The 225113-nt window shown below is 72.4% G+C and carries 206 protein-coding genes, 2 tRNA genes, 1 pseudogene and 1 riboswitch (1 of these 210 only partly in view); of the genes and pseudogenes, 79 read left to right on the top strand and 130 right to left on the bottom strand.

Features of this window, described 5'->3' with window-relative positions:
• Positions 1-311 carry the end of an ABC transporter permease gene (locus ACFYP3_RS08880; protein ID WP_388828958.1) on the top strand. 946 nt of this gene lie to the left of the window's left edge, so only the last 311 of its 1257 coding nucleotides appear in the window; the start codon falls outside the window, past its left edge; it ends in the stop codon at positions 309-311.
• A 215-nt stretch (positions 312-526) separates the two neighbouring features.
• On the top strand, positions 527-1726 hold the full coding sequence (locus ACFYP3_RS08875) for an NlpC/P60 family protein (protein WP_388828956.1): 1200 nt from the start codon (positions 527-529) through the stop codon (positions 1724-1726).
• Here ACFYP3_RS08875 and ACFYP3_RS08870 read toward each other — a convergent pair.
• The 5 genes from ACFYP3_RS08870 to ACFYP3_RS08850 form a co-directional block, all read right to left on the bottom strand.
• A complete protein-coding gene (locus tag ACFYP3_RS08870) occupies positions 1651-2937 on the bottom strand; it encodes a styrene monooxygenase/indole monooxygenase family protein (protein WP_388828953.1) in 1287 nt (428 codons plus the stop codon). The genes ACFYP3_RS08875 and ACFYP3_RS08870 overlap by 76 nt on opposite strands.
• Before the next feature lie 102 nt (positions 2938-3039).
• Positions 3040-3669, bottom strand: a complete 630-nt coding sequence (locus ACFYP3_RS08865; protein ID WP_030709770.1) for an ATP/GTP-binding protein — start codon at positions 3667-3669, stop codon at positions 3040-3042.
• Complete coding sequence (locus tag ACFYP3_RS08860; RefSeq protein ID WP_365475131.1) at positions 3650-4039, bottom strand: DUF742 domain-containing protein; 390 nt, start codon at positions 4037-4039, stop codon at positions 3650-3652. The genes ACFYP3_RS08865 and ACFYP3_RS08860 overlap by 20 nt, the downstream gene beginning before the upstream one ends.
• Entirely contained in the window at positions 4036-4524 is a 489-nt protein-coding gene (locus ACFYP3_RS08855) for a roadblock/LC7 domain-containing protein (protein WP_388828949.1), read from the bottom strand. Before ACFYP3_RS08855 ends, ACFYP3_RS08860 begins: the two co-directional genes overlap by 4 nt.
• Positions 4521-7442, bottom strand: coding sequence for a nitrate- and nitrite sensing domain-containing protein (locus ACFYP3_RS08850; protein ID WP_388828946.1), 2922 nt, complete (start codon positions 7440-7442; stop codon positions 4521-4523). The genes ACFYP3_RS08855 and ACFYP3_RS08850 overlap by 4 nt, the downstream gene beginning before the upstream one ends.
• A gap of 505 nt (positions 7443-7947) precedes the next feature.
• On the opposite strand from ACFYP3_RS08850, the gene ACFYP3_RS08845 reads away from it, so the two are divergent.
• Positions 7948-8721 carry a hypothetical protein gene (locus ACFYP3_RS08845; RefSeq protein WP_388828943.1) on the top strand — a complete coding sequence of 258 codons (774 nt, stop codon included), beginning with the start codon at positions 7948-7950 and terminating at the stop codon, positions 8719-8721.
• A 44-nt stretch (positions 8722-8765) separates the two neighbouring features.
• Here the strand turns inward: ACFYP3_RS08845 and ACFYP3_RS08840 are convergent, their stop codons facing one another.
• Both ACFYP3_RS08840 and lon read right to left on the bottom strand, forming a co-directional pair.
• Positions 8766-9206 carry a MarR family winged helix-turn-helix transcriptional regulator gene (locus tag ACFYP3_RS08840; protein WP_234323486.1) on the bottom strand — a complete coding sequence of 147 codons (441 nt, stop codon included), beginning with the start codon at positions 9204-9206 and terminating at the stop codon, positions 8766-8768.
• A gap of 166 nt (positions 9207-9372) precedes the next feature.
• Positions 9373-11769, bottom strand: coding sequence for an endopeptidase La (gene lon, locus ACFYP3_RS08835; RefSeq protein ID WP_388828940.1), 2397 nt, complete (start codon positions 11767-11769; stop codon positions 9373-9375).
• A gap of 253 nt (positions 11770-12022) precedes the next feature.
• On the opposite strand from lon, the gene ACFYP3_RS08830 reads away from it, so the two are divergent.
• Positions 12023-12388 (top strand): DUF6355 family natural product biosynthesis protein, encoded by a 366-nt coding sequence (locus ACFYP3_RS08830; protein ID WP_388828937.1) that lies wholly within the window; start codon positions 12023-12025, stop codon positions 12386-12388.
• Between the two features lie 106 nt (positions 12389-12494).
• Here the strand turns inward: ACFYP3_RS08830 and ACFYP3_RS08825 are convergent, their stop codons facing one another.
• Together ACFYP3_RS08825 and ACFYP3_RS08820 are read right to left on the bottom strand one after the other, a co-directional pair.
• Complete coding sequence (locus ACFYP3_RS08825) at positions 12495-13403, bottom strand: sulfurtransferase (RefSeq protein WP_388828934.1); 909 nt, start codon at positions 13401-13403, stop codon at positions 12495-12497.
• Positions 13404-13632: 229 nt separating this feature from the next.
• The gene (locus ACFYP3_RS08820; protein ID WP_388828931.1) at positions 13633-15015 is read right to left on the bottom strand and encodes a hypothetical protein; all 1383 of its coding nucleotides are present in this window, start codon (positions 15013-15015) and stop codon (positions 13633-13635) included.
• A gap of 36 nt (positions 15016-15051) precedes the next feature.
• On the opposite strand from ACFYP3_RS08820, the gene ACFYP3_RS08815 reads away from it, so the two are divergent.
• The 5 genes from ACFYP3_RS08815 to ACFYP3_RS08795 all read left to right on the top strand — a co-directional run bounded on the left by ACFYP3_RS08815 (position 15052) and on the right by ACFYP3_RS08795 (position 22524).
• Positions 15052-15594, top strand: coding sequence for a hypothetical protein (locus tag ACFYP3_RS08815; RefSeq protein WP_388828928.1), 543 nt, complete (start codon positions 15052-15054; stop codon positions 15592-15594).
• A gap of 271 nt (positions 15595-15865) precedes the next feature.
• On the top strand, positions 15866-16606 hold the full coding sequence (locus tag ACFYP3_RS08810) for a response regulator transcription factor (RefSeq protein WP_362797126.1): 741 nt from the start codon (positions 15866-15868) through the stop codon (positions 16604-16606).
• Positions 16603-17712 carry an ATP-binding protein gene (locus tag ACFYP3_RS08805; protein ID WP_388828924.1) on the top strand — a complete coding sequence of 370 codons (1110 nt, stop codon included), beginning with the start codon at positions 16603-16605 and terminating at the stop codon, positions 17710-17712. The genes ACFYP3_RS08810 and ACFYP3_RS08805 overlap by 4 nt, the downstream gene beginning before the upstream one ends.
• Positions 17713-17971: 259 nt before the next feature.
• Positions 17972-21850, top strand: coding sequence for a multifunctional oxoglutarate decarboxylase/oxoglutarate dehydrogenase thiamine pyrophosphate-binding subunit/dihydrolipoyllysine-residue succinyltransferase subunit (locus ACFYP3_RS08800; RefSeq protein WP_388828921.1), 3879 nt, complete (start codon positions 17972-17974; stop codon positions 21848-21850).
• A 194-nt stretch (positions 21851-22044) separates the two neighbouring features.
• A complete protein-coding gene (locus ACFYP3_RS08795; protein ID WP_388828918.1) occupies positions 22045-22524 on the top strand; it encodes a hypothetical protein in 480 nt (159 codons plus the stop codon).
• Positions 22525-22614: 90 nt separating this feature from the next.
• Here the strand turns inward: ACFYP3_RS08795 and fxsT are convergent, their stop codons facing one another.
• The 7 genes from fxsT to ACFYP3_RS08760 form a co-directional block, all read right to left on the bottom strand.
• On the bottom strand, positions 22615-25635 hold the full coding sequence (gene fxsT, locus ACFYP3_RS08790) for an FxSxx-COOH system tetratricopeptide repeat protein (protein ID WP_388828915.1): 3021 nt from the start codon (positions 25633-25635) through the stop codon (positions 22615-22617).
• Positions 25636-25709: 74 nt separating this feature from the next.
• A complete protein-coding gene (locus tag ACFYP3_RS08785) occupies positions 25710-26966 on the bottom strand; it encodes an HEXXH motif domain-containing protein (protein WP_388828912.1) in 1257 nt (418 codons plus the stop codon).
• On the bottom strand, positions 26963-28399 hold the full coding sequence (locus ACFYP3_RS08780) for an FxsB family cyclophane-forming radical SAM/SPASM peptide maturase (RefSeq protein WP_388828909.1): 1437 nt from the start codon (positions 28397-28399) through the stop codon (positions 26963-26965). The genes ACFYP3_RS08785 and ACFYP3_RS08780 overlap by 4 nt, the downstream gene beginning before the upstream one ends.
• Positions 28400-28541: 142 nt before the next feature.
• Positions 28542-28736, bottom strand: coding sequence for an FxSxx-COOH cyclophane-containing RiPP peptide (gene fxsA, locus ACFYP3_RS08775; RefSeq protein WP_388470767.1), 195 nt, complete (start codon positions 28734-28736; stop codon positions 28542-28544).
• A gap of 100 nt (positions 28737-28836) precedes the next feature.
• The gene (locus tag ACFYP3_RS08770) at positions 28837-32334 is read right to left on the bottom strand and encodes an SAV_2336 N-terminal domain-related protein (RefSeq protein WP_388828905.1); all 3498 of its coding nucleotides are present in this window, start codon (positions 32332-32334) and stop codon (positions 28837-28839) included.
• A gap of 6 nt (positions 32335-32340) precedes the next feature.
• Positions 32341-33444 carry an AAA family ATPase gene (locus ACFYP3_RS08765; RefSeq protein WP_388828902.1) on the bottom strand — a complete coding sequence of 368 codons (1104 nt, stop codon included), beginning with the start codon at positions 33442-33444 and terminating at the stop codon, positions 32341-32343.
• 38 nt (positions 33445-33482) lie between these two features.
• A complete protein-coding gene (locus ACFYP3_RS08760) occupies positions 33483-35675 on the bottom strand; it encodes a trypsin-like peptidase domain-containing protein (protein ID WP_388828899.1) in 2193 nt (730 codons plus the stop codon).
• Positions 35676-35781: 106 nt separating this feature from the next.
• Here ACFYP3_RS08760 and ACFYP3_RS08755 point away from each other — a divergent pair, with 106 nt between their 5' ends.
• Complete coding sequence (locus ACFYP3_RS08755) at positions 35782-35970, top strand: DUF6104 family protein (RefSeq protein WP_388828896.1); 189 nt, start codon at positions 35782-35784, stop codon at positions 35968-35970.
• A 231-nt stretch (positions 35971-36201) separates the two neighbouring features.
• Here ACFYP3_RS08755 and sodN read toward each other — a convergent pair whose 3' ends face one another.
• Positions 36202-36597 (bottom strand): superoxide dismutase, Ni, encoded by a 396-nt coding sequence (gene sodN / locus ACFYP3_RS08750; protein WP_030709803.1) that lies wholly within the window; start codon positions 36595-36597, stop codon positions 36202-36204.
• Positions 36598-36768: 171 nt separating this feature from the next.
• Between sodN and sodX the strand changes: the two genes are divergently transcribed.
• A complete protein-coding gene (gene sodX, locus ACFYP3_RS08745) occupies positions 36769-37188 on the top strand; it encodes a nickel-type superoxide dismutase maturation protease (RefSeq protein WP_388828893.1) in 420 nt (139 codons plus the stop codon).
• Here sodX and ACFYP3_RS08740 read toward each other — a convergent pair.
• On the bottom strand, positions 37092-37721 hold the full coding sequence (locus tag ACFYP3_RS08740; RefSeq protein ID WP_388828890.1) for a CGNR zinc finger domain-containing protein: 630 nt from the start codon (positions 37719-37721) through the stop codon (positions 37092-37094). The two genes, sodX and ACFYP3_RS08740, sit on opposite strands and share 97 nt — an antisense overlap.
• Before the next feature lie 82 nt (positions 37722-37803).
• Between ACFYP3_RS08740 and ACFYP3_RS08735 the strand changes: the two genes are divergently transcribed.
• Entirely contained in the window at positions 37804-38586 is a 783-nt protein-coding gene (locus ACFYP3_RS08735) for a class I SAM-dependent methyltransferase (protein WP_388828887.1), read from the top strand.
• Between the two features lie 99 nt (positions 38587-38685).
• On the opposite strand, the gene ACFYP3_RS08730 is transcribed toward ACFYP3_RS08735, so the two are convergent.
• From ACFYP3_RS08730 to ACFYP3_RS08720, 3 genes are read right to left on the bottom strand one after another with little or no spacing between them, the layout of a single operon-like run.
• Entirely contained in the window at positions 38686-39450 is a 765-nt protein-coding gene (locus ACFYP3_RS08730) for an amino acid ABC transporter ATP-binding protein (protein WP_388828884.1), read from the bottom strand.
• Entirely contained in the window at positions 39450-40391 is a 942-nt protein-coding gene (locus ACFYP3_RS08725; RefSeq protein WP_388828881.1) for an amino acid ABC transporter permease, read from the bottom strand. Before ACFYP3_RS08725 ends, ACFYP3_RS08730 begins: the two co-directional genes overlap by 1 nt.
• 39 nt (positions 40392-40430) lie before the next feature.
• Positions 40431-41390 (bottom strand): ABC transporter substrate-binding protein, encoded by a 960-nt coding sequence (locus tag ACFYP3_RS08720; RefSeq protein WP_388828878.1) that lies wholly within the window; start codon positions 41388-41390, stop codon positions 40431-40433.
• A gap of 526 nt (positions 41391-41916) precedes the next feature.
• On the opposite strand from ACFYP3_RS08720, the gene ACFYP3_RS08715 reads away from it, so the two are divergent.
• The 4 genes from ACFYP3_RS08715 (at position 41917) to ACFYP3_RS08700 (ending at position 45077) form a co-directional block, all read left to right on the top strand.
• Complete coding sequence (locus ACFYP3_RS08715; protein ID WP_388828875.1) at positions 41917-43119, top strand: NADP-dependent malic enzyme; 1203 nt, start codon at positions 41917-41919, stop codon at positions 43117-43119.
• A gap of 156 nt (positions 43120-43275) precedes the next feature.
• Positions 43276-44238: a zinc-binding dehydrogenase gene (locus tag ACFYP3_RS08710; protein WP_388828872.1), complete on the top strand. Its 963-nt coding sequence runs from the start codon at positions 43276-43278 to the stop codon at positions 44236-44238.
• Between the two features lie 57 nt (positions 44239-44295).
• Positions 44296-44505, top strand: coding sequence for a helix-turn-helix domain-containing protein (locus tag ACFYP3_RS08705; RefSeq protein ID WP_030013034.1), 210 nt, complete (start codon positions 44296-44298; stop codon positions 44503-44505).
• The gene (locus tag ACFYP3_RS08700; RefSeq protein ID WP_388828868.1) at positions 44505-45077 is read left to right on the top strand and encodes a Clp protease N-terminal domain-containing protein; all 573 of its coding nucleotides are present in this window, start codon (positions 44505-44507) and stop codon (positions 45075-45077) included. The genes ACFYP3_RS08705 and ACFYP3_RS08700 overlap by 1 nt, the downstream gene beginning before the upstream one ends.
• A gap of 195 nt (positions 45078-45272) precedes the next feature.
• Here ACFYP3_RS08700 and ACFYP3_RS08695 read toward each other — a convergent pair whose 3' ends face one another.
• The 3 genes from ACFYP3_RS08695 to ACFYP3_RS08685 all read right to left on the bottom strand — a co-directional run bounded on the left by ACFYP3_RS08695 (position 45273) and on the right by ACFYP3_RS08685 (position 48304).
• Complete coding sequence (locus ACFYP3_RS08695) at positions 45273-46208, bottom strand: helix-turn-helix transcriptional regulator (protein ID WP_388828865.1); 936 nt, start codon at positions 46206-46208, stop codon at positions 45273-45275.
• 1 nt (position 46209) lies between these two features.
• Positions 46210-47178 carry a DUF4097 domain-containing protein gene (locus ACFYP3_RS08690; RefSeq protein ID WP_388828862.1) on the bottom strand — a complete coding sequence of 323 codons (969 nt, stop codon included), beginning with the start codon at positions 47176-47178 and terminating at the stop codon, positions 46210-46212.
• A gap of 193 nt (positions 47179-47371) precedes the next feature.
• Entirely contained in the window at positions 47372-48304 is a 933-nt protein-coding gene (locus ACFYP3_RS08685; RefSeq protein ID WP_351291671.1) for a LysR family transcriptional regulator, read from the bottom strand.
• A gap of 211 nt (positions 48305-48515) precedes the next feature.
• Here ACFYP3_RS08685 and snpA point away from each other — a divergent pair, with 211 nt between their 5' ends.
• Positions 48516-49184, top strand: a complete 669-nt coding sequence (gene snpA, locus ACFYP3_RS08680; protein WP_388828859.1) for a snapalysin — start codon at positions 48516-48518, stop codon at positions 49182-49184.
• Position 49185: 1 nt separating this feature from the next.
• Here the strand turns inward: snpA and ACFYP3_RS08675 are convergent, their stop codons facing one another.
• From ACFYP3_RS08675 to ACFYP3_RS08655, 5 genes are all read right to left on the bottom strand, one after another.
• On the bottom strand, positions 49186-49389 hold the full coding sequence (locus ACFYP3_RS08675; RefSeq protein WP_388828856.1) for a hypothetical protein: 204 nt from the start codon (positions 49387-49389) through the stop codon (positions 49186-49188).
• Positions 49390-49491: 102 nt separating this feature from the next.
• Positions 49492-50076 carry a dihydrofolate reductase family protein gene (locus ACFYP3_RS08670; protein WP_388828854.1) on the bottom strand — a complete coding sequence of 195 codons (585 nt, stop codon included), beginning with the start codon at positions 50074-50076 and terminating at the stop codon, positions 49492-49494.
• Between the two features lie 137 nt (positions 50077-50213).
• The gene (locus ACFYP3_RS08665; RefSeq protein WP_388829024.1) at positions 50214-50801 is read right to left on the bottom strand and encodes a GNAT family N-acetyltransferase; all 588 of its coding nucleotides are present in this window, start codon (positions 50799-50801) and stop codon (positions 50214-50216) included.
• A gap of 122 nt (positions 50802-50923) precedes the next feature.
• Entirely contained in the window at positions 50924-51976 is a 1053-nt protein-coding gene (locus tag ACFYP3_RS08660; RefSeq protein ID WP_388829021.1) for a family 2 encapsulin nanocompartment cargo protein polyprenyl transferase, read from the bottom strand.
• Positions 51973-53379, bottom strand: a complete 1407-nt coding sequence (locus ACFYP3_RS08655) for a family 2B encapsulin nanocompartment shell protein (protein ID WP_388828851.1) — start codon at positions 53377-53379, stop codon at positions 51973-51975. The genes ACFYP3_RS08660 and ACFYP3_RS08655 overlap by 4 nt, the downstream gene beginning before the upstream one ends.
• 236 nt (positions 53380-53615) lie before the next feature.
• Between ACFYP3_RS08655 and ACFYP3_RS08650 the strand changes: the two genes are divergently transcribed.
• The 3 genes from ACFYP3_RS08650 to ACFYP3_RS08640 all read left to right on the top strand — a co-directional run bounded on the left by ACFYP3_RS08650 (position 53616) and on the right by ACFYP3_RS08640 (position 56158).
• Positions 53616-54071: an RrF2 family transcriptional regulator gene (locus tag ACFYP3_RS08650; protein ID WP_388828848.1), complete on the top strand. Its 456-nt coding sequence runs from the start codon at positions 53616-53618 to the stop codon at positions 54069-54071.
• Between the two features lie 171 nt (positions 54072-54242).
• Positions 54243-55439: a globin domain-containing protein gene (locus tag ACFYP3_RS08645; RefSeq protein ID WP_388828845.1), complete on the top strand. Its 1197-nt coding sequence runs from the start codon at positions 54243-54245 to the stop codon at positions 55437-55439.
• A gap of 128 nt (positions 55440-55567) precedes the next feature.
• On the top strand, positions 55568-56158 hold the full coding sequence (locus ACFYP3_RS08640) for an N-acetylmuramoyl-L-alanine amidase (protein ID WP_388828843.1): 591 nt from the start codon (positions 55568-55570) through the stop codon (positions 56156-56158).
• Between the two features lie 82 nt (positions 56159-56240).
• Here ACFYP3_RS08640 and ACFYP3_RS08635 read toward each other — a convergent pair whose 3' ends face one another.
• Complete coding sequence (locus tag ACFYP3_RS08635) at positions 56241-56711, bottom strand: NUDIX domain-containing protein (RefSeq protein WP_388828840.1); 471 nt, start codon at positions 56709-56711, stop codon at positions 56241-56243.
• A gap of 4 nt (positions 56712-56715) precedes the next feature.
• Positions 56716-57430, bottom strand: a pseudogene (locus tag ACFYP3_RS08630) (XRE family transcriptional regulator).
• Positions 57431-57766: 336 nt separating this feature from the next.
• Here ACFYP3_RS08630 and ACFYP3_RS08625 point away from each other — a divergent pair.
• Together ACFYP3_RS08625 and ACFYP3_RS08620 are read left to right on the top strand one after the other, a co-directional pair.
• The gene (locus ACFYP3_RS08625) at positions 57767-57994 is read left to right on the top strand and encodes a hypothetical protein (protein WP_388828837.1); all 228 of its coding nucleotides are present in this window, start codon (positions 57767-57769) and stop codon (positions 57992-57994) included.
• Between the two features lie 132 nt (positions 57995-58126).
• Complete coding sequence (locus ACFYP3_RS08620) at positions 58127-59203, top strand: 1-aminocyclopropane-1-carboxylate deaminase/D-cysteine desulfhydrase (protein ID WP_388828834.1); 1077 nt, start codon at positions 58127-58129, stop codon at positions 59201-59203.
• Here the strand turns inward: ACFYP3_RS08620 and ACFYP3_RS08615 are convergent.
• Positions 59103-60683 (bottom strand): Na+/H+ antiporter, encoded by a 1581-nt coding sequence (locus ACFYP3_RS08615; protein WP_388828831.1) that lies wholly within the window; start codon positions 60681-60683, stop codon positions 59103-59105. The genes ACFYP3_RS08620 and ACFYP3_RS08615 overlap by 101 nt on opposite strands.
• Positions 60684-60738: 55 nt before the next feature.
• Here ACFYP3_RS08615 and ACFYP3_RS08610 point away from each other — a divergent pair, with 55 nt between their 5' ends.
• The 3 genes from ACFYP3_RS08610 (at position 60739) to ACFYP3_RS08600 (ending at position 62642) form a co-directional block, all read left to right on the top strand.
• Entirely contained in the window at positions 60739-60999 is a 261-nt protein-coding gene (locus ACFYP3_RS08610) for a UBP-type zinc finger domain-containing protein (RefSeq protein ID WP_388828828.1), read from the top strand.
• Between the two features lie 201 nt (positions 61000-61200).
• Positions 61201-61614: an anti-sigma regulatory factor gene (locus ACFYP3_RS08605; protein ID WP_030012703.1), complete on the top strand. Its 414-nt coding sequence runs from the start codon at positions 61201-61203 to the stop codon at positions 61612-61614.
• A gap of 11 nt (positions 61615-61625) precedes the next feature.
• Positions 61626-62642, top strand: a complete 1017-nt coding sequence (locus ACFYP3_RS08600) for an RNA polymerase sigma factor SigF (RefSeq protein ID WP_388829019.1) — start codon at positions 61626-61628, stop codon at positions 62640-62642.
• 21 nt (positions 62643-62663) lie between these two features.
• Here the strand turns inward: ACFYP3_RS08600 and ACFYP3_RS08595 are convergent, their stop codons facing one another.
• Positions 62664-63113 (bottom strand): hypothetical protein, encoded by a 450-nt coding sequence (locus ACFYP3_RS08595; protein ID WP_388828825.1) that lies wholly within the window; start codon positions 63111-63113, stop codon positions 62664-62666.
• 84 nt (positions 63114-63197) lie between these two features.
• On the opposite strand from ACFYP3_RS08595, the gene ACFYP3_RS08590 reads away from it, so the two are divergent.
• Both ACFYP3_RS08590 and ACFYP3_RS08585 read left to right on the top strand, forming a co-directional pair.
• Positions 63198-64163: a diacylglycerol kinase family protein gene (locus tag ACFYP3_RS08590; RefSeq protein ID WP_362797191.1), complete on the top strand. Its 966-nt coding sequence runs from the start codon at positions 63198-63200 to the stop codon at positions 64161-64163.
• 324 nt (positions 64164-64487) lie between these two features.
• Complete coding sequence (locus tag ACFYP3_RS08585; RefSeq protein WP_003953983.1) at positions 64488-64745, top strand: WhiB family transcriptional regulator; 258 nt, start codon at positions 64488-64490, stop codon at positions 64743-64745.
• A 180-nt stretch (positions 64746-64925) separates the two neighbouring features.
• Here the strand turns inward: ACFYP3_RS08585 and ACFYP3_RS08580 are convergent, their stop codons facing one another.
• The gene (locus ACFYP3_RS08580; RefSeq protein WP_388829016.1) at positions 64926-66395 is read right to left on the bottom strand and encodes a sensor histidine kinase; all 1470 of its coding nucleotides are present in this window, start codon (positions 66393-66395) and stop codon (positions 64926-64928) included.
• Between the two features lie 393 nt (positions 66396-66788).
• Positions 66789-67385: a TetR/AcrR family transcriptional regulator gene (locus ACFYP3_RS08575; RefSeq protein WP_388828822.1), complete on the bottom strand. Its 597-nt coding sequence runs from the start codon at positions 67383-67385 to the stop codon at positions 66789-66791.
• An 84-nt stretch (positions 67386-67469) separates the two neighbouring features.
• On the opposite strand from ACFYP3_RS08575, the gene ACFYP3_RS08570 reads away from it, so the two are divergent.
• Together ACFYP3_RS08570 and nagB are read left to right on the top strand one after the other, a co-directional pair.
• Entirely contained in the window at positions 67470-68231 is a 762-nt protein-coding gene (locus ACFYP3_RS08570) for an SDR family oxidoreductase (protein WP_388828819.1), read from the top strand.
• A gap of 304 nt (positions 68232-68535) precedes the next feature.
• Complete coding sequence (nagB, locus tag ACFYP3_RS08565; RefSeq protein ID WP_388828816.1) at positions 68536-69321, top strand: glucosamine-6-phosphate deaminase; 786 nt, start codon at positions 68536-68538, stop codon at positions 69319-69321.
• A 127-nt stretch (positions 69322-69448) separates the two neighbouring features.
• Here the strand turns inward: nagB and ACFYP3_RS08560 are convergent, their stop codons facing one another.
• The 4 genes from ACFYP3_RS08560 to ACFYP3_RS08545 form a co-directional block, all read right to left on the bottom strand.
• A complete protein-coding gene (locus ACFYP3_RS08560) occupies positions 69449-70930 on the bottom strand; it encodes a glycoside hydrolase family 3 protein (RefSeq protein WP_388828813.1) in 1482 nt (493 codons plus the stop codon).
• An 8-nt stretch (positions 70931-70938) separates the two neighbouring features.
• Positions 70939-71817 (bottom strand): carbohydrate ABC transporter permease, encoded by an 879-nt coding sequence (locus ACFYP3_RS08555; protein ID WP_388828810.1) that lies wholly within the window; start codon positions 71815-71817, stop codon positions 70939-70941.
• Positions 71814-72833 carry a carbohydrate ABC transporter permease gene (locus tag ACFYP3_RS08550; RefSeq protein WP_388828807.1) on the bottom strand — a complete coding sequence of 340 codons (1020 nt, stop codon included), beginning with the start codon at positions 72831-72833 and terminating at the stop codon, positions 71814-71816. Before ACFYP3_RS08550 ends, ACFYP3_RS08555 begins: the two co-directional genes overlap by 4 nt.
• 125 nt (positions 72834-72958) lie before the next feature.
• Positions 72959-74242 carry an extracellular solute-binding protein gene (locus tag ACFYP3_RS08545; RefSeq protein WP_030709886.1) on the bottom strand — a complete coding sequence of 428 codons (1284 nt, stop codon included), beginning with the start codon at positions 74240-74242 and terminating at the stop codon, positions 72959-72961.
• 289 nt (positions 74243-74531) lie between these two features.
• On the opposite strand from ACFYP3_RS08545, the gene ACFYP3_RS08540 reads away from it, so the two are divergent.
• The 6 genes from ACFYP3_RS08540 to ACFYP3_RS08515 all read left to right on the top strand — a co-directional run bounded on the left by ACFYP3_RS08540 (position 74532) and on the right by ACFYP3_RS08515 (position 82158).
• On the top strand, positions 74532-75296 hold the full coding sequence (locus ACFYP3_RS08540) for a GntR family transcriptional regulator (RefSeq protein ID WP_030709888.1): 765 nt from the start codon (positions 74532-74534) through the stop codon (positions 75294-75296).
• Between the two features lie 127 nt (positions 75297-75423).
• A complete protein-coding gene (locus tag ACFYP3_RS08535; RefSeq protein WP_388828803.1) occupies positions 75424-77643 on the top strand; it encodes a carbon starvation CstA family protein in 2220 nt (739 codons plus the stop codon).
• Entirely contained in the window at positions 77640-77837 is a 198-nt protein-coding gene (locus tag ACFYP3_RS08530) for a YbdD/YjiX family protein (RefSeq protein ID WP_266604752.1), read from the top strand. The genes ACFYP3_RS08535 and ACFYP3_RS08530 overlap by 4 nt, the downstream gene beginning before the upstream one ends.
• 96 nt (positions 77838-77933) lie before the next feature.
• Positions 77934-78431 (top strand): GNAT family N-acetyltransferase, encoded by a 498-nt coding sequence (locus ACFYP3_RS08525; RefSeq protein ID WP_388828800.1) that lies wholly within the window; start codon positions 77934-77936, stop codon positions 78429-78431.
• Between the two features lie 41 nt (positions 78432-78472).
• Positions 78473-78604: riboswitch (cobalamin riboswitch) on the top strand.
• Positions 78605-78748: 144 nt separating this feature from the next.
• Positions 78749-81142: a ribonucleoside-diphosphate reductase subunit alpha gene (locus tag ACFYP3_RS08520; RefSeq protein ID WP_388828797.1), complete on the top strand. Its 2394-nt coding sequence runs from the start codon at positions 78749-78751 to the stop codon at positions 81140-81142.
• Entirely contained in the window at positions 81142-82158 is a 1017-nt protein-coding gene (locus tag ACFYP3_RS08515; protein WP_365475033.1) for a ribonucleotide-diphosphate reductase subunit beta, read from the top strand. Before ACFYP3_RS08520 ends, ACFYP3_RS08515 begins: the two co-directional genes overlap by 1 nt.
• Before the next feature lie 131 nt (positions 82159-82289).
• Here the strand turns inward: ACFYP3_RS08515 and ACFYP3_RS08510 are convergent, their stop codons facing one another.
• Positions 82290-82514, bottom strand: coding sequence for a hypothetical protein (locus ACFYP3_RS08510; protein ID WP_388828793.1), 225 nt, complete (start codon positions 82512-82514; stop codon positions 82290-82292).
• An 81-nt stretch (positions 82515-82595) separates the two neighbouring features.
• Here ACFYP3_RS08510 and ACFYP3_RS08505 point away from each other — a divergent pair, with 81 nt between their 5' ends.
• Positions 82596-83561 carry a helix-turn-helix domain-containing protein gene (locus tag ACFYP3_RS08505; RefSeq protein ID WP_388828790.1) on the top strand — a complete coding sequence of 322 codons (966 nt, stop codon included), beginning with the start codon at positions 82596-82598 and terminating at the stop codon, positions 83559-83561.
• Between the two features lie 12 nt (positions 83562-83573).
• Here ACFYP3_RS08505 and def read toward each other — a convergent pair whose 3' ends face one another.
• From def to ACFYP3_RS08465, 8 genes are all read right to left on the bottom strand, one after another.
• The gene (gene def / locus ACFYP3_RS08500; RefSeq protein ID WP_388828787.1) at positions 83574-84215 is read right to left on the bottom strand and encodes a peptide deformylase; all 642 of its coding nucleotides are present in this window, start codon (positions 84213-84215) and stop codon (positions 83574-83576) included.
• Between the two features lie 82 nt (positions 84216-84297).
• On the bottom strand, positions 84298-85299 hold the full coding sequence (locus tag ACFYP3_RS08495) for a tetratricopeptide repeat protein (protein ID WP_388828784.1): 1002 nt from the start codon (positions 85297-85299) through the stop codon (positions 84298-84300).
• Positions 85300-85419: 120 nt separating this feature from the next.
• Positions 85420-86691, bottom strand: a complete 1272-nt coding sequence (locus ACFYP3_RS08490; RefSeq protein WP_388828781.1) for an HD-GYP domain-containing protein — start codon at positions 86689-86691, stop codon at positions 85420-85422.
• Entirely contained in the window at positions 86688-88265 is a 1578-nt protein-coding gene (locus ACFYP3_RS08485) for an HD-GYP domain-containing protein (RefSeq protein ID WP_388828778.1), read from the bottom strand. Before ACFYP3_RS08485 ends, ACFYP3_RS08490 begins: the two co-directional genes overlap by 4 nt.
• Before the next feature lie 190 nt (positions 88266-88455).
• Positions 88456-88761: a mycothiol system anti-sigma-R factor gene (rsrA, locus tag ACFYP3_RS08480; RefSeq protein ID WP_388828775.1), complete on the bottom strand. Its 306-nt coding sequence runs from the start codon at positions 88759-88761 to the stop codon at positions 88456-88458.
• Positions 88758-89402 (bottom strand): sigma-70 family RNA polymerase sigma factor, encoded by a 645-nt coding sequence (locus ACFYP3_RS08475; protein ID WP_030709911.1) that lies wholly within the window; start codon positions 89400-89402, stop codon positions 88758-88760. The genes rsrA and ACFYP3_RS08475 overlap by 4 nt, the downstream gene beginning before the upstream one ends.
• Before the next feature lie 289 nt (positions 89403-89691).
• Positions 89692-90330: an alpha/beta family hydrolase gene (locus ACFYP3_RS08470; RefSeq protein ID WP_388828772.1), complete on the bottom strand. Its 639-nt coding sequence runs from the start codon at positions 90328-90330 to the stop codon at positions 89692-89694.
• An 88-nt stretch (positions 90331-90418) separates the two neighbouring features.
• The gene (locus ACFYP3_RS08465) at positions 90419-91237 is read right to left on the bottom strand and encodes an SOS response-associated peptidase (protein WP_388828770.1); all 819 of its coding nucleotides are present in this window, start codon (positions 91235-91237) and stop codon (positions 90419-90421) included.
• A gap of 53 nt (positions 91238-91290) precedes the next feature.
• On the opposite strand from ACFYP3_RS08465, the gene ACFYP3_RS08460 reads away from it, so the two are divergent.
• The 4 genes from ACFYP3_RS08460 to ACFYP3_RS08445 all read left to right on the top strand — a co-directional run bounded on the left by ACFYP3_RS08460 (position 91291) and on the right by ACFYP3_RS08445 (position 94901).
• Positions 91291-92004 (top strand): M50 family metallopeptidase, encoded by a 714-nt coding sequence (locus ACFYP3_RS08460; RefSeq protein ID WP_388828767.1) that lies wholly within the window; start codon positions 91291-91293, stop codon positions 92002-92004.
• Positions 92005-92068: 64 nt separating this feature from the next.
• A complete protein-coding gene (gene aroA, locus ACFYP3_RS08455; protein WP_388828764.1) occupies positions 92069-93451 on the top strand; it encodes a 3-phosphoshikimate 1-carboxyvinyltransferase in 1383 nt (460 codons plus the stop codon).
• 8 nt (positions 93452-93459) lie between these two features.
• Entirely contained in the window at positions 93460-94470 is a 1011-nt protein-coding gene (gene rsgA / locus ACFYP3_RS08450) for a ribosome small subunit-dependent GTPase A (protein WP_388828761.1), read from the top strand.
• A gap of 107 nt (positions 94471-94577) precedes the next feature.
• Complete coding sequence (locus ACFYP3_RS08445; RefSeq protein ID WP_329099136.1) at positions 94578-94901, top strand: multidrug efflux SMR transporter; 324 nt, start codon at positions 94578-94580, stop codon at positions 94899-94901.
• On the opposite strand, the gene ACFYP3_RS08440 is transcribed toward ACFYP3_RS08445, so the two are convergent.
• The gene (locus ACFYP3_RS08440) at positions 94867-95418 is read right to left on the bottom strand and encodes a TetR/AcrR family transcriptional regulator (RefSeq protein WP_388828758.1); all 552 of its coding nucleotides are present in this window, start codon (positions 95416-95418) and stop codon (positions 94867-94869) included. The genes ACFYP3_RS08445 and ACFYP3_RS08440 overlap by 35 nt on opposite strands.
• 123 nt (positions 95419-95541) lie before the next feature.
• Between ACFYP3_RS08440 and hisN the strand changes: the two genes are divergently transcribed.
• Together hisN and ACFYP3_RS08430 are read left to right on the top strand one after the other, a co-directional pair.
• Complete coding sequence (hisN, locus tag ACFYP3_RS08435) at positions 95542-96345, top strand: histidinol-phosphatase (RefSeq protein ID WP_388828755.1); 804 nt, start codon at positions 95542-95544, stop codon at positions 96343-96345.
• 169 nt (positions 96346-96514) lie between these two features.
• The gene (locus tag ACFYP3_RS08430; RefSeq protein WP_388828752.1) at positions 96515-96919 is read left to right on the top strand and encodes a cyclic nucleotide-binding/CBS domain-containing protein; all 405 of its coding nucleotides are present in this window, start codon (positions 96515-96517) and stop codon (positions 96917-96919) included.
• An 83-nt stretch (positions 96920-97002) separates the two neighbouring features.
• Here the strand turns inward: ACFYP3_RS08430 and ACFYP3_RS08425 are convergent, their stop codons facing one another.
• Entirely contained in the window at positions 97003-98472 is a 1470-nt protein-coding gene (locus ACFYP3_RS08425) for a catalase (RefSeq protein ID WP_388828749.1), read from the bottom strand.
• 130 nt (positions 98473-98602) lie between these two features.
• On the opposite strand from ACFYP3_RS08425, the gene ACFYP3_RS08420 reads away from it, so the two are divergent.
• Positions 98603-99019, top strand: a complete 417-nt coding sequence (locus tag ACFYP3_RS08420) for a Fur family transcriptional regulator (RefSeq protein ID WP_030709927.1) — start codon at positions 98603-98605, stop codon at positions 99017-99019.
• Positions 99020-99136: 117 nt separating this feature from the next.
• Here ACFYP3_RS08420 and ACFYP3_RS08415 read toward each other — a convergent pair.
• The 4 genes from ACFYP3_RS08415 to ACFYP3_RS08400 form a co-directional block, all read right to left on the bottom strand.
• A tRNA-Met gene (locus tag ACFYP3_RS08415) sits at positions 99137-99210 on the bottom strand.
• 101 nt (positions 99211-99311) lie between these two features.
• The gene (locus ACFYP3_RS08410; RefSeq protein WP_388828745.1) at positions 99312-101168 is read right to left on the bottom strand and encodes a tetratricopeptide repeat protein; all 1857 of its coding nucleotides are present in this window, start codon (positions 101166-101168) and stop codon (positions 99312-99314) included.
• 192 nt (positions 101169-101360) lie between these two features.
• A tRNA-Met gene (locus ACFYP3_RS08405) sits at positions 101361-101434 on the bottom strand.
• A 52-nt stretch (positions 101435-101486) separates the two neighbouring features.
• The gene (locus tag ACFYP3_RS08400) at positions 101487-104366 is read right to left on the bottom strand and encodes a UPF0182 family protein (RefSeq protein ID WP_388829012.1); all 2880 of its coding nucleotides are present in this window, start codon (positions 104364-104366) and stop codon (positions 101487-101489) included.
• A 130-nt stretch (positions 104367-104496) separates the two neighbouring features.
• Between ACFYP3_RS08400 and ACFYP3_RS08395 the strand changes: the two genes are divergently transcribed.
• The gene (locus ACFYP3_RS08395; RefSeq protein ID WP_388828742.1) at positions 104497-105066 is read left to right on the top strand and encodes a PPA1309 family protein; all 570 of its coding nucleotides are present in this window, start codon (positions 104497-104499) and stop codon (positions 105064-105066) included.
• Positions 105067-105086: 20 nt separating this feature from the next.
• Here the strand turns inward: ACFYP3_RS08395 and ACFYP3_RS08390 are convergent, their stop codons facing one another.
• From ACFYP3_RS08390 to ACFYP3_RS08375, 4 genes are all read right to left on the bottom strand, one after another.
• The gene (locus tag ACFYP3_RS08390; RefSeq protein ID WP_388828739.1) at positions 105087-106178 is read right to left on the bottom strand and encodes a PDZ domain-containing protein; all 1092 of its coding nucleotides are present in this window, start codon (positions 106176-106178) and stop codon (positions 105087-105089) included.
• A gap of 98 nt (positions 106179-106276) precedes the next feature.
• Entirely contained in the window at positions 106277-106474 is a 198-nt protein-coding gene (locus ACFYP3_RS08385) for a hypothetical protein (protein ID WP_388828736.1), read from the bottom strand.
• 144 nt (positions 106475-106618) lie between these two features.
• Positions 106619-107080 carry a molybdenum cofactor biosynthesis protein MoaE gene (locus ACFYP3_RS08380; RefSeq protein ID WP_388828733.1) on the bottom strand — a complete coding sequence of 154 codons (462 nt, stop codon included), beginning with the start codon at positions 107078-107080 and terminating at the stop codon, positions 106619-106621.
• A 179-nt stretch (positions 107081-107259) separates the two neighbouring features.
• Positions 107260-108417: an SDR family oxidoreductase gene (locus ACFYP3_RS08375; protein ID WP_388828730.1), complete on the bottom strand. Its 1158-nt coding sequence runs from the start codon at positions 108415-108417 to the stop codon at positions 107260-107262.
• Positions 108418-108609: 192 nt separating this feature from the next.
• On the opposite strand from ACFYP3_RS08375, the gene ACFYP3_RS08370 reads away from it, so the two are divergent.
• On the top strand, positions 108610-110034 hold the full coding sequence (locus ACFYP3_RS08370) for a zinc-dependent metalloprotease (RefSeq protein ID WP_388828727.1): 1425 nt from the start codon (positions 108610-108612) through the stop codon (positions 110032-110034).
• Positions 110031-110561, top strand: a complete 531-nt coding sequence (locus ACFYP3_RS08365) for an NUDIX hydrolase (protein ID WP_388828724.1) — start codon at positions 110031-110033, stop codon at positions 110559-110561. Before ACFYP3_RS08370 ends, ACFYP3_RS08365 begins: the two co-directional genes overlap by 4 nt.
• Positions 110562-110675: 114 nt before the next feature.
• Here the strand turns inward: ACFYP3_RS08365 and ACFYP3_RS08360 are convergent, their stop codons facing one another.
• From ACFYP3_RS08360 to ACFYP3_RS08345, 4 genes are all read right to left on the bottom strand, one after another.
• Entirely contained in the window at positions 110676-111431 is a 756-nt protein-coding gene (locus ACFYP3_RS08360; protein ID WP_388828721.1) for an AIM24 family protein, read from the bottom strand.
• Positions 111432-111447: 16 nt separating this feature from the next.
• Positions 111448-112128, bottom strand: a complete 681-nt coding sequence (locus ACFYP3_RS08355) for an AIM24 family protein (RefSeq protein WP_388829009.1) — start codon at positions 112126-112128, stop codon at positions 111448-111450.
• Positions 112129-112148: 20 nt separating this feature from the next.
• A complete protein-coding gene (locus tag ACFYP3_RS08350) occupies positions 112149-113774 on the bottom strand; it encodes a TerD family protein (protein WP_388828718.1) in 1626 nt (541 codons plus the stop codon).
• Positions 113775-113913: 139 nt separating this feature from the next.
• Positions 113914-114552, bottom strand: coding sequence for a M48 family metallopeptidase (locus ACFYP3_RS08345; protein WP_388828715.1), 639 nt, complete (start codon positions 114550-114552; stop codon positions 113914-113916).
• A gap of 126 nt (positions 114553-114678) precedes the next feature.
• Between ACFYP3_RS08345 and ACFYP3_RS08340 the strand changes: the two genes are divergently transcribed.
• Both ACFYP3_RS08340 and ACFYP3_RS08335 read left to right on the top strand, forming a co-directional pair.
• Positions 114679-115818 (top strand): ThiF family adenylyltransferase, encoded by a 1140-nt coding sequence (locus tag ACFYP3_RS08340; protein ID WP_388828712.1) that lies wholly within the window; start codon positions 114679-114681, stop codon positions 115816-115818.
• Positions 115819-115873: 55 nt separating this feature from the next.
• Positions 115874-117202: an ABC1 kinase family protein gene (locus ACFYP3_RS08335; protein ID WP_388828709.1), complete on the top strand. Its 1329-nt coding sequence runs from the start codon at positions 115874-115876 to the stop codon at positions 117200-117202.
• 25 nt (positions 117203-117227) lie between these two features.
• Here ACFYP3_RS08335 and ACFYP3_RS08330 read toward each other — a convergent pair whose 3' ends face one another.
• The 5 genes from ACFYP3_RS08330 to ACFYP3_RS08310 form a co-directional block, all read right to left on the bottom strand.
• Entirely contained in the window at positions 117228-117434 is a 207-nt protein-coding gene (locus ACFYP3_RS08330) for a hypothetical protein (protein ID WP_388828706.1), read from the bottom strand.
• 100 nt (positions 117435-117534) lie between these two features.
• Positions 117535-117864, bottom strand: coding sequence for a hypothetical protein (locus ACFYP3_RS08325; protein WP_388828703.1), 330 nt, complete (start codon positions 117862-117864; stop codon positions 117535-117537).
• The gene (locus ACFYP3_RS08320; protein ID WP_351295252.1) at positions 117861-118232 is read right to left on the bottom strand and encodes a WhiB family transcriptional regulator; all 372 of its coding nucleotides are present in this window, start codon (positions 118230-118232) and stop codon (positions 117861-117863) included. The genes ACFYP3_RS08325 and ACFYP3_RS08320 overlap by 4 nt, the downstream gene beginning before the upstream one ends.
• A gap of 184 nt (positions 118233-118416) precedes the next feature.
• Positions 118417-118743 (bottom strand): hypothetical protein, encoded by a 327-nt coding sequence (locus tag ACFYP3_RS08315; protein WP_384347168.1) that lies wholly within the window; start codon positions 118741-118743, stop codon positions 118417-118419.
• Between the two features lie 167 nt (positions 118744-118910).
• The gene (locus ACFYP3_RS08310) at positions 118911-121085 is read right to left on the bottom strand and encodes an ATP-dependent DNA helicase UvrD2 (protein WP_388828698.1); all 2175 of its coding nucleotides are present in this window, start codon (positions 121083-121085) and stop codon (positions 118911-118913) included.
• Positions 121086-121255: 170 nt separating this feature from the next.
• Between ACFYP3_RS08310 and ACFYP3_RS08305 the strand changes: the two genes are divergently transcribed.
• The gene (locus ACFYP3_RS08305) at positions 121256-121516 is read left to right on the top strand and encodes a mycoredoxin (RefSeq protein ID WP_030029876.1); all 261 of its coding nucleotides are present in this window, start codon (positions 121256-121258) and stop codon (positions 121514-121516) included.
• Between the two features lie 86 nt (positions 121517-121602).
• Here ACFYP3_RS08305 and nudC read toward each other — a convergent pair whose 3' ends face one another.
• The 5 genes from nudC to ACFYP3_RS08280 form a co-directional block, all read right to left on the bottom strand.
• A complete protein-coding gene (gene nudC / locus ACFYP3_RS08300) occupies positions 121603-122559 on the bottom strand; it encodes an NAD(+) diphosphatase (RefSeq protein WP_388828695.1) in 957 nt (318 codons plus the stop codon).
• A gap of 42 nt (positions 122560-122601) precedes the next feature.
• Complete coding sequence (locus ACFYP3_RS08295) at positions 122602-124008, bottom strand: dipeptidase (RefSeq protein ID WP_388828692.1); 1407 nt, start codon at positions 124006-124008, stop codon at positions 122602-122604.
• A gap of 10 nt (positions 124009-124018) precedes the next feature.
• Positions 124019-127843 carry a UvrD-helicase domain-containing protein gene (locus ACFYP3_RS08290; RefSeq protein WP_388828689.1) on the bottom strand — a complete coding sequence of 1275 codons (3825 nt, stop codon included), beginning with the start codon at positions 127841-127843 and terminating at the stop codon, positions 124019-124021.
• 44 nt (positions 127844-127887) lie between these two features.
• Positions 127888-131250: an ATP-dependent helicase gene (locus tag ACFYP3_RS08285; protein ID WP_388828686.1), complete on the bottom strand. Its 3363-nt coding sequence runs from the start codon at positions 131248-131250 to the stop codon at positions 127888-127890.
• Between the two features lie 171 nt (positions 131251-131421).
• Positions 131422-131883, bottom strand: coding sequence for an MGMT family protein (locus ACFYP3_RS08280; RefSeq protein WP_388828683.1), 462 nt, complete (start codon positions 131881-131883; stop codon positions 131422-131424).
• A gap of 17 nt (positions 131884-131900) precedes the next feature.
• On the opposite strand from ACFYP3_RS08280, the gene ACFYP3_RS08275 reads away from it, so the two are divergent.
• Both ACFYP3_RS08275 and ACFYP3_RS08270 read left to right on the top strand, forming a co-directional pair.
• Entirely contained in the window at positions 131901-134801 is a 2901-nt protein-coding gene (locus ACFYP3_RS08275; RefSeq protein WP_388828680.1) for a YbhN family protein, read from the top strand.
• Between the two features lie 93 nt (positions 134802-134894).
• Complete coding sequence (locus ACFYP3_RS08270) at positions 134895-136499, top strand: alpha/beta hydrolase (protein ID WP_388828677.1); 1605 nt, start codon at positions 134895-134897, stop codon at positions 136497-136499.
• 22 nt (positions 136500-136521) lie between these two features.
• Here ACFYP3_RS08270 and ACFYP3_RS08265 read toward each other — a convergent pair whose 3' ends face one another.
• The 13 genes from ACFYP3_RS08265 to ACFYP3_RS08205 form a co-directional block, all read right to left on the bottom strand.
• Entirely contained in the window at positions 136522-137580 is a 1059-nt protein-coding gene (locus ACFYP3_RS08265; protein WP_388828674.1) for a DUF4365 domain-containing protein, read from the bottom strand.
• Between the two features lie 124 nt (positions 137581-137704).
• Positions 137705-138883, bottom strand: coding sequence for an adenylyltransferase/sulfurtransferase MoeZ (moeZ, locus tag ACFYP3_RS08260; protein WP_030709977.1), 1179 nt, complete (start codon positions 138881-138883; stop codon positions 137705-137707).
• A gap of 63 nt (positions 138884-138946) precedes the next feature.
• On the bottom strand, positions 138947-139702 hold the full coding sequence (locus tag ACFYP3_RS08255; RefSeq protein ID WP_388828671.1) for a spherulation-specific family 4 protein: 756 nt from the start codon (positions 139700-139702) through the stop codon (positions 138947-138949).
• The gene (locus ACFYP3_RS08250; protein ID WP_388828668.1) at positions 139690-140700 is read right to left on the bottom strand and encodes an NAD-dependent epimerase/dehydratase; all 1011 of its coding nucleotides are present in this window, start codon (positions 140698-140700) and stop codon (positions 139690-139692) included. Before ACFYP3_RS08250 ends, ACFYP3_RS08255 begins: the two co-directional genes overlap by 13 nt.
• Before the next feature lie 131 nt (positions 140701-140831).
• Positions 140832-141917 (bottom strand): hypothetical protein, encoded by a 1086-nt coding sequence (locus ACFYP3_RS08245; RefSeq protein ID WP_388828665.1) that lies wholly within the window; start codon positions 141915-141917, stop codon positions 140832-140834.
• Positions 141914-143524: a DUF3492 domain-containing protein gene (locus ACFYP3_RS08240; protein WP_388828662.1), complete on the bottom strand. Its 1611-nt coding sequence runs from the start codon at positions 143522-143524 to the stop codon at positions 141914-141916. The genes ACFYP3_RS08245 and ACFYP3_RS08240 overlap by 4 nt, the downstream gene beginning before the upstream one ends.
• Before the next feature lie 181 nt (positions 143525-143705).
• Complete coding sequence (locus ACFYP3_RS08235) at positions 143706-145427, bottom strand: dipeptide ABC transporter ATP-binding protein (RefSeq protein WP_388828659.1); 1722 nt, start codon at positions 145425-145427, stop codon at positions 143706-143708.
• Positions 145424-146416, bottom strand: a complete 993-nt coding sequence (locus ACFYP3_RS08230; RefSeq protein ID WP_388828656.1) for an ABC transporter permease — start codon at positions 146414-146416, stop codon at positions 145424-145426. The genes ACFYP3_RS08235 and ACFYP3_RS08230 overlap by 4 nt, the downstream gene beginning before the upstream one ends.
• The gene (locus ACFYP3_RS08225; RefSeq protein WP_388828653.1) at positions 146413-147396 is read right to left on the bottom strand and encodes an ABC transporter permease; all 984 of its coding nucleotides are present in this window, start codon (positions 147394-147396) and stop codon (positions 146413-146415) included. Before ACFYP3_RS08225 ends, ACFYP3_RS08230 begins: the two co-directional genes overlap by 4 nt.
• Positions 147393-149132: an ABC transporter substrate-binding protein gene (locus tag ACFYP3_RS08220; protein WP_388828650.1), complete on the bottom strand. Its 1740-nt coding sequence runs from the start codon at positions 149130-149132 to the stop codon at positions 147393-147395. Before ACFYP3_RS08220 ends, ACFYP3_RS08225 begins: the two co-directional genes overlap by 4 nt.
• A gap of 170 nt (positions 149133-149302) precedes the next feature.
• Entirely contained in the window at positions 149303-149398 is a 96-nt protein-coding gene (locus ACFYP3_RS08215) for an Ms4533A family Cys-rich leader peptide (RefSeq protein ID WP_351301183.1), read from the bottom strand.
• 70 nt (positions 149399-149468) lie between these two features.
• Positions 149469-150830 (bottom strand): DUF3152 domain-containing protein, encoded by a 1362-nt coding sequence (locus tag ACFYP3_RS08210; RefSeq protein ID WP_388828647.1) that lies wholly within the window; start codon positions 150828-150830, stop codon positions 149469-149471.
• Between the two features lie 5 nt (positions 150831-150835).
• On the bottom strand, positions 150836-151837 hold the full coding sequence (locus ACFYP3_RS08205) for an alpha/beta fold hydrolase (RefSeq protein WP_388828644.1): 1002 nt from the start codon (positions 151835-151837) through the stop codon (positions 150836-150838).
• A 138-nt stretch (positions 151838-151975) separates the two neighbouring features.
• Here ACFYP3_RS08205 and ACFYP3_RS08200 point away from each other — a divergent pair, with 138 nt between their 5' ends.
• The 4 genes from ACFYP3_RS08200 (at position 151976) to ACFYP3_RS08185 (ending at position 153776) form a co-directional block, all read left to right on the top strand.
• Positions 151976-152191, top strand: a complete 216-nt coding sequence (locus ACFYP3_RS08200) for a hypothetical protein (RefSeq protein WP_388828641.1) — start codon at positions 151976-151978, stop codon at positions 152189-152191.
• Positions 152192-152340: 149 nt separating this feature from the next.
• Positions 152341-152994 (top strand): TetR/AcrR family transcriptional regulator, encoded by a 654-nt coding sequence (locus tag ACFYP3_RS08195; protein ID WP_388828638.1) that lies wholly within the window; start codon positions 152341-152343, stop codon positions 152992-152994.
• Between the two features lie 142 nt (positions 152995-153136).
• Entirely contained in the window at positions 153137-153364 is a 228-nt protein-coding gene (locus tag ACFYP3_RS08190; protein WP_030709995.1) for a DUF3107 domain-containing protein, read from the top strand.
• Between the two features lie 109 nt (positions 153365-153473).
• Positions 153474-153776 (top strand): hypothetical protein, encoded by a 303-nt coding sequence (locus tag ACFYP3_RS08185; protein ID WP_388828634.1) that lies wholly within the window; start codon positions 153474-153476, stop codon positions 153774-153776.
• 110 nt (positions 153777-153886) lie between these two features.
• Here the strand turns inward: ACFYP3_RS08185 and ACFYP3_RS08180 are convergent, their stop codons facing one another.
• Positions 153887-154645, bottom strand: coding sequence for a ferritin-like fold-containing protein (locus tag ACFYP3_RS08180; protein WP_388828631.1), 759 nt, complete (start codon positions 154643-154645; stop codon positions 153887-153889).
• Between the two features lie 447 nt (positions 154646-155092).
• Between ACFYP3_RS08180 and ACFYP3_RS08175 the strand changes: the two genes are divergently transcribed.
• The 3 genes from ACFYP3_RS08175 (at position 155093) to ACFYP3_RS08165 (ending at position 158351) form a co-directional block, all read left to right on the top strand.
• Complete coding sequence (locus ACFYP3_RS08175) at positions 155093-157123, top strand: DEAD/DEAH box helicase (RefSeq protein WP_388828628.1); 2031 nt, start codon at positions 155093-155095, stop codon at positions 157121-157123.
• A 120-nt stretch (positions 157124-157243) separates the two neighbouring features.
• Positions 157244-158098: an alpha/beta fold hydrolase gene (locus ACFYP3_RS08170; protein WP_388828625.1), complete on the top strand. Its 855-nt coding sequence runs from the start codon at positions 157244-157246 to the stop codon at positions 158096-158098.
• A 100-nt stretch (positions 158099-158198) separates the two neighbouring features.
• Positions 158199-158351, top strand: a complete 153-nt coding sequence (locus tag ACFYP3_RS08165) for a hypothetical protein (protein ID WP_388828622.1) — start codon at positions 158199-158201, stop codon at positions 158349-158351.
• A gap of 72 nt (positions 158352-158423) precedes the next feature.
• On the opposite strand, the gene ACFYP3_RS08160 is transcribed toward ACFYP3_RS08165, so the two are convergent.
• From ACFYP3_RS08160 to ACFYP3_RS08145, 4 genes are all read right to left on the bottom strand, one after another.
• Entirely contained in the window at positions 158424-159029 is a 606-nt protein-coding gene (locus ACFYP3_RS08160) for a MarC family protein (RefSeq protein ID WP_030710003.1), read from the bottom strand.
• 73 nt (positions 159030-159102) lie between these two features.
• The gene (locus ACFYP3_RS08155) at positions 159103-159966 is read right to left on the bottom strand and encodes a PHP domain-containing protein (RefSeq protein WP_388828619.1); all 864 of its coding nucleotides are present in this window, start codon (positions 159964-159966) and stop codon (positions 159103-159105) included.
• An 82-nt stretch (positions 159967-160048) separates the two neighbouring features.
• The gene (locus ACFYP3_RS08150; protein WP_388828616.1) at positions 160049-160693 is read right to left on the bottom strand and encodes a DUF6758 family protein; all 645 of its coding nucleotides are present in this window, start codon (positions 160691-160693) and stop codon (positions 160049-160051) included.
• 60 nt (positions 160694-160753) lie between these two features.
• Complete coding sequence (locus tag ACFYP3_RS08145) at positions 160754-161338, bottom strand: suppressor of fused domain protein (protein WP_388828613.1); 585 nt, start codon at positions 161336-161338, stop codon at positions 160754-160756.
• A 374-nt stretch (positions 161339-161712) separates the two neighbouring features.
• Here ACFYP3_RS08145 and ACFYP3_RS08140 point away from each other — a divergent pair, with 374 nt between their 5' ends.
• Both ACFYP3_RS08140 and ACFYP3_RS08135 read left to right on the top strand, forming a co-directional pair.
• Entirely contained in the window at positions 161713-162828 is a 1116-nt protein-coding gene (locus tag ACFYP3_RS08140; RefSeq protein ID WP_388828610.1) for a magnesium and cobalt transport protein CorA, read from the top strand.
• 31 nt (positions 162829-162859) lie between these two features.
• Positions 162860-163375 (top strand): hypothetical protein, encoded by a 516-nt coding sequence (locus ACFYP3_RS08135; protein ID WP_388828607.1) that lies wholly within the window; start codon positions 162860-162862, stop codon positions 163373-163375.
• A 69-nt stretch (positions 163376-163444) separates the two neighbouring features.
• On the opposite strand, the gene ACFYP3_RS08130 is transcribed toward ACFYP3_RS08135, so the two are convergent.
• Complete coding sequence (locus ACFYP3_RS08130; protein WP_388828604.1) at positions 163445-164245, bottom strand: hypothetical protein; 801 nt, start codon at positions 164243-164245, stop codon at positions 163445-163447.
• 200 nt (positions 164246-164445) lie between these two features.
• Here ACFYP3_RS08130 and ACFYP3_RS08125 point away from each other — a divergent pair, with 200 nt between their 5' ends.
• From ACFYP3_RS08125 to ACFYP3_RS08115, 3 genes are all read left to right on the top strand, one after another.
• Positions 164446-165717 carry a magnesium transporter MgtE N-terminal domain-containing protein gene (locus tag ACFYP3_RS08125; RefSeq protein ID WP_388828598.1) on the top strand — a complete coding sequence of 424 codons (1272 nt, stop codon included), beginning with the start codon at positions 164446-164448 and terminating at the stop codon, positions 165715-165717.
• A 178-nt stretch (positions 165718-165895) separates the two neighbouring features.
• On the top strand, positions 165896-166402 hold the full coding sequence (locus ACFYP3_RS08120; RefSeq protein WP_383563839.1) for a DUF1003 domain-containing protein: 507 nt from the start codon (positions 165896-165898) through the stop codon (positions 166400-166402).
• A 42-nt stretch (positions 166403-166444) separates the two neighbouring features.
• The gene (locus ACFYP3_RS08115) at positions 166445-167605 is read left to right on the top strand and encodes an Mrp/NBP35 family ATP-binding protein (protein WP_388828595.1); all 1161 of its coding nucleotides are present in this window, start codon (positions 166445-166447) and stop codon (positions 167603-167605) included.
• Positions 167606-167708: 103 nt separating this feature from the next.
• On the opposite strand, the gene ACFYP3_RS08110 is transcribed toward ACFYP3_RS08115, so the two are convergent.
• The 5 genes from ACFYP3_RS08110 to sigE all read right to left on the bottom strand — a co-directional run bounded on the left by ACFYP3_RS08110 (position 167709) and on the right by sigE (position 172016).
• Positions 167709-168452 (bottom strand): hypothetical protein, encoded by a 744-nt coding sequence (locus tag ACFYP3_RS08110; RefSeq protein WP_388828592.1) that lies wholly within the window; start codon positions 168450-168452, stop codon positions 167709-167711.
• A gap of 141 nt (positions 168453-168593) precedes the next feature.
• Entirely contained in the window at positions 168594-169040 is a 447-nt protein-coding gene (locus tag ACFYP3_RS08105; protein WP_388828589.1) for a sec-independent translocase, read from the bottom strand.
• Between the two features lie 118 nt (positions 169041-169158).
• Positions 169159-170520, bottom strand: a complete 1362-nt coding sequence (locus tag ACFYP3_RS08100; protein WP_388828586.1) for a S1C family serine protease — start codon at positions 170518-170520, stop codon at positions 169159-169161.
• Positions 170521-170574: 54 nt separating this feature from the next.
• Positions 170575-171240 (bottom strand): zf-HC2 domain-containing protein, encoded by a 666-nt coding sequence (locus tag ACFYP3_RS08095; protein ID WP_388828583.1) that lies wholly within the window; start codon positions 171238-171240, stop codon positions 170575-170577.
• Entirely contained in the window at positions 171237-172016 is a 780-nt protein-coding gene (sigE, locus tag ACFYP3_RS08090) for an RNA polymerase sigma factor SigE (protein WP_388828580.1), read from the bottom strand. The genes ACFYP3_RS08095 and sigE overlap by 4 nt, the downstream gene beginning before the upstream one ends.
• A gap of 178 nt (positions 172017-172194) precedes the next feature.
• On the opposite strand from sigE, the gene ACFYP3_RS08085 reads away from it, so the two are divergent.
• Positions 172195-172857, top strand: a complete 663-nt coding sequence (locus ACFYP3_RS08085; protein WP_030710037.1) for an O-methyltransferase — start codon at positions 172195-172197, stop codon at positions 172855-172857.
• Positions 172858-172891: 34 nt separating this feature from the next.
• On the opposite strand, the gene ACFYP3_RS08080 is transcribed toward ACFYP3_RS08085, so the two are convergent.
• Together ACFYP3_RS08080 and ACFYP3_RS08075 are read right to left on the bottom strand one after the other, a co-directional pair.
• Complete coding sequence (locus ACFYP3_RS08080; RefSeq protein ID WP_388828577.1) at positions 172892-173509, bottom strand: hypothetical protein; 618 nt, start codon at positions 173507-173509, stop codon at positions 172892-172894.
• Between the two features lie 121 nt (positions 173510-173630).
• Positions 173631-173798: a DUF3117 domain-containing protein gene (locus ACFYP3_RS08075; protein ID WP_003966491.1), complete on the bottom strand. Its 168-nt coding sequence runs from the start codon at positions 173796-173798 to the stop codon at positions 173631-173633.
• 333 nt (positions 173799-174131) lie between these two features.
• On the opposite strand from ACFYP3_RS08075, the gene ACFYP3_RS08070 reads away from it, so the two are divergent.
• Positions 174132-174935 carry an enoyl-CoA hydratase/isomerase family protein gene (locus tag ACFYP3_RS08070; RefSeq protein ID WP_388828574.1) on the top strand — a complete coding sequence of 268 codons (804 nt, stop codon included), beginning with the start codon at positions 174132-174134 and terminating at the stop codon, positions 174933-174935.
• Positions 174936-175339: 404 nt separating this feature from the next.
• On the opposite strand, the gene ACFYP3_RS08065 is transcribed toward ACFYP3_RS08070, so the two are convergent.
• Positions 175340-175918: a DNA-3-methyladenine glycosylase I gene (locus tag ACFYP3_RS08065; RefSeq protein WP_388828571.1), complete on the bottom strand. Its 579-nt coding sequence runs from the start codon at positions 175916-175918 to the stop codon at positions 175340-175342.
• Complete coding sequence (locus ACFYP3_RS08060) at positions 175915-176268, bottom strand: DivIVA domain-containing protein (RefSeq protein ID WP_388828568.1); 354 nt, start codon at positions 176266-176268, stop codon at positions 175915-175917. Before ACFYP3_RS08060 ends, ACFYP3_RS08065 begins: the two co-directional genes overlap by 4 nt.
• Positions 176269-176344: 76 nt before the next feature.
• On the opposite strand from ACFYP3_RS08060, the gene folP reads away from it, so the two are divergent.
• Positions 176345-177205 carry a dihydropteroate synthase gene (gene folP / locus ACFYP3_RS08055; protein ID WP_388828565.1) on the top strand — a complete coding sequence of 287 codons (861 nt, stop codon included), beginning with the start codon at positions 176345-176347 and terminating at the stop codon, positions 177203-177205.
• A gap of 54 nt (positions 177206-177259) precedes the next feature.
• Here the strand turns inward: folP and ACFYP3_RS08050 are convergent, their stop codons facing one another.
• Both ACFYP3_RS08050 and dapE read right to left on the bottom strand, forming a co-directional pair.
• The gene (locus tag ACFYP3_RS08050; RefSeq protein WP_388828562.1) at positions 177260-178027 is read right to left on the bottom strand and encodes a TIGR00730 family Rossman fold protein; all 768 of its coding nucleotides are present in this window, start codon (positions 178025-178027) and stop codon (positions 177260-177262) included.
• 64 nt (positions 178028-178091) lie between these two features.
• The gene (gene dapE, locus ACFYP3_RS08045) at positions 178092-179171 is read right to left on the bottom strand and encodes a succinyl-diaminopimelate desuccinylase (RefSeq protein WP_388828559.1); all 1080 of its coding nucleotides are present in this window, start codon (positions 179169-179171) and stop codon (positions 178092-178094) included.
• 86 nt (positions 179172-179257) lie between these two features.
• On the opposite strand from dapE, the gene ACFYP3_RS08040 reads away from it, so the two are divergent.
• On the top strand, positions 179258-180244 hold the full coding sequence (locus tag ACFYP3_RS08040; RefSeq protein ID WP_388828556.1) for a hypothetical protein: 987 nt from the start codon (positions 179258-179260) through the stop codon (positions 180242-180244).
• 293 nt (positions 180245-180537) lie between these two features.
• A complete protein-coding gene (locus tag ACFYP3_RS08035) occupies positions 180538-180942 on the top strand; it encodes an ATP-binding protein (protein ID WP_388828553.1) in 405 nt (134 codons plus the stop codon).
• Between the two features lie 75 nt (positions 180943-181017).
• Here ACFYP3_RS08035 and dapC read toward each other — a convergent pair whose 3' ends face one another.
• Positions 181018-182112: a succinyldiaminopimelate transaminase gene (gene dapC, locus ACFYP3_RS08030; RefSeq protein ID WP_388828550.1), complete on the bottom strand. Its 1095-nt coding sequence runs from the start codon at positions 182110-182112 to the stop codon at positions 181018-181020.
• Between the two features lie 108 nt (positions 182113-182220).
• A complete protein-coding gene (fdxA, locus tag ACFYP3_RS08025; protein WP_030011906.1) occupies positions 182221-182550 on the bottom strand; it encodes a ferredoxin in 330 nt (109 codons plus the stop codon).
• Positions 182551-182667: 117 nt separating this feature from the next.
• Here fdxA and ACFYP3_RS08020 point away from each other — a divergent pair, with 117 nt between their 5' ends.
• Together ACFYP3_RS08020 and ACFYP3_RS08015 are read left to right on the top strand one after the other, a co-directional pair.
• The gene (locus ACFYP3_RS08020; protein WP_388828547.1) at positions 182668-183654 is read left to right on the top strand and encodes a GNAT family N-acetyltransferase; all 987 of its coding nucleotides are present in this window, start codon (positions 182668-182670) and stop codon (positions 183652-183654) included.
• Positions 183655-183659: 5 nt separating this feature from the next.
• The gene (locus ACFYP3_RS08015) at positions 183660-184445 is read left to right on the top strand and encodes a transglutaminase-like domain-containing protein (protein WP_388828544.1); all 786 of its coding nucleotides are present in this window, start codon (positions 183660-183662) and stop codon (positions 184443-184445) included.
• A 218-nt stretch (positions 184446-184663) separates the two neighbouring features.
• Here ACFYP3_RS08015 and ACFYP3_RS08010 read toward each other — a convergent pair whose 3' ends face one another.
• The 21 genes from ACFYP3_RS08010 to ACFYP3_RS07910 form a co-directional block, all read right to left on the bottom strand.
• Positions 184664-185281, bottom strand: coding sequence for a response regulator transcription factor (locus ACFYP3_RS08010; protein WP_388828541.1), 618 nt, complete (start codon positions 185279-185281; stop codon positions 184664-184666).
• Complete coding sequence (locus ACFYP3_RS08005; RefSeq protein ID WP_388829005.1) at positions 185278-186384, bottom strand: sensor histidine kinase; 1107 nt, start codon at positions 186382-186384, stop codon at positions 185278-185280. The genes ACFYP3_RS08010 and ACFYP3_RS08005 overlap by 4 nt, the downstream gene beginning before the upstream one ends.
• Before the next feature lie 101 nt (positions 186385-186485).
• Positions 186486-187226 carry an ABC transporter permease gene (locus ACFYP3_RS08000; protein WP_388828538.1) on the bottom strand — a complete coding sequence of 247 codons (741 nt, stop codon included), beginning with the start codon at positions 187224-187226 and terminating at the stop codon, positions 186486-186488.
• Positions 187223-188167: an ABC transporter ATP-binding protein gene (locus ACFYP3_RS07995; protein WP_388828535.1), complete on the bottom strand. Its 945-nt coding sequence runs from the start codon at positions 188165-188167 to the stop codon at positions 187223-187225. The genes ACFYP3_RS08000 and ACFYP3_RS07995 overlap by 4 nt, the downstream gene beginning before the upstream one ends.
• Before the next feature lie 138 nt (positions 188168-188305).
• Complete coding sequence (locus tag ACFYP3_RS07990) at positions 188306-190153, bottom strand: hypothetical protein (RefSeq protein ID WP_388828532.1); 1848 nt, start codon at positions 190151-190153, stop codon at positions 188306-188308.
• Between the two features lie 358 nt (positions 190154-190511).
• Positions 190512-190895 (bottom strand): DUF6113 family protein, encoded by a 384-nt coding sequence (locus ACFYP3_RS07985; RefSeq protein WP_388828529.1) that lies wholly within the window; start codon positions 190893-190895, stop codon positions 190512-190514.
• Positions 190892-191788, bottom strand: coding sequence for an N-acetyl-1-D-myo-inositol-2-amino-2-deoxy-alpha-D-glucopyranoside deacetylase (gene mshB, locus ACFYP3_RS07980; protein WP_388828526.1), 897 nt, complete (start codon positions 191786-191788; stop codon positions 190892-190894). The genes ACFYP3_RS07985 and mshB overlap by 4 nt, the downstream gene beginning before the upstream one ends.
• Positions 191789-191811: 23 nt before the next feature.
• Positions 191812-192006 carry a hypothetical protein gene (locus tag ACFYP3_RS07975; RefSeq protein WP_030012369.1) on the bottom strand — a complete coding sequence of 65 codons (195 nt, stop codon included), beginning with the start codon at positions 192004-192006 and terminating at the stop codon, positions 191812-191814.
• A 402-nt stretch (positions 192007-192408) separates the two neighbouring features.
• On the bottom strand, positions 192409-193452 hold the full coding sequence (locus ACFYP3_RS07970) for an ABC transporter ATP-binding protein (RefSeq protein ID WP_388828522.1): 1044 nt from the start codon (positions 193450-193452) through the stop codon (positions 192409-192411).
• Positions 193445-194419, bottom strand: a complete 975-nt coding sequence (locus ACFYP3_RS07965; protein WP_388828519.1) for an ABC transporter ATP-binding protein — start codon at positions 194417-194419, stop codon at positions 193445-193447. Before ACFYP3_RS07965 ends, ACFYP3_RS07970 begins: the two co-directional genes overlap by 8 nt.
• A gap of 12 nt (positions 194420-194431) precedes the next feature.
• Positions 194432-195469, bottom strand: a complete 1038-nt coding sequence (locus tag ACFYP3_RS07960; RefSeq protein ID WP_388828516.1) for an ABC transporter permease — start codon at positions 195467-195469, stop codon at positions 194432-194434.
• On the bottom strand, positions 195462-196385 hold the full coding sequence (locus ACFYP3_RS07955; protein WP_388828513.1) for an ABC transporter permease: 924 nt from the start codon (positions 196383-196385) through the stop codon (positions 195462-195464). The genes ACFYP3_RS07960 and ACFYP3_RS07955 overlap by 8 nt, the downstream gene beginning before the upstream one ends.
• 31 nt (positions 196386-196416) lie before the next feature.
• Entirely contained in the window at positions 196417-198048 is a 1632-nt protein-coding gene (locus tag ACFYP3_RS07950) for an ABC transporter substrate-binding protein (protein ID WP_388828510.1), read from the bottom strand.
• Between the two features lie 106 nt (positions 198049-198154).
• Positions 198155-199081, bottom strand: coding sequence for a GNAT family N-acetyltransferase (locus ACFYP3_RS07945; protein WP_388828507.1), 927 nt, complete (start codon positions 199079-199081; stop codon positions 198155-198157).
• A gap of 123 nt (positions 199082-199204) precedes the next feature.
• Positions 199205-200257 carry an ABC transporter ATP-binding protein gene (locus ACFYP3_RS07940; protein WP_030713754.1) on the bottom strand — a complete coding sequence of 351 codons (1053 nt, stop codon included), beginning with the start codon at positions 200255-200257 and terminating at the stop codon, positions 199205-199207.
• A complete protein-coding gene (locus tag ACFYP3_RS07935) occupies positions 200250-201341 on the bottom strand; it encodes an ABC transporter ATP-binding protein (protein ID WP_388828504.1) in 1092 nt (363 codons plus the stop codon). Before ACFYP3_RS07935 ends, ACFYP3_RS07940 begins: the two co-directional genes overlap by 8 nt.
• Before the next feature lie 9 nt (positions 201342-201350).
• Positions 201351-202274: an ABC transporter permease gene (locus ACFYP3_RS07930; protein WP_388828501.1), complete on the bottom strand. Its 924-nt coding sequence runs from the start codon at positions 202272-202274 to the stop codon at positions 201351-201353.
• A gap of 23 nt (positions 202275-202297) precedes the next feature.
• Positions 202298-203164, bottom strand: a complete 867-nt coding sequence (locus tag ACFYP3_RS07925) for an ABC transporter permease (protein ID WP_234323603.1) — start codon at positions 203162-203164, stop codon at positions 202298-202300.
• 257 nt (positions 203165-203421) lie between these two features.
• A complete protein-coding gene (locus ACFYP3_RS07920) occupies positions 203422-205077 on the bottom strand; it encodes an ABC transporter substrate-binding protein (RefSeq protein ID WP_388828498.1) in 1656 nt (551 codons plus the stop codon).
• A 491-nt stretch (positions 205078-205568) separates the two neighbouring features.
• Entirely contained in the window at positions 205569-207473 is a 1905-nt protein-coding gene (typA, locus tag ACFYP3_RS07915) for a translational GTPase TypA (protein ID WP_388828495.1), read from the bottom strand.
• A gap of 345 nt (positions 207474-207818) precedes the next feature.
• On the bottom strand, positions 207819-210173 hold the full coding sequence (locus tag ACFYP3_RS07910) for an ABC transporter substrate-binding protein (protein WP_388828492.1): 2355 nt from the start codon (positions 210171-210173) through the stop codon (positions 207819-207821).
• Between the two features lie 346 nt (positions 210174-210519).
• Here ACFYP3_RS07910 and ACFYP3_RS07905 point away from each other — a divergent pair, with 346 nt between their 5' ends.
• The 4 genes from ACFYP3_RS07905 to ACFYP3_RS07890 all read left to right on the top strand — a co-directional run bounded on the left by ACFYP3_RS07905 (position 210520) and on the right by ACFYP3_RS07890 (position 214390).
• Positions 210520-210750 carry a hypothetical protein gene (locus tag ACFYP3_RS07905; protein ID WP_388828489.1) on the top strand — a complete coding sequence of 77 codons (231 nt, stop codon included), beginning with the start codon at positions 210520-210522 and terminating at the stop codon, positions 210748-210750.
• 103 nt (positions 210751-210853) lie between these two features.
• Positions 210854-211678, top strand: coding sequence for a hypothetical protein (locus ACFYP3_RS07900; RefSeq protein WP_385815121.1), 825 nt, complete (start codon positions 210854-210856; stop codon positions 211676-211678).
• Between the two features lies 1 nt (position 211679).
• Positions 211680-213623: a fumarate reductase/succinate dehydrogenase flavoprotein subunit gene (locus ACFYP3_RS07895; RefSeq protein ID WP_388828486.1), complete on the top strand. Its 1944-nt coding sequence runs from the start codon at positions 211680-211682 to the stop codon at positions 213621-213623.
• A complete protein-coding gene (locus ACFYP3_RS07890; protein ID WP_388828483.1) occupies positions 213620-214390 on the top strand; it encodes a succinate dehydrogenase/fumarate reductase iron-sulfur subunit in 771 nt (256 codons plus the stop codon). The genes ACFYP3_RS07895 and ACFYP3_RS07890 overlap by 4 nt, the downstream gene beginning before the upstream one ends.
• Before the next feature lie 66 nt (positions 214391-214456).
• Here the strand turns inward: ACFYP3_RS07890 and ACFYP3_RS07885 are convergent, their stop codons facing one another.
• Positions 214457-214696, bottom strand: a complete 240-nt coding sequence (locus tag ACFYP3_RS07885; RefSeq protein ID WP_388828480.1) for a hypothetical protein — start codon at positions 214694-214696, stop codon at positions 214457-214459.
• A gap of 84 nt (positions 214697-214780) precedes the next feature.
• On the opposite strand from ACFYP3_RS07885, the gene ACFYP3_RS07880 reads away from it, so the two are divergent.
• The 5 genes from ACFYP3_RS07880 to ACFYP3_RS07860 all read left to right on the top strand — a co-directional run bounded on the left by ACFYP3_RS07880 (position 214781) and on the right by ACFYP3_RS07860 (position 220708).
• Positions 214781-216877, top strand: coding sequence for a TPM domain-containing protein (locus tag ACFYP3_RS07880; RefSeq protein WP_388828477.1), 2097 nt, complete (start codon positions 214781-214783; stop codon positions 216875-216877).
• A gap of 68 nt (positions 216878-216945) precedes the next feature.
• A complete protein-coding gene (locus tag ACFYP3_RS07875) occupies positions 216946-217665 on the top strand; it encodes a PspA/IM30 family protein (RefSeq protein WP_388828474.1) in 720 nt (239 codons plus the stop codon).
• A 159-nt stretch (positions 217666-217824) separates the two neighbouring features.
• The gene (locus ACFYP3_RS07870) at positions 217825-218277 is read left to right on the top strand and encodes a hypothetical protein (protein ID WP_388828471.1); all 453 of its coding nucleotides are present in this window, start codon (positions 217825-217827) and stop codon (positions 218275-218277) included.
• Positions 218278-218285: 8 nt separating this feature from the next.
• A complete protein-coding gene (locus ACFYP3_RS07865) occupies positions 218286-220166 on the top strand; it encodes an alpha/beta hydrolase (protein ID WP_388828468.1) in 1881 nt (626 codons plus the stop codon).
• A gap of 77 nt (positions 220167-220243) precedes the next feature.
• The gene (locus ACFYP3_RS07860; protein WP_388828465.1) at positions 220244-220708 is read left to right on the top strand and encodes a hypothetical protein; all 465 of its coding nucleotides are present in this window, start codon (positions 220244-220246) and stop codon (positions 220706-220708) included.
• A 48-nt stretch (positions 220709-220756) separates the two neighbouring features.
• On the opposite strand, the gene ACFYP3_RS07855 is transcribed toward ACFYP3_RS07860, so the two are convergent.
• The 4 genes from ACFYP3_RS07855 to ACFYP3_RS07840 all read right to left on the bottom strand — a co-directional run bounded on the left by ACFYP3_RS07855 (position 220757) and on the right by ACFYP3_RS07840 (position 224842).
• Positions 220757-223339, bottom strand: coding sequence for a SpoIIE family protein phosphatase (locus ACFYP3_RS07855; RefSeq protein ID WP_388828462.1), 2583 nt, complete (start codon positions 223337-223339; stop codon positions 220757-220759).
• Between the two features lie 235 nt (positions 223340-223574).
• Entirely contained in the window at positions 223575-224003 is a 429-nt protein-coding gene (locus ACFYP3_RS07850) for an ATP-binding protein (RefSeq protein ID WP_388828459.1), read from the bottom strand.
• Between the two features lie 154 nt (positions 224004-224157).
• Positions 224158-224628, bottom strand: a complete 471-nt coding sequence (locus ACFYP3_RS07845) for a (deoxy)nucleoside triphosphate pyrophosphohydrolase (RefSeq protein WP_388828456.1) — start codon at positions 224626-224628, stop codon at positions 224158-224160.
• A 28-nt stretch (positions 224629-224656) separates the two neighbouring features.
• Positions 224657-224842: an SPOR domain-containing protein gene (locus tag ACFYP3_RS07840; protein ID WP_030029543.1), complete on the bottom strand. Its 186-nt coding sequence runs from the start codon at positions 224840-224842 to the stop codon at positions 224657-224659.
• Positions 224843-225113: the final 271 nt, after the last annotated feature.

Here is a 225113-nt window from a genome sequence, read left to right as displayed (position 1 = left end):
CGCTGGTCGCCGTCCTGGAGCGCACGGGCGAGATCGGTCTGCGCCGTGCGCTCGGCGCGCGGGGGCGGCACGTCACCTTCCAGTTCCTCGCCGAGTCCGGCGCCCTGGGCACCCTCGGCGGCCTGGTCGGCACCTCCCTGGGAACCATGACCGTCGTGGGTGTCGCCGTCGCCCGCGACTGGACGCCGGTCATCCACCTGGGCACGGTCGCCGCGGCGCCGGCGATCGGCCTGGTCACGGGCCTCCTCGCCGGGCTCTACCCGGCGTGGCGCGCCGCGAGCATCCAGCCGGCCGAGGCGCTCCGCCGCTGACCCCCGGGCTCCGCCGCTGACCCCCGGGCTCCGCCGCTGGCCCCGGGCCGAGGCGCTCCGGCGCTGACCGCGGGTGGGTGGTTCTGCGGCGGGGGGCTCGGCAGGCGTGCTGGTGGACGGCTCCCCCAACCGGGTGGCCGGTCCGCGACCGGCCGCTCCGTTGGGTGATTTGTCATACCGGGCGTGGCAGCATCGGCCGCCTCGGAGGTGATCCCATGTCACATCGGCCGCTTCGCGCCGCCTGCATCGCCGCAGTGCTCCTCGTCGCCGGTCCGGTCCCGCGGGCCGGCGCCGAGCCCGCCCGACCCGAGGCGGAGTCCGTCGGGGTCCTGCTCACCCGTCTCCAGGGGCTGTACCAGAAGGCGGAGGAGGCCACCGAGGCGTACAACGCCACGGAGGTCGCCCTCAAGGCCGGCCAGGAGGAGGAGCGGCAGCGCGCCGCCGACCTCGGCCGGGCCCGTACCGCCCTCGACGCCGAGCGGGCCCTGGTCGGAAAGCTGGCCCGGGAGCAGTACCAGGGCACCCGGGGCCTCTCCCCGTACGCCCGGATGCTGCTCGCCGGCACCCCCCAGGCCGCCTTGGACCAGCGTCTGCTCACCGCCCGCGAGGGCGCGCGGCGGGCCGGCGTACTGGGCCGGCTCGCGCGGGGCGAGAAGAAGGCCGACGAACTCGCCGTACGGGCCCGCAAGGCGCTGGACGCGCGGCAGACGCTGGCGGCGCGGCAGAAGCTCCACAAGGACGAGGTCGCGGCGCAGCTCAAGGAAGTCGAGCGGGTGCTCGCCTCGTTGACCCCCGAGCAGCTGACCCGGCTCGGGGAGCAGGAGGACAAGAACACCGCGACCGCGCAGCGCGCTCTGCTGGATTCGGGCCGGCTGCCCGCGCGTACGGGCACCCCCACGGCCGCCGGGGGGGCCGCCCTCACCTACGCGGCGGCCCAGATCGGCAAACCGTACGTCTGGGGCGCCGAGGGCCCGGGGTCCTTCGACTGTTCCGGGCTCACCTCGCAGGCCTGGGCGCACGCCGGGCGCACCATCCCGCGGACCAGCCAGGAGCAGTGGGCGCAGCTGCCGAAGGTGCCGCTGGACCAGCTCCGCCCGGGCGACCTGGTGGTCTACTTCCCGAAGGCCACGCACGTGGCCCTGTACGTGGGCGAGGGCAAGGTGATCCAGGCGCCGCGGCCGGGGGCGAAGGTGAAGGTGTCTCCCCTCGCCGCGAATCCGCTGCTCGGCGCCGTACGCCCGGACCCCGGCGGCACCCCGCTCGCGGAGTTCGCTCCCCCGCCGCTGCCCGGGGCGGACGCGACGGGCACGGCGGGCACGGCGGGGGACGGCGACAGCGGCTACTCGTCGGAGGAGGCCCCCGCGGCCGGGGCCGCCGAGGAGGCGGCCACCGACGAGGCGACCTCCGCCACGTAGTCCGCCGCGTCCTCGGGGTCGTAGAAGTACGCGTCGAAGTCGGCCGGGTTGTCGAAGCCGTTGGCGAATCGATCCGCCACCGCCTGCAGCTGCCCGGCCGCGCCGATCAGGTTGAGCACGTGCTCCGGCGGGACGCCCAGCATGGCGTTGGTCCACTGGGTCACCGGCTTGCCCGTGGTGAACCAGAACTTGTCGAAGGTCGCCTTCATCCACGCCTCGTCGAACGGGTTCTCCTCGTGCATGAGGATCGAGGAGAGGTACGAGGCCGCGCACTTGGCCGCGGAGTTCGATCCCTGGCCGGTGATCGGGTCGTTGGCGACGACCACGTCGGCGACGCCCAGCACCAGTCCGCCGCCGGGCAGCCGCCCGATCGGGTTGCGGACCACCGGCGCGTAACGTCCCGCCAGCGTCCCGCCCGCGTCCGTCAGCTCCACCTTCGTCGCCCGCGCGTACTCCCACGGCGTGAACTTCTCCATCAGCTCCAGCGTGAGCGCCAGGTGCTCCGCCGGGTCCTTGATCCCGTTGAACGCGTCCACCGGACCGCCCGGGAGGCCCTCCCAGAACAGGATGTCCGCCCGGCCCGAGGTCGTCAGGGTCGGCATCACGAACAGCTCGCCCACGCCCGGGACGAGGTTGCAGCGCACGGCCTCCGTCTCCGGGTGCTCGGCGCGCGGCCCGAGCCCGTGCACGTACGAGACGGCCAGCGCGCGCTGCGGCGCGTCGTACGGGGAGCGCGCGGCGTCCCGCCCGAACATCGACACCAGCTCGCCCTTGCCGGCGGCGACCAGCACCAGGTCGTACGTACGGGAGAAGTAGTCGAGGTCGGCGACGGACGCGCCGTGGATGACCAGCTGCCCGCCGCGCTGCGCGAAGGTGTCCAGCCAGCCGGCCATCTTCACGCGCTGGTCGACGGACTGCGCGTACCCCTTGAGGCGGCCCAGCCAGTCGACGGCTCGGCCGGCGTCGGGGCCGGCGACGGAGACGCCGAGGCCCTCGATCTTCGGGGCGTGCTGCTCCCAGAAGTTGATCCGGAGGTCGCGCTCGTGCTGGAGCGCCGTGTCGAACATGCACTGCGTCGACATCACCCGGCCGGTGCGGATCTCGTCCGCCGTCCGGTTGGACATGAGGGTGACCTCGTACCCCTTCGACTGGAGGCCGAGGGCGAGCTGGAGACCGGACTGACCGGCTCCGACGACGAGTATCTTGCGCATCTCACGTTCTCGATTCGGGGGGAGTACGGGGCTACGGGCTTACGGGACACGGGGATACGGGCGCGCGGGCCTGCGGGCCCGCGGGTCACGGGGCCCGCGGGCCTATTCGGGAGTCGTGTCGAGGGCGTGGCCCACCAGGGCCAGCAGGGACTCGACCACGGTGTGCCGACGCCGCGCGTCCATGATCACGACAGGTACGTGGGGCGGGACGCTGAGCGCCTCGCGCACGTCCTCGGGCTCGTACGACTGCGAGCCCTCGAAGTGGTTGACGGCGACGGCGTACGGAAGCCCGCAGCTCTCGAAGTAGTCGAGGGCCGGGAAGCAGTCGCGCAGCCGGCGGGTGTCGGCCAGCACGAGCCCGCCGATGGCCCCGCGCACCAGGTCGTCCCACATGAACCAGAACCGCTCCTGGCCCGGGGTCCCGTAGACGTAGAGGACGAGGTCGTCGTCGAGGGTGACGCGGCCGAAGTCCATCGCGACGGTGGTGGTGTTCTTGTCCGGGGTGCCGGACAGGTCGTCGGTGGGGACGCTGGCCTGGGTCATCACCGCCTCGGTGCGCAGCGGGGTGATCTCGGAGACGGAGGAGACGAAGGTGGTCTTGCCGACGCCGAAGCCGCCGGCGACCAGCACCTTGACGGCGACGGGGGCACGGGAACGGTCGTACTGCCAGGGCTGGACGGGCTCGTCGTCCACGGCCGGCGGTACCGGCTGATCAGAGACGGCGGAGACCACTGAGCACCCTTTCGAGCAGCGCGCGTTCGGGACGGCCCGTGCCGTGGCCGGTGCCGTAGACCCGCAGCCGGCCCTGGTCCGCGAGGTCGCTGACGAGCACGCGGACCACGCCGAGCGGCAGTTTCAGCAGCGCGGCTATCTCGGCGATCGTGCGCATGCGGCGGCAGACCTCGACGATGGCGGGCATCTCGGGCATGCGGTCGGGCTTCTGCGGCTCCGAGGCCTTCGTCTCCAGCGCGGCGACGAAGGTCTCGACGTTCAGGACCTGCGTGAAGCGGGTGCGGCCGCCCGTGAGCGAGTACGGGCGGACGCGGGCGGGGCGGCGGTCGGCGCCGCGTATCGGCAGCCGGTCGGAGGCCGTACTCCTCACGAGGTGTTCTCCATCGACTGGCGCAGCTCACTGCGGACTTCGGGGGTCAGGACGTGGCCGGCGCGTCCGACGAACAGGGCCATGTGGTAGGCGACGACGCTCATGTCGCAGTCGGGGGTGGCGTGCACGCCCAGCAGTGATCCGTCGCTGATGGCCATGACGAAGACGGAACCGTGCTCCATCGCCACCATGGTCTGCTTGACGGAGCCGCTCTCCATGAGGGCCGCGGCGCCGGTGGTGAGGCTGCCGAGACCCGACACGATGGTGGCGAGGTCGGCGGACGCGCCGCGCGGGCCCTTCGGCCTGGCTTCGGCCGGCGGATCGCCCGCGCCGACCGTCGCGGGGTCGGAGGACAGGAGCAGCAGCCCGTCCGAGGAGACGACGGCGACGGAGTTGACGCCGGGTACCTCCTCGACCAGGTCGGTCAGCAGCCACTGCAGGTTGCGGGCCTGGGTGCTCAGTCCGTACGTACTGGGCGCGGTCATGTGCGTGCCTCCTGTGCGGTGTCCCCCTGGTCGGTCTTGCTGTGCCCCTGCCCGTGCCCCTGCTCCTGCGCCTGCGCCTGGTCCTGGGCGAGCTCGGCGGCGACGACGCGTCGCCCGTCCTGGGCTCCCTGGTAGAAACCGCCGAGCCGGCGCCGGAGTTCGTCGGCGTCGATCCGGCGCGGTGGCTCGGGCGGCCGTACGTCGTCCGCGCGCCCGGCGGTGACGGTGCGCGGGGTCCGCTTCGGCAGACCCTTGTCGGTGACGGCGTCGGCGGGGTCTGCGGGGTGACTGCCCTGACGGGGCAGCCAGTTGCCTTCGGCGGGGGTGTGGGAGTGGGGCTCGGGGACCGGCTCCCCCGCGGTGTCCCCTGCGGGGGGCTCGGCGGTGAGGTCCGGCCCTGCGGGCGTGTCCGCCGCCGGGGGCTCGGCCGTGCGGTCCGGCTCTGCGCAGGCGTCCTCCGCGGTGGCCTCCGCGGCGCGGTCGCCCCCTGCCGGGGCGTCCTCCGAAGGCGGCGCGGCCGTGAAGATCTGCTCGGCCGGGGGCAGTGCCGTCCCGGCGGGGGCCTCCGCGTCGGCCGGCAGGGCGGGGCCCGCGAGGGCCTCGGCCAGGGTCACCGGGGCCACCGTGCCGGCGGGCACGGGGAAGGCCGTCTCCGGCTCCGTGTCGGGAGAGGTGACGGCGGTGTCGGAAGCCTCGGCGGCGGGCTCTTCGGCAGCCGGGGAAGCGGGGACGGCAGGCTCCGCGGCGGCGACGTCGGCGGCGGGCGCAGCCGGATCGGCAGGCTCCGCCACCGCGACCGCCACCGCGACCGCGTCGGCGGCAGCGGCGTCGGGCGTGGCCTCGGCGGTGGGGTCCGGGGCGGCGTGGGTGCCTCGGCGGCGCGGCTGGAGGGTGTTCTCGTTGGCTTCCGCGATCACGCCCGGGAGGTGCAACGCGGGTGCGCCCGGCGTGGCCAGGGTGTGGACCGGGGAGACCGGCGGGGTGGCGGGCAGCAGCGCGGCCGGGACGACCACGAGGGCCTCGGTGCCGCCGTGCCGGCCGGCGCGCAGCTCCGCGGTGACCCCGTGCCGGGCCGCGAGGCGTCCGGCCACGTACAGGCCGAGGCCCAGGCCGTGGTCGGCCTCGGGCTCCTCGTCGTACGCCTCGGGCGTGGACAGCCGGGAGTTCAGCGATTCCAGCCGGTCCCCGGTGACCCCGATGCCCTCGTCCACGACGGACAGCACCACGTCGCCGGAGTCCAGCGTCCAGCCGGACACCTTCACCTTGACGTCCGGCGGCGAGAACGTCGTCGCGTTCTCCAGCAGTTCGGCGAGCACGTGCGAGAGGTCGTCGGCCGCGTGCCCCGCGACCTGGGTGTACGAGGGCAGCGCCGCGAGGTCGACGCGCTCGTAGCGCTCGATCTCGCTGACGGCGGCCCGCATCACGTCGACCAGCGGTACCGGCAGCACCTGGCCGTGGCCGTGTTCCTGCCCGGCCAGGACCAGCAGGTTCTCGTTGTGGCGGCGCATCACGGTCGCCAGGTGGTCGAGCTTGAAGAGGGTCGCGAGCCGGTCCGGGTCCTGTTCCTTGGACTCCAGCTCCTCGATGACGGCGAGCTGGCGCTCGACCAGGCCCAGGGTCCGCAGCGACAGCGAGACGGAGGTCGTCGACATGACGCGGCGGTGTTCCTCCAGTCCCGCCCGCAGCTTGTTCAGCTCCTCCTCCAGCACGTCCCGGCCGGCGGTCAGCGCCTCGTTGCGGCCGATGATCCGGCGGCGGTCGGCGTCGAGTCCGGCGATCCGGGTGTGCAGGGAGACCGTCTGGTCGCGGACCGCGTTCAGGTGCCGCACGACCTCGGCGAACTCGTCGTTGCGGCCGGTGAACCGCACCGGTTCCACCGAGCCCTCCGGCGTCGCCAGCCGGGCCGCGCCGCGCCGCAGTACCGACAGCGGCCGGGTCAGCGAGCGCGCGACGGCGGTCGTGACGCCGACGGCGACCAGGAAGAGCAGGCCCAGGAGGGCGACGAGGGTTTCGAGCCGGGTCACGTCGTCGTCGCGCAGGGAGGCCAGGGCGGAGGCCCGCTGGCCCGCGAGGGTGGCTTCGACGGTCCGCATCCGGTCGATGCGGGCGGTGAGCGCGCTGCCGACGGCGGCGCCGTCGGTCTTGCGGTCGGCCGGCGTCAGGGTGGGCCGGTCGGTGAGCCGCTTGAGGAAGTCGTCGGCCGTCTTGACCTCGGGGCCGGTGACGGTGGCGGTGAGGGTCTGGCGCACGTCGGGCCGCGCGGCCCGCGCGAAGTCGTCGAGTGCGGCCATTTCCCGTACGCGCGAACGCTGCGCGGCGGTGGTGAGTTCGTCGACCGCGGCCGAGCCCGGGGGCTGGTCGCCGCGGGGGACGGCCAGCGCGGCGAGCAGCAGTCCGCGGGTGGCCGAGGCCTGCTCCACGGCCTGGCCCAGCGGGGCGAGCGGGCGGGTGGTGGTGAGGGCGGCCTCGGCGCGCGGCGGCGTCTGCTCGGCGAGCCGGCCCCCGGGGGCGAGGAGTTCGGTGAGGACGCCGCTGTAGGCCTGGTGGGCGGCGAGGGCGGTGCCCTTGCCGTCGACGGCCTCGGTGCGGACGGCCGCGACGCGGGCGAGGGCCGTGCCGAGGGGTTCGTCGACCTCGGTCGCGGCCTCGGCGATCTGCCTGTCGGTGCGCAGGATGCGTTCCTGGAGGGCGCCCTTGGCGGCGCCGCCGGGGCGGCCCTTGGCGGCGTACTCGACCACGGCGTCGCGCTCGTCGGCGAGGACGTGCGCGACGGTGAGGATCTGGCCGGTCTGCTCGGCGAGGGTGACCAGCCGCTGGGAGTCGTTCAGCTCCCTCGCGGCGGTGACGACGGCGGGTGTGCCTGCCGCGAGGACGGTGAGGCCGGCGACAGCGACGCCGACGACCAGCCGGCGGCGCACGCGGACGCGGCGTCCTGCGGGGGCCGGGCCGTCGGCGGCGGTGCCTCCCCCGGCTACCGCCGGGAGGTGCCCCCATTTCCGAGACCGCTTCTTCTGCACCGGTGCTCGCAATCCTGTACGTGTGCTTGTGCTCGTCTACTCGTGTGGCCGAGGTAACGGCCGGTCAACAAGTAAACGCCCCCTGCCCCCTCGTACCGCCTCAGACCTTTGCAGCGTGTTGGGGAGAGAGCCGCACATCGCCCACCCGGCCACTCGAACGAGTGAACATCACGGATGAGTTGGCGACCAACTCGGGCACCCTGCCCCAGAGCGCCTCCGTGGACAGGTGGTTGAAAGATCGATGCGGGCTTTGGCAGGATGCCCGCCCACATGTCCGCCCGCGTGCCGGCGCCCGTTCCGGACGCGTGCGGGCCGCCCCGGAGCTGCCCTTACGGGCCGGGCCGCGCCCTTCCGTTTTGGTACGGACCTGGGCGTGCGGGCGGCCGCCGCCCCGCAGAATGGTGGCATGCGCATCGACCTCGCCTCGGCCGCCGGCAGCGAAGAACGCCCCAATGAGGACTGGGTGTCGGCCGCGATCCCCGCCTCGGGCGGCGGCGTCCTGGTCGCGCTGGACGGGGTCACCCCGCCGGGCGGAGAGGACGGTTGCGTGCACGGGGTTCCGTGGTTCGCGGCCCGGCTCGGCGGCCGATTGACCGAACTGTCCGGATCGCGGCGGGACATGCCGCTGGACGGGATTCTGGCCGAGTCCGTCCGCGCCACGGCCGACGCCCACCGGGACACGTGTGACCTTTCTCACGTGCGCACGCCGCAGGCGACGGTCGTCGTGGTCCGGTGGGACGAGGCCTACGTGGAACACCTCGTGCTCTCGGACTCCGTCCTGCTCCTCCAGGCGCCCGGGGGCGAGGTGATGGCGGTGCTCGACGACCGGCTGGATCGGGTGCCCGGGGAGGTGCGGCGCTCGGTGGCGGCCACGGACGCGCTGCGCAACGCGGAGGGCGGCTTCTTCACGGCCGCCGCGGACCCGGCGGTGGCGGCCCGGGCGGTGACCGGGCGCACCCCGCGCGGGCAGGTGCGGGCGGTGGCTGCGCTCACGGACGGGGCGAGCCGGTGGACGGACACGTTCGGGGTGGGCGACTGGGCCGAGTGCCTGGCGGTGCTGCGCAAGGAGGGCGCGCAGGGCCTGATCGGCCGGGTCCGCGCCATCGAGTCCGACCCGTCGTGGCCGCCGGCCCGGTACAAGCGGCACGACGACGCCTCGGCGGTCTACGCGGAGCTGTAGCGCGGCGGAGCTCCAGGGCGCGGCGGCGGCCCGAGCGGGTGCCCCTACTCGGCGCCCGCGTTCAACTGGTTGAGCAGCCGGGCCAGTTCCGCCACCTCGCCGCGGTCCCAGTCGGCGAGCTTGCGCATGTACTGCTCGCGCCGTGCGCCCCGTACCCGCAGGAACCGCTCACGGCCCTCCTCGGTGAGCCCGACCAGGAAGGCCCGGCCGTCGGCGGGGTCCGGCTCGCGGGCCACCAGGCCGAGGACCTCCAGGGCCCGCAGCTGCCGGCTCATGGTGGCCTTGCCGACCCCGAAGTAGGCGGCGAGCTCGGTGGCCCGCTGCCGGCCGGCCGCCTCCAGGCGTACGAGGAGTCCGTACGCGGCGGGCTCCAGCTCGGGGTGGAGCTCGCGGGCCATCTCGCCGGAGGAGGCGCGGGCGCGCCGGAGGAAGACGGACAGCTCCCGCTCCAGGGCAAGGAACTCCTGGTCTTCGCTCCCGTGCACGTCCCGCTCCTTCGATGGTGTGTGGCACCCCGGTGGGTGAGGGGCCAGTATTTCGCAGCGGGTGTGCCGACGGCCCGGGACCCCGCCGGAGCGGGGAGCCGGGCCGTGGGGCAGGCCTGCGGTGGGGCGTGGAGCGGGGCATCCGGTGGGCCGTGCGGCCCTTCGGTCACGCCGCGGCGGTGACCTCCACCTCCGCCTGGGCCAGGGCGAGCTCCAGCACCTGGCGCACGTCCGTCACCGGGTGCACCTCCAGCCCCTCCAGCACCTCCGCCGGGACGTCGTCCAGGTCGGCCTCGTTCCGCTTCGGGATGATCACGGTGGTCAGCCCGGCCCGGTGCGCGGCGAGCAGCTTCTGCTTGACCCCGCCGATCGGCAGGACCCGCCCGGTCAGCGAGACCTCGCCGGTCATGGCCACGTCGGTGCGCACCTGCCGTCCGGAGAGCAGCGAGGCGAGCGCGGTCGTCATCGTGATGCCGGCGCTCGGGCCGTCCTTGGGCACGGCGCCCGCCGGGAAGTGGATGTGCACGCCCCGGTCCTTCAGGTCGGCGACGGGGAGCTCCAGTTCCGCGCCGTGCGAGCGCAGGAAGCTCAGCGCGATCTGCGCCGACTCCTTCATGACGTCGCCGAGCTGGCCGGTGAGGGTCAGGCCGGCCGCGCCCGTCTCCGGGTCGGCCAGCGAGGCCTCGACGAACAGCACGTCGCCGCCCGCGCCGGTCACCGCGAGGCCGGTGGCCACGCCGGGGACCGCGGTGCGCCGCTCCGCCGGGTCCTGCGCGGACTCCGGTACGTGGTGCGGGCGTCCGATCAGGGCGCGCAGGTCGTCCGCCCCGACGCGCAGCGGCAGCTCCCGCTCCCCCAGTTCGTGCTGGGAGGCCACCTTGCGCAGCAGGCGGGCGAGGGAGCGCTCCAGGGTGCGGACGCCCGCCTCGCGGGTGTACTCCCCGGCGAGCTTGCGCAGGGCGTCCTCCTCCAGGACCACCTCGTCGGCGCCGAGGCCGGCGCGTTCCAGCTGGCGCGGCAGCAGGTGGTCGCGGGCGATGACGACCTTCTCGTCCTCGGTGTAGCCGTCGAGGCGGACGAGCTCCATCCGGTCGGCCAGCGCTTCCGGGATGGATTCCAGGACATTGGCGGTGGCCAGGAAGACGACGTCGCTCAGGTCGAGCTCGACCTCCAGGTAGTGGTCCCGGAAGGTGTGGTTCTGCGCCGGGTCCAGGACCTCCAGGAGGGCGGCCGCCGGGTCGCCCCGGAAGTCGGAGCCCACCTTGTCGATCTCGTCGAGGAGGACCACCGGGTTCATCGAACCGGCCTCCTTGATGGCCCGGACGATGCGGCCCGGCAGGGCGCCGACGTAGGTCCGGCGGTGGCCGCGGACCTCGGCCTCGTCCCGTACGCCGCCGAGGGCGACGCGCACGAACTTGCGGCCCATGGCGTGGGCCACGGACTCCCCCAGGGAGGTCTTGCCGACGCCGGGCGGGCCGACGAGCGCGAGCACGGCCCCGCCGCGGCGGCCTCCGATGACGCCCATGCCGCGCTCGGAACGCCGCTTGCGCACGGCGAGGTACTCGGTGATGCGGTCCTTCACGTCGCTCAGGCCGGCGTGTTCGGCGTCCAGCACCGCCCGGGCTCCCCGGATGTCGTACCGGTCCTCGGTGCGCTCGTTCCAGGGCAGTTCCAGCACGGTGTCCAGCCAGGTGCGGATCCAGGAGCCCTCGGGGCTCTGGTCGCTGGCCCGCTCCAGCTTCTCGACCTCCTTGAGGGCGGCCTCCCGTACCTTCTCGGGCAGGTCGGCGGCCTCGACGCGGGCCCGGTAGTCGTCGGACTCCTCGCCTTCCTTCTCGCCGTTCAGTTCGCGCAGCTCCTTGCGCACGGCCTCCAGCTGCCGCCGGAGCAGGAACTCCCGCTGCTGCTTGTCGACGCCGTCCTGGACGTCCTTGGCGATGGACTCGGCCACGTCCTGCTCGGCGAGGTGGTCGCGGAGCGCCTTGATCGCGAGCTTGAGGCGGGCGACGGGGTCGGCCGTCTCCAGCAGTTCGACCTTCTGCTCGACCGTCAGGAACGGCGAGTACCCGGAATTGTCCGCGAGCGCGGACACGCCCTCGATCTGCTGGACGCGGTCCACGACCTGCCAGGCGCCGCGCTTCTTGAGCCAGCTGGTGGCGAGCGCCTTGTACTCCTTGACGAGCTCGGCGACGGATCCCGGCAGCGGGTCCGGCACGTGCTCGTCGACGGTCTCGCCCTCGACCCAGAGCGCGGCCCCGGGCCCGGTGGTCCCGGCGCCGATACGGACCCGCCCGCGGCCGCGGATGAGCGCGCCGGGGTCTCCGTCGGACAGCCGTCCCACCTGCTCGACGGTCCCGAGCACACCGGTGGCCGCGTACTTCCCGTCGATCCTCGGTACGAGCAGCACCCGCGGCTTCCCGCTGCCCGCCGCGGCCTGGGCGGCCTCCACGGCACCGCGCACCTCGGCGTCGGACAGGTCCAGCGGCACGACCATTCCGGGCAGCACGACCTCGTCGTCGAGCGGCAGCACGGGCAGAGTGAGTGTGACGGACGTCGAAGCCATGATCTTCCTTCCGGCAGTGAAGTTGAGCTATGCCGACTCAATGCATGTGCGCCCCCCGTTGTTCCCCCACCTGCGTTCGCCGGGGGCGAACAGGGAGGGGTCGCCGGTGCCCGGCGGTAGGACAGGGCCTTCGAGGGCGGGGCGGACGGTCGGCGTGGCGGCGGAGGGTCCGGCCGAAACACGATCCTCCGTTTGGAGGTTTTTGTCCGGGACGTCTTTTGCCGGAGGCGCCGTTCCCGATAGCTGTGGCGTCATGGACTTCCTCGGGACCACCCTCCGCACAGCAGTCGCCTTCGCCGCCGCACTGGCCCTCGGCGGTCTGGCATCCGCGCCGGCCTCCGCCGGCACGACATCCGCCGCGGCCTCCTCCGAGGCGGGCGGGACGGCCTTCCTCCAGGGATGCGGCTGGAACGAGGGGAGGGGCGGCGAACGGGCCTCCTACGAGCACTGCGCCACCAACACCAACGTGTGGATCCAGGTCAAGCGGTGGCCCCGGTCCAACTACCACCGCTGCGTCGGCCCCGGCCGGACGAACCTGGACGCCGATGCCACCGGCGCCTGGTACGACAGCGGCTACCAGGGCGGCCTGTGCTCCCACCCGGGCGACACCGGGCCGTGACGGTGATGTCGGGGCCCTCGGCCGGGCCGGTGTGGCGGTGCGGCCGCCCGGCCGATGGTGCCGGTGCCCGACCCCGGGTGGGGTCAGCCTCCCCGCCCGGCCACCCCTAGGGCACGGCCGGGCCGGTCGTGACCGGGCGCAGGGGTGAAGGCACGCCCCACTCGCTCCAGGAGCCGTCGTACACGGCCGGGTCCTCGTACCCGGCGAGCTCGGCGGCGAGGGCCAGGACGCACGCGGTCACCCCCGAGCCGCAGCTGAAGTAGAGGCGTTCGCGCCCGCCCGCCACCTCCTCGAAGGCGGCACGGAGCTCCCCGGCCGGGCGCATCAGGCCGTCGGGGTCCTGGAGTTCGCCGAAGGGGAGGTTGACGGCGCCCGGCATGTGGCCGCCGCGCAGGCCCGGGCGGGGCTCGGGTTCGGTACCGGCGAAGCGGCCGCGGGTCCGGGCGTCGACGACGGCCGCGGCCGGGTCGGCCAGGGCCGCGGCGACGGTCGCGCTGTCGACCAGCAGGCCGGGGCGGGGCCGGGCGGTGAAGGAGCCGCGCGGGCCGTCGTACGCCGGGCCGGTGGCGTCGACGGGCAGGCCGGCGGCGGTCCAGGCGGGCAGTCCGCCGTCGAGGACGGCCACCCGGTCGAAGCCCATGGCGCGCAGCATCCACCAGGCGCGGGCGCTGGAGTAGATCCCGGCGCCGTCGTAGACGACGACGGTGTCCGAGTCGTCCACGCCGAGCTCCCGCACGGCCTCGGTGAACGCCCGGGCGCCGGGCATGGTGTGCGGGGCGGGCGCGTCGTGGTCGGACAGGGCCCCGTCGAGGTCGAAGGGACGAGCCCCCGGAATCCGACGCTCCGCCCCCCGGTGGGCGCCGACGGAAGCATCGAGGACCACGAGGCCGACGCTCCCCAGCCGCTCGCCCAGCCAGTGCGCCCCGACGAGCGCCCCGGGCAGCCGACCGGCCTCCGGCCCGGGCGGCGCTCCGGGCCCGGGCTCCGGGGACGCGGTGTTCTGGGGCGTGGGCATGCGGCACCTCCGGCTGTGCGACGCGGGTCGCCCCATCTTCCCCGCCCACCCGAGCCCCCTACCGGGCGGGTCGGCGCTGGCACCGCGCCGAACTCGCGCCGCCCGAACGCGAACAGGCTCGTCCACCGGCCCCCACGGTCCCATCGGCCCCGCGCACCCGCCGAACGGTCGGCGGACGGCCTCCTCCGGCCGGCGCAGCCGCGGCGCCGGGCAGCGCGCGCCCCGCAGGTCAGGGGCAGGTGCCCGGGTGGGCGTATACCGCGATCCGGGCTCCGTGGACGCCGGTCAGCGAGCACAGTTCGAAGCGGGCGGCCAGCACGGCCCGCTTGGCCGCCTCCCGCGGGTACGGGTCCAGCGGCTGCCCGGCCGGGTCCAGCAGGGCGATCACCCGCGGCGAGGCGAGCAGCGCCGCGCGGAGCCGGTCCGGGGACAGTTCGGTGCCCTGGAGGCTGTGCGAGGCCGCCGGGCTCCGGTCCAGGGCCACGTCGCGCAGCGAGGCGTAGACCTCGGGTGACGAGAGCAGCCACTCGCGCCGCCGGGCGGGCATGAACACCACCGCGTCCCCCGGCCGGGCCCGCTCCCGGACGGCGGCGGCCACCGCGAGGACGTCGTCCTTGCGGCTCTCCGGCGTACGCAGCCACACCGACCAGATACCGAAGGGCACGAGCAGCAGCCCGGCGAGCAGCCACGGCCACCACCCGCGGGCCGCCGCGAGCCGGGCCCCGGCCAGCAGGGCCGGTCCGGCCAGCGCGTAGAGCACGTACCGGTCGACGTACCAGGGGTGCACGAGGGAGATCACCATCAGCAGCCCGGGCGGCAGCAGGGTCAGGGGGAGCGCCACCCGTACGAGGTCCTTCGCGGCCCCCCGCGCGAGCAGCAGGGCCGCGCCGCCCACCACCCCGTACGCCGCCCAGTCCTGCCAGCTCGGCCGGCCGAGCCAGCCGAGCTGCTGCTCGGCCTGGCGCGCGCTCACCAGGGCCAGCGGGAGCAGCAGGGCCAGCACGGTCCCGGCGCTCCACCGCCAGCCGCGGGAACGCCACGCGGTGAAGGCGTGGGCGAGCAGGGCCAGCACGGCGAACTCGTGCAGCCAGCAGCCGAGCAGGAGCACCACCGTGTACGCGACCCACCGCTCGCGCAGCATCAGGTACGTCGCCCAGACCACGGCCGCCGCGACCAGGGCGTACGAGCGTCCCTCCTGGGCGTACATCTGCACGGGCGGCAGGACGGCGTACACGCAGCCGGCGATCAGCGCGGCCCGCTCCCCCGCGAGCCGGTGCGCGACGGCGGCCACTGCGGCGGCCGCGAGCGCGGTGGCGGCGACGGAGGGCAGCCGCAGCGCCCACAAGCCGCCGTCCCAGACCTGGAACACGCCGTGCATGAGCAGGTAGTACAGGCCGTGCACGGCGTCGACACCGTGCAGCAGCTCCCAGATCCCGCCGAGCGGCCGGTGGGCGACCTGCCAGGTGACGGACTCGTCGCGCCACATACCGGCGCCCCGCTCCAGGCCCCAGAGGCCGAGGATCACGGCGAGCAGCGGCGGCAGCAGCCGCCAGGGGGCGATCCGGCTGATGTCGGCCTCCGGTAGCTGTCGGAACGGGTGTGCGGACTCCATACTCGGGGTTGGACCGGAGTGACTGCGGAGGTGGGTGTGCGCGGCTTACGAGCGGTGACGGGCCTGGTGCTGGCTGCGGCCTTGCTGGCGGGGTGCGGACCGGCGGCGTCCGCGGGCGGCGACGACGCGCCCCCGAAGGCCTCCACGGAGTCGGCCCCGAGCCCGAGCTCGAGCCCAAGCGCCTCCGACTCGGATCCGGGCCCCACCGCGACCCCCACCACGAGCCGCGTCCCCGCCCCCGGCGAGACCCTGGTCCGCGTCACCCGCACCGGCGGCTTCGCCGGGCAGACCCACACCCTCGTCGTCAAGGGCGACGGCTCCTGGACCCGGCTGGACGCCAAGGCGAAGACGGAGAGCACCGGCACGCTGTCGGAGGCCGGGCTCGCCGCGCTGCGCACCGCCCTCCAGGAGGCGGACTTCGCCCACCTGCCCAGGATCGCCACGGGCGGCCCCACGATCTACGACGGGTACTCCTACACCTTCGTGCACGGCGGCTACGAGGTGGCCGGCGACCAGGGCTCCCTGCCGCCGGCCCTGACCAAGGTGCTGGAGGTCCTGCCCTCCTTCACGGCGGGTTAGGGTCGCGGCCTCCCGTCCCGATGTGCCGAACGACACCCTCGACCCGGTCTTCCCGCACGGGCACGGACCGGCCCTCCGAGGGGCCGCGGACGGCGGGGCACCTGACCGGCCCCGCCCGCCGGGTGCCCGTCCCGTGGGGGGTCCGACACCCGGTACATATCATTCCGCTTACGCCGCTCCAGCACATATGCCATGTCCGAACCCCACGTAGCCGCAGGCCGGTGCCTCCTCTACGCTGCACCCCATTCACGCGGGATCTTCAGGGGCGGACATGGAACAGACACACACCACACACAACGGCGCCGCGGCGACACCCGGCGCCCAGCGGCGTGTGCTCGTCGTCGAGGACGACCACACCATCGCCGAGGCCATCGCGGCCCGCCTGCGCGCGGAGGGCTTCCAGGTGCAGACGGCGGCGGACGGCCCCGCCGCCGTCGCCGCGGCCGAGAGCTGGCTGCCGGAGCTGCTGGTCCTGGACGTCATGCTGCCCGGCTTCGACGGGCTGGAGGTCTGCCGCCGGGTCCAGGCGCAGCGGCCGGTCCCGGTGCTGATGCTCACCGCGCGGGACGACGAGACCGACCTGCTGGTGGGGCTCGGGGTCGGCGCGGACGACTACATGACGAAGCCGTTCTCGATGCGCGAGCTGGCCGCCCGGGTCCACGTGCTGCTGCGGCGCGTGGAGCGGGCCACCATCGCCGCCCACACCCCGCGCGGGGCCACCCTGCGCCTGGGCGATCTGGAGATCGACCACGCGCAGCGCCGGGTCCGGGTCCAGACCGAGGACGTGCACCTGACGCCGACCGAGTTCGACCTGCTGGTCTGCCTGGCCGGGACCCCGCGTGCGGTGCTCTCGCGGGAGCAGCTGCTGGCCGAGGTGTGGGACTGGGCCGACGCGTCCGGGACCCGTACGGTCGACAGCCACATCAAGGCCCTGCGGCGCAAGATCGGCGCGGAGCGGATCCGTACGGTCCACGGCGTCGGGTACGCCCTGGAGACCCCGGCCCAGGCATGAGCGGCGCGCCGGGCGGACAGCGACAGCGGCCGAGGCAGCGGCTCTCCGGGGGCCTGCGGCCCTTCTCGCCGTTCTCGATCAAGACCAAGCTGGGCACGCTCGTGGTGGTCTCGGTCTTCATCACGACCGGCCTGCTGCTGGTGGCCCTGCGCACCGACACCGAGCTGCGCTTCATCACGGTCTTCTCGGTCATCGCCTCGATGCTGATCACGCAGTTCGTGGCGCACAGCCTGACGGCCCCGCTCGACGACATGACGACGGTGGCCCGGGCGATATCCCACGGCGACTACACCCGGCGGGTGCGCGGCGCCGGGCGCCGCGACGAGCTGGGCGACCTGGCCTCCACGATCAACCTGATGGCCGACGACCTGGAGGCCGTGGACCGGCACCGCAAGGAGCTGGTCGCCAACGTCTCGCACGAGCTGCGCACGCCGATCGCCGCGCTGCGGGCGGTGCTGGAGAACGTGGTGGACGGGGTCTCGGCCGCCGATCCCGAGACCATGCGCACGATGCTGAAGCAGACCGAGCGCCTCGGCGGGCTCGTGGAGACCCTGCTGGACCTGTCCCGGGTGGACAACGGCGTGGTCCCGCTGCGCGCCCGCCGCTTCGAGGTGTGGCCGTACCTGTCGGGGGTGCTGAAGGAGTCGCGGCTGGCGGCCGCCGGCCGGCCGGGGCTGCTCTCCGGTTCGGGCGGGCACGCCCGCAACGACGTGCACCTGCACCTGGACGTCTTCCCGTCCGAGCTGTGGGCGTACGCGGACAACGAGCGCCTGCACCAGGTCGTCGCGAACCTGATCGACAACGCGGTCAAGCACAGCCCCCCGCACGGCCGGGTCACGGTCCGCGCCCGGGCCGGCGACGCGCCCGGCGCCCTGGTGCTGGAGGTACGGGACGAGGGTCCCGGCATCCCGGAGGCGGAGCGCCACCGGGTCTTCGAGCGGTTCAACCGCGGCAGCGCCCGCGGGGGCGACGGCGGCACCGGACTGGGGCTGGCGATCGCCCGCTGGGCCGTGGAGCTGCACGGCGGGCGGATCGGGGTGGCCGAATCGTCACGCGGCTGCCGCATCCTCGTCACGCTTCCGGGCAGCTCGCAGGCGCCGTGTTGACGTAGGGTTCGAGTGGGAAGGACATGATCTCGGCCACACGTACCCGGGGTCCGTCAGGGGTGCGAAGCCATGGGGGCCGCAACCTCGGTGCCCCCTACCCGAACCACACTTGTTTCCCGCCATTCCAGGCGGTGAAACCCGCCGTTCGATGTGACCTGCGCGACGGATGTCCGGCCCGGTCTGCATCTCACCGCCCAGGAGGCGTAGCCTTTATTCCCGCTGTCCATACCTTGTGAAGCGGAAGAGGGCGGTTGCCGCCGTGTCGCCACAGTCCCCCAGTAATTCGAGCACCACGACCGAAGCAGGAGAGGGCGGGAAGAACCCCGCCTCAGGCTTCGGCGCGAATGAGTGGCTCGTCGACGAGATCTATCAGCAGTACCTCCAGGACCCGAATTCGGTCGACCGGGCCTGGTGGGACTTCTTCGCCGACTACAAGCCGGGGGGCGTCGCCGCTCCGGTGAAGTCCGACGGTGCGGAGAAGCCCACGACGACGACGGACGGCGCCTCCGCACAGGCCGCCACCCCCGTCGCGCAGGCCCCGCGGGTCGCCGACGCCGCCACGGGGGCGGCGAGCGCCGCGCCCGCGAAGGCCGCCCCGGCTCCCGCGCCCACGCCTGTGTCAGCTCCTGCCCCTGCTCCTGCCACCCCCTCTGGTGCCCCTGCTGTGACTGTCACCTCCCAGGCCCCGGCCGCCGCACCGGCCGCGCCCGCCCCCTCCGCCGTAGCCCCTCAGAAGGCCGCGCCCGCCACCGAGGCCCCCGCGGGCCCCGAGCTGGTGACGCTCCGCGGCCCGGCGGCTGCCGTAGCCAAGAACATGAACGCCTCCCTCGACGTGCCGACGGCCACCTCCGTCCGCGCCGTCCCGGTGAAGCTGCTGTTCGACAACCGCATCGTCATCAACAACCACCTCAAGCGCGCCCGGGGCGGGAAGATCTCCTTCACGCACCTGATCGGCTACGCGATGGTGCAGGCGATCAAGGCCATGCCGGCCATGAACCACTCCTTCGCGGAGAAGGACGGCAAGCCGACCCTGGTCAAGCCGGAGCACATCAACTTCGGCCTCGCGATCGACCTGGTGAAGCCGAACGGCGACCGCCAGCTCGTCGTCGCCGGCATCAAGAAGGCCGAGACCCTCAGCTTCTTCGAGTTCTGGCAGGCCTACGAGGACATCGTCCGCCGCGCCCGCGTCGGCAAGCTGACGATGGACGACTTCACCGGTGTGACGGTCTCCCTGACCAACCCCGGCGGCCTGGGCACCGTGCACTCCGTGCCCCGCCTGATGCCCGGACAGTCGGTCATCATGGGCGTCGGCTCCATGGACTACCCCGCCGAGTTCCAGGGCACCTCGCAGGACACCCTGAACAAGCTGGGCATCTCCAAGGTCATGACCCTGACCTCGACCTACGACCACCGGGTCATCCAGGGCGCAGCCTCCGGCGAGTTCCTGCGCATCGTCGCGAACCTGCTGCTCGGCGAGGACGGCTTCTACGACGCCGTCTTCGAGTCGCTGCGCATCCCGTACGAGCCCGTCCGCTGGAACCGGGACATCGACGCCTCGCACGACGACGACGTCACGAAGGCCGCCCGCGTCTTCGAGCTGATCCACTCCTACCGGGTCCGCGGCCACGTCATGGCCGACACCGACCCGCTGGAGTACAAGCAGCGCAAGCACCCCGACCTCGACATCACCGAGCACGGCCTCACCCTGTGGGACCTGGAGCGCGAGTTCGCGGTCGGCGGCTTCTCCGGCAAGTCGATGATGAAGCTGCGCGACATCCTCGGCGTGCTGCGCGACTCGTACTGCCGCACCACCGGCGTCGAGTTCATGCACATCCAGGACCCGAAGCAGCGCCGCTGGATCCAGGACCGCATCGAGCGCCCCCACACCAAGCCGGAGCGCGAGGAGCAGCTGCGCATCCTGCGCCGCCTGAACGCCGCCGAGGCCTTCGAGACCTTCCTGCAGACGAAGTACGTCGGCCAGAAGCGCTTCTCCCTGGAGGGCGGCGAGTCCGTCATCCCGCTGCTCGACGCCGTCATCGACTCGGCCGCCGAGGCCCGCCTCGAAGAGGTCGTCATCGGCATGGCCCACCGCGGCCGCCTGAACGTCCTGGCGAACATCGTCGGCAAGTCGTACGCGCAGATCTTCCGCGAGTTCGAGGGCAACCTCGACCCGAAGTCCATGCACGGCTCCGGCGACGTCAAGTACCACCTGGGCGCCGAGGGCACCTTCACCGGCCTGGACGGCGAGCAGATCAAGGTCTCGCTCGTGGCGAACCCCTCCCACCTGGAGGCGGTCGACCCGGTCCTGGAGGGTGTCGCCCGCGCCAAGCAGGACGTCATCAACAAGGGCGGCACCGACTTCACGGTCCTCCCGCTCGCGCTCCACGGCGACGCGGCCTTCGCGGGCCAGGGCGTCGTCGCCGAGACGCTGAACATGTCGCAGCTGCGCGGCTACCGCACCGGCGGCACCGTGCACGTGGTCATCAACAACCAGGTCGGCTTCACCGCCGCCCCGGAGTCCTCGCGTTCGTCCATGTACGCGACCGACGTGGCCCGCATGATCGAGGCGCCGATCTTCCACGTGAACGGCGACGACCCGGAGGCCGTCGTCCGCGTCGCGCGGCTGGCGTTCGAGTTCCGCCAGGCGTTCAACAAGGACGTGGTCATCGACCTCATCTGCTACCGCCGTCGCGGCCACAACGAGTCCGACAACCCGGCCTTCACCCAGCCGCTGATGTACGACCTGATCGACAAGAAGCGCTCGGTGCGCAAGCTGTACACCGAGTCCCTCATCGGTCGCGGCGACATCACCCTGGAAGAGGCCGAGCAGGCGCTCCAGGACTTCCAGGGCCAGCTGGAGAAGGTCTTCGCGGAGGTCCGCGAGGCGTCCACGGCCCCGGCCGCCGGCGCCCCGGTGACGCCCGCGCAGACCGCGCAGGAGTTCCCGGTCGCGGTGAACACCGCGATCTCGCAGGACGTCGTCAAGCGGATCGCCGAGTCCCAGGTCAACATCCCCGATCACGTCACCGTGCACCCGCGTCTGCTGCCGCAGCTGCAGCGCCGTGCCGCGATGATCGACGAGGGCACCATCGACTGGGGCATGGGCGAGACCCTCGCCTTCGGTTCGCTGCTGATGGAGGGCACCCCGGTCCGGCTGTCCGGCCAGGACTCCCGCCGCGGCACGTTCGGCCAGCGCCACGCGGTCCTCATCGACCGGGAGACCGGCGAGGACTACACGCCGCTGCAGTACCTGTCGGACGACCAGGCCCGCTACAACGTCTACGACTCGCTGCTCTCCGAGTACGCGGCCATGGGCTTCGAGTACGGCTACTCGCTGGCCCGCCCGGACGCGCTGGTCCTCTGGGAGGCCCAGTTCGGTGACTTCGTCAACGGCGCGCAGACCGTCGTCGACGAGTTCATCTCCTCGGCCGAGCAGAAGTGGGGCCAGACCTCCGGCGTCACCCTGCTCCTCCCGCACGGCTACGAGGGCCAGGGCCCGGACCACTCGTCCGCCCGCCCGGAGCGCTTCCTCCAGATGTGCGCGCAGGACAACATGACGGTGGCCATGCCCACCCTGCCGTCGAACTACTTCCACCTGCTGCGCTGGCAGGTCCACAACCCGCACCACAAGCCGCTCATCGTCTTCACCCCGAAGTCGATGCTGCGTCTGAAGGCGGCGGCGTCGAAGGCGGAGGAGTTCACGAGCGGTTCGTTCCGTCCGGTCATCGGCGACAGCACGGTGGACCCGAACGCGGTCCGCAAGGTCGTCTTCTGCGCGGGCAAGGTCTACTACGACCTGGAGGCCGAGCGGGAGAAGCGCGGCGTCACGGACACCGCGATCATCCGCATCGAGCGGCTGTACCCGCTGGCGGGCGACGAGATCCAGGCGGAGATCGCCAAGTTCCCGAACGCGGCGAAGTACATCTGGGCCCAGGAGGAGCCGGCGAACCAGGGTGCGTGGCCGTTCATCGCGCTGAACCTGATCGACCACCTCGACCTGGCGGTCGGCGCGGACGTCCCGGCCGGCGAGCGCCTGCGGCGCATCTCCCGCCCGCACGGCTCGTCCCCCGCGGTCGGCTCCGCGAAGCGCCACCAGGCGGAGCAGCAGCTCCTGCTGAACGAGGTCTTCGAGGCGTAGTCGCCGCGCGGCCCAGCAGTGGAAGGCCCGGTCCCCTCACGGGGGCCGGGCCTTCCGGCGTACCGGGTGCGGCTCCCGGCCGTCCCGTCACGTCACGTCCTTCCGGGACGTGACGTGACGGGTGCCGTGGCGCGTACTGGAGGCAGATCCGGCGGCGGTCCGCGTCGTCGGCCCCACACCTTCGAGGAGCCACCATGTCGCACGTCGTCCCCGCCCCGACCGCTGCCCGGCCCGGGCGGCGGATCGCCCGCCTCGTGCTGCCCGTCGCCTCGGCCGCCGTCATCTGCGGAGCCGTCGCGCTGCCGTCGTCGGCGGCGACCACCCAGCCGCCGCAGTCGGCGGCCGGCGTGCGCTCCGACGTCTTCCCGAACCCCCACCAGGAGCCCGACGGCGGCGCCTACGGGCCGTACACCTGCCTGCCCGGCTACGTCTGGCGTGACAGCTTCGACGGGGACTCCCTCTGCGTCCTGCCGGAGATCCGCGACCGGACCCACGCGCAGAACCCCCACCGCCAGCCCGGCGGCGGCGCCTACGGGCCGTCCACCTGCATGCCCGGCTACGTATGGCGGGAGATGTGGGACGGCGACGTCAAGTGCGTCACGCCGGAGGAACGCGCCAGGTTCAAGGACCAGGTGTTCGACAACGGCCCCAACCTCATCCCGGTGCCGGACTAGGTCGTCTCTTTCGGATCTTGCCGGGCGGCGCGGGCGAGGGAAGATCCGGAAGAGACGGCCTGGTGGGCCCCGGAGGCGTTACCGGACCCGCTACGGCTGCGGCTCGAAGTCCCAGTACGGCCTCGTCTGTTGCTTGGCCGAGACCGTGTGGACGTGTTGCGCGCCGAGGGTGCGGGTCAGGCCCTTGATGCCCGCGTCCTCGTGCTTCGCGGCCTCCGCGTCCTGGCGGACCGCGCGGAGGTCGGCGGCCAGCGCGATCTGCGCGCTCAGCGTCATCGGGTGGTCCGGGCCCAGTACCTGTTCCGCGGTGCGCAGGGTGTCCCGGCTCAGGTCCAGGGCGTCCTCCAGCCGGCCGGTGATGTTGCGGTGGCCGGTGGCGTTCAGGGCGCAGCCCAGGGTCCACGGGTGGCGGTCGCCGAGCGCGCCCCGCATGCCGACCAGGGCCTGCTCGGCCAGGGAGAGGGCCTCCGCGCGCTCGCCCTGGGCGCGGAGCACCAGCCCGAGGTTGCCGACCGTGCCGATGCTGTACGGGTGGGCGAGGCCGAGCTGCGTCTGGTAGCCGCGGACCACGTCCTCGGAGATCCGGCGGGCCTCGCCGACGTCCCCGTACTCCCTGAGGTAGGTGGCGTAGTCGGAGGCGACCATCAGGGTCCAGGGGTAGTCGACCCCGAAGACCCGGGTCGCCCGCTCCCACACGGTCCGCAGCCGCAGCCCCGCGCCGGGGATGTCCCCGGACCGGCGCAGGCACATGCCCAGGTTGTGTTCGGCGCGCAGGGTCTGCGGGTGGCCCAGCCCCAGCACCTGCGTGTTCAGCTTGACCCCCTGTTCCTGCCGGGTCTGCGCCTCCCGGTAGCGGCCCATCAGCCGCAGGCCCATGGCGCAGGCGATGCCGGAGGCGAGGGTGGAGATGTGCAGGGGCTTCAGGACCCGCTCGCGGCGGCGCAGGGTGTCCAGGTCGAGGTCGTAGGCGTCCTGGTAGCGGCCGAGCAGCCGGTAGGTGGCGGCCAGGTTGTTCTGGGCGTCCAGGGTGACGGAGTCGTCCTCGCCGAGCAGCTCCCGGTAGGTGCTCAGGCAGTGCTCGAAGATCTCCCGGGCGGGTTCGAACTTCGCGATGCACAGCAGTACGCCGCCGTACGCGCTGGTGGCGCGCAGGCTTTCCAGGTCCCGGTCGCCGCGCTCCGCGGTGAGCCGGCCGGCCACGGCCTTGGTGAGGGTCTCGGCGCGCCGGAACAGGCCGAGGTTGCGCAGGGCGTTGCCGTACTGGTAGCTGAGCTCGCGCACCTTGGGGTGGTCCTCGCCGAGCACGGCCCGCCAGATCAGGTCGGTCTCCTCGCAGAGCCGCAGGCAGGTGCGGTACTCCCCGGCGAGGATCAGGTAGCGCAGGCAGCGCAGCAGGAAGTTCTGGATGCGCGGGTTGCCGCTGGTGAGGACCCCTGAGGTGGCCAGGTGCGGGACGAGTTCGGCGTAGCGGGGCCACAGCCGGGAGTCGGAGGGGCCGCCGGGGTCGGCGGCGGCGAGGACCTGCCGGACGGCGCGGGCGAGCGGTTCGGCCTCCTCCTCGGAGAGGTCCTCGCGAACGATGCCGTGGACCATGCGGTGCAGTTGTACGGTCTCCAGCCCGCCGCCGCCCTCTTCCAGGGGCAGGTCGGAGTACTCCAGCCGGACGACGGAGAACTGGACGAGCTTGTTGAGGGCGGCGTTCCAGCGGATCTGGTCGTTGATCAGGCCGGCGAGCTGTTCGGGGACGTCGTCGGCGGGGAATTCGCGCAGCAGCCGCAGCGGTACCGGTCCGGGGGCGAAGAAGACGAACAGGCGCAGCAGGGCGAGGGCGTCGGGGAAGTTCTCCCGGACGTTGTTGAGGAGTATGGCGAGGGCGGTGGGGAAGGGCAGCGGGTAGTCGTCGGAGACGGTCACGGCTTCGTGGGAGTCCATCCGGCGCTGGAGCAGGGCGAGGTAGTCGCCGACCGCGAGCGGGGAGTCGGCGAGCCAGCCGGCGGTCTGGTCGAGGGCGAGCGGGTAGTCCTCCAGGGCCTCGGCGAGCTGGTCGGCCTCGTCGGCGGTGAGGCGCAGGGCACGGCGGCGGATGAAGGTGATCGACTCGGGGCGGGCGTAGAGCGGGACCTCGACGAGGCTGGTGTGCCGGGTCGCCCATTCGCGGTTGCGGGAGGTGATGATCACGTCGCCGGCGCCGGAGGGCAGCAGGTCGATGAGGTCGTCGGGGTTGTCGCAGCCGTCGAAGACCATCAGCCAGCGCCCGTACGGGGATCCGCGCCGCAGCGCTTCGAGGACGGCCCGGATCTGCTCGCCGTAGCTGCCCGCGCCGCGGGGCAGGCCGAGGGCGGGGGCCAGGTCGGCGAGGCGCTCGCGCAGGGTGGGCCGGTCCTCGGCGGGGACCCACCACACCACGTCGTACTCGGAGGCGAAACGGTAGGCGTACTCGGTGGCGACCTGGGTCTTGCCGACGCCGGACAGGCCGAGCAGGGTGACGGTGGACGCGCCGGCCGGCGCCTCGGCCAGGGCTTCGCGCAGGGTGCCGATGACGTCGTTGCGGCCGGTGAAGCGCGGGTTGCGGCGCGGCACCCGGCCCCAGATCTCGGGCGGATCGTTGGGGAAGCGGGGTCCGCGCCGGCCGCTCTCGGTGCCGATCCGGTCGGTGGGCAGCTCCAGGCGGCGCAGCACGCGGTACTCCGCCTCGTACGCGTCCAGGCCCCACAGGTCCGTCTTCTCCAGTACGGCGACGGCGCTGGGCAGCGGGGCGTCGGTGAGGCAGACGGCCGCGAACCGGTCGGGGTGGCGGTCGGTGACGGCGCGCAGGGCGGTGTTCCACGCCTCGTCGGCGTGGGTGCCGGCGGAGAAGTAGCGCTCGCTGAGGACGAGGAGGACGCGGCTGCCGGAGCGGGCGAGGTCGTCGAGGGCCTGGGCGATGCCGGGGCTGTTCTGCGGGTCCCAGCGCTGGAGGGCGACGCGGTGACCGTGTTCCTCCAGGCGGTGGCCGATCCACACGGCCCAGGGGCGGTTGAACCCGGCGAAGCTGATGACGAAGCGCTGCGGCTGGGCGTGCGGGTACGGGTGCGCGGTGTTGCCCTGGTCCTGCCGACTACCGGTGGTCATGCGCCGTCTCCCTGGGCTCCGGGAAGTGGACGGGACTGAAAAGGTACCGCAGCGGCGGGGTGGGGCGCGGCTCCTCAACCGCGGGCGAACGGGGCGAGTTCGGGGTGCGCCTCGCACCAGGCGCGGCGCTCCCGTTCGACGGCCCGGCGGGCCGCGGTGTGCTGGTCGCCGGGCGGCGGCAGCTCGTCCATGGCCCGTTCGGCGGCGGCCATCGCCTCGGTGAACTCCCGTCCCGCGGCGGTCAGTCGGTCGTGGGCCAGCAGCGCGGGCAGGACGGCGGCCACCTGGGCGCGGATCCGGGCGTGCTGGGCCCAGGCGCCGCGGGCCCCGTAGAGGGCGGCCCGCTGCCAGTACCCGGCCAGGGCCAGGTGGGCGTAGGCGCCGTGCAGGAGTCCCTCCAGCGGGCGGGGGTCGGTACGCCAGGGGGCCCAGTGGCGGGGCGTGCGGTCGGCGGTGTGCAGGGTCAGGACGTCGGCGAGGGCGGCGAGTTTGCCGTGCTGGACCTCGTGGACGAGAGTGGCGGCCAGGGCGGGCGGGGCCTGGGCGCGGGCGAGGACCGAGCCGGCGGCGGCGGGCAGGGTGGCTCCGTTGGAACGGGAGCCGCCGGACAGCGGTACGACGGAGCGCAGCAGGTGCGCGGTCTCCTCGGCGCGGACGGTGTCGTAGCGCAGGAGCAGGGTGAGCGCGCCGGACCACTGGGTGTCCCAGCGCTTGTGTCCCTTCGGTGTGAGCCGGCGGGCGGGGCGGACGGGCGCGGGCTGCGCGGGTCCGGGCGCCCGGTAGGGGTCGAGGTCGTCGAGGGCGGTCCGGCCGTCGGGCAGGGCGTGCAGGGGCAGGGTGGCGGGGTCGTCGGGGTCCCAGGAGCGTTCGGTGAGGGCGAGGGGGCCGGGGCGGTCCGGGCGCAGCAGTCCGAGGGTGGGCAGGACGAGCCGGCCCTGCTGGGGCCGCAGGGTGTGGGTGAAGGCGATCCCGGCGCGCAGGGCGGCGGCGACGGCGAGCGCCCCGAGGTGGCCGAGGTCGGGCGGGGGGCCGTAGCACGCGTGCAGCCGGCGCAGGGTCTCCTCGGCCCAGACCCCGGTGGCCGGGTAGTGCAGTACGTCGCGCACGGCGCCCGCGTCGCGGCGCTCGGCCTCCTCCAGCAGGGCCCAGTGGTCGGCGGCCTCCCCGGACGGGCCGCCGGGGGCGGCGTCGAGGACCGCGCGGAGCAGGACCAGGCGTTTGGAGCGGCGCACGTCGCGGACCAGGCGGGTGCCTTCGGGGGAGGGTTCGGTGGAGGCGAGGGCGCGCAGCGTGCGGGAGGAGACGGTGAAGGCGGTGAGCGCGGTGGTCATGAGGCGACCGCCGGCGGGTGGGCGACGGTGGCACGGGCGGCTCGCGGGGGGAGGGTCCGGCCGGCCCGGACGGCCGGGGCGGTGCGCCGGGCGGCCGGCGCGGGGGCCTGCGCGGCCCGGTGGACGGCGGTGGCGATGTGCCGGATGAGCACCTGGAGGTCGGCGCAGTACACGGAGGGCTGCCGGAAGCCCTCGCCGGCGCGGTAGCGGTGCGGGTAGTGGCCGCCGCCGCACACCTCGACCAGCTCGCAGGCGCGGCAGCCCGCGGCGAGCGCGTCCCGTCCGAGCTGGCGGGCGGCGAGGCCGGGGTGGTCGAGGAGTTGGTCGAAGCTGTGGGTGTCGAGGCTCATGCCGGTGGTGGCGGCCCCCTCGTACGCGGATTTCAGTGAATCGGCCTGTTCGATGGAGCCGTCGGTCTCGATCACGGCGGTGGCGGCGGGCGCGAGCCCGAGGGTCTCGGTGGCGGCGGGCAGGCCGAGCAGCAGGGCGATGATCTCCTCGAAGAGCCGGATGCGGGTGCGCCGTACGCCGTCGTGCCACCAGCGCTCGAAGACGGCGAGCAGCCAGTCGGCGTACGGGGCCAGGCCCGGCTGGTGGCCGGGGGGCGGGGCGCTCCAGTTGGCGAGCGGCAGCAGCAGCCCGAGGCTGGGCGGGGCGAAGGCGAGCAGGGACTCGTACGTCTCCACGGGGTCCAGGTCGAGGTCGACGACGCACAGCACCCCGGCGTAGCTGTCCGGGTGCCGGGCCAGCAGGCGCAGGCCGCGGGTGGCCGCGCCGAAGCCGGGCCGCCCGGCGTGGTCCACGCGCCGGGCGTTGTGCGCGGGCAGGCCGCCGTCGAGGCTGACGCCGACGCCGATCCCGGCGGCGGCGAGCGCGGCGAGGCGGCCGCGGGTCAGCAGGGTGCCGTTGGTCTGGACGGTGGCGGTGACCTTGGTGTGCGGGGCGGCCCGGGCCACGGCCGCCCGGACGGCGTCGACCGGCCCGGCCAGTGCGGCGGGGGCGGTGAGCAGCGGTTCGCCGCCGTGCAGCACCAGGTCGACGCGGGGCAGGCGGTGGGTGGCGGCGTGCTCGGCGATCCGCTCGGCGGCGCGGGCGGCGGTGGCGGGGGTCATCGCGGGCGGCTGGCCGCGCCAGCCCTGGTCGGCCATCTCGTAGACGTAGCAGTAGGTGCAGGCGAGGTTGCAGCGGCTGCGCGTCTTGAGGACGAACTGCCGTATCGGGTGCGGCCGGTGACCGGCGGCCCGGGCGGCGGCGACGTCGAGCCGGGCGTAGGGCCAGGGTGCGGACCGGGCGTGGTGCAGCCGGTGCTCCTCGGCGGGGTCCTGCTCGGGTGGGGCCGGGTCCTGGTGCGGGGCGGAGCCCGCGCCACCGGGCGCGGTGGACGGCGCGGGCGGCGCGGGCAGCACGGACTCGCTCGTGACCGCTCGCCTCATCGCCCCACCTCCCTCCCCCGGCCTCCGGCCTCCGGGGGGCGACCCCCGGCGGACGGTCCATCCCTGCCCTCCGGACGGACCCGGCTAACGGCGGAAAGTGGTCAACTCGCTTTCAAGGTGGGGCGGATCAGGCACGCGCCGGTCAGGCCACCCCGGAGTCGAAGGCGTTGAGGATCTCGGCCGGATGGGTCACCCGCTCGACCATGCCCTCGATCACCTGGGCCAGCACGGGATGGTCGATCCCGCGCAATGCGGCCAGGTCCAGCCCGGAGAGATCCGGCAGGCGCCCGGTGCACGCCGGGGTCACCGCCTCCGCTTCCTGCCGCTTCGTCACCATGTCCCGCTGCTCCCCCTGTCGCGTCGCGGACCGGACGGTCCCCTGCACTTTCCCTCCGGCCGGTCCGCGGAAACAGCGCGCTCCGCTCGCCGCCCCGCCCTCAGAGCCCGGCTTCCAGGGCGCGGACCCGGGCGCGCAGTGCCTCCGTCCGGCCTTCGGCTTCCGCGTCGGCCTCCGCGCCGGCTTCCGCGTCGGGGCGCGCGCCGGGGCGCGTCCACAGCTCCAGCGCGGCACGGTACGCGTCCAGGGCGGCCCGGGGGCGGGCGAGGCGTTCCAGCACCTCCCCGCGCGCCTCCTGCACGCGGGCGGCCAGTCGGAGCGCGGTGCCCGCGGACCCCGCGCTGCCGGCAGGGGCGTCGGGCCCTGCGCGGCGGTCGCGGTCGGGGTCCGGTCCGGTTCCCGGTCCCGGGCCGCCGTCCGGCCCGGCGAGGCCGGCGCCGCCCCGGCGGCCCTCGTCGCCTTCGCGGGCGGCCTCCAGGGCGGCCCGCCAGGCCCGCCGGTAGGAGTCCGCCGCCCGGTCCAGGCGCTCCACCGCCCGGGTGTGAGCGTGGATCTCCTGCTGCACGTCGCCGTGGTCGCGCCAGGCCCGGGCCCGCTCCAGCGGGCTGCGGCTGTGCCGGACGGCCAGTTCCAGCAGGTACTCCGCCTCCCGCAGGTCCACCGCGTCGCCCTCGTACGCGTGCCGCAGCCGCAGCCCGGTGGCCAGCCGCACCAGCCGGCACGCGGCTCCCGGGTCCGACTGCGGGACCGCCGCCCGGCTGTCGCGCAGGACGCGTACGGCGACTCCGGTGAACCGCCGTCCGTCGGCGGCCCGGGCCCGCTCCAGGAGCACCTCGCCCCATTCGGGCAGCAGCTCCCCGAAGGCCTCCCCGTCGCGGGGGATCAGCCGCCGGGCCCGGCCGTACGCCTCGGCCGCGTCCTCCAGCGCCGCCGGGTCGGCGTCGCGCGCGTACCGCTCCCGGTGCACCCGGGCCAGGCACACGAGGGCCGCCACCCGCAGCTCCGGGTCCCCGCCGGCCTCCTCCAGGGCCGTGGTGAGCTGGCCGACCGCCTCCTCCAGCCGCGCCGGCAGGTAGCGCAGCGCGCCGGCGAGGTCCACCCGCACCCGGGCCTCGGCGGCCGTGGCCCGGGCCGCGCCCGGCGCCGGTACGGCCAGCCGGGCGGCGGCCTGTTCGGCCAGGGCCGTGCGCTCGGCCGGGTCCGGGGTGCGGGGCAGGAGGGCCAGGAGCACCCGGCCCAGGGCCCGTTGCAGCGCGGGGTCCGGATCGGTCTCCGCGTCGGCGTGCGCGTCGGCGTGCGCATCGGCGTGCGCGTCGGCGTGCGCGTCCGGGTGCGCGTCCGGGTCTGTGTCGAGGGGCCCGTCCAGGGGCCGGCCGGGGACGGCCGGGGGTCCCGCGAGGGGTTCCAGGGCGGCGCGGGCCTCGCGGAGCGCGCCCGCGTCCGGGCTCAGCGCGCTCAGCCGGATCAGGGTCTCGGCCCGCCGCACCGCGCAGTCCCGCCGCAGCTCCGGGTCGGCCGCGGCGCCCGCCGCCGCGAACTCCCGGTCCGCCTCGGCCAGCAGCTCCGCGTCGGGGCCGTGGGCCAGCGCCCGCTCGTACAGCACCCGGCCGAGGACCGCCCGCGCCGGCGCGGTCCGCAGTCCGGTCACGGCCCGTTCCGCCTCGGCGAGGAGTTCCGGGTCCCGCTGGACCGTCCACAGCCGCAGCAGGGCCCCCGCCAGTTCGGTCTCCGCCTCCTCCGGCGGGTCTCCGGGCGCCGGCGGGGCCGTCACCGCCCGCCGCAGTACCGCCACGGCCTCGGGCAGGGCCCGCGCGCCGCCGTCGGCGGTCGCGTCCGCGAGCCGGGCCCGGGCGGCGCGCACCGCCGCGGCCCGCCCGAGCGGGGGGACCGCGGGGGGCCGGGGGGCCGGGCCCTCCTCCGGCAGGCCGGGCACGTAGCGCCGTACGACCTTGGCCGAAACCTGCGCGAAGGCCTGCGGGAGCCGCCCCTCGGGCATCCGCTCGGCGTCCCGCGGGCCGGGGTCGTCCGCCGCCGGCGGCACTCCGGTGAGCTGCGAGACCGCGAGCGCGGGGAAGTTCCGTACGCCCCGCCCGAAGTGCGCGAGCACGTACTCCGAGCAGTGCTTGAGCACGAGGGCGGCCTCGTCCCGTCCCAGCGGTCCCAGCAGTACGTCCTGCACCCCGGGGGCGAACTCGTACCAGTGCCCCGGTGCGGTCCCGCTGCGCCGCAGCAGCCCGCTCAGCAGCACCTCCGCCAGGTCGGACGGCTCCGAGTCCGGGAGCATCGTGCGCTGCACCAGCCGCATCACGGGCAGCGTGAGCGGCGCCGCCGACAGGTACACCGCCAGTTGTACGGCCCGGGGCGCGGCCGAGGACCGGAACCGGGCCACCAGCTCGCGCGGCGGCCGTACGGCGCGCGGCGGCGGCACGGGCACGGCCGGATGGTCGGCCAGCACCCGGCCGACCTCGGCCGGTACCGGCCCGGTGCCGAGTCCGGCGACGAGCCGGGCCCAGGCCCCGAGGGCCGTCGGGCTCGGCGGCAGCACGGGCACCGTCAGCCCGCCCGCGGGCCGGCCGGGCGGCGGCGGCCGGTCCGGGCGGAACGCCAGCTGCTGCCCGCCGCCCTCCAGCCGGGTGAGCGTGCCCCGTTCGGTCGGCAGCCGGCTGCGGCCCCACAGCCGCTGCGGCAACGGCTGGACGACCATGCAGGGGGTGCACTCGGCCCACCGGTACAGCAGCCGCTGCGCGGCGCCCTCGCGCCACAGCGGCCCGGCGCAGTCGGAGACCACCATGGTCAGGGCCCGGCCGGTGGGGTCCCGCAACTGGTCCCCGGAGCGCAGGCCGGAGCCGGGTACGGGGCTGCGGCCGAGGACCGCCGTACCGTCCGCGAGGCGGTGCAGGTAGTGCGCCTGGACGTCCCGGAAGGCACCCAACCGCTCGCACACGGAACGCAGCTCGTCGAACATGTCCTGCCAGACGGCCATCGAGGCGGAGGCGTCCATCACCAGCCGTACGGTCGCCTCGCGCCGGCTCTCCGGCCGCAGCACCGGGATGACCAGCCCGAGGGCCCGGGCGCTGGCCTCGGCGGTGGCCGGTTCGTCGATGACCAGCCGGGTGGGCGGGACGGGCGGCCGGTGCCGCTGGAGGGCGCGCAGGGCCCGCTGGACGTCCAGGATGCGCGGCAGCGCGGCGGCCCGCGGCACCCGTACGGGCACTCCGTGCTCCTCGGGCGACTCCTGCGGCCGGTCCCCCTCCGCCCCGCCGGCGCGGCGTGCGCCGGGTGCGTAGAGCCTGACCGGATCGTCGGCATCCGTCCGTGCCCGCGCGGGCTCGACGGGCTTGCCGGCCGGATCCTCGGCGTCCTCCCCGGGGTCCGGGTCGGGCGTGCCCGGCGCGGCCGGCCCCGGCCCGCGGATGTGCCCGGCGAGCCAGAGGGCGTCGGCGAGTTCCTCGGCGCTCGGGTCGAGCCCGGCCGCGCGCAGCAGCGCGGCCAGCTCGCGGACGCCCTGCCGGGGCTCGGGAGCGGCGAGCGGCACGGCGGGCGGGGGCACGGGCGGCGGCGGAACGGCGGGCGGGGGCACGGCGGGGGTCGGCGGCACGGCCCGTCACCTCGGGCGGTCGAGGCGCTGGATGAGCAGGTCCGCGAGGTCCTCCCGGGTGGGCGGGGCGGCGTAGTGGGTCAGGTAGACGGCGTTGAGCAGCTGGTCGGCGGCGACCAGTTCGGTCTGGGAGCGGCTGAGGAACTCCCGGATCAGGTCCGCCCCGAGCCGGGCGGCCTCCTCGCCGAGGTGGGCGCGGACCATGGTCGCGAGCCGCTTCTCGCCGGGCTGCCCGAGCTTGAGCTGGATGCAGCGGCGCAGCAGGGCGGCCGGGAAGTCCCGCTCGCCGTTGCTGGTCAGGACGATGAAGGGGAACTCCCGGCAGCGGATCCGGCCGCCGCGGACGGTCGCCTTGGTCCCGTCGTCGGTGAGCACCTGCACCTCGGGCTCGGTGTCGGCGACGCGCTCCAGCTCGGGGAGCGCGAACTCGCCTTCCTCCAGCACGTTCAGCAGGTCGTTGGGCAGGTCGATGTCGCTCTTGTCGAGCTCGTCGATGAGGAGCACCCGGGGCCGGGCGGTGGGCAGCAGGGCGGTCCCCAGCGGCCCGAGCCGGATGTACTTCCCGATGCCGGGGGCCGCTCCGGTGCCGTGCGCCCCGCCCCGGCCTCTGTCTCCGTCCCGCCCTTCGCCGCCGACCCCGGTCCCGGCCCCGGTCCCGGCCCCGGTCCCGCCTCCACCTCCGCCTCCGCTCGCCGCGAGCTGTACGTCCTGCAGCCGGGCGAGCGCGTCGTACCGGTACAGCCCGTCCTGCAGCACCGTCCGCGAGACCACCGGCCAGCGCAGCACCCGTCCGAGCTTCAACTCGTGGGCGACCGCGTGCGCGAGGGTGGACTTGCCCGTGCCGGGGAAGCCGGTCACGAGCAGCGGGCGCCTCAGGTACAGCGCCGCGTTGACGGCCTCCAACTCCTCGGGTTCCGGCCGGTGCAGCTCGGCGGCCTGCCGGTGCGCACCGAGCCGCCGGGCCACGTTGCCGTCGGCGGCCGCGGCCGGCCCGCCCGGCTCCGCCACCGGACCGCCGTCGAAGTCCCGCCAGGGCGGCGGATCGGGCAGGGCGTCGATCCCGTCATGGGGCTCACCGACCCCCCGGTATATGAGCCACTCGTCGTTCATTGCCCCTCCCTCACTCGAATCCGCCGGGCCCGGCGCCGTCACAGGTCGCCCTGGAGCGGTTCGTCGTCCGGCAGCGGCCGCGCCGGGTCCTCCCACACGAGCCCGGTCCCGGCCGCCCAGTACGCGTCGGGGTCCGCCCCGTACGCCCTCCCCCGCAGCGCCTGCAGGCGCACCGGCAGCACCTCCGCCCGCCCCGCGTCGGCCAGTTCCTCCCGCAGCCCGCGGTGGAACGGCGCGCACGACTCCCTCGGGTCCGGCGGCGGCCGCCGGGTCACCACCACTCCGTACCCGGCGTCGCGCACCGCGTGCAACGACCCCAGCGTGGGCTCCGAATCCGCGGCCCGGCAGTGCACCGGCACGGTGTTGTCCGGCAGTCCCGACAGCCACTCGGCCGCCGGGCTGCGCGGACGGCCCCCTGCGCAGTCGGCCCGTTCGTCCTGCAGGGGTCCCGCCTGGACCCGCGCCCACCGCGCGGCCGCCTCGGGGTGCCCGCGGCCGGCGGGGTCCCCCGGATCGGCGGGGTGCGCGCGGCCCGACGGGTCCCCGCCGTCCGCGGGACGGCCGGCGTCCGCCGGATGCCCGGCCCCGGCCCGACCGGCGGGGTGGCGCAGCACCACCGGCCGCTGCACCCCGAGCGGTACGCCGCCCGTCACCACCCACTCGTCCACGGCCAGCCCGAACAGCTCCGGGGCCACGGCCACTTCGAGCAGGGCCGCCGCCTCGTGGGTGTCGCAGCGGCGGAAGGCCTCGGCCAGCGGGGCCCGCAGCACCTCGCGCAGACCCGCCGGGGTGGCCCGTACGCCCGAGTCGACGGGGGTCACCCGCCCGGGCTGGGCCGGGCCCGCGAGGACGGAGACCCGCCAGTCGTAGACGTCCTCCCAGCCGTGCGCCCACACCTCCAGCAGCGCCGAGGCCCCGGGCGGCAGCCCGCCGGCCCGCCGGGGCGGGCCGTTCACCGCCCGCCCGGTCGAGGCCCGCCGGCGGCGTTCCCGCTCGGCGAGGCCCCGCTCGTGGCGCTCGCCGAGCTCGCGCCGCAGCGGGCGCCACAACCGCTCGGCCGTGGCCCGGATCCAGTCCCAGAGCTCCTCGTCCGCGCCCGGCGTCGGCGGCTCCCGGTAGTCGGCCACGCTCACGTCCGTGGCGTACCGGAGCATGGCCGCGGCCTCCCCCGCGCCGCCGGGCGGGTCGTGCAGCAGGCCGAGCCCGTCGCGCCAGCTGAGCGGGGCGGGCGGCTGCGGGTCCGGCTCCTCCCCGCGGGCCGCCTCGACGAGGGCCCGTACGACCTCGGAGGAGCCCGGCGGGGGCAGTTCGGCCAGCAGCCCGCACAGGGTGGTGCGCTCGCCGGGGGTGAGCCGGCCGCGGCCGCCGTACGGGGCGCCCTCCTCCGCCGGGAGCTCGCCGTGCACGTCCGTCCAGGTCCGGCGGTTGTCGAGGTCGCTGAGGTGCTGGTCGTAGTGGTGCAGGTCGTGGGCCTGCATGACGCGGCGGTAGAGCCCGACCTGGCCGCGCGCGGGCATGGGCAGCGTGCGCAGCTGCACGACGGAGACGGCGAGCCCGCCGCCCGCCCCGTGCCGCCGGGCCTTGACCACGCCGACGACCTCCCCGCGGGTCAGGTCCACCACGGGGCCGCCGGACATTCCGGGGTCGATCTCGTCGTCGCCGCCGAGCCGGATGGCCGCGCCGTTCCCGGCGGTGCCGCGCAGCCGGGTGGTGCGGCCGGTGATCTCGGGCGTACCGAGGTCCTCGGTGCAGCCGAAGTAGGCGACCTCGTCGAAACGGGGTCTGGAGCGGTCCGTCAGCCAGACGCAGGCGTGCGACACGGGGGCGAGGACCCTGAGCAGCGCCAGGTCGGGCAGGTCCCACAGGGCGCCCCGGCGCGGACGCCTCTCCTCCAGCCGCTCGGGCAGTACGCACTCCACGCGCCCGGTGACCGTCCCGGTCGCCCCGTGGGTCCCGGAGGAGAAGGTGATGCCGACCTCGCGTCCCGTCAGACGCACCGCAGCACCCCCTTCGCCGACCACGTGCGCGCACGTCAGGACCCAGCCGGGGGCGATGAAGAAACCGCTCCCCCACGTGGGACCGGTCCGATGGCTGCCGGGGTTGTCATACCCGCCCGGCGGGGCGTGAACGCGTACGGTCGCGGCCTGGACGAGGGGCTCGAGGAGCTCGAAGGCGCGCGCCGAGCCGGTCGTGCGCCCGTCCGTCATCCGCACCCCCCGCTCGTTGGGCATCCAGGCTAGCCCCGGGGGCACCACGGGCGGGAGGCCTCTTCGCCCGCGCGGATTATCCTGGCGGGAAACACCCCCTGCAGACCCCCATCACGGCACGGAGCCCGACTTGTACTTCACCGATCGCGGCATCGAGGAGCTGGAGAAGCGGCGCGGCGAGGAGGAGGTCACCTTCGAGTGGCTCGCCGAGCAGCTGCGCACCTTCGTCGACCTGAACCCGGACTTCGAGGTCCCGGTGGAACGCCTGGCCACCTGGCTGGCCCGCCTGGACGACGAGGACGACGAAGCCGACGAGTGAGCCGGCCCGCCGGTCGGCGGTCACGACCGGAACGGGCAGCCCGTACCTGAGCACCGTACGTCCGCCCGCGTGCACGCTCCGGGCGGATGCTCCCCGGACCCCACGCCGTCGCGCGCTCCGGGAGGCCCGTCACGTGGCCGCGTACGACACCGGCCCGACCGCTCGCAGCGGTCGGGCCGGTGTCGTGTGCGCTCCGGCAGGGAGCGCGGGAAGAGCCTGGGGCGCCCAAGATCAGGCGGCCTTGGTCTCCCAGAAGATGCGGTCGATCTCGGCGATGAGCTCGAGGGCCTTCGCGCCGGTCGCCGGGTCGTTGGACGCCTTGGCGGCCGAGAGGGCCTTCAGGGTGTCGTTGACCAGGGTGTGCAGCTGGGGGTACTTCTCGAAGTGCGGCGGCTTGAAGTAGTCGCTCCACAGCACCGAGACGTGGTGCTTGGCGAGCTCGGCGCGCTGCTCCTTGATGGTGATGGCGCGCGCGCGGAAGTCGGCGTCGTCGTTGGCCTGGTACTTCTCCTGCACGGCCTTGACGGACTCGGCCTCGATGCGGGCCTGGGCAGGGTCGTACACGCCGCACGGAAGATCGCAGTGGGCGGAGACCTTCGCCTTGGGGGCGAAGAGGCGGGAAAGCATGGAGTTTGTCCTCCTCGTGATCGTCTTCTCAAGGGGGAGATTACTCGCTGAACAACCGGATTTCGCGGGCGCCCCCATGGGCTTAGGACAAAAGTCCAGGGGCGCGGCCGGACCGGTGAGCGAATGTACGGACCGGTGCGGCAGCATGCGGGGGTGACGAGGAGGACGCGCATGGTGGAGAACGGGCGCCCGCGGAAGCGGTTCGGGGTGGTGGAGGTGACGGGGGCGTCGATGGTGCCCACGTTGACCAACGGGGACCAGGTGCTGGTCCGGTACGGGGCGGCCGTCCGCCCGGGTGACGTGGTGGTGCTGCGCCATCCGTTCCAGCAGGACCTGCTGGTGATCAAGCGGGCGGTGGAGCGGCGGCCGGGCGGCTGGTGGGTGCTGGGCGACAACCCGTACAACGAGACCGGCGACAGCACCGTCTACGGGCCGGTGCCCGCAGAGCTGGTGCTGGCGACGGCGGTGCTGCGCTTCCGGCCGCGCGAGGAGGGTCAGCGCTCGCTGAGGGCCCGGCTGTCCTGGGCGGTCTCGGCGCTGCGCCCGCTGCCGGCGGACGCCTCCGCCTCCAGCCGCTTGCGGGCGCGGTAGGCGGCCACGTTGGCCCGGGTCGCGCAGCGGTCGGAGCAGTAGCGCCGGGAGCGGTTGGTGGAGGTGTCGAGGTAGGCGTTGCGGCAGGGCGCGGCCTGGCACAGGCCGAGGCGGTCGGGGCCGTGCTCGGTGAGGGCGAAGGCCAGCCCCATGGCCGCCATGGCGGCGTAGCCCGCCGACGCGTTCGAGGGGTGCTCGGCGAGGTGGATGTGCCAGTCGGGCCGGCCGTCCTCGCCGATGGTCTTGTGCCCGGAGACCTGAGGGCTGACCGGGAACTCCATGAGCAGCGAGTTCAGCAGGTCGACCGCGAGGACGTCGTCACCGCCGTCGGCGGCCTCGAAGACGGCGCGCAGCCGGGCCCGGACGTTGCGGAAGCGGGTGACGTCGGTGTCGGTCACGCGGCGGGCCATCTGCACGCTGGCGCCGAACAGGGCACGGACGGCGTCCACGGAGGTGAGCTCGTCCTTGTTGCGGGCCGGCTCCTCGGTGTTGACCAGGCGCACGGCGAAGTCCGAGTAATGGGCCAGTTCCACTTGTAGTCCTTACGGCTGCGGATTAGTGTCTCCGGTAACGGCTGAGACGTCTTCGAGGGTATTACGTATGGAGGGGTTCGTGATGGCGCATACGGCTGATACGGCAGATACCGCTTCCGGCACGGGGTACTGGCAGGCCTGGCAGGACAGCTGGGACCGGCAGCAGGAGTGGTACATGCCCGACCGCGAGGAACGGTTCCGGGTGATGCTGGACATGGTCGAGGCCCTGGTCGGCCCCACCCCCCGGGTGCTGGATCTCGCGTGCGGTACGGGAAGTATCACGGACCGCGTCCTCAAGAGGTTCCCGGGAGCCACCAGTACGGGCGTCGACCTCGATCCCGCCCTGCTGACGATCGCGGAGGGCCACTTCGCCGGGGACCCGCGGGTCACCTTCGTGACCGCCGACCTCAAGGACCCGCACTGGCGCGCCGCCCTCCCCCACGACTCGTACGACGCGGTCCTGACCGCCACCGCCCTGCACTGGCTGCACAGCGACGACCTGTCCGTCCTCTACGGGCAGCTCGCACCGCTCGTCGCCCCCGGCGGGGTGTTCATGAACGCCGACCACATGCCCGACCCGGCCACCCCCCGCATCGACGCCGCCGAGCACGCCCACCGGCACGCCGGCATGGACCGGGCCAGGACGGCCGGCGCGGTGGACTGGCGCGAGTGGTGGGAGCTGGCCGCCGCGGACCCGCTCCTCGCGGAGCCGGTCAGGCAGCGCTTCGCGATCTACGGGGAGCACGCGGACGGCGACACCCCGCCCGAGGCCTGGCACACCGCCGCCCTGCTCGGAGCGGGCTTCGCGGAGGCCCGTACGGTCTGGCGCTCCCCCTCGGACGCGCTGGTCCTGGGTCTGAAGTAGGCACCTGAGCACGTGTGAGGGGCGGTACGGGAATCCCGTACCGCCCCTCACCTGTCCGCCGGAGCGACGAGCGCACCGGAGGGCCGGAGCCCTGGAGCCCTAGAGCACCTTGGACAGGAACGCCTTCGTGCGGTCGTGCTGCGGGTTGCCCAGCACGTCGCGCGGGTTGCCCGACTCGACGACCACGCCGCCGTCCATGAAGACGAGGTTGTCGCCGACCTCGCGGGCGAAGCCCATCTCGTGCGTGACCACGATCATGGTCATGCCGGATTCGGCCAGGTCGCGCATGACGTCGAGGACGTCTCCCACCAGCTCCGGGTCGAGCGCCGAGGTGGGCTCGTCGAAGAGCATCAGCTTCGGCTCCATGGCGAGCGCGCGGGCGATCGCCACGCGCTGCTGCTGACCGCCGGAGAGCTGCGTGGGGTAGTTCCCGCCCTTGTCGCCGAGGCCCACGCGGTCCAGCAGCCTGATGGCGCGCTCGCGCGCCACCGCCTTGGACTCGCCCTTGACCATGACCGGGGCTTCCATGACGTTCTCGATGGCCGTCATGTGCGGGAAGAGGTTGAAGCGCTGGAAGACCATGCCGATGTCCCGGCGCTGGGCCGCGACCTCGCTGTCCTTCAGCTCGTAGAGCTTGTCGCCCTTCTGGCGGTAGCCGACGAGCTCCCCGTCGACGTACAGCCGGCCGGCGTTGACCTGCTCCAGGTGGTTGATGCACCGCAGGAAGGTCGACTTGCCGGAGCCGGACGGGCCGACCAGGCAGAAGACCTCACGCGGGGCGACCTCCAGGTCGATGCCCTTGAGGATGTGCGCCGCACCGTAGGACTTGTGGACGCCCTCGGCCTTCACCATGGCAGTCGTCATCAGGCCACCGCCTTGCGGTTCGAGAAGCTGGAGAGTTTCGCCTTGATCTTCTGCAGCGGCGTGGGCGGCAGGGAGCGGAGCGCACCGCGGGCGTAGCGGCGCTCCAGGTAGTACTGGCCGACGCTGAACACGCTGGTCAGGGCGAGGTACCAGATCGAGGCGACGAAGAACATCTCCATCACCGCGAACGAGGTGGACGCGATGTCCTGGGCCGCGCGCAGCAGGTCGAAGTACTGCACGGCGACGACGAGCGACGAGGTCTTGAGCATGTTGATGAACTCGTTGCCCGACGGCGGCACGATCACCCGCATGGCCTGCGGCAGGACGACCCGGCGCATGGTCTGCGTGCGGGTCATGCCGAGCGCGTGCGAGGCCTCGGTCTGGCCCTCGTCGACCGACTGGATGCCGGCCCGGACGATCTCCGCCATGTACGCGCCCTCGTTGAGGCCGAGGCCCAGCAGGGCGGCCAGGAACGGCGTCATGACCTGGGTCATCTCGTCCTTGTAGAACCCGAGGTTCAGGATCGGGAAGATCAGGGCGAGGTTGAACCAGATGAGGAGCTGTACGTACACCGGGGTGCCGCGGAACAGCCAGATGTAGAACCAGGCGATGGTGCTGGTGACCGGGTTCTTCGAGAGCCGCATCACGGCGAAGAGGACACCGAGCACGAGACCCAGGGCCATCGAGGTGATGCTGATCCAGATGGTGTTGCCGACGCCACGGAGGATGGTGGGGTCGAGCAGCTTCTCCGGCACGGTCGCCCAGCGGACGTTGCCCTGGGAGAAGGCCAACACGAGCGCCACGACCAGGCCGATGACGACCACGGCGCTGACCCAGCGGCCGTAGTGGCGGACCGGAATGGCGCGGATCGCCTCGGGGGGTACGGCCCCGGCCGGCGGGGTGTCCGCCGGGCCCGGGACCTTGTCGAGCTTGTCAGTCACAGTGACTGCCCTTCAGTGTGCTGCGGTGGTACGCGGAGGTCAGGAACCGGCGTTGATCTTGGCCTCGGTCACGGCGCCGGAGCCCGCGTTCCACTTGTCGAGGGCGGCCTTGTACGTGCCGTCCTTGATGACCGCGTCGAGGGCTTCCTTGAGCGCGTCGCGCAGCTCGGTGTTCTTCTTGTCCACCGCGATGCCGAAGAGGCCGGCGTCGGTCGGGTTGGCGATGGCCTCGAAGTCGTTGCCGCCGCCGGCGGTCTGCGCGATGTACGCGGCGACCGGGGAGTCGTTGAGGTCCGCGGCGGCGCCGCCGGCCTTCACCCGGGTCTGGGCCTCGGCGTCGGTCGGGAAGGACTCGATCTTGAGCTCGCCCTTGCCGTCCGTCTTGCACTTCTCGGCCTGGGTCTTGGCCGACTCCTCGTAGGTGGTGCCGCGCTGCACGGCGACCGTCTTGCCGCACAGGTCGTCGAGGGTCTTGATGCCCTGCGGGTTGCCCTTCTTGACCAGGATGCCGGTCGAGGCGGAGAAGTAGTCGACGAAGTCGACACCGGCACCGGTCTTGGCGCCCTTGTCGTCCAGGCCCTCCTGACGGGCCTTGGTGTCGGTCAGCGAGGACATGACCAGGTCGCTGCGACCCGTCTGCATGCTGCCGATGAGGGTGTCGAAGGTGCCGGACTCGAACTTGAACTGCACGCCGAGCTGCTTGCTCAGGGCCGCCGCGACGTCGGGGTCGACGCCGACGATCTTGCCGCCCTCGGTGAACTCCATGGGCGCGTAGGTCGCGTCCGTGCCGACCTTGATGACACCGGCGTCCTGGATCTTCTTCGGGAGCTTGGAGAAGAGCGGCGCGCTGCTGTCCGCCGCACCGGAGGGGCTGGTGGAGGCCTTGTCGGTCTGGTCGCCACAGCCGGTGAGGATCAGGGCGCCGGCGACCGCGATCGCGCCGACCGCGGCGATCCGGGACCGTGCGGCGGTCGTACGACGGGTGGTGCTAGCGGTCATGGCTTGGTTCCTCCGGCAGTGGTGGAAAAGCATCGAAAAACGGTCGGGCACGCACCATCGAGTGTCGCGACCTCGTGTGATTACGGCATCTTGCCATTCGGACTGAGACATTCAGGGTGCCCGTCAGGTCAAAATCGCATAACGGGCGGTGGGGGTAGCCCAACAGGACTGCGGACATGGGGGTTCGAGACCGCAGAACCTGCCGTGACCTGGCCTTTTCGCCGCAGTTTCTGCGGGGCGTCTCGGCTGCCGGACAACAAGGTTTGGACTTTTCGCCAAAAGCGGGGCAACCGACCTACGATTGAGCGGGAATCGACTCGTCTGGGCGACCGTTCTTCGGGTAGAACAGATCCTTACACCCCTCATCCGGGGCTCAGGGCGCGCGTGCGGCGCGCCCGCGCGTACGAACCTCCCCTCCGCGGAGACGGGCCAACCGTCGATGCGGAGTACGGACGCGGTGCCCGCCCACCCCTTAACCAGGAGTGGCCACCCTCAACGATTCAAAGGACTTAAGGGGTCACACACAGTGGCAGCGGAGATCATCAACCCTCGCAGTGACAGCGTCACGGACAACAACCCGGACGCGGTGTTCGCGCTGCACCGGGGCGGCAAGATGGCCATCCAGGCCACGGTGCCGGTCAACGACAAGGACGACCTGTCCCTCGCGTACACGCCCGGCGTGGCGAAAGTGTGCAGCGCCATCGCCGAGCAGCCGGAGCTGGTGAACGAGTACACCTGGAAGTCCAACGTGGTCGCCGTCGTCACCGACGGAACGGCCGTGCTCGGACTCGGTGACATCGGCCCCGAGGCCTCCCTCCCCGTCATGGAGGGCAAGGCCATTCTCTTCAAGCAGTTCGGTGGTGTGGACGCGGTCCCGATCGCGCTCGCCACCAAGGACACGGACGAGATCATCGAGACGGTCATCCGTCTCGCCCCGTCCTTCGGCGGGGTCAACCTGGAGGACATCTCGGCCCCCCGCTGCTTCGAGATCGAGCGGCGCCTCCAGGAGGCGCTGGACATCCCGATCTTCCACGACGACCAGCACGGCACCGCCATCGTGACGCTGGCCGCGCTGCGCAACGCCGCGAAGCTCACGGGTCGCACCCTCGGCGACCTGCGCGCCGTCATCTCGGGCGCGGGCGCGGCGGGCATCGCCATCGCCAAGATCCTGGTGGACGCGGGCATCGGCGACGTCTGCGTCACCGACCGCAAGGGTGTCGTGTCGGCGGACCGCTCCGACCTGACGGACGTCAAGGCCGAGATCGCGGGCCTGACCAACAAGACCGGCCAGACCGGTTCGCTGGAGCGGGCCCTCGCCGGCGCGGACGTCTTCATCGGCGTCTCCGGCGGTACGGTCCCGGAGGAGGCGGTGGCCTCGATGGCGAAGGACGCCTTCGTCTTCGCCATGGCCAACCCGAACCCGGAGGTCCACCCGGACGTCGCGCACAAGTACGCGGCGGTCGTGGCCACGGGCCGCTCGGACTTCCCGAACCAGATCAACAACGTGCTGGCGTTCCCGGGCATCTTCGCGGGCGCCCTCAAGGTCCGCGCCACCCGGATCACCGAGGGCATGAAGATCGCCGCCGCCGACGCCATCGCCGGTGTCGTGGGTGACGAGCTCGCCGCCGACTACGTGATCCCGTCGCCGTTCGACGAGCGCGTCGCGGAGGCCGTCGCCTCGGCCGTCGCCGCCGCCGCGAAGGCCGACGGGGTGGCCCGCCTGGCCTGACCGCCGCGCGAGCAGTCGTACGGGCAAGGGCCCGGCCGGATCCCTCCGGCCGGGCCCTTCCTTTTCCCCGCGCCGCCCGCGCGGTGCGACGAAGGCCTCACCACCACGATCACGAGAGGGCTGGAACACGGCCCTACCGAGCGGTAGCGTCGCGGCATGTTCGCTGCCTACGCCGCCCGAATCGACCGTGACCAGCCGCTGAACGGCCTCGTACTGGGCGACCGCCCGGCACCGCAGGCCCGGCCCGGCTGGGTGACCGTGAACGTCAAGGCCGCCTCCCTCAACCACCACGACCTGTGGTCGCTGCGCGGGGTGGGTCTCGGCGAGGAAAGACTCCCGATGATCCTCGGCTGCGACGCCGCCGGGATCGACCAGGACGGCAACGAGGTCGTCCTGCACTCCGTGATCGGCCAGAGCGGCCACGGGGTCGGCCCCGACGAGCCCCGCTCGATCCTGACCGAGCGCTACCAGGGGACCTTCGCCGAGCAGGTGACCGTCCCCGCCTGGAACGTCCTGCGCAAGCCCGCCGAGCTGACCTTCGAGGAGGCCGCCTGCCTGCCGACGGCCTGGCTGACGGCGTACCGGATGCTGTTCACCAACGCCGGGGTCCGCCCCGGGGACTCCGTGCTCGTCCAGGGCGCCGGCGGCGGGGTCGCGACCGCCGCCATCGCCCTCGGGAAGGCCGCGGGCCTGCGGGTCTTCGCCACCAGCCGGGACGAGGCCAAGCGCAAGCGGGCCGTGGAGCTGGGCGCGGTGGAGGCGTACGAGCCGGGCGCGCGGCTGCCGCAGCGGGTGGACGCGGTGATCGAGACGGTGGGCGCGGCCACCTGGTCCCACTCGGTGAAGTCCCTGCGCCCCGGCGGCACCCTGGTCATCTCCGGTGCCACGAGCGGCGACCGCCCGGCCCACGCCGAGCTGACCCGGATCTTCTTCCTGGAACTGAAGGTGGTCGGCTCCACGATGGGCTCGAAGGACGAGCTGGAGGACCTGCTGGCCTTCTGCGCGACGACCGGGCTCCGGCCGGTCATCGACGAGGTGCTGCCGCTGGACCGGGCGCGCGAGGGCTTCGAGAAGCTCGCTTCGGGCGACCTCTTCGGGAAGATCGTCCTCAACCCGTAGGCACGGATGTGTCAATGAAGGTTGACGACGCCTCCCGCGTCAACCTAGATTGACATCATGACGGAAGCAACCGATCTCGCCGAGCGGGCCGGTGACCGCGATCCGCGGGTGGGCCTGCGTGCCGTGGCCGCCCTCCGCAGGCTGCTGGAGCAGCTGGAGGCCGTACAGGTACGCAGTGCCCGCGCGCAGGGGTGGTCCTGGCAGGAGATCGCGGCCGAGCTGGGCGTCAGCCGGCAGGCCGTGCACAAGAAGTACGGGAGGCTTTGATGTTCGAACGCTTCACCACCGACGCCCGGAACACCGTGACGGGGGCGGTGACCGAGGCCCGGCGGGCCGGGGCCGCAACGGTCACCGAGGAGCACCTGCTGCTCTCCCTGCTGGAGCTGGGGGCCCTGGACCGGCTGGGCGTGGACCGCGCGGGGCTGGCCGCCGACCTGGCGGCGGCCCGCCGCCGGGGCGGCATGTCCCGGGCGGACGAGGAGGCGCTGGCCGGACTGGGCATCGACCTCACCGAGATCGTCTCCCGCATCGAGGAGGCCCACGGCGAGGGCGCGCTCGCGGCCCCCGCACCGCGCAGGCGGACCCTGCGCGGCTCGCTCCGCTCGGCCCTGGGCCGCGCCGAGCCGGACGACCGCGCCGGCAACCACCACGTCCCCTTCACCCAGGGCTCGAAGAAGGTCCTGGAACAGTCCCTCCGCATCGCCCTGGGCCGCAAGGACAACCACATCGGCACCCTGCACCTGCTGCTGGCCCTGCTCTCCCGCCCCGGCACGGTGTCCGAGGTCCTGACGGACCACGGCATCACCTACGCCACGGCCGAAACCACCCTGGCCGCCTGACCCCTCCAGCCCCGCCGCACCAACTCAGCCCCGCCGGCCTTTGAGGCGCGGGGCCGGGGGCGGAGCCCCGATCCTGGAGCCGCACCCTGCAGCCCCGCCGCCCCAATTCAGCCCCGCCGGCGTTTGAGGCGCGGGGTCCGGGGCGGAGCCCCGATCCTGGAGCCCCGCCGGCGATCGAGGCGCGGGCCGAGCCCCTCAGCCGGCCCGCAGCGTCGCCCTCAGCCGGGCAACGGCCGCGGCCAGCCCCGCCCGCGCCTCGGCCACCTGCGCCGCACTCACCCCGTGGTCCCGCGCCACATCCCGCACCTCGTCGCGGAAGCGGTCCAGCAACCGGTCCAGATCCCGCGCCGGATCACCGCTGGCCGCCAGATCCTCGGCCCAGCCCGCATGAGCACGAGCATCGGCTTCGGCATCGGCATCGGCATCGGCATCGGCCGCAGGAGCCGGAGCCGGAGCGGGAGCCGCAGGCCCGGCCGGCCCCGCCCCGCCACCCAGCCACGCCCCCGCCAGACTGCCGAGCACCCCACCGGACCTGGCGAACTGTTCCTGCAACTGGACGGCTATGCGCTGGACCTCCTCGCGGGCCCGCTCCTGCGCCTCCTTGGCCTGGCGGCGGGCCTGCTGCGCCTCCTCACGGGCCCGGCGGCTCTCGTCCTTCGCCCGGCGCGCCTGTTCCTTCCACTCCTGCCTGGCCTTGCGCAGCTCCTCCTTGGCCGCCTTCCAGGACTCGTCCTCGACCTGGGTCGCGGACGCGGAGGCCGCCTCCCGCAGCTCGCGCCGCAGGTCACCCGCCGCACCGCGGACGTCGTTGCGGATCTCCGCGGCCAGTTCGGAGACCGAGTCGCGGATCTCCAGCTCCAAGTCGGCGAGTTCACCGCCGCGGTCGGCCAACTCGGCGCGCCCGGCCTCGGTGATGGAGTAGACCTTGCGCCCGCCCTCGGTGGCGTACGTGACGAGGCCCTCGGCCTCCAGCTTGGCCAGCCGCGGGTACACGGTGCCCGCGGAGGGGGCGTACAGGCCCTGGAAACGCTCCTCCAGCAGGCGGATCACCTCGTACCCGTGGCGCGGGGCCTCGTCCAGCAGCTTGAGGAGGTAGAGGCGGAGGCGGCCGTGGGCGAAGACGGGCGGCATGTCAGAGCACCTTCTTGTCGAGCGCGAGGGGAGCGGCGGCGGGCGCGGGGGCGTCGGCGTCCGCCTCGACGTCGGACGGCGGCCGGCGCAGCAGCGCGATGCCGCCGGAGACGGTGGTGGCCCGCAGGGTGCCGGTGCCGGAGCCGAGCGTGCCGGTGATCCGCTTGGCGCCCAGCTGGCCGGAGACCCGCAGGTCCTCGAAGGCGTTGGAGACGCCGCCGGTGGCGGTGTTGGCCTCCACGCGGGCGTCCGCGGGGTGCGGGAGGCGGATCGCGACCTGGCCGGAGACGGAGTTCAGCGCGATGTCCACGGGGCGCGCGGCGGCCGGGTCGAGGTCCAGGTCGAGGAGCATGTCGCCGCTGACCGAGTCGGCCCGTACGCTCACGCCCTCGCCGTCGACGACCGTCAGGCCGCCGGAGACCGAGTGGAAGCGGAGGTCGCCGGTGACCGACTGGGCCTCGACGGCGCCGGAGACGCTGTGCGCCTTGACCCGGCCGGAGAGCCCGACCAGCGTGGCGTCGCCGGAGACCTCGGTGACCTCGGTGCCGCCGGAGATGCCGGAGACGAAGGCGGTGGCGTCGACCGCGGCCACCTGGACCCGGGTAGCGGCGGGGACGGTGAGGGTGATCGCGGCGCTGCGCTCCCAGGCCTTGCGGCCGGTGGCGGAGCCGGCCCACGCCTTCCACGGCTTGGACTCGAACCACTGCTTGAAGCCCTGGGAGCCGTTCCAGGGCACGTCCTCGTAGGAGACGGTGAGGGTGCCGCCGTCCTGCACCACGTACAGCGGCGGTCCGTCGACCTCGGTCACCTCCAGGCGGGCCGGGCCCTCCTCGGCGGCGACCACGTTCACCGTGCCGCTCACGACGCGCACGCGGAGCTCGGTCACCGGCGCCTCGAAGGTGACTTTCTGCGGTGCGGCGACGTGCCAGGTCGACTGCGAAGGCGACGGCCGGGACGACTGCTCTGCCATGGTGCTGATCCTCCTCGTGCGTTCACGGACCGGGCTCGACGCACGCAACATATCGCGTCTTCTGGCTAACACGATATATCGCGGTCGGGGGAAGTCAAGCCTGTGCGCGGGCACGCCGAAACGCCGGCGGGGCCGGGGTGTCCGGCCTCGCCGGCGTGCGGCGCGGGTCAGGGGCGCGGGCCCCGGGGGGCCGTCAGGCCGCCAGCAGGGGGCTCGCGTGGTGGTGGAGCCAGGCGCGGTACGGGGGCGTGCGCAGGGCCGCCTCGCGATAGGCGGCGCGCAGGTCCTCGTAGACCTCGGCGTGCGCGCCGGGCCGGGTCGCCAGCAGCAGGCGTACGGCGAGGGGGTCCCCCGACAGCGGCCGGATGGCCATGTCGTCGCGCGGCCCGGACGTCGGCTGGCAGGGCGCGACCGCCTCGCCGGAGATGATCAGCGAGGTCGCCGTGTGGTAGTCGGCGTGCAGCACCGGCGGATCGAGCCCGGCCCCCGCGAAGACCCGCCGCAGCCCGTCCCACTCGCCGTCGACCGACGGGTCGACCATCCAGCGGTCGGCCGCCAGGTCGTGTAACGACACCACCGCCTGCCCGGCGGCCGGGTGGTCCCGGGACATCGACACGAACTGCGGCTCCCGCTCCATCAGCACGTGCAGCTGCAGCCCGGCCGGCACCCGCAGCGGGCTGCCCTCCACCTCGTGCACGAACGCCACGTCCAGCTGCCCGGAGGCCACCATCCGCAGCAGCGCGTTGGCGGAGACGTCCACGACCAGCGAGGTCTCGGTGTCCGGCATCCGCCGGTGCAGCCGTCGCAGCCACCCCGGCAGCGCCCGGCTGGCCGTGGAGCCGATGCTCAGCCGCGGACCGCGGGCCTGCGCCCGGGCCTCGGCCACCAGCGCGGCCATCTCGGCGAGCAGCGGCCGGGCCCGGCCCAGTACGGTCCGGCCGAAGGGGGTGGGCCGGCAGCCGGTCCGCTCGCGCAGGAACAGCTCGCCGTCCAGGGCCCGTTCGATGCGGCGGAGCTGGGTCGTCAAGGAGGGTTGGCTCACGCCGAGTTGCCGGGCGGCCTTGTGCAGGCTGCCGGCGTCGGCGATGGCGCACAGCGCGCGCAGGTGCCGGACCTCAAGCTCCATGACCCGAGAGTAGGCCGGTCCCGGTGGACCGCACCAGCCACTGATAGCCCCCCGAATCCCGCCATTCTCACGTGAGTTGGGCTGACGCAATCTTCCCGATAGGCCGGCGCTATCGGGCAGTGACATCATCCGCCGGACCACGGCGCTCCCGCAGACTCCGGTACCGAACGACCCACCCCCCACCGCACCGGACGAGTAGGAGCTCCCCCACATGCGCCACTCCCGTAAGGCCGTTCTGGCCACGACCGTCGGTCTCGGCCTCGCCGCCGCCCTCGGCGTCACCCCCACCGCCAGCGCCGCTCCCGCCCCCGTCGGCAATGCCGCCAGTTACGCCGCGTACGCGGGCTCGCAGGAGAACGAGGCCGCCAACCGCGCCTTCTTCGAGGCCGTGCAGCGCTCGGTCGCCGAGCAGCGCGCCGCGAACCCCGGCCTCCTGGCCGTGACCGTCACGTACAACACCCGCAGCGCGCCGAGCTTCCGCACCCAGATAGCCCGCTCCACGCAGATCTGGAACAGCTCGGTGAGCAACGTCAAGCTCCAGGAGGTGTCCTCCGGCGGGAACTTCTCCTACCGCGAGGGCAACGACTCACGCGGCTCGTACGCGAGCACGGACGGCCACGGCCGCGGCTACATCTTCCTGGACTACCGGCAGAACCAGCAGTACAACTCCACCCGTGTGACCGCGCACGAGACCGGCCACGTGCTGGGCCTCCCGGACCACTACTCGGGTCCGTGCTCCGAGCTGATGTCGGGCGGCGGACCGGGCACCTCGTGCCAGAACGCCAACCCGAACTCCGCCGAGCGGGCGCGCGTCAACCAGCTCTGGGCCAACGGCTTCGCCTCCGGCCTGGGCGCGAAGGAACTCGCGGCCAAGGGCTGACTCACCGCTCCTCGGGGTCCACGTAAGCGGGGCATCCCGGGTTCCGGCAGGGGCCCCGGCCCCACACCGGAATGAAGATCCCGAGGGACTTGCGCCGTCTGACCACCGTGTCGACGAGGCGCCCGCACGCCGGGCACGTCTGCTGTTCGTGCCCGGCCTGCGGGGCGACCGTCTCGTGTGCGCGCTGCTGCTGTTCACCGGCCATACCTCCACGGTAGGCCGGTTCGGCGCGTTCCGGGGGCCGGAGAGGGCCTGGGGACCCGGGGGACATGCGCCGGTGGGCCGGTGGGCCGCGGGGCCGGCCGGCTCAGCGCTTGACGGCGTACGAGGTGACCGTCTGGCCGCCGCCGAGGACCTCGACCCCGGTCAGCTCCAGGGGGCGCACCCCGAATCCGGCCCGCGACATCGGCATGCCGGTCCCCAGGAAGACGGGGTAGGTCTTGACGATGAACTCGTCGATCTCGTCGATCAGCTGGGCGGCGAGGTCGGCGCCGCCGCAGAGCCAGATGCCGAGCCCGTCCCGGGCCTTGAGCTCGCGGACCCTGGCCGCGACGTCTCCGGAGATCAGCTCGACCTCGGGGTCCGGCGAGGCGGTGAGGGAGCGCGAGACCACGTACTGCCCGGGCAGGTGGCCGTAGGGGCTGGTCACGCCCGCCTTGAGGCCCGGCTCGTACGAGTTGCGGCCCATGAGCACCGCGTCGAAGCGCTTCGGCTCGACGTCGGTGATCCCGAGGGCGGCGCGCCCCTGGGCGGCGATGGTCTCCGGATATTCGGCCTTGAGGTGTTCGACGAACTCGGCGTCGACGTGGGCGTAGAAGAAATCGCCGTCGCCGTCCGGGGCCCCGATGAAGCCGTCGACCGACGTGGCGATGAAGTACGTGAGCTTGCGCAAGCGATTCTCTTCCGTTCGACCGCACCTCCGCACCGAAGGCACGCCAGTGAAAGTACTTCAGCTGAAGTGGTTACGCAAGCCTGCTGCGCGAGCCCGATGCGCACGCCCCGTCCGCCCGCCCCTCGGCCCGACCCCGCCTACCCGCGCGGCTTGCGCCACATCGGCCACATCAGCGGCCCCTCCGGCAGGCGCACCGCCTCACCCGTGAACTCCCAACCGAGCCGCTCGTACAGTCCCTTGCTGCGCTCGCTGCTCGCCTCCAGGTACGCCGGCACGCCCTCGCGGTCGCAGCGCTCCAGCACCGGCCGGATCAGTTCGCCGCCCAGCCCCTGCCCCTGCCGGTCCGGGGCGACCGCGATCATCAGGAGGTACTCGTGCTCCTCGGCCGTCGGGTGCACCGCGCCCGTCAGCCGGCCCACCAGCTCGCACCGCTCGTTGTCCGGATCGGCCACCGCGCGCATCCGCGCCGGGATCTCGTCCTCCCCCTCGGGCTCGCCCGCCGGGATCCGCAGCCACAGCGCGGCCGCCGAGCCGTCCACCGCGTAGTCGATCCGGCCTTCGGCCAGCGCCACGTCCACGAAGACGCCGAGGAACCTGCCGTGCACCGCGGCCCGGTGCTCCGGGTCCGGGAAGACCCAGCTGCTCACCGGGTCCGTGCGGAAGGCGTCGTCGAGCAGCCGCGCCACCGCGTCCCGGTCCGACTGATCCGCCTGACGTATCTCCAGCGCCACTGGTCACACCCTTCGCTCACGTGTCAACAACCGTGAGCGATCCTAGAGTTGACGCGGAGCTGCGGTAAGGCCCGTTCCGGCACCGTGCCGTGCCGGAACGGGCCTCGGTCGTGCCCTCACCGCGTGCGGCGCGTCACGAACTCCGCGAGCGCCAGCAGTCCGCCCGCCGCCGCGAGGTCCGGCACGGCGCGCGACAGCTGCTGGACCGCCCGCCCCATCCGGTCCGCGGCATGGGCCTGGGCCCAGTCGCGCCCGCCCGCCCGGTCCACCGCGTCCGCCGCGGCGCGCACGTCGTCCCCGGTCATGGGGCCCGCGTACAGCGCGGCCAGTTCCCGCCCCGCCGCGGTGCCCGAGGTGAGGGCGGCCACGACCGGGAGGGACTTCTTGCGGGCGATCAGATCGGCCCCCGCGGGCTTGCCGGTGTGCCCCGGATCCCCCCAGATCCCGATCAGGTCGTCGATCAGCTGGAAGGCCAGCCCGGCCTCCCGTCCGAAGGCGTCCATGGCGTCGGCCTCGTCCGGTCCGGCCCCGGCGTACAGCGCGCCGAGCGCGCACGCGCAGCCCAGCAGGGCCCCGGTCTTGGCCGTCGCCATGGTGAGGCACTCGTCGAGGGAGACGTTCGGACGCTGCTCGAAGGCGCAGTCCGCCTGCTGGCCGGCGCACAGCTCGATGACGCACGCGGTGAGCCGGGACGAGGCCGCCCCCGAGGCCGGATGCGGATCCTCCGCGAGCAGCCGCAGCGCGAGCGCCATCATGGCGTCGCCCGTGATGATCGCGTCCGGTGTCCCGAAGACGGTCCAGGCGGTCGCGCGGCCGCGCCGCCGGACGTCCTTGTCGATGACGTCGTCGTGCAGCAGCGTGAAGTTGTGCGCCAGCTCCACGGCCACCGCGGCCCGTACGGCCTCCTCGGCCCGCCCCGCCCCCGGCCCGGCGAGGGCCCGGGCCGCGGCCAGGACCAGGGCCGGGCGGATGGCCTTGCCGGCGTTGCCCGCGGCCGGTGTGCCGTCCTCGTGCTCCCACCCGAAGTGGTACATCGCCACGCGGCGCATCCCGCCGGGCAGGCTCTCGACGGCCCGGCGCAGCTCCGGGTTGACGGTGTGCCTCGTCCGCTCCAGGAGGGCGGCGGCCTCCTGTCCCTCACCGGTCGCGGTGGCGTTCACCGTGCTCAGCGCCAGCGGCCGATCTCGACGTTCTCCAGCACGCCGAGCGCGTCCGGCACCAGCACGGCGGCGGAGAAGTAGGCGGTGACCAGGTACGAGATGATCGCCTGCTCGCTGATCCCCATGAAGCGGACCGACAGGCTCGGCTCGATCTCGTCCGGGATGCCCGGCTGGTGCAGGCCGATCACGCCCTGCTCGTCCTCGCCGGTGCGCATGCACAGGATGGACGTGGTCCGGGCGTCGCTGATCGGGATCTTGTTGCTGGGGAAGAGCGGCACGCCGCGCCAGGCCGGCACCCGGTTGCCGCCGATCTCCACCGACTCCGGGTAGAGCCCCCGCTTGTTGCACTCGCGGCCGAACGCGGCGATCGCCTTGGGGTGGGCCAGGAAGAACTTCGATCCGCGCCGCATGCTGAGCAGCTGGTCCAGGTCGTCCGGGCTGGGCGCGCCGTCGTGCGGCTGGATGCGCTGGTCGTAGTCGGCGTTGTGGAGCAGGCCGAAGTCGCGGTTGTTGAGCATCTCGTGCTCCTGGCGCTCGCGCAGCGCCTCGACCGTGAGCCGCAACTGCTGCTCGGTCTGGTTCATCGGGTGGTTGTAGAGGTCCGCGACGCGGCTGTGCACCCGCAGGACCGTTTGCGCGATGGACAGCTCGTACTCGCGGGGGCGCGCCTCGTAGTCCACGAAGGTGCCGGGGAGGACGGCCTCGCCCTGGTGGCCGGCGGAGAGGTCGATCGCGGCCTCGCCGTACTTGTTGGTGCGCTGGGCGGGCAGCGTCCGTACGTCGTCCAGATGGCGGCGCAGCGAGTCGACGCGGTCGGCGAGCAGTTGGAGGTCCTGGCGGGTCAGGACCAGCGCGGTGCCGGCGGTGGCGGCGCGGGCCGTGTACTCCCAAATCGATTCTTCATCGACCAGGGAGTCCTCGCCGAAGTACGCGCCGTCGGCCACGGTCTGCAGGACGGCGTCGTCACCGTACGGGCCCGGGCCGATCTGCTCGACGCGGCCGTGGGCGAGCAGGAACACCTGGTCGGCGGGGCTGCCGAAGACGGTCAGTTCCTGGCCGGGCTCGAAGTCGATCTGCCGGCACCGCTGGGCCAGTTCACCGAGGACGTCGAGGTCCTCGTAGTCGCGCAGCAGCGGGAGCTCGCCGAGCTCGGCGGGGATCACCTGGACCTGGGTGCCGGTCTTGATGAACTCGACGATGCCGTTGCCGACCGAGTAGCTCAGCCGGCGGTTCACGCGGTACGTACCGCCCTGCACCGAGACCCACGGCAGCATCTTCAGGAGCCACCGGGAGGTGATCTCCTGCATCTGCGGCGCGGACTTGGTCGTGGTTGCCAAGTTCCGCGCGGCCGTCGTCCCGAGACTGCGCTGTGGTGCCTGGGCCTCGGGTTCGGAACCCGCCTGGACCGACATGTGTTTCCCTTTCGATCACTCCATGGATCTGCGGGATCAGCCTTTCAGTACAGAACGTGATGGGACCATTACACAAAAGGGTGGGACTACTCCGTCCGGGAGCGGGGCACCCTTTGGGGCTCCCCTCCTCCCCCGGGGATCTCGCGAGTCCTCCGCATCCCCTCGTTTTCGGCCAGGCCGCCTTCGCTCACCCGCCTTTATTTGTAGGGGAGATGCATGTTTTCTACGGTGGGCCCATGCGGCTGACCCGATTCACCGACCTGGCCCTGCGCGTCCTGATGCGGCTGGCGATCGAGGGGAGCGACCTCCCGACCACCCGCGACGTGGCGGCGACCATGGAGGTCCCGTACACCCACACGGCCAAGGTGGTCGCCAGGCTGCAGCACCTCGGGCTGATCGAGGCGCGGCGCGGCCGCGGCGGCGGGCTCACCCTCACCTCCGCCGGCCGGGCCGCCTCGGTGGGCGGGGTGGTGCGCGAACTGGAGGGCGCGGGTGACGTCGTGGACTGCGACGGCGCCACGCCCTGCCCGCTGCGCGGCGCCTGCCTGCTGCGCGGGGCCCTGCGCAGGGCCCAGGAGGCCTTCTTCGCCACACTGGACCCCCTGACGGTGAACGACCTGGTGGCGGCCCCCACGGGACCGCTCCTGCTCGGCCTTTCCGGCCGGGCGCCGACGGGGGCCGGCGGGCCCTGACCACCCCGGCCGGATGGCCGGTTCCCGCCACGCGGCGACCTGCGAGGACCGACCCCACCGGGGTCTCGAACAGAAGTCCGCACGGGCTCGCACCCCCACCGATCGCACCCGTCCGCGACCATGAATACGCGTCTCAGATACCAATTAGCGCAGCGCACGCGAGGAGCCACGATGCTTTCGGAGAGGTCGACCGCGACCGTACGAGCCACCCTGCCCGCCGTGGGAGCGGCGATCGGCGAGATCACCGAGCTCTTCTACGCGAAGCTCTTCGCAGCGCACCCCGCGCTGCTCCGGGACCTCTTCAACCGGGGCAACCAGAACTCCGGCGTCCAGAAGCAGGCCCTCGCCGGAACCATCGCCGCCTTCGCGGTCCACCTCGTGGAGCACCCGGACACCCGCCCCGACGTGATGCTCGGCCGCATCGCCCACAAGCACGCCAGTCTCGGCGTCACCCGGGAGCAGTACGCGGTCGTCCACGAGCACCTCTTCGCGGCGATCGCGGAGGTCCTCGGCGAGGCCGTCACCCCCGAGGTCGCCGCGGCCTGGGACGAGGTCTACTGGCTGATGGCGGGCGCCCTCGTCGCCCTGGAGGAGCGGCTGTACGCCGAGCGGCAGGTCGTCGCCGGGGACGTGTGGCGCGCGTGGACCGTCACCGACCGGACGGAGGAGACGGCCGACTGCGCCACCTTCCGGCTGGCCCCCGCGGACGGCGGCCCCGCGCCCGCGTTCAAGCCGGGCCAGTACGTCTCGGTCCAGGTCGAACTCCCGGACGGCGCCCGCCAGATCCGCCAGTACAGCCTGTCCTCCCCGCCCGGCTCCCCGATCCGCGCGATCACCGTCAAGCGGGTCCGCGGCCGGGCCGCCGCGGGGCCCGACGGCGAGGTCTCCCACCACCTGCACGCCCGCGTCCGCACCGGTGACACCCTGCGCGTCTCGGCCCCGTACGGCGACCTGGTCCTGCGGGACTCCACCGCACCGGTCCTGCTCGCCTCGGCCGGGATCGGCTGCACCCCGATGCTCTCGATGCTGGAGCACCTGGCCGACACCGGGCACGGCGCCCCGGTGACGGTGCTGCACGCCGACCGCTCCCCCGCCGACCACCCGCTGCGCGCCGACCACCGGGCCCTGACGCACAAGTTGGCCGAGGCCTCCGCCCGGTTCTGGTACGAGGAGGCGGCGGAGCCCGGCGACGGCGAGGGCCGCATGGACCTCTCGGCCGTCGCCGTCGCCCCCGGCACCCACGCCTACCTGTGCGGGCCGCTGCCCTTCATGCGGGCCGTGCGCGAGCAGCTGATCGCCAAGGGCGTGCCGGCCCGCGACATCCACTACGAGGTGTTCGGCCCGGACCTGTGGCTCGCTTCCGCGTGAGCGATGGCCGGATCGGCTCGCTCGCCGTACGAAAACACTAGCCGCGGAAGGGTCGCCTCCACTAAACCGTAGCGTGATGGGACGAACACGCAGGGTGTCCGTCCCGCACCGCAACGAAGGAGGCGGCCATGGCCGCACCCATGTCCGCGGACCGGTTCATCGACGCACTCCGGCGCGAAGGTCTGACCGTCGTCGAGGTCGGCGCCTGGCGCACCCACAACCGCAACCACAAGGGGCCGTGGGGCCCGGTGCACGGGGTGATGATCCACCACACCGTCACCCGCGGCACCCCGTACACCGTCCAGCTCTGCCGGGAGGGCCACAGCGCCCTGCCGGGCCCGCTCTGCCACGGCGTGATCGCCAAGGACGGCCGGGTCCACCTCGTCGGCTACGGCCGCGCCAACCACGCCGGCCTCGGCGACTCCGACGTCCTGGCCGCGGTGATCGCGGAGAAGCGACTCCCCCCGGACCACCGGGCCGACACCGACGGCAACCGCCACTTCTACGGCTTCGAGTGCGAGAACCTCGGCGACGGCGAGGACCCCTGGCCGGCGGTCCAGCTCGACGCCATCACCCGCGCGGCGGCGGCCCTGTGCCGGGTGCACGCCTGGACCGCCCGCTCGGTGATCGGCCACCTCGAATGGCAGCCGGGCAAGGTCGACCCCCGGGGCTTCACGATGGACTCGCTGCGCGTCCGCATCGGCGAGCGCCTGAAGTAGCCGGCCCGTCGTCCCCGGCACCGCGCCGGGGACGACGGCGGATCCCCGCCACCTGCTGCGCGCGAGATTTCCACAGCTGCGCTCAGCCGAGGTAGGGGGCCACCCGGCGCTCCAAGAAGTGGTGGATTCTCAGCCGTTGGGTGTGATGCATGGGCAGAGCCCCCAGCTCGGCCGGCTCCACGAAGCGGAGTTTCGTACTCTCGTCCGAGATCGCCAGCGCGCCCCCGGTGATGCGGGCCGTGAAGCAGACGTTGAACTGGCGGCGGACCTCGCCATCGCCGTACTCGATGATGTGCTTCGGGTCCGTGTAGGTGCCGACCAAACCCGTGATCTCCACGTCGAGCCCCGTCTCCTCCTTGACCTCCCGGACGGCTGTGCCGGGGAGGGAGTCCGTGAGGTCCATTCCGCCGCCAGGCAGGGCCCACAGGTCGTTGTCACGGCGACGTTGCAGCAGGATGCGCCCCTGGTCGTCCGTGACGACGGCAGAGGCCGCCACAACCATGCTGTTCGGCTCAGGCGCGTGGGGATCGTCGTAGTACTCGATCCGGGCCATACGGTCACTCCTTCACGGGACGGGCCGTCTCCCACACCGCGTCGAAGCTCTCGGCGTAGGTGTCGAACATGCCTCCGGCTTCGTGGCGACGAAGGTGCCACACGGGCGCACCGTACGCGTTCACACCCCAGACGTGGGCATTGACCAGGACTTCACCATCCGCCCTGTAGAGGCTGTTGTAGAGGGTCGTACCGTGCGTGCGAAGTGCGATGCCGGGAACGTCGGCCAACGGTCGGTAGTGCATGAGGGCGAGACGGCAGCGGGATTCGATGCCGTGTCCGAATCGCTCCTCCTGCCCCCGCTGCCGGACGTTCTCACTGTTCCGGGTCACCGATGGCGATCCGGACCGTACAGCCGTCGGCCGCACGTTCCCGAAGGACTTCGTTCAGTCGGGGATACGCCTCGTGCAGGAACACCGCTGCGTAGACCAGCACGTCGATCCGCTCGTGGGCTCCCATCAGGAGATCCACGAACAGGGAGACCGGAAGGTCCGCACGCTGGTCGTACAGCGCCACCAGTTCGGGGCTGACGGCCCGCGCGGCACGGGCCTGTCTCAGCGCCGGCCAGAGAGCGTGAACGTCCTCGCCGAGCGTCTCGGCAGCCAACAGTGCTGTCGACCGTCGTGGCGTGCGCCCGAGGTTGACCCAGCGTTCGACGCTCTTCGGGTCGACACCGGTGGCGCTCGCCAGCGAGGTATGAGTCCAGCCGCCGGACGCCATCGAGACCCTTAACCGCTCGTTCCGCAGAGGGACGTTCGACAGGCCGTGGGACGTCCCGAAGTGGGAAACGCACGAGGTTCCCCCGTCCTGACCACCCCAGCGACGATCCCGGTGGCAGCGAGAAACGAAGGGGTCCGGGATGGCGCGGGGTTTGTGGCAGCAGGTCGAACAGCGTGATCCGTTTCCGGTGCCCGATCCCGATCCGACGGACCCGACGTGCGACGTCTGCGCGGCTCTGGTCGTGCAGCGCACCGGGTACTACCGGTTGCGAGATCGTTCGGGCGTCGTGGACTGCAACGTCGAAATCCGCCGGCACCCGCACACGAAGGGGAGCCGATGACCCGCGCCGTCCTGCGCTACGTCCACCACACCATCCGGCACGCCCAGGAGGGAGGGGTGACGTACGAGGCGTTCTGCGTCGTCGACGGCTGCAGCGCCGAGTCCGGCGCGTGTGACGAACAGACAGAGGCCCAGGACTGGGCGCTCCGACACGCCGGGCGGACAGGGCACGACCTGTTCCGGCGGGTGATCACCGATCACGCGCGCGTCACCCGCGACGCGTAGACCCCGGCCCGCTGGGCGACGGCGGGCAAGGCAGTCCAGCGCGCCGGCTTCGGCCCCGCGCACGCGGCCCGAATCGTGCGGGCGGGGCGCTGACGTGCGACGGCACGGGCCGGAGCGGCTCACAATGGACGGGTGAACGAGTCCGCTGACCGTGATGCGCTCCTGCAGCCGCGCCCGCCGTCCCCGCTCGTCGAGGCGGCGGACGAGCGGTTCGGGGCGCACGGCGTACGGCTGGTGCTGAAGCGGGACGACCTCGTGCATCCGGAGCTGCCGGGCAACAAGTGGCGCAAGCTCGCGCCGAACCTGCGGGCCGCGGTGGAGGCGGGGCACGACACGCTGGTCACCTTCGGCGGGGCGTACTCGAACCACCTGCGGGCCACCGCGGCCGCCGGGCGGCTGCTGGGCCTGCGGACCGTCGGCATCGTGCGCGGCGACGAGCTCGCCGGGCGGCCGCTGAACGACTCACTCGCCCGCTGCGCGGCCGACGGCATGCGGCTGCACTTCGTCTCCCGTGCGGAGTACCGCGGCAAGGCGGAGCCGCGGGCACTGGCGCGCCTGGTGGACGGGGCGGGCGCGGGCGGTGCGTACGTGGTCCCCGAGGGCGGCAGCAACGCCCTCGCCCTGCACGGCTGCGCCGGGCTCGGTCGCGAGCTGCGGGGCGCGGCCGACGTGGTGGCGGTGGCCTGCGGCACCGGCGGGACCCTGGCGGGCCTGGCGGCCGGCCTGGCCCCGGGGCAGCGGGCGCTCGGCGTGCCGGTCCTGGCCGGCGGTTTCCTGGACGCGGAGATACGTTCCCTCCAGCGCGCCGCCTTCGGTGGCCCGGCCGGCGACTGGTCCCTGGCCGAGGAGTTCCACCACGGCGGTTACGCCCGGGTCCCGGCGGCCCTGGAGGCCTTCGCCGCCGACTTCGAGTCCCGTCACGGCCTCGCGGTGGAGCGGATCTACGTGGCCAAGCTGCTCTGGGCGCTGGCCGACCTCACGGCCGCCGGCGCCTTCCCGCGCGGCACCACCCTGGCCGCGGTGATCACCGGCCGCCCCTGGGTCGTCTCTTTCGGATCTTGCCGGTCAAGCCCGCGTCGTCCGGTGCCGGGCGACCCCGCGGGGCCCCTCACGTCGCCTCGCGGAACGCCGCCGCCTCCTCCAGGTCGAGCCGGCGCAGCAGGACCCGCAGCATCTCGTCGTCGATCCGCCGCCGGTCCCGCAGGCTGACGAAGACCTCCCGCTCCGCCTCGATCATCTCCCGCGCGAGCCGCCGGTAGATGTCGTCCGCGGACTCCCCCGTCACGGGGTTGACCTCGCCCAGCCGTTCCCACACGGCGTTGCGCCGCCGCTCCAGCACCGTCCGCAGCCGCTCCGCCAGCGGCGGCGGCAGGGTGCTGTTCTCCGGCTCCTCCAGCAGCTCCGCCAGCCGCTCGTCCGCCGCCCGGGAGGCCTCGCTCTGCGCCTGCGCCTCCGCGAGCGTCTCGGCCCGCACGTCCTTCGGCGGCAGCTTCAGCGCCCTGATCAGCGGCGGCAGCGTCAGACCCTGCACCACCAGCGTCCCGATGACCGTCGTGAAGGTCAGGAAGAGGATCAGGTTCCGGTGCGGCACCCAGGTCGGCACCGAGAAGGCGATGGCCAGCGAGACCACTCCGCGCATCCCGGCCCAGCCCACGATCACCGGGGCCTTCCAGTCGGTGTCCGTCTCCCTGGACCGGATCCGCCGCGAGACCCAGCGCGGCACGAAGGTCGCCGGGAACACCCACAGGAACCGGGTCACCACCACCACGACGAACACGGCGATCGCGTACCAGGCCGCGTGCAGGCCCTCGTACTCGTCCAGCCCCTTCAGGACCACCGGCAGCTGGAGCCCGATCAGCGCGAAGACCACCGACTCCAGGACGAAGGCGACCACCTTCCACACCGCCTCCTCCTGGAGCCGGGTGGCGAAGTCGACCTGCCAGTTCCGGTGGCCGAGGTACAGCGCGACCACGACCACCGCCAGCACTCCGGAGGCGTGCACGCGCTCGGCCGCCGCGTACGCCACGAAGGGGATCAGCAGCGAGAGCGTGTTCTGGAGCAGCGGCTCCTTGAGCCGCTTGCGCAGGTGGTGGATCGGCACCATCAGCACCAGGCCGACGCCCACGCCGCCCACCGAGGCCAGCAGGAACTCCGCGATCCCGCCCGCCCAGCCGGCGCTCACCCCGACCGCGGCGGCCAGCGCCACCTTGTAGGCGGTGATCGCGGTGGCGTCGTTCACCAGGGACTCGCCCTGCAGGATGGTCGTCATCCGGTTCGGCAGGCCGAGCTTGCGGGCGATCGCGGTGGCGGCGACCGCGTCGGGCGGCGCGATCACCGCGCCCAGCACCAGGGCCACCGGCACGGACAGTCCCGGCACCAGGAGGTACGCCGCGTACCCGACGACGAGCGTCGCGAAGAGCACGTAGCCCACCGACAGCAGCGCGATCGGCCGGATGTTGGCCCGCAGGTCCAGGTACGAGCTGTCCACGGCGGCCGTGTAGAGCAGGGGCGGCAGCAGCAGCGGCAGCACGATGTGCGGGTCGAGCGTGTACGTGGGCACGCCCGGCAGGTATCCGGCCAGCAGGCCCACGGCCACGAGCAGCAGCGGCGCGGGCACCGGCGTGCGCCGGGCCAACCCGGCGACGGCCGCGCTTCCCGCGACGAGCCCCACCAGCGGCAATACCTCCATCGAAGATCCACCCTCATCCGTCGCGTGTCCGCACCGCGGCCCTACGCTGGTCATCATGAGCGAGTGCACCCATGTTGCCGAACTGCCGCCCCCCGAGCCGGTCCCGTCTGCGCAGACCTGTCCCGAATGTCTGGCCCTCGGCAGCCATCCGGTGCAGCTGCGGATGTGTCTGGGGTGCGGGTACGTGGCCTGCTGCGACTCCTCCCCCTACCGGCACGCCACCGCACACCACCAGGAGAGCGGTCATCCGGTGATGCGGAGCTTCGAACCGGGCGAGACCTGGCGATGGTGTTTTGTCGACGGTTCGATCGTCTGAGGCGGGGTAGGTCAACCCTCCGCCGGTTCCCCCGATTTGAGCCCCGCAGACCCCTAGCCACTGTGCGTACCCATGGGCTTACCATCAGTCACTGGCCGCAGGCGGGTGTCCGAGCGGGTGCCACAGGGGTGCCGCGACACGATCACCCGGATCGCGATAGCGTCACCGGCGAACAGAGCTCGTACCACCTTGGAGGTGAGGGTGTCCCAGATCGCAGGCGAGCCCGGGACTCAGGACTTCGTGGAAGTCCGGCTGCCCGCTGCGGGTGCCTACCTGTCGGTGTTGCGCACGGCCACGGCCGGTCTCGCAGCACGTTTGGACTTCACCCTCGACGAGATCGAGGACCTCCGCATCGCGGTGGACGAGGCCTGCGCGATCCTGCTCCAGCAGGCCGTGCCCGGCTCCGTCCTCAGTTGCGTGTTCCGGTTGATCGACGATTCGCTGGAGGTGACCGTCTCGGCGCCCACCACCGACGGACGCGCACCGGAGCGTGACACTTTCGCGTGGACGGTCCTGTCGGCACTGGCCGGCAAGGTCGAGGCCACGGTCGAGGAGAACCGGACGGTGAGCATCAGCCTCTACAAACAGCGCGGCGCGGGGCCAGGCCCGGCGTGAGCGGCGGGGAGATCCCGGTGCGGGGCGGGGATCGGCCCCGGGTACGGCACGAGGTCGACGGCGGCATCCCGGAGCAGCAGCACGCCCGGCCGCACCCGGCTGACGCGGATGCGGAAGACGGCTTTTTGGACTCGGCGGAGCGACGGGCGGGCCCTATGAGCGAGAACCAGCACGACCAACCACAGCCACCGGAGGCCGCGGCCCCCGTGGCGCCGGCGGTGCCGGTACTGCCGGCGTTGCCGGTGTTGCCGGTGACCCAGGCGCTGCCGGATCCGCGCGACCGCAGCGGCGCGCGGGCCCTCTTCATCGAGCTGCGGGCGCTGCCCGACGGATCGGCGGAGAAGGCGGAGCTGCGCAACCGGCTCGTACGGATGCACCTGCCGCTGGTCGAGCACCTGGCCAGGCGCTTCCGCAACCGCGGTGAGCCGCTGGACGACCTGACCCAGGTCGCCACGATCGGCCTCATCAAATCGGTGGACCGGTTCGACCCCGACCGCGGGGTCGAGTTCTCCACGTACGCCACGCCCACGGTGGTCGGCGAGATCAAGCGCCACTTCCGGGACAAGGGCTGGGCGGTTCGGGTGCCCCGGCGGCTGCAGGAGCTGCGGCTCTCGCTGACGACGGCCACGGCCGAGCTCTCCCAGCAGCACGGCCGCTCCCCCACGGTGCACGAACTGGCCGAACGGCTGGGGATCTCCGAGGAGGAGGTGCTGGAGGGGCTGGAATCGGCCAATGCCTACAGCACGCTCTCGCTGGACGTCCCGGACACCGACGACGAGTCGCCGGCGGTCGCGGACACCCTGGGTGCGGAGGACGAGGCGCTGGAGGGCGTCGAGTACCGCGAGTCCCTCAAACCGCTGCTGGAGGGGCTGCCTCCGCGGGAGAAGCGGATCCTGCTGCTTCGCTTCTTCGGCAACATGACGCAGTCGCAGATCGCCCAGGAGGTCGGCATCTCCCAGATGCACGTCTCCCGGCTGCTGGCCCGCACCCTGGCCCAGCTCCGCGAGAAGCTGCTGGTGGAGGAGTAGGAGCAGGCGCCGGACGTCCGGTTATCGGGCCTGCTCGCCGGGCCCGATACCGAGTGCCTCGGTCGCCGTCGGGTTGACCAGGAGGGCGACGACGGCCACCGCGGCCACGGCCAGGGCCACCGCGGCGGCGATCATCGCGCCGCCGGTGCTGTAGAGGGTCCAGGCCACCGGCAGCGCCATCAGCTGGGTGATCAGCGCCGGGCCGCGGCTCCAGCGGCGGCCCAGGCGCAGCCCGCGGGCCGCGATCAGCGGCAGCGCGGCGAGGGCGAGCAGGGTGATCCCCCCCGTCTCGGCCTGCTGCGGGGAGTCGGGGTCGCCGGCGATGCCGACGAAGAGCATGTAGACGCCGAGGCCGGCCAGTGCCAGACCTTCCAGCGCGGTGAGCGCGGCGGCGGCGGTCAGCCGGCCGGGCAGCCCGGCGGGCGGTGCGGCGGTGGGGGCGGGGGCCTGCGCAGGCTGCTTCTTACTCACTCCAGCAGGGTAGCGGCGGACCCCGGACCCCGGAGGGGACGGGCAGTAGGGTCGGCAGGAGGAGGGGTGGGTAGTCTGGCGCTCATGCGTGCACTTCTCGTGGCCAACCCAGCAGCGACGACCACCAGTGCGCGCACGCGCGACGTCCTGACCCACGCCCTGGCCAGCGAGATGAAGCTGGAGGCGGTGACCACCGAGTACCGCGGGCACGCCCGGGACCTGGGACGCAAGGCCGCGCACGAGGGGCTCGACCTCGTCGTCGCGCTGGGCGGCGACGGCACGGTCAACGAGGTGGTCAACGGGCTCCTGCACGACGGGCCCGATCCGGACCGGCTGCCCCGGCTGGCCGTGGTGCCCGGCGGCTCCACCAATGTGTTCGCGCGCGCCCTGGGGCTGCCCAACGACGCGGTCGAGGCGACCGGCGCCCTGCTCGACGCGCTGCGCGAGCAGCGGGAGCGGACGGTCGGACTGGGGCTCGCGGCCGGCACCCCGGGCACGGAGGACGAGTCGGTCCCGGCGCGCTGGTTCACCTTCTGCGCGGGCTTCGGCTTCGACGCGGGAGTGGTGGGGCGGGTCGAGCAGCAGCGGGAGCGCGGCAAACGTTCGACGCACGCCCTGTATGTACGACAGCTGATGCGCCAGTTCTGGGAGGAGCCGAACCGGCGGCACGGCACGGTGACGCTGGAGCGCCCCGGCGCGGATCCGGTGACGGACCTGGTGCTGTCGATAGTGTGCAACACGTCACCTTGGACGTATCTGGGGAATCGTCCGCTTTACGCCTCTCCGGAGGCGTCGTTCGATACCGCACTTGACGTATTGGCGCTCGACCGTTTGTCAACTCCGGCCGTCGCGCGCTACGCGACACAGCTCCTGACCTCCACTCCTGAGCGGGGTCCGCACGGCAAGCATGCGGTGTCTCTGCACGATCTGACCGACTTCACCTTGCATTCGAAGGTTCCCCTTCCGTTCCAGATGGACGGGGACCACCTCGGACTGCGGACCAGCGTTCGGTTCACAGGCGTACGCCGTGCACTGCGTGTGATTGTGTGAGTGGAAGGGCCGGAAGGCCTTTCACTCGAACGTTTACACGCCGGTCCACCCTCACGATGTAGGGCTGTGACCTAGTAGACACCGACGAATCAAAAAAAACTTTCCGGAAGGGGTTGTATCCCCGTCCGAGGTTTGCGAATCTCTTCATGGCGATCGGGACAGCCCGCACAACCCGGCACCCACACAGATCGCCAGAACCCCTCCACGAATCTCTGACTGATCACCCGCGTGAAACCGGGCGGTCGCCCTTCCCTCACGGGGGGATTCGTGAAAGCGTTCACATTCACAAGCAAAGTGCCCGCAATACAAGGAGATGGAGCAGCCATGGACTGGCGTCACAACGCCGTTTGCCGCGAGGAAGACCCGGAACTCTTCTTCCCCATCGGCAACACCGGTCCTGCGCTGCTGCAGATCGAGGAAGCCAAGGCCGTCTGCCGCCGTTGCCCCGTCATGGAGCAGTGCCTGCAGTGGGCGCTCGAGTCCGGTCAGGACTCCGGCGTCTGGGGCGGTCTCAGCGAGGACGAGCGCCGCGCGATGAAGCGCCGCGCCGCTCGCAACCGGGCGCGCAACGCCAGCGCCTGACAACGACTTTCGAGCCTCGACGCGCAGCGCGTAGTACCCGAACAAGCGCTCAGCACCGTGCTCTTGAGCCCCGGACCGATCACCATTCGGTCCGGGGCTCAGTGCTTTCCCGGTCACGGCGAGTGATGTTCCGGCCCTTCGCCACCCACCGCCCGAGGTGACGGAGCGTTACCGCTCCGACTACTTCTGCGGGCTCGACGGCAGGTCGAGGACGACCTTGGTCCCGCGCGGCTGCGCCCGGACCATGTCGAACGTTCCGCCGAGCTCCCCCTCCACGAGGGTCCGTACGATCTGCAGTCCGAGGTTGCCGGCCCGCTGCGGATCGAATCCCTCGGGCAGACCGCTGCCGTCGTCGAGCACGGTGATCAGCAGCCGCCCGTCGGTGCGGCCGGTCCCGGTGCGGGTCGCGGCCACCTCCACGGTCCCCCGCTCGCCCTGGGTGAAGGCGTGCTCCAGGGCGTTCTGCAGGATCTCGGTCAGCACCATCGACAGCGGGGTCGCGACCTCCGCGTCCAGGATCCCGAACCGGCCGGTGCGCCGGCAGTCCACCTTGCCCGGCGAGATCTCGGAGACCATCGCGATCACGCGGTCGGCGATCTCGTCGAACTCGACCCGCTCGTCAAGGTTCTGAGAGAGCGTCTCGTGCACGATCGCGATGGAACCGACGCGGCGCACGGCCTCGTTGAGCGCCTCGCGGCCCTGCGGAGAATCCATTCGGCGGGCCTGGAGCCGCAGGAGCGCCGCCACCGTCTGGAGGTTGTTCTTCACCCGGTGGTGGATTTCCCGGATGGTCGCGTCCTTGGTGATGAGTTCACGTTCGCGACGGCGCAGTTCGGTGACGTCGCGGCAGAGCACCAGGGAACCGATCCGCGTCCCCTTCGGCTTGAGCGGGATCGCGCGCAGCTGGATGACCCCGCCGTTCCCCTCGATCTCGGTCTCCCTGGGGGCCCAGCCGCTGGCGAGTTTGACCAGGGCCTCGTCGACCGGGCCGCGGGAGGGGGCGAGTTCGGCGGTCGTGTGGCCCAGGTGCTGCCCGACCAGATCGGAGGCGAGGCCGAGCCGGTGGTAGGCGGAGAGCGCGTTCGGGGAGGCGTAGGTGACCACGCCCTCGGCGTCGAGCCGGATCAGGCCGTCCCCGACGCGCGGGGAGGCGTCCATGTCGACCTGCTGGCCGGGGAACGGGAAGGAGCCCGCGGCGATCATCTGGGCCAGGTCGGAGGCGGACTGGAGGTAGGTCAGCTCCAGTCGGCTCGGTGTACGCACGGTGAGCAGGTTGGTGTTGCGCGCGATCACTCCCAGTACCCGTCCCTCGCGGCGGACGGGGATCGACTCGACGCGGACCGGCACCTCCTCGCGCCACTCCGGGTCGCCCTCGCGCACGATCCGGCCCTCGTCGAGCGCGGCGTCCAGCAGCGGGCGGCGGCCGCGCGGGACGAGGTGGCCGACCATGTCGTCCTGGTACGAGGTGGGGCCGGTGTTCGGGCGCATCTGGGCGACCGAGACGTACCGCGTGCCGTCGAGGGTGGGCACCCACAGCACGAGGTCGGCGAAGGACAGGTCGGAGAGCAGTTGCCACTCCGAGACCAGCAGGTGCAGCCACTCCAGGTCGGTTTCACTGAGAGCGGTGTGCTGGCGTACGAGGTCGTTCATGGAGGGCACGTTGCGAGCGTACCCCGGGTACGCGTGATGACTTTCCCCACGACGGTACTCAGGAGTATCCAGGAAGGCCGCGGGCCGCGTACTGTTGGAGGAAGCGACGGGTTTCCACGTCCCGTCATTGGATGGACAGAGCAGAATGGTCTAGTCCACAATTGACAAGCTTCCGCCCTCCCCGCACAGGAGGACGGATCGAGGTAAGCCGCGCGCTCTGCCCTGACCGCGCAGGCACCTCCCACCGGCCGTCGGGAACCGCACACCTGTCGGCCGTAAGTACTCCGGGCTACGGTGCCGGACGGGTTGAGGGTCCCGTCCTGCACCGTGGCCCAGAGGAATTCCCGGGCCCGTTCTCCGCGCCGCTTCCGGATCGGACGCCCCGATCGGCGACTACGCCGACGGCCAGGCCAGCAGGGCCCGCGCCGCTACCGCCTCCAGCTCCTTGCGGCCCGCACCGTCACGCGCCTGCTGGGACATCCCCTGGAGCACCGCCCCGGCGTACCGGGCCAGCGCCCGCGCGTCCGTGTCCGCGGGCAGCGCGCCCGTGGCCATGTCGGCCCGGATCCGACGCTCGAACATCTCCAGGTTGGCGTTGCGCCGCTCGCGCAGGGCCGCCGCCACCTCGTCCGAGGTGGTGTTGATCGCGGCACTGATCACCAGGCAGCCGCGGGGGTGGGCCGGGTCGGTGTACACCTCGGCCGCCTCGCGCAGGATGCGCGCGACGGCGGCCCGGGCGGTGGGCTCCTCGGCCAGCGCCACGCTCGCGAAGTCCCCGTACCGGCCGCCGTACACGGTCACGACCTCGTCGAAGAGGCTGCGCTTGTCGCCGAAGGCCGCGTAGAGGCTGGGCGCGCTGATGCCGAGCAGGGCGGTCAGGTCGGAGATGGACGTCGCCTCGTAACCGCGCTCCCAGAAGGCGGTCATCGCCTTGTCGAGGGCTGCGTCGCGGTCGAAGGAACGGGGTCTGCCGCGCTGTCCGGTCACCATGCCCGCATTCTATAGCGAGCGTTAGGGAATCTGGTACGGTCCCTTTCTGTAGCGACCACTATCGATTACGGAGGGGGGCGCGTCATGGGCGTGCTCAAGGGGAAGACGGCACTGGTCACGGGCGGCAGCCGGGGCATCGGGCGGGCCGTGGCCGAGCGGCTGGCCAGGGACGGGGCGCTGGTCGCGGTGCACTACGGGCGCAACGAGGCGGCGGCGAAGGAGACGGTGGCGGCCATCGAGGCCGCCGGCGGGCGCGCCTTCGCCATCGGGGCCGTGCTCGGGGTCCCCGGGGACGCACGGGCGCTCTGGGCGGCGTACGAGGCCCATCCCGCGCACACCGCGGGCGTGGACGTCCTGGTCAACAACGCGGGCGCGGCGACCTTCGCGGGGATCGAGGGGACGGACGAGGAGACGTACGACCGGGCGCACGCCCTCAACGCCAAGGCGCCCTTCTTCGTGATCAAGCACGGGCTGGCGCGACTGCGGGACGGGGGCCGGATCGTGAACGTGACCGGCACTCCGGAGATCGCCCTGCCGGCGATCCTCGCGACGGTCATGGCGAAGGGCGCGGCGAACGCGATGACCCGCTCCCTCGCCGCCGAGCTGGCCCCGCGCGGGATCACCGTGAACTCGGTGGGCCCCGGAATCATCGAGACGGACCTGAACGCGGGCCTGCTCGCGGATCCGGGGACCCGGGCCCACCTGGCCGCCCGCTCGGTCTTCCACCGGGTGGGCACGGCGCAGGAGGTCGCGGACGTGGTGGCGTTCCTGGCCTCGGCGGACTCCCGCTGGGTCACGGGCCAGCACCTGGACGCGACGGGCGGGCTCCAGCTCTCGCTGGTCTAGTGCTGTGGCCGGAAAGGTTTGCCGGGTTGCGGCGTCCGGTGCGGTGGATCGCAAGGCGGAGGGCCGCGGCTCGTACTGGACGTACTTGCGCGGTCCGACAACGCGGCGAGGCGCCGTGCCGGGCGTCGCAACCCGGCAAACCTTTCCGGTCACAGCACTAGGGACGGCCCGGGGAGGCGTCCCCTCGACGGGCCCGGGGCCGGGATCCGGATCACGATGGATACCGACGAGACCCCCGCCACGGGCGCCGGCCTCTGCTAGATTGGTCTATACCACACCACCACTCCAGATCGGCAGGCCCCGCGTGGAAGTTGTCATCGTCCCGGACGCCAAGGCAGGCGGCGAGCTCATCGCGGAGGCCATGGCCGCCCTGGTGCGGCGCAAGCCCGACGCCCTGCTCGGTGTGGCGACCGGCTCTACCCCGCTGCCCGTCTACGAAGCCCTCGCCGCCCAGGTCAAGGCCGGTCGGGTCGACGTCTCGCGCGCCCGCATCTGCCAGCTCGACGAGTACGTCGGCCTGCCGGCCGGGCACCCGGAGTCCTACCGGGCCGTCGTGCTCCGCGAGGTCGTCGAGCCGCTCGGCCTGTCCGAGTCCTCCTTCATGGGACCCGACGGCTCGGCACAGGACATAGTCGGCGCGTGCGAGGCCTACGACCGGGCCCTCGCCGAGGCCGGCGGCGTCGACCTCCAGCTGCTCGGCATCGGCACGGACGGCCACATCGGCTTCAACGAGCCGTGCTCCTCGCTCGCCTCCCGCACCCGCATCAAGACGCTGACGGAGCAGACCCGCCTCGACAACGCGCGCTTCTTCGACGACGACCTGGACCAGGTCCCGCACCACGTCATCACCCAGGGCATCGGCACCATCCTCGACGCCCGCCACCTGATCCTCCTGGCCACGGGCGAGGGCAAGGCCGAGGCGGTCGCGCAGACCGTCGAGGGCCCGCTGTCCGCGCTGGTCCCGGCGTCCGCGCTGCAGCTGCACCGGCACGCGACCGTCGTCGTGGACGAGGCCGCCGCGTCGAAGCTGAAGCTGGCGGACTACTTCCGGCACACGTACGCCAACAAGCCCGCCTGGCAGGGCCTGTAGCCGCACCGGGCACGCCAGGAAGGGCCGGACCCCCGCTGTGGGGGTCCGGCCCTTCCTGGCGTGTACGGGCGGCCGCTGCGCGGGACTTCCCCCGCGGAGTCCCGGCAGCGGCGCCGCCCGACGGCCGCTACACCCCCGCGATGACCTCCGCCGCGGCCCGCCCGCAGACCCGGGACGCGCCGTGCGTCGCGATGTGGAGCGCTCCGCGGGGCTCCGCCCGGGGGAGGCCCATCTCGACCACCACCGTGTCCGGCCGTGCGGCGACCAGCGCGTCCACGGCCTCCGCCATCCACGCGTGCCGGTGAGCGTCGCGGACCACCGCGACCACCGTGCGGTCCCCCGCCGCCGCCAGGACGTGCTTTGCCGTGCTCCCCTGCGGGTAGCGGCCCGAGGCGGTCGCGGGGACCAGTGCGGCCAGCTCCTCGGCCACGCCCCACGGGGTCTCGTCGCCCACCGCGATGTTCGCGACCGGGGTCAGCGTCGCCACGTACGGGGCGGACAGCGGCCGCGGCGCACCGGTGACGGCGAGGGCGCGGCGGGCCGCCGTCAGCCCGATGCCGGACGCGCGGCTCCCCTCCGGCCGCGCGTCCGGCCGGGCCCGGCGGGTCCACGCGGCGAGCTCGCGGACGCGGGCGGCGGCGTCGGCGAGGCGCTCCTCGGGGAGCGTGCCCTCGCGTACGGCCGCGACCAGCGCGTCGCGCAGCCGCAGGACCGTGGCCTCGTCGGCGAGTCCGCCGCCGACGCAGATGGCGTCGGCGCCCGCCGCGATGGCGAGGACCGAGCCGCGCTCGATCCCGTACGTCCCGGCGATGGCGTTCATCTCCATGCCGTCGGTGACGATGAGGCCCTCGTAGCCGAGCTCCTTGCGCAGCAGGCCGGTCAGGATCTGCGGGCTGAGCGTGGCCGGCCGGGTCGGGTCGAGGGCGGGCACCAGGATGTGCGCGCTCATCACGGCCTTGGTGCCGGCCGCGATGGCCGCCCTGAAGGGGACCAGCTCGCGGGCCTGGAGGGTGTCCAGGTCCACGTCGATGCGCGGCAGGGCGTGGTGCGAGTCGACGCTGGTGTCGCCGTGGCCCGGGAAGTGCTTGGTGCACGCGGCGACGCCGGCGGCCTGGAGGCCCTCGACGTAGGCGGCGGTGTGCCGGGCGGCGAGGTGGGTGTCGGCGCCGAAGGACCGTACGCCGATGACGGGGTTGTCCGGGTTGGAGTTGACGTCCGCGGACGGGGCCCAGTTGAGGTTGACCCCGCACTCGGCGAGGCGGCGGCCCAGCTCGCGGGCGACGTCCCGGGTGAGACCGGTGTCGTCGACGGCGCCGAGGGCCAGGTTGCCGGGGAAGGAGGAGCCGCCGCGGACCTCCAGGCGGGTGACGTCACCGCCCTCCTCGTCGATGGCGACCAGGACGTCGTCCCGTTCGGCGCGCAGCTGTGCGGTCAGCGCGGCGAGCTGTTCGGGCGAGGTGATGTTGCGGCCGAACAGGCCGACGGCGGTGAGGCCTTCGCCGACCCGGCGGAGCAGCCAGGCGGGGGCGGTGGTGCCCTCGAAGCCGGGCTGGAGGACCGCGAGGGCGTCCCGGGTGAGCGTGTCGGTCTGGTGCGCAAGGACAGTCATGGCGGCCGTTATCCCTTCACGGCGCCGGCGGTCATCCCGCCGACGGCCTTGCGCTGGAGGAAGATGAAGATGAGCAGGACCGGGACCGCGAAGAGCGAGGACGCGGCCATGGTGGCGCCCCAGTCGTTGCCGAAGGCCGACATGAACTCGGTCAGCCACAGCGGCAGGGTCTGCGCGCTCTTGTCCTTGTTCAGGATCAGGACCATGGCGAACTCGTTCCAGGCCGTGATGAAGCCGAAGAGCGAGGTGGACATCAGGCCGGGGGCCAGCAGCGGGAAGATCACCTTGCGGAAGGCCTGGCCGCGGGTGCAGCCGTCGATCTGGGCGGCCTCCTCCAGGGTCACCGGGACGGCGGCGATGAAGCCGCGCAGGGTCCAGATGGTGAAGGGGAGGATCATCACGAAGTAGATCGCGGTGAGCAGCGGGAGGCTGTTCAGCATCTCGCCGTCGCGGGCGATCATGTACATCGCGATGACCATGACCTCCCAGGGGGCCATCTGGGCCATCATCACGGTGAGGACGAGGCCCTTGCGGCCCTTGAACCTCATGCGGGCGATGGCGAAGCTCGCGGCGAGGGCGACGAGCAGGGCCAGCGCGACGGCGCCGACGGTGACCAGGACGCTGTTGGTGACGTACGTCCAGAAGTTGGAGACCCCGGTGGCCTTGCTGAAGTTGTCGAGCGTCGGGGTGAAGACGAAGACCGGGTCCTTCGTGAGCATCTGGCTCGACGGCTTGAGGGCCGAGGAGAACATCCAGTACACGGGGAAGACGAAGACCAGGGCGAGGAGGAGCGCGCCGAGGTTCTTGACCACGGCGGCGGGGCGGACCGGCCGGCGCTTGCGGAGCTGCTGCGCGGGCTTCGGCGCGGTGGTGGTGGGGCTGCTCACTGCTCCTCCTCCTGCTTCAGGATCAGGCGGAAGTAGAAGGACATGACGACCACGAGGATCAGGATCGTCAGGACGGAGATCGCGGCGGCGAGGCCGTAGTGGGCCTGGCTCTGGCCCTCGACGTAGGCGAAGACCGGGAGGATCTCGGAGCCGCGGTCGGGGCCGCCCTTGTTCATGGCGTAGACCTGGGTGAAGGCCTTGAACACCCAGATCACCTCCAGGAACGTGGTGATGAGGAAGAACGGCTTGAGGTTCGGGAAGACGATCTTCCAGAAGGTCTGCCAGCCGTTGGCGCCGTCCATCCGCGCGGCCTCGTACAGCTCGGCCCCGACGGTGGTCAGTCCGGCGTACATGTTGAGGGCGACGAAGGGGATGGAGCCCCAGACCACCAGGACGGTGACGATCGTCAGGGTCGACAGGCCTGTCTGCATCCAGTTGTGCTGCTCGTAGCCGGCGAAGCCGGCGGTGCGCATCACCCAGTTCATGACGCCGAACTGCTCGTCGAACAGCCACTTGAAGACCTGTACGGAGGCCACGATGGGCATGGCCCAGGCCATCACCAGGGCCATCGAGAGGACCAGGCGCATCTTCTTGCCGAGCCGGTTCAGCAGGATGCCGATGAGGCTGCCGAGCACCATGATGAGCGCGACGTTGGCGGCGGTGAAGGCGAAGCTGCGGACGACGACGGTCCAGAAGTCCGCGTCACCGATCAGTTCGGTGTAGTTGGAGAATCCCGCGAAGGGGTACTTCCGCTGGATGAACTCGATCTTGTTGATGTCCTGGAAGGACAGGATCACGTTCTTGATCAGCGGGTACAGCAGCAGTGTCGCGAGGGCGAGCACCGCGGGCCCGACCAGCAGGTAGGGCAGCCACCCCGAGGGGAGCGACTTTCTGCCCCCGCGAGGAGACTTGGGACCGGGACCGGTCGGGGACGCGGACTTCTCGGGCCGTCCGGCGGACTTCTGTGGTGCGTCCTGTGGAGCGTCGGTCAGCGCTCCCTGGGAGTGCACGGTCATGGCGTGGCTTCCTCGCGGTTGACTGTGGAGTCAAATGCGCGACGGGGGGCACGGCGGCGGCCTGGCGCCTGCCGTGCCCCCAGTGCGCTCACACTGCTGGGTGGTGCGTGAACTGCGGGGCGGGACTACTTGTTGATGCGGTTCGCGATTTCCTTGTCCGCGTCCGCGCCCGCCTTGGCGGCGTCCTCACCGTTCAGGACCTTGGTCATGAACTCCTTGATGGGGTTCGGCTCGGTCTCGACGTTCGCCCAGCCCGCGGTGACCGGAGTGATCTTGCCGTTGACGCCGGCCTTGCCCATGGCCTCGGCGAAGGAGCCGGCGGCCGGGGTGAAGTTCGCGCCGGCCTGGTTCGGCAGCAGCGCGCCCTTGGTCTCGGCGGCGTACTTGGTCATCTGGTCCTTGCCTGCGGCGAGGGCCAGCCACTCCTTGGCGAGCTCCTTGTTCTTGGAGCGCTCGGCGATGGCGAGGTTCGAGCCGCCGAGGAAGACGGTGCTGGTCTTGTCCGCCGTCTTGCCCGGGATCGGGAAGTAGCCGAAGTCGGCCTCCTTGCCCGCGTCCTTCAGGGCCTTCTCGGCGCCGCCGGCCTCCCAGCCGAGACCGATCCAGGAGGCGACGCCGCCCTTGGGAACGATGTCGGTGGACTGCTGCGGGTTGGCCTCGTCCTTGTCCTTGGGGGCGGTGGAGAAGGACTGGAGCTTCTTGTAGAACTCCACGGCGGAAGCGGCCTGCGGGGTTCCGAGTCCGCCCTTCCACTTGGCGCCGTCCTTGACGGCGAGGTCGCCGCCCTCGTCCCAGACGAAGCCCGCGAGGACGTACCAGCTCTGGCCGGGCAGGTAGATCGGCTGGGAGGCCGGGTCGGCCGCCTTCAGCTTCTCCAGACCGGCGATCCACTCGTCGCGGGTCTTCGGCGGGGTGACGCCGGCCTTCTCGTAGGCCTTCTTGTCGTAGATGACGACGCGGTTGGCGGCGTACCAGGGGGCGGAGTAGAGCTTGCCGTCGATCTCGGCCGAGGCGAGCATGCTCTTCTGCCAGGCGTCGGCGCCGAGCTTGGCCTTGTCCTTCGTCAGGTCGGCGAGGCCGCCGGTGACCGCGTAGCCGGCGGTCTGGGTGTTGCCGAGCTCCAGGACGTCCGGCGGGTTGTTCTCGGAGAGGGCCGTGGTGACCTTCTCCTGGATGCCGGTCCACTTCTGCTCTTCGACCTTGACCGTGACACCGGGGTGCTTGGCCGAGAACTCCTTGTTGACCTCGTCGATCCAGGCCTTGGGAGCGGAACCGTCCATCACCCAGACGGTGATCTCCTTGGCGCCACCCGCGTCGGTCTTCGCCTTGTCGTCGCCGCCGTCGCCGCACGCCGCGACTCCGACCATCATGCCCGCGACACTGACCGCCGCGATGAGCTTGCGCTTCACGCCACCCTCCTCAGGGATGCCTGCCTGCACTTCCCTCGCCCGCCGCGGTGACATACGCGAAGTACTGCCGTGGGGCCGGGATCTGATCCATATTGGTTTAGACCAGTAGCTGGAGCTTGGCCTAGACCTTTAGGGGTGTCAAGGGTCTAATGAGCGGGTGCCCGGTCCGTTATCGGACCGACACCTGGGGAGAGAGAAGGCCTGTCCCCCCTTACGTGTCACCATGTGACCGCACATATCGGAGGAGCCGGTGACGGCAGCGAAACTGGAGTCGGGAAGGCGGGCGGCGATGGCCACCGAAGGGGCGACCACGGAGCCGGACGGCGGGGCAGCCACCCGCACGGCACGCGTTCCCAAGTACTACCGACTCAAGCGGCACTTGCTCGACATGACCGAGACACTGCCGCCCGGCACCCCGGTCCCGCCGGAGCGCACGCTCGCGGCCGAATTCGACACCTCGCGGACCACCGTCCGACAGGCCCTCCAGGAACTGGTCGTAGAGGGACGACTGGAGCGGATCCAGGGCAAAGGCACCTTCGTCGCCAAGCCCAAGGTCTCCCAGGCGCTGCAACTCACCTCGTACACGGAGGACATGCGCGCCCAGGGTCTCGAACCGACCTCTCAGCTCCTCGACATCGGCTACGTGACGGCCGACGACACCCTCGCCGGACTGCTCAAGATCACCACCGGTGGACGGGTGCTGCGCATCGAGCGGCTGCGCCTGGCCAGCGGCGAGCCGATGGCCATCGAGACCACGCACCTGTCGGCCAAGCGCTTCCCCGCGCTGCGCCGCTCGCTCGCCAAGTACACCTCCCTCTACACCGCACTCGCCGAGGTGTACGACGTGCACCTGGCCGAGGCCGAGGAGACGATCGAGACCTCGCTGGCCACCCCGCGCGAGGCCGGACTGCTCGGCACCGACGTCGGCCTGCCGATGCTGATGCTGTCGCGGCACTCGCTGGACGCCGACGGCGAACCGGTGGAGTGGGTGCGGTCGGTGTACCGCGGGGACCGGTACAAGTTCGTCGCCCGGCTCAAGCGCCCCGCCGTCTGACCTGCCCGTCGGCCCCCGCGTCCCCGATTCCTTCACATACCGGATTACGGACGGGGTCTTACGCTCAGCGGGCGATCCCCCGTAGATTCCCTGCGCTTACGCAGATGATCGACGAGGGGACGAGGTCATGCCTGAACCGGAAGCAACAGGGACAGAACGGAACACGGCGAGTCCGGGCACCACACCGGGCTCGCCCTCTCCGAAGTCCATCGCCGTGTGGGTGCTCGTCGGACTCGTCGGCGCCATCGGCTGGGGCGTGCTGGCGCTCTCGCGCGGCGAGGAGATCTCCGCCGCGTGGCTGCTCGCCGCCGCGCTGGGCTCCTACGCCATCGGCTACCGCTTCTACGCGCGCTTCATCGCGGACCGCGTGCTCAAGGTGGACAAGACGCGGGCCACCCCCGCCGAACGCCTCGACAACGGTGTCGACTTCCATCCCACCGACCGCCGGGTGCTCTTCGGCCACCACTTCGCCGCCGTCGCGGGCGCCGGCCCACTCGTCGGACCGGTGCTGGCCGCGCAGATGGGATACCTGCCCGGCACCATCTGGATCGTCGCGGGCGTCATCTTCGCCGGCGCCGTGCAGGACATGATCACGCTGTTCTTCTCCACCCGGCGCGACGGCCGCTCGCTCGGCCAGATGGCCCGCGACGAGATCGGCCCCGTGGGCGGAGCCGCCGCCCTGGTCGCCGTGTTCGCCATCATGATCATCCTGCTGGCGGTGCTCGCGCTGGTCATCGTCAACGCCCTGGCGCACTCCCCCTGGGGCGTGTTCTCCATCGGCATGACCATCCCGATCGCCCTCTTCATGGGCTTCTACCTGCGCGTGCTGCGGCCGGGCCGGGTCACCGAGGTGTCCACCATCGGTGTCGCCCTGCTCCTGGTCGCCATCATCGCGGGCGGCTGGGTCGCCGAGTCCTCCTTCGCGGACACCTTCACGCTGGAGAAGGAGACGCTGGTCATCTGGATGGTCGCGTACGGCTTCATCGCCTCGGTACTGCCGGTGTGGATGCTGCTCGCGCCCCGCGACTACCTCTCCACCTTCATGAAGATCGGCACGATCGCGCTGCTCGCGCTGGGCGTGGTCATCGCGATGCCGATGCTGAAGATGCCCTCGGTCACGGACTTCGCCTCGCGCGGCGACGGCCCGGTCTTCGCGGGCTCGATGTTCCCCTTCGTCTTCATCACCATCGCGTGCGGCGCCCTGTCCGGCTTCCACTCGCTGGTCGCCTCGGGCACCACCCCGAAGATGATCCAGAAGGAGACCCAGGTCCGGGTCATCGGCTACGGCGCGATGCTGACCGAGTCCTTCGTCGCCGTCATGGCGATCATCGCGGCCTGCATCATCGAGCCCGGCCTGTTCTTCGCCGTCAACTCCCCCGGCGGGGTCATCGGCACCACCGTCGAGTCGGCCTCGCAGGCGGTCACCAACCTCGGCTTCGTCATCTCCCCCGAGGCGCTGACCCAGGCCGCCAAGGACGTGGAGGAGGCCAGCCTGCTCTCCCGTACGGGTGGCGCGCCGACCTTCGCACTCGGGATGTCGGAGATCTTCTCGTCGGTGATCGGCGGGGCCGGCATGAAGGCCTTCTGGTACCACTTCGCCATCATGTTCGAGGCGCTGTTCATCCTCACCACCCTCGACGCGGGCACCCGCGTCGGCCGGTTCATGCTCCAGGACACCCTCGGCAACCTGCACAAGCCCTTCAAGGACGTGAGCTGGAAGCCGGGCGTCTGGCTGGCGAGCGCCGTCGTCGTCGGCGCCTGGGGCTACTTCCTGTGGGTGGGCGTCAAGGACCCGCTGGGCGGCATCAACCAGCTGTTCCCGCTGTTCGGCATCGCGAACCAGCTGCTCGCCGCGGTCGCCCTGGCCGTCTGCACCACCCTGCTGGTCAAGTCCGGCCGCCTCAAGTGGGCCTGGGTGACGGCCGTCCCGCTGGCCTGGGACGTGGCCGTGACGCTCACCGCCAGCTACCAGAAGGTCTTCTCCGACAACCCGAAGATCGGCTTCTTCGCGCAGCGCAGCACCTACCAGGACGGCATCGACGCCGGGAAGGTGCTCAAGCCCGCGAAGAACATGGACGAGATGCACACCGTGGTCACCAACGCCACGGTGGACGGCGTGCTGTCGGCCCTCTTCGCCCTGCTGATCGTCATCGTGCTCCTGGACGCGGCCCGGACCTGCCTGAAGGCCGTCCGCAAGCCGGAGTCGGTGACCCTCACCGAGGTCCCGTGGACCGAGTCGAAGATCGTCGCACCGGCCGGGCTGATCCCGACGACCGAGGAGCGGGCGGAGCTCGCCGCGTCCGGCCTCGACTCGGGCGGCGGACACGTCAAGGAGCCGGTGGCGTGAGCACCGTACGGAGCGCGCTGGCGAAGGCGCGGTTCTACGTACGGGAGTTCTCCGGGGAGGCGGCGTACGACCGGTACGTGGCCCACGCCCGCTCCCACGACCCGGACGCGGAGGTCCTCACCCGCCGCGCCTTCGAGCGGGCCCGGACGGACGCCCGCGAGGCGGACCCCCGTGAGGGCTTCCGCTGCTGCTGAACCACGCGCAGGGGCCCCGCCGCACGACGCGGCGGGGCCCCTTCGGCGTTCCCCGCCGCACGCCGGCACCCGTCCCCGTCCTGCACACTCGACCGCATGGACATGGTGATCAGAACGGCGCTTCCCGCCGAGTACGCGGAGCTGGGTGAGATCACGGCGGGGGCCTACCTCGCCGACGGCCATCTGGACTTCAACGAGGACGACGGCTACCTGAACGTGCTGCGCGACGTGGCCGGCCGGGCCGCCGAGGGCGAGGTGCTCGTCGCCGTACGGGACGAACGGCTGCTGGGCGGTGTGACCTTCGCCGCTCCGGGCAGTCCGCTCGCCGACATCGCGGCTCCGGACGAGGCCGAGTTCCGGATGCTCGCGGTGGCCCGCGAGGCGCGCGGCCAGGGCGCCGGCGAGGCACTGGTGCGGGCCTGCGTCGAGCGGGCGAGGGCTCTGGAGGGCGTGACCGGCCTGGTTCTCTCCACGCAGGGCGGCATGGCCGAGGCCCATCGGATCTACGCGCGCCTGGGTTTCGTACGCACTCCGGAGCGGGACTGGGCACCGATCGAAGGCCTGACACTCCTCACTTACCGGCTCAAGCTGTAGCCACGCCGACACTACATGTGGGGGTTACCGCAGAGGGCCGCCCCCACATGTATGCTCAAGGCTGCTGTCTCGCAGGGGAATCCGGTGCGAATCCGGAACTGTCCCGCAACGGTATGAAGTGTCCGGCTACCGGACACCAAGTCCGATGACCTGCCGACAGCGCGCCCGGCTCGACCGAACCGGGTGCCGACACGTCCGGGCCTCGCGGTTGGGCCGGTGGACGCCATGCGGTGTGTACGCGTTCCTGCCACGCCCGCATGCGCCCGCTCGCGCCCCGCTCCGTCGATGACCGGGCCGAGCGAGGGAGAGCTCCCGCCGTGACCATCGCGCCTTCCGCACCGCGCGCCGAGTCCGTTTCTGGCGACAACACCGAGGGCCCGGGGGCCACGCTGCTGCGTACCCTCACCGAACTGACGGCGGACCTCCCCGACACCGACCCCGGCCGCGTCGCCGCCTCCGCGCTCCGCGGCCGCAGCGCCGCCGCCGACGACGCCGAACTGCGCGGGCTCGCCACCGAGGCCGCCGCCGGTCTGATCTCCGAGGACCCCGCGTACTCGAAGCTCGCCGCCCGACTGCTGACGCTGGCCGTGCGCGACGAGGCCGCGAGCCAGGGCTCCACCTCCTTCTCGGCGTCCGTCGAGGTCGGCCACCGCGAGGGCCTCATCGCCGACCGCACGGCCGAGTTCGTGCGGACCCACGCGAACCGCCTGGACGCACTGGTCGAGCACACCCTCGCCGAGGGGGCCGACGACCGCTTCGGCTTCTTCGGCCTGCGCACCCTGCACAGCCGCTACCTGCTGCGCCACCCGATCACCCGTCAGGTCATCGAGACCCCGCAGTACTTCATGCTCCGCGTGGCCTGTGGCCTCGCCGCGGACGAGAGCGTCCAGGCCGTCGAGGAAGTGGCCTCGCTGTACAGGCTGATGAGCCGCCTCGACTACCTGCCCTCCTCCCCCACCCTCTTCAACTCCGGCACCCGGCACCCGCAGATGTCCTCCTGCTACCTGCTGGACTCCCCGCTGGACGAGCTCGACTCGATCTACGACCGCTACCACCAGGTGGCGCGCCTGTCGAAGCACGCGGGCGGCATCGGCCTGTCGTACTCCCGCATCCGCGCCCGCGGTTCGCTGATCCGCGGCACCAACGGCCACTCCAACGGCATCGTGCCGTTCCTGAAGACCCTCGACGCCTCCGTCGCCGCCGTGAACCAGGGCGGCCGCCGCAAGGGCGCCGCCGCCGTCTACCTGGAGACCTGGCACGCGGACATCGAGGAGTTCCTGGAGCTGCGCGACAACACCGGTGAGGACCAGCGCCGCACCCACAACCTGAACCTCGCCCACTGGGTCCCGGACGAGTTCATGCGGCGCGTGAACGCGGACGCCGACTGGTCGCTGTTCTCCCCGGCCGACGTGCCCGAGCTGGTCGACCTGTGGGGCGACGAGTTCGACGCCGCCTACCGCAAGGCCGAGGCGGCGGGCCTGGCCCGCAAGACCATGCCCGCCCGCGACCTGTACGGCCGGATGATGCGCACCCTCGCGCAGACCGGCCAGGGCTGGATGACGTTCAAGGACGCCTCCAACCGCACGGCGAACCAGACCGCCGAGCCGGGCACGGTCGTGCACTCCTCCAACCTCTGCACCGAGATCATCGAGGTCACCAACGACGGCGAGACGGCCGTCTGCAACCTCGGCTCGGTCAACCTCGGCGCGTTCGTGCTGACGGAGACGGGCGAGATCGACTGGGAGCGGCTGGACGAGACCGTCCGCACCGCCGTGACCTTCCTCGACCGCGTGGTGGACATCAACTTCTACCCGACCGAGCAGGCCGGCCGCTCCAACGCCCGCTGGCGCCCGGTGGGCCTGGGCGCCATGGGCCTCCAGGACGTCTTCTTCAAGCTGAAGCTGCCCTTCGACTCCCCCGAGGCGAAGGCCCTGTCCACCAAGCTCTCCGAGCGCATCATGCTCGCGGCGTACGAGGCCTCGTGCGACCTGGCCGAGCGCAGCGGCCCGGTGCCGGCCTGGGAGCAGACCCGCACCGCGCGCGGCGTCCTGCACCCGGACCACTACGCGACCGAGCTGAACTGGCCGGAGCGCTGGGAGGCGCTGCGCGCCCGCGTCGCGAAGTCCGGCATGCGCAACTCGCTGCTCCTCGCCATCGCCCCGACGGCCACGATCGCCTCGATCGCCGGCGTGTACGAGTGCATCGAGCCGCAGGTCTCCAACCTCTTCAAGCGCGAGACGCTCAGCGGTGAGTTCCTCCAGGTGAACGGCTACCTGGTGGAGGAGCTGAAGGCGCTCGGCGTGTGGGACGCCCAGACCCGCGAGGCGCTGCGCGAGTCCTCCGGCTCGGTCCAGGGCTTCGGCTGGATCCCGGCGGAGGTCCGCGACCTGTACCGCACGGCGTGGGAGATCCCGCAGCGCGGTCTGATCGACATGGCGGCGGCCCGTACGCCGTTCCTGGACCAGTCGCAGTCGCTGAACCTGTTCCTGGAGACGCCCACCATCGGCAAGCTCAGCTCGATGTACGCGTACGCCTGGAAGCAGGGTCTGAAGACCACCTACTACCTGCGCTCGCGCCCCGCGACGAAGATCGCCCGCGCCGCGTCCGCGTCCGCCGTCCCGGCGGCCGCCACCCCGCTCCCGCAGGCCGTCGACGCGGACGCCCTGGCCTGCTCCCTTGAGAACCCCGAGTCCTGCGAGGCCTGCCAGTAATGAGCTCCAACGACAACAAGAACCTGCTGGACCCGGGCTTCGAGCTCACGCTCCGTCCGATGCGCTACCCGGACTTCTACGAGCGCTACCGGGACGCGATCAAGAACACGTGGACGGTGGAGGAGGTCGACCTCCACTCGGACGTCGCGGACCTCGCGAAGCTGACGCCGGCCGAGCAGCACATGATCGGCCGTCTGGTCGCGTTCTTCGCGACGGGCGACTCGATCGTCTCGAACAACCTGGTGCTGACGCTCTACAAGCACATCAACTCCCCGGAGGCGCGCCTGTACCTGTCGCGCCAGCTGTTCGAGGAGGCCGTGCACGTCCAGTTCTACCTGACGCTGCTCGACACCTACCTGCCCGACCCGGACGACCGGGCGGCCGCGTTCGACGCGGTCGAGGAGATCCCCTCCATCCGCGAGAAGGCGCAGTTCTGCTTCAAGTGGATGGACTCCGTCGAGAAGATCGACCGGCTGGAGACGCAGGCCGACCGCCGCCGCTTCCTGCTGAACCTGATCTGCTTCGCCGCGTGCATCGAGGGCCTGTTCTTCTACGGCGCCTTCGCGTACGTGTACTGGTTCCGCTCGCGCGGCCTGCTGCACGGCCTGGCCACCGGCACCAACTGGGTGTTCCGTGACGAGACCATGCACATGAACTTCGCGTTCGAGGTCGTGGACACGGTCCGCAAGGAGGAGCCGGAGCTCTTCGACGACGCGCTCCAGCAGCAGGTCACCGACATGCTGAAGGAGGCCGTGGAGGCGGAGCTGCAGTTCGGCCGCGACCTGTGCGGCGACGGCCTGCCGGGCATGAACACCGAGTCGATGCGCGAGTACCTGGAGTGCGTCGCGGACCAGCGTCTGGTCCGTCTCGGCTTCGCGCCGGTGTACGGCTCGCAGAACCCGTTCTCCTTCATGGAGCTGCAGGGTGTCCAGGAGCTGACGAACTTCTTCGAGCGCCGTCCGTCGGCCTACCAGGTCGCGGTCGAGGGCACGGTCGACCTGGACGAGGACTTCTAGGCGTCCTGCGGCCCCTCGGGTCGGAACGCGGTGAACGCCGCGAAGCCGGGATGCGGTTCACCACCGCGTCCCGGCTTCTCGCGTTTCCGGCGCCCGATCGTCCGGCTTCCCGTGTGCACGCCCGCCCCCGCTCAGTGGGCGACGGGGCCCCAGTGCATCCCGGTGTGCCGGGCGCGGGACCGGCGGACGGTCGGCGGCATGCCGCCCGCCTTCTGGCGGGGCAGCCACACGAGGCGGGTCTCGACGGCCCGCAGCTGGCGGTCGGTCCGCCGGTCGCGCAGGAGCCCGTACAGGCTGGGGGCGAGCACCAGGGCGGCGACGGCGAGGACGGTGAGGTAGCTCAGGAACGTGTTCATGTCTCCACTTTCCTCCCGCTGGGAAAACTCGCACAGTGGCAGGACTGTCATGGAAGAACGAATTACTGCCACACTGGAGGCATGCTGACCAACGTGGCCGTGGCCCTCCTCGACGAGATCGCCCCCTTCGAGTTCGGGATCTTCTGCGAAGTCTTCGGAACCGACCGCAGCGACCACGGGCTGCCGGTGTACGACTTCGCCGTCTGCGCGGCGGAGGAAGGCCCCCTGACCATGTCCGGCACCGGTGTCACGGTCTCCCCCGAACACGGGCCGGAGCGGCTGGAGAGCGCCGACCTGATCTGCGTGCCCGCCTTCCGGGACGCGGGCACCCGCGTGTACCCGCAGGCCCTCATGGAGGCGCTGCGCAGCGCGGTGGACCGGGGAGCGCGGGTGCTCAGCGTGTGCAGCGGCGCGTACGTGCTCGGGGCGGCGGGGCTGCTGGACGGCCGGCACTGCACCACGCACTGGATGCACGCCGCGACGCTGGCCCGGCGCTTCCCGCGGGCCCTGGTCGACCCGGACGTGCTCTACGTCGACGCGGGCCCGGTGATCACGGCCGCCGGCACCGCCTCCGGCATCGACGCCTGCCTGCACCTCGTCCGCCAGGAGCACGGGGCCGAGGTGGCCAACACCATCGCGCGGCGGATGGTCGTACCGCCCCACCGGGACGGCGGGCAGGCCCAGTACATCGAGCGGCCGCTGCCGCGCACCTCCTGCGACACCGTGGGCGAGGTGGTCGAGTGGATGGCCCGCCACCTGGACGAGGAGATCACCGTCGAGCAGCTCGCGGAGCGCGCGCACATGTCACCGCGCACCTTCGCCCGCCGCTTCCTCCAGGAGACCGGCACCACCCCGTACAAGTGGGTGCTGCGCCAGCGCGTCCTGCTCGCGCAGGAGCTGCTGGAGGCCACCGACGCGACGGTGGACGCGATCGCCGGCCGCTGCGGCTTCGGCAACGCGGCCGCGCTGCGCCACCACTTCCTGCGGACCCTGGGCACCACGCCGAATTCCTTCCGGCGTGCGTTCCGGGGCCCGCAGGCGGCCTGACAGGCGAGAGGGCTACGCGTTCGGGACGGTCTCGTAGCGCGGGGTGCCCTCTTCCATCTGCCGCAGGGCGTCCTTGCGGTCCCGCTTCGAGAGGCGGTCGATGTAGAGGTAGCCGTACAGGTGGTCGGTCTCGTGCTGGAGGCAGCGGGCGAAGTAGCCGGTGCCGCGCACCTTGATCGGGTTGCCCTGGGCGTCCTGGCCCTCGACCTCGGCGCAGTCCGGGCGGGCCAGCGAGGCGTAGGCGGTGGGGACCGACAGGCAGCCCTCGTTCGAGTCGTCCAGCACCCGGCTGTCCGCGGGCAGCTCGACGAGCTTCGGGTTGACCACGACACCGGTGTGCCGCACACCGTCGTCGTCCGGGCAGTCGTAGACGAAGACCTTGGCGTCCACGCCGATCTGGTTCGCGGCCAGGCCCACGCCCTCGGCGGCCTTCTGGCTGGCGAACATGTCGTCGATCAGCTGCGCCAGCTCCTCGCCGAACTCGGTGACGTCCTTGCACTCGCGGTGCAGGACCGGGTTGCCGACGACGGTGATCGGGCGGGCGGTGCCGCGCTCACGGTGGGCGAGCTCGCGCTCGGCACAGTCCTCCGTGTCCACGACGTACCCGTCGTTCACGACCTCGACGCCGACTACCTCGTTCTCCTGCTGCGACATGTCCGCCGTACGCCTTCCGTAAGTCCAAGTCACCGGTGGTCGCCAATGGCCACCGATGTGCCCGTACAGCCTACGGCCCTGCTCAGCAGACTTCTTCGAGATCCCGCCACTCGCGGGTGCCCGGGCTGTCCGCGACCCAGCCGTCGAGCAGTCCGCGCACCAGCCCGGCCGGCGCCGCGATCCCGCACTCGCGCTCGGGCACCCACAGGGAGCCGGAGCCGGCCGTGCGGTGCCCCAGCGGCCCGGGGTGCCCCGGCTCGCTGTGGTCGTGCGGGTCCAGGTGCTCGCCGTCGCCCTCGTCGCTGGGCATCTCGCTCTCCGAACAGGTCCGGCACAGCAGCCGCACCGACGAGGACCAGTCCTCGGCGGCGAAGCCCGCGTCCGAGGCCAGCTCCTCCAGCGCGTCACGGTCCGCCTCGGTGGCCGCCTCCAGCAGCACCACCCAGGTCGGCACCGGCGACGGCGCCCACAGCTCGATCTCGTCGAAGACGGGGTACGAGGGACCGGCCGCCGTGACGCGCTCGCCGTGCGGGACCCCGTCGTGGAGCACGACCTCGCCCCAGCGCCGCCCCGAGGAGGGCAGCGGGATCGACAGGACCTCCAGCCGTGCCGGGTCCAGCCGGCGGCCCCAGACCACCTCGGCCTCCCCCTCCGGCGAGAGCCGTACGGCCGCGCTGCCCAGCTCCATGCCGACCGGTTCGCCGCTGCCCTTGGCGCCCGCGCCGTGCGCGTCGCCGGGCACCTTCAGCCCGTACGCCTGCCAGGCCCGCCGGGCCAGCGGCCAGTCCTGGAGCGCGGTCGCGGCGATGCCGACGTTCCACCAGTCCGGGGCGCCGGTCTCCCGGTCCAGCAGCGCCACGGCGCGCAGTCCCGCGGCCCGCGCCTGCTCCCAGTCGTGCCGGAACTTGTGCAGCAGGGCCAGATTGAACCAGGACTCGGACAGCCAGGGTTCCAGGTCCGCCGCTCTGGTCAGGAGCGCGCCCGCGTCCTCGTACCGCCCGTCGCCGATCAGCGTGAACGCGCGGTCGGTGGCCTGCCGCCACGAGGCGGAGGGCCGATGCCGTACCTTCCCGAAGATCCTCACGATTCCCGCCTGCCTGGGGGCACCCTCCCGGCGGTAGCCGGGGGACAACGGTGCAGCCTTGCGGACACTCTTACTGGCATCCAACCATGCCCACTCGGACGGCCGCTCATTACCCATGGGTTACCCAGGTCGGACGGGAACAACTCTGTCACGTCCTCCCCTGGCCAGAACCCTCGCCAGACACTCCACGACCTCCGGCTGGTAATCGTGCCCGGTGCCCAGCCGGAGCCGTTCCAGGGCGGCCAGTGAGCCGCCCGGGTGACGCCTCCCGCCGACGGAGCCGGTGAGGTCCTCGTACGCGTTCACCGTCCGCACGATGCGGGCCAGGACGGGCTGCTCCCGGTACGGGTCCGCCTGCCGCTCCACCACCACGGCGACCTCCGCCGGCACCCCGGTCTGCCGGGCCACCTCCCCGCCCAGCCCGGCGATCCGGCGGGCCTCGGCGGCCAGCAGCCCGGCGGTGGCCCCGTCCGGCACCGGGTCGACGAGGGACAGCTGGCCGATGTCGTGCATCAGGGCGGCGTACTCCAGCACCCCGAGCTCCCGCTCCGACAGGCCCAGCTCCCGGCCCACGGCACAGCTCAGGGCGGCGACCCGGCGGGAGTGGCCCGGCCGGGTGTAGCCGGCGATCTCGGTGGCGCGGGCCAGGGAGCCGATGGTCTGGCGGTAGGTGGTGCGGATCGCGGTGATCCGGTGGAAGGACAGCTGGGTCAGCAGCAGGGGCACGCTGAAGACGGGTATGGCCCACAGCCCCGCCACGGCCGCGCCGAGCGCCATCACGACCCCGGTGGCACAGATCGCCGCGCCGATGCCGAGCTGGGCGCGCAGCTCGTCGCGCAGCAGGGGACCGTACGGCCAGCCGGTGCGGGCCCCGGCCAGCGCCGCGGCGAGCACGGCGTCGCAGAGGGCGGTGAGGCCGAGCAGGCAGAGCAGGAAGAGGACGAGCCCCGGGCCCTGACCGACCCGCTCCGCCAGCCGGCCGGAGTTGTAGAGCGGCTGGAAACACGCGGCGGCGAAGGCGACGGTGAGCACGCGGCGGGACAGGTGGTCGAGGGCCGGGCCGCAGCCGCGGGCGATGTGCGGGACGATCCCGGCGAGGGCCGCCGCGAAGACGACGGCGACGATCTGGAGCACCCCGTGCCGGGTGGGCTGGCCGGCGTTCTCGCCGAGCAGGGCGTAGGCGAGGGCGCCGGCGGAGCCGAGCGGCGCGGGCAGGCGGTCGACGGAGCCTTCCTGCCGGTCCCGGCGGGCGAGCTCGCCGACGGCGATCAGCGCGCCGAAGGCGAGGGCGGTGCCGGGCTCGACGACACCGTTCCACAGGGTGTGCGCGAGGGCGACGGCGGTGAGCACGGCCGCGGCGCCCCGCACCGGCCACACGGCCGCGGTCCTCATCCGCCCGCCCCGGCGCCGTCCGCGTCGCGTCCGGGCCCGCCGCCGGGGGGAGCGCTCCCGGGGCGGTCGGCCCGGCCGGGCGCCCCGTCCTGGTCCGCGGGCGGCACGCGCAGCGCCGTCCTCGCGGGGGATCCGGCCGCGCGGGCGCTCCCGGAGGCCCCGTCGGGCCCGTCGGCCGGGCCGGAGCCCTGCGCCGGCAGACCCGGCAGGGCCGGCGGCCCCGCGGCCCCGGCGGGAGCGCCGGCGCTGATCACCTGGAGGTCCTCGTCGGAGGTGACCACCGGGTGCCAGCCGTGCCGGCCGATGGCGCCCGTCAGGGCCCGCACCATCGCCGGGTCGAACTGGGCGCCCGCGCACCGGTCCAGCTCGGCCAGGGCCACCGGCACCGGCCGGGCCCGGCTGTAGGAGCGGGTGGAGGTCATCGCGTCGAAGGCGTCGGCCACCGCCACCACGCGGGCCAGTACCGGGATCTGCTCGCCGGCCAGCCCGTACGGGTAGCCGGAGCCGTCGATCCGCTCGTGGTGGTGCAGGATCGCGGACCGGGCCTCGCCGAGGAAGCCGATGCCGCGGACCATCTCGTGCCCGTACTCGGGGTGCAGCTCGATGATCCGGCGTTCCTCCGGGGTGAGCGGCCCGTCCTTGCGCAGCAGCCGGGTGGGGACGCCCAGTTTGCCGACGTCGTGGAGGATCCCGGCGATCCGCACGACTTCCATCCGGTCGTCGGCCATGCCCAGCTCGCGGGCGATCATCGCGGAGGCCTGGCCGACCCGCTCGCTGTGCCCGCGCGTGTAGCGGTCCTTGATGTCGACGGCCTGGACGAGGGCGCGGATGGTGGCCCGGTGGGCGGAGCGCTCGCGGTGGTACTGCGCGAAGACCCAGCAGGAGATGTACATCGGCAGCAGGACGAGGAGGGCGGCCGGGATCCCGTACGGGCTGCGCCACATGACGGCCATCATCAGTCCGGCGAGGCCGTGGACGCAGTGCGGGGCGAGGGAGAGGGCGAGCGGTCCGCGCCAGGCGGTGGCGGCGGGCCGGCGTTCGGCGGTGGCCAGGACGCCGCCGTCGAGGGCGGTGAGCACCAGGCAGAAGACGACGGCCGCGGCGGCCGCCGGGACCATCGCGTAGGGGAAGTCGGCCACCCACCCGGGAGGCCCGGACCCGGCGGAAGGCCCCGCGCCGAGGGAGTCCGGACCGCGCAGCAGCCCGTACGCCCGGCCGGCGGCCCAGGCGGCCACGGCCTGCTGCGCGCCGTGCCACGTCCGGCGCACCAGGACGGGCCGCTCGGCCACGGTCCCCGCGCATCCGCCGGGCAGCGCGACGAGCGCGGCGGCGGCGGGCGGCAGCAGGAAGACGGCGGCGAGCACCACGGGGAAGAAGGAGCCGATGCCCTCGGGCACCCGGCCGCCCGGCAGCGGGCAGGTCTTGACGAGTTCGCAGCCGAGGTAGAGCACGGCGAGGAGGGCGACGGCCGCCCAGGGCGTGGCGGAATCCGTGAGGGCCGGGGTGACGCACGCCGCGGCCGCGAGGACGACGCACAGGATGTACGCGCGCGCCGCCGGCGGAAGTATCCGCATGGCGTCTCCTCCCCTGTGCCGTTCCGGCCGGGTACCGATGGGGACCGGTACCGAATGGGGAGAATAAGTGGGGGCCCGAGCGACGTGGGCCACATTTTCGTATTGCGCCATGCGGACGCCCCCGGATTAGCACATTCGGGTGAACGAAGTGCCCTTCCGGGGGCGGCTGTTCAATGCACTGCCGAGGCGGTCAGCCGGAGGTCGGATGGTCGGCGGTGACGTCGTGATCGGGCACCGCCTGCCCCGAGCGGATCAGCTCGATCCGTCCCATGACCTTCGACCGCAGGTCGGTCGGCACGTCGTCCGACCCGCAGCAGCGCTTCACCAGCTTCTTCACGGCCTGCTCCAGGCCGTACTTCTCCAAACAGGGATTGCACTCGCCGAAGTGGGCCTCGAACTTCGTGCAGTCACTGTCGGGCATTTCCTGATCAAGGAACTCGTACAAGTGGTCCAGGACCTCAGAGCACTCTGTCTCGTGCGGCTCTCCGCAACTCATGAGCCCGAGCCTTTCCGGTCGTTCGACTCTCCCGCGCCCGCGGGAACCAGCCCGCGCTCACGGGCATAGTCCTCCAGCATTCCGCGGAGTTGACGGCGGCCACGGTGCAGTCGCGACATGACCGTACCGATGGGTGTACCCATGATGTCCGCGATCTCCTTGTACGCAAAGCCCTCTACGTCGGCAAGGTAGACCGCGATGCGGAACTCCTCGGGAATGGCCTGCAGGGCTTCCTTCACGTCCGAGTCGGGCAGGTGGTCGAGCGCCTGCGACTCGGCGGAGCGCAGTCCGGTCGACATGTGCGACTCGGCGCGCGCCAGCTGCCAGTCCTCGATCTCCTCCGCGGCGCTGCGCTGGGGCTCGCGCTGCTTCTTGCGGTAGGAGTTGATGAACGTGTTGGTCAGGATGCGGTACAGCCACGCCTTCAGGTTGGTGCCCTCGCGGAACTGGTGGAAGGACGCGTATGCCTTCGCGTACGTCTCCTGGACCAGGTCCTCAGCGTCGGCCGGGTTGCGCGTCATGCGCAGCGCGGCCGAGTACATCTGGTCGAGGTAGCCGAGGGCGTCCCGCTCGAAGCGCGCGTTGCGCTCCGGGGTCGTCTCCTCCGCGTGGCCTTCGTCGGTCCCAGCGACAGGACCCACCTCCTCCGACTGCGTGGCGGCTCCGAAAGCGGACCCGCTCGAATCGGAGAATAGTCGACCATCCCGGCCCTCCGCCGCCCGAGGCGCACTGCGCTTGGGAGCAGGAAGAACCGTCCAGTCCAGGTCAGCGGCCTGCCGACGGTTCTGACTGATGACCTGGGTCATGCGCTCCCTCTCCTCCGACAAGTTCCCGTACGTACCGACATCCGGGACAACAGAAGGGCCGGGCGGCGCATTCCCGGGGTACCGGACGGGTTTTCGGCCTTCCGCTCCCGCGGCCCGCTCCGGCCTAGGCCGGGAGCGCCGACAGCCAGCGCGCGACCGCCCCGGTGATCTTCGCGAGGGCCTCGTCCTGGGTCAGGTCCGCCTTCTTCGGCACGGCGAAACCGTGATCGCCGTACGGGATCTCCACCAGCTCGTGGTCCCCCGCGGGGAACTCCTCGGGGCGCCCGAAGGGGTCCCGGCCGCCCTGGACCACCAGGGTCGGCCGGCCGGCCCCGGTGAGCTCCTCGGCGCGGGACTTCTCCGGCCGGCCCGGCGGGTGCAGCGGGAACGCCAGCGCCAGCACCCCGGCGGCGCCCAGCTCGGCGGCGGTCCGGCAGGCCACCCGGGCTCCGGCGCTGCGCCCGCCCGCGACCACCGGCAGCCCGGGCTTCGCGAGGGCGGGCCACAGCGCGCGCCATCCCTCGTCCAGCACCCCGGGTGCGGCGGCGACCTTCTTCCCGGCGACCCGCCAGGGCTGTTCGACCAGCGCGACCGTGATCCCGCGGGCGGGCAGGGCGGCGGCCAGGGCCTGGAGGTCGCGGGCCTCGATGCCACCGCCGGCGCCGTGGCCGACGGCGAGCACGAGCCTCGCCGCGCGGGCGGGGTGCCAGGTGATGCGGGCCTCGCCCGCCGGGGTGTCGACGCTCTCGGTACGCGTGGTCATGCACCCCATCCTGCCCGGGCCGGTCCCAGGTCGTCTCTTTCGGATCGTGCCGGGCGGCGCGGGCGAGGCAAGATCCGGAAGAGACGGCCTAGAAGAGGGTTGCCTCTTCCGGGGCGGCCAGCTCTTCGAGCAGCTCCGGCCCGTTGTTGCGGACGTTGCTGACGGCGGTGGACACCGGGTAGGCCCGCATCAGACCGCCGGGCGGCGGCGCCAGCAGCTCCCGCAGGGAGCCCTCGGTGTCGGTGTTCGCGGGGTCCAGCCAGGCGTCCCAGCGGTCCGGGGTGAGCATCAGCGGCATCCGCGGGTGGATCTCGGAGAGCGAGCGCGGCCCGTCGGCCGGGGCCACGCCCAGGGGGGTGGTCTCGGCTTCGGTGGTGATCACCGAGCAGGTGACCCACCAGGCGAGCGGGTGCGCGTCGGGCAGGGTCCGGTCGCGCCAGAACTCGTATATCCCGGCCATGGCGAAGACGGAGCCGTCGGAGGGGAGCACGAAGTAGGGCTGTTTGCGGGCCCGCTTCTTCTTCCCCTCCACCTCCAGCTGCCGCTCGTCGTGGGCGGTGACCCACTCGTAGTACCCGTCGGCGGGGACGATGCAGCGGCGCTGCGCGAAGGCGCGCCGGAAGGACGGCTTCTCGTGCAGGGTCTCGGAGCGGGCGTTGATCATCCGGGCGGCGCCGTCGGGGTTCTGCGCCCAGGAGGGCACCAGGCCCCATTTCAGGGTGCGCAGCTGGCGAACCGGACGCGGGTGCGAAGCGTCCTTCAGGGGGCGGTCGAGGACGACGTGGACCTCTTTCGTCGGGGCCACGTTCCAGTCGGGGGCCAGGACCTCCTCCGGCTCCCACTTCTCGATGCCGAAGGCCTCCACGAGGTCCTCGGGCCCACGACCCGCCGCATACCGTCCGCACATGGCTGCCACACTGCCATGTCACCCCGACACCACCGCAAGGAGTCCGCCACCTCATGGACAGCAGCACGACGGCCGGCCTGTGGGACCGGCTCACGGGCATACAGACCCCGCCCGACCGGTGGCTGGTGATCGTGACCGGCCTGGTCGCGCTGGCCGCCGTCGGTCCCCGCCCGCTCTGGCGGCTCTCGCGCAACGCCATCACCATCGCGCACGAGGGCGGCCACGGCCTGCTGGCGCTGGTGACCGGGCGGCGCCTGAGCGGGATACGCCTGCACTCCGACACGAGCGGGGTCACCGTCAGCCGGGGCAGGCCGACCGGGCTCGGGATGATCCTGACGGCCGCCGGCGGGTACACGGCGCCCTCGCTGCTCGGGCTCGGCGGGGCGGCGCTGCTGTCCGCGCACCGGATCACGCTGCTGCTGTGGGCGGCCACCGTCCTGCTGGTGGCGATGCTGGTGATGATCCGGAACGCGTACGGGGCGCTGACCGTGGTGGTGACCGGCGGGGCCTTCCTGCTGGTGTCGTGGCTGACGCCGGCCGAGGTGCAGGCCGGCTTCGCCTACCTGGTGGTGTGGTTCCTGCTGCTCGGCGGGGTGCGTCCGGTCTTCGAGCTGGGGGCCAAGCGCAGGAACGGCGGAGCCCCGGATTCCGATGCCGATCAGCTGGGCCGGCTCACCCACCTGCATCCGGTGGTGTGGCTGTTGTTCTTCCACGTCGTCGCCCTGTGCTCGCTGATCGGCGGCGGCCGGTGGCTGCTCGCCCTGTGACCACCCCCTGAGACCGGACGGCGATCAAGATCTGGTGCCGGAGGAAGCCACTAAAGTGGGGGCCATGACCGAGACCCCCGCGCTCCCTGCCCTCTGGCCCGCTCCGCTCGCCGATGGGACCGTCCACGCCACCGTCACGGTGCCGGGGTCCAAATCGGTCACCAACCGAGCCCTCGTGCTCGCCGCGCTCGCCGCCGAACCGGGCTGGGTCCGCCGCCCGCTGCGCTCGCGCGACTCCCAGCTGATGTCCGACGCCCTGCGCGCGCTGGGCGTCGGCATCGAGGAGACGGTCTCCTCCAGCTCCGCCGGTTCCACCAACGGCGCAGTGGGCGGCGAGGCCTGGCGGATCATCCCGGCGGCCCTGCACGGGCCGACGACCGTGGACGTCGGCAACGCCGGCACCGTCATGCGCTTCCTGCCGCCGGTCGCCACCCTCGCCGACGGGGACATCCGCTTCGACGGCGACCCGCGCTCCTACGAGCGCCCGCTCGGCCAGGTCATCAGCGCCCTGCGCACGCTCGGCGCCCGGATCGACGACGACGGCCGGGGCGCGCTGCCCATGACCGTCCAGGGCGGCGGGGCGCTGGAGGGCGGCACGGTCGAGATCGACGCCAGCAACTCCTCGCAGTTCGTCTCGGCGCTGCTGCTCTCAGCCCCGCGCTTCAACCAGGGCGTCGAGGTCCGGCACGTGGGCGCCACCCTGCCGTCGATGCCGCACATCCGGATGACCGTGGAGATGCTGCGCGCGGCGGGCGCCCAGGTCGACACCCCCGAGGCCGGCGGCGAGAAGAACGTGTGGCGGGTCTCCCCCGGCGCGCTGCTCGGCCGCGACATGGTCGTGGAGCCGGACCTGTCCAACGCCCAGCCGTTCCTGGCCGCGGCCCTGATCACCGGCGGCACCGTCACCGTCCCGGACTGGCCGCGTCGCACCACCCAGCCCGGTGACGCGCTGCGCCGGATCTTCACCGAGATGGGCGGCTCCTGCGAGCTGACCGACGCGGGCCTGGTCTTCACCGGCACCGGCAAGATCCACGGCATCGACGTGGACCTGAGCGAGGTCGGCGAGCTCACCCCCGGCATCGCGGCGGTGGCGGCCCTGGCCGACTCCGAGTCGGTGCTGCGCGGGGTCGCGCACCTGCGGCTGCACGAGACGGACCGGCTGGCGGCGCTGACCAAGGAGATCAACGCGCTCGGCGGCGACGTCACCGAGACCGCGGACGGCCTGCGCATCCGGCCGCGCCGGATGCACGGCGGCGTGTTCCACACGTACGACGACCACCGGATGGCCACCGCGGGCGCGGTGATCGGCCTGGCGGTGGAGGGCGTGCAGATCGAGAACGTGGCGACGACCGCGAAGACCCTGCCGGACTTCCCGAAGATGTGGACGGACATGCTCGCCGGGGACGCCGGTGGTTCCGGGGCGCCCGGAGCGGGTGCGGGAGCGTAGGGCCCGTCATGCGCAGGTACGGCAAGCACACCGACGAGGACGACATCCGCCAGCGCCCCAACCCCAAGGGCAACCGGCCGCGGACGAGCATCCGGCCCAAGCACGAGGACGCGGCCGAGGGCTTCGTCCTGACGGTCGACCGCGGTCGGCTGACCTGTCTGGTCGAGGGCCGCTCGGTGCACGCGATGAAGGCGCGCGAGCTCGGCCGCAAGGCCGCGGTGGTCGGGGACCGGGTCTGGATCGTCGGTGACCTGTCCGGCAAGAAGGACACCCTGGCCCGCATCGTGCGGATCGAGGAGCGCAAGTCCGTCCTGCGGCGCACCGCCGACGACGACGACCCGTACGAGCGGGTGGTCGTCGCCAACGCCGACCAGCTGGCCATCGTCACGGCCCTGGCCGATCCGGAGCCGCGGCCCCGGATGATCGACCGCTGCCTGGTCGCGGCGTACGACGCCGGGCTGGAGCCGCTGCTGGTGCTCACGAAGTCCGATCTGACCTCCGCGGACAAGATCCTGGAGATCTACTCGACCTTCGGCCTGAACTACGTGGTCACCAACCGCGAGGAGCTCGCGACGGGCGATGCCGCGGACCGGGTGCGCGAGCGGCTGGCCGGCCGGATCACCGCTTTCGTCGGCCATTCGGGCGTCGGCAAGACCACCCTGGTGAACTCGCTGGTGGCCAAGGACCGTCAGCGTGCCACCGGGCACGTCAACGCGGTCACCGGCCGCGGCCGGCACACCACCACCTCGGCGCTGGCGCTGCCGCTGCCCTCGGGCGACGGCTGGGTCATCGACACCCCGGGCGTGCGCTCCTTCGGCCTGCACCACGTGGACCCGTCCCGGGTGATCCTGGCCTTCCCGGACCTGGTCCCCGGGACCGAGGAGTGCCCGCGCGCGTGCAGCCACGACGAGCCGGACTGCGCGCTCGACGAATGGGTGGAGGACGGCCACGCGGACCCGGCGCGGCTGTATTCGCTGCGGCGGCTGCTTCAGACGCGGGAGCGCCGCGAAGGCGACTGACGGCGACGGTCCGGCGGGGCGTGCCGGGTTTGTCCGGGGCCCCGTCTGGATAAATGCATAATCCCACCAAGTGACGTGATGTCATGTGACGCGGGGAGGCATTCGACATGGCGTGGCTGCTGGTCGTGGTCGCGGGACTCCTGGAGACCGGTTTCGCGGTCTGCCTCAAGCTCTCCCACGGCTTCACCCGGCTGTGGCCGACCATCGCCTTCGCGTGCTTCGCGCTCGGCAGCTTCGGTCTGCTGACGCTGGCCCTCAAGAAGCTGGACGTGGGACCGGCGTACGCGGTGTGGACGGGCATCGGCGCGGCCGGGACCGCGATCTACGGCATGGTCTTCCTCGGGGACCTGGTCTCCACCCTCAAGCTCGTCTCGATCTCGCTGGTCATCCTGGGCGTCATCGGGCTCCAGCTGTCCGGGTCGGCGCACTGAGCTGCCGCAGCAGCCCGAGCAGTTCGGCCGCCCCCGGCTCCTCCCCCGGCGCGATGACGTAGGAGAGGGCGAGGCGCACGGCGAGTTCGCACCGCTGCGGTCCCTCCCCCGGCGTGAGCGCGGCGGCCGCCCGGTCGCGGACGGTCCGGGCCAGCTCGCCGGGCCCGGGCGCCCGGCGTCCCGCGGCCGGCAGGCCCGCGTCCCAGCTGCCGGTGAGCAGGGCCCGTACGAGGGGTTGGGCGCGGGCCGCCCGTACGGTCCACTCGGCGACGGCGGCGAGCCGTTCGGCGGCCTGGGCCGGGGCGGACAGGGCCCGGTCCACGCCGTCGAGGTAGCGGTCGGCCTCGCGCCGGACCAGGGCGCGGCCCAGGCCCGCCTTGCCGCCGAACTCGTTGTAGAGGGTCTGCCGGGACACCCCGGCGGCCGCGGCCACGTCGACCATCCGCACGGCGGGCCAGGGGCGCGCCGAGAGCGCCGCTCCCGCCGCTTCCAGTAAGGACTCCCGGGCTGCCGGCATCGTCGCCTCCCCGATCGGCTCTCCGGCAAGATTTGACGGGTCGACAGATCCTGTCAAGGGCGCGTCGGGGCCGCACTGTGGACGTCGTTCGCCCGGGTCCGGGAGTCTCGATACTGTTCGGGCATGTCCGAGTATGACGATGACCTGCGCCTTGCCCTCGAACTCGCCGACGCGGCGGACGCCGCCACGATGCAGCGGTTCCGCGCCCTCGACCTGAAGGTCGAGACGAAGCCGGACATGACCCCGGTGAGCGAGGCCGACCAGGCCGCCGAGGAGATCGTCCGGGCCGGCATCGCGGCCGCGCGGCCCGGCGACGCGATCCTGGGCGAGGAGTACGGCCTGCAGGGCAGCGGCCCGCGCCGCTGGGTCGTGGACCCGATCGACGGCACGAAGAACTACGTGCGCGGCGTGCCCGTCTGGGCGACGCTGATCTCCCTGATGGCCGAGGGCGCCGACGGCGTCTTCCGGCCGGTGGTCGGCGTGGTGTCCGCGCCGGCGCTGGGCCGCCGCTGGTGGGCGGCCGAGGGCCAGGGGGCGTACGCGGGCGGCGCGCTCGGCGAGACCGGTGCGATCGGCGTGTCGAAGGTGGCCGGGCTGGGTGACGCATCGTTCGCGTATTCCTCGCTGAGCGGGTGGGAGGAGCAGGGCCGGCTCGCCGGGTTCCTGGACCTGACGCGGGCGTGCTGGCGCACCCGCGGCTACGGCGACTTCTGGCCGTACATGATGGTCGCGGAGGGCTCGCTGGACCTGTGCGCCGAGCCCGAGTTGAACCTCTGGGACATGGCGGCCATCGCGGTCGTGGTCCAGGAGGCGGGCGGCCGCTTCACCAGCCTGGACGGGGTGGAGGGCGTGCACGGCGGGAACGCCGCGGCCTCGAACGGCCTGCTGCACGAGGAGATGCTCGGCCTGTTGCGCCCGCGCGCCTGAGGCCGGGGCGCGCTGCTCGCGCTCCCTCGCGCGCCTTCTTGTCGGCCCTCCGCGTCCGTGGGAATCTGGGACTCCCCACGCTTGTGCGCTTGTGAAGCCTTTCTCTCAAGGCGGCTTCACGGGCGCACCCACCCAAGCGGGGGGCTCACCCCAGGAGGTGGCTCTCTTCATGCTCGTCCGTGACGCAATGAGCACCGTGATCCTCACCCTCGGACCCGCGCACACCCTCCGGCAGGCGGCCTGCCTGATGTCCGGCCGGCGCGTCGGCGCAGCCGTCGTCCTCGACCCCGAACACAGCGGAATCGGCATCCTGACCGAGCGCGACATCCTCAACTCGATCGGCGCGGGTCACGATCCCGACCGGGAGTCCGTGGGTGCGCACACCACCAACAACGTCGTCTTCTGCACTCCGGACGCCACCGTGCAGGAGGCCGCCGAGGCGATGGCGCACGGCGGCTTCCGGCACCTGATCGTGCTGGAGAACGGCGGCCCGGTGGGCATCGTGTCCGTACGGGACGTCATCCGCTGCTGGGCTCCGGCGCGGCGCACGGTCCCCGTACAGGTCCCCGTGTAGGCACGTCACAACGAACGACGCCGGGCCGCGGCCCTCCGAAGAGGGGCGCGGCCCGGCGTCCTGCTACGACAAGCGGTCCCGGATCAAGCGCGGAGGGCCTGGACCGCGGCTTCGAGCCGCTTGCCGAAGTCGCCGTCCGCCTGGCGGAAGTTGTTGATCGCGCGCTCGACGATGTCGTCGCGGGAGACCTTGGCGATGAAGCCGGACAGGTTCTCGATCAGGCGGGCCTTCTCGTCCTCCGAGTACAGGCGGTAGAGGTTGCCCGCCTGGACGAAGTCGTTGTCCTCGCGGTGGACGGCGGCCGGGTGGTTGCCCGTGCCACCGGTGAGCGAAACGGGCTGCCACAGCGGGCGGTCCGTCTGGTGCGGGCCGCCGAAGGAGTTCGGCTCGTAGTTCTTCGCACCCTTGTGGCGGCCGTCGTACAGGTGGCCGTCGCGGGAGTTGGTGCGCGCCTCGGTGGCGTGCGGGCGGTTCACCGGCAGGTGGTCGGCGTTGATGCCGACGCGGTAGCGGTGGGCGTCGCCGTAGCCGAAGAGGCGGCCCTGGAGCATCTTGTCCGGGGAGGGACCGATACCGGGGACGAAGTGCGCCGGGGAGAAGATCGACTGCTCGACCTCGGCGAAGACGTTCTCCGGGTTGCGGTTGAGCTCCAGCTTGCCGATCTCGATCGGCGGGTAGTCCTCGTGCGGCCACACCTTGGTGAGGTCGAACGGGTTGAAGCGGTAGGTCGCCGCTTCGGCCGCCGGCATGACCTGGACCTGCACGGTCCAGCTCGGGAAGTCGCCGCGCTCGATGGCCTCGCGCAGGTCCCGCTGGTGCGAGTCGGGGTCCTCACCGGCGAGCTTGTTGGCCTCGGCCTGGGTGAGGTTCATGATGCCCTGGTCGGTCTTGAAGTGGTACTTGACCCAGAAGACCTCGCCGGCCTCGTTGTTCCACTGGAACGTGTGCGAGCCGTAGCCGTTCATGTGGCGGTAGGACGCCGGGATGCCGCGGTCGCCGAACAGCCAGGTCACCTGGTGGGTCGACTCGGGCGACAGACCCCAGAAGTCCCAGACGTTGTCCGCCTCCTGCGAGCCCGTGTACGGGTCGCGCTTCTGGGTGTGGATGAAGTCGGGGAACTTGATGGCGTCCTTGATGAAGAACACCGGGGTGTTGTTGCCGACGAGGTCGTAGTTGCCCTCTTCGGTGTAGAACTTCAGCGCCCATCCGCGGGGGTCGCGCACCGCGTCCGCGCTGCCGAGGTTGCCCGCGACGGTGGAGAAGCGCAGGAAGGTCTCGGTCTCCTTGCCGACCTCGGACAGGAATGTGGCACGGGTCCACTGGGAGACGTCGCGGGTCAGCGTGAAGGTGCCGTAGGCACCGGCGCCGCGGGCGTGCACCACGCGCTCCGGGATGCGCTCGCGGTTGAAGTGCGCGAGCTTCTCCAGCAGCAGCTGGTCCTGGACCAGGACGGGGCCTCCGACGCCGGCGGTCTCGCTGTTCTGGTTGTCGGCGACCGGAGCCCCGGCCTCCGTGGTGAGCGGTCCCTGCGTCACGTGCGCCTCCTGCGTCATTCCTGCGTGTCCTGTCCTTGGCCTGTGCCGTACCCGATCCTACGATGGACTTTGTCTAAGTCAAGTAAGAATCCAAGTCCGCACTGGTTCGGGAGTTACACCGGATCCCCTCGCTGTTAGGCTGATGTCCATGAGTGACCTGCTGGAACGACTCCGCGGACGCGGCTGGCGCATGACGGCGCAGCGGCGTGTCGTGGCCGAGGTGCTCGACGGTGACCACGTGCACCTGACGGCCGACGAGGTGCACGCGCGCGCTGTGGCCAAACTCCCCGAGATCTCCCGGGCGACCGTCTACAACACGCTGGGCGAGCTCGTCACCCTCGGCGAGGTCCTGGAGGTCTCCACGGACCGGCGCGCCAAGCGGTACGACCCGAACGCGCACAAGCCCCACCAGCATCTGGTCTGCGCCCAGTGCGGCGCGATCCGCGACGTCCACCCGGCGGGCAACCCGCTGGCCGACCTGCCGGACACCGAGCGCTTCGGCTTCGTCGTGTCCGCGGTCGAGGTCACCTACCGCGGGGTCTGCCCGAACTGCGCCGCCGCCTGACTCGGAACACGAGAAGGGCCCGGACCCCCCACGGGGTCCGGGCCCTTCTGCTTTCCGATTCGCCACCGGAAACGACTCAGGGCCCGGATCCATTGGATCCGGGCCCTGGGCCTTCAGTAGCGGGGACAGGATTTGAACCTGCGACCTCTGGGTTATGAGCCCAGCGAGCTACCGAGCTGCTCCACCCCGCGTCGGTAAACACGACTGTACGTGAAGCCTTCCGACAGATGCAAATCGCTTAACTTCCGGCCCCGGTTCCCGGCCGTGGCCGCCGGCGGGGCCGGCACCGCGCTCAGGCGGACAGCTCCTCCGCGAGCGCGTCCCGCAGCCGCGCCGCCCGCTCCGAGACCTCCGCCGGCCCCAGTTCCATGGCGCGGACGCACCACTTCTGCCCCTCCGCGAGGTCCCCGTGCCGGGCCGCCAGCAGCCCCAGCCGCAGCGCCGCGCGGCCGTGGCCCGCCACCGCGGCCCGCGTCCACCACAGCGCGGCCTCCGGCTCGCTCCCCTCGCGGGCGAGCAGCAGGCCCAGGTTGAACGCCCCGTTGCGGGACCCGGCCTCGGCCGCCTCCCGGTACCAGCGCGCGGCGACGGCCAGGTCGCCCCGGGCCGCGGCCAGCATGCCGACCCGTACCTGGGCGCGGCGGTGCCCCAGCTCGGCGGCCCGCTCGTACCACTCCTCGCTCTCCGTCTTCGGGGCACCGCCCACCGGCTCGCCCAGCGCGACCGGCTCCGGCGGCGGGGCGAGCGACTCCAGCAGCGCGGCCAGCCGGAAGGCGGCCTCCGCGCTGCCGCCGCCCGCCGCGCACCGCAGGTGCCGCTCGGCGGCGCGCTCCTCCCCGTCGCGGACCAGCGCGATGCCGACCTGGAGCGCCGCGTCGGTGTGCCCGGCCGACGCGGCCCGCTCGTACCACTTCAGCGCCGTGCGGTCCTCGTCGCGGCTGGCGAAGAGGATGCCGAGGTTGAACGCGGCGTCGACGCTGCCCGCCTCGGCCGCCTTCGAGAACCACGGCTCCGCGCCCGCCGCGTCCCCGACCTGCAGCAGCATGATGGCCAGCGCGTTGGCCGCCTCGCGGTGCCCGGCGTAGGCCGCCCGCCGGTACCACTGCTCGGCCTGCGCGGTGCGGTCCTGTGCGGCGCACAGCAGGGCGAGGTTGTACGCCCCGTTCTGGTCGCCCGCGTCCATGGCGGTCCGGTACCAGCGCTCCGCGGTCTGGGTCTCCCCGCGCGCGGCGTGCAGGGCGCCCAGCGCGTTCGCGGCGTTGCCGTCGCCGTCCTGGGCGGCCCGGTGCCACCAGGTGGCCGCGCTCTCCTCGTCGCCGGCGTCGCGCAGCAGGAAGCCGAGCGCGCACGCGGCGCGGGCCTCCCCCTGCTTGGCGGAGGTCAGGTACCAGCGCCCGGCCTCCTTGAGCTCCCCGCGCGCCTCCAGCAGCGCGCCCAGGTGCAGGGCCGCGCGCCGGTGCCCGCGCGCAGCGGCCTGCCGGTACCACTGCTCGGCCTCGGTGGGGTCGCCCTTGCGCAGGTGCCTCGCCAGCCGGTACGCGGCTTCGCGGTGCCCCTGTTCGGCGGCGGCGCGGAACCACCGCTCGACGCCCTTGTCCCCGCGGTGCTCCAGCAGGTCGGCCAGCCCGTACGCGCCCAGCGCATGGCCGGATTCCGCCGCCTGCCGCATCCAGTACTCGGCCGCGGGCTCGTCGCCGCGCTCGCGGAAGTGGCGGCCGAGGGCGTGTGCGGCCGGCGCGGATCCGGCCACGGCGGCCACCCGCCACCAGCCGGCGGCCTCTTCGGGGTAGCCGCGCTGGTGCAGCAGGACGCCGAGGTTGTTCGCGGCGGCCCGGTCCCCTTCGGCGGTGGCACCCCGCAGGTAGGGCTCGGCCCCGTCGAGGTCGCCGCGGCGCAGCAGCAGCGCGCCGAGCACGCTCATGGCACCGGGGTCGCCCTTGTCGGCGGCCACCCGGTGCCGGGCCTCCAGCTCGGCGTCGCTCGCCGCGTCGGTCTCGGCGAACACCTCCTGCGCGAAATCCGCGTCGGTCAGCGCGGTCTGCACGTCGGTCACCGGAACCGCCCCCTGGGCCTCTGCGCCCGATTCGGTCTCCGCCCTCACAAACCGCCCTGTCTCCAGCAGAGTTGACCTGTCCCCCATAAATCCCATCGTCGCATCACCTGCTACCCGCGTACACCTGGTATGTCGCAGCCAGTGAGGTCACTACAGCGTTTTGTCGACATGCCCACAGTGGGGTAAGTCAAACACGCTCCTACCCCAACTCACCCGCTCCAGCTAACGCGTGTCCGCCCCGGACATGACGAAGGCCCGGATCCCATGGATCCGGGCCTTCATCTTCAGTAGCGGGGACAGGATTTGAACCTGCGACCTCTGGGTTATGAGCCCAGCGAGCTACCGAGCTGCTCCACCCCGCGTCGGTGAAACCACAGTATCACGACGCGGGACGGAGCCATTACCCATTGGTCATCAGCCGCTCGGACTGGGCGCCGGCGGCTTCGCCTCCGCGTCGATCGCCCGCTTCAGCGCCGCCTTGATCTCGTCCTGGGCCTTGCCGAAGGCCGCCCAGTCACCGGCCTGTCGGGCCTTCTCGGCGTCCTCGACGGCCTTCTGAGCGTCGGCGAGCGCCGCCTTGACCGTCGGGTCCTGGTTGGTCGGGGGCGTGACCGTGCCCTCGCCCGGCGGCTGGGCCGGAGGCACCGGCGTGGTCGGGGCCTCGGCGCCGAAGACCACGTTCAGCGCCTTCTCCAGCGTGTCCTCGAAGGCCGTCTGGCCGCCGTAGGTCACCAGCACCTTGCGCAGCAGCGGGTACTTCAGCCCGGAGCTGCGGACGTACACCGGCTCCACGTAGAGCATTCCGCCGTCGAGCGGCACCGCGAGCAGGTTGCCGTACTCGATCTCCGAGTCACCACCGCGCAGCAGGCGGATCGACTCGGCGATCTTCGGCTCGGACTGGAACTTGCTCTGCACCTGACCGGGGCCGTCCGGCGGCTTGCTGGTCGGCATCTTCAGGATTCTGATCTTGCCGTAGTCCGGGGTGCCCGGATCGGCGTTGACCGCCATGAAGGCACTCAGGTTGGGCCGCTCGTTCGGCGTGAACGTCGTGGTGAGCGAGAAGACCTGGTCCTTCTCCTTCTGCCCGGGCATCTTCATCGACAGGTAGTACGGCGGGACCGCCGTACCGGCCTTGGTCGTCGGGTCGTCCGGGACCGCCCAGGCCTCACTGCCGCTGAGGAAGGTCTGCGGGTCCGTGACGTGGTACCGGGTCAGCAGCTCGCGCTGGACCTTGAAGAGGTCCTGCGGGTAGCGGAGGTGGTCCATGAGCGGCTTGGAGATGTCGCTCTTGGGCTTCACCGTGCCGGGGAACGCCTTCATCCAGGTCTTGAGGACCGGGTCCTCGGTGTCCCACTGGTACAGGTTGACCGAGCCGTCGTACGCGTCGACGGTGGCCTTCACCGAGTTGCGGATGTAGTTGACCTGGTTCTCCTGGGCCACCACCGCGCGCTGGCTGTTGGTCAGCGAGTCGGCGGTGCTCTGGCCCAGCGTGGTGCGCGAGGCGTACGGGTACCCGTTGGTCGTCGTGTAGGCGTCGACGATCCACTTGATCCGGCCGTCGATCACGGCCGGGTAGGGCGCGCCGTCGATGGTCAGCCACGGGGCGACCGCTTCGACGCGCTGCTTGGGCGTGCGGTTGTAGAGGATCCGCGAGCCGTCGCCGATGGCGCCCGAGTAGAGGATCTGCGGCTCGCTGAAGGAGAGCGCGTAGGCGGCCCGGTTGACGGGGTTGTCGAGGTTGACGCCGGAGCCGCCCTTGTAGCTCGTCTCCTTCTCGCCCTTGTCGTCCGAGTAGTCGAGCTCCTTCTGCGGCCCGCCGACGATCGAGTACTGCTTCGTCTGCTCGCCGTAGTAGATGCGCTGCTCGAAGTCGGTGCCGAACATCCCCTTGGAGGGCAGGTCGGACTGGGTGAAGTCCGGGGCGCCCTGGTCACCGACGGTGGTGCCCTTGGCCGCGACCACGCCGTAACCGTGCGTGTACTTGAAGTGGTCGTTGATCCAGTTGTTCTTCGGGATGCCGCCGATGTTCAGCTCGCGCAGCCCGATGACCGTGTCCTGGCCGCTGTACCGGTCCACGGCGAGCGTGGACGGGAAGGCGTAGTAGCCCTTGACCTGCTGGAGCTGCTGGAAGGCCGGGGAGACGATGTTCGGGTCCAGGATCCGGATGCTGGCCGTGGTGTCGGCCTGCGGCCGCAGCTTGCCCCGGTCCGCCGTCTGCGGGGAGCCCGGGTAGTCCGTGACCTCGGAGCCCTCGATGCCGTAGGCGTCGCGCGTGGCCTTGATGTTCTTCTGGACGTACGGGGATTCCTTGGCCTGCTCGTTCGGCTGGACCTGGAATTTCTGCACGATCGCCGGGTACAGCCCGCCGATCAGGATCGCCGAGAGCACCATGAGGCCGAAGCCGATCACGGGCAGCTGCCAGGTGCGGCGCCACAGCGTCGCGAAGAACAGCACCGCGCAGATCGCGGCGATGGCGACGAGGATGGTCTTCGCCGGCAGGTAGGCGTTGGCGTCGACGTACCGCAGGCCGGTCCAGTTGTCCGCGGCCTTGAAGTCGCTGGACTTCACGGCGAGCCCGTACCGGTCGAGCCAGTACGCGATCGCCTTCAGCGTGACGAAGAGGCCGAGCAGCACCGACAGGTGCCCGGTCGCGGCCGCGGTGGCCCGGGCGCCCGGGCTGGTCACGCGCAGTCCGCCGTAGAGGTAGTGCACGACGGCCGCGGCGATCACCGAGAGCACGACCGCGGCGAAGCCGAAGCCGAGCAGGAAGCGGCACCAGGGCAGGTCGAAGGTGTAGAAGGACACGTCCATGTGGAACTGCGGGTCCTTCGTTCCGAAGGTCACGCCGTTCACGTACATGAGCCAGGTCTTCCACTGGCCGGCCGCCGAAGCGCCCGCGATCAGGCCGACGAGCACCGCGATGCCCAGCAGCAGCCACTTCTTGTAAGGGGCGACGCTCATCCGGTAACGGTCGAGGCTCTGCTGCTCCATCGACATCGCGCTGAGCGGCGGCCGCAGCCGGTGGGCCAGCCAGATGTTGAACCCGACGGCGCCGGCCATCAACAGACCGAAGACGGCGAAGAGCCCGATCTTGGTCCACAGCGTGGTGGTGAAGACGGAGGAGTACTTCACGGAGCGGAACCAGAGCCAGTCCGTCCAGAAGCCCGCGAACATGATGAAGAGCATGGCCAGGACGGCCAGCACGCCCAGGGTCATCAGGAGAGTGCGGGCCCGCCGGGAGGGACGGCCGACTCTCATCCGTGGCCCGGACGGGCCTCCGCCGCGGTCCGGCATCTGGAAAGCCAAGGTGCGCACCTCGAAAGTCGCTGGGTCTGGTAATGAACGGGCCCCCGATCGTAGAGCCCACTCATGCAACTTACTGAGGCTTTGGTCAGTTCCCGGTATCCGGTGGAAAGGAGGCAGGATGTTGCCCATGTCCAACGTTTCGCCTTCCCCCGGCACCCCCATGGCGGCCTCGCCGCTGACCCGTGCCTGCCTCGAGATCGACGAGTACGCGGCCGGCCTCGGCTGGGACCAGCCGGCCCGGCTGTTCGCCCTCGTCGACACCGCCCGGCTCAAGAAGCAGGAGCCGCGGCTCGCGAGCCAGCTCGGCCTCGACCAGGACGACGCCGGCAAGGCCTCCCTCACCCCGATCGAGCAGGACGAGGTCCCGGCCGGGACCCCCCTCGACAAGTTCCTGGGCACCATCGCCTGGCCTGACGCCGTCGTCGGCTGCGCGCTGACGGTGGAGCGGCTGATGCTGCCGCCGTCCGCGGAGGCCTCCGTACCGGAGGGGCTGAGCGACAAGCAGCTGGCGAAGTGGGTGGCCGGTCACCCGGAGCGGCAGGAGGTGCGCCTCACCGTGGCCGTGCTGCGCGACGGCTCGCGCGAGTCGGCCGTACGGCTGCGCGAGAAGGACTCCTCGACCGAGGTGCTCACCGGCGGGGGCCTGGTGCCCGGGCTGGCGGAGGCCCTTGCGGCGACCTTCTCGTAGGACCGTGGGGGGAGGACCGGTCAGGGCTTGGCGCTGCACTGCGGCAGCCCGGCCGTGTCCCCCTTGCTGATCTTCTCCAGTGCCTTGGTGGCGTCGCCGATCGTGGAGACCTTCACCAGGGTCAGGCCGTCGGGCACGTTCGTGGCCGCGGAGGCGCAGTTCTCGGCGGGCGTCAGGAAGTACTCGGCGCCGGCCTGGCGGGCGCCGATGGTCTTCATCTGGATGCCGCCGATCGGGCCGACCTTGCCCGTGTCGTCGATGGTGCCGGTGCCCGCGACGAACTTGCCGCCGGTCAGGTCCTCGGGGGTCAGCTTGTCGACGATGCCGAGGGCGAACATCAGGCCGGCGCTCGGGCCGCCGACGTCCGCGAGCTTGATGTCGATCGTGAACGGGAAGGTGTGGTCGGATCCGGCCCGGATGCCGACGAGGGCGTGACCGTCGCCCTCCGCCTTGCCCGCGTTGATCGTCACCTTCGTGGAACCGGCGGGCTCGTGGTTGGCCTTCGCCGCCTCGGCCGCCTCCGCGGCGGGCACGATCGTGAACTCGACGGGCTCGCCCGGCTTGTGCTTGGTGACGAGCTTGGCCACGTCCTCGGGCGCGGTCACGGGGGCGCCGTCCACGGACTTGATCACGTCACCGGCGTGCAGCTTGCCCTCGGCGGGGCTGTCCTTGACCACGGACGCGACGATCACGCGGGCGGTGACGGGGATGCCGAGCTGCTTCAGGGCCGCCACCTTGGCGCTCTGCTGCGACTGGCTGAACTCCTCGGCGTTCTCCTGGGTGGATTCCGCGTCCGTCTTGCCGTCCGGGTAGAGGTTCTCGTGCGGCACGACGATGTTGTCGCCGGACAGCCACCCGTACACCGCTTCCACCAGGCTCATGTCGTAGTCCGCGCCGGTGACGCGGACCGTCGTCATGTTGAGGTGGCCGCTGGTCGGGTACGTCTTGCGGCCCGCGATGTTGAGGACGGGCGCACCGTGCGAGTCGCCGAGCGTGTTCACGGTCGGGCCGGGGCTCATCTCGGAGTACGGGACCTTGACGAGCAGCCCGGCGCAGAGCAGCGCGAACAGTACGAGGACGGAAGCGAGCATCGTCGCAGTGCGGCGTGGCATGGATCCGACAGTACGGGACGGCCCCGGCGGCCAGCCCTCGGGGCCGGTCCGTACGGGGTCCGCGCGCGAAACTCTCAGGGGATTCTCAGCGGGGCCCGTCAGACGGCGTCGGAACCGGAATGGGCGTCTGCCTTCGCCCTGGCCTGATCGGCGTTGCCCATGGCCTCGCGGAAGCGCGCGTAGCCGGCGAGCTCGGATATGTCACCTTGTGTGCGGTCGCGTGCCGCCCAGCTGCCCCATATCGCCGCACCTATCGCGGCGAACAGCGGAATCAGCAACCACGCCAAAGACGCCATGGGCGTGCCTCCCTACCCCGAACTACGTTTCGTTGGTGGCTTCAACGCTCGTGCCCGTGGGGGGGTTACGCAAATCGAGGGCGTGTTGCGCGGCCGAACGGGTGCGAGGCTACCCCCAAGCGGGGGCGGCTGCGCGACCGGGGTTCAGCAGGCGCCGACCCACTCCTCGGTGCCGTCGGTGAAGGTCTGGTGCTTCCAGATCGGGACCTCGTGCTTGAGGTCGTCGATGAGCATGCGGCAGGCGTCGAAGGCCTCGCCGCGGTGCGGGCAGGAGACGGCGACGACGACCGCCAGGTCGCCGACGGCGAGGTCGCCCACGCGGTGCACGGCGGCCAGCGCGCGGACGGGGAACTTGGCCACGACGCGCTCGGCGACCCGGCGCATCTCGGCCTCGGCCGTCGGGTGGCAGGAGTAGCCGAGCGAGTCGACGTCCGCCCCGCTGTCGTGGTTGCGCACCGTGCCGACGAAGAGCGTCGTCCCTCCCGTCGCGTCGTCGCCGACGGCCTGGAAGACCTCGTCGATCGAGAGCGGGGTGTCACGGATCTCGAGCAGCCGGATCGGGTCCTGGGCGGCCTGCTCGCCGGGGTGGTCGAAGTGCGGTGCCATGCCTTCATCGTGCCCTAGTGGCTGACGGGGCGAAATAGCAGGTTCGCCCGTGCCGCAGCCGCCCCCTTGGGAGCCTCCTACCAATCGGGCCCGCCCGTGCGGCCCCCGCCGCACCACCCGGCCCCGCCGGCGTCGCGGCGCGGGGGTCCGGGGCGGAGCCGCGCTCTTTGGCCCGTGGGTCAGATCCCGCGCCGCTTGCGCGCCAGGCGGACGGCGGCGGCCGCGCCCAGCAGCGCCACCGTCGCGCCCGCCGCACCCGCGGCGGTGGCGGCGTCCCGGCGGCCCAGCCGGCGGCCCGCGACCGTGTGGCGCCCCGAGACCTCCTGGAGGAGCTCGGCGAGCACCTCCTCATTGGTCCAGCGCGGCCGCCACCCCGCCGCGTGCAGCCCGCTGACGCTGACCACCCAGGGGTGCATCGTGTACGCGAGGTCCCCGGCCGGGGACGGGGTCAGGCCGATCCGGTGCAGCCGGGCCGCCGCGCCCAGCGCGACCGCCGAGGGCAGCTCCATGCGGCGGATGCCGCTCAGCTCCTCGACCTCCTCCTGCTCCAGCCACCCCTCGCAGCCCACGGCCAGCTCGCCCTCGACCTTCTCCAGGGCCGCGTACTCCAGGGCGCTGACCAGGTCCTCGACATGGCAGAACTGCCACGTCGGACGGGATCCCGCCACCACGAGCAGCCGCGGGGACTCGAAGTACCGGGTCAGGGCCGTGTCGGTGCCGCCGACCAGGACCGCCGGGCGGATCACGGTGACGTTCAGGCCCGGGTGCGCCCGGGGCGCCCGGCGGCCGAGGCGCTCGATCTCCAGCAGGTCGCCGACGCCGGTGGCCTCGGCGGTGGCCCGCAGCTCGGAGTCCTCCGACAGCGGGATGTCGTTGTCCGGGAGGGCGCCGTAGACCATCGCCGAGGTGCAGAGCACGACCCGGTGCACGCCGGCCGCGGCGGCCGCCGTGAGGACGGTCTGGGTCCCGCGCACGTTGTACGCGGTACGGGCCGCCGGATCCGTCTCCAGATCCAGGTCGAGGGCGAGGTGGACGACGACGTCCGCGCCGCGCAGCCTCTCGGCGATCGCGGGGTCCCGTACGTCCAGGATGTGCCACTGCGCGGCCGCGCAGTCGCCCCGCCGCTCGTCGATGGCGACGACCTGCTTGACCTCGTCGGAGGCGGCCAGCCGGCTCACCAGGGCGGCGCCGACACCCGACGCGGCGCCGGTCACGGCGATCACGGGGCCTCGCACGGCCGGGTTTCGCGACTGGCGAACGCCCTGGGCGCTGTCGCCGTGCTCGGGGCGGTCTTCGTCGTCGTTCATCGCGCGAAACTGCGGATCTGGGGAACTCACCGGGCGTCTCCAGCGGTTGTCTTCAGTAGGGACGCGCTGTGACGCGTACCCACCAGGTGATGTCCATCCTGCCGCAGCCCAGGAGTCGGCGGAGCACCGAGCCCGTATGCGGGCCGGGTGTCTACGCTGGGTGGTGTTGTCGGACCATTGCCCGTCGGCACCCGCCGGCGGCCCTACGAGCCGAGGAAACCCGTGAGCGACACCCCATTCGGATTCGGCCTTCCGCCGGAGGAGCCGGACAACGGCGACGAAGGCAAGAAGAAGGGCAGTCAGGGCGGTCAGGGCGGCCCGAATCCGTTCGGGTTCCCCGGCATGGGCCTGCCGGGCGGCGCGGGCGGTGCCGGCGGCGAGGACAATCCGTTCGCCGCGATGTTCGGTGCCATGAACCCGAACGACCTCGGTGCCGCCTTCCAGCAGCTCGGCCAGATGCTGAGCTACGACGGCGGTCCCGTGAACTGGGACATGGCCAAGGACATCGCCCGCCAGACCGTCGCGCAGGGCACGGCGGACGGCGTGAAGGACACGAGCGTCGGCATCGCCGAGAAGTCGGCCGTCGAGGAGGCCGTGCGCCTGGCCGACCACTGGCTGGACGGCGTGACCTCGCTGCCGTCGGGCGCCACGACCGCCGTGGCGTGGAGCCGCGCCGAGTGGGTCGAGGCGACCCTCCCGGTGTGGAAGGAGCTCGTCGACCCTGTCGCCGAGCGCGTGGGCGCGGCCATGGGCGGCGTCCTGCCCGAGGAGATGCAGGCCATGGCGGGCCCGCTGCTCGGGATGATGCGCTCCATGGGCGGGGCCATGTTCGGCCAGCAGATCGGCCAGGCCGTGGGCACGCTCGCGGGCGAGGTCGTCGGCTCGACGGACATCGGGCTGCCCCTCGGCCCGGCCGGCAAGGCCGCGCTGCTGCCGCTGAACATCGAGGCCTTCGGCAAGGACCTGAGCGTCCCCTCGGACGAGGTGCGACTGTACCTGGCCCTGCGCGAGGCCGCGCACGCCCGGCTCTTCGCGCACGTGCCGTGGCTGCGCTCGCACCTGTTCGGCGCGGTCGAGGGCTACGCCCGCGGCATCAAGGTCGACACCTCGAAGCTGGAGGACGTGGTCGGCCGGATCGACCCGTCGAATCCGGAGCAGCTGCAGGAAGTGCTGCAGGGCGGCATGTTCCAGCCGCAGGACACCCCCGAGCAGAAGGCCGCCCTGGCCCGCCTGGAGACGGCGCTCGCGCTGGTCGAGGGCTGGGTCGACGCGGTGGTGCACGAGGCCGCCAAGCCCCGGCTGACCTCGGCGGACGCGATGCGCGAGACCATGCGCCGGCGGCGCGCCTCGGGCGGCCCGGCGGAGCAGACCTTCGCGACGCTGATCGGCCTGGAGCTGCGCCCGCGCCGGCTGCGCGACGCCTCCCGGCTGTGGGCCTCGCTCACGGACGCGCGCGGGGTGGACGGCCGCGACGGGCTGTGGGAGCACCCGGACATGCTGCCGACGGCCTCCGACCTGGACGACCCGGACGGCTTCGTGCACCGCGAGCAGCTGGACTTCTCCGAGATCGACAAGATGCTCGGCGAGGCCGCCCAGCAGCGCGACCAGCGCGAGCGGACCGACGAGGACGGCGACGAGAAGAAGTGAGCCTGCACGAAGACGCGGTCCTGGTCCTGAAGGGCTACGCGGACCAGCCCGAGCTGCGCGACGTCTATCTGGAGCACCTCGCCGCCCATCCGGACGGGGTGTACAAGCCGTGCACGGCCGGGCACATCACCGGCAGCGCGCTGGTGATCGACCCGACGCGGCGGCGGGTCCTGCTGACCCTGCACAAGAAACTGGGCATGTGGCTGCAGATGGGCGGCCACTGCGAGCCCGGCGACGACACCCTCGAGGCGGTGGCGCTGCGCGAGGCCGGTGAGGAGTCGGGCATCGCGTCCGGGCTGAGCCTGCTGCCCGGCGGCCCGGTGCGCCTGGACCGGCATGCGATCCCCGCGCCGTGCCACTGGCACCTGGACGTGCAGTACGCGGCGCTGGCTCCGGCCGGCGCGGAGGCGGAGATCAGCGAGGAGTCGCTGGACCTGCGCTGGTTCCCGTACGAGGAGGTGGCCGCGGTGGCCGACACCTCGGTGGTGCGGCTGCTGGAGGCGACCTTGGCGCGGCTCGGGGGCTGATCCCGGGCACGACGAAGGGGCGGTCCCTCGCGGGGCCGCCCCTTTCGCCTGCCTGCGCCCAGCCGTCCGGGACCAGTCGTCCTGGATCAGTCGTCCTGGATCGGGCGTCCGGGATCAGTTCCAGGCGTTGTTCTGGTTCTGCGCGTGGGAGCCGTGCTGGCCCATGCCGAACTGGGCCGCGGCGCCCTGGCCGAGCTGGGCGTTCTGCGGCGGCAGCACCTCGCTGGGCTGCACCAGCGCGAAGCCGGTGCCGAGGAAGCTGAGCTCCCAGCCCTCGCCGGTGTTGCCGCGCCGCCGCCAGACGCCGCTGGAGTGCGTCTGGGCCTGCATCTGCACCCGCAGCGAGGTCGACCAGGCGACGATCGCGTCCGCGTCCGCGTTGACGTACTTGTCGGGCGTGACCTGCATCATCAGCGGCTGCCCGGAGGTCATCAGCGCGACCTTGCCGCGCCCGGTGATGTTGAGCTGGTACTTGCCGGAACCGGAGATCCCGTACTGGCTGTCCACCGCGATGACCTCGGTGTGCAGGGTGGAGTCCAGGGCCAGCACGTAGCTGCTGTCGACCGTGAGGCCTTCCTGGTCCACGTCCACGACGTGCACGTACTGGGCCAGGTTGGCCAGGTAGACCGTGCCCTGACCGGAGCAGCGCATGAGGTCCAGCCCCTCGCCGGTGCGGCGGCGGGCGCCCCGCTGGCTGCTGCTCTGGTACTCGCCGTCGAAGTCGATGAGGCCCTGGTAGGCGACCATGGCGCCCTTGCGGGCGAGGACGTCGTCGGAGCCGGTCAGCGAGACCCGCAGCAGCTGCGGGTTCTGGATGGCGTACCGGTCCTGGGACTGCGCCTCGGCGTGGGCGAAAAGTGAGCTCTGCATGATGTGTCCGCTCCCCTCAGCCCCGGGCCCGGAGCCGGTCGGTGCTGTCCTCGCTGGGCTGTACGACGACGATGCCCTGGCCGGAGAAGGCCATCTGGTAGGCCTCCCCGCTGCCCCGGCCGATCATCGACGAGGCCTTGAAGCTGCGCTTGCCCTTGACCTTGAGATTCGGCGACCAGGCGACGAGCGCGTCCGGGTCGACGTACGTCTCGTCCTCGCCGCGGCCGCAGTCGACCACGATCGGGGTGCCGCGGGAGGTGATCGCCACCCATCCGGTGCCGGCGACCTGCACGTTGAACAGGCCCTGGCCGGCGAACTTCGCCATGCCCTTGACCCGCTCGACGCCCCACTGGAGGTGGGCGTCGAAGGCGAGCAGGTTGGTGCCGTTGACGGAGAGGGCGTCGTTCTGGAGGTTGATGCAGACGACGTCGGCGCCGTAGTCGGCGAGGTAGAGCAGGCCGTCGCCGGTGCACTTCATCAGCGGTGCGCCCTCGCCGGTGAGCCACTGCGAGGCCATCTGGCGGACGGCCGGCGGGTTGGGCTCGTACTGCACGAAGCCCTCGTAGGCGACCATCGAGCCGGTGCGGGCGAAGAGGTCCTGGCCGCTCTGCATGGCGACCTTGAGCATGGCCCGGCCGTGGTTCTCCATGCGGGCCGTGACGGGGGTCGGGGCGAAGCCCGCGAGCTGCTGGTTCATTGCGTTCATGTCGGGCTCCCTCAGACCTCGTACGGCTGGACGACGATGAAGTTGCCGGGAGCGCCGCGGAACTGGAGGTTCACGGTCTCCCCGCTGTGGCCGGGGTAGGCGTTGCGCCGCAGCCGGACCTGGCTGGACAGGATCACCTGCGAGGCGGAGGACCACGCCACGATGGCGTTGCTGTCCGCGAAGGTGGTCGGGGTGACGGGCAGGACCACCGGGACGCCGTGCGTCTTGACGATGACCGTTCCCGTGCCCTGGAACTGCATGGTGAACAGGGCGCCGCCGGGGATGCCGTGGCCCTCGATGCGGCGGACCTCGTGCTGGAGCGACTCGTCGAAGGCGAGGACGGCCTCGGCGGAGACGCAGATCCCGTCGCCCTGGAGCTCGATGGCGTGCAGGTGGGAGCCGTCCTCGGCGAGGAAGACCTGGCCGCGGCCGGTGCAGCGCATGAGCTGCATCTCCTGGCCGGTGGCGTTGCCGACGATGCGGCCGGCGAAGCCCGCGCCCTTGTAGCTGAAGTCCACCTTGCCCTGGTACAGGACCATGCTGCCCTGGCGGGCGAGGACGGCCTGGCCGCCCATCGAGAGGTCGACGCGCATGAGCTGTGCGTTCTGCGGGGTCCAGCGGGCGCCCGTGGGGGCTTCCTTGTACGGCTGGAGCGCGGCGGCGAGCCCGGCGCCGACGGCGGCGGCCTGGGGGGCGTAACCGGGCTGGTGGCCCGGGACCTGCCCGGGGACCTGGCCGTAGCCCGGCTGCTGGCCGTAGGGCGCGGGGGCCGGGGCGGGCGGCGGGACCTGGCCCGGGTACGGGGCGGGGACCTGGCCGGGGACCTGGCCGTACGAGGGCTGCTGCGGCTGCGGCTGCCCGTACGGGGCGGGGGCCGGCGGGGCGAGCGGCGCGGCCATGGTGGGCGCGGCGTGCACCGGGGCCGGGGCCGCGGGCTGCTGGTAGTGCGGCTGCGGGGCCGGGGCGGGCGCGGGCGCGCCGAAGGACGGCGCGGGCGCGGGTGCCTGGGCGGGCGCCGGGGCGCCGAAGGACGGGGCCGGGGCGGCCGCCTGCGGCGGCGGGGCGAAGCCGGGCGCGGCGGCGGGCGCCTGCTGCGCCGGCTGCGCGTCCTCGGCGACCTCGCCTCCGAAGTTCCGCAGCAGCGCGTCGAGGCCGCCGTCGAAGCCCTGGCCGACGGCGGCGAAGCGCCACACGTCCTTGAGGTAGAAGTCACCGAGCATCACGGCCCGCTCGGTCGTGAACTCCGAGCCGGTGAAGGCGTACCGGACGACCTCTTCGCCGCCGGCCACGATCCGGATGTAGCCCGGTCCGATCTGCGACATCTGTCCGGCGCCGTCGATGGTGGCGGTGAAGGACAGCTTGTGGATGGACGCCGGAACGCGGTCCAGGGTCACCCGGAAGGATTCGGTGTCGCCGGACTGCGCGCCGAGTTGCTGAATGGACTCTTCCGGCGACTTCGGCTGGTTGAAGAAGACGAAGTAGCGGTCGTCCGACAGCTGCTCGTTGACATCGAGACCGAAACAGCTGATGTCGAAGGTGAGCCCGGGCCCGGCGATCTGGACGCCTACGTACAGATCGGTGCCCGCCGTGAGATCACTGATCTTGGCCTTGTGGCCGCGTTGGAATTCCCTGGCCATACGTAACGACCGTCCCCCATCCCGACTGTGAATGCGTGCCGCTCAGGCTAACGGCAACGGCCGACATCCGGCCAAGTCGGTACCGACCCGGTACATATCACGCTGTGTGACACGACGGGTGGGTACGGGATCTTCCGGCTCATTCGTCGCGGGCGGCGGGAACGGTCGGAAGGCGCTCGGCCGCCACCACACCCTCCAGGTACCCGCGGGCCCGCTCGGTGCGCGGGTACGCCTCCAGCAGCTCCCAGAAACGGGGCCCGTGGCCGGGCACCAGGAGGTGGGCCAGCTCGTGCAGGAGCACGTAGTCGACGACGTACTCCGGCATGCCCTGGATGCGGTGCGAGAGCCGGATGCTGCCTTCGGCCGGGGTGCAGGAGCCCCAGCGGGTGTTCTGGTTGGTGACCCAGCGGACCGAGCGGGGGCGTGCGCGGCCGCCGAAGTACTGCTCGGACAGACGCTCGGCGCGCTCGGTGAGTTCCGCGTCCCCGAGGGTACGTTTGCTCTCCTGGGCGGCGAGCTTGTCGAGCATGACACCCACCCAGCGCTGCTCCTCCGCCTCGGACATCCGGGCAGGGATGAGGACGACCGTACGGTCACCCTCGCGATAGGCGGATACGGTCCTGCGGCGGCGCGCGCTCCGGCGGACTTCGACGGCGCGCGGCGGTGGGTCGGCGGACACGCCACGACGGTACCCGGTGGCGGTGGCGGAAGTCCCGCCCGTCCGGGGTTCGCGTGCGAGTGATGCGGAGCCGATATCGCGAACCGCAATTCCCTTCATCTCATATGCCTAATAACCCTCGCCTGTGGACAAATTCGCGCAGAGAATCCGGCGGACGGGCAGTGTGGTGGGAGAGCCGGAAAACGGGCGGCTCGAGTGGGCCGGGGAAATCGAGGGGGATCGGTCATGTATCCGAAGGTGAAGGCCGCGCTGGCGCGGGCCTGGCGGGACCGGGAGACGGTGCAGTTCGGGGTGACCCCTGCCCACGCGGTGGTGCTCGGCCCGGTGGACACGGCGACGGGCGCGTTCATCGACCGGATCGACGGGACGCGGGGGATGGAGCTGCTGCGGGCCGAGGCCACGGGCATGGGGCTGCCGGACGGTCAGGCCGACGCGCTCGTCAGGCGGCTGGCGGGGGCCGGTCTGCTCGACGACGCCACGGCGGGCGGCCCGCGGGCCCAGGCCGTGCGCGGTCATCCGGAGGTCCTGGAGCGGCTGGGCCCCGATCTGGGCTCCCTCTCCCTGGTCCGCCGGGAGCCGGGCGGGGACTTGCGGGGGGTCGCCGCGCGCCGGGCGATACGGGTCCGGGTGCGCGGGAGCGGACGGGTGGGCGCTGTGATCGCCGCGGTCCTGGCGGGAGCCGGCGTGGGCCGGGTCGAGGTGCTCGACGGGGGCCGGGTGGAGCCGGCGGACGTGGCGCCGGGCGGACTGGATCCCGGGAGCGTGGGCCGGCTGCGGGCGGAGGCCGCGGGGAAGCTGGTGCGCGGGTCCGCCCCGGGGCGCGCCCCTCGGGCCGGGGAGGAGGAGGCGGAGCCGCGGCTGGCCCTGGTGGTGGTCGCGCCGCGGGACGGGCTGCACGCCTGGGCACCCGATCCGGACACCGCGGCCGACTGGGTCGCCACGGGCATCCCGCACCTGTACGCGGGGGTGTTGGAGGGGACGGGGCTGGTGGGGCCGCTGGTCCTGCCCGGAGTGACGGCCTGCGCGGGGTGCATGGAGCGCGACCGCGTGGACCGGGACGCGGCCTGGCCCCGGATGCTGGTCCAGTGGCGCTCGGCCCACCGCCGCCGCGCGAGCGCCGCCTGCGACCTGGGCCTGTCCACGGCGGTGGCCGGCCTGGCCGCGGCCCACGCGCTCTCCTTCCTCGACGGTGAACTGCCCGCGTCCACCGCCACCCGCTGGGAGGCGGCCCTGCCCTCCCTCCACTGGGAATCCGCCCCGGTCCACCCCCACCCTGACTGCCCGTGCGGAGCGCACGCGGAACGCACGGCCACCCCGCGGGAAGCCGGGGAAGGTGCCCTCCTCCGAGCCGCGAGGAGGCCATGACAGGATGCGGAGAACCGCTGTTCGCGGCCCAGCTGTCTGGGAAATGGAGGGGCGCATGTCTGATCTTCCCCGGAAAGCGGTCACCCGCACCGTCAAGCTGGCCGCGCTGCCGCTCGGCATAGCGGGACGGGCCACCTGGGGCCTGGGCAAGCGGATCGGCGGCAAGTCCGCGGAGATCGTGGCGGCCGAGCTCCAGAAGCGCACCGCCGAGCAGTTGTTCCGCACGCTCGGGGAACTGAAGGGCGGTGCCATGAAGTTCGGGCAGGCCCTGTCGGTCTTCGAGTCGGCGCTGCCCGAGGAGGTCGCCGGGCCCTACCGGGCGGCGCTGACCAAGCTCCAGGAGGCGGCCCCGCCGCTGCCCACGGCGACGGTGCACCAGGTGCTGGCGGACCGCCTCGGCGCGGACTGGCGGGAGCTGTTCGAGGAGTTCGAGGACAAGCCGGCGGCGGCGGCCTCGATCGGGCAGGTGCACCGGGCGGTGTGGCACGACGGCCGGCAGGTCGCGGTCAAGGTCCAGTATCCGGGGGCCGGTGAGGCGCTGCTGTCGGACCTGAAGCAGCTGGGCCGGTTCGCGGGGCTGCTGGGGCCGCTGATTCCCGGCATGGAGATCAAGCCGCTGATCAAGGAGTTGCGCGACCGGGTCGCCGAGGAGCTCGACTACGAGCTGGAGGCCGAGGCGCAGCGGACCCACGCGGACGCCTTCGAGGACGATCCCGACGTGGTCGTGCCGGATGTCGTGCACCAGGGCGACCAGGTGCTGGTGACCGAGTGGATGGAGGGGACCCCGCTGTCGGAGGTGATAGCCGACGGCACCGAGGAGGAACGCGACCGCGCCGGACAGCTGCTGGCCCGGTTCCTCTTCTCCGGTCCCGCGCGCACCGGTCTGCTGCACGCGGATCCGCACCCGGGCAACTTCCGGCTGATACCGGGGGCCGACGGCCGGATGCGGCTGGGCGTGCTGGACTTCGGCACGGTCGACCGGCTGCCGGGCGGCTGGCCCAAGCCGATCGGCAGGTCGCTGCGGATGACCCTGGACGGCGACGCCGAGGGGGTCTACGGGCACCTGCGCGCCGAGGGGTTCGTGAAGGAGTCCATCGAGCTGGACCCGGACGCGGTGCTGGACTACCTCAAGCCGATCATCGAGCCGGCCGAGGCCGAGGAGTTCACCTTCACCCGGCCGTGGCTGCGCGGCCAGGCGGCGCGGATCGCCGATCCCCGCTCCCCCGCACACCAGTTGGGCCGGCAGATCAACCTGCCGCCTTCGTACCTGCTGATCCACCGGGTGACGCTGAGCACGATCGGGGTGCTGTGCCAGCTGGGCGCGACGGTGCGGCTGCGGGACGAACTGGACGCCTGGCTGCCGGGGTTCGCCTCCGCCGAGTGACTCCGTAGGGTCCGGGTCCCCGGTGTCACCACCAGGAGGAGTCGAGCCTGCCTTCGATCGCCCGGAGGTTGGCGCGCGCGCAGTCGACGCAGAAGTACTGTCTGGTCCCGTTCTCCACCGAGCAGGTCCAGGTGGGCGGGGCGCCGTCGGGGGACTGTGTGCCACAGCGCGCGCAGACGACGGGCTGGGCCTCGGATCCCGACGGGGTGGGGTGGGGAGTCGGCTGGTCCACCTCCAGACGATATCCCCGTGAGGGGTCGACTGCCGTCCGCAACGCACCGGGGGGACCGGTCCGTTCGGACCGGTCCCCCCGGGGATGCTTTTTTCGGCCGTCAGTGCATGACGGCCATGGCCAGCGCGCGGCGGGCGCGCATCGAGACGCGCTCGGCACGCCGCTGCATGCGGCGGGCGGTGACCAGGCGTACGGCGTGACGTTCGACGTCCACCTCACGCATGAGCTCGTCCATATGGGCGCGAGCCAGGGCTTCTGGGATGAGTTGCATTTCGCGGGTCCTGTTCTGACGCGAGGTGTTCGCGCCGGCGGTGATGAAGTCTGCGTGGGCGGCGCCGTGGGGCTGCTCGCTCGTGGTGTGGGCGGTCATGAGGGCCTGCTTCAGGGGGTCGTGCGTCAGGGGGCGGTCGATGGTTCCGATGGCGGTCATGCCGCGACAACCGGGTTCTTGCGCGGACGGCCACGGGGCCGCTTGCGGGCGACGACGACACCCTGGACGAAGAGCTCGCCACCCCAGACACCCCAGGGCTCGCGGCGCTCGACCGCTCCGGCGAGGCAGGCCTCGACCAGCGGGCAGGTGCGGCAGAGCGACTTGGCGTACTCGACGTCGGCCGGGGACTCGGCGAAGAAGACCTCGGGGTCGAAGGTGCGGCAGGGGACGGGTACGCCGAGGTTCTCGATGGCGTCGTCGAGCGCGGTCAGCGCGGTGAGCGGGGTCAAGGTGTGGTCCTCCGGGACTGCGGGCGGGGAGATCGTGTGGGTCTGCGTTACGGACGGGGCGTGCGCTTCGAGTTGCACGGTGGTTTCTTCCTCGTCGTCTTGGTCGGCTAGTCGTTCCGGCCGGTCGGCCGGGTTCGGCTGTCACCTGGTTTTGCCAGTCCCGAGGCTCCTTCGCTGCGTTGCCCCTGTTCGGGGCAAACAGAAGGGCCGCGGATCCCGGGTGGGGTTCCGCGGCCCTGAAGGCGCCGGCCTGATCATGCGATCAGACTGGATCACTCCAGGGTTCGAGCCCACGGAAGGCCCACATCAGGTGGTGCTGCTGCTTCTTCGTCTGCTTCGTCTTGGCTCCGGCACCGGCTGCGGCCGCGAAGCCATAGGCGCCATGCGCCTGAGCTTCTGCTGCCAGTACTGCCACCGGTGCCAGGGTCGGTCGCTCGTTGCGCTCACTGACCGGAAGGGTCGCCAGCAGGGCGGGGCGGTCGGCGGAAATCGCGGACACACCGGTACCCGGAAGGGAGACGGAACCGAGCAGGCAGGAAGCGTCGACCGAGCGATCGGTCATTTTGGTGAAGGTCATGAAGCTGGTCACTGGTCTCGCCTCCTCTCGGCGTCTCGGGGACGTGGCCCGGGGGCCTGTCCCATGCGTATTCGGATAAGTACAGCACGGATCCAGGGCTTCGGAGAAGCCACCGTTTCCGTTGCTAAGAACCTATGGGTCTTCGCTGGGCATGTGCAAACTATTTTTCCGACGAGTTTCTACGCGTCGGCAGGATCTTCGGGCTCGGGCTCCTGACCTGCACATATGGCCAGGACCTCGGCTCCGTAGCGGTCGAGCTTGCGGCCGCCCACTCCGGAGATCATAGAGAGCTCCCCGGGCTCGGTGGGCGCGGCCTCCGCGATCGCCATCAGCGTCTTGTCCGTGAAGACGCAGTAGGCGGGCAGCCCCTGCTCCCTCGACTGGCCCGCGCGCCACTCCCGCAGCCGCTCGTAGAGCCCTTCGTCCATGTCGGACGGGCAGTCCTCACAGCGCATCAGTTTGAGCTCGCCGGCCTCGGTCAGGGTCTTGCCGCAGACCCGGCAGAGCACCGGGCCGCGGCGGCCCCGCTTGCGCGGCCCGCTCTCGGTCGCGGAGCCCGGCCCGCTGCGAGGCACCGCGGAGCCCGGCCGCAGGCCGTTCAGGAAGCGGCTGGGGCGACGGGAGGCCCGGCCGCCCGGAGCCCGGGAGAGGCCCCAGGAGAGGGTCAGGTGCAGCCGCGCCCGGGTGACGCCGACATAGAGCAGCCGGCGTTCCTCCTCGACCTGCTCGTCGGTCTTCGCGTACGTGATCGGGAGCATGCCGTCGGTGAGCCCGACGAGGAACACGGCGTCCCACTCCAGGCCCTTCGCCGCGTGCAGCGAGGCCAGGGTGACGCCCTGGACGGTCGGGGCGTGCTGGGCGGCCTTGCGCTCCTCCAGCTCGATCGTGAGGTCCGCGAGGGTGGCTCCCTGCCGGGCCCGGGAGAAGTCCTCGGCGAGCCGGACCAGCGCGGCCACGGACTCCCACTGGTCGCGCACGGCGCCGGAGCCGGCGGGGGGCTCGGAGGTCCAGCCGGTGGAGCTGAGCACCGCCCGGACCTGGGAGCCCAGCTCCACGACGTCGTCGAGCAGCGGGTCGTTCCCGCCGGAGCGGGCGGCTCCGCGCAGCGCGAGGATCGCCTTCTGGACCTCGGCGCGCTCGAAGAACCGCTCGGCCCCGCGCAGCTGGTAGGGGACCCCGGCGTCGGCGAGGGCCTGTTCGTAGACCTCGGACTGGGCGTTGATGCGGTAGAGGACGGCGATCTCCCCGGCCGGGACGCCCGCGGCGATCAGGTCCCGAATCCGGTGGGCGACGCCCTCGGCCTCGGCGGGCTCGTCGGCGTACTCGGCGTAGACCGGGTCCGGGCCGGTCTCGCGCTGGGAGACCAGCTCCAGCCGGTGCTCGGCGGCGCGGCCCTTGGCCTGCTTCAGCAGACCGTTGGCGAGGTGCACCACTTGGGGGGTGGAGCGGTAGTCGCGGACCAGCTTGACCACGGTGGCCTGCGGGTACTTGGTGCGGAAGTTCAGCAGGTGGTCGGGGGTGGCGCCGGTGAAGGAGTAGATCGTCTGGCTGGCGTCGCCGACGACGCAGAGGCTGTCGCGGTCGCCGAGCCAGAGGTCCAGCAGCCGCTGCTGGAGGGGGCTGACGTCCTGGTACTCGTCGACCACGAAGTGCTGGTACTGGGCGCGGATCTGCTCGGCGATGTCGTGGCGGTCCTGGAGGATGCCGACGGTCAGGAGCAGCACGTCCTCGAAGTCGATCATGCCGCGGTCGCGCTTGAGCTGTTCGTACGTCCCGTAGATCTGGGCGATCTCGGCCATGTCGCGGGGTGCCTCGCGCCCCGACTTGAGGGCGGCGGCCGGGTAGTCGGCGGGCACCGTCTGCGTGACCTTGGCCCACTCGATCTCGCCGGTGACATCGCGCAGCTCGCCGCGGTCGAGCCGGATCCGGCAGCGCGCGCCGGCCTCGGCGACGAGCTGGATCTTGCGTTCCAGGAGCCGGGGCACCTCGCCGCCGACCGCCTTGGGCCAGAAGTACTGGAGCTGGCGCAGGGCGGCGGAGTGGAAGGTCCGGGCCTGCACGCCGCCCGCGCCGAGGGCGCGCAGGCGTCCGCGCATCTCCCCGGCGGCGCGGTTGGTGAAGGTGACGGCCAGCACACTGGCCGGCATGAGCCGGCCTGAGCGGACGCCGTAGGCGATGCGGTGGGTGATCGCGCGGGTCTTGCCGGTACCGGCGCCCGCCAGCACGCACACCGGCCCGCGCAGGGTCGTCGCGACCTCACGCTGCTCCGGATCCAGGCCCAGGAGCACCGCGTCGGCCGAGTCGGCGGAGCCGGGGCCGGCCGGGAACGATGGGGAGTGCGTTGCTGATGTCACCCCGCCATGCTGCCAGGTCTCGTGGGGCGGGCGGGAAAACCGTCCACAGGCGGCACGTATCCGTCGTATCAGTCACACCGGTCGCGCGGGGACTGCCGTACGGGAATGGCGGTGGGGTCGCGTACGTTCGAGTACTCGGACCACCGAGCCCTCACGAAGGAGAGCGCAGCATGCAGGACACGGGCACCGTCACGATGTACAGCACGACCTGGTGCGGCTACTGCCGTCGGCTGAAGACCCAGCTGGACCGGGAAGGCATCGCGTACAACGAGATCAACATCGAGCTCGACCCCGCGTCCGCCGCGTTCGTGGAGAAGGCCAACGGCGGCAACCAGACGGTTCCCACCGTGCTCGTGAAGTCCGCCGCCGGCAACGAGTCCGTCATGACGAACCCGAGCCTGGCCCAGGTCAAGCAGGCCCTCGCCGTCTGAGGCAGCCCCACCCGCGCGCACCCGCGCGTGCTCGCGAGCACCAGAGAGGCCCCCGCCGAGGCGGGGGCCTTCTGCTGTGACGAACGTTACGCCGCCGTCTTCGGCAGCGGCTCGCCGTACCAGAGCTCGACCAGCCGGGCGGCGATGGAGATCCCCGACGGGGGCAGCACCTCGCCCGTCTCGAACGCGGCGCGCAGCTCCTCCCGGGAGAACCAGCGGGCCTCCTGGATCTCCTCGCCGTCCACCGTGATCTCGGAGGTGGTGGCGCGGGCCGTGAAGCCCAGCATCAGGCTGTACGGGAACGGCCACGGCTGGCTGGCCACGTACTCGACCTCGCCGACCCTGACGCCCGCCTCCTCCCACACCTCGCGGACGACGGACTGCTCGATCGACTCGCCCGGCTCCACGAACCCGGCGAGGGTCGAGAAGCGGCCCTCGGGCCAGTGCACCTGGCGGCCCAGCAGCGCGCGGTCGTGCTCGTCGGTGACCAGCATGATCACGGCCGGGTCGGTGCGCGGGTAGTGCTCGGCGCCGCAGCCCGGGCAGCGGCGGATGTGCCCGGCGGCCGCGACCACCGTGCGCTCGCCGCAGCGGGAGCAGAAGCGGTGCATCCGCTGCCAGTTCTCCAGTGCCACGGCGTGCACCATCAGTCCGGCGTCGCGCGGGGAGAGCAGCAGTCCGGCCTCGCGCAGGCCGGCCGGGCGGGCCGACTGGTCCATGCGGCCGGGCAGCGCGTCCTTCTGCAGCGCGAAGTACCGTACGCCGTCCTCGTCCGCGCCCAGGAAGTAGCGGTGGGTCTCGGTGACCGGGGCCTCGAAGGCCGGGGTCATCACGATGCCGGTGCCCCCGTCGGGGGTGTCGTCGATCAGGACCTGGCCGCCGGAGACGACGAAGACACGGGTCGTCGGGTGGCTCCAGGCGGCGGCGAGCCACGCCTCGTCGAGGCGGTGGTGCGCGGCGCGGTCGATTCCGCTGGGCGCGGCGAGCGAGAGGGGGCGCTCGGCGAGAGGGCGCTCGGTATGGGTGCTCACAGGTACTTCCAACTCCCCCGGTGGTGGGACAAGGCAGGCGTGCGTGCGTCGGTGTCAGGCGGTGGTGCGGTGGGTGGCGGCCAGGTCTCCCCAGAGGTAGGCGGTCGTCTCGACGCCTTTGAGGAGCAGGTCCAGTTCGACCTTCTCGTTCGGGGAGTGCCAGCCGTCGGACGGCACCGAGATGCCGAGGAAGAGGACGGGCGCTTCCAGGACGTCCTGGAGGTCCGCGGCCGGTCCGGAGCCGCCCTCGCGGGTGAAGCGGATCTTCTGGCCGAAGGCGCGGCCCATGGCCCGTACGACGGACTGCAGGGCCGGGTGGTCCAGCGGGGTCAGGCACGGCCGGGTGGGGGCGCCGAAGGTGAGGGAGTGTCGGATCCCGTCCGGGATCCGGGCCGCGACCCAGTCCCTGACGGCGGCCTCGACCTCGTACGGGTCCTGGCCGGAGACCAGGCGGAACGACAGCTTCAGGTGGGCGTTGGCGGGCACGATGGTCTTGCCGCCGGGGCCCTGGTAGCCGCCGCCGATGCCGTTGACCTCGGCCGTCGGGCGGGCCCAGACCCGCTCCAGGGTGGAGTAGCCGGCCTCGCCGGAGGCCGCGTGGGACCTGGCCGTACGGAGCCACTCGGACTCGTCGAAGGGCAGCTCGGCGATGAGCGCGCGCTCCGCCTCGGTGAGCTCGGCGATGCCGTCGTAGAAGCCGGGGATCGTCACGCGCCCGTCGTCGTCGTGCAGGGCGGCGACCAGGCGGGCGGCGACGGCGGCCGGATTGGGCACGGCCCCGCCGAAGGCACCGGAGTGGATGTCCTGGTCCGGGCCGTGGAAGTCGATCTCGCAGTCGGCGACGCCGCGCATGCCCGTGCAGACGGTGGGGGTGGTCTCGGACCACATGCCGGTGTCGGAGACGATCACGACGTCGGCGGCGAGTTCGGCGGCGCGGGCCTCCACGAGCTCGCGGAAGTGGGGGGAGCCGGACTCCTCCTCGCCCTCGACGATCAGCTTGAGGTTCACGGCGGGGGCGGCGGCGCCGGTGGCCGCCAGGTGCGCGCGCACCCCGAGGGTGTGGAAGAACACCTGCCCCTTGTCGTCGGCGGCGCCGCGGCCGTACATGCGGCCGTCGCGGACCACCGGCTCGAAGGGGTCGCTGTGCCAGCCGTCGGCGAGGGCGGCGGGCTGCACGTCGTGGTGCCCGTACACCAGGACGGTGGGGGCCTGCGGGTCCTCGCTCGGCCAGTGCGCGAAGACGGCGGGGGCGCCGGGGGTCTCCCAGACCTCGGCCAGCGGGAAACCGGTCTCCTTGAGCTTCGCCGCCAGCCATTCGGCGCTGCGGCGTACGTCGCCCGCGTGCTCGGGCTGCGCCGAGACGGAGGGAATGCGGAGCCACTCGGCGAGGTCGTCGAGGAAGGCGTCGCGGTGGGTGTCGATGTACGTGCGGACGACGTTGTCCGGCGGGGTGTCGCTCATGCCCACGAGCCTAGCCGTCCGCCTGATGGTCACCGCCGGTGTCCGTTTTGCCTTGGAGGATCCGCTCAAGGCGGGCCCGGTCGGGGAGGTTGCGGGGGCGGATCACGCGGCCGCTGCGGACGTGCAGGAAGGCCGCGGTGACCTGGCTGAGCGGGGTGTTCGTGGCCTCGGCCCAGGCCAGGCGGTAGACGGCGAGCTGGAGCGGGTCGGCCTCGGTGGTGCGGCCGGTCTTCCAGTCGACGATCTCGTACGAGCCGTCCGGGTTGCGGTAGACGGCGTCGATCCGGCCGCGGATGACGCGGCCGGCGAGGGTGAGCTGGACCGGGGCCTCCATGCGGTGGGGCGGCCGGTCGGCGTACGGGCTGCGCTCGAAGGCGGCCTTGAGGGAGTCGAGGTCGGCCTCGTCGGCGATCTCCTGGTCGGAGCCGGCGCCGGGGAGGTCGGAGACGGGGTCGAGGACGTCGAGGAAGGGCAGCGGGAGCTCGTCGAAGCGGGACTCGACCCAAGCGTGGAAGCGGGTGCCCTGGCGGGCCGCGGGCTGCGGGGGCTTGGGCATGGGGCGGGCGAGGTCGCGTACGAAGCCCTGCTCGTCGGCGGCGAGCCGGAGCAGCTGGCTGGCGGAGAGGGCGGCGGGCAGCTCGACGTCGCGGACGGCCGCGCGGGCGCGGCGGAGCTCGCCCTCCAGGGCGTCGAGGTCGCGGTCCCAGGAGGCGATGGCGCGCGCGTCCTCGGGTGCGAGTCCGGCTGCGCCGCCGGTCTGTCGGCCCCCGCCGGCCCAGGCCTCGCCGGCCCAGGCCCCGCCGGCCCAGGCCTCGCCGGCCCAGGGGTCGTCACCGTCCGGGACGGTGGCACCGGTGCGGGGCTCCGCCGCCGGGCGGGCTTCGCCCGGGCCCTCGGCGACGGCCCAGTGGGCCGCTTCCGGCCAGAGGTCGTCGTCGAGCGGGGCGGTGGGGTCGGCGGGGGCGGATTCCTCCCCCGCCCCGCCCCTTCCCGGAACCGGGGCGCTGCCCCGGACCCCGTCGTCGGCCGGGCCTGCGGCCCGCGGCGCGGGCACACGGCCGACGGCGTCCTGGCCGGAGCCCGGGCGCGCCTGCGCCGAACCCGGGACCCCGCCCTGGCCACCGGGAGCCGGCTCGCCGGCAGGGACCTGGCCCGGGCCGGGGTGCGGGTGCGCCGTGCTCGGGGCGGCGTCGGGGTGCGGCTCGGTTGGGGCGGCCTCGGGCCAGGCGTCGTCGTGCGGCCAGGGCTCCTCGTCGTAGGACGGGTCCTCGCAGTCCGGGGGCCAGAGGTAGGACTCCTCCTCCGGCGGGGGCGGGGCCGCCAGGTAGGACTCGACCAGGGCGGCCGCCGCACGGCGCAGGGTGAGGGAGTGCGGGTCGAGCGGGAGGGGCCAGGAGTGGTCCGGGGTGGAGTCGTCGGCGAGGGACGGGTTCTCGGCGGCCGCTTCCGGTTCCTCGGCCCAGGCCTCGATCTCGCCGTGGCCCGCCTCGCAGTGCTCGTACAGGGCCTGGAGGAAGGCCGACGGGCCGCGGCGCTTCTTCTGCGTCGGGCCCCACCAGTGGCCCGAGGCCAGCAGGAGCGAGCGGGGGCGGGTGAAGGTCACGTAGCCCAGGCGGAGCTCTTCCGTGGCCTTGTGCTCCTTCAGGGCCGCCTTGAACGCCTTCAGGCCGGCCGAGGTCCAGTCCGGGTCCGCCGGCAGGGTGGGGGCGTCGCCGCGCAGCGCGTACGGGAGGACCTTCGCGTAGGCGGTCCAGGCCTCCGGCGCCTTCTCCTTGGGGAAGGAGCCCGCGCACAGGTCCGGGACGACGACCACGTCCCACTCCAGGCCCTTCGACTTGTGGGCGGTCAGGACCTTGACGGTGTTCTCCCCGCCCGGCAGGGCGTGGTCCAGCCCCTTCTCGTACTGGGCGGCCGTGCGCAGGAACGCCAGGAACGCCGTCAGCGAGGCCTCGCCGTCCAGCGCGGCGAAACCGGCCGCGACGTCCATGAAGTTCGACAGGGTCTCGCGGCGGCGGGCCGCCAGCGCGTGTGGGGAGGCGGACAGCTCCACCTCCAGGCCGGTCGCGGACAGCACGCGGTGCAGGACGTCCATCAGGGGGTCGGCCAGGGAGCGGCGCAGGTCGCGCAGTTCCTGGGCGAGATGGGCGAAGCGGACCCGGGCCGCCGCCGAGAAGGGCAGGTCGTCCGGGGCCTGTCCGGCGCCGTCGAGGAAGGTCTCCAGCGCGTCGGCCAGCGACACGATCTCGGCCGGGTCCACGCCTTCCACGGCCGCAGCGAGCCGTTCGTCCGGGTCCGCACCGGCCGGCGCACGGCCCACCATGAGCCGGGCCCGGCGGCCCAGCAGGGCCAGGTCGCGCGCACCGATCCGCCATCGGGGGCCGATGAGGAGCCGGACGAGGGAGGCGTTGGCGCCGGGGTCCTGGAGGACCTCGCAGACCGCGACGAGGTCCGCGACCTCGGGGAGGTGCAGCAGCCCGGAGAGGCCGACGACCTCCACCGGGACGTCCCGGTCCACCAGTACGGCCTGGATCCGCGCGAAGTCCCCGGCCGAGCGGCACAGGACCGCGATCTCGCGCGGCTCCGTGCCCGTGCGGACCAGGTGGGCCACGGAGTCGGCGAGCCAGTCGAGCTCCTGGGCGTGGGTCTCCAGCAGGGCGCAGCGGACCTGCCCCGCGCCCTCCGCCCCCGGACCGGGGCGCAGCGCCTCCACGCCCTCGTGCAGGGCGCGCAGCGGGGCCGCGAGCCCGTTGGCGAGGTCGAGGAGCCGGCCGCCGCTGCGCCGGTTCTCGCTGAGGGAGAGGCGGGTGGCGGGGCTGCCGTCGGCGTGCGGGAAGTGCTCGGGGAAGTCGTCGAGGTTGGCCACGGAGGCGCCGCGCCAGCCGTAGATGGCCTGGCAGGGGTCGCCGACGGCGGTCACGGCGTGGCCGGAGCCCGCGCCGAAGAGCCCGGAGAGCAGGAGCCGCTGGGCGACCGAGGTGTCCTGGTACTCGTCCAGGAGCACGACCCTGAACTCCTCGCGCAGCAGGGCGCCGACCTCGGGGCGGGTGGTGGCGAGCTGCGCGGAGAGGGCTATCTGGTCGCTGAAGTCGAAGAGGTCGCGGGCGCGCTTGGCGGCGCGGTAGCGGACGACGAGCTCCAGCAGTTCGAGGCGGCCGCGCACGGCCTCGGGGACCTTGCGCAGGTCCTCGTTGGTGAGCTTCGTGCCGGCGAGCACGTCCAGCAGCGCGGTGTCGTGGAGGCGCAGCCGCTCCGGCTCGACCAGGTGCTCGGACAGCTCGCCGTCGAGCGCGAGGAGGTCGCCGACCAGGTCGGGGACGGACTTGGTGAGCGAGGGGTACGGCCCGGGGGCCTCGCGCAGCACCTTCGCGGCGAGCTGGAAGCGGGTGGCGTCGGCGAGGAGGCGGGAGCTGGGCTCCAGGCCGATGCGCAGGCCGTGGTCCTTCAGGAGCTGGCCGGCGAAGGCGTGGTACGTGGAGATGCGCGGCTCCCCGCCGGTCCCCTCGGCCCCGGCTTCGGCGCGGGCTTCGGCCGGTGAGGGGTCCGGGTCGGTGATGCCGGCTCGCGCGAGGGCCTTGCGCACGCGCTCGGACAGCTCGCCGGCGGCCTTGTTGGTGAAGGTCAGGCCGAGGACCTGCTCGGGTGCGACCGCGCCGGTGCCCACCAGCCAGACCACGCGGGCGGCCATGACGGTGGTCTTGCCGGAGCCGGCGCCGGCGACGATGACCTGGGGGGCGGGCGGGGCGGTGACGCAGGCCATCTGTTCGGGCGTGAAGGGGATCCCGAGGAGCTCTTTGAGCTGCTCGGGATCGGTGAGGACGGACGCACGCGCGGACACGTAAAAAGGCTAGCCGCCCGCACCGACAGCCCCGACCGTCCCGCTCACTCGACCGTCTGGCGGCCTTCGGGACGGGCGCTGCACGCGGTGCGGAAGGAGCAGTGGTCGCAGTGCTTGCCCGTGGCGGGCGCGAACCGCTCGTCCAGCACGCGGCCCGCGGCGGTCGCGAGCAGGTCGCCGACCCACTCCCCGTCGAGCGGCTGCTGGGCCTGGACCTTGGGGACGGTGTCGCCGCCGTCGCGCTGGGCCGCGCCCTGGCGGAGCTGGACGAGCTCGGCGCCGCCGGGGGCGGGGCGCAGCCCGTCGAAGACCTCGTCGACGGCGCCCTCGCGGACGGCGAGCTGGTAGACGGCGAGCTGGGGGTGGCGGGCGACCTCCTCGCGCGTGGGCGCGGACTTGCCGGTCTTGAAGTCGACGACGTACGCACGTCCCTGCGGGTCCGCTTCGACGCGGTCCATGGAGCCGCGGATGCGGACGGCGACCTCACCGGCTTCGAGTGTGACGTCGAACTCGTGCTCCGTGGCCACGGCCGTCCGGCCCCCGCGGTCGGTGGCGTGCCAGCGCAGGAAGCGTTCGAGGGCGGCCCGGGCGTTGTCCTTCTCCTGGCGGGACTTCCAGGGGGCGTCGAAGGCGAGGGCGTCCCACACCGAGTCGAGGCGTTCCATGAGGACGGCCAGGTCGGCGGGGGTGCGGCCGGAGGCGACCTCGTCGGCGAGGACGTGGACGACGTTGCCGAAGCCCTGGGCGGCGGTGGAGGGGGTGTCGGCCTTGACCTCGCGGCCGAGGAACCACTGGAGGGAGCAGGTCTGGGCGAGCTGCTCCAGGGCGCTGCCGGACAGGGCGACGGGCCGGTCCCGGTCGCGCAGCGGGACGCTGCTGCGGGTGGGCTCGTACAGGCCCCACCAGCGCTGCGGGTGCGCGGCGGGGACCAGGGGGCGGTCCTCGTCGTCGGTGAGCGCGGCGAGGCGGGCGAGGCGTCGGGCGGCGGCCTCGCGCAGGGCGGGCGAGGCGTCCGGGTCGACGGTGGTGGCGCGCAGCTCGGCGACGAGCGCGGACACCGCGAGGGGGCGGCGGGGGCGGCCGGTGACGTCCTTGGGGGTGACGCCGAGCTCGGTGAGGAAGCGGGAGGGCTGGTCGCCGTCGTCGGCGGGGGCCTTGACGGCGGTGACGACGAGGCGGTCGCGGGCGCGGGTGGCGGCGACGTAGAAGAGCCGGCGCTCCTCGGCGAGGAGGGCGCCGGGGGTGAGGGGCTCGGCGAGACCGTCGCGGCCGATGCGGTCGGCCTCCAGGAGGGAGCCGCGGCGGCGGAGGTCGGGCCACAGGCCCTCCTGGACTCCGGCGACGACGACGAGGGACCACTCCAGGCCCTTGGAGCGGTGGGCGGTCATCAGGCGGACGGCTTCGGAACGGACGGCGCGGGCCGTCAACGTGTCGGCGGCGATGTCCTCCGCCTCCAGTTGTTCGAGGAAGTTCAGCGCGCCGCGGCCGCCGGTGCGCTCCTCGGCGCGGGCGGCGGTGTCGAAGAGGGCGCAGACGGCGTCGAGGTCGCGGTCGGCGTTGCGGCCGGCGGCGCCGCCGCGGCGGGCGCTGCGCTCCAGCCGCTGGGACCAGGGGGTGCCGTCCCAGAGGATCCACAGGGCCTCTTCGGCGGTGCCGCCGCCCTGGAGCAGCTCGCGGGCCTTGCGCAGGAGCAGGCCGAGGCGCTGCGCTCCGCGGGCGTGGACGGGGTCGTGGGCGGTGAGCCGCTCCGGTTCGGCGAGGGCGCGCGCGAGCAGTACGTCGGAGGGCGCGGGCACCTTGACGCCGGCGGCGCGCTCCTCGTCCCGCAGGGCCCGGCCGAGCCGCCGCAGGTCGGCGGCGTCCATGCCGCCGAGGGGGGAGGTGAGCAGCGCGATCGCCGCCTCCACGTCTCCGGCGGGGTCGGCGGGGTCGGAGCCCGCCCCGGGCCGCGCCTCGCCCGCGGCGGCTTCGTCGGTTCCGGCGGCTTCGTCGGCTTCGGCTTCGGTGGTCCCGGCCGGGTCCCCGGTGGTCGCGTCGGCTTCGGCGGCCGGGGGCAGGGTGGCCGTGGCGGCGAGGCGCAGGGCGGTCAGGAGGGGGGTGATGGCGGGTTCGTGGCGCAGGGGGGTGTCCGTGCCGTCGGTCTCGGTCGGGACGCCCGCCGAGATCAGGGCGCGGCGCATCGCCGGGAGGGTGCGGCCGCCGGCGCGGACCAGGACGGCCATGTCCTGCCACGGGACGCCGTCCTCCAGGTTGGCCCGGCGCAGGATGTCGGCGATGTTGTCGAGCTCGGCGCCGGCCGTCGGGTACGTGAAGACCTCCACCCGGCCGCCCTCCCGCACGGGTGCGAGGTCGCGGTGCGCGCGGACGGCGTCGGACGGCAGGCGCGGGAGGGGCATCCGGGTGGTGAGGAGACGGGTCGCCGTCAGGAGGGCCGCGCCGGAGCGGCGGCCGACGGTCAGGGCCCTGATCCGTGCGCCCGGGAAGGCGGACTCGAAGTCGAGGACGTTGTTGATGTCCGCACCGCGGAAGGCGTAGATCGACTGGTCGGGGTCGCCGAAGGCGACCAGCGTGCCGCCCCGGCCGGTCAGGGCCCGCAGCAGCCGCAGCTGCGAGGCGTCCGTGTCCTGGTACTCGTCCACGAAGATCGCGTCGTAGGCGGAGGCCAGGGCGGGGGTGTCTTCCGCCAGCAGGACCGCACGGTGGAGGAGTTCCGCGTAGTCCAGCGTGCCCTGGAGGTCGAGGACGTCCAGGTACTCGGAGAGGAAGGCGGCCGCCGCCTTCCAGTCCGGTCGGCCGATGCGGTCGGCGAAGGAGGAGAGGGCCTGGGGGCCGAGGCCCAGTTCCCGGGCGCGGGCCAGCACCGCGCGGACCTCGTCGGCGAAGCCGCGCGTGGTCAGCGCCGCCCGCAGGTCGTCGGGCCAGCGGATGGAGCGGCTCCGGCGCTGGCCGTCCAGCAGGGTGCGGACCATCACGTCCTGCTCCGGGCCGGACAGCAGCCGCAGCGGGTCGGCGAAGAGGTCGGTGTCCTGGTGGGCGCGGACCAGGCCGTAGCAGAAGGAGTGGAAGGTGGTGGCCTGCGGGGCCCGCGCGCCGCCGAGCCGCAGGGCGGCCCGGTCGCGCAGCTCCACCGCCGCCTTGCGGCTGAAGGTGAGGATGAGGACGCGGGCGGGGTCCGCCCCCGCCTCCACCCGGGCGGCGACCGCTTCGACCAGCGTGGTCGTCTTCCCGGTGCCCGGTCCGGCCAGGACGAGGAGTGGTCCGCCGGTGTGGTCAACCACCGCCCGTTGCGCTGCGTCCAGCACAGGGGGATCCACCCGTTCCGGCCCGGTGCGCACCAGGCGGTACGCGTCCGGGGTCCGTGTACGCCGCCGCTCGGCGCGGTGGCTTTCGGAGGAAGAGGTGATCACGTGGGGTGCCGGTCCTGGTGGGTCTGCGGGTGTTGCCGTGACGGCTCGCGGAGAAGCCGAAGAGGCAACGCTACGGCAACCGGCCGGCGCCGCGCAGTCCCCCCGGGTACCCCGGACGGACGTTCGCACGGTCGCCCGATCGCCCGTCCGGGCCGCGCATGGCCGAAGCTGTCAGGTGTGAGCCTCGTCGCGCGTGCCGTCCCGTCCGGGGTCTCCCGGGGCCCCGTCCCAGCGCGCCCGGCGCATGTCCAGCCGTGGTTCGCCGGCCGCCGTCAGGCGCAGCGGGGTGGCCTCGGCCCGGTAGTGCTCCAGGGCGCGCAGCTCGTGGCCGGGCAGGGGTACGCCGTCCGCCCGCACCACGCGCCACCAGGGCACGGCTCCGCCGTACAGGGCCATGACACGCCCGACTTGGCGGGGACCTCCCTCGCCGAGCCATTCGGCGACGTCGCCGTATGTCATCACCCGGCCGGGCGGAATACGCTCGGCCACCTCAAGCACGTGCTCCGCGTACGCGGGCAGCTCCTCACTCATGCGGCACATGGTGCAGTACGCCGGAGGCCCGTCGGCGGAAGTCGGGGTTCCGGACCGGCGCGCACCCTGATGCCCCGCTGGCCCGTCGGTCCGTGCCACCATCTTCCGGGCGGTGACTGGTGATACGTGATCAAGAAGAGACGGATGTGACGACGAAGGAGCAGGGTGTGAGCCCTCCGAACGGCGCGGCGACGGACGACGGCGCGCGCCCGGACGACGGTGCCGCCTCCCGCCCCGAGCCCGCTCCGGCGACCCGCCCGGAGGCCACACCGGAGACCCCCTCGGGGGCCGTACCGGAGGCCCCGCCGGAGGCGCCGCCGAAGGTCCCGCAGAAGCCCCGGCCCGCCGAGGGTGCCCCCGGCACCACCGGCGGCGGTACGGACGGCGCGGCCGGCGACGCGGAGGGGCCGCACGGCCACGCGCCCACGGCGGCCGACCGCGTCGAGGTCGACGAGCCGCTGCTCGCCGCCCGCGTGCACCGGCCGTCCGACCTCGTACGCCTGCTCGTCGGCATCCTCGGCATCGCCGTCCTGCTCGCCATCGCCGCCTTCGCCCACGGCACCACGGTCGGTCTCGAGGAGGACATCAACAAGGGCACCGGCCAGGCGCCGGACCTGCTGATCAAGGTCGCGGCGCTGGTGTCCAGCATCGCGGTGCTGCTGCTGCCCGTGGCCTTCGCCATCGAGCGGCTGATCAAACGCGACGGGCTGCGCATCGCCGACGGCGTGCTCGCCGCCGTCCTCGCGCACGGCGTCACCCTCGCCACCGACCTGTGGGTCTCCCAGGCCGCCCCCGACACCATCCAGGACGCCCTCACCCGGTCGGCGGGCGGCGGGGCCCTCACCGACCCGGTGCACGGCTACCTCGCGCCCGTCATCGCGTACATGACCGCGGTCGGCATGACCCGCAGACCCCACTGGCGCGTGGCGCTGTGGGTGGTCCTGCTGCTCAACGCCCTCACCATGCTGGTCAACGGCTACACCACACCCTTCTCGATCATCCTCACCGTGCTGATCGGCTGGAGCGTCGCCTACGGCACCCTGTACGCCGTCGGCTCGCCCAACGTGCGCCCCACCGGGCAGAACCTCCTCGCCGGGCTGCGCCGGGTCGGCTTCCAGCCGGTCAGCGCGATGCGCGCCGAGATGCCCGAGGGCCCCGAGGCGTCCGAGGTCAGCGACCGGGGCCGGCGCTACCACGTCACCCTGGAGGACGGCCCGCCGCTCGACGTGACCGTCGTCGACCGCGAGCAGCAGGCCCAGGGCTTCTTCTACCGGGTCTGGCGCCGGCTGACCCTGCGCGGCATCACCACGGGACGCAGCCTGCTGTCGCTGCGCCAGGCGCTGGAGCAGGAGGCGCTCCTCGCCTACGCGGCCATCGCGGCCGGTGCCAACGCGCCGAAGCTGATCGCCACCTCCGAGCTCGGTCCGGACGCCGTGATGCTCGTGTACGAGCACCTGGACGGCCGGACCATGGACTCGGTCCCCGACGAGGAGATCACCGACGAGCTGATCCGCAACGCGTGGGAGCAGGTACGGGCCCTCCAGTCACGGCGGATCGCGCACCGCCGGCTCACCGGCGACGCACTGGTGGTGGATCGTTCCGGCAACGTCATCCTCACCGACCTGCGGGGCGGCGAGATCGCCGCGGGCGATCTGGTGCTGCGGATGGACATCGCCCAGATGCTCACCACGGTCGGCCTGCGGGTCGGCGCCGAGCGGGCGGTGGCCTCGGCGGTGTCGGTCCTCGGCCCGGACGCGGTGGCGGACTGTCTGCCGCTGCTCCAGCCGATCGCGCTGAGCCGTTCCACCCGGGCGACGCTGCGCAAGCTGGCCCGGGAGCGGGCGGAGCGGCAGCGGGAGGCGGTACTGGAGTCCTCGCGGGCGGCGAAGGCCGCGCGCGAGGCGGAGTCCGCGGCCGCGGCCGGCCCGACCGCCACGCCCGCCGCCTCCTCGGCGGCGGCCGACCGCAAGGCCGAGAAGAAGGCCCTGGACGACGCGCTCGACGGGGCCCGCGAGGAGGATCTGCTGAGCCAGATCCGCCAGCAGGTGCTGCTGATCCGCCCGCAGGCGCCGGTGGAGCCGGCCCGGCTGGAGCGGATCCGGCCGCGCACGCTCGTGTCGTTCATCGCGGGCGCGTTCGGTGCGTACTACCTGCTCACGCAGCTCGCCCACGTGGACTTCGCGACCATCGTCGGCGACGCGCAGTGGGGCTGGGTCGGGGCGGCCCTCGCCTTCTCCGCGCTGACGTACTTCGCGGCGGCGATGAGCCTGCTGGGCTTCGTACCGGAGCGGGTGCCCTTCCTGCGGACGGTGATCGCGCAGGTGGCCGGATCGTTCGTGAAGCTGGTGGCGCCGGCGGCGGTCGGCGGTGTCGCGCTGAACACGCGCTTCCTGCAGCGGGCGGGGGTCCGGCCCGGACTCGCGGTGGCGAGCGTGGGCGCCTCCCAGCTCTTCGGGCTGGCCAGCCACATCCTGCTGCTGCTGTCCTTCGGCTATCTGACCGGGACGGAGAAGACGCCCGAGATGACGCCGTCCCGGGCGGTCATCGCGGGGCTGCTGACGGTGGCCGTCCTGGTGCTGGTGGTGACGGCGGTCCCGTTCATGCGGAAGTTCGTCGTGACGCGGGTACGGGCGCTGTTCGCGGGGGTCGTGCCGCGCATGCTGGACGTGTTGCAGCGGCCGAAGAAGCTGATGACCGGCATCGGCGGGATGCTGCTGCTGACGGGCTGCTTCGTGATGTGCCTGGACGCCTCGATCCGCGCGTTCGGGGGCGGCGAGGCCATCAGCTACGCGAGCATCGCGGTGGTCTTCCTGGCGGGCAACGCGCTGGGTTCCGCGGCACCGACGCCGGGCGGCATGGGCGCGGTCGAGACCACGCTGACGCTGGGGCTGATCGCGGCCGGGCTGGAGAAGGAGGTCGCGATCTCGGCGGTGCTGTTGTTCCGGCTGATGACGTTCTGGCTGCCGGTGCTGCCGGGGTGGATCTCGTTCAACTTCCTGACCCGCAAGGAAGCCATCTAGGCCGGATCCTTCAGCCGGCGGCCTTCGGGCCGGGGGGAACCCGTTCGGGTCAGCGCGGGGGCGCGGGTGGCGGAGGGCGCACAGGATGGAGACATGCCGAGAAACGCCTTGCGGGTCACCGCCGCCGCCGCGCTCGCCGCCGGCCTGCTCACCACGGCCGCGTGCTCCGACGACGGCGAAGGGAGCCGGCCGAAGCCCGACGGCACCCAGCCGGCCAAGCCCCTGAAGTGGGGCGACTGCGACGCCCCCACCCCGGCCCAGGGCAGCGGCCCGGTCCCGCCCAAGGACTGGCAGTGCGCCACCCTCGACGTCCCCCTCGACTACGCCGACCCGGGCGGCGAGACCATCCCGATCGCCCTGATCCGCGCCAAGGCCCGCGACAAGGAGAATCGTCTCGGCTCCCTGGTCTTCAACTTCGGCGGCCCCGGCGGCTCCGGCGTCGCCACCCTCCCCGGCGCCGCCAAGGAGTACGAGGCCCTGCGCTCCCGCTACGACCTGGTCAGCTTCGACCCCCGCGGGGTGGGCGCCAGCGCCCCCGTCCGCTGCGAGGACGACAAGCAGCTCGACGTGTACTACGCGCAGGACTCCTCCCCGGACACCCCGCAGGAGGAGAAGGCCTACGTCGACAACATCAGGAAGTACCAGGAGGCCTGCAAGAAGAACTCCGCCAAGCTCCTCCCCCACGTCGGCACCCCCGACGCCGCCCGAGACCTGGACCGCATCCGCCAGGCCCTCGGCGACGAGAAGCTGAACTACTTCGGTGTCTCCTACGGCACCGAGCTCGGCGGGGTCTACGCCCACCTCTTCCCCAAGAACGTCGGCAGGGCCGTCTTCGACGCCGTCGTGGACCCGACCAAGAACTCCGAGGAGGGGGCGATGGGCCAGGCCAAGGGCTTCCAGCTCGCCCTCGACAACTTCGCCCAGGACTGCGTGGACCGCGGCGACGAGTGCCGGCTCCAGGGCAGCACGCCCAAGGAGATCGAGGCCAACGTCATCAAGCTCCAGAAGGAGCTGGCCGCCAAGCCGATCCCGGGCATCGGGGCGCGGCAGCTCACCGAGAGCGCCGCCACCAACGGCATCGCGCAGGCCCTGTACTCCAAGGAGCTCTGGCCGCTGCTGGAGCAGGGGCTCGACGAGGCGGAGGGCGGGCAGGGGCAGCTGCTGATGGCCTTGTCCGACGCCCTCAACGGCCGTGACCAGCAGGGGCGTTACAGCAACATCGGCGCCGCGAACACCGCCATCAACTGCGTGGACTCCAAGGACCGTTACACCCTGGAGCAGACCAAGGCCGGCCTGCCGGCGTTCCGTTCGGCCTCGCCCGTCTTCGGTGACTTCCTCGGCTGGGCGATGATGAGCTGCACCGGCTGGCCGGTGCCCGGCACCTGGGAGACCCCGGACGTGTCCGCCCCCGGCTCCGCCCCGATCCTGGTGATCGGCAACACCGGCGACCCGGCCACCCCGTACGAGGGCGCCCGCAAGATGGTGGAGCGGCTCGGCCCCGGTGTGGGCGTGGAGCTCACGTACAAGGGCGAGGGCCACGGCGCGTACAACAGCGGTGACACCTGCGTGCAGGAGGCCGTCAACTCCTACCTGCTGGACGGGAAGGTGCCGGGCGCGGGCACCGTCTGCACCCCGCCCCCGGGCACCTCGCAGCCCCCCGCCCAACCCTCGGCCCCGACGGAACCCCTCGGCGCCTGACCCCGGCCCGGCCGGAAGGACGTCACGCCCCCTCCGGGGCCCCGTGCGGGTAGGCGGCCTTGAGCCGCCTCCTGCGGGAGATCTCCTCACGGACGTAGAGGCCGCCCAGAAAGACGAGCAAGAACTTCGCCAGCACGGGCGTCTGCACCACGAAGATCCATTCGAACACCGGGTTGGCCGTCCACGCCGACGTCTGGTGGGCCATACCGACGTACCAGCCGGACCAGACCAGGGAGAACGCCCACCATCGCAGCGCCCTCGCCCGGGGCCGCTTGGGATCCCGGCTGCTCGCGGCCAGCAGGGAGAGCACCGTGCCGTAGTAGCTGACCAGCCACATCCATCCGGCCGACCACCACGAGTAGTGGCCATTTGTCTCCACGGCCTGGTACAGACCCGGTCCCTGCATGGCCAGGCAGCACAGGATCACCGTGATCATCAGCCCCCGCCGCACGGCCGGGCCGAAACGGGGGTGCCGTTCGTGGAAGTCGACCGCGGGCACCGCCATGTCGTACGGAAGACCGCCCACGGGGGTCGGCTCCACGTCGTCGGAGTGCCGGCCACGGAGCCTGTTGACCTTGCGTATCAGGCTCTGCCCGAAGCCGACCTCGATCGGCCTCACCCGGTCGTTCTCCGCGATGAACCGGCGGATGCGAAGGACCACGGAGGCCACGGTGTCGGCGTCCAGAACCGCCGCTTCGCCGACGGGAACGCTCTTCGGGGTCCTGCCCCGCTCCAACTCGTGGAGCAGGTACTGGGTGAGGTTCGCCCAGAAGAGCTTCTTGAGGTCCGGGTCGTAGACCACGCCGATCACGGGAATCCTGCTGCGCGTCCAGTCGTGGAGGTGTTCGCGGCAGGAGATCCCGTACCCCACCGCGCGGCGGTACGCCGTACCGCTCTTCACCTGTACGGCGACGAGGTCGCCGGTCCTCTCCCCGTTCAGAGTGAAGCTCAGATAGCAGTCCTCGCCGTAGTCGTTTCCGCCGTCGATCTCCTGGACTATGTGCCCCGCGGCCTCCAACAGCGTCCGGAACTCGTTCACTCCGGCCCGCTCCGTCTTCTTCGTGGGCAGCACCCTGGCCATCGCCCGTCCCCCTCCGCCGTCGCCTGGCGGCTTCATCGTAGGGACGAGCGCCGACAACGGCGGGCGAGAGGGCATGACGAAGGGGTGTCCCGTACGGGACACCCCTTCGTCGGACCGCTACGTCTTAGTAGACCGGCTTCTCGGGCTCGATCTGGTGGACCCAGCCGATGACGCCGCCGCCGACGTGCACCGCGTCGGCGAAGCCCGCCGACTTCAGGACCGCGAGGACTTCCGCACTGCGGACACCCGTCTTGCAGTGCAAGACGATGCGCTTGTCCTGCGGCAGGTCCTGGAGGGCCGTGCCCATCAGGAACTCGCCCTTGGGGATCAGCTTCGCGCCGGGGATCGAGACGATCTCGTACTCGTTGATCTCGCGGACGTCGATGATCTCGATGGGCTCGTCGTTGTCGATCCACTCCTTGAGCTGCTTGGGAGTGATCGTGGAGCCGAGCGCCGCCTCCTGGGCCTCCTCCGACACGACGCCGCAGAAGGCCTCGTAGTCGATGAGCTCGGTGACGGTCGCGTTCGGACCGCAGACCGCGCAGTCGGGGTCCTTGCGGACCTTGACCTGGCGGTACTGCATCTCCAGGGCGTCGTAGATCATCAGGCGGCCGACCAGCGGCTCGCCGACGCCCGTGAGCACCTTGATGGCCTCGGTGACCTGGATGGACCCGATGGACGCGCAGAGCACGCCCAGCACGCCGCCCTCGGCGCAGCTCGGGACCATGCCCGGCGGCGGGGGCTCCGGGTAGAGGCAGCGGTAGCACGGGCCGTGCTCGGACCAGAAGACCGAGGCCTGGCCGTCGAAACGGTAGATCGAGCCCCACACGTACGGCTTGTTCAGCAGCACGCAGGCGTCGTTGACCAGGTAGCGCGTGGCGAAGTTGTCCGTGCCGTCGACGATGAGGTCGTACTGGCTGAAGATCTCCATCACGTTCTCGGCTTCGAGCCGCTCTTCGTGCAGGACCACGTTCACGTACGGGTTGATGCCCAGCACGCTGTCGCGGGCCGACTCGGCCTTGGAACGGCCGATGTCCGCCTGGCTGTGGATGATCTGGCGCTGCAGGTTCGACTCGTCGACCTCGTCGAACTCCACGATGCCCAGGGTGCCGACGCCGGCCGCGGCCAGGTACATGAGGGCGGGCGAGCCGAGGCCGCCCGCGCCCACGGCCAGCACCTTGGCGTTCTTCAGGCGCTTCTGGCCGTCCATCCCGACATCGGGGATGATCAGGTGGCGGGAGTACCGACGGACCTCGTCAACGGTGAGCTCAGCAGCTGGCTCGACCAGGGGTGGCAGCGACACGGGGACTCCGTAGATGGTGACGTCTTAACGGTGGTTCTCTCCGTAACACTGCCACGCCCGTCTTCATTCCAAGACACCTGTCCCAATTCTTGAGACGATTTCGTCCCAGTAGCCGGGCATCGAGGCCCACGGGTCACGGTCGCCGACGGCCCGCCGGTCCGTGAACCAGATGGTGCCCGCGCCCTGCCAGCGGGCGATCCGCATCGCCTCCTCCAGGTGCGTGCGCGGCACCCCGTGGACCAGGTGGCAGAACCGCTCCGCCGGATGGTCCGCGGTCCACTCCGCCACCTGCGACCACCGGTAGTCCGCCCAGGGACCGGAGAAGGTGACCAGCTGGTCGGCGACCTCCGCGTAGCCCTCGTACGGGTGCGTCCCGTGGCCGAGCACGATCCGCAGGTCCTCCCCCAGACCGCGCAGGGTCTCGACGACCCGGCGCACCGAGGCCAGGTCCGCCTGGTCGGCCGGGGTCTCGGCGAGGTAGAAACCGCCGACGCCGTACCAGTCGCGGAAGCGGTGGGCGTCGGAGACCAGCTCCCCGAACGACCGCGATCCGTCCCGCATCGCGAGATGGCCGAGGACGGTACCGCCCGCCCCGCGCAGCTTCGCCGCCGCTTCCGTGCAGTGCGGGTCGGGCCGCCCGCCGGGACCTTCCGTGACGTTGAGCACGGCCCAGTGCAGCGGGGTGCCGGGGCGGGTCAGCTCGGCCCACTCGACGGGGGCGAGCAGCGGGTGCGCGTAGCCGGGGATGCCGAGGCCGAGGCGGCCGGCCTCGGCCTCGGCGGCGGTCACCGACCCCGGCGGCGCGGTCAGATGCGGCACGCCGCCTCCATCCAGATGTCGGCGAGGGATTCCTCCAGGTTGATCCGGGGCCGCCAGCCGAGCCGGTCCCGGGCGGTACGGACGTCCGCCTGCTGCCAGGCCCCGCAGCCGTCGGGGTACGGGTACGGCTGGGGGGCCGCGCCGGACAGCTGTTCCGCGGTGGCCTCGGAGCGGGGGGCGCCGATGGAGGCCAGCCCGGCCGGCCGGCCCGGGTGCGGGTGGCCCTGCTGGGCTCCGCCGTGCGGGACGTCCAGCTCGTGCAGGGCGCCCGCGTACCCGGCGACCCGGGCCAGGACGGCGGCCGCGTCGCGCAGCCGGACCGCGCGGCCGGTGCCGATGTTGACGACGCCCTGGGCGGCGGACAGGGAGGCGGCGTGCACGGCCCGCGCCACGTCCCGTACGTCCACGAAGTCGCGCTGCACGCCGAGCCCGCTGAGCTTGAGCTCGCCGTCGCCCGACTGCATCGCGCGGCGCATGGCCTCGGCGAGCCGGCCGAGCGGGGATCCGGCGGGGGTGCCGGGGCCGACGGGCGAGAAGATCCGCAGGACGACGGCGTCCAGGCCGGAGCCGAGCACCAGCTCGGTGGCGGCCAGTTTGCTGACGCCGTACGGCCCGCCGGGTCTCGGCACGGCGTCCTCGGCCGTGGAGGACCCGGGCTGACTGGGCCCGTACTCGGCGGAGCAGCCGAGCTGCACCAGCCGCGCCCCGCAGCCGCTGCGGCGCAGCGACTCGCAGATCGTGGCGACGGCGACGGTGTTGTGCCGGGTGAGCTCCCGGGCCCCGCCCCGGGTGGCGCCGGCGCAGTTGATGACGACGCCCGGGTGGACGGCGTCGAGGAAACGGGTGAGCGCGCCGGGGCTGCCGGTGGCGAGGTCGAAGCGGACGTCGGCGTCGTCGCCGCGGCCGAGCGCGGTGAGCTGGACGGCGGGGTCGGCGAGCAGCCGGTCGGCGACGTAGCGGCCGAGGTATCCGTTGGCTCCGATCAGCAGCACCCTCATCGCGAGACCCCTTGGTTGGTTGGCTGGCCGGTCATGTCTGTTTCTCCTTGCGGACGGGTGGGTGGATGGGGCGGGGTACGGGTACAGCGCCTCGGCGTCGGCTCCGAAGGTCGGTGGTCGTCCCTGCCCCGTCAGGGCCGCGCGTGCGCGGATGCACGGGACAGGGCGAGGACGGCGTGCAGGAGGAGTCCGGCCGCGGCGGCGATGGCCGCCGCCGGGACCGGGATCAGGGCGAGGGCGAGGGCGGCGCCGACGGGGCCGCGGTGGGCGCCGTGCCGGAGCAGGAGCCGCGTCAGGAACAGCAGGAGGGCGAGCGGCACGGCCACCGGGAGCGCGGTGCCGGCGAGCGCGGCCGCTCCCGCGGCGGCCGCGGTGAACACGGCGGCGGCCGCGACGAGCAGGGGCCGGGCCCGGTCCGCGAAGTCCTCCAGGGCGCGGCTCCCGCCGAGCCGGGCCCGGGCCCCCGCGGCGAACGCGGCGGCGACCAGGTGCCCGGGGGCGACGGACAGCGCGAGGCCGACCGCGAGGGCGGCGCCGTGCCGGTGCGCGGCCCCGGCCACGAGGGCCGCGGCCAGCAGGTGCGCCGCGTACGGGAACCGGCCCCCGGCGGCCCGCCCCGGCCACACCAGGGCGGCGACGGTGACGGCAACGGCGACGGGCCCGGCCCACGCCGGGTCGACGGCGGCCGCGCCGAAGGCGAGGGCCCCGGGCAGCAGCGCGTAGCCGAAGCCCCGGAAGGCGGGGGCCCCTGCGGGGGCCCGGCCGGGCCGGGCGGCGGGGTGTTCCCCGCGCGGGCTCCGGGCGTACAGCTCCTCGGCGAGGGAGAAGACGTCGCGGTGGCGGAAGCGGGCGGCGGTGCGGTCGGTGATGCCGTGCGCCTCCAGGCCGGCGGCGATCTCCAGCGGGTCCACGGCCCGCTCGCACAGCTCCCGGTGCCGGTGCAGCAGCGCCTTGACGGGATCCCCACCGGGCCGCCGCCGCACGGGCTTCGCGGCCGCCTCGTCGCTCGCGGCCTCGCCGTTTCCGCCCTCGCCGGTGTGTGGGCCGCGGGGGTCCGGGGGCAGCGTTCCGGGCATCGGCGCCGCGCCGGACCGGGCACCGGCGGGCGTCCTCGGACCCGGGGCGCCGCTGCCGGGGGTCCGCCCCGCACCCCGCGCCTCGAACACCGGCGGGGCCGGCAGGGCCGGGGGTGCGGTCTGCGGGTCGACGGTGGTCATACGGCGGCCTCCGAGCTCGGGTCCGGGAGGGGCTCGGCCCAGGTCGGGCTGGTCCAGTGGCCCGGCACGCGCGCCTCCGGGGGCCGGGCGAAGGGGACCTCCCCGGCCGGCCGGGCGGAGCCCTTCGCCAGCATCCGCAGGTAGATCTCCTGGAAGGCGGCGACGTTCTGCTCGACGGTGAAGAGCTCCAGGGCCCGTGCCCGCGCGGCGGCGCCGAGCCGCTGCGCCCGCTCGGGATCGCGCAGCAGCGACAGGCAGGCGTCGGCCAGCGCCCGGGGGTTGCGCGGCGGCACGACGAGCCCGGTGCCGCCGATGACCTCGAACACCGCGCCCACGTCGGTGGAGACGGTGGCCCGGCCGCAGAGCATCGCCTCGGCGAGGGTCACCGGGAAGCCCTCGATGACGGAGGACAGCACGACGACGCGCCCGGCGCCGTACGCCTCGGCCGGGGACGGCGCGTCGGGCCCGCCGATCTCCTCGAAGGTGACGGGGTTCTCGCCGACCGTGACCGCGTCGGCGGCCTCGTCGGGGAAGAGCTGCGCGGCCAGCGAGCGGCAGTCGGCGAGGTAGCCGGGGGCCGCGGCCGTGGCGAAGATCCGCAGCCGGGTGTCGGGCGCGGCCCGGCGGACCTCGGCGAAGGCGTGCAGCAGGGCGATGAGGTCCTTGGCGGGCTCTATCCGGCCGACCCACACGAGCGTGTCGGGGTCCCCGCAGTCGGCGGCCTCCCCGACGGAGGCGAATCGGTCCGCCTCCATTCCCGGGTAGACGGTGCGCAGCCGCTCGCGGGTGGCCCCGCACTTCTCCTGCCAGCGCCGGGCGTGCGCGTTGCCGGGGGTCAGGAAGTCGGCCCGGGCGTAGATCTCGACGGCCAGCCGCAGGTGGAAGGCGGCGAGCAGGGCCCGTACGGCGGGGCGGTCGGCCGGCTCGCGCCGTGCGTCGAGCTGGGCGAGGTAGTGGGCCCGGAGCTGGACGCCGTACTCGGTCACCAGCAGCGGGACCCCGCAGAAGCGTTTGGCCAGCAGGCCCGGGAGGGCCGCGACCCCGCCCGCCGCGGCGTGGCAGATGTCGGCCGCGCCGAGACCGCCGGGGTCCTCGTACCAGTCGAGGGACAACGGCCTCAGCAGCCGCTCCAGTTCGTCCACGAACTCCAGCAGGTCGGTCACCTGCGCCGCCCGTACGGTGCCGCTCGCGCCCGGCGCCCGGCAGGCGGACTCCAGCGCGCGCACCGCGGACTCGGAGCGCAGGGCCGCGTACAGCCCGCCCTGTTCGCGGGCGAGTTCGGCGAGTCCGTACAGCCCGGAGGCGAAGGGGTCGGGCGCGCCGGCGCAGATCCCCTGGACCAGCTCCCGGAAGCACTCGCCGAACCGCCTGCGTTCGCGCCGGGAGTAGCTGCGCCCGTCGTCGGCGGGGGCCCACAGGGGGGCCGTCCGGACGGTGGTGACGTGCTCGGGCAGCGGGACCCGTGCGCGTTCCTGCTCGGCGGTGCGGCTCAGTGCGTAGAGCTCGAACTCGTGCTGCGGGAGCCCGCGCACGAGCCTGTCGCACCACAGCCTCGCCTCTCCCGTCGCATACGGATAACCACCTTCCGTGACCAGTCCGATCCGCACGAGTGGCACCCCCGATCTCCCGTTCAGGCGGTCGCCGTCGGTCAGGCGACCCGCCGCGGGAGAACTCAAGCGGATATGCCGAAGGCGCGACGGACGGTTGTCCGTCGCGCCACCGGAAGGGGTGAAGAGTCGTAACTTTCCCGTACGGTTCGCGTTCGAGCACGCTAGAAGTACGGCCTGGCTACTGGGCGAAGGCCTCCTGCCGCGAGGTGCGGCGCTCGGCGGCCCGTACGGGGTCCAGTGCCGGGACCGCGGCCAGCAGCCGGCGCGTGTACGGGTGGACCGGGCGGTCGTAGACCTCGTCCACCGGGCCCTCCTCCACGATCTCGCCGGCCCGCATGACGGCCACCCGGTCGCTGACCTGCCGGACCACCGCCAGGTCGTGGGCGATGAAGACCAGCGCGATGCCGAGCTCCCGCTGGAGCTCCGCCAGCAGGGCGGTGACCTGCGCCTGCGTGGTCACGTCGAGGGCGGAGACCGGCTCGTCGCAGACGATCAGCCGGGGGCGGGGCGCCAGGGCCCGGGCGATGCCGACCCGCTGGCGCTGGCCACCGCTGAACTCGTGCGGGTAGCGGTCGTAGTGCCCCGGCTCCAGCCCGACGCGCAGCAGCAGTTCCCCGACGCGGGCGCGCACGGCCGCCTCGTCCCGTTCCCCGGCCGCCCGCAGCGGGTCGGCGACGGACTCGCCGACGGAGCGGCGCGGGTTGAGGGAGGACACCGGGTCCTGGAACACCATCTGCACGCCGTCCGTGATCCCGACGGCCTCGGCGCCGTCCCGGCGCACCTGCCCGGAACCGGGCTCCAGCAGTCCGACGAGCATCCGCCCGAGCGTGCTCTTGCCGCTGCCGCTCTCCCCCACGATCCCCAGCGTCTCCCCGGCCCGCACGGCCAGCGACACCCCGTCCACGGCCACGACCCGTCGCTTGCCCCGCCCGAACTCCCGGCGCAGCCCGAACACTTCGACGACGGGCTCCGCCGAAGCCACCCCCGCCGCAACCTCCAGCCCCGCCGGCGATTGGGGCGCGGGGCCCGGGGCGGGGCCCCGATCTTTGAGCCCCGCCGGCGATTGAGGCGCGGGTCCGGGCAGAGCCCGGGAGGCCCGCGGCGTGTCCAGCCTCGGCACCGCCGCCAGCAAGGCCCGCGTGTACGGCTCCTTCGGTGCGGCCAGCACGGAAGCCACCGCCCCCCGCTCCACGGCGGAGCCACCCCGCATGACCAGCAGTTCGTCGACGTTCTCCGCCGCCACCCCCACGTCGTGGGTGACCAGCAGCAGTCCGAGGCCGCGCTCCTCCCGCAGCCCGTGCAGCAGGTCCAGGATCTGCGCCTGGACGGTGACGTCCAGCGCGGTCGTCGGCTCGTCGGCGATCAGCAGCCGCGGCTCGCAGGCCAGTGCCATCGCGATGAGGGCCCGCTGCCGCATGCCGCCGCTGAACTCGTGCGGCCGCGCGCGGGAGCGGCGTACCGCGTCCGGGATCCCGACCCGGTCCAGCACCTCGACGGCCCGCGCCCGCGCGGCCCGCCGGGAGACGTCCGCGTGGACCCGGTACACCTCGGCGATCTGGTCGCCGATGGCGTAGTACGGGTCGAGGGAGCTCAGCGGGTCCTGGAAGACCATCGCGGCGGTCCCGCCCCGCAGCCGGCGCAGCTCGGCGGCCGGGGCCGCGGCCACGTCGGTGCCGCCCACCCGGACGGTGCCGGTCAGCCGTGCGCCCGTGCCGCGGTGCAGTCCCAGCAGGGCCGCGGCCACGGTCGACTTGCCGCTGCCGGATTCGCCCACGATGCCCAGGGCGCGTCCCGGGTCCAGGGTGAAGGAGAGCGCGTCCACGGCCCGTACGTACTCCCCCGCGCCGCCGACCGGGAAGTCGACCACGAGGCCGTCGACCTCCACCAGTGGTTCCGTCATGCGAGGGTCACCCTTCGGTCCGCGGTGGCGTACAACACGTCGGCGAGCGCGCCGGCGAGGACCACGGCCGTGCCGATGGCCAGGACGACGCCGACAACGACGGGCAGGTCCACGACCCGTACCCCGTCGATGAGGGTCTTGCCGAGGCCGGGGATCCCGAACAGCGACTCGGTCAGTACGGCGCCGCCGATCATCGTGCCGAAGTCCACGGCGCTGAGCGCGATCACGGGGGCCACGGCGCCGCGCACCGCGTGCCGCGTGACGACGGCCCGCTCCCCCACCCCGTAGGCGCGGAAGGTGCGGATGTGGTCCTCGGCGAGGGTCTCCAGGGTCGAACTGCGGGTGAGCCGGGCGTACTTGGCGCTTTCGAAGAGGCCGAGCGTCACCCACGGCAGGAGCAGGTTCCAGGCCCACTGCTCGGGGTCCTCGGTCAGTGGCACGTACGTCGGGAAGGGCAGCCACTGGAGGTAGGCGCACACGCTCATGAGCAGCAGCAGACCCAGGATGAAGACGGGGGTGCCGGTCCCGGCGAGCGTGAGGACGGTCAGGGTCCGCTCGGTGATGCCGCCGCGGCGCAGCGCGGACAGCAGTCCGGTGCCGACGCCGACCACCAGCCAGATCACCAGCGCGCCCAGCGCGAGGGAGAGGGTGGCGGGCAGCCGCTCCAGGATGAGCTCGGTGACCTGCTGGTCGTTCTGGTACGAGAATCCCAGGCAGGGCGCGTCGCAGTGCAGGACGAGCCCGGCTCCGCCGGAGTGGTCGCGGCCCACCAGCAGCCCCTGGAGGAAGTGCAGGTACTGGGTGAGCGCCGACTCGTTCAGCCCGAGCTGTTCGCGCACCTGGGCGATCTGCGCCGGGTTGCAGCGCTCCCCGCAGGCGAGCCGGGCGGGGTCACCGGGGGCGAGGTAGAAGAGGGCGTAGACGAGGACGGACAGGGTGAGCAGCACGAGCAGGGCGCCGCCGGTCCGTTTGAGTACGAAGCGGGTCACTGCTCGCGTTCCTTTCTGGTGCCGACCCGCAGGCGGGAGCCTTCGCGCGGGTCGAGGGCCGTGCGGACGGCGTCGCCGAGCACGGTGAAGGCGAGCACGGTGGCGAAGAGCAGCCCGGCGGGGAGCAGGACGTAGGCGGGGTCGGCGCGGAACCAGGTCTGGGCGCTGGACAGCATCTGTCCCCAGGACGGGGTCGGCGGTTTCACGCCGACGCCGAGGAAGGACAGGGAGGCCTCGGCCACCATGGCGGTGGGGACCTTGATCGCGGCGTAGGTGATGACGGGCGCCGCCAGCGAGGGCAGCAGTTCGCGGCGGGCGACGCGCAGCGTGCTGTTGCCGGAGAGCCGGGCGGCGTCCACGAAGTCCAGGCCGCGCAGGGCGAGGGTCTGGGCGCGCACCATCCGGGCGACGCCGCCCCAGTCGAGCAGCCCGATGATCAGGACCAGCAGCAGCGGCCGGGGGAAGTCGGGCGGGACCACGGCGGTGAGGGCGATGCCGAGGACCAGCATGGGCAGGGCGATCATCACGTCGGTGAACCGGCCGATGAGCTGTCCCACGAAGCGGTTGCCGAGGGCGGCGGCGAGCCCGGCGGCCACCCCGACGGCCGTCTGGACGAGGGTGGCGCCGAGGGCGACGAGCAGGGAGACCCGGGCGCCGTACGCGAGCCGGGTGAAGAGGTCGCGGCCGGTGCCCGGTTCGACGCCGAGCCAGTGGTCTGCGGAGATCCCGCCGAAGGAGCCGTACGGGACGCCGCCGCGGGCGGAGTCGACGAGGTCGTCATGGTAGGCGTTCGGGTCCTGGCCGGTGAGCTGGGCGAGCAGGGGCGCGGTGAGGGCGATCACGACGAGGAGGGCGAGGACGCCGGCCGCCGCGAGGGCCGCGGGGCGGCGGCGCAGGCGCCGCACGATCCGGCGGCCGGTGCCCGCGCCCGGGGTGATGATCCCGGGCGCGGTCACTGATCGTTCGGTGGTGACGGTCACTTGACGGAGACCTGCGAGATGTCGAGGACGCCCGTCCAGTCGCTGATCACGACGTTCTTGACGTCCTTGCCGACGAGCCGCTTGTAGACCGGGTGGAAGAGCGGCACGTCGAGGGCCTGCTCACCGATCTTCTTGTCGAGGGCGCCCCAGCGCTTGCCGGCCGCCGCGAGGTCGGTGAGCTTGGCGATCTCGTCGATCTCGGCGTTGACGGCCGGGTCGTCGAGCTGCGCGTGGTTGTAGTTGGAGCCGTTGGTCACGATCTGCCGGCCGTCGAAGATCGGGGCGAGGAAGGGGCCGCCGGACGGCCAGTCGGCGCCCCAGCGGGAGAGGAAGAAGCCGGGGGTGTTCTTGGCGTCCCAGCGCTTCTCGTTGAAGGCGTTGTTCTCCAGTCCCTCCAGCTTGACGGTGATGCCGGCGGCGGCGAGGGACTGCTGGACGGCGGTGGCGACCTCGGGGCTGGTCTGGCGGTTCTGCGCGGTGGAGTGGGTCAGGGTGACGGTGAGGCCGTCGGGGAAGCCCGCCTCCGCCAGCAGCTGCTTTGCCTTGGCCGGGTCTCCGGTCTTGCCCGCCGGGAAGTGGTCGTACGGGGTGAAGCCGAAGGCCTCGCGCTCGGGCAGGAAGGTGGTGGCGGGCTCGGCGAGCGCGGAGCCGCCGGCTGCGTTGATCACGCTGGTGCGGTTGACGGCGTAGGAGACGGCCTGGCGCACCTTCGGGTTGTCGAAGGGGGCCACCTTCGGGTTGAAGGCCAGGTAGTTGACATAGCCGAAGTGGCCGGTGCCGATGCGCCCCTCCAGTTCCTTGTTGCTGCCGATCTGCGCGAGTTCGGCGGGTCCGAGGTTGGTGTCGGTGGTGATGGCCGCCGCATCGGGGCCGGAGCTGGTGGACAGGCGCTGGTTGATGACGGCGGAGTCCAGTCCGGAGCGGACGTCGATCTTGTCCGGGTAGGCCTTGCGCTCCTCGTCGGTCTTCTGGTCCCAGTGCTCGTTGCGCTCCAGGGTGAGGTGCTCGCCGTCGTTGTCGTTCTTGACGACCTTGTACGGGCCGGAGGAGACGGGGTGCTCCTCGTACTTGACGCCGGTGTCCTTGGCCTTGGGGACGGGCGCGAACTGCGTCTGCGTGGCGACGAAGGGGAACTCGCCCTCGGGCTTGCGCAGTTTGAAGACGATCGTCTTCGCGTCGGGCACGACGATCGAGTCGAGGCCCTTGCCGCCGTCCTTGTAGGGACCCTCGTACGTCTCCCCGCCGACCAGCCAGTCGCGCAGGTAGGGGGCGCCGCCCGACAGCTCGCCTGCGAAGGACCGCTCGATGCCGTACTTGATGTCGGCGGTGGTGATCGGGGAGCCGTCCTCGTACTTCAGCCCGTCCTTGAGCGTGTACGTCCACTCGGTGGCGTCGGCGTTGGGCCTGCCGGTGTCGGTGGCCAGGTCGGGCACGACCTTGGTGCCGGCCGCCCCGGCTTCGCGGTTGCGGGTGGTCAGGGTGCGGAAAACCAGCGAGGGAACGTTTCCGCCGCCCGAGGTGTAGAGGCGGGCCGGGTCGAAGTCGCTCTGCGGCTCGGAGTTGAGCACGGTCAGGGTGCCGCCCTGCTGCGGCGCACCCCCGGCGGCGCCCGGCTTGTCGCCCGAACCGGCCTTGTCCGCGCCGTCCTTGGGCCCGCAGGCGGCGGCGCCCCCGGCCAGTACGAGGCTGACGGCGACCGCGGCCACGCGGCGCGATATGTGGGACTGACGCAACATCGGAGAAGGACCTCTCGGCGTGAAGGAGGAAAAGGAGGAGAAGGCCACGCCAGGGGCAGCGATCGGTGCCGGAAAAGGGGTCACCGATGACAAAGGAGCCGCGCCTGCGGGCATGCGTACACCCGGGCGCGGCGAAACGGGGAAAAGGGTCGCGGCGCTTCAGGCGGGCGTCAGCGACAGAGGATGTCGGCCACGCTGTGCGCGGTCACACCAAGCAGCGCCAGCTCGATGGCGGCGCTCGCGGTCATGGTGTGGTGCTGCGACATGCGGAGAACCATCGCCGATGATCGGACGGATTGTCAACGCGCCCGCCCGCCCCGCCACCGCGTCCCGACATCAACTGCCGGGGAACACCCAGGGGTTGGGCTTGCACGGGATGCCGCCGATGTCGAGGGACTTCGTCTGCTGCTGCATGATCGGCGCGAGGGCGCCCGGCGTCTGGCAGTTCACGTGCCCGTGTCCGAGCCGGTGACCGACCTCGTGGTTGATGAGCATCTGGCGGTAGGCGAACATCTGGTCCGGGCCGTAGGTCGCGGAGCCCTGCGCCCAGCGGAACGCGTTGATCATGACCCGGGAGGTCGACGCGGAGTCGCAGGAGACGTTGTCGACGGTGGTGTCGAGGTCGGACTTGGCGCACCAGACGCCGGTCGTCCCGGGGCTGGCCAGTGTGATCACGAAATCGGCCTCGCCGCCCGGCACCCGCTCGAAGGTCATCGTGCCCCCGTGGGCCCAGCTGCGCGGGTCGTTGAGGGTGCGCTGGACCGCCTCGGCGAACAGCTGCGGGTCCAGGCCGAGGCCCTGCTCGACGTCGACGCGGTAGCGCACGAGCCTGCCCTTGCCGGGGGCTTTGGCCACCCCGGGCACGGTGTCGAAGGTCCCGGGGCCGGTGAGCTTCGCGTCGATCGGCAGCTGCTGGGCCATCTGCTGCTCGTACGTCAGCTCCGGCGCGGGTGCGGCGGAGGGCGCGGCCGCCGCGGCGCCCGGGGTGGGGCGGCCGTCCGAGCGGGAGGCGGCCGTGTCGGACCGGCCCTTGCCGGGGGCGGCCGCGGTACCGCTCTTGGCGCCGTCGCCGTCCGCGAGCACCTGGCCCGCGACGACGACGGCGAGGACGGTGGTGACGGCCGCGGCGGCCATGCCGGTGTACGTACGGACCTTGTGGCCGCGGCCGGGGCCGGGCGGCTCCTCGACCGGGTCGACCGGTGTGCGCGGCCCGGGCACGCGGCGGTGCGAGCCCGTGGAGGTGAAGGGGTCGGGCTCGGGAGCCGGGGCCGGGGGCCGGGCCGGGGCTTGGGCCGGCTGCTCCAGGACCACCCGGGGGAAGCCCACCGCGGGGGTACCGAAGGCCGGGGTGTCGGAGTCCAGGAGGGCCGCGCCCGCGGCGGGCGCGGCCGGGGCGGCGCCGTCGGTGGCGCGGCGGGGGCGCGGGACGCCGTGCCAGTCGCCGTACACGGAGTCGGGGCGGGCCCCCCAGGCGCCGCCGGGCTCGTACTGCTGGGGGTGCCCCCCGGCCCGGGCGCCGGCGAACGGCGGGTCCTGGGAGACGTACCCCTGGTGGGTCACGGTGGGTTCGGGCCAGTGCGCGGCGGGCGGTTCCTCGTACGGCGGCCACGGCTCGTACTCCGCCTGCTGCGGGGCGGGAGCGGGGGCCGCGGCGGGAGCCGCGGCCGGACTCGGGCCCTTGCGACTATGTCGTCCCACGGTCCTCAGCCTCTGCCGTCTTCGGTATCTCGGTCGGTCTCGCCCTCGCCCGTGCCCGTGTCGTGCAGCAGCTCCCGGAAGGCGGCGGCGACCACCTCGGGGTACTCCATCATCGCCACGTGCCCGGCCTCGGGCAGGCTCAGCAGTCGCGAACCCCGGAAGGCGGCCGCGGCCTTGTGCGCCATACGGTACGAGACCAGTTGGTCCCGGCCACCGTAGACCAGCAGGGACGGCGCGAGAACCCGCTGCGCCTGACGCCACAGCCCGTGCTGGCCGCCGAGGGTGTAGGCGTCGACGATGCCGCGCGAGGAGCGGGTCATCGCCTCCCAGAAGTACGGCAGGGCCATCCGCCGCTCCATCTCCTCCACGGCGTGCCGGAACCCCTCGGGTGTCACCCGGGAGGGGTCTCCGTAACAGAGGTCCGTCACCCCGCGGGTGCGCTGCTCGGCGCTGAGGCCCCGCGTCAACCGGCTGAAGAGCCCGGCCACCCCCGGTACGGCGAGCAGCGCGGTCGGCACGGCCGACTTCTGCACGCGCAGTTCGGGCAGGGCGGGCGAGATGAGCGTCAGGGTGCGCACGAGGTCGGGCCGGACGGCCGCGACCCGGGTGGAGACGGCGCCGCCCAGGGAGTTCCCGAACAGGTGGACGGGACCGCGCCCGGCGGCGTCGAGGTGGCGGATGACGGCGCGGGCGAACGCGGTGACGGAGTAGTCGCGGTCGGCGGGCGGCGGGGACCAGCCGAAGCCGGGCAGGTCCAGGGCCTCGCCGTCGACGGTGTCGGCCAGCTGTGCCATCAGGTCCGACCAGTTCTGGGAGGAACCGCCCAGTCCGTGCACGAAGAGCGCGGGCGGCAGCCCCGTGCGCTGTGGCGGGCGCACCCGCACGGCCAGTTCCAGCCCGGGCAGCGAGGCGGTGCGCAGCTGCTCTCCCTCGGCCACCCGGACGGCTCCCACCAGGGAGGACAGCTCGGCGGTGGACCGTACGCCCGGCAGCTCGGTCGAAGACATGCGGGCAATGTTACGAGACGATCACGCTCCACTTCCTGTGTTCGCGGTCACAGACACAAGCGGATCCGGATCCGCATAGCGGTGCATCCGCGATCCTCCTAGGCTCATAGGTGAGAGCAAGGAAGCGAGGGGAGCGGCATGACTGTCGACCCTGCGGAGCCGGACACCTTCCGGGAGCCGTCCCCGGAAATCCTCGATCCTGAGGCGCCCGAGGCGGATGTGGCGGAGCAGCTGGCCGAGCTCCGGCCGGACGAGGACGACCCGATGACCGGTGCGGAGGTGGGCGAGGCCGCGGACGGGGACGCGGCCGAGCAGGCGCGGGTGGTGCCGATCGACGAGGACGACTACCGCTGACCGACCTCCGACCGACCGCTGACCAGCGCCTCCGGGCCGTCCGTACCTCGAGAAAACTCGGCTTGGACCCTCCAGATTCGGTTACCGAAAAGTACGATGGCGGGCGCGGCGCAGAGCGCACTGTGTTCTTAGAGAAAGTGGGAGGCGGCGTGACAGCCATCGAGCAGACCGAGGCAGCGCGTCCGCGGGGCACGCGACTGCCGCGCCGAGCCCGACGCAACCAGCTCCTGGGCGCGGCGCAGGAGGTTTTCGTCGCGCAGGGGTACCACGCGGCGGCGATGGACGACATCGCCGAGCGGGCCGGAGTGAGCAAGCCGGTGCTCTACCAGCACTTCCCCGGCAAGCTCGACCTGTACCTGGCGCTGCTGGACCAGCACTGCGAGGCCCTGTTGCTGGCCGTGCGCACCGCGCTCGCGTCGACGACGGACAACAAGCTGCGCGTGGCCGCGACGATGGACGCGTACTTCGCGTACGTGGAGGAGGAGGGCGGCGCCTTCCGGCTGGTCTTCGAGTCCGACCTGACGAACGAGCCGGCGGTGCGCGAGCGCGTGGACCGCGTCTCGCTCCAGTGCGCCGAGGCCATCTGCGAGGTCATCGCCGAGGACACCGGCCTGTCCCGGGACGAGTCGATGCTGCTGGCCGTCGGCCTGGGCGGGGTCTCGCAGGTCGTGGCCCGCTACTGGCTGTCGAGCGAGAGCCCGGTCGCACGTGACACGGCGGTCGGCCTGCTGACCTCGCTCGCCTGGCGCGGTATCGCCGGCTTCCCGCTGCACGGCGCGGAGCCGACTGGCGAACAGGTCTGAGCCGACCAGCGCGCGGCCCGTACCTGCCGTTGTTCGCTGCCAGCGTGTCCGTTCCGCGCGGTCCCCATCCCCTCACCGGGCTAATGTGGACCGCGTACGGCGCGGCTGATCGCGCGAACCGGATCGTCGGAGGGACAAAGCCGTGGAGGTCAAGATCGGCGTGCAGCACGCACCCCGGGAGATCGTGCTGGAGAGCGACCTGAGCGCCGAGGAGCTGGAGAGCATCGTCACCGCGGCGCTGTCCGGCAACGAGCCGCTGCTGAGCCTCACCGACAACAAGGGCCGCAAGGTCCTGGTGCCGTCCGACCGCCTGTCGTACGTCGACCTGGGTGAGCCGAGCGTGCGCAAGGTCGGCTTCGGCGCGCTCTGAGAACTGTCGCGAACGGCCCGGTGGTTGCTTCCACCGGGCCGTTTCCCTTTCTTCCGCTTCGGGTAGGACCGCAGTGACCCGGTTTGCCCTGACGTATGGGAGAGACCTCATGCTGCTGATGGAAGTGCTCGGCTCCGCTCTGTTGGGCCTCGCCCTGTCCGCAACAGCCGCCCGAGTGCTCGCACGCCGACTGCCGTCCCGGAGAGTGGTGCTGGTCAGCGGGGTGCTGGGGGCGTTGTTCGGGGCGTATCTCACCCACTTCGCCCTGGGTCCCGGGCACAACACCCTGCCCGCCACCTTCGTCGGCGGGGTGCTCGTGTCGGCCGTGGTCCTGTCCCTGTTGCTCCGTCCGGCCGCCGGGCCCCGCAGGCCCGCCCGCAGGACTCCGTTTTCACTCCCGTCGCAAGGCTGACCCCTGAGGATCCGCTGACGGACGTAGGCCGGCCCCGGCGCGCACGATGCGCGCCGGGGCCGGCGTACGAAGCCCTGGGGGCCCTGGGGAGCCGTGTGGGGCCCGTCCGGTCAGGCGGCGAGGCCGAGGGCGGCCATCCGCTTGGTGTGGGCCTTGGTGATCCGGGTGAACATCTCGCCGACGGCCGCCAGGTCGAAGCCGGCCGCCATGCCGTCGACGCCGCCGACCAGCATGGTCGAGAGGGCGTCGCGCTCGGCGACCACCCGCTGTGCCTGCGAGAGGGCCTCGCCCATCAGCCGGCGGGCCCACAGCGCGAGCCGGCCGCCGCAGCGCGGGTCGGCCTCGATCGCGGCGCGCACCTTCTCGACGGCGAAGTTGCCGTGGCCGGTGTCGTCGAGCACGCCGAGCACGAGCGCGCGGGTGTCGGTGTCCAGGTGGGAGGCGACCTCGCGGTAGAAGTCGCTGGCGATGGAGTCGCCGACGTACGCCTTGACCAGGCCCTCCAGCCAGTCCGACGGAGCGGTCTGGCGGTGGAAGTCGTCGACGCCCTTGGCGAAGGGCTCCATGGCGGCGGTGGGCGCGACCTCGATGGCCGTGAGCCGGTCCCGCAGCCGCTCGAAGTGGTGGAACTCGGCGGAGGCCATCGCGGCGAGCTCGGCCTTGTCGTCCAGGGTGGGCGCGAGCTTCGCGTCCTCCGCGAGGCGCTCGAAGGCCGCGAGCTCTCCGTACGCGAGCGCGCCGAGCAGGTCCACGACGGCGGCCCGGTACTGCGGCGAGGCAGAGGCGGTCGCCCAGTCCTGGGAAGCGATGCCGACGGCTTCGTCGGGTGCGCTGTCGTCGGCGGGCGAGGCGTTTTCTACGGTCGACATGCTCCGCACAATAGCCCGCCGAATGGCCCTCCAAGGCACCACTCCGGTTGACCGGCTGTCCAGCTAAACGCGTCTACCCGGTGAATTCACCCGACACACCTGCGCGATTCCGGGGTACAGTGGTAATGCGCCTGCCGAACTTTCGGCGGGCCATCCGAATGAGGATGCCCGGTCGGTGGCCCGATCGGCTCCAACCGACCGCCCTCGGTGTGGTGCGTACGTTCATGCGTACCGCCTCCCACGAGGGGCCCCCTCAGCGGCAGATGCGCCTGAGCGAAGGCTAGTGGTCCCGCGCAGCTTCGTACGTAGCAGTACTGCAAGCACGGCACGGTACGACCCCCCTCGCCGCCTCGCGCCGCGTCTCACAGAAGAGGCAGCACCCTGACTACGTTCCGAGACCTCGGGATCCTTCCCGAGACGGCCGAGGCCCTTGAGGCCGTCGGCATCGTGTCCCCCTTCCCGATCCAGGAGATGACCCTTCCCGTCGCCCTTTCCGGCACGGACGTCATCGGCCAGGCCAAGACCGGTACCGGCAAGACGCTCGGTTTCGGCCTTCCCCTGCTGGAGCGGGTCGTCGTCCCCGCGGACGTGGAGGCCGGCCGGGCCAAGCCCGAGCAGCTGACCAACGCTCCGCAGGCCCTCGTGGTGGTTCCGACCCGCGAGCTGTGCACCCAGGTCACCAACGACCTCCTGACCGCGGGCAAGGTCCGCAACGTCCGCGTCCTCGCCATATACGGCGGCCGCGCGTACGAGCCCCAGGTCGAGGCGCTCAACAAGGGCGTCGACGTGATCGTCGGCACCCCGGGCCGCCTGCTCGACCTGGCCGGGCAGAAGAAGCTCGACCTCTCGCACGTCAAGGCGCTCGTCCTGGACGAGGCCGACGAGATGCTCGACCTGGGCTTCCTGCCCGACGTCGAGAAGATCATGAACTACCTGCCGGCGAAGCGGCAGACGATGCTGTTCTCGGCGACCATGCCGGGCGCGGTCATCGGCCTCGCCCGCCGGTACATGACGCAGCCCACGCACATCCGCGCCGTCTCCGAGGACGGCGAGGGCGCGACCGTCGCCAACATCGCGCAGCACGTCTTCCGCGCGCACAACATGGACAAGCCGGAGCTCGTCTCCCGCATCCTGCAGGCCGAGGGCCGCGGCCTGGCCATGATCTTCTGCCGTACCAAGCGCACGGCGGCCGACATCGCCGAGCAGCTGGAGAAGCGCGGCTTCGCCTCGGGCGCCGTCCACGGCGACCTGGGCCAGGGTGCGCGCGAGCAGGCGCTGCGCGCCTTCCGCAACGGCAAGGTCGACGTGCTGGTGTGCACCGACGTCGCCGCGCGCGGCATCGACGTCGAGGGCGTGACCCACGTCATCAACTACCAGACGCCGGAGGACGAGAAGACCTTCCTGCACCGCGTGGGCCGCACCGGCCGCGCGGGCAACAAGGGCATCGCCGTCACCCTGGTCGACTGGGACGACATCCCGCGCTGGCAGCTGATCAACAAGGCGCTGGAGCTGGACTTCCACGACCCGGTGGAGACGTACTCCACGTCCCCGCACCTGTTCGAGCAGCTGAACATCCCGGCCGGCACCAAGGGCATCCTGCCGCGCGCCGAGCGCACGCGGGCCGGCCTGAAGGCCGAGAACCTGGAAGACCTGGGCGAGACCGGCGGCCGCGGTGGCCGCGGCGGGCGCTCCGGTCCGGCCGCTGCCGCCGTGGTGACCGAGGAGCGCCCCGCGCGCACCCGTACGCCGCGTCAGCGCCGCCGCACCCGTGGCGGTGCGGAGCAGGCCGAGGACGCCGTGGCCGCCGCCGTCACCCCCGTGGTGGACGCGCCGGCCGGGCCGGCCGTCGACGAGCCGCGCCGGCCGCGCCGCCGCCGCACCCGTGTGGGCGCGGTGCCGGCCCAGGCCGTGGAGACCGCTCAGGTCGTGGAGGCCGCTCCGGCCGCCGTGGCCGCGGCTCCCGCGGCCGCGGTGACCCCGGTCGCCGAGGAGGCCCCGGCCGCGCCGCGGCGCGCCCGCACCCGCAAGGTCGTGGAGAGCGCCCCGGAGCCGGACTTCCAGATGGCCGCGCCCGTGGAGCCCGCGCCCGTCCGGGCGCGCCGCCCGCGCAAGATCGTGGCGAGCGCCCCCGAGCCGGACTTCCAGATGGCCCCGCCCGTCGAGCCGGTCAAGGCGCGGCGCACCCGCAAGGTCGCGGCCGCCCCGGTGACCCCGGTCGCCGAGGCCGCCGTCGTCGCCGAGGAGGCGCCGGTCAAGCCGAAGCGCACCCGGACCCGCAAGGTCGCGGAGGCCGCTCCGGTCGCCGAGGCCGCCGCGGTGGCCGTGGCGGAGGAGGCTCCGGCCAAGCCGAAGCGGACCCGCACCCGCAAGGTCGCCGAGGCCGCTCCGGTCGCCGAGGCCGCCGCCGTGGCCGAGGAGGCGCCCGCCAAGCCGAAGCGCACCCGCACCCGCAAGGTCGCGGCCGCCCCGGAGGCGTAGGCACCCGAGCACCGCACCGACGGCCCCGTCCCCCTTCCGAGGGGGCCGGGGCCGTCGGCGTACCCGGGGTCGTCCGGGGGAGGCTGCGCCCGGAACCTACGGGCCGGTAACCTCTGGCCCATGAGCAAGCCGCCGCGCCTGACCCTGCCCGCCGCCGCCCGCGCGTACCTCCTCACCACCGATCGCGGCGCCTTCGCCGTGCACGAAGCCGGTGAGCCCGTCCGCGGCACCGCCCTGCTGGTCCCCGGCTTCACGGGCAGCAAGGAGGACTTCATCGGCCTCCTGGAGCCGCTGGCCGCCGCCGGCTACCGGGTGATCGCCGTCGACGGGCGCGGCCAGTACGAGAGCCCGGGCCCGCGCGAGGAGTCGGCGTACGCCCTGGAGGAGCTGGGACGGGACGTGCTCGCGCAGGTCCGCGCCCTGGGATCGGACCGGGTGCACCTGGTCGGCCACTCGCTCGGCGGGCTGGTCTCGCGCGCCGCGGTGCTCCGCGACGCCTCGCCCTTCGCCTCGCTCACCCTGATGAGCAGCGGCCCCGCCGCGATCGCCGAGGAGCAGCAGGCGCGTACGAAGCTGCTGGTGGCGGCGCTGGAGGCGATGGGCGGGGACATGCCGGCCATCTGGGCGGCGATGCGCGCCCACGATCCGCAGGACGCGGCCGCGGACTCCGCCGAGCTGGCGGAGTTCCTGCGGGGGCGGTGGGTGGCGACCGTTCCCGAGCAGTTGATCGTCACGGGCCGGGTGCTGATCTCCGAGCCCGACCGGGTGGCGGAGCTGGGCCGGACCGGGCTGGCGAAGCTGGTCCTCTCGGGGGCCGTCGACGACGCGTGGCCGGTCCCGCTGCTGGACGAGATGGCCCGGCGCCTGGGCGCCGAGCGGGTGGTCGTCCCGGGTACGGGGCACTCCCCGAACGCCGAGGATCCGGCGGTCACGGCCGCCGCGCTGGCCGCCTTCTGGGACACCTGCACCGGCTAGTACTTAGCCAGTGAAAAAATTTCCTTAGCGTAGGGAATGATTGCGGCCTACACTTCGTTGAACCCTCTGCAAGGAGAACACTGACGAAGGGAGAAGCCCCATGCGCTTCGAGATTCTGCGCCTGGACGACGTCGACGGATCCGCCGTGGACAGCACCGTCGTGGACGCGGCCTCCGTCAACCGGATCGTGCAGCAGGCCGCAGCCGTCGGCCAGCGCATTCTGATCCGACCGGCCGAGAGCGCGTCCCTCTGACGCCCGCACGAAAACGTTCGCGCCCCCGCACCGACCCGGTGCGGGGGCGTTCGCATGCGCGGGGCCGTCGGCTCAGGCGCCCCGTACGACCTGGAGCACGCCGTTGATGATCTGCTGGACGGCGATCGCCGACAGCATCATGCCGGCGAGCCGCGTCACGAGGACGACGCCGCCGTCCTTGATGACCCGGATGATCACCAGCGAATAGCGCATGGTGATCCACAGCACGACGTGCATGGCGATGATCGCGGCCCAGACGGAGACCTGGCCGACGGCGCCGTCCGCCTTCTGCACGGCCAGGATCACGGACACGATCGCACCGGGCCCGGCGAGCAGCGGCATGCCCAGCGGCACCAGGGCCACGTTCACGTCCTTGGTCTGCTTCGGCTCGTCGGTCTTGCCGGTGAGCAGGTCCAGCGCGATGAGCAGGAGCAGCAGACCGCCGGCGATCATCAGCGCCGGGACGGACACGTGCAGGTAGTCCAGGATCTGCTGACCGCAGATGCCGAAGACGGCGATGACACCGAAGGCCACGCAGACGGCCTGCCACGCCATCCGGCGCTGCACCTTGACGGGGCGGCCGGAGGTCAGGGCGAGGAAGATCGGCGTGATCCCCGGGGGGTCCATAATCACAAAAAGCGTGAGAAAAAGGGATCCGAAGACGGCGAAATCAAACACAGTGATGCCTTGCAGGAGAGAGGGGTGTCGCGAAAAGGGGTGGGGACGGGTGGAGCGGGCCGTGAGGGGCCGGTCAGCGCTCGCGTCCGCCGGCGCCGGGCACGGGGAAGGCCCCGGTCGCGCGGCGCGTGATCTCGCCGTAGATCTCGGGGTCGGTCGTGTACTCCCCGAGGCGGCAGGTCTTGCGGCTGCCGTGGTAGTCGCTGGACCCGGTGGTCAGCAGTCCGAGGTCGGCCGCCAGGCCGCGCAGCCGCGCGCGGGTGTCGGCGTCGTGGTCCATGTGGTCCACCTCGATGCCGTCCAGGCCCGCGGCCGCCAGCTCGGCTATCGCGGACTCGGGCACGCACCGGCCGCGCTTGACGGCGGCGGGGTGCGCGAAGACGGTGACACCGCCGGCCGCCTTGACCAGGCGGATGGCGTCGAAGGGGTCGAGCTCGTGCTTCTCGGCGTACGCGCGGCCGCCGTCGGCGAGCCAGTCGGGCGTGAAGGCGTCCGAGACGGTGGGCACGACACCCAGCTCGACGAGGGCGGTGGCGACGTGCGGCCGCCCGACCGAGCCCTCGCCGGCGATCCGCGCCACCTGCTCCCAGGTGACGTCGACGCCGAGCGCGCGCAGCTTGTCGACCATGGTCCGGGCGCGGGGGGTGCGGTCGTCCCGGACGAGCTCCCGCTCGCGGGCGAGCTCCGGCTCCTGCGGATCGAAGAGGTAGGCGAGCATGTGCACGCCGATCCCGTCGAGCCGGCAGGACAGCTCGGCCCCGGTCACGAGGGTCAGTCCGGCGGGAAGGGCCGCGAGGGCCTCCCCGTATCCGCCCACGGTGTCGTGATCGGTCAGCGCGACCACGTCGAGCCCCGCGGCGGCGGCGCCCAGCACCAGCTCGGCAGGGGTGTCCGTACCGTCGGACGCCGTGGAGTGGGCGTGCAGGTCGATGCGCACAGCCGAGCTCCAGAGGTCGTACGGACGGGTGGGGGACACTCCAGGATAACCGGGCGCAAGGGGCACCCCGCCCCGGAAGGATCTACGCCGGGCCCAGGATGCGCGGGCTCAGGGCCCCGCAAGGAAGGAGCTCGACCTCCGCTCCCGCGTCGCGGAGGTCGGTGAGGACGAGCTCGTCGTACATGAGGAGGCCGGACTGCTCCGGCCAGACGATGGCCCAGAGCCACAAGCCCCTCGCCTCCCCCGCGAAGACGGCCCGGTCGTCGGGGGCTCCGTTCAGGTGCCACAGCGGGCTCGGCCGGCCCGCGGCGACGACCTTGGCGTGCGGCGGTGACGAGACGTCGATGTAGGAGCCGGGGTCGGGTCCGTCGATGCCCGCGTACCGCGCACCGAGGCCCACGCCCAGTTCCTCGGCGACGAGCACCAGCTCGCCGATGCCGCCCAGCGGGCCGGGGCCCGAACAGGCCACGGCCGTCGCCCGGCCGCCGCTGCGGTCGTCACCGGCGGACGCGATCCCGGTGAACAGCCACCCCACCGGCAGCGGCCACGGCATCCACACCGGCACCCGGGCCCGGTGCACCACCACGCCCAGGCCTTCGACACTGGGCGGGATGACGGGTTGGAGGGGGTGGACGGCGCCGTGCAGCGCACATTGCCAGGAGTCGGAGAAAAGTCCGGGCGCCCTGACCCGGCCACCGCACTTCGGGCAACTTGGTTCACCCCTCATAGGAAGCCACGCTCCTCCCCGCCCGGCCGCCCGTCAAGGCGCGGTCACCCGTCCGGGCCGTCAGTCCAGCGCGACGGCGGTACGCAAAGGGTCCCGCAGGTCCGTCCCGCGCGCGAGCCAGCGTTCCTGGAGGGCGGCCGCGCCGTGCACCCGTTTCCACGCGGCCTCGTTCGCCGTCATGGGCAGCAGGGGCAGGAACTGCACGGGATCCATGGGCTCGTCGAGCTCCAGGTCCTCCACCAGACCGCCGGGTTCCGCCACGAGGACGGAGCTGAAGGGGGCCCCGTCCCACAGCGGATCGCCCACGTCCAGCGAGGCCCCGGGCGCCACGACGAGCCCTTCGACCTGCGGGGACGCGGCCAGCACCGCGAGCGGCCTGAGCAGTTTGTCGGTGGGCGCCAGCCCTCCCCGTACGGTCAGCACGAGCTCGGCGCGCGGGCCCCGTACGGGGTCGGCGACCACGGCGGTCGGATCGGTCATCGGGTGCGCGGACATCCCGAGGGTCGCGTAGCGCACGAGGTCGCCCTCGGCGAAACGGAGTACCTCGATGCGGTCGGTGCCCAGGAAGGTGACGGCGGCGCGGGCGTCGGGTTCACCGAACGCGGTGCGCAGCCGGGCCTCGACGAGGGCCAGAATTTCTGCCATGGAGCGAGCATAGAACTCGTATCAGGCGGGTAAAGGGCGGGTCTTGACCATCCGTCGGCTGATAGTGTTGACAGCTGTTCGGGGCCGCGTGCCGAAGCATGCCTGGCACCCCGGAGACAGGACCTCCCCCACGGGGGACCGGCCGGAGGAGGTGGGGCTGCAATGGATCGAAGTCGATCGTGCAGTACCAATCGCTCTTCCGCTTCTGTGACGGCCGCTTCCCGCCCCGTCTGATCTCCCGATCAGTAGAAGAGCGACGGCAGAACTTTGTCCTCCCGTCCTGTTCCCTCCCCCGAGCCCGGGCCTGCCCGCCCGCGGTCGTGGAGGGTCTCCCACCCGTACGGTCCGCAGCCGTGCGTGCGAAGGAGCCTGCCATGTCGATGCTGCCCTACCTGCGTGCGGCCGTCCGCCCGGCGCTGCGCAAGTCCACCCCCGCCCAGCCCGGCTACGACACCACCCGTGACCCGTCGGCGAGCAGCGCGGTGGTCGACTGCGCCGTGTACCGCGACGGCCGGCGCGTGCTGGGGCCGGCGTGTCTGACGCCGCGTGAGGCGATCCGCCGGGTCCGCGAGGACGGCGGTTTCGCCTGGATCGGCCTGCACGAGCCGACCGGGGCCGAGTTCGCCGGGATCGCCGCCACCTTCGGACTGCACCCGCTGGCCGTGGAGGACGCGGTCCACGCCCACCAGCGGCCGAAGCTGGAACGCTACGACGACACGCTCTTCACCGTCTTCAAGACGATCCACTACGTCGAGCACGCCGAACTGACCGCCACCAGCGAGGTGGTGGAGACCGGCGAGGTGATGTGCTTCACCGGGCCCGACTTCGTCATCACCGTGCGGCACGGCGGCCAGGGCTCCCTCAAGGGGCTGCGGCACCGGCTCCAGGACGACCCCGACCTCCTCGCCAAGGGCCCCTCCTCGGTCCTGCACTCCATCGCCGACCACGTCGTCGACGGGTACATCGCGGTCGCGGCGGCCGTGCAGGACGACATCGACGAGGTGGAGAGCGACGTCTTCGCCGCCCCCGCCAAGGGCAGTGCGCGCGGCGGCGACGCGGGCCGCATCTACCAGCTCAAGCGCGAGGTGCTGGAGTTCAAGCGGGCCGTCTCGCCGCTGCTGCGTCCGATGGAGCTGCTGAGCGAACGGCCGATGCGGCTGGTGGACCCGGACATCCAGAAGTACTTCCGGGACGTCGCCGACCACCTGGCGCGGGTGCACGAGCAGGTGGTGGGCTTCGACGAGCTGCTGAACTCGATCCTGCAGGCCAACCTCGCGCAGGCGACCGTCGCCCAGAACGAGGACATGCGCAAGATCACCTCGTGGGCGGCGATCATCGCCGTGCCGACGATGATCTGCGGCGTGTACGGGATGAACTTCGAGCACATGCCCGAGCTCCAGTGGAAGTACGGCTACCCGATGGTGATGGTCACGATCGTCGGGATCTGCTTCACCATCCACCGCGCGCTGCGCCGCCACGGCTGGCTGTAGGGCGGACGGAGGGACCCCCTACCCTGTCCGCATGACTCTCAGCACGCTCGACCTGGCCCTCGTCGAGGAGGCCACCAAGAAGTCCGGCCTGATCTGGGTCCGCGGCGCCGGGGCGGACCGCGCCCTGTGGCACGCCTGGGTGGACGGCGCGGCGCACGTCGTGGGCGACGGGCCCGGTGAGCAGCCGTTCCCGGGGCTGGCGGACGGCGCGGCGGCCGAGGTGACCGTGCGGAGCAAGGACAAGGGCGGTCGGCTGGTGGCCTGGACGGCGACCGTGCGCGAGCTCCCGCCGCGCGGCGAGGAGTGGGCGGCGGCGGTGGCCGAGCTCAAGGGCAAGCGGCTGAACGCGCCCGACTCCGAGGACATGACGGAGCGGTGGGCGCGGGAGTGCCGGCTGCTGCGGCTGGAGCCGCTGTCGGTGCGGTCCGAACTGCCGGAGGGCTCGCTGGCGGCGGCCCCCCTGGCCTCCCCCGCGATCACGCGCAAGCCGATCCCGGCGGGCCTCCCGAAGCTCCTCCTGAAGCGCAAGAAGGCCGCCCGGGGTTAGGCCGTCTCCTTCGGTTCCTGCCTGACCGCTCCGCGACCCTGGCGGAGCGGTCGGTGGCCCGAGGACGGCTCAGGGCTTGGTGGGGTTCGCGCCCTGGCCGGAGCCCTTGGAGGAGGCCGGGGCGGGCTCGCCGCTCTGGTCCTTCGTCTCCTTCGTCGTCGGCAGCTGGCTGCCGTAGTCGACCGTCTGGTCCTGCGCGGGCGGGTCCAGCGGGAACGGCTTGCCCCACTCCGCGAGTTCGACCCGGCCGGCGCCGCCGGCCCGCTCCATGAGCAGCGGGTACGGGGTGCCCTCCAGGGACACCGAGAGCTTGCCGCCCTTGCCCGCGTCCGCGGTGACCTGCACCGCGCGGGTGTGCCCGACCTTCGTGTACGAGCCCTTGGCGAGCTCGCCCTCCAGGCCGAGCAGCCCGTCCAGCAGCACGTCCATGTCGGTGAACCCGCGGAACTGCTTGTACGAGGGGTCGCCCTCGGGCACCTTCACGTACTTGTCGCCGAGCTTGCCGGCCGAGTCGGACTGTCCCCAGAACGCCGCGCTCGCCTTGAGGTACAGCTGCTCGCCCACGCGCAGCAGCTGGAAGGTGTCGTCCTTCGACTTCACCTCGCCGGAGCCGCCGTCCGACTTCAGCCGCATGTCGAGCGTGAAGGACTTGCCGCCGCTGACCAGCGTGCCGGACAGGTGCACCGAGTCGGCGCCGGTGGCGGCCGCCTTCGCCTTCTCCTCGATCTTGTCGGCGGAGAGCTTGCCGACACCGTTCGTGCCCTCGTCGGGGTCCTCCCCGCAGCCCGTACCGGTGACGGCGAGGCCCGCGCACAGCACACCGATGAAGGCGGCCCGGCGCAGCCGCGCGGCAGGGAAGTAGGCGGTCACGTGCGGGTGCCTCTCGTCGGTCGTCTGCGAGCAGCAGGCAGCGTACCCGGCCGTACGCCGCCGCCCGCGACCGCGCCCCGCGGAGGCGGGGGGAGGGCCCGCCGGGCCCCGGGCGGACCGCCCACCAGGACGCTTGCCCGCGGCACGGGCTAGCCTGAGGGCCCGTACGACTGTTGGTGGACGCTCTAGGAGGCGCTCGGATGGCTGCAGGCGCCCCGCGGATCTTCGTCTCGCATCTGTCGGGTGTGCCCGTCTTCGACCCCAACGGCGACCAGGTCGGGCGCGTCCGCGATCTGGTCGCGATGCTGCGCGTCGGCGGCCGGCCGCCCCGGCTGCTGGGTCTGGTGGTCGAGGTGGTCAGCCGACGCCGGATCTTCCTGCCGATGACGCGCGTCACGGGCGTGGAGTCCGGGCAGGTCATCACCACCGGTGTCGTCAACATGCGGCGCTTCGAGCAGCGCCCCACCGAGCGGCTGGTCCTGGGCGAGCTGCTCGACCGCCGGGTGACGCTGGTCGCGAGCGGCGAGGAGGTCACCGTCCTGGACGTGGCCATCCAGCAGTTGCCGGCCCGCCGGGACTGGGAGATCGACCGGATCTTCGTGCGGAAGGGCAAGTCGGGGGCCCTGCGCCGGCGCGGCGAGACGCTGACGGTGGAGTGGTCGGCCGTGACGGGCTTCTCGCTGGAGGAGCACGGGCAGGGCGCGGAGAACCTGGTCGCCACCTTCGAGCAGATGCGCCCGGCGGACGTCGCGAACGTCCTGCACCACCTGACGCCGAAGCGGCGCGCCGAGGTCGCCAACGCCCTCGACGACGACCGGCTCGCGGACGTCCTGGAGGAGCTGCCGGAGGACGAGCAGGTGGAGATCCTCGGCAAGCTGAAGGAGGAGCGCGCCGCCGACGTCCTGGAGGCGATGGACCCGGACGACGCGGCCGACCTGCTCTCCGAGCTGCCGGAGGACGACAAGGAGCGGCTGCTGACGCTGATGCAGCCGGACGACGCGGCCGACGTGCGGCGCCTGCTGTCCTACGAGGAGAACACCGCGGGCGGTCTGATGACCACCGAGCCGATCGTGCTGCGGCCGGACGCGACGGTCGCGGACGCGCTGGCCCGCGTACGGCAGGCGGACCTGTCGCCGGCGCTGGCGGCGCAGGTGTACGTGTGCCGGCCGCCGGACGAGACGCCCACGGGCAAGTACCTGGGCACCGTGCACTTCCAGCGGCTGCTGCGGGACCCGCCGTTCACGCTGGTCAGCTCGATCGTGGACACGGACCTGCCGCCGCTGCGGCCGGACGCCTCGCTGCCCGCGGTGACCACGCACCTGGCCGCCTACAACATGGTGGCGGTGCCGGTGGTCGACGAGAGCGGCTCCCTGCTGGGCGCGGTGACCGTGGACGACGTACTGGACCACCTGCTGCCGGACGACTGGCGGGAGACGGAGTTCCATTCCGAGGAGGCCTTGCGTGGCCAGTGAGCGAGGGCGCTTCGACCGGGGGCGCGGTGAGCAGGCGCGTGAGCGGCGGCGCGAGCAGATCCGGGAGCGGCGCGAGCAGGCACGGGTGCAGGCGCGCGAGCACGGGCTGGCGGCGGAGGCGGCGGAACGGTCCGCGGAACGGGCGGGGAAGTCGGCCCAGGGCACCGGGTCGAGCGCGCTGACCCGCTCGCGGGTCCGCCTGGACCTGCCGCGGGCGCCGCGGCGCTCCCTGCTGCCCGAGTACGACCCGGAGGCCTTCGGGCGGCTGTCGGAGAAGGTGGCGCGGTTCCTCGGCACGGGCCGGTTCATCGTCTGGATGACCCTGGTCATCGTGGTGTGGGTGCTGTGGAACATCTTCGCGCCGGACGACCTGCGGTTCGACAAGTACCCGTTCATCTTCCTGACGCTGATGCTGTCGCTGCAGGCCTCGTACGCCGCTCCGCTGATCCTGCTCGCGCAGAACCGGCAGGACGACCGCGACCGGGTCAACCTGGAGCAGGACCGCAAGCAGAACGAGCGGTCCATCGCCGACACGGAGTACCTGACCCGCGAGATCGCGGCCCTGCGGATGGGTCTGGGGGAGGTCGCGACGCGCGACTGGATCAGATCCGAGTTCCAGGACCTGATCAAGGAGATGGACGAGCGGCGGCTATTCCCGGCTGAACGTGATGAAGGCGACCGCTGACGGGCTTTCCCGAGCCCTGCTACCGAGCCGTACCATCGGGGCATGGCTACCGACACAAGCTCCGCCGCCGTGCCTGAGCAGGACGCGATCCTGGACGCTCTGGCGACGGTGAACGACCCCGAGATCCACCGGCCGATCACCGAGCTCGGCATGGTCAAATCGGTGGAGATCGGTGACGGTGGCGCGGTCGCCGTCACGGTCTACCTCACGGTGTCGGGCTGCCCCATGCGCGAGACCATCACCAAGAACGTCACCGAGGCCGTCGAGAAGGTCGCGGGCGTCACCTCCGTCGCCGTCACCCTCGACGTGATGAGCGACGAGCAGCGCAAGGACCTGGCCGCCACCCTGCGCGGCGGCACCGCCGAGCGCGAGGTGCCCTTCGCCAAGCCGGGCTCGCTGACCCGCGTGTACGCGGTCGCCTCCGGCAAGGGCGGCGTCGGCAAGTCCTCGGTCACGGTCAACCTGGCCGCGGCGATGGCGGCGGACGGTCTGAAGGTCGGCGTGGTCGACGCCGACATCTACGGCCACAGCGTGCCGCGCATGCTGGGTGTCGAGGGCCGCCCGACGCAGGTCGAGAACATGATCATGCCGCCGTCGGCGCACGGCGTGAAGGTCATCTCCATCGGCATGTTCACCCCGGGCAACGCCCCGGTGGTGTGGCGCGGACCGATGCTGCACCGCGCCCTGCAGCAGTTCCTGGCGGACGTGTTCTGGGGCGACCTGGACGTCCTGCTGCTGGACCTGCCGCCGGGCACCGGCGACATCGCGATCTCGGTGGCCCAGCTCGTGCCGAACGCCGAGATCCTCGTCGTCACCACCCCGCAGCAGGCCGCGGCCGAGGTCGCGGAGCGGGCCGGCTCGATCGCCGTACAGACCCACCAGAAGATCGTCGGCGTCGTCGAGAACATGTCGGGCCTGCCGTGCCCGCACTGCGACGAGATGGTGGACGTCTTCGGCTCGGGCGGTGGCCAGAAGGTCGCCGACGGGCTGACCAAGACGGTCGGCGCCTCGGTGCCGGTGCTGGGCTCCATCCCGATCGACGTGCGCCTGCGCGAGGGCGGCGACGACGGCAAGCCCGTCGTCCTGTCCGACCCGGACTCCCCGGCCGGTGCGGCCCTGCGCTCCATCGCCGGCAAGCTCGGCGGCCGCGCCCGCGGCCTCTCGGGCATGTCCCTGGGCATCACCCCGCGCAACAAGTTCTAGGCCGCCTCTTCCGGATCGGGCCGGGCACGGCCCGCACCGGGGCGGCGCAGCACGAGAAAAAGGGCACCGCCGGCCGGCGGTGCCCTTTTCCGTACCCGCGCGCCTACTCGTACGTCGCCAGGTCCGCGATCGCCGAGAAGCCGAGCCCGTACGCACTCATCCCGCGCCCGTAGGCGCCGAGGTGGACCCCGCTGCCGGTCGAGCCGGCCAGCACCCACCCGAACTCGGACTCGCGGTAGTGGAACGGCGTCGGCTCCCCGTCCACCGGCAGCGACAGCGTCGACCAGTCCTCCCCGGCGAGGTCGTCCGCGAGCTCCCACGCGGCCTCGGTCTGCTGGTCGAGCCAGTCGTCGCGCAGGGAGTGGTCCATCTGCCCCGGCCAGCTGTAGGCCAGCAGCCCGGAGCCGGCCAGCCAGGCCGCCGAGGAGACCGAGGTGGCCTCCAGGACGCCGGTGCCGTCGGCGCTGCGGCGCAGCGGGTTGCTCGCCACGGTGATGACCACCGCGAAGCGCTCCTTCTCGCCGGTGGCGATCTCGCCCCGGGCGGAGGGCTCGTCGCCGTGGCCGGTGGAGCCGTGCTCCACGGTCCCGTCGGCGGCGGTGCCGACCTGCATCAGCCAGCGGGGGCCGGTGAAGGCCCCGTCCAGCCCGTACCAGGGGAAGTCGGCGGCCAGGAAGCCCTCGGCCGTCCGCCGGGCGGCCGGCACCGGTGCGGCGGCCTCCTGCGGCTGTGTGTCGGTCTGCGCGTCGGTCTGCGCGTCGGTCTGCGGTTCCTGCGCGGGTGCGGCGGCGGTGGCGGGTGCCTCGGCGGTCTGCGCCCCGACCCGGCTACTGCTCGTCGTCTCCATCTGAGCGGCCTCTCGTTCCGTGGGGTCCGGAACGGCCCTCCCCCTCGCTGGGCTGGGGGGACCCCCTCCCTCGGGCGTCCTGGGTCCGGACAACAGATGGAGGATAGCCACCCGACCGCGAAACGCCGGGCAGGCCGCGTGTCACGTGGCGTCGGCGTCGAAGCGCGAGGGCTGGTCCCCGGCTGGGGCGACGGGCTTCTTGAGCAGATCGGGGCCTGTGCCGATGGGCGTGGCGGCGGCCGACGAGGAGGGCGCCGCGGGGGTGGCCCCGTCGCCGTTCACGGCGTCGGTGACGTCGTTGAGCTCCTTGCGGAGGTCGAAGCTGCTACGGAGTTCCCTCAGGTCCTCGTTCTCGGTCAGCTGCTTGCGGATGAACGTCTTCGGATTCAGGTCCTCGAACTCGAAGTCCTTGAATTCCGGGCCGAGTTCGGAGCGGATGTCCTGCTTCGCGCTGTCCGAGAAGGCACGGATCTTCCGGATGAAGCCGGTCACGTCCGCGATGACCTTGGGCAGCTTCTCCGGGCCGAAGACGAGGATACCGAGCACCACGATCGTGACGAGTTCGAGTGCGCCTATGTCGTTGAACACCTTGCCGCTCCTCGGCTCTGTCTCACTTCGGGCCCGAACACACGGTACCCGGCGTTGTCCGCACACCCATACCTGTGTGCGGCCTCCGTGACGGTTTCACCCGCCCGTCACCCGCCGCTCATGATCCGTTCGCCGATCCGAGGACCACCTGCAGCGTGCGTTCGCGGCCCTCGCGCAGCACGGTGAGGGTGAGCGGATCGCCCGGGCGGTGCGCCCTGATCTTGATGATGAGCTCGTCACCGCCCCGGACGCGCTGTCCGTCCACCTTGGTGATGACGTCGCCGGCCTTGATCCCGGCGCGGGCGCCCGGCCCGTCGGCGATCACGGAGGGCTTGCCGTCCTCGCCCTTGTCCCCGACCCGGGCTCCGTCGCCCGTGTAGTCCATGTCGAGGGTGACCCCGATGACGGGGTGCGTGGCGCGGCCGGTGCGGATGAGCTCCTCGGCGACGCGCTTGCCCTGGTTGATGGGGATGGCGAAGCCGAGCCCGATGGAGCCGCCCTGGCGGCTGGGGTCGTCCTTGTCGGCGCCGCGGATGGCGCTGTTGATGCCGACCACGTGGGCCCTGGCGTCGAGGAGGGGGCCGCCGGAGTTGCCGGGGTTGATCGGCGCGTCGGTCTGGAGGGCGTCGACGTAGCTGATGTCGCTTCCGTCGCCCTTGTCGCCGCCCGCGGTGACGGGCCGGCCGGTGGCGCTGATGATGCCGGCGGTGACGGTGTTGGAGAGGTCGAAGGGCGCGCCGATGGCCACCACCGGGTCGCCGACCTTCACGTTCTCGGAGTTCCCCAGGCTCAGCGGGCGCAGGCCCCGTACGCCGCTGACCTTGACCACGGCCAGGTCGTACCCGGAGTCGCGGCCGACCAGCTCGGCGGTGACGCTCTCGCCGGTGCTGAAGGTGACCGCTATCTCCTTGGAGTCGGCGACCACGTGGTTGTTGGTCAGGATGTGGCCCTGCTCGTCGAGGACGAAGCCGGTGCCCGTGCCACCGCCCTTCTCGCCCCGCACGTGCAGGGTGACCACTCCGGGGAGCGCGGTGGCGGCGATCCCGGCCACGCTCTCGGGCGCCCGGCCCTTGTCGGCGACGGCGGCCTGGGGGAGCTCCAGCCGGGTGCTGCTCTGCCGTTCGGCGAGGACCCCGACGTAGCCGCCGATCCCGCCGGCGAGCAGGGCGGTTCCGGCGCTGAGGGCCGCCACCTGCCACAGCCGGAAGCCGCGCCGGTCCTTGCCGCGGTCCACGACCTGGAGCGGCTGCTCGCCCCAGGGGTCGTAGCGCACCTCGCGGGCCGGCGGTTCGCCGTCCGGGCCGCTCTCGCGGGCCGCCGGTACGCCGTCCTCGGCCGCGGACTCCTGCCCCGCCCCCCGGCCGGGCCCGTCCCCGGCTCCGGGCCGTGGGGCGGGCACTGTGTCGGGGCGGCCGTCAGCCGTGCCCTCGGGCCGGCTCCACCACTGTGGAGCCGGATCGGTCTGCTGCCTGTCGGCCATGGGCGCTCCCCGCGTACCTGTGCGCATGTGCAGCTGATTCAACCAGCTCCGGGGTCAGCGCAGCAGGGAGACCGGACGCGCGGGGCTCGCGGGGGTGGGGTGTACGGGCGGGAGGGGCGTCGCGGCGGTCGACAGGAGGGTCGGGACGGCCGCGGGCGTGGGCATGCGCTCACGGACCGACGCGTCGGTCACGGGCAGGGCGGGGCCGGTCCTGGAGGCGGGCGCGGGGGAATCCCCCCGGACGCTCGGGTCCAGGCCCTCCTGCGGCAGCGCACCGCCCAGGGCGAGCGCGGCCAGGGACACGGCTCCGGCGGCGACGAAGGCGAACCGCCGGCGCGGCCGGCCCATCTCGTGGATGCGGAAGCCCTGCTGCGGCCGGGCGGCCGGGGGCAGCCCGTACGCGAACGCGTCGAAGGGGTCGGCCGCCGTCGGGCCGGGAGGGCCTGGCGGACCGCCGAGCGGACCGGCGGAGCCGTCGGGGGCGCCGCCCGGGAGCCCCTGGAGCCGCGCCAGCAGTCCCGCGGACAGCGGCGGTGGCGCGCTCTCCACGAACATGGTCTTCAGACGGCGCTGGGCATCGGCCTCGGCCTTGCACTTGGCGCACGTCGCCAGGTGGGCCAGGACGCGCTCCCGCGCGTCGTGCTTCAGCTCCCCGTCCACCAGGGCGGCAAGCCGGTCGCCCAGGTGCTGTTCGGCAGGAGACGGACTGACTTCGCTCACTCGGCTCCGCCCTCTCCCCCGGCGCCCGGGGCGCCCATGGACACACCCGCCAGGGCGCGCTGCTCGGCACGGGCCGCGGGAGACCGGTGCTTGAGCGCCTTGCGCAGGTGCGAACGGCCGCGGTGGATCCGGCTGCGCACGGTGCCGAGCTTCACGCCGAGCGTGGCGGCGATCTCCTCGTACGACAGGCCCTCGATGTCGCAGAGCACCACGGCCGCGCGGAACTCGGGCGCGAGGGTGTCCAGCGCCTGCTGGACGTCCGCGTCGAAGTGGGTGTCGTGCAGCACCTGCTGCGGGGACGGCTCACGGCTCGGCAGCCGCTCGGCGGCGTCGTCGGCGAGCGCGTCGAAGCGGATCCGCTGCTTGCGGCGGACCATGTCCAGGAACAGGTTCGTCGTGATGCGGTGGAGCCAGCCCTCGAAGGTGCCGGGCGTGTACGTGGAGAGGGAGCGGAAGACGCGGACGAAGACCTCTTGCGTCAGGTCCTCGGCGTCGTGCTGGTTACCCGTCAGACGGTAGGCAAGGCGGTAGACCCGCGCGCTGTGCGTGCTGACGATCTCCTCCCACGAAGGGGGGGTCCACGCCTGGGAGCCCGCATCGGCGGCAAAGGTCGCGGTGGTTGCGGCGTCGGCGGTGTGGAAGCGGTCAGCAATGTAGGTCACGGATTTCGGCTCACCCGCCGACCAGAAGAGGCGTCTCAGTACGCCCCCACGATCCACAGGCGCAGCCGCACCTCCCCTGTCGGCTCTGGTGGTGTCCAGTGGAGTCCCTACCATAGCCACCCCCTCTGTCAGCTCCGGATAAGCGTTTTTGCAGTATCTTTACGCGGGATTTAGGTCCCGGAGCGGCCCCGGCCGTCGATCTGCCCGGCGCCGTCCCTTCTGATCCCGCACACACCCTGCACAACGCCCGGTCCCATCTGCGGGTTCCCGACGTCAGCGGATACAGTCACCGTTGCGCCAACTATGGGGACAGGAGAGGGTCATTACCGGCAACCGGCAGACGAGCTGGGCGTTCGCCGACGCGTTTGTCGCCGAGGACGACGCTCTGCGATGGGCCCGCGACCGGTCCAGGGAAGCGGGCCTGCGCTCCGTCTCCCCCGGCACCGGGGCCGCGCTGCGCCTGCTGGCCGCCACCGCGGACGCCAAGGCGGTCGCCGAGATCGGCACCGGAACGGGCGTCTCCGGCATCCACCTCCTGCACGGCATGCGCCCCGACGGGGTGCTGACCACGGTGGATCCCGAGCCGGACCGGCAGGCCTTCGCCCGCCAGGCCTTCCGCGCCGCCGGCTTCGCGGGCAACCGCGCCCGCTTCATCCCCGGCCGCGCCCTCGACGTCCTGCCCCGGCTCGCCGACGGCGGGTACGACCTCGTCTTCTGCGACGGGGACCCCACCGAGTCCCTCGACTACCTCGCCGAATCGTTGCGGCTGCTGCGTCCCGGCGGGCTGGTGTGCTTCGAAGGGGTCTTCTCCGACGGCCGTACGGTCGACTCCGCGGCCCAGCCGGTGGAGGTGCTCCGCGTCCGCGAGCTGCTGCGCAGCGTCCGGGAGAGCCCGGCCCTGGAGGCCGCGCTGCTGCCGGTGGGCGACGGGCTGCTCTGCGCCGTCCGACGCTGAGCGCCGCACGCCGGCCGCCCGGCCCCTCGTGTGCTCAGCTCAGGAGCGCGAAGGTGAGCGCGGCCGTGCCGCCCAGAGCGGCGCCGGCGAGCAGCTGGGCCGGGGTGTGCGCCTTCAGCACCAGACGGGACCAGCCGACGGCGGCGGCGATCAGGGCCGCGGGCAGCACCGGCGGACCGAAGACGAGCGCCAGGATCATCACCGTGCCGCCGGCCACCGACATGTGGATCGATATCTGCCAGCCGACCGTGACCAGCAGGGACGAGACCAGGCCCACGAGCATCGCGACGACGAGCGCGAAGACCTCCCCGGGCGCGCCGAGGACGTGCAGCAGGGTGATCCCGGCGACGACGGAGAGCAGGCTCAAGCCCATCGGGACGAGCCGCTGGCGCCGCACCCGGATGTGCTGGTCGGTCAGCGCCCCCCGGCGCACGCCGAGGACGATGACGCCGATCGGGACCACCCCGCAGAACAGCGCGCCGAGCAGGCCCCAGCCGAGCCCGGTCCACGAGGCGGTGCTGTGCCAGCCGATCAGCAGGAGCAGGGCCACCACCAGGTTCGCCGGCGCCAGCACGTCGGAGAGGACCCGGGCCGCCTTCTGGCGGGGGCTGCAGTCGGCGAAGGCGGGCGGGGCGGGCGGGGAGAAGGTCACGGCGTGGCTCCGGAGGGGATGCTGTCCTCGAACACGACACAACGCTGCCCCGGCCGCTGATCGCGGTCGGGGCAGCGCAGAGAATGCAGAAGGTGGAAGTGCTGTCAGCGTCCTTGGGGGGTCAGCCGACGACCTTCTTCAGGGCGTCACCCAGGGCGTCCGCCTCATCAGGGGTCAGTTCGACGACAAGCCGACCGCCGCCCTCGAGCGGTACGCGCATGACGATGCCCCGCCCCTCCTTGGTGACCTCGAGCGGGCCGTCGCCCGTCCGCGGCTTCATGGCCGCCATGCTCGTTCCCCTTCCTGAAACCAGCTCATCGTCAGCCGACGGCCCCGTTCAGGCGCCTAATACCCGGCATCGAACACATTGCTTCCCAGCCATTATCCCGCATGTCAGGACCCGATGACCAACATCGCCCGGGAACGCTTGCGCAACGCGCTCGACCAAAACCACTCATTTCGGGGATCCGCCTGCGATACTGCGCGGCCGCACGGCGGGAACGGCTCCGGCTTTCTTTGACGCACATCACATGTGCGCACCGCGTCCGGTCCGCCATGCTGGCCCTTGCACCGGCCGGTACCGGCCGGTAGCCAAGCCCGCGACGAAGGGGGACCCCCTGCCATGGCCGACAGCGTGCTCTACGAAGTGACCGACGGACTCGCCACCATCACGATCAACCGTCCGGACGCGATGAACGCGATGAACACCGAGGCCAAGGTCGCCCTGCGCGACGCGGTCGAGGCCGCGGCCGGGGACACGGCGGTACGGGCGGTCCTGCTGACCGCGGCCGGCGACCGGGCCTTCTGCGTGGGCCAGGACCTCAAGGAGCACATCGGCAACCTGGCCTCGGACCGCGAGAGCGGTACGTCGCTGACCATGAGCACGGTCGCCGACCACTACAACCCGATCGTGCGGGCGCTCACCGAGATGCCGAAGCCGGTCGTGGCCGGGGTGAACGGCGTGGCGGCCGGGGCGGGCTTCGGCTTCGCGCTGGCGGCGGACTTCCGGGTGGTCGCCGACACCGCCTCCTTCAACACCTCGTTCGCCGGGGTGGCGCTGACCGCCGACTCCGGGGTCTCGTGGACCCTCCCCCGCCTGATCGGCGCCTCCCGCGCCGCGGACCTGCTGCTCTTCCCGCGGTCGGTCAAGGCCCAGGAGGCGTACGAGCTCGGCATCGTCAACCGCCTGGTGCCCGCGGGCGCCCTGCACGCCGAGGCCGAGGCCGTGGCCCGCACCCTCGCCGCGGGGCCCACGGTCGCGTACGCCGCGCTGAAGGAGTCCCTGGCCTACGGGGCCTCCCACTCCCTTCAGGAGGCCCTGGCCCACGAGGACGTCCTCCAGACCCGCGCGGGGGCCTCCGAGGACCACGGCATCGCCGTCCAGGCCTTCCTCGCGAAGCAGCCCCCGAAGTACCTCGGCCGCTAACGCCCGTCCGGGCCCGGCGGGGCCGAATGGGTGCGGCGCAGCTGGAGGGCGCGGCTTACAGACCGGGGCTCCGCCCCGCACCCCGCGCCTCAAACGCCGGCGAGGCTGAATGGGGGCGGCGGAGCCGAATGGTGCGGCGCACCTGAAGGGTGCGGCTTACAGATCGGGGCTCCGCCCCGGACCCCGCGCCTCAAACGCCGGCGGGGCTGAACCTGCCGGTTGGGGTGGGGGTGGGGGTGTGTCGGGGTGATCCCCGCAGGGTGCCGAACGCACTGCCGCCGAGGTGTCCGACCTCTCGTCACGTTCGGCGCCCGAGGAGACGCCCCGGCGCGCGCCCGCCCCCACCACAACCGGCCCCACCCCCCGACCCCGCACGCGCGGCGCAGCCACCCGCAGCCGACCGGCTACGCCGCCTCGCGGGACGCGCACTGCGCCAGGTGGTCGTTGACGAGCCCGCAGGCCTGCATCAGCGCGTAGGCCGTGGTGGGGCCGACGAAGCGGATGCCGGCCTTCTTCAGGGCCTTGGAGAGGGCGGTGGACTCCGGGGTGATGGCCGGCACCTCGGTGACCGTCCGCGGCGCCGGGCCGGGCTCCTCCGGGACGTGGGACCAGATCAGGGTGTCGAGCTCACCCGGCTCCCATCCGGCGAGGACCTTCGCGTTGGCCAGGGTCGCCTCGATCTTGGCCCGGTTGCGGATGATCCCCTCGTCGGCCAGCAGCCGCGCCGCGTCCCGCTCGTCGAACTCCGCGACCGCCGCGATCTTGAAGTCGGAGAAGGCCGTGCGGAAGCCCTCGCGGCGCCGCAGGATCGTCAGCCAGGACAGCCCCGACTGGAAGGCCTCCAGGCACAGCCGTTCGTAGAGGGCGTCGTCGCCGTGGACCGCGCGCCCCCACTCGGTGTCGTGGTAGGCGACGTAGTCCTGCGTGGACAGCGCCCACGGGCAGCGCGGCAGCCCGTCCGCTCCGGCCAGCACGCCGCTCACCGCTCGCCGCCCTTGCCGAGGTCGACCCGGTCGGTCACGTCCGCCGGCGCGTCGGGGCCGGCCGTCGCGGCGGTCAGCTGCGCGATCCGCGCGTCCCGCTCGGCCAGTTCCGCCGCGAGCCGCTCCAGTACGTCGTCCACCTCGGCCATCCGGTAGCCGCGCGGCGCGACGGGCAGCCGCAGTGCGTCGATGTCCGCCCGGACGACGGGCCGGGTCTCCGGCAGGCCGTCCGCCACCCGGTCCGGCTCCGCTTCGGGCAGGACGGCCTCCGAGCCGCCTCCGATCACGGCCAGGGTGACCGCCGCCACGACCACGACCAGCGCGATCATCAAGAAGAAGAACACGATCAACTCCCCTGAGAGACTCCGGCCACCAGGTTAAGGTCGCAGGCGAGGCGCGAGGGCCGCCGAAGGAGGTAAGAGCAGGATGCTGCGACTGGGCAGGCGCGAGTTCGACACCCACGAGCCGGTGATCATGGCCATCGTGAACCGGACTCCGGACTCCTTCTACGACCAGGGCGCGACGTTCCGCGACGAGCCCGCGCTGGACCGGGTCGAGCAGGCAGTGGCCGAGGGCGCGGCGATCATCGACATCGGCGGCGTCAAGGCGGGCCCGGGCGAGCACGTGGACGCGGCCGAGGAGGCGCGGCGCACGGTCGGCTTCGTGGCCGAGGTCCGGCGCCGTTTCCCGGACGTGGTGATCAGCGTGGACACCTGGCGGCACGAGGTCGGCGAGGCCGTGTGCGAGGCCGGGGCGGACGTGCTGAACGACGCGTGGGGCGGGGTGGACCCCAAGCTGGCCGAGGTCGCGGCGCGCCACGGCGTCGGTCTCGTCTGCACCCACGCGGGCGGGGTCGAGCCGCGCACCCGCCCGCACCGGATCACGTACGAGGACGTGATGGAGGACATCCTGCGGGTCACGGTCGGCCTCGCGGAACGCGCCGCCGCGCTCGGCGTCCGCCGGGACGCGATCATGATCGACCCGGGCCACGACTTCGGGAAGAACACCCGTCACTCGTTGGAGGCCACGCGCCGGCTGGAGGAGATGACGGCGACGGGCTGGCCGGTGCTCGTCTCCCTGTCCAACAAGGACTTCGTCGGCGAGACCCTCGACAAGCCGGTCAAGGAGCGTCTGCTGGGCACCCTGGCCACGACGGCCGTCTCGGCCTGGCTGGGCGCACAGGTCTACCGCGTCCACGAGGTCGCCGAGACCCGCCAGATCCTCGACATGGTCCGCTCGATCCAGGGCCACCGCCCTCCGGCGGTCGCCCGCCGCGGCCTGGCCTGACCGTCCCGCCCGGAGGGGACGGGGGCCCGGGCCGCGCGGGCCCGGGCCCGGGGGCTACTTGCCGACTTCCTTCGTCACCAGCGCGATCGCCTCGTCCACGTCGTCCGTGACGTGGAAGAGGTAGAGGTCGTTCTCCGAGGCCTTGCCCTGGGCGATCACCGTGTTTCGCAGCCAGTCGATGAGGCCGCTCCAGTACTCCGTGCCGAACAGCACGATCGGGAAGCGGGTGATCTTCTGGGTCTGGACCAGGGTCAGCGCCTCGAACAGCTCGTCCAGCGTGCCCAGGCCGCCGGGCAGGACGACGAAGCCCTGGCTGTACTTCACGAACATCGTCTTGCGGACGAAGAAGTACCGGAAGTTCAGCCCGAGGTCGACGTGCTGGTTGAGTCCCTGCTCGAACGGGAGCTCGATGCCGAGGCCGACCGAGATGCCGTTGGCCTCGCGGGCGCCCTTGTTGGCCGCCTCCATCGCTCCCGGACCGCCTCCGGTGATCACCGCGAAGCCGGCGTCGACCAGCGCGCTGCCGATCCGTACGCCCGCCTCGTACTCGGGCGTGCCCGCCGCGGTGCGGGCCGATCCGAACACGCTGATCGCGGGCGGCAGCTCGGCGAGCGTGCCGAAGCCCTCGATGAACTCCGACTGGATGCGCAGGACCCGCCAGGGATCGGTGTGCACCCACTCGGAGGGCCCGGCGGAGTCCAGCAGCCGCTGGTCCGTCGTACTGCCCGCCTGCACCTGGCTCCGCCTCCTCAGCACCGGCCCGAGCTGCTGCTCCTCGGGCCGACGACGAGCGTCCCCGTCAGGAATACCGCGGTTGCCCATGATGTGCTCCCTCCTGCTGATCGTTGGATCAGGGTAGGCGCACGAAGGTGACGGGAAGCGGAATTCAGGCGGTCAGCCAGGCGCGGAGTCGTTCCTCGCAGTGCAGGATCGCCTTGGTCTCGACCCGCTCGTCGACCTTGTGGGCCAGCAGGGCGTCGCCCGGGCCGTAGTTGACCGCCGGGACGCCCAGCGCGCTGAAGCGGGAGACGTCCGTCCAGCCGAACTTCGGCATGGCGCGGCCGCCGACCGCCTCCATGAACGCCGCGGCCGCCGGGTGCGAGAGGCCGGGGAGGGCGCCGCCGGAGGAGTCGTCGACGACGAACTCGGCGATGTCGCAGTCCGCGAACACCTCCCGTACGTGGGCCAGGGCCTCGGCCTCCGTGCGGTCGGGGGCGTAGCGGAAGTTGACCGTCACCGTGCACGCGTCGGGGATGACGTTGTTGGCGACGCCGCCCTCGATGCGCACCGCGTTGAGGCCCTCGTGGTACTCCAGGCCGTCGATGACCGGCTTGCGCGGTTCGTACGCCGCGAGCCGGGCCAGGATCGGGCCCGCGGAGTGGATGGCGTTGGAGCCCATCCAGCTGCGGGCGGAGTGGGCGCGCTCGCCCGCGGTGCGCAGCAGGACGCGCAGGGTGCCCTGGCAGCCGCCCTCGACCTCGGCGTTCGAGGGTTCCAGCAGGACCGCGAAGTCCCCCGTCAGCCAGTCGGGGTGGGCCTCGGCGACCTTGCCCAGGCCGTTGAGGTCGGCGGCGACCTCCTCCTGGTCGTAGAAGACGAAGGTGAGGTCCCGGTTCGGCTCGGGCACGGTGGCGGCGATGCGCAGTTGGACGGCGACACCGGACTTCATGTCGGTGGTGCCGCAGCCCCACAGGACGTCGTTCTCGTCGAGGCGGGACGGAACGTTGTCGGCGATCGGCACGGTGTCGAGGTGGCCGGCGAGCACGACGCGCTCGGCGCGGCCGAGGTGCGTGCGGGCGACGACGTTGTTGCCGAAACGGTCCACCGTGAGGTGCGGCAGGCCGCGCAGCGCGTCTTCCACGAGGTCGGCGAGTACCTTCTCGTCGCCGCTCACGGAAGGAATGTCGACGAGCCGGGCGGTCAGCTCGGCGGCGTCCAGGGTGAGGTCCAGCTCGGATTCGGGCATGGAACCGACCCTAACCCCCCGGACCGGGGCGGGGCCTCGACGTCCGGCCGGTGGACGCGTCATATGCCTCAAGTACGGTGGGCCGCGTGTCCGAGAACCGTGTTCCCCGTCCTCGCCGCCGCCGGCCACTGCGCGCGGCCGTCGGTCTGCTCGTTCTCCTCGCGGTGGTGGGCTACTTCGCCGTGCAGCGCGCCTCGAACGGCGGAGGCGGAGCCCCGTTCTGCGTGGCCAGCGCGAACCGGGACGACACCGGCGGGACCACGGAATCGTACGAAATGTCCCCGGAGCAGGCGGCGAACGCGGCGACGATAGCCGCGGTCGGCGTGGCGAAGGGCCTGCCGGACCGGGCGGTGACCATCGCGCTGGCGACGGCCATGCAGGAGTCCGCGCTGCGCAACCTCGACCACGGCGACCGGGACTCGCTGGGGCTCTTCCAGCAGCGGCCCTCGATGGGCTGGGGCACCCCGGAGCAGATCACGGACCCGGTCTACTCGGCCGGCATCTTCTACGACCGCCTCGTCGACGTGCCGGGGTATTCGCGGCTGCCGCTGACGGTGGCCGCGCAGAAGGTGCAGCGCAGCGGGTTCCCGCAGGCGTACGCGAAGCACGAGCCGGACGCGACGGTGCTGACGGCGGCCTTCGCCGGGGGCGGCAGCCTGGACTGCGGCGGGCCCCGGCCCGCCGGTCCGGGCGACCCGGAGAAGGTACGGACCGAAATGATCCGGATCTTCGGCAAGGACGGGCTGCACACCCTTCCCCCGCAGGCCGGCCAGGCGGGCCAGGCCGGCCGCAACGGCGGCGGGGGCAAGGGCGTCGCGGAGGCCGAGGTCACCCTGAGGGAGAAGGCCAACGGCGGTGAGGCCGCGGTGCGCCTCAGCCGGGCGATGGCCCACTGGGCGGTGGCCAACTCCCGGGAGATGGGCATCTCCCGGGTGTCCTACGACAGGCGCGCCTGGGTCGGGGGGCAGGACCGGGGCCGGTGGCAGGTGAAGGGCGCCGCGGGGGCGAAGGACGGGGACGGGGACCCGCACGACGCGAATCCGGGCGAGGTACGGATCTTCATGGCCCGCTGACCCGCGTCCCGGCCGGTGCCCACCGGCTCCGGCCATCGGTCGGGCGTCCCCGGCGACACGCCGGGGCTGACACCCGGCCGCGCGTACGAGTGATCACTCCTGCGAGGGTGATCCGTTCGGCGGGTCACGGACCCCGGGCCGGACGGAACCCCTGGTCGGCCGCGTCCGATGCGCTTGTCGCGGAAGCCGATTAAACGATGCGTTACCGATCCTTTACCCACCGGCACCGCAACTCCACCCGCCCCGCGAGCGGTTAGTCACGGCGTACTCAGCCGCTACCGCTTAGGAGCAACATGTCTCTCCCCCTGACCCGTCGGATCGCCCGTGCCGCGCTGCTCCTCGCAGCCGGGGCAGCGCCCGTGGTCGGTGCGGCCGGCGCGGCCAGCGCCGCCGGTCTGGAGTCCGTGCCGCAGCTGGGCGCACTCACCGCGCAGGACGCGCCCGAAGCCGCCACCGACGCGACCGCGGGTGCGGCCACCGAGGCCGTGGGCTCCACCGCCAAGACCCTGCCGGCCCCGGCCGCCGACGTGGCCGGCAAGGCGGGGGGCCTGCTCGGCGGGCTGCCCACGACGAAGGAACTGCCCGTCTCCCAGCTGCCCGTCTCCCAGCTGCCGGTCTCCCAGCTGCCGGTGTCCGAGCTGCCCGTGGGCAGTGTCCTGCCGGCGGGACTGCCCGGTGGCGCGCCGCTGGGCGGCTGACGCCGCGGGAAACACCGAGGGGGCCGGGAGTGCGAACTCCCGGCCCCCTCGGGCCGTTCCGGCGCGGCCCGGAGCTCAGCCGAGGCGCTTGACCGCCGCCTCGACGCGCTCGTCGGTGGCGGTGAAGGCGACGCGTACGAACCGCGCGCCCGCCTCACCGTAGAAATCGCCGGGCGCCACCAGGATGCCCAGGTCCGCGAGGTGGGCGACCGTCTCCCAGCAGGGCTCGTCCCGGGTGACCCACAGGTAGAGGCTCGCCTCGCTGTGCTCGACCCGGAAGCCGTGCGCCTCCAGCGCCGCGCGCAGCGCCGTACGGCGGGCCGCGTAGCGCTCGCGCTGCTCCTCGACGTGGTGGTCGTCGCCGAGCGCCGCCACCGTGGCCGCCTGCACCGGGGCGGGGGTCATCATGCCGCCGTGCTTGCGGATCTCCAGGAGTTCGCCGAGCACGTCCGCGTCACCGGCGACGAAGGCCGCCCGGTAGCCGGCCAGGTTGGAGCGCTTGGAGAGGGAGTGGACGGCGACGATCCCCTCGTACGAGCCGCCGCACACCTCGTCGTGCAGGACGGAGACGGGCTCGGCCTCCCAGCCCAGCTCCAGGTAGCACTCGTCGCTGAAGAGCAGGATCCCGTGCTCGCGCGCCCAGGCCACGATCCGGACGAGGTCCTCCTTGGCGAGGACCTTCCCGGTGGGGTTGGACGGGGAGTTCAGCCACAGCAGCTTCACGCCGGCCGGGTCGAGCTCGGTCGGGTCGTCGTAGACGACCGCTTCGGCGCCGCACAGCCGCGCGCCGACCTCGTACGTCGGGTAGGCGAGCCGGGGGTAGGCGACCTTGTCGCCGGCGCCGAGGCCGAGCTGGGTCGGCAGCCAGGCCACCAGTTCCTTCGAGCCGACGACCGGCAGGACGTTGCGGTGCTCGGCGGCGCTCGCCCCGAGGCGGCCGCGCACCCAGCCCGTGATCGCGTCGCGCAGGGCGACCGTGCCCCACACCGTCGGGTAGCCCGGGGAGTCGGCGGCCTCGATCAGGGCCCGCCGGATCAGCGGCGGGACCGGGTCCACGGGCGTGCCGACGGACAGGTCGACGATGCCGTCCGGGTGGGCCGCCGCCGTCTTCTTGTACGGCTCCAGCTTGTCCCAGGGGAAGGCGGGAAGACGGTCGGATACTGCGGCCACGATGGTCTCTGCTCTCTCTGAGTACTGGCTGGTAACGGGTCCGCAAACGCCTCGGTCCCGTGCGGCGACGAGGCCGTACGGGACCGAGGGGCGCGTCTGCCTGACGGGTCAGTGCTCGCCGTTGATTCCGGCAGGCAGCGCGGCGACGAAGGGGTGATCGCGCTCGATCAGGCCCAGCTTGGAGGCACCACCGGGCGAACCGAGCTCGTCGAAGAACTCGACGTTCGCCTTGTAGTAGTCCTTCCACTCTTCCGGAGTGTCGTCCTCGTAGAAGATGGCCTCGACCGGGCAGACCGGCTCACACGCACCACAGTCGACGCACTCGTCCGGGTGGATGTACAAGGACCGCTGGCCCTCGTAGATGCAGTCGACGGGGCACTCTTCGATGCATGCCTTGTCCTTGACGTCGACACAAGGCTCCGCGATGACGTAGGTCACGCTCTCGTTCCTCCTCGGTAGGGCTTTCCATATCGCGCGGGAGCGCGGCGTCGTCGATGCCCGCACCTAGTATCTCCGTTCCCGGGCACGATCCGAACAGGAGGGGCGGACAGAGCTGTGGAAATCAACGCCGGAGGACTGCTGGAGGTCCGAATTACCCCGGCTGACGTGGGTAAACGTGTCTCTGTACGACGGGTGGAGGCCCGGCTGAGCGGATCACCCGAGTTCACGGACACGGTCGGTGTTCTCACATCCTGGGACCAGGGTGTGCTGCTGATCACAAAGAAGAACGGGCAGTCCGTCCGCATCGCGGAATCCTCCCTGGTCGCGGGCAAGGTCGTGCCCGCGGCACCGGCCCGGCGGCGGGGTCCGGCGGCCTCCTTCGAGGAGCTGTCGCGGATCGCGGCGCGGTCCTGGCAGCCGCTGGAGAGCGAACGGCTGGGCGAGTGGACCCTGCGGGCCGCCGCCGGTTTCACCCGGCGGGCCAATTCGGTCCTGGCGGTGGGCGACCCGGGGATACCGCTGGACGATGCACTCGCGCGAGTGACCTCCTGGTACGCGGAACGAGAGCTTCCGGCCTATGTGCAGGCCGCGACCGGCGCCGTCGGCACGCAGGAGCTGCTCTGCGCGGAGCTGGAACGGCGGGGCTGGGCGTCCGAGGTGTCGGCGGAGGTACGGATCGGGGCGCTGGCGACGGTGGCCGACGTGGCGGCTCCCGCCGCCGGATCCGTACGGCTGACCCGCGTCCCGGACGAGGAGTGGCTCGGACGCTACGGGAAGGTCGACGACCCGGACGTGGCGCGGCGGCTGCTGGTGGAAGGGCCGTCGGTGTGGTTCGCGGCGCTGCCCGGGGGCCGGGCCGTCGGGCGGTGCGTGGTGGACGGGCGGTGGGCCGGCTTCTCGGCGGTGACCGTCGATCCCGCGGAGCGGCGCCGGGGCCTGGCGACGGCGGTCATGGCCGCGCTGGCCCGCAAGGCCCTGGAGGAGGGCGCGTCGGCGGCGTGGCTGCAGGTCGAGACGGACAACGCGGGGGCCCTGACCCTGTACGACGGGCTGGGCTTCGCGACGCACCACGCGTACCACCACTACCGGGCGGCGGGGTGAGCCGGATGGACTGGCGGGAGCAGTTCGCGGCGGAGGCCCGCTCGGAGCGGCCCGATCTGGCGCTGCTGTGCCTGCTGCTGGCGACGGAGGCGGACCCGGACCTGGACGAACGCGCCATGGACTGGGCGCAGATCGAGCTGGACCGGCTCGCCGGGATGCTGCCGTACGGGCTGCGGGGCGCGCGGGCGTGGGCGTCGGCCGTGACGGAACTGCTGGGCGGGCGGCTCGGCTTCCACGGCACCCCGGCGGACTACGGCCGGCTGTCGTCCTCGCTGCTGCACGAGGTCCTGCGGCGGCGACGCGGCCTGCCGATCCTGTTGTCCGTCGTCTGGCTGGAGGTCGCCCGGCGGGCGGGGGCGCCGGTGTACGGGCTGGGGTTGCCGGGGCACTTCGTGGTGGGCTTCGGGGACCCTGAGGAAGGCGTGGTCGTGGACCCCTTCGCGGGCGGCGCGTCGCTGGGCGCCGGGCCCGCGGAGCTGGCGTCGGGGCCGCGCACGCCGGCCGGCACCCTGGCCATCGTGCTGCGGATCCTCGGCAACATCCGGGCCTGGGCGTCGACCCGCCCGGAGCAGTCGGGCGTGGCCCTGTGGACGCTCGACCTGTCGCTGCTGCTGCCGTCGCATCCGGCGGCGCTGCGGTACGAGCGGGCGCGGCTGCTGGTGGAGCGGGGCTCCTTCCGGGAGGGGGCGGCCGAGCTCGACGCGTACGCGGAGGTCATGGCCGCCATCGACCCCGACGCGGCGGCCCGCATCCGCGCGGAGGGCGTCTCCGCCCGCGCCCTGCTGAACTGACCTGGGGCTCCGCCCCGGACCCCCGCGCCTCAAACGCCGGCGGGGCTTGATGTGCCGACGCCGTCCGCTCAGTAGGGCTGGATTGCCCTCAGGGCAAACCCAGCCCCTCCGGCGTTTGAGGAGCGGGGGTCCGGGGGCCGGCCCCCGGCGACGGTGGCGCGGGCGACCGCGGCGCGGGTCCCGGCGGGGTTCGGGACGCAGCCCCGGGAGCCGACGGCCTAGAGCCAGCCCTTGTCGCGGGCCACGCGCACGGCTTCGGCGCGGTTGCGCGCCGCCAGTTTCTGGATCGCCGTCGAGAGGTAGTTGCGGACCGTGCCCGCCGACAGGTGCAGCCGCGCCGCGAGTTCCGCGTTGGTCGCGCCCGACTCGGCCTCCCGCAGGACCTCCCGTTCGCGGTCCGTCAGCGGGTTCGCGCCCTCCGCCAGGGCCGCCGCGGCGAGCGTGGGGTCGATGACGCGCTCCCCCCGGAGGACCTTGCGCACCGCGTCCGCCAGTTGCGCGGCCGGCGCGTCCTTGACCAGGAAGGCCGAGGCGCCCGCCTCCATCGCGCCGCGGAGGTAGCCGGGGCGGCCGAAGGTGGTGAGGATGACGATGCGCAGGTCGGGCAGGGCCGTCCGCAGGGCCGCGGCCGCCTCGATGCCCGTCATGCCCGGCATCTCGATGTCCAGCAGCGCGACGTTCACGTCGTGCGCGCGGGCCGCGTCCACCACCTCGTCGCCGCGGGCCACCTGCACGAGTACGTCGATGTCGGGTTCGAGGCCGAGCAGGGCGGCGAGGGCCTCGCGGACCATCGACTGGTCCTCCGCCAGCAGGATGCGGATCGGGCGTGCGGTCATGATCCTGATCCTAGGGCCAGGGGGACGCGGGCCGTGAGGGCGAAGCCGGTCCGGCCGGCGGGGCCCGCCGACAGGGTGCCGCCGACCGCGGCCAGACGTTCCGTCAGGCCCGTGAGGCCGTTGCCGGGGGTGGCCGGGCCGCCGGGGCCGCCCGAGCCGTCGTCCGTCACCGTCAGCTCCAGCACCGGGCCGTCCAGCGTCTGGCGCGTCTCCAGGCAGACCCGGCAGCGTTTCGCTCCGCTGTGCCGGACGACGTTCGTCACGGCCTCGCGCAGGGACCAGGCCAGGGCCGATTCCGCTTCCTCGGGGAGTTCTCCGGACGGCTCCGCCGGGAGCTCCGCCACCACGCCCGCCGCGGCCAGCGCCGTCCGCGCGCCGGCGAGTTCGCCGGGCAGGGTGGGGCGCCGGTAGCCGCTCACCGCTTCGCGCACGTCGACCAGCGCCTGCCGGCTGACCCGTTCGATGTCCGCGACCTGCTGGGCGGCCGCCTCGGGCTGCCCGGGCAGCATCCGGCCCGCCAGCTCGCTCTTCAGCGTGATCAGCGACAGCGAGTGTCCCAGCAGGTCGTGCAGGTCGCGGGCCATCCGCAGGCGTTCCTCGTTGGCGGCGAGCTGCGCCACCGTGGCCCGCGCCTCGCGCAGTTCCATCGTCGTCCGGATCATCGCGCGGACGCCGACCATGGCGAACCCGCCCATCAGCGCGGGGATCAGCAGGCCCGCCAGGTAGGCGGTGCCGTCCGGGACCGCGTTGGCCGTGACCGCCAGCAGGGCGGTCGTGCCGAGGACGGTCCAGCGGGCGTACTCGGCGGGCAGCGCGGCTCCGGACGAGATGGCCACGTAGACGAAGAGCACGAGCCATTCGCGGCCCAGGGTCAGCGACAGGACCGTGGCCTGGGTGGCGAGCACCGCCAGGGAGAAGAGCACCCGGCGGACCGGCATCGGGCGGGCGGTGCGGAAGACCAGCACCAGGTACCAGGCGACGAAGGCCGCGAGGCCGAGGCCCCCGAGCAGCCTGGCCCCGAGGCTGTGTCCGCCGCCGGCCAGGTCGGTGACGGGGGCGCTCAGGTAGAAGAGCCAGATGCTGATCCAGAGCATCTTCACCATCTTCTGGTGACGGTTCTCCGGTTCCTTGGCGATCTCGGGGAAGTCCCGGTCCGCGCGGTCTTCGTACGCCTGCTTCAGTGCCTGTTTCAGCGCCACGGGTTTCATGCCTTCAGTGAGTCCTTGCGGTACAGCCATGCGGCGGCACCGGTGAACAGTACGAAGTACACGGCGAGGATCGCCACGTCCTTGGCGTGCGGTGCGCCGCCTAGCTCGATGGCCTGGCCGAGGCCCGCGTAGGCGTGGGTGGGGAGCCAGCTCGCGATGGTCTGGAGCCATTGCGGGAAGTTCGTGGTGGGCATCCACAGGCCGCCGAGGATCGACAGGCCGAAGTAGAACAGCATCGAGACGGGCCGGACGCTGTCGCCGGTGGCCAGGTATCCGATGGCGACGCCGAGCGCGGCGAAGACCAGGCTGCCGGCCCAGATCGCGCCGGTGAGGGCGAGCCACTGCCAGGCGTCGAACCGTACGTCCTTGACGACGGCCGCCACCGCGAAGACGGTCAGGATGGAGGGGAGCGAGAGGACGCCGGCGCCGGCGGTCTTGGCGAGGACGTAGCCGTGGCCGGGGAGGGCGGTCAGCCGGAGCTGGCGGACCCAGCCCTGCTCGCGCTCCTTGGCGATGCGCTCGCTGTTGCCCATGAGGACGGCGGTCAGGGCTCCGAAGGAGGCCATGGCGACCATGTAGAAGGCGGGCATGGTCAGCTCGGTGCCCATGACCTTGGTGGTGCCGTCGAGGGTGCCGCCGAGCATCAGGAAGAGGGCGGCCGGGTAGAGGACGGTGAAGAAGAGGTACTTCTTGTTCCGCAGGGCGCGGACGATCTCCAGCTTGATCAGGGCGTTCACAGGGCGGCCTCCTCGGCCTCGGTGAGGGCGATGAAGGCCTGTTCGAGGCCGAGGCCCGCGACCTCCAGATTGCGGGGGTAGAGCCCGAGCGCGTACACGGCGTGGACGGTCGCGTCGGGGTCGGCGGACTGGAGCCGCACGGTCGCGCCGTGCCGCTCGAAGGCGGTGAGGGCGGGCAGCGCGCGGAGCATCTGCTCGTCCACGGCTTCCCGGGGGTCCAGCTCGAAGGAGACCTTCCGGGCGCCGGCCATGGCCTTGATCTCGGCGGCGGTGCCGTCGGCGAGCAGCCGGCCCTTGCTGAGGACCAGGACCCGGTCGGCGATGGCGTCCGCCTCCTCCAGGTAGTGGGTGGCGAAGAGCACGGTGCGGCCCTGGTCGGCCTGTTCGCGCATGGTGGCCCAGAAGGACTGGCGGGCGGTGACGTCCATTCCCGTGGTCGGTTCGTCGAGCACGATCAGGTCGTTGTCGCCGGCCGTGGCGAGGGCGAAGCGCACGCGCTGCTCCTGGCCGCCGGAGAGCTTGTCGACCTTGCGGTCGGCGATCTTGTCGATGCCGGCGCGGGCGAGCACCGCGTCGACCGGGTGCGGCCGCGGGTGCAGGGCGCAGCCGAGCGCGACGATCTCCCGTACGGTCACCTCCGCCATCAGGCCGCCGCTCTGCAGCATGGCGCCGACCCGGCCGGCGGCGACGGCCTCGCGCGGGGTGGTGCCGAAGAGCCGCACGGAGCCGGAGTCGGCGGGGCGCAGGCCGAGCAGGAGGTCGAGGGTGGAGGACTTCCCGGCGCCGTTGGGGCCGAGGAGCGCGACGGTCTCGCCCGGGTGGAGTGCGAGGGTGAGGCCGTCGACCGCCCGGACCGTGCCGTAGTGCTTCGTCACGTTCTCGAAGCCGACCACGGTGTCGGGGGCGGTTTTCGCGGTGCGTGCCGCGGTCGTCGTCGTCATGGGTAGAGGTTCGCCCGTACGGGGTGCCGGGCGGCAGTGCCGGGCGTCGTGTGTGCCGCATGACGGATGTCATGCGGCGGACATGACAGTGCCCCCGCCCGGGGGCGGGGGCACTGGTCTGTCGTGACGCGGCGCGGGCTAGCTCGCGTTGGTCTCGATGACGGCGGTCCGCTCGGCGGTGGTCTTGCCGCGCAGGGCCTTGCCGAGGGCGCCGGCGACGTCCTGCGGGGTGACCGCCGTCTTGGCTCCGGTGCCGCGGGTGATCAGGACCCCGTCGAAGGTGTTCCCGTAGACCTCCTTGAGCGCCTCCAGGTCGAACTTCTCCGTGAGGCGGCCGTCGACGGCCTGCATGCTGAGGAACTTCGGCAGGGACTTGGAGCCGAAGGGGAGGGACTTGCCGCCCGCCTTGACCGTGGCGATGGCGGACATCGCGGGCTCCGCGAACTCCTTCATCGCCCGGTCCAGTTCGGCCTGGTTGACGGTCGGTTCCTTGGTGGTGGTCGGCAGTTCGGTCACGGCCGCCTTGCCGGTGGCGACCTGGTCGCGGAAGGCCTTGGTGACCAGGTCGACGGAGCCGTCCACGTCCAGGGTGGTGCCGGGCTTGCCGGGGACGGCGACGGCCTTGCCGGTGTCGAAGGTGATCGTGCCCTCGGTGGCCGAGCCGGCGGTGCCCGCGAGCTCTTGGAGCGCGACCTGGAGCTTCTCCTCGTCGACCGGCATCACGGGGTCGGCGACGCGCTCGTTGCCCAGGAGGGAGCCGATGACCGTGACGGGGTTGTAGTCGCTGCCGGCCGCGTTGCGGACGGTGGTCTGGCCGTCGAGGGTCAGCCCGGCCTTCTCGGGCTTCAGCTCGACCTGCTTGCCGCCGACGCTGAGCTGGATCGGGGTGGAGGCGCGGGTGCCGAAGGCCGTCTGGAGCTTGGCCACGGCCTCGTCGCGGCTGCCGCCGATGTCGACGCCGAGGACGGTGGTGCCCTTGGGGACGTCGGAGTGGTTCAGGAGCAGCCCGGCGCCGTAGGCCACGCCGATCAGCGCCACGACGGCGCCGCCGAGCAGGACCAGCTTGGAGCGGCCCTTCTTGGCGGGCTTGGCGGTGTCCTTCTGCTGTGCGGGCGCCGGGCGCGGGGCGGCCGGTGCCGGCGCCGGTACGGGGGTCGGCGCCGGTGTGTCCAGCTCGGGGCCGGGCCAGCTCGCCTCCTCCTCGACGCGGGGGCCGCCGCCGGGGCCGCCGACCGGGCCGGAGCCGAAGCCGGGGCCGCCGGTGGGTCCGGCGGGCTGACTGCCGTAGACCGGGAAGGCCTCGGTGACGGGGCCGCCGTCGCCCTGCTCGCTCCCGTACACCGGGAAGCCCTGGGTGGACCCGACGCCGGGGCCGCCGGGCATCGGGGCGGCGGGCGCGGGCGGCTGGGCGTAGCCGGTGCCGTAGTCGGCGACGGGCGGCGGCGGGGTGCGCGGCGGCGCGTAGGCGCTGTCCGGCGCCGGCGGGGTCTGGGTCCGCGGCGGGGGCGCGTAGCCGCCGCCCGGCACGGGCGGAGGCGGCGTCGGGCCGGGCGCGGTGCGGGGCACGGGCCGCTGCGCGAGCGGCGGCGGGGCGGACGCGGCCGGCGGCGTCTGCGCGGCGGCGGGCGGCGGCGAGGCCGCGGGGGCGGCGCCCGCCGGCTTGCGGGGGGCGAACCAGTTGCTGGTGGCCGACTCCTCGGCTTCGGCCGGGCGCTGGGCCGGGGCCGGCCGGGCCTGCTCCGGCTCCCGTTCGGCCTCGATCCGCGTCGGCTGCGGCCGCTGCGCGGGCGCGGGCTTCGGCTCGCGCGGCTGCTCCGGACCCGGCTCGGGCGCGGTGGCGGCCGGGCCGGAATTGGTGCCCATCGACTTGCGCACGACCACCGGCGGGATCGGCCGGGAACCCGGGATGTTGATCCGGATCCGGGTCGTCAGGGTGGTCTCGGTCTTGGGCCCGTCGGATTCGGGCGTGGACGGCTTCGAGGTCACAGGGTTCTCCTCCGGAGCGGTCGACGCGCCAGGTCCGGACGGCACGGTCGTGGACGGGTGCTGGCCGGTTCCGTACGGCGGCGTCCCCGAGGGGTATGCGGCTCCCCCGTGCCCCTTGGGCCCGGAGGACGAACTGTCGGTTTCACGACTCAAGGCAGGTTCTCCCGGTTGGCTCCGCCGCCCGTCATACCGTGCGCGGGCAGCTCGGCGGCCCGTCCACCATACTGGCCGCCGCCCGCACGCAACTGACGGCCGGGATTCAGGGGTTCCGCTCAGCGCCCGTCAAACCCCCCTGAACCGGCCCCGCAGACCCCTCGCGCGGCCCCGCGCCGATCTCCCTACGAGGTCCGACACCACGTCACTTGGCAGAGCGCGCGGCCGAAACCGGCCGGTCCAGCGGACCGCGCATCGTGGCACACATCACAGCCAGCACCGTTCCACCCAAAAGGTAGGCGTACATGGCGATTCCGGACGAACTGAGGAGGAAGTCCCCCTCGGGGCGCGGAACGCTGAGCAGCACGTACCCGAGGAACCAGCCGGCCGCGGCCCCGCCCACGCCGAGGCCGGTGCCGAGGGCGATCCGCCCCCCGAGGAAGAGTCCGAAGAGTGCCGCCAGGGCGAGCAGCAGCCCGCCGGGGAACCACAGGTCCACCACCAGCCAGCCGGCCGCGCCGGTCAGCGCGCCCGCGAGCAGCAGGCCGAGGGCGCCGGCGATCCGGCCCACCGTCAGGCGGCCGGTCACGCCGGCACCCCCGCGAAGAGGTCGTGCTCGCGCGTCCCCTCCGGTACGCCCGGCCGGCCCTCGACCAGTTCGTAGTACTCGCGGGTGAACAGCGGCTGCGCCAGGTCGTTGGAGAGGGCGAAGAAGGGCCCGTCCACGGCGATCTGGGTGGCGTGGGCCCGCATGGCGGCCGCCTTCGCCGCGGCGAAGGCCTCCTCGGCCCCGATCTCGGCCGTGATCCGCTCGTCGGCCACGACCCCCGGCACGTCCTCGGGCGAGCCGAGTCCCGGGAAGGGGTTGTCGGCTCCGGCGGCGCGCAGGCGGGCGAAGCCCTCCTCGACGACGGAGAGCGGTACGCGGTTCCAGTAGATCTTCCCGACCGCGTGCGGGTCGCCGAGGTCGCGCCGGTAGGCGGCCTCCGAGGCCAGTTCGGCGGCGCGCATGGCGACCCGGTGGGCCTGGATGTGGTCCGGGTGACCGTAGCCGCCGTCCGGGTCGTACGTCACGAGCACCTGCGGGCGGAGCTCGCGGATCACCTCCACGAGGTACGCGGCCGCCTCGTCCACGTCTGCGGACCAGAAGGCCCCCGGGCGGTGGTTCTGCGGGGCGCCCATCATCCCGGAGTCCCGGTAGCGGCCGGGGCCGCCGAGGAACCGGTGGTCGTGGACGCCCAGCTCGGCCATGGCGGCGGCGAGTTCGCCGACGCGGTGGGCGCCGAGGGTGTCGTCGCGGTCGGCCGCCAGGTGGGCGAGGGCGGGCGGGATGACCTCGCCCTCCTCGCCGAGGGTGCAGGTCACCAACGCGACGTGGGCGCCCTCGGCCGCGTACTTGGCCATGGTGACGCCGTTGTTGATCGACTCGTCGTCCGGGTGCGCGTGCACGAGGAGCAGACGACGGGCGGGAAGACCGTTCATGGGCCTAGCCTACGAGGCACGGCTCAGAACTTGAGGCCACTGATCATGCTCGCCACGTTCGAGGTGAGCTGGCTCAGGGTCGGGGCGATGGTGGAGCTCGCCAGATAGAAGCCGAGCAGGACGCAGACGACCGCGTGTCCCGCCTTCAGGCCGGCCCTCCGGACCAGCAGGAAGACGATGATCGCCAGCAGCACCACGGCGGAGATCGAGAGTGCCACGGCGTTTCACCTCCACGTCGAGCGGACATCGGTACGCGCATCAGCGCTCGGCGAGAGTCATACCCACCGTGCGCTACGGATCATAACTATCCGTGCCAGCGCATCGATCGAAATCCGGCAGCACGAGGGGCGCATGGCGCGCACGGGCGGGGTCACGGGGAGGTCGGCCGGGGCGGTCGTACGCCTCCCCGGCCGACTGTCGGCACCCGCACGGCCGCACGCCACCCAGGCTGCATGCCCCAGATCTCGGGGCAGAAACGGTCAAGTTGCCCCCGTGTAAACCACGTTGGGAGGCGGTGTTCACACCCCCACCTCCTACCCCGTGGGTGGCTGGAAATGATCGGTCGGCGAGGGGTCCGTCCCACGGACAGGACAGGGCGGCACGCGCCCGGAAGAGACGGCCTAGCCCTGCGTGTCCTGCGGCGGCGTCTGCGGCACCACCTGTTTCTCCGCCGCGAAGTGACACGCCGAGGGGTGGGCCGCCGGGCCCGAGGGGAAGACCTGTGGCACCGCGAGCAGCGGAACCTCCGCCGCGCAGCGCGGCTCGGCCTTCCAGCAGCGGGTGCGGAAGGGACAGCCCGAGGGCGGGTTGGCCGGGGACGGCACGTCGCCGGAGAGGATGATCCGCTCCCGGTGGGCGCGGGCCTGCGGGTCGGGCACGGGAACGGCCGAAAGCAGGGCCTGGGTGTACGGGTGCGTCGGGTGGTCGTAGATCTGGCTGTCGGTGCCGATCTCCACGATCCGGCCCAGGTACATGACGCCCACCCGGTCCGAGATGTGCCGCACGATCGACAGGTCGTGCGCGATGAAGACGTAGGACAGGCTGAAGTCCTTCTGGAGGCGGTCCAGGAGGTTGATCACCTGCGCCTGCACGGAGACGTCGAGCGCGGAGACCGGCTCGTCGGCCACGATGATCTCGGGCTGGAGCGCGAGGCCGCGGGCGATGCCGATGCGCTGGCGCTGACCGCCGGAGAACTGGTGCGGGTAGCGGTTGATGTACTCCGGGTTCAGGCCGACCACGTCGAGGAGGTCCTGGACCTTCTGCCGGCGCGAGCCCTTGGGGGCCACCTCGGGGTGGATCTCGTAGGGCTCGCCGATGATGTCGCCGACCGTCATGCGCGGGTTCAGCGAGGTGTACGGGTCCTGGAACACCATCTGGATGTTGCGGCGGACGGCCTTCAGAGCGCGGCCGGACAGCCGGGTGAGGTCCTCGCCCTTGTAGAGGATCGAACCCGCCGTCGGCCGCTCCAGGTGGACCAGCATCTTGGCCACGGTCGACTTCCCGCAGCCGGACTCTCCGACGATGCCCAGCGTCTCGCCGGCGCGCAGATCGAAGGAGACCCCGTCGACGGCCTTGACCGCGCCGACCTGTTTGCGGAAGACGATGCCCTGGGTCAGCGGGTAGTGCTTGACGAGGTCCTTCACTTCCAGAAGCGACTCAGCCATGGAGGCACTCCTTCCAGAAGAAGCACGCGCTGGTCCGCTCCTCGGCGACCCGCGCCAGCGGCGGGATCTCGGCCCGGCAGACGGCCTGCGCCATCGGACAGCGGGGGTTGAAGGCGCAGCCGGGCGGGATGGCCAGCAGGTTCGGCGGCAGGCCCTTGATGGCGTACAGCTCCTGCCCCTTCTGGTCCAGGCGCGGGATGGAGTCCAGCAGTCCGCGCGTGTACGGGTGCGCGGGCGCCTTGTAGATCTCGTGGACGGGGGCCGCCTCGACGATGCGGCCCGCGTACATGACGGCGATCTTGTCGGCCACGTCGGCGACCACGCCCAGGTCGTGGGTGATCAGGATGAGGCCCATGTGCAGCTCGCGCTGCAGCTCGGCCAGCAGGTCCATCACCTGCGCCTGGACGGTCACGTCCAGGGCCGTCGTCGGCTCGTCCGCGATGATCAGCGAGGGCTCCAGGGCCAGCGCCATGGCGATCATGATGCGCTGGCGCATGCCGCCGGAGAACTGGTGCGGGAAGTCCCCCACCCGCTGCTTCGCCGCCGGGATCCGCACCCGGTCCATGAGCTCGACGGCCTTTGCCTTGGCGTCCTTGCGGGACATCCCGCGGTGGACCTCGTACATCTCGCCGAGCTGCTTGCCCACGCTGAGGACCGGGTTCAGCGAGGAGAGGGCGTCCTGGAAGATCATCGCCATGTCGGCGCCGCGGATCCTGCGCCGCTCCTCCTCCTTCATCGTGAGGAGGTCCTTGCCCTTGAAGAGGATCTCGCCGCCCGCGATCCGGCCCGGTGGCATGTCGAGGATCCCCATCACGGCCTGGGCGGTCACCGACTTGCCGGAGCCCGACTCGCCGAGCACGGCGAGCGTCTCGCCCTCGTCCACCGAGTAGTCGACGCCGTTGACCGCCTTCGCGACTCCGTCGCGCGTCTTGAATTCCACGTGCAGGTCGCGGACTTCGAGCAGCATGTGCGGGGCTCCTCAGCGCAGCTTGGGGTCGAGGGCGTCGCGCACCGCGTCGCCGAGCATGATGAAGGCGAGCACCGTGATGCTCAGCGCGCCCGCCGGCCAGAGGAGCATGTGCGGGGCGTTGCGGATCTGCGAGGCGGCGTTGGAGATGTCGATGCCCCACGAGACGGTGGGCGGGCGCAGGCCGACGCCGAGGAAGGACAGGGTGGCCTCCAGCGCGATGTACGTGCCGAGCGCGATGGTGGCGACGACGATGACGGGGGCGACGGCGTTGGGCGCCACGTGGCGCAGCAGCATCCGGCCGTTGCCGGCGCCGAGGGCCCGGGCGGCCTGGACGTAGTCGTTCTGTTTGGCGGTGATCACCGAGCCGCGGGCGATGCGGGCGACCTGGGGCCAGCCGAGGAGCACGATGAAGCCGACCACGGGCCACACGGTGGTGCTGGTGACGACGGACAGGAAGACCAGGCCGCCGAGGACCACCGGGATGCCGAAGAAGATGTCGGCGACCCGGGAGAGCAGCGCGTCGCCCCAGCCGCCGAAGAAGCCGGCGAGCCCGCCGAGGGCCGAGCCGAACAGGGCGGCGCCGAGGGTGGCGCAGACGCCCACGGTGATGGAGGCGCGGGCCCCGTACACCGTGCGGGTGTAGACGTCGCAGCCCTGCGTGTCGTAGCCGAAGGGGTGGCCCGGGGAGGATCCCTGCTGCGATTTGGACAGGTCGCACTGGAGGGGGTCGCCGCTCGCGATGAGCTGCGGCCAGATGGAGATGACCACGAGGAAGAGGATCAGCAGCGAGGAGAGGACGAAGACGGGGTTGCGGCGCAGCTGGTGCCAGGCGTCCGACCACAGCGAGCGGGCCTTCTCGGTGGGTCCGGGGCCGGTGGGCCCGGCGGTCTTCTCGATGCCCTCGACGCTCTCGGCTTCCTCCAGCGCGAGATCCATGGGTCCTCCCTGGCCGGTGGGGGAGATCGCCTCGTGCCGGCGGGGGCCGACGGGGTCGTATCCGCCGGGGCCCTCGGCGCGCTCGGGGGGCTCTGGCTCGGGCTCAGGCATAACGGATCCTCGGGTCCAGGACCGCGTAGAGCAGGTCGACGAGCAGGTTCGCCAGCAGGAAGACGATGACGAGGATGGTCACGAAGCCGACGACGGTGGGCGAGTTGTTGCGCAGGATGCCCTGGTAGAGCTGGTAGCCGACGCCGTGGATGTTGAAGATCCGCTCGGTGACGATGGCGCCGCCCATCAGGGCGCCGATGTCGGTGCCGATGAAGGTGACCACCGGGATCAGCGAGTTGCGCAGCAGGTGGCGGGTGACGACCCGGTGGCGGGGCAGGCCCTTGGCGGTGGCCGTGCGCACGTAGTCGGCCTTGACGTTCTCGGCGATGGAGGTGCGCGACAGCCGGGTGACGTAGGCGAGGGAGACCAGCGCGAGGACGATGCCGGGCAGGATCAGCTCGTCGAGGGGGGCGTCCGGGGAGACGGTGGGCCGTACCCAGCCCCATTTGACGCCGAAGAGGTACTGGAGCAGGTAGCCCGTCACGAAGGTGGGTACGGAGATGACCACGAGCGTGGCCACGAGCACGGAGGTGTCGACGGTCCTGCCGCGGCGCAGCCCGCTGAGCACGCCGAGGGTGATGCCGATGACGACCTCGAAGAAGATCGCGACCAGGGTCAGGCGCAGGGTGACGGGGAAGGCGGTGGCCATCAGCTCGGTGACGGACTGGCCGTTGAAGGCCGTGCCGAAGTCGCCCTGGAAGATCTGGCCCATGTAGTGGAGGTACTGCTTCCACAGGGGCTGGTCGAGGTAGAGGTCCTTGCGGATGCGGGCGGCGGTCGCGGGGTCGGGGGCCTTGTCGCCGAAGAGGGCCGCGACCGGGTCGCCGAGCGCGTACACCATGACGAAGATCAGGAACGTGCTGCCGATGAACACGGGGATCATCTGGAGCAGCCGCCGGATCACATAACGTCCCATGGACTGCTCCAGGATCGATCCGAAACGCGGGTCAGCCGACCTTGATCTGGTCGTACACGGGGACGCTGAACTGGTTGAGCGACACGTCCGAGAGGCGCTCGGCGTAGCCCGCGCTGCCGTTCTGGTACCAGAGCGGGATGGCCGGCATCTGCTCGGCGAGGATCTTCTCGGAGTCCTGGAACTTCGCGACGGCCTTGGCCGGGTCGCTCTCCTGGTTGGCCTCGTCGACGAGCTTGTCGAAGTCCGGGTTGCTGAACTTCCCGTAGTTGGAGGACGCGCCCGTGTAGTAGAGCGGCTGGAGGAAGTTCTGGATCAGCGGGTAGTCGGCCTGCCAGCCGGACCGGAAGGGGCCCGTCAGCTTGAAGGCGCTCTGCTGGTTGCGGAAGTCGGCGAAGGTGCCGACCGGGTTGACCGTGCACACCGGGCCCTCGCCCAGGGCGTTGTTGACGCTGTTGCAGACGGCGTCCATCCAGTCGCGGTGCGAGCCGGTGTCCACGTTGGAGGTCAGCGTGACCTTGCCGCCGGGGAGCCCGCCGCCCTCCTGGATGAGCTTCTTTGCTTCGGCCGGGTCGTAGGCGCAGGCGTCGCCGCAGACCGTGGCGGAGAAGCCGCCCTTCGCGCCGAGCGCCGGCGAGGTCCAGTCCTTGGCGGGGGTGCGGGTCTCGCGGAAGATCTGCTTGGTGATCTCGTCGCGGTTGATCGCCCGGGAGATGCCCTGGCGGACCTTCTCCATGCCCGGCTTGTTCCACTGCGCGTCGTACAGCGGGAAGGTGAGGGTCTGGATGATGAGCGCGGGCTGGTTGATGTACCGGTCGCCGAGGTCGTTCTTGACGTTCTTCAGCTGCTGCGCCGGGATGTCGTCGACGAGGTCGAGGTTGCCGGAGATCAGGTCGGTGTAGGCGGTGTTGTTGTCGGTGTAGACCTTCAGGTCCACGCCGCCGTTCTGCGCCTTGTCCGCGCCGGGGTACGCGTCCCACTTGCGCAGCTTCATCCCGGTGCCCTTGGTGTACGAGTCCACCGTGTACGGGCCGTTGCCGACGGGCTTGTTCAGCCAGCCGGTGTGGTCGGTGAAGAAGGCCTTGGGCAGCGGTGAGAAGGCCTGGTAGCCCAGGGTCTCGGGCCAGGTGGAGAACTTGTTCTTGAGGGCGACGGTGAAGGTCTTGGCGTCCTTCACCACCAGGCCGGACATCGTCTTCGCCTTCGGCTCCCCGGAGGCCGGGTGCACGTCCTGGTAGCCGACGATGTCGGAGAAGAACGGCGCGTTGTTCTGCTTGTTGCGCACGTCCGCGCCGTAGTTCCAGGCGTCCACGAAGGACTGCGAGGTGACCGGCTCGTCGTTGCTGAACTTCCAGCCGTCCTTGAGGGTGATCGTGAAGTTCTGGCTGTCCGTCGTCTCGATCTTCTCGGCGAGCATGTTGTTCGCCTCGCCGGTCTTCGGGTCGTAGCGCTTGAGACCCCGGAACAGCATGTCGAGGACCTTGCCGCCCTGCACCTCGTTGGTGTTGGCGGGCTCCAGCGGGTTCTGCGGGTCACCCCACGAGGAGCTGACGACCCCCGCGTCGCCCCCGCCCCCACCGCTGTCGCTTCCACCGCCGCAGGCCGTCGCCGCGAGGGCGACGGCCACCGCACATGCGGCCCACTTGGCGTGGGTGGCTCCGCGCATGGAGTGCCTCCTCTGGGTCCCAGACTCACTTAGGGGCCAATGTCACCCTATGTGGGGTCCCGCACACTCCTCGTTGGACCGATTGCACCCGCGCGTCTCGCCCCTGTCACCCCTGCGAGTGCAACGAAAGCTCCCAGGAGTCGACCGCGTAGTGCAGGCCCATGCCGTGCGCCTCGTAGAGCCCGAGCGCGCCCGTCTCGTTGTGGGTGTCCACGCCGAGGCCGATGGTGTCGCGGCCGCGGGCGGCGTAGGCCGCGAAGCAGTGGCGCAGCAGGAAGCCGCCGAGGCCGCGGCCGCGCAGTTCCTTGGCGACGCCGATGTGGCCGACCCAGGCCATGCTGGTGCGGTCGTCGCGGGTGAGCAGGACGGCCGCGTCGCCGTGGCCGGGCAGGCTCGCGATCCAGACCAGGGACCAGTCGAGGCGGCGGCCGTCGATGTGGTCGAGCCAGCTCTCGTACGGGCGGTCCACATGGCCGAAGTGCGCCGCGAAGGTCTCCTCGATCAGGGCGTGGGCCCGGCGGCGGTCGGCCTCGTCGTCGGCGCAGTGGCGCAGGGTGAGCCCGGCCGGAACCGCCGGCGGGAGGTCGGCGGCCCGCGACAGGGAGCGGGTCATGACCTGGTAGCGGCGGATGGTGCGGTAGCCGCGCCCGGTGAGGTGGGAGAGGTCGAGGGTGGGCTCCACGTTGAGCTGGAGCCGCAGGACGCCGGAACCGGCGGTCAGCTCCCGGGCCCTGGCCTCCATGCGCTCCAGCAGCAGGACGGCGGCCTCGTCGTGGCCGGGCAGGACGTAGTGGTCGCCGTCGACGCGGCCCGGACCGGAGTCCGCCCAGACGAGGGCGTAGGCCACGAGCCGGCCGTCCTCGAAGGCGAGCCAGGAGTCGGTGGCCAGGTCGACGTCGGGGGCGTTGAGGTCGGATTCGACGGTGCCCAGGTCGGTTTCCGGGCGGCCGATCTCGATCATGTCGACGGCGTTGAGGAGGCCGCAGATGTCGGCCGCGTCCCCGGGCCCGGCGGGCCGTACGGTGAGGGTCATTGCCTCACTCTCCGGGCCGCGCTCCCGGCGCCGCAACCGGGTTTCCGGGACCCGTGCGGAAACGGCCGGTCCCCGGTGCTCGAAGCACCGGGGACCGGCCGTGACGTACGGGTCCGTCGGAGGTCAGACGGCCAGGATGGCCTTCTCCTCCGCGAAGTGGCACGCCGACTCGTGCGCGGCCGGGCCGGTCTGGCCCTTGAAGCGCTCCGGGATCGCCAGCAGCGGCTCCTCGGTGGAGCACTTGTCCTGGGCCTTCCAGCAGCGGGTGCGGAAGCGGCAGCCCGACGGCGGGTTGGCCGGCGACGGGACGTCACCGGTCAGGATGATGCGCTCGCGGCCCTCGCGGGCCTCCGGGTCGGGGACCGGGACGGCGGAGAGCAGCGCCTGGGTGTACGGGTGCGTCGGGTGCTCGTAGATCTGGGCGTCGGAGCCGATCTCGGCCATCTTGCCCAGGTACATGACGCCGACGCGGTCCGAGATGTGCCGGACGATCGACAGGTCGTGCGCGATGAAGAGGTAGGAGAGGTTGAACTCGTCCTGGAGCTTCTCCATCAGGTTGATGACCTGCGCCTGCACCGACACGTCGAGCGCGGAGACCGGCTCGTCGCAGATGATGATCTCGGGCTGCAGGGCCAGGCCGCGGGCGATGCCGATGCGCTGGCGCTGACCGCCGGAGAACTGGTGCGGGTACCGGTTGATGTACTCCGGGTTCAGACCCACGACGTCCAGGAGCTCCTGGACCTTGCGGCGCCGGTCGCCCTTGGGAGCCACCTCGGGGTGGATCTCGTAGGGCTCGCCGATGATGTCGCCGACCGTCATGCGCGGGTTCAGCGAGGTGTACGGGTCCTGGAACACCATCTGGATGTTGCGGCGGACGGCCTTGAGGGCCTTGCCGGACAGCCGGCTGATGTCCTCGCCCTTGTAGAGCACCTGGCCGGAGGTGGCCCGCTCCAGGTTCATCAGGAGCTTGGCGACCGTGGACTTGCCACAGCCGGACTCGCCGACGATGCCGAGGGTCTCGCCCTTGTACAGGTCGAAGGAGATCCCGTCGACCGCCTTGACCGCGCCGACCTGCTTCTTGAACAGGATGCCCTGGGTCAGCGGGAAGTGCTTGACCAGGTTGCGGACCTGGAGGATCGGCTCGCGCTCGGTGGCGTTCTTGGTGAGCTCAGCCATGGATCTGCTCCTTCCAGAAGTGGCACGCGCTGCCGCGGCCCGGCAGTTCGGTGCCGTCCTGCTCGGTGACCGGGTGCAGTACGGGGATCTCCGTACGGCAGATGTCCTGCGCCTTGGGACAGCGGGGGCTGAAGGCGCAGCCCGTCGGGATGCGGAGCAGGTTGGGCGGCAGACCCTTGATCGCGTAGAGCTCCTGGCCCTTCTGGTCCAGGCGCGGGATCGAGTCGAGCAGGCCGCGGGTGTACGGGTGGGACGGACGCTTGTAGATCTCGTGGACCGGAGCGGTCTCGACGATCCGGCCGGCGTACATGACGGCGATCTTGTCCGCGACGTCGGCGACGACGCCGAGGTCGTGGGTGATCAGGATCAGGCCCATGTTCATCTCGCGCTGGAGCTCCGCGAGCAGGTCCATGACCTGCGCCTGGACCGTCACGTCGAGGGCCGTGGTGGGCTCGTCGGCGATGATCAGGTCGGGCTCCAGGGCCAGCGCCATGGCGATCATGATGCGCTGGCGCATACCGCCGGAGAACTGGTGCGGGTAGTCGCCCACGCGCGCCTTGGCGGCGGGGATCTTCACCCGGTCCATGAGCTCGATGGCCTTGACCTTCGAGTCCTTCTTGGACATGCCGCGGTGGACCCGGAACATCTCGCCGAGCTGGTCGCCCACCGAGTAGACCGGGTTCAGGGAGGACAGCGCGTCCTGGAAGATCATCGCCATCTTGTTGCCGCGGAGCTTGCGGCGCTCCTCGTCGGACATCTTGAGGATGTCCTTGCCGTGGAAGCGCACCTCGCCGCCGGCGATCCGTCCGGGCGGGCTGTCGAGAATGCCCATGATCGCCTGTGCGGTGACGGACTTGCCGGAGCCGGACTCGCCGAGCACGGCGAGGGTCTCGCCGGCGTCGACGCTGTAGCTCACGCCGTTGACGGCCTTGGCGACCCCGTCACGGGTCTTGAACTCGACCTGGAGGTTGTCCACCTCCAGCAGCGGTACGGCGGACCCGCCGCCCGTCTCCGCAACGCTGAGAATCTCCGACGTCGTCACGCCGCCACCTTCGTCCTGCTTGCTGATGTTGTCTCGGGGCATCGGGCGGCCCTACCGGAGCTTCGGGTCGAGCGCGTCACGCAGGCCGTCGCCGACGAAGGCGAAGCCGAGCACGGTGACGACGACGAACAGGCTGGGGAAGTACCACAGGTAGTCGTTGACGCCGATGAAGCCCTGGCCGGCCGCCAGCATGTTGCCCCACTCGGGAACGTCCACGGGGACACCGGCTCCGAGGAAGGACAGCGCTGCCACACCGACGATCGTCGTGCCGACGTTGAAGGTCGCGTAGACCAGAACGGCGGTCAGCGAGTTCGGCAGGATGTGCGTGCGGACGACCCGCCAGCCGCCGGCGCCGAGCGCCTTGGCCGCGTGGACGTAGTCCATCTCGCGCACCGACAGGATCGAGCTGCGCAGGAGCCTGGACACGGTGGCCCAGGAGAAGATGGCCAGCGAGATGACCACCGGGGTGATGCCGCGCCCGGTGACCAGGATGATGACGACGGCACCGATCATCAGCGGGAACGCGAGGAACACGTCCGCGACGCGCATGACCAGCGTGTCGGCGAAGCCGGCGAAGTAACCGGCGATGGCGCCGAGGGCGACACCGATCAGCACCGCGAAGAAGATCGAGGCGAGGCCGACGAACATGGCGACGCGGGTGCCGGCGATGAGGCGCGAGAACATGTCGCGGCCCAGGGCGTCGGTGCCCATCCAGTGGGTGCCGTTGGGCGAGGCGAGGGTGTTCTCCAGGTCCTGGGCGCCCGGGTCGAACGGGGCGACCATGTCGCCGAATATCGCCGTCAGGAACAGCAAGGAGATGATCACGAGACCGACGACGGCCAGCTTGTTCTGGACGTAGCGGTGCCGGATCTCGCCCCACTGGCTCAGTTGCTTGGGTGCGGGTTCGGCCGGGGCCGAAGCGGACGACACGGGGTTCTCGTCCCCGATCGCCGGGCTCGTTGCGAGCTCAGACATGAGGAAATCCTCCTTGGGGGCGGTCAGCTGAGGCGGATACGCGGGTCGAGGGCCGCGTACAGCAGGTCCACGATGAGGCTGAGGACGACGAAGATCGCGACGCTGTAGGTCACGACACCGATGACGATCGGGTTGTTCTGCTGCTGAATCGCCTGAACCAGTGCCAGACCGACACCGTCCCAGTTGAAGATCGCCTCAGTGATGAGCGCACCACCGAGGAGTCCGCCGAACGAAATACCCAGGTACGTGACCACGGGGATGGACGAGTTGCGCAGCACGTGCTTGAACAGCACGCGGCGTCGCGGAAGTCCCTTGGCCACGGCCGTCTTCACGTAGTCCGCGCGCAGCACTTCCAGCATCGTGCCGCGGGTGAGGCGGGCGACGAAGGCGATGTCGGTGATGGCGAGGGTGATGGCGGGAAGGACCATGCCTTCGAGCTTGTCTCCGCCGAGCTGTGGGAACCACTGGAGGTCCACGGCGAAGAACTTCATGAGCAGCATGCCGATCACGAAGGTGGGGAAACCGACGGCCATCGTCGTAAAGAATGTCGTGGCCATGTCGAGAATGCTGTATCTGTAGAGCGCGGCGATGATGCCGACGCCCATACCGAACACGGTGACGAGCACGATGGCCAGGATGGCCAGCTTCGCCGTGTTCTGAAGCTTGGGGCCGAGGATCTCGGAAACCTCGCGGCGCTGCACGAAGTCCTCGCCGAGGTCGCCGGTGGCAACCTTCGCGACGTAGTTGACGTACTGCTCGGGCAACGACTTGTCGAGCCCGTAACGCGCCTTGAGTTCCGCGACCACTGCGGGGTCACGTGCCTTGTCGCTGCCCGCGATCGAACCCACGGGATCGCCGGGGAGTACGAACAGACACGCGAACAGAACCATGGTCGCGCCTATGAGGACTATGACCATCTGCCCGAGGCGACGGGCGACGTACCTTCCCATGTTTTGCCTCTCTACCTGGCCGCTTCTGGGAGCAGCGGCCTCCAGCCCAAGGAACGGGCCGGCTCTCGGCGTGCGGGGATTGCCCGCGGATGTGAGGGGTGCCGAAGTGAAAACGGCCTGCCGAGCGGGGCCGCGGCCCACCGGTCACCCGGGGGCCGCGGCACGTTCGCTCCTGACGGATATACCGTCCGAACCGATTACTTCTTGACAGAGATCTTCTCGAGGATCGGGTCCTCGTTGAAGTTGATGTCGTCCAGACCGTTGAACTTGTCCGTCGCCATCAGGCGGAACTGGGAACGGTTGAAGGTCGGGATGAGCGCCATGTCGTCCAGGGCCATCTTCTCGGCCTGCTTGTACATCGCGATGCGAGCGGCCTCGTCCTTGGTGGCGCGGGCCGTGTCGATCAGCTTGTCGAACTCGGGGTTGTTGTAACGGACGCGGTTGTCACCGGTCACGTTGCCCTCGGCGTCCTTGTTCATCGAGGCCGAGTGCAGCAGCGGGAACAGGAAGTTCTCCGGGGTCGGGTAGTCCGCGCCCCACGCGAAGCGGTAGACGCCGGTGGCGGCGGAACCCTGCTGCTCCTTGAGCATGCCCGGGAAGTCCTTGCCGTCCAGCTTGACCTTGACGCCGAGGACGTCCTCGAGCTGCTTCGCGATGGCCTGGACCCACTCTTCGTGGCCCGCACCGGTGTTGAAGCTGAACTTGATCTCGGTACCCGGCTTCAGGCCGCCCTTCTCGGCGTACTCCTTCGCCTTGGCGACGTCCTGCTTGATGCAGGAGACGCAGAGGTCCTTCTGGTACGCCTTCGGGAACGCCGGCGGCACGATGGTGGTCGACGGGGTCTGGTAGCCCTGGAAGACACCCTTGGCGATGGCCTGACGGTCGATCGCGTAGGAGATCGCCAGACGGGCGTCCTTGTTGTTCGTCGGACCGTTGTCACCGATCGGCAGAACGAAGTTCATGCCGTTCGTGTCCTTGGCGAACCACTTGTTCTGCGGCTTGTACTTCGCCTCGGCCGTCTTGAGCATCGGCGTCGGGATGTGCGCGTAGTCGAAGGTGCCGGCCTGGAAGCCGTCGTACTCGAGCTGCTGCGCGGTCTTGTCGTTGAGGAGCGTGACCTGGACCTTCGCCAGGGAGGCCTTGGTCAGCGAGTAGTCGTCGTTGCGGACGAGGTTGATCGCCTTGTTGTGCTCCCAGGTGCCGTCCATCTTGAACGGACCGTTACCGATGGGGGCCTCGCCGAACGCCTTGTCCTCTTCGCCGACCTTGGCGGCCTTCGGAACCGGGCTGTAGGCGTTGTGCGCCGTCTTCAGGACGAACTCGCAGTCCGCCTTGGACAGGTCCACCTTGATGGTGTTCGGGTCCGGGGTGGTGACACCGGAGAAGGTCTTGGCGGAGCCGTCCTGCAGCTCGGCGTAACCCTTGATGCCGGCGAAGTGGTACGCCACGTCGGACGCAGCGGCCTTGTGCGCGGCACGGGCCCAACCACGGGCGAACGCCTCGGCGTCCACGACCTCGCCGTTGGAGAACTTGGTGTCGGGCTTGATCTTGAAGGTCCAGGAGGTGCAACCCTCGTCCGACGTCGCCGACTCGGCGAGCGCGGGCTCGGCCAGGCCGTCCGGCGTGTTGCCGTACAGGCCGGTGAACAGCGCGTTGGCGAGCAGGATACCGGTGGACTCGTGGGCACGCCCCGGGTCGATGGTGTCCGGCTCGGTGCTGCCCATCCGGAACACGCCGCCATTGGCAGCGTTGCCCTTGTCCTTGCTGTCACCGTCACCGCCGCCACAGGCGGTAGCGGCCAGGGCGACGACAACCGCGCCCACGACCCACTTGGCGCTCTTGGCACCGCGCATGGGTTTCCTCCTCATGAGTCCACTGATCGACTTGAGGGGCAAAAAAACCTCGCCGACACCCCTGACGGCGAGCGAATTCCTGCCCATAGTGTGCTCGTGAGTCGGCGCGCTCCCCACAGCGCGTGACCCATTGACCCGAGCTCAATGGAGCCATCCTCAGGGACCGCCAGTCCGTAAACCACACTTGCGTGGTCTCGTTTTCACAACATCGATCCGCGGCAGAAACCCGAAATCCGGACAAACGGATAGGAGACAGACACGTGCGAAACGGACGGTTAGCTCATCTTCCGGAGTGTCACGGTCGGTATGCGGACACCAGAACGCAAAAATCCGCTTGACAAAAGCGAACAGCCCCTCCCGTCACGGACTCCGTGACGGGAGGGGCTGCTGCATTTCAGGGTGCTGCGGCCGGCAGCGTCCGCCGCGGTCGCCCGCCCGAGCAAAGCACGGGACGGGCGGCGCAACGGGCCTGCTGCGTCAGGTCTTTACCTCTACTTGGCCGACTTGGCGCGCGACGCGGTGCGCGAGCGCTCCTTCTGGTCCAGCACGACCTTGCGGATGCGGACGGCCTCCGGGGTCACCTCGACGCACTCGTCGTCGCGGCAGAACTCCAGGGACTGCTCCAGGGAGAGCTTGCGGGGCGGCACCACGTTCTCGGTGTTGTCCGCGGAAGCCGCACGCATGTTGGTGAGCTTCTTCTCCTTGGTGATGTTCACGTCCATGTCGTCGGCGCGCGAGTTCTCGCCGACGATCATGCCCTCGTACACCTCGGTGCCGGGCTCGGTGAACAGGACACCGCGCTCCTGCAGGTTGATCATCGCGAACGGCGTCACGGAGCCGGCGCGGTCGGCGACCAGGGAACCGTTGTTACGGGTCACCAGCTGGCCGAACCACGGCTCGTGGCCCTCGTGGATCGAGTGGGCGATACCGGTACCGCGGGTGTTCGTCAGGAACTCCGTACGGAAGCCGATGAGGCCGCGCGAGGGGACCACGAACTCCATGCGGACCCAGCCGGAGCCGTGGTTCGACATGTTGTCCATGCGGCCCTTGCGGACGCCCATGAGCTGCGTGACCGCGCCCATGTGCTCCTCGGGGACGTCGACCGTCATGCGCTCGACCGGCTCGTGCACCTTGCCGTCGATCTCCTGCGTGACGACCTGCGGCTTGCCGATGGTCAGCTCGAAGCCCTCGCGGCGCATCTGCTCGACCAGGATGGCGAGCGCGAGCTCACCGCGGCCCTGGACCTCCCAGGCGTCCGGGCGCTCGGTGTCGAGCACGCGGAGCGAGACGTTACCGATCAGCTCGCGGTCGAGGCGGTCCTTGACCTGGCGGGCGGTGACCTTGCGGTCCTTGACCGCGGACTTGGCGTCCGCGCCCTTGCCGCTGCCGCCGCGGCCGACCATCGGGGAGGTGTTCGTACCGATGGTCATGGAGATCGCCGGCTCGTCGACCGAGATCAGCGGAAGCGCGATCGGGTTCTCCGGGTCGGCCAGGGTCTCGCCGATCATGATGTCCGGGATACCGGCGACGGCGCAGATGTCACCGGGGCCCGCCACCTCGGCCGGCTTGCGGGTGAGCGCCTCGGTCATCATCAGCTCGGTGATGCGGACGTTCGACATGGTGCCGTCACGCTTGATCCACGCGACGGTCTGGCCCTTGCGCAGCTCGCCCTGCTCGACGCGCAGGAGCGCGATGCGGCCGAGGAAGTTGTCGGCGTCCAGGTTGGTGACGTGGGCCTGGAGGGGGGCCTCCTCGTCGTACACCGGGGCGGGGACGTGCTCCAGGATGGTGGAGAAGAACGGCTCCAGGCTGTCGCTGTCCGCGGGGACGGTGCCGTCCTCGGGCTTGGTCAGCGAGGCGACGCCGTCACGGCCGCAGGCGTAGACGATCGGGAACTCGATCTGGTCCTCGGTGGCGTCCAGGTCCAGGAAGAGGTCGTACGTGTCGTTGACGACCTCGTCGATCCGGGAGTCCGGGCGGTCGGTCTTGTTGATGCAGAGGATGACCGGCATGTTCGCCTGCAGGGCCTTGCGCAGGACGAAGCGGGTCTGGGGCAGCGGACCCTCGGAGGCGTCCACCAGCAGGACGACGGCGTCCACCATCGACAGACCGCGCTCGACCTCACCACCGAAGTCGGCGTGGCCGGGGGTGTCGATGATGTTGATCGTGATCGGGGCCCCGCCGTCCTTGGGGTGATACTTCACCGCCGTGTTCTTGGCGAGGATCGTGATGCCCTTCTCACGCTCCAGGTCGTTCGAGTCCATCATGCGGTCGTCGAGGTGCTGGTGGGCGGCGAAGGCACCGGCCTGCTTGAGCATGGCATCGACGATGGTCGTCTTGCCATGGTCGACGTGGGCGACGATGGCGACGTTACGGATGTCGTGGCGCGTGGGCACTTCGGCGCTTCTCCCGGGATCGTGGATGGCGTCGCGTACGGCCTGGCACGCGCGCCTCGGCCGGGCGAAAACCTGCCACGGCCTTACCCCATGGTACGTCGCGTGGCGGGAACCGCCTGCCGGGGGCTGTCAAGGGGCCGGACGAATGAGCGCGGCCGAGTGCTGCGTGGGGTGCCCGGGCCGCCCATCGTGCCGGTAATCATGCGGGTCAACGGCCGGGTCAATGGGTACGGCACGACCTTGCCCGCCGGGGATCCGGCGGGCAAGGGACTTGAGTCACATCTGAGCTTGCCACCCGTGGGTCAACCTGACAGGCACCCCTTTGTCATCACTTCTTCGCCCACGCTACTTCTTCTTGTCCTTGGCGGTCGGCGGCTTCTTCCAGCCGATGTCCTGGTAGCGGGGGGTGCCGAGACCGAAGGCGCCGGCGTTGGCCAGGCCCGGCTTGACGGCCACCAGCTCCGGGCGCTGGTAGAGCGGGATGGAGCCGGCCGCGGCCCAGATCCGGGCGTCCGCCTTGCGGATCAGCTCGCGGGACTGCTCCTCGTCCAGCTCACTCACCGCCTGGTCGAACAGTTGGTCGATGTGGTCGGTGCCGACCCGGGTGTAGTTCTGTTCGACGAGGAGCGAGCCGTCCGCGGCCGGCTCCGGCTTGGCGAAGATCGGCCGGGCATCGGTCGCCGGGAAGGCCGTCGCCGGCCAGGAGTAGAGGGCCAGGTCGTACTGGCCCGAGGCGATGTGGTCCTTGAAGAAGCTGTCGTCGGCCACCTTGGTCGTCTCGGTGTTCACCCCGACCTTCCGCAGCATCTGGGCGATCCGCTCGCCGACCGCGCGCAGGGACTCCGAGCCCGGGCCGGCCGGGAGGACGAAGCGCAGGGTGAGCGCCTTGCCGTCCTTGGCGAGCATGGAGCCGGAGGTGCGGGTGGCCTGCTTCGCCGGGGCCGGAGAGGCCTTGGCGGGATCGCCCGCGTCACCGTCGCGGGCCGCGCTGCGCTTGCCGTCGTCGACCGGCACCACCCGGGCGGCCTGGGCGAGGAGGGAGACCTCCTGCTGGGCGCCGAAGGGGGCGGGGGCCAGGACCGGGGAGGGCTGGTCCCGCATGCCGCGCGGGGCCGCGGCGAGGGCCCGCTCGCCGGGGCCGGCGGGGCGGCCCTGGGGGCGCTGCCCGGCGGCCGCGCCCGGTTCCTTGTTGGCCTCGTCGTCCTGGCCCACGATGTAGAGGCCGTCGTTTCCGGTGCCCGGGCCCGAGGGCGTCTTCCCGTCGTCCTGCGGCGCGCTCTCCGGGCCGGCCTTGGCTCCCGCCGGCTCGGTGATCTTGCCGCCCCGGCGCCAGCCTGCGTCCGCGAGGAGGGCCTGGGCCGCCTGCGTGTCCTGACCGCCGAGGGCGTCGCTGTTGTCGGCGTACGCCCGCTGCCCGGCCAGGGCCACGTGGCTGCCGACGGGCTTCGCGGGCAGGCCCAGCGGCTTCAGCACGAGTTCGGCGAGCGCCTTGCGGTCCAGTGCCCGGGCCACCGCCCGGCGCACCCGCTCGTCCGCCAGCGGGCCGGTGGACCCGTTCATCGCGAGCTGGGTGTAGGCCGGCTCCAGGGACTTGCGGACGGTGAAGTTCCGCAGGGCCGTCTGCTCGTCGGCGTACCGTTTCACCGCCGCCGCGTGCTTGTCGCGGTTCTCCCTCTCCGCCGTGGCCTTGTCCTCGTCCGTCCCGAAGGCGACCGCCCACGACAGCGTGGCCTGCGCCGGGGTCATCGCGGCTCCCGGACCGTGGGCGGGGGCTCCGCCCGAGCCCGCGCCGCCCTTGCCCGCGGCGTCCTTGTCGGCGCCGTCCTTGCCGGCGTCCCGGCGGGCCAGCGCGATCCGGTCGGCACCGGTGCGGTCGATCTCGGCCAGGTCCAGCTTCCCGGCCGCCAGCGCCGCCGCGCGCTCGGCCCGCGGCACCGCCGTCAGGACCAGCGTGTCCAGCTTGGCCTGCCGGCCCCACCAGCGCGGATTGCGGGTGAGGGCCGCGGTGCCCGTCTTCTTGTCCATCGCCCCCAGGGTGAAGGGCCCCGCGGTGACCTTCAGGGCGCCGCGGGCGCCCTCGTTGAAGGCGTCGGGGGTGCCCGTGACCTGCTTGGGGTACAGCGGGCTGAAGAGCGAGCGCCAGTCGGCGTACGGCTTGGCGAAGGTGACCCTGACCTCCAGGTCGGTCTTGCCCTTCTCGATCTTCTCGATGCGCTCGTAGCCGGCGTTGCGGGCGGTCCAGTACGCCGAGTCCTTGCCGTTCAGGGCCCGCCACTGCGCCACGAAATCGGCGGCGCCGATCTCGCGTCCGTCGCTCCACACCGCCTGCTGGTTCAGCTTGTAAAGGACGACCTGCTTGGGCTCCCGCTCGACGACCTCGGCCTTCTCCAGGTAGTCGGGATTGGCCACGGGCCGCCCCTTGGCGTCCAGTACGAACAACTGCGGCAGCACGGCCCCGGCGATCCGGGTGGTGGTGGCGTCCGCGTCGGCCTGGAAGGTGTTCAGGGTGTCCGGCAGGGTGTCCACGGCCCAGCGCAGCACACCCCCGTCCGCGACCTTCTCGCGTGCGGTCGTGGCGATGTCCTGCCCGGCGGCGACGGGGCCGCCCTCCTCTTCACCCGCGCCGCAGCCCGTGAGGAGCGGCAGTGCGAGGACTCCCGAGGTCAGGAGCGCCAAGGACCTGCGCCTTCGCTGGGACATGGGTGGTACCTCCGGGGCGGGCGTGGGGGAAGCATGATCACGTTCGGCGGTATATGGAGCTGATCACACCGGTTGCCGGATCCCACTGAAATCGACGGTTCGCCGCACCCTTCGCACCCGCCTCTCGCCACGCCGCGAACCCCACCCGTGCGGACCAATCCGGCTTGCGTGCCGGAGGGGCGGTCCCCCGGGAGGGGGATGAGAAGGGGGGCGGGGAGGGGCGCACGGTTCACGCCTGCGCGCCCGCAATCGCTGCACGTCCCTTCACAACGGGGGACGGGAGGCGCGACACTCGCAGGCGCACATGAGCGTTGCCACCGCACCTTGGCGGAAGTGAGGGCAAATCATGTCCCTGCAAGACGATCTGAGTGCCGTACGACGCAACCTCGACGAGCTCACGCGCAAGGTCGAGCAGCTGGAGCAGCAGGCCGGGCGGCGCAAGCCCGGGAGCTCGACGCCGGCGTCCCCGCCGGACCCGTCCCGGATGGTGACGGTCCCGGACACGCCGTACGACAGCTCGCTGTGGACCGACTCGGACGACGAGGGCCTCGGCGCCCGAGACCGTCGCGCGCCCTGACGGGCTGACGCGACCCCACGACCTCCTGCACACCCCATCCGGCCCGGCCGCTCGCGGCCGGGCCCCCTGGGGCCACCCCTCATCACTCCTCCCGGAGTCCTCTTTGGCCACAGGAACACAACCACCCCGGCAGCGGCCCGGCGGCGTCCACGACGCCTCCCGGGCCGCGATCACTGCCCGGCACCTGCGGACCGACCGATGGTGGGTCTCCCCCGCCGTCACCGCGGCCGGCCTGCTCGCCTTCATCGCCTACTCCACCTGGCGGGCCTTCGCGAACGCCGACTACTACGCGGCCCCCTACGTCTCGCCCTTCTACTCCCCGTGCCTCGCGGAGAACTGCGTCCCGATGAAGGGCGGCCCCAACTGGGAGGTCTTCGGCAGCTGGTGGGGCCTCTCCCCCGCCCTGCTGATCCTGATCTTCCCGCTCGGGTTCCGCCTGACCTGCTACTACTACCGCAAGGCCTACTACCGGGGATTCTGGGCCTCACCGCCCGCCTGCGCCGTCGCCGAACCGCACGCGAAGTACACCGGCGAGACCCGCTTCCCGCTGATCCTCCAGAACGCGCACCGGTACTTCTTCTACGCGGCGGTCCCGGTCGCGGGCATCCTCACGTACGACACCGTGCTGACCTTCCGCGACGAGCACTACGCCTGGGGCCACATGGGGCTCGGGACCCTGCTGTTCCTGGTCAACATCACGCTGATCTGGGCCTACACGCTGTCCTGCCACTCCTGCCGCCACATCATGGGCGGCCGGCTCAAGCACTTCTCGAAGCACCCGGTCCGCTACCGGCTCTGGGGCTGGGTCAGCCGGCTCAACACCCGTCACATGCAGCTGGCGTGGGCCTCGCTGATCAGCGTGGCCCTGTGCGACTTCTACGTCTACCTGCTGGCCAGCGGCGCCTTCACCGACCCGAGGATCTTCTGACATGGCCCAAGTGGAACGGCAGCAGTGGGACGTGGTCGTGGTCGGCGCGGGCGGCGCCGGGCTGCGGGCCGCGATCGAGGCCCGCGAGCGCGGGGCCCGGACGGCCGTGATCTGCAAGTCCCTCTTCGGCAAGGCCCACACGGTGATGGCGGAGGGCGGCATCGCCGCCTCCATGGGCAACGTCAACGAGGGCGACAACTGGCAGGTGCACTTCCGCGACACCATGCGCGGGGGCAAGTTCCTCAATCAGTGGCGGATGGCGGAACTGCACGCGAAGGAGGCCCCGGACCGGGTCTGGGAGCTGGAGACCTGGGGCGCGCTCTTCGACCGCACGCCCGACGGGAAGATCTCCCAGCGCAACTTCGGCGGCCACGAGTACCCGCGCCTCGCGCACGTGGGCGACCGCACCGGCCTGGAGCTGATCCGCACCCTCCAGCAGAAGATCGTCGCCCTCCAGCAGGAGGACTTCAAGGAGTACGGGGACTACGAGGCCCGGCTCAAGGTCTTCCAGGAGTGCACGGTCACGCGCGTACTGAAGGACGGCGAGCGGAGCGAGGTGGGGGTCCCCCCCGGCCGAAGGCTCGGGGGGAAGGTCTCGGGGACCTTCTGCTACGAGCGCGAGTCCGGCCGCTTCTTCGTCCTGGAGGCCCCGGCCGTGGTGCTGGCCACGGGCGGGATCGGCAAGTCCTTCAAGACCACGTCGAACTCGTGGGAGTACACCGGCGACGGCCACGCGCTGGCCCTGCTCGCGGGGGCGCCCCTGCTGAACATGGAGTTCGTACAGTTCCACCCGACCGGCATGGTCTGGCCCCCGTCGGTGAAGGGCATCCTCGTCACGGAGTCGGTGCGCGGCGACGGCGGGGTGCTGCGCAACTCCGAGGGCAAGCGGTTCATGTTCGACTACGTGCCCGACGTCTTCAAGGAGAAGTACGCCGAGTCGGAGGCGGAGGGCGACCGCTGGTACGAGGATCCGGACCACAACCGGCGTCCGCCCGAGCTGCTGCCGCGCGACGAGGTGGCGCGGGCCATCAACGCGGAGGTGAAGGCCGGGCGCGGCTCCCCGCACGGCGGGGTCTTCCTCGACGTGTCCACCCGGATGCCCGCCGAGAAGATCAAGCGGCGGCTGCCGTCGATGTACCACCAGTTCAAGGAACTGGCGGACGTGGACATCACCGCGGAGCCGATGGAGGTGGGCCCGACCTGCCACTACGTCATGGGCGGGATCGCGGTCGACTCCGAGACCGCGGCCACCGTCGCCGTCCCGGGGCTGTTCGCCGCGGGCGAGGTCGCGGGCGGGATGCACGGCTCGAACCGGCTCGGCGGGAACTCCCTCTCCGACCTGCTGGTCTTCGGGCGGCGGGCCGGGCTGCACGCGGCGGAGCACGCCGCGGCCGCCGGTGAGCGGCCCGCGGTCTCCCAGGCGGAGGTCGACGCGGCGGCCGCGGAGGCGCTGGCCCCCTTCCACGCGGCCGAGGGCGCGGAGAACCCGTACACCCTCCACCAGGAGCTCCAGACGACCATGAACGACCTCGTCGGCATCATCCGGCGCGAGGGCGAGATGGCCGAGGCCCTGGAGCGGCTCGCGACCCTGCGCGTACGGGCCGCCCGGGCCGGGGTCGAGGGGCACCGGCAGTTCAACCCGGGCTGGCACCTGGCCCTGGACCTGCGGAACATGCTGCTGGTCAGCGAGTGCGTGGCGCGCGCCGCCCTGGAGCGGACGGAGAGCCGCGGCGGGCACACCCGCGAGGACTGTCCGTCGATGGAACGCGCCTGGCGTCCGGTGAACCTGCTGTGCCGCCCCGTCGACCCGCCCCCGGCGGACCCGGCGGCCGACCGGATCGTCCTCGAACGCACCCGCACCGAGCCCGTCCGTCCCGACCTGCTCGCGCTCTTCGAGAAGGAAGAGCTGGTCAAGTACCTCGCCGAAGAGGAGCTGTACGAATGAGTACGTACGACGCGAGCTTCCGGATCTGGCGGGGCGACGCGGAGGGCGGATCGCTCAGGGACTTCACCGTCGAGGTGCACGACGGGGAGGTGGTCCTGGACATCGTCCACCGGCTCCAGGCCACCCAGGCGTCGGACCTGGCGGTCCGCTGGAACTGCAAGGCGGGCAAGTGCGGTTCGTGCAGTGCGGAGGTCAACGGCCGGCCGCGGCTGATGTGCATGACGCGGATGTCCACCTTCGAGCGGTCCGAGACGATCACGGTCACCCCGCTGCGCGCGTTCCCGGTCGTCCGCGACCTGGTGACGGACGTGTCCTGCAACTACGCGAAGGCGCGCGAGGTGCCGGCCTTCGTGCCGCCGGAGGGGGTGGCGCCGGGCGCGTACCGGATGCAGCAGATGGACGTGGAGCGTTCGCAGGAGTTCCGCAAGTGCATCGAGTGCTTCCTGTGCCAGGACACCTGCCACGTGGTGCGTGACCACGAGGAGAACAAGAGCGCCTTCGCCGGTCCGCGTTTCCTGATGCGGGTCGCGGAGCTGGACATGCACCCGCTGGACGCGGCGTCGCAGGCGGGCCTGGACCGCAAGCGCACCGCGCAGGAGGAGCACGGGCTGGGGTACTGCAACATCACCAAGTGCTGTACGGAGGTCTGCCCCGAGGGCATCAAGATCACCGACAACGCGCTGATCCCGCTGAAGGAGCGGGCGGTGGACCGCAAGTACGACCCGCTGGTGTGGCTGGGCAACAAGATCGGTCGCCGGCAGGGCTGAGGCGGCGGGTTCGGTCGCGGGTGCGGGGCCGGGACCCTTTCCGGAGGGGTCCCGGCCCCGGGCCGGTCAGCGCCCGGAGTGGTCGATGACGTTGCCATTGGAGCAGTTGTTGGTGTGGTCGCCCACCCAGTCGCCCATGACGGGGACGACGGCGACCTCCTGGAGGCAGACGGCGGCCGCGGTGAAGTTCCAGTTGTTGGCCGCGTTCACCCCGCCGCCGAAGTTGCTGTCGTTGTCGGCGTGGGCGGGGGCCGCGAGGCTGAGGGCGGCGAGGGTGAGCACGGCCGCAGTCATGATCTTCTTCATGGTCTGCCAACGACCGGGGCCGGGGCGCGTCACTGCGCGTTGCTCCGGATGCGAGCACCCGGAACCGCTCATACCCTCCCAAATGTGACCCCGCCGAGAAGCGAGCCGAAGAGCCAGGTACGCGTACGGGCCGGGCTCGCCCTGGCCGCCGGTCTTCTGGCGCTCGGCGGCTGGGGTGTGGCCCAGGCGCCGACCGCACGGGCCGAGGACCCCGTCACGCTGTCCCGGCAGGGGCAGATCACCGACCGGGTCGGGGCGCTGGAGGGCCGGCAGGCCGCCGTCACCGCCGCGCTCGACAAGCTCTACGCCGACCGCCGGATCCAGCTCTTCGTGGCGTACGTGGACGACTTCTCCGGGCGCTCCGCCCAGAGCTGGGCGGACGCCACCGCCGAGAAGAACGGGCTCGGCCAGAACGACGTCCTGCTGGCCGTGGCCACGGGGGCCCGCCAGTACGCCCATTCGGCCGCCGCCGACTCCGGTTTCACCGAGGAGCAGCTCGCGGCCGTGGCCCGGGACGCCATCGAGCCGGCCCTGCGGCAGAACGACTGGGCGGGCGCCGCGATCGGGGCGGCCAACGGCTACGACGCGGTGCTCGGCGGGCAGCCCGTGCCCGCGCCCACCATCACCCCCGGACCGGCCGATCCCGGCGCCGGGGCGCGCGGCGAGAACGGGGCCGGGGACTTCGTGCTCCCGGTGGTCGCGGTCGGCGCCGCCGGCGCGCTCGCGGCGTACGCGTACACCCGCCGCAAGCGGAAGACGGCCGGCGGCGGCGGACGCGGTACGACCACCGGGCCGGGCTGGCCCGAAGGCGCGCCGGACCGGCTGCCGCTGCCCGAACTGGACGCCAGGGCCAAGACCCTGCTGGTGCGGACCGACGACGCCGTCCGCACCAGCACGGAGGAACTGGGCTTCGCCTGCGCGCAGTTCGGCGACGAGGCGGCCGCACCCTTCACCGAGGCCGTGGAGTACGCCAAGGGCGAGCTGACCCGTGCCTTCCGGCTGCGCCAGCAGCTGGACGACGCCTACCCGGAGGACGACGCGACCCGGCGCCGGATGCTGGACGAGATCGTCGCCTGCTGCACCGAGGCGAACCGGCGGCTCGACGCGGAGTCGGCGGACTTCGACCGGCTGCGGGACCTGGAGAAGAACGCCCCGCAGGCGCTGGCGACCGTGGAGGAGCGCTATCTGGAGCTGACCGGGCGCGCCACCACCGCCGAGGCGACCCTGACCGCGCTCACGCGGCGGTACGCGGACTCCGCTTCCGCGCCCGTCTCCGGCAACCCGGAACAGGCCAAGGACCGGCTGCTGTTCGCGGCGACCAACCTGGGGCTGGCCCACGCGGCCCTCGACGCCGGGTCGAACGCGACGGCGGCCGTGCACGTACGGGCCGGCGAGGGCGCCGTGGACCAGGCGGCGACGCTGCTGGACGCGGTCGAGCGGCGGGCCCGGGAGCTGGCGGAGGCGGCCGGGAAACTGCCGGGCGCGCTGACCGAGACGGAGACAGACCTGGCGGACGCGGGCGGGCTGCTGACCGGCACCACGGAGGGCACCTCAACGGCGGACCTGCGCGGGCGGATCGGCCGGGCGCAGGCCGTATTGGCCGACGTACGGCAGGAGGAGGCGAGCGGCCGGTACGACCCGATCGACGCCCTGCGCCGGGTCGAGGAGGCCGACGCGGCCCTCGACGAGGCCCTCTCCGGGGCGCGGGAGCGGGAGTCGGGCCGGCAGCGGGCGGTGGCCCTCCTCGACCAGGCCGTGCTCTCCGCGCGCAGCGCGATCGGCGCGGCGACGGACTACGTCACGACCAGTCGGGGCGCGGTCGGCAGCCAGGCCCGCACCCGGCTGGCGGAGGCCGGCCGGCACCTGGAGCGGGCGGGGGCCCTGGCGGCGGGCGACCCGTCGGGTGCGCTGGCGGAGGCGCAGCGGGCGGACGCGCTGGCGCGGCAGGCGCAGCAGCTGGCGGAGCAGGACGTACGCGCGTACCGGGACCCGTACGGGGGCCGGCGGGGCGGGGGCCAGGGCGGCGCCGTGCTCGGCGGGATCATCCTCGGCGAGATCCTGCGGGGCGGCGGGGGCGGCGGGGGCTTCGGGGGCGGTTTCGGCGGGGGCGGGGGCAGCGGTCCCGGCTCCTTCGGCGGCGGCGGAACCCGCGGGCGCATGGGCGGTGGCGGCCGCTTCTGAACCTCCCCCACCGCAACGGCAACGGCAACGAGAACGGACAGCCCATCCCCCGTCAGGAGAGACGCGTCATGAGCAAGCAGACCATCCTCGGCCGGGTCACCCAGCTCGCCAAGGCCAACATCAACGCGCTGCTGGACCAGGCGGAGGACCCGCAGAAGATGCTGGACCAGCTGATCCGCGACTACACGAACAACATCTCGGAGGCGGAGCAGGCCGTCGCGACGACGATCGGGAACCTGCGGATGCTGGAGGCGGACCACAAGGAGGACGTGGAGGCAGCCTCCGAGTGGGGTGCCAAGGCTCTCGCGGCGAGCAGGAAGGGGGACGAGCTGCGGGCATCGGGGGCGGCGGCCGACGCCGACAGGTTCGACAACCTCGCGAAGGTGGCGCTGGGCCGGCAGTTGCAGTCGGAGAGGGAGGCGAGGACGGCGGAGCCGACGATCGCCGCCCAGACGGAGGTCGTCGACAAGCTGAAGTCGGGTCTGGACTCGATGAAGGGCAAGCTGGTCGAGCTGCAGTCCAAGCGGGACGAGCTGGTGGCCCGCGCCAGGACGGCCCAGGCGCAGAACACGATGCTGGACGCGGTGAAGAACATCGACGTCATGGACCCGACGAGCGACCTGGCCCGCTTCGAGGAGAAGGTCCGGCGGGAGGAGGCCATGGCCTTGGGCAGGCAGGAGCTGGCCGCGTCCTCGCTGGACGCCCAGTTCGAGTCCCTGGAGGACCTCGGGAAGTCCTCGGAGATCGAGGCCAGGCTCGCCGCGCTGAAGCAGGGCCGCGCCGCCTGACCGTCGCCGCGAGGGGACCCCTTCACCGCATTGCAGAAGGCTACGGTCTGCTACTGGGGGGGGCGGCCGGTGCAGCGAGGCAACACCGGGAGGTGCAGCGCTGCCGAAGTATTAAGATCACCCGATCATTGCAATCGCAGAGTGTTAACGGGGGCTCGGGTGAGCATGACGTCCTTCGACGTGGAGTGGGCAGGGCTCAAACAAGGAACGCCGTCCGGCGCGCAGATGCGGCTGGCGAGCGCCGCACCCGATGGCGGTGGTGGCGGGGGTGGTGAGGACCTCAAGTCCGACCTGGCGGTCTGGAAGAAGGGCAGCGAGGACGTCGGCGAGCTGGTGACGGCCGTCAAGAAGGCGCTGATCGAGTTCGAGACCGGCCAGAAGGGCGCTGCCGTCACGGGCGTGGAGAGTGCTACCGCGCAGGGCGAGCTGTACACGTCGTGGAAGACGTATCTCGACGGTCTGGTCGGCAAGTGCACGACGTTGCAGGGGCCGATGATCTCGGCGGGCAAGGGTCAGGTCTCCAACGACGAGACCCTGCGTGGTGACTTCGCCCGCATGAACGACACGTACAAGGACACGCCCGCCACCGGCGGCAACGGCGGGGGCCGGTGAGCGCGGACATGGACTACGCGACCCTGAAGGCTCTGAAGCCGTCGGAGTTCACGGAGGCGGCCGACGGCTACCAGTCGGTCAGTGCGATGGCCGACCACGCCTACGGCAGCGCGGAGGGCCAGATCACCGCCCGGCTGCGCGCCGGACTCCGCGGGAAGGCCGTGGACGAGGCCCTGATCCAGCTCCGGGGCCTGGCGCAGAACTTCCACTACACGCAGGTCGAGTGCGGGCTCGCCGCGACCTCCCTGAACGCGCTCGCGGCGTCGTTCACCGAGGCGAAGCGGAAGCTGGACGCGGCGGTGAGTGACGCCGAGGCGCAGAAGTTCTCCGTCGGCGCCGACGGTTCGGTGAGCTTCCCGCCGGGCGGGACGGAGAAGGACGGCAAGCTGCCCGAGGGGGGCACGGTCAGCGGCAGTGCCAAGGGCAAGCCGTCGGGGAACGTCATCGACCCGACCAAGGACGCCAACGACCTCTCCGCCGCGCTGGAACGCCAGGCGGCGAACATCCATCCCAATCCGAACTTCGGCAAGGCGGTGGAGATAGCCAACCGGATCGCCCAGGCGGTCGCCGAGGCCACCGAGGCCGACACCCAGTGGGCCCCCCGCCTGCGCAAGCTCAAGGCCGATGACGACCTCGTCGTCTCCGACTCCGACTGGGCCGACGTCCAGGCGGACACCGCGGACATCGGCAGCGGCGCGAAGGACTACCTCAGCCACATCAAGCCCCCGCCGCCGAAGGGCAGCGACCCGCGGTTGAACGCCGAGTGGTGGAAGGGGCTGTCGGAGGAGGAGCGGGAGGCCTACATCACCCTCCAGCCGGCGAGCGTCGGAGCACTGGACGGGCTCCCTGCGGACGTCCGCGACAGCGCCAACCGAACGGTCCTCGCGGAGAAGCACGGCGCGTACCAGGTGGAGCTGAACGCAATCCCCAAGGAGCCGGAGCCCAAGTACCACTACGTCCAGCGCGGACGCGCCTGGATGCGCGAAGAGACCGACGAGTGGAAGGCCTGGAACGACAAGCACGGAGACCGGAGGGACCACCTGAAGGACCGCCTGCTCGGCATGGAGACCATCCAGAAGCGCTTCGACGCCACCGGCGAGCGGGGGCTGCCCGAGGCCTACCTGCTCGGTTTCGACGCCGAGGCGAACCACGACGGACGCGTGATCCTGGCCAACGGGAATCCGGACACGGCGGACCACACCGCCATCTTCGTGCCGGGCACGAAGACGACCCTCGGGAGTATCGAGGACGAGGCCGCGAAGAGCGACGCCTTGTGGCGCGAGAGCTCACTGCGGACGCCCGGACAGTCGGTGTCGACCATCACCTGGTTCGACTACGACGCGCCCAACACCATCCCCCAGGCCACCCACGACCAGTACGCCGAGAAGGGGGCGCCGACGCTGCGGCGGTTCCTGGACGGCAGCGAGGCGGCCCATCAGTCGGCCAGTGGCGACAGCTCGCACACGACGCTCATCGGCCACAGCTACGGATCCACCCTGATCGGCGACACGGCGAAGTACCGCAGTCCTTACGCCGACACCTGGTGGTCCAACCCCCTGCCGGTCGACGACGTGGTCGTGGTGGGCAGCCCCGGCATGCAGGCGGACCATGCGGAGGACCTGGGGTTCAAGACGAAGCACACGTGGGCCATGGAAGGCGGGGGCGACGACAACTTCGTCACGTGGGGTGGTCGAAACACGGGGCTCGGTGACAACCGCGTCATTCCTACGGACGAGACCTTCGGTGCCAACAAGATGAGAAGCGATTCCCCGGGCCACGGGAACTTCTGGGACGAGGAGGGCGGCAAGCCGTCTCAAAGCCTGCTGAACCAGGCACTCGTCATAGCCGGGCAGTACGAGGAAGTCGACCTGGAGAGGAAGGCCCGCTAGTGGACCGAAGGAACAGGCGTCACGCCACCGCACTGGCGCTCCTGAGCGCCCTGACCCTCACCACAGGATGCTCTTTCATGGACGACGAGACCTCCACCCCGCGCAAGTACACCCCCCAGACCCGCAGTCACCAGGAGGTGGAGGCGGAGGTCGGCGCCCTGTCAAGCAAGGCCCTCGACCTGACCCAGGTCAAGGGGAAGGTGACGGACATGGGGCCGGTGACCTATCCCTGCGGCACGAGCGAGGAGAAGAAGAAGGGTCTCCGCTACGTGCGGCACGTCTGGTCCGTCTACGGCGTGGACAACGACACTCTCGACAAGGGCATGCAGAGTCTGGGCGCACAGCTGCCGGAGAACGGCTGGAAGGTCGTGAAGAACGGCCCGAACACCAATACCGAGAGCAAGCGGATCGAGGTCTTCGCCGCACACGAGACGACGCACACCCAGCTTGAGGCCACGTGGCTCAAGGGCGCCGGTGGAAGCGAGCCGCTGATCTCCTTCGCCGTGTACTCCCGGTGCTTCCACGACACCGACCCGAAGTGACCGCCTGCCCCGGACCCGACGGGTCCGGGGCAGGGGTCCGCAGCGGCCTCAGCCGTACATGCTCAGCAGTTGCTCCGCCGACAGTTCGGCGACGGCCTCGGCCGCCGCGCCGGGCAGCGGCAGCTCGAACCAGACCGTCTTGCCGCGGTGGGTACGGCGCGTGCCCCACCCGGCGGACAGCAGCCCCACGAGTTGGAGGCCCCGGCCGCCCTCGTCGGTGTCACGGGCCCGCCGCCGGCGCGGCTGCACCAGGTTGGCGTCCCACACCTCGCAGACCAGGGTCCGGTCCAGCAGCAGCCGCAGCCGGATCTCGCCCTCCCCGTACCGCAGTGCGTTGGTGACGAGTTCGCTGACCAGCAGTTCGGTGGTGTCCAGCAGGCCCTCCAGGCCCCACGCCGGCAGCTTGGCGCGGGCCAGCTCCCGCGCCCGTCCCACGGACCGGGCCTCGCGCGGCAACTGCCAGTCCCCCACCGCGTCCACCGGCAGCCCCTGCACCCGGGCCATCAGCAGGGCGATGTCGTCCTCGCCGTGCCGGGTGTCCAGGGTGTTCAGCACGTGGTCACAGACGTCCTCCAGGGGGCGGACCGGGTCGGCGAGGGCGGCCCGCAGGCCGCGCAGGCCCTCCTCCAGCGGATGGTCGCGGGACTCCACGAGCCCGTCGGTGTAGAGGGCCAGCAGGGCGCCCTCGGGAAGTTCGACCTCCACCTCCTCGAACGGCTCCCCGCCCACGCCCAGCGGCATCCCGGGCGGCACCTCCAGGAGCAGTGCGGGCCTGGGCTTGCCGCGCTCGTCCGGCGGCTCCACCAGCACGGGCGGCATGTGGCCCGCGTTGGCGATCGTGCAGCGCCGCGTCACCGGGTCGTAGACGGCGTAGACGCAGGTGGCGAGGTAGACCTCGGAGCGGTCGGCGTCCCGCGAGTACAGCGCCGCCCGCGAGGCCTGCTGGGAGCCGCCGGGGGCGCCGAGGCCGCGGGCGATCTCGTCGAGCGCGGTCAGCACCTCCGCCGGTTCGAGGTCCAGCAGTGCGAGGGTCCGTACGGCGGTGCGCAGTTCGCCCATGGCGACGGCGGCCCGCAGTCCCCGGCCCATGACGTCGCCGACGACCAGCGCCGTGCGGTGGCCGGGCAGCTCGATCACGTCGAACCAGTCGCCGCCGACCTCCGTCGCCGCGTTCCCCGGCAGGTACCGGCAGGCGATGTCCAGGCCGGCGGCCTCCGGGTCGCCGGGGGGCAGCAGGCTGCGCTGCAGTATCAACGCCCGCTCGTGCTCGCGCCGGTACAGGCGCGCGTTGTCGATGCACACGGCGGCCCGGGCGGCGAGTTCCACGGCCACCGCCCGGTCGCGTTCGCCGAAGGGCTCGCTGCCCTTCGTACGGGAGAACTGCGCGAGCCCGACCACGGTGTCGTGGGCGACCATCGGCACGACCAGCGTGGACTGCACGAGGTCCTCCGGTCCGCCGCCCTCGATCAGCCGGGGCCGCGCGGTGCGCAGGGCGAGCGCGCCCGGTGACGCCGCCGGGTACCGGTGGACGTCGCCCACGGAGACCAGCGCGCCCGGACCGGACAGCGGCGCGTCCGAGACGGCGGAGGCGAAGGCCACCCGGCGCAGTGCGGCGGACGGGGCCCGGGCCGGGCCCTGTCCGGGCAGGCTGGGCACGCCCGGACCCTGCGGCCGGGCGGGCCGGTCGTCGTCGCCGAGGAGCAGCCCCTGGTAGAGGTCGACGGCGGCCAGGTCGCAGAAGCCGGGGACGGTGACGTCGAGGAGCTCCCGGGCGGTGGTCTCCAGGTCGAGGGAGTTCCCGATGCGGTGCCCGGCCTCGTTGAGCAGGGCGAGATTGCGCCGCACCCCGGCGGCCTCGCGGGCGGCGAGGTGACGACGGGTGACGTCGGTGCCGATGCCGGCGACGCCGATGGGGCGGCCGGAGCCGCCGTGGACGCGGTAGAGGTTGATGGACCAGTGGCGGTTCTCCCGGCTGCCGGGGGCGGCGCCGGTGATCCGCAGGTCGGTGACCGATTCCCCGGTGTCCAGCACCCGGCGCAAGGCCTCGGCCATCCGGTCGGCCTCGTGCGGCGGCAGGTAGTCGTGCACGGTCCGGCCGCGGTGCTCCTCGACGGCGCCGCCGAAGACGGTGGCGAAGCGGCGGTTGGCCCGTTGCACGGTGAGGTCCGTGCCGAAGAGGAGGAAGCCGAACGGAGATTGACCGAATATGGCCTGTGAGGCCGCCAGGTCGGACTCGATGCGCCGCAGCGCGCGGACGTCGACGACGACGCAGAGCGCGGCCCGTTCGGCGGTCTCGGTCAGGGTGGGCATCACATAGATCTCGGCCACTCCGTGGGCGCCTTCCCCACCCGGGATCCGGAAGGGGATCAGGCCGGTCCATTCCTTGCCGTCGAGGATCTCGGCGACCTTGCGGTGGGCGTCGGGGCGCAGCTCGGGCGGCATGAAGGCGTCCACCGGGTCGCGGCCGACGACCTGTGCGGCCGTCAGACCGAACAGTTCCTCGGCGCGCAGGCTCCACTGGTCGATGGAGCCGTCGGGCCCGATCGAGAAGGATGCGACCTTTATGTAGTCATATATCGAGCCAGGCGGACTGCTGTGCCACAGGGCGTCGTGCCATGTCTCCCGAGGCACGTCGGCCTGATGTACCTGCGCAGGTATTTCGCTCACGCGACCGTCCCCTCCAGCTCACCGCAACCGGACCGGCCATGACCGCAGTATTCAGCACCACGGCCCCGGACGGCACGGCGTTCACGATCACAGCACGGTCTCGATGATTTCCAGCCATCGCGCGTGATCTCCCCCGGACTCCTGCCCCCGCTCTCGCCGGGGACTCCCGCCGGGGGATCACCCGCCACCGTTCTCCTTGTTACTCACCAGGAAGAGCCAACTCGAACCACACAGTCTTGCCCGACTTCCCGTGGCGGGTCCCCCAGCGCCGCGAGGAGGCGGCGACGAGATGCAGGCCGCGGCCCCCTTCGTCGTCCGCCCCGGCGACCCGTTCGCGGGGCGGATCCGGAAGCGGATCCGATACCTCCACGAGCAGGGCGGGGCCGGCCACCGATCCGCCGGCGGCCGGATTGCGCCGCTCCAGACGGACCCCGATGGGGCCGGAGGCGTACCGCAGGGAGTTGGTGACGAGCTCGCTGACCAGCAGGACGGTCACATCACCGACGGCTTCCAGGCCCCAGTCGTGGAGGGTGCCGCGTACGGCGTGGCGGGCGGTGCGGACGGCACCGGGCTCGGCGGGAAAGGCCCACTCGGCGCATTCACCGTCTGTGTCGATCACGCCGATCACTTCCCGGGCCAGCAGCGACCCCAGTCCGGTTCGTCGGGGACGAAAGAGGGACGAGATAGGGATTAATAGCGACATACCCGATATTCGGGGCGTCGTACCACTCGATCCCCCGCCCACCGGCGCACTGTGGCACAAACGGCCTACGGTGCGAGCGTCATGCGCCCCCGCCCCCGCCGACCCCACCTTCCGGGCCGGCGTCCGGGCCTACGTCCGGGTCGGCGTCCGCGCGATCCCGCCCCCGCAGTCGACGTCCGGCCTCGGCGACCGCGGGCCGGTCCTGGTCGAGCCAGTCCACCGACTCCAGCTCCTCCGGCCCGAGCCAGCGCAGCTCGTCGTGGTCCTCCAGCGGCGCCGGCACCCCGGAGAGCAGGCGGGCGGTCCACACGTGCAGGACGAGGCCGGGCTTCAGCGGCCACTCCCCCGGGATCCGCTCCAGCGGCTCGGTCTCCACGCCGAGCTCCTCGCGCAGTTCGCGCACCAGCGCCTCGGGGACGGACTCACCCGGTTCGGCCTTCCCGCCCGGCAGCTCCCAGCGTCCGGCGAGCTCCGGCGGTGCGCTGCGGCGGGCGGCCAGCAGGCGCCCCTCATGACAAAGGGCTCCGCCCACGACCACTCGTACAGTCATGGGCGGAGCCTATGTCAACACTGGATGCTCAGTTCATCGTGGCGGTCTGACCGATCCGCTCGACCCAGTAGAGCTGCTTGTGTCCTCGGTCGTCGAGGCTGTCGACGACCTTCTGGGCCTCGGCCCGGGTGGCGTACCGGCCCACCCGGTAGCGGTTGCCGTTGTCGTCCTGACGTATGACCAGCCACGGGAGCAGGGCACCGCTGTCGTTCATCGCGTTTCACCCTCCGCCGACGTACCTGCCCGGGAAACCGCATTGCGCATATGCCCGAGCTTACGCCCGACCTTTACGGAGCGGATACGGTTTTTCACGAAGAGGTACCTCGCAGGCGTACGCATCCGGCCATGCGTACGAGTGGGCCGTGGGGGGGGGGGGGGGGGGGGGGGCCCCCCGCCCGCGGCCCCCCCCCCCGGCCCCCCCCCCCGCCCCCGGCGCCGCCCGCCCCCCCCCCCCCCGCCCGCCGGCCCCCCCCGCCCCCCCCGCC

Origin of the sequence: Streptomyces sp. NPDC005533 (genome assembly GCF_042871845.1) — a bacterium.
Taxonomy (GTDB): domain Bacteria; phylum Actinomycetota; class Actinomycetes; order Streptomycetales; family Streptomycetaceae; genus Streptomyces.
The sequence above is the reverse complement of the archived record's forward strand: the minus strand, read 5'-3'. Positions and strand labels throughout refer to the sequence as shown.

What these genes read in the sequence shown, in the direction of transcription:
- ACFYP3_RS08875 (WP_388828956.1), top strand. Translation starts at nt 527, where the DNA reads ATGTCACATCGGCCGCTTCGCGCCGCCTGCATCGCCGCAGTGCTCCTC.
- ACFYP3_RS08870 (WP_388828953.1), bottom strand. Translation starts at nt 2,937, where the DNA reads ATGCGCAAGATACTCGTCGTCGGAGCCGGTCAGTCCGGTCTCCAGCTC.
- ACFYP3_RS08855 (WP_388828949.1), bottom strand. Translation starts at nt 4,524, where the DNA reads ATGACCGCGCCCAGTACGTACGGACTGAGCACCCAGGCCCGCAACCTG.
- ACFYP3_RS08845 (WP_388828943.1), top strand. Translation starts at nt 7,948, where the DNA reads ATGCGCATCGACCTCGCCTCGGCCGCCGGCAGCGAAGAACGCCCCAAT.
- lon (WP_388828940.1), bottom strand. Translation starts at nt 11,769, where the DNA reads ATGGCTTCGACGTCCGTCACACTCACTCTGCCCGTGCTGCCGCTCGAC.
- ACFYP3_RS08830 (WP_388828937.1), top strand. Translation starts at nt 12,023, where the DNA reads ATGGACTTCCTCGGGACCACCCTCCGCACAGCAGTCGCCTTCGCCGCC.
- ACFYP3_RS08825 (WP_388828934.1), bottom strand. Translation starts at nt 13,403, where the DNA reads ATGCCCACGCCCCAGAACACCGCGTCCCCGGAGCCCGGGCCCGGAGCG.
- ACFYP3_RS08820 (WP_388828931.1), bottom strand. Translation starts at nt 15,015, where the DNA reads ATGGAGTCCGCACACCCGTTCCGACAGCTACCGGAGGCCGACATCAGC.
- ACFYP3_RS08810 (WP_362797126.1), top strand. Translation starts at nt 15,866, where the DNA reads ATGGAACAGACACACACCACACACAACGGCGCCGCGGCGACACCCGGC.
- ACFYP3_RS08805 (WP_388828924.1), top strand. Translation starts at nt 16,603, where the DNA reads ATGAGCGGCGCGCCGGGCGGACAGCGACAGCGGCCGAGGCAGCGGCTC.
- ACFYP3_RS08795 (WP_388828918.1), top strand. Translation starts at nt 22,045, where the DNA reads ATGTCGCACGTCGTCCCCGCCCCGACCGCTGCCCGGCCCGGGCGGCGG.
- fxsT (WP_388828915.1), bottom strand. Translation starts at nt 25,635, where the DNA reads ATGACCACCGGTAGTCGGCAGGACCAGGGCAACACCGCGCACCCGTAC.
- ACFYP3_RS08785 (WP_388828912.1), bottom strand. Translation starts at nt 26,966, where the DNA reads ATGACCACCGCGCTCACCGCCTTCACCGTCTCCTCCCGCACGCTGCGC.
- ACFYP3_RS08780 (WP_388828909.1), bottom strand. Translation starts at nt 28,399, where the DNA reads ATGAGGCGAGCGGTCACGAGCGAGTCCGTGCTGCCCGCGCCGCCCGCG.
- fxsA (WP_388470767.1), bottom strand. Translation starts at nt 28,736, where the DNA reads ATGGTGACGAAGCGGCAGGAAGCGGAGGCGGTGACCCCGGCGTGCACC.
- ACFYP3_RS08765 (WP_388828902.1), bottom strand. Translation starts at nt 33,444, where the DNA reads ATGAACGACGAGTGGCTCATATACCGGGGGGTCGGTGAGCCCCATGAC.
- ACFYP3_RS08760 (WP_388828899.1), bottom strand. Translation starts at nt 35,675, where the DNA reads ATGCCCAACGAGCGGGGGGTGCGGATGACGGACGGGCGCACGACCGGC.
- sodN (WP_030709803.1), bottom strand. Translation starts at nt 36,597, where the DNA reads ATGCTTTCCCGCCTCTTCGCCCCCAAGGCGAAGGTCTCCGCCCACTGC.
- sodX (WP_388828893.1), top strand. Translation starts at nt 36,769, where the DNA reads ATGGTGGAGAACGGGCGCCCGCGGAAGCGGTTCGGGGTGGTGGAGGTG.
- ACFYP3_RS08735 (WP_388828887.1), top strand. Translation starts at nt 37,804, where the DNA reads ATGGCGCATACGGCTGATACGGCAGATACCGCTTCCGGCACGGGGTAC.
- ACFYP3_RS08730 (WP_388828884.1), bottom strand. Translation starts at nt 39,450, where the DNA reads ATGACGACTGCCATGGTGAAGGCCGAGGGCGTCCACAAGTCCTACGGT.
- ACFYP3_RS08720 (WP_388828878.1), bottom strand. Translation starts at nt 41,390, where the DNA reads ATGACCGCTAGCACCACCCGTCGTACGACCGCCGCACGGTCCCGGATC.
- ACFYP3_RS08710 (WP_388828872.1), top strand. Translation starts at nt 43,276, where the DNA reads ATGTTCGCTGCCTACGCCGCCCGAATCGACCGTGACCAGCCGCTGAAC.
- ACFYP3_RS08705 (WP_030013034.1), top strand. Translation starts at nt 44,296, where the DNA reads ATGACGGAAGCAACCGATCTCGCCGAGCGGGCCGGTGACCGCGATCCG.
- ACFYP3_RS08700 (WP_388828868.1), top strand. Translation starts at nt 44,505, where the DNA reads ATGTTCGAACGCTTCACCACCGACGCCCGGAACACCGTGACGGGGGCG.
- ACFYP3_RS08695 (WP_388828865.1), bottom strand. Translation starts at nt 46,208, where the DNA reads ATGCCGCCCGTCTTCGCCCACGGCCGCCTCCGCCTCTACCTCCTCAAG.
- ACFYP3_RS08690 (WP_388828862.1), bottom strand. Translation starts at nt 47,178, where the DNA reads ATGGCAGAGCAGTCGTCCCGGCCGTCGCCTTCGCAGTCGACCTGGCAC.
- ACFYP3_RS08685 (WP_351291671.1), bottom strand. Translation starts at nt 48,304, where the DNA reads ATGGAGCTTGAGGTCCGGCACCTGCGCGCGCTGTGCGCCATCGCCGAC.
- snpA (WP_388828859.1), top strand. Translation starts at nt 48,516, where the DNA reads ATGCGCCACTCCCGTAAGGCCGTTCTGGCCACGACCGTCGGTCTCGGC.
- ACFYP3_RS08675 (WP_388828856.1), bottom strand. Translation starts at nt 49,389, where the DNA reads ATGGCCGGTGAACAGCAGCAGCGCGCACACGAGACGGTCGCCCCGCAG.
- ACFYP3_RS08655 (WP_388828851.1), bottom strand. Translation starts at nt 53,379, where the DNA reads ATGTCGGTCCAGGCGGGTTCCGAACCCGAGGCCCAGGCACCACAGCGC.
- ACFYP3_RS08650 (WP_388828848.1), top strand. Translation starts at nt 53,616, where the DNA reads ATGCGGCTGACCCGATTCACCGACCTGGCCCTGCGCGTCCTGATGCGG.
- ACFYP3_RS08645 (WP_388828845.1), top strand. Translation starts at nt 54,243, where the DNA reads ATGCTTTCGGAGAGGTCGACCGCGACCGTACGAGCCACCCTGCCCGCC.
- ACFYP3_RS08640 (WP_388828843.1), top strand. Translation starts at nt 55,568, where the DNA reads ATGGCCGCACCCATGTCCGCGGACCGGTTCATCGACGCACTCCGGCGC.
- ACFYP3_RS08635 (WP_388828840.1), bottom strand. Translation starts at nt 56,711, where the DNA reads ATGGCCCGGATCGAGTACTACGACGATCCCCACGCGCCTGAGCCGAAC.
- ACFYP3_RS08625 (WP_388828837.1), top strand. Translation starts at nt 57,767, where the DNA reads ATGACCCGCGCCGTCCTGCGCTACGTCCACCACACCATCCGGCACGCC.
- ACFYP3_RS08615 (WP_388828831.1), bottom strand. Translation starts at nt 60,683, where the DNA reads ATGGAGGTATTGCCGCTGGTGGGGCTCGTCGCGGGAAGCGCGGCCGTC.
- ACFYP3_RS08610 (WP_388828828.1), top strand. Translation starts at nt 60,739, where the DNA reads ATGAGCGAGTGCACCCATGTTGCCGAACTGCCGCCCCCCGAGCCGGTC.
- ACFYP3_RS08590 (WP_362797191.1), top strand. Translation starts at nt 63,198, where the DNA reads ATGCGTGCACTTCTCGTGGCCAACCCAGCAGCGACGACCACCAGTGCG.
- ACFYP3_RS08585 (WP_003953983.1), top strand. Translation starts at nt 64,488, where the DNA reads ATGGACTGGCGTCACAACGCCGTTTGCCGCGAGGAAGACCCGGAACTC.
- ACFYP3_RS08580 (WP_388829016.1), bottom strand. Translation starts at nt 66,395, where the DNA reads ATGAACGACCTCGTACGCCAGCACACCGCTCTCAGTGAAACCGACCTG.
- ACFYP3_RS08575 (WP_388828822.1), bottom strand. Translation starts at nt 67,385, where the DNA reads ATGGTGACCGGACAGCGCGGCAGACCCCGTTCCTTCGACCGCGACGCA.
- ACFYP3_RS08570 (WP_388828819.1), top strand. Translation starts at nt 67,470, where the DNA reads ATGGGCGTGCTCAAGGGGAAGACGGCACTGGTCACGGGCGGCAGCCGG.
- ACFYP3_RS08560 (WP_388828813.1), bottom strand. Translation starts at nt 70,930, where the DNA reads ATGACTGTCCTTGCGCACCAGACCGACACGCTCACCCGGGACGCCCTC.
- ACFYP3_RS08550 (WP_388828807.1), bottom strand. Translation starts at nt 72,833, where the DNA reads ATGACCGTGCACTCCCAGGGAGCGCTGACCGACGCTCCACAGGACGCA.
- ACFYP3_RS08540 (WP_030709888.1), top strand. Translation starts at nt 74,532, where the DNA reads ATGGCCACCGAAGGGGCGACCACGGAGCCGGACGGCGGGGCAGCCACC.
- ACFYP3_RS08535 (WP_388828803.1), top strand. Translation starts at nt 75,424, where the DNA reads ATGCCTGAACCGGAAGCAACAGGGACAGAACGGAACACGGCGAGTCCG.
- ACFYP3_RS08525 (WP_388828800.1), top strand. Translation starts at nt 77,934, where the DNA reads ATGGACATGGTGATCAGAACGGCGCTTCCCGCCGAGTACGCGGAGCTG.
- ACFYP3_RS08515 (WP_365475033.1), top strand. Translation starts at nt 81,142, where the DNA reads ATGAGCTCCAACGACAACAAGAACCTGCTGGACCCGGGCTTCGAGCTC.
- ACFYP3_RS08510 (WP_388828793.1), bottom strand. Translation starts at nt 82,514, where the DNA reads ATGAACACGTTCCTGAGCTACCTCACCGTCCTCGCCGTCGCCGCCCTG.
- ACFYP3_RS08505 (WP_388828790.1), top strand. Translation starts at nt 82,596, where the DNA reads ATGCTGACCAACGTGGCCGTGGCCCTCCTCGACGAGATCGCCCCCTTC.
- def (WP_388828787.1), bottom strand. Translation starts at nt 84,215, where the DNA reads ATGTCGCAGCAGGAGAACGAGGTAGTCGGCGTCGAGGTCGTGAACGAC.
- ACFYP3_RS08490 (WP_388828781.1), bottom strand. Translation starts at nt 86,691, where the DNA reads ATGAGGACCGCGGCCGTGTGGCCGGTGCGGGGCGCCGCGGCCGTGCTC.
- ACFYP3_RS08485 (WP_388828778.1), bottom strand. Translation starts at nt 88,265, where the DNA reads ATGCGGATACTTCCGCCGGCGGCGCGCGCGTACATCCTGTGCGTCGTC.
- rsrA (WP_388828775.1), bottom strand. Translation starts at nt 88,761, where the DNA reads ATGAGTTGCGGAGAGCCGCACGAGACAGAGTGCTCTGAGGTCCTGGAC.
- ACFYP3_RS08470 (WP_388828772.1), bottom strand. Translation starts at nt 90,330, where the DNA reads ATGACCACGCGTACCGAGAGCGTCGACACCCCGGCGGGCGAGGCCCGC.
- ACFYP3_RS08465 (WP_388828770.1), bottom strand. Translation starts at nt 91,237, where the DNA reads ATGTGCGGACGGTATGCGGCGGGTCGTGGGCCCGAGGACCTCGTGGAG.
- ACFYP3_RS08460 (WP_388828767.1), top strand. Translation starts at nt 91,291, where the DNA reads ATGGACAGCAGCACGACGGCCGGCCTGTGGGACCGGCTCACGGGCATA.
- aroA (WP_388828764.1), top strand. Translation starts at nt 92,069, where the DNA reads ATGACCGAGACCCCCGCGCTCCCTGCCCTCTGGCCCGCTCCGCTCGCC.
- rsgA (WP_388828761.1), top strand. Translation starts at nt 93,460, where the DNA reads ATGCGCAGGTACGGCAAGCACACCGACGAGGACGACATCCGCCAGCGC.
- ACFYP3_RS08445 (WP_329099136.1), top strand. Translation starts at nt 94,578, where the DNA reads ATGGCGTGGCTGCTGGTCGTGGTCGCGGGACTCCTGGAGACCGGTTTC.
- ACFYP3_RS08440 (WP_388828758.1), bottom strand. Translation starts at nt 95,418, where the DNA reads ATGCCGGCAGCCCGGGAGTCCTTACTGGAAGCGGCGGGAGCGGCGCTC.
- hisN (WP_388828755.1), top strand. Translation starts at nt 95,542, where the DNA reads ATGTCCGAGTATGACGATGACCTGCGCCTTGCCCTCGAACTCGCCGAC.
- ACFYP3_RS08430 (WP_388828752.1), top strand. Translation starts at nt 96,515, where the DNA reads ATGCTCGTCCGTGACGCAATGAGCACCGTGATCCTCACCCTCGGACCC.
- ACFYP3_RS08425 (WP_388828749.1), bottom strand. Translation starts at nt 98,472, where the DNA reads ATGACGCAGGAGGCGCACGTGACGCAGGGACCGCTCACCACGGAGGCC.
- ACFYP3_RS08420 (WP_030709927.1), top strand. Translation starts at nt 98,603, where the DNA reads ATGAGTGACCTGCTGGAACGACTCCGCGGACGCGGCTGGCGCATGACG.
- ACFYP3_RS08410 (WP_388828745.1), bottom strand. Translation starts at nt 101,168, where the DNA reads ATGGGATTTATGGGGGACAGGTCAACTCTGCTGGAGACAGGGCGGTTT.
- ACFYP3_RS08400 (WP_388829012.1), bottom strand. Translation starts at nt 104,366, where the DNA reads ATGCCGGACCGCGGCGGAGGCCCGTCCGGGCCACGGATGAGAGTCGGC.
- ACFYP3_RS08395 (WP_388828742.1), top strand. Translation starts at nt 104,497, where the DNA reads ATGTTGCCCATGTCCAACGTTTCGCCTTCCCCCGGCACCCCCATGGCG.
- ACFYP3_RS08390 (WP_388828739.1), bottom strand. Translation starts at nt 106,178, where the DNA reads ATGCCACGCCGCACTGCGACGATGCTCGCTTCCGTCCTCGTACTGTTC.
- ACFYP3_RS08385 (WP_388828736.1), bottom strand. Translation starts at nt 106,474, where the DNA reads ATGGCGTCTTTGGCGTGGTTGCTGATTCCGCTGTTCGCCGCGATAGGT.
- ACFYP3_RS08380 (WP_388828733.1), bottom strand. Translation starts at nt 107,080, where the DNA reads ATGGCACCGCACTTCGACCACCCCGGCGAGCAGGCCGCCCAGGACCCG.
- ACFYP3_RS08360 (WP_388828721.1), bottom strand. Translation starts at nt 111,431, where the DNA reads ATGCAGAGCTCACTTTTCGCCCACGCCGAGGCGCAGTCCCAGGACCGG.
- ACFYP3_RS08355 (WP_388829009.1), bottom strand. Translation starts at nt 112,128, where the DNA reads ATGAACCAGCAGCTCGCGGGCTTCGCCCCGACCCCCGTCACGGCCCGC.
- ACFYP3_RS08350 (WP_388828718.1), bottom strand. Translation starts at nt 113,774, where the DNA reads ATGGCCAGGGAATTCCAACGCGGCCACAAGGCCAAGATCAGTGATCTC.
- ACFYP3_RS08345 (WP_388828715.1), bottom strand. Translation starts at nt 114,552, where the DNA reads ATGAAGGGAATTGCGGTTCGCGATATCGGCTCCGCATCACTCGCACGC.
- ACFYP3_RS08340 (WP_388828712.1), top strand. Translation starts at nt 114,679, where the DNA reads ATGTATCCGAAGGTGAAGGCCGCGCTGGCGCGGGCCTGGCGGGACCGG.
- ACFYP3_RS08335 (WP_388828709.1), top strand. Translation starts at nt 115,874, where the DNA reads ATGTCTGATCTTCCCCGGAAAGCGGTCACCCGCACCGTCAAGCTGGCC.
- ACFYP3_RS08325 (WP_388828703.1), bottom strand. Translation starts at nt 117,864, where the DNA reads ATGACCGCCATCGGAACCATCGACCGCCCCCTGACGCACGACCCCCTG.
- ACFYP3_RS08305 (WP_030029876.1), top strand. Translation starts at nt 121,256, where the DNA reads ATGCAGGACACGGGCACCGTCACGATGTACAGCACGACCTGGTGCGGC.
- ACFYP3_RS08295 (WP_388828692.1), bottom strand. Translation starts at nt 124,008, where the DNA reads ATGAGCGACACCCCGCCGGACAACGTCGTCCGCACGTACATCGACACC.
- ACFYP3_RS08280 (WP_388828683.1), bottom strand. Translation starts at nt 131,883, where the DNA reads ATGGTGGCACGGACCGACGGGCCAGCGGGGCATCAGGGTGCGCGCCGG.
- ACFYP3_RS08270 (WP_388828677.1), top strand. Translation starts at nt 134,895, where the DNA reads ATGCCGAGAAACGCCTTGCGGGTCACCGCCGCCGCCGCGCTCGCCGCC.
- ACFYP3_RS08265 (WP_388828674.1), bottom strand. Translation starts at nt 137,580, where the DNA reads ATGGCCAGGGTGCTGCCCACGAAGAAGACGGAGCGGGCCGGAGTGAAC.
- ACFYP3_RS08250 (WP_388828668.1), bottom strand. Translation starts at nt 140,700, where the DNA reads ATGAGGGTGCTGCTGATCGGAGCCAACGGATACCTCGGCCGCTACGTC.
- ACFYP3_RS08245 (WP_388828665.1), bottom strand. Translation starts at nt 141,917, where the DNA reads ATGACCACCGTCGACCCGCAGACCGCACCCCCGGCCCTGCCGGCCCCG.
- ACFYP3_RS08235 (WP_388828659.1), bottom strand. Translation starts at nt 145,427, where the DNA reads ATGACGGAACCACTGGTGGAGGTCGACGGCCTCGTGGTCGACTTCCCG.
- ACFYP3_RS08220 (WP_388828650.1), bottom strand. Translation starts at nt 149,132, where the DNA reads ATGTTGCGTCAGTCCCACATATCGCGCCGCGTGGCCGCGGTCGCCGTC.
- ACFYP3_RS08215 (WP_351301183.1), bottom strand. Translation starts at nt 149,398, where the DNA reads ATGTCGCAGCACCACACCATGACCGCGAGCGCCGCCATCGAGCTGGCG.
- ACFYP3_RS08205 (WP_388828644.1), bottom strand. Translation starts at nt 151,837, where the DNA reads ATGTCTTCGACCGAGCTGCCGGGCGTACGGTCCACCGCCGAGCTGTCC.
- ACFYP3_RS08200 (WP_388828641.1), top strand. Translation starts at nt 151,976, where the DNA reads ATGACTGTCGACCCTGCGGAGCCGGACACCTTCCGGGAGCCGTCCCCG.
- ACFYP3_RS08185 (WP_388828634.1), top strand. Translation starts at nt 153,474, where the DNA reads ATGCTGCTGATGGAAGTGCTCGGCTCCGCTCTGTTGGGCCTCGCCCTG.
- ACFYP3_RS08180 (WP_388828631.1), bottom strand. Translation starts at nt 154,645, where the DNA reads ATGTCGACCGTAGAAAACGCCTCGCCCGCCGACGACAGCGCACCCGAC.
- ACFYP3_RS08170 (WP_388828625.1), top strand. Translation starts at nt 157,244, where the DNA reads ATGAGCAAGCCGCCGCGCCTGACCCTGCCCGCCGCCGCCCGCGCGTAC.
- ACFYP3_RS08165 (WP_388828622.1), top strand. Translation starts at nt 158,199, where the DNA reads ATGCGCTTCGAGATTCTGCGCCTGGACGACGTCGACGGATCCGCCGTG.
- ACFYP3_RS08150 (WP_388828616.1), bottom strand. Translation starts at nt 160,693, where the DNA reads ATGAGGGGTGAACCAAGTTGCCCGAAGTGCGGTGGCCGGGTCAGGGCG.
- ACFYP3_RS08145 (WP_388828613.1), bottom strand. Translation starts at nt 161,338, where the DNA reads ATGGCAGAAATTCTGGCCCTCGTCGAGGCCCGGCTGCGCACCGCGTTC.
- ACFYP3_RS08140 (WP_388828610.1), top strand. Translation starts at nt 161,713, where the DNA reads ATGTCGATGCTGCCCTACCTGCGTGCGGCCGTCCGCCCGGCGCTGCGC.
- ACFYP3_RS08135 (WP_388828607.1), top strand. Translation starts at nt 162,860, where the DNA reads ATGACTCTCAGCACGCTCGACCTGGCCCTCGTCGAGGAGGCCACCAAG.
- ACFYP3_RS08125 (WP_388828598.1), top strand. Translation starts at nt 164,446, where the DNA reads ATGGCTGCAGGCGCCCCGCGGATCTTCGTCTCGCATCTGTCGGGTGTG.
- ACFYP3_RS08115 (WP_388828595.1), top strand. Translation starts at nt 166,445, where the DNA reads ATGGCTACCGACACAAGCTCCGCCGCCGTGCCTGAGCAGGACGCGATC.
- ACFYP3_RS08110 (WP_388828592.1), bottom strand. Translation starts at nt 168,452, where the DNA reads ATGGAGACGACGAGCAGTAGCCGGGTCGGGGCGCAGACCGCCGAGGCA.
- ACFYP3_RS08100 (WP_388828586.1), bottom strand. Translation starts at nt 170,520, where the DNA reads ATGGCCGACAGGCAGCAGACCGATCCGGCTCCACAGTGGTGGAGCCGG.
- sigE (WP_388828580.1), bottom strand. Translation starts at nt 172,016, where the DNA reads ATGGTAGGGACTCCACTGGACACCACCAGAGCCGACAGGGGAGGTGCG.
- ACFYP3_RS08075 (WP_003966491.1), bottom strand. Translation starts at nt 173,798, where the DNA reads ATGGCGGCCATGAAGCCGCGGACGGGCGACGGCCCGCTCGAGGTCACC.
- ACFYP3_RS08070 (WP_388828574.1), top strand. Translation starts at nt 174,132, where the DNA reads ATGGCCGACAGCGTGCTCTACGAAGTGACCGACGGACTCGCCACCATC.
- folP (WP_388828565.1), top strand. Translation starts at nt 176,345, where the DNA reads ATGCTGCGACTGGGCAGGCGCGAGTTCGACACCCACGAGCCGGTGATC.
- ACFYP3_RS08050 (WP_388828562.1), bottom strand. Translation starts at nt 178,027, where the DNA reads ATGGGCAACCGCGGTATTCCTGACGGGGACGCTCGTCGTCGGCCCGAG.
- dapE (WP_388828559.1), bottom strand. Translation starts at nt 179,171, where the DNA reads ATGCCCGAATCCGAGCTGGACCTCACCCTGGACGCCGCCGAGCTGACC.
- ACFYP3_RS08035 (WP_388828553.1), top strand. Translation starts at nt 180,538, where the DNA reads ATGTCTCTCCCCCTGACCCGTCGGATCGCCCGTGCCGCGCTGCTCCTC.
- ACFYP3_RS08015 (WP_388828544.1), top strand. Translation starts at nt 183,660, where the DNA reads ATGGACTGGCGGGAGCAGTTCGCGGCGGAGGCCCGCTCGGAGCGGCCC.
- ACFYP3_RS08010 (WP_388828541.1), bottom strand. Translation starts at nt 185,281, where the DNA reads ATGACCGCACGCCCGATCCGCATCCTGCTGGCGGAGGACCAGTCGATG.
- ACFYP3_RS08005 (WP_388829005.1), bottom strand. Translation starts at nt 186,384, where the DNA reads ATGGTGAAGATGCTCTGGATCAGCATCTGGCTCTTCTACCTGAGCGCC.
- ACFYP3_RS07995 (WP_388828535.1), bottom strand. Translation starts at nt 188,167, where the DNA reads ATGACGACGACGACCGCGGCACGCACCGCGAAAACCGCCCCCGACACC.
- mshB (WP_388828526.1), bottom strand. Translation starts at nt 191,788, where the DNA reads ATGAACGGTCTTCCCGCCCGTCGTCTGCTCCTCGTGCACGCGCACCCG.
- ACFYP3_RS07970 (WP_388828522.1), bottom strand. Translation starts at nt 193,452, where the DNA reads ATGGCTGAGTCGCTTCTGGAAGTGAAGGACCTCGTCAAGCACTACCCG.
- ACFYP3_RS07965 (WP_388828519.1), bottom strand. Translation starts at nt 194,419, where the DNA reads ATGCTGCTCGAAGTCCGCGACCTGCACGTGGAATTCAAGACGCGCGAC.
- ACFYP3_RS07960 (WP_388828516.1), bottom strand. Translation starts at nt 195,469, where the DNA reads ATGCCTGAGCCCGAGCCAGAGCCCCCCGAGCGCGCCGAGGGCCCCGGC.
- ACFYP3_RS07955 (WP_388828513.1), bottom strand. Translation starts at nt 196,385, where the DNA reads ATGGGACGTTATGTGATCCGGCGGCTGCTCCAGATGATCCCCGTGTTC.
- ACFYP3_RS07950 (WP_388828510.1), bottom strand. Translation starts at nt 198,048, where the DNA reads ATGCGCGGAGCCACCCACGCCAAGTGGGCCGCATGTGCGGTGGCCGTC.
- ACFYP3_RS07945 (WP_388828507.1), bottom strand. Translation starts at nt 199,081, where the DNA reads ATGACCCTCACCGTACGGCCCGCCGGGCCCGGGGACGCGGCCGACATC.
- ACFYP3_RS07940 (WP_030713754.1), bottom strand. Translation starts at nt 200,257, where the DNA reads ATGGCTGAGCTCACCAAGAACGCCACCGAGCGCGAGCCGATCCTCCAG.
- ACFYP3_RS07935 (WP_388828504.1), bottom strand. Translation starts at nt 201,341, where the DNA reads ATGCCCCGAGACAACATCAGCAAGCAGGACGAAGGTGGCGGCGTGACG.
- ACFYP3_RS07930 (WP_388828501.1), bottom strand. Translation starts at nt 202,274, where the DNA reads ATGTCTGAGCTCGCAACGAGCCCGGCGATCGGGGACGAGAACCCCGTG.
- ACFYP3_RS07925 (WP_234323603.1), bottom strand. Translation starts at nt 203,164, where the DNA reads ATGGTTCTGTTCGCGTGTCTGTTCGTACTCCCCGGCGATCCCGTGGGT.
- ACFYP3_RS07920 (WP_388828498.1), bottom strand. Translation starts at nt 205,077, where the DNA reads ATGCGCGGTGCCAAGAGCGCCAAGTGGGTCGTGGGCGCGGTTGTCGTC.
- ACFYP3_RS07910 (WP_388828492.1), bottom strand. Translation starts at nt 210,173, where the DNA reads ATGTCCCAGCGAAGGCGCAGGTCCTTGGCGCTCCTGACCTCGGGAGTC.
- ACFYP3_RS07905 (WP_388828489.1), top strand. Translation starts at nt 210,520, where the DNA reads ATGTCCCTGCAAGACGATCTGAGTGCCGTACGACGCAACCTCGACGAG.
- ACFYP3_RS07895 (WP_388828486.1), top strand. Translation starts at nt 211,680, where the DNA reads ATGGCCCAAGTGGAACGGCAGCAGTGGGACGTGGTCGTGGTCGGCGCG.
- ACFYP3_RS07890 (WP_388828483.1), top strand. Translation starts at nt 213,620, where the DNA reads ATGAGTACGTACGACGCGAGCTTCCGGATCTGGCGGGGCGACGCGGAG.
- ACFYP3_RS07885 (WP_388828480.1), bottom strand. Translation starts at nt 214,696, where the DNA reads ATGAAGAAGATCATGACTGCGGCCGTGCTCACCCTCGCCGCCCTCAGC.
- ACFYP3_RS07875 (WP_388828474.1), top strand. Translation starts at nt 216,946, where the DNA reads ATGAGCAAGCAGACCATCCTCGGCCGGGTCACCCAGCTCGCCAAGGCC.
- ACFYP3_RS07865 (WP_388828468.1), top strand. Translation starts at nt 218,286, where the DNA reads ATGGACTACGCGACCCTGAAGGCTCTGAAGCCGTCGGAGTTCACGGAG.
- ACFYP3_RS07860 (WP_388828465.1), top strand. Translation starts at nt 220,244, where the DNA reads ATGGACGACGAGACCTCCACCCCGCGCAAGTACACCCCCCAGACCCGC.
- ACFYP3_RS07845 (WP_388828456.1), bottom strand. Translation starts at nt 224,628, where the DNA reads ATGACTGTACGAGTGGTCGTGGGCGGAGCCCTTTGTCATGAGGGGCGC.
- ACFYP3_RS07840 (WP_030029543.1), bottom strand. Translation starts at nt 224,842, where the DNA reads ATGAACGACAGCGGTGCCCTGCTCCCGTGGCTGGTCATACGTCAGGAC.